This is a genomic window from Bradyrhizobium sp. 27S5 (assembly GCF_037217225.1).
Taxonomy (GTDB): domain Bacteria; phylum Pseudomonadota; class Alphaproteobacteria; order Rhizobiales; family Xanthobacteraceae; genus Bradyrhizobium; species Bradyrhizobium septentrionale.
Window position 1 is genome coordinate 3,259,431 of the sequence record NZ_CP147714.1, and the last position, 230,686, is coordinate 3,490,116.

Sequence of the window (230,686 nt, forward strand, 5' to 3'; positions counted from 1 at the left end):
TGGTGGCATTGCACGTTCGCTCCTCATCGCGATGATCGCCTCGCTGCCATCCCTGATGGCGCACGCACAGACGCCGTCGCCTCAACCGGCGAACAGCCGGGCAGCGGCGGTGCAGCCCGGCGAGGGCGATCAATCCTTTTCCGGCCCGAGCTTCCGCAAGGGCCTGTGGCGCTTCGTGCGAACGCTCGATGTCGCCAGGACCGCCAACAAGAACTTCAAGTATCGGGTGGTCAACGCGGAAACGACGCGCTGTGTCGACCCGACCCACGCCATGAAGGCGACCTTTGCGTCGGGACCGGTCGGAAGCTGCGTTTCGGACAAGCCGGAGAAGGTCGGCAATCAATACACCTTCGGGCACCGCTGCGATTACATGGGCACGGTCAGCACGGTCATCACCGTGCGTAGCGACGAGGCCTATATCGAGCTGAACGAGGTCAGCACCGGCGAGCACCCCAGGACCGACACGGTGGTCGCGACGAGGATTGGCGATTGCGATGACGGGAGCGCAGCCAAGCCTGAAAAATCCGCTGCGGCGGCTTTGCAGCACTAGCTGGCAATCAGACGGCAGGTGGTGGCGGACGAGGCGTCCGTTCGTCCACTACGGCGCAGACGCGGCGATTCTTTTCGAGCCGAAGCTGCCTCGGCCTGAAAGCAACCCGGCATTCACCGTATTTGGTGCAAGAGCTCGGGAGAGCTTTGAGCAAAGGCTAAGCATTTACGGGGTCTTAACACGAGATGCTCCTGAATGATGTGAGGTTGGGCGTGCCGCTTCAAGTGAAGTCACGCGATCCGCATCGTGCGGCCGATAGGGACTCAACAAATGACATCGCGTGAGGGCTTCGGGCCGTCGAAGGTCTTCGCATCCACGCTTGGCGTCGTGACCGCGCTTTCCGTGTCCTTGCTCGCGCCCTCGGGCGCCGTGGCGGAGGAGGGATTCAGCGGACCGACCTTCCGAAAAGGGATGTGGCGCTTCGTGCGGACGCTGGAGATCGCCACGTCCTCGAACGTCCGGCAAAAGCTGCTCGAGCGCGAAATGACGCGCTGTGTCGATCCAACCCAGGCGATGAAGGCGACCTTCTCATCTCCATCAGTTGGAAATTGCCACTCTTCGCGGCCGGAGAAGATCAACAACAAATACGTCTTCTCCAACAGATGCGACTATCTGGGGCCGGTCAGCACCGTCATCACGGTTCTCAGCGACGAGGCCTATACCGAGGTCAACCAGACCAACGTTGGTCAGGCGCCGCGGACCGACCGGGTGGTTGCCCGCCGGATCAGCGATTGCCACGAGGACCGGGCTTCGCTCGGCCAGCCGGCCGCCGAACCGGGCGAGGTGCTGCAGCAGGACTCAGGCGAAGGCGAGCCGCTCTAACGCAATTGGTCTGCGCGAGCAGGATCCGATCGCCCGCTGCACCATCAGATCTTCTGCTGCCCGCCTGGTGCACTGACCTTGACGGTGATCTTCTGAATTTCGGTTCGGCCGCCCTGATACTTGACCTCGATGGTCAGGGCGTCATCGCCGAGGAATTCCGGCGGCGCCTTGTAGAAGGCGACATAGGCGGGCACCTCGAGCGCCAGGCAGGCCTTGTAGTTCGTGGCTTTCGCCTTCGCCGACTTCACCACAACCTTTCCGGCAGCCGGCGGAGTGACCAGGCGGATGGTCGGCAGCGGCCCCGACGTGCAATCAGGTAACACGTTAAGATAGAGGCCAATCTGGGTGTCCCGGTTGGCCAGGGCCCGAACCTGGCGTTCGACCGTGCTCTCCTGCGGGACCGGTTGTGCCGGGGCTTGCGCGGCCGCCGCGCCGAAACAGCCCCAAATCAAGACAGCGACACAAGCCTGAAGAAGAATCACCCGCATCGACCGCTCCACATCGCCGGCAAGGACGAACAGGGCCGGGCAAATACTGCCTTTCGGCCAAGTCAAAACGGCTAAGCCGTTGTTCTTCCAGCTTCGACCTGTTCGATCTTTACCACACCTGAACGGAAAGCATTGATTAACCAAATACATTTCTTGACCGGGGGGAGGGTTAACAATAGCCTAAAACTCAATTTTTCTACAATTTTTCCACTAATCGCATTTTTGCGGGGTTGATAATGCAGGGTTCGTTTCAGGTCGCTCAGGCTACCGGCACCGGCAATTCCACCAATTCGGCTCCCATCCGTATTTACAAGCTGACGAAGCCACTGACGGATCAGGCCGTCGTCATCAACCTTGGATACGACCAGAAGGCGAAGGTCGATTTCACATCGATCGCCAACGAAAAGATCACACTGATCCATGTCGGCGAAAAGCTGATCATTCTGTTCGACAACCAGTCGACGGTCACGGTCGAGCCGTTCTTCGACTCCCGTGCCGATGGCCAGGGCAACATCACGATCGAGACGGCGCCCGGCCGCGACATCTCGGTCCAGGAATTCGCCAATCTGTTTCCGATCAGCACGGACACCTCCGTGTTGCCGGCGGCCGACAATGGCGGCAACTCGAATGGCAACGCGCAGGCGAGCGGTGCGGACTTCAGGCCGTTCGCGGTTGATCCGCTGGCTCCCCCGCCTCTCAATGTATTGGCGCCGCAGGAAGAACTGCCGCCGTCGGCGCCCGGCGGGCAGCCGACGGGCACGCAGCAGGCCAGCTTCCAGCCTAATGAACCCACTACGCCTTCCACCATTTCGCCTCCGACCATTTCCGGCGGCTCCGTACCGTCGCTGACCGTCGATGAGAGCTTCCTGGCCGCGGCGACCAATCATGGCGTTGCCGGTTCGGGATTGGGCCCCGCAGGGGCAACGGTCGCGACTGTGCAGGTGTCGTTTGACGTCACGACGCCCGGCGGCCAGCAGTCGCTGACCTACGCGCTGTCGGTCACGTCGCCGAACGAAGATTCCGGTCTGATCGATACCGCGACCGGTCAGCACGTCCTGCTGACGGTGAACGCGGCCGGCGTCGTGGAAGGGCGCACGGCGGTTGGTGGCGATCTTGTCCTCACGGTCTCGGTCGACGCAACAGGCCACGTGACGCTGACCGATCTGCGCGCTGTTCATGAGGGAACACCGGGCGACTTCAATGAAGGGATTACGCTGGCGTCGGGCCTGATCACGCTGACCGCCACCGTGACTGACAACAACAACCAGACGGCAAGCGCGAGCGTCGACATCGGTTCGCATCTGACGATCCTTGACGATGGTCCGGTCAACCCGACGGTGGTTGTGTCTGGCGTCGAGCCGGTGCTGCTGACGTTCGATGGCGGCCTGGCCGGCGGCAACTTCGTCGGCCCCCAGGATTCGCACGACACCAACGCTTCTCCGACCGTTGCTTCCGTGAGCTTTGCCGGCGCATTCACATTCGGCAATCTGAACGAGGCCGGTGCCGACGGCGGCGCAACGACGATCACATATGCGCTGCAGTTCCATGCCGGGTTCAGCGAAGGCGGCGCTTCCGGCCTGACGTCCGGCGGCCTGGCGATCCATCTGTACGAGAACGGCGGTGTCATCACCGGCTCGACGGCGCTCACGGAAGGCGGAATCACGGCGGCCAACACGGTGTTCACGTTGAGCGTAGACGCTGCGGGCGATGTGACGCTGACGCAGACGCATGCGATCGATCATACGCAGACGGACACCTACAGCGGCTCCTACATCAACGACATCAAGCAGCTCGCCGCGAACCTGATCGATCTGAAGGCAAGTGCGGTCACCACCGACGGCGACGGCGATTCGTCCCCCACAGTCACGGCGCTGCTTGATCTGGGTGGCAATATCCAATTCGGCGACGACGGTCCGCGAGCCCCGACGGTGACGGTGACGCCGACGGACTCGGAGTCGATGTCATCGGGAGAACTGCTGACGTTCGACGGCGGCCTGGCCGGCGGCAACTTCACCGGCTTCCAGGACTGGCACGACACCAACCTGTCGGCGACGATCGCGACGGAGGACTTCTCCGGTGTGTTCACCGTCAGCAATACCAATCTGTACGGTGCCGACGGCGCCGGCGCGACCATCGTCAACTACACGCTGGGCTTCCACACTGGCGTTGCCGACGGCAGCGCCAGCGGTCTGACCCATGCCGGCAGCACGATCTTCCTGTACGACGTCGGCGGTGTGATCACCGGCTCGACCTCGGCGACGGCAGGCGGCATCAACGCCGGCAACACGGTGTTCACGCTGAGCGTCGGTCTGACCACCGGCATCGTGACGCTGACGCAGCTCGAGTCGATCGACCATTCGCAGACCGATACCTACAACGGCTCGTATCTTTACGATGTCAAGCAGCTGGCTGCGAACCTGATCGACCTGAAGGCGAGTGCGTTCACGACCGACAGCGAAGGCGACAAGACGGTCCCGGTCTCGGCTTCGATCGACGTCGGCCACCAGATCCAGTTCGGCGACGATGGCCCGCAGACCCCGACGGTGACGCTTGCCGCGTTCACCGCACCGGTGCTGCTGACGTTCGACGGCGGCCTGGCCGGCGGCAACTTCACCGGCACCCAGGACTCGCACGACACCAATGCGTCGGCGACGGTCGCGACGGAGGACTTCTCCGGCGCGTTCACCATCAGCAATACCAATTTGTACGGCGCCGACGGTGCCGGTGCGACCACGATCAATTACGCGCTCGGCCTGCACAGCGGCGTTGCCGACGGCGTCGACAGCGGGCTGACCCATGCCGGCAGCGCGATCTTCCTGTACGACGTCGGCGGTGTGATCACCGGCTCGACCTCGGCGACGGCAGGCGGCATCAACGCCGGCAACACGGTGTTCACGCTGAGCGTCGGTCTGACCACCGGCATCGTAACGCTGACACAGCTCGAGTCGATCGATCACTCGCAGATCGACACCTACAACGGCTCCTATATCAATGATGTGAAGCAGCTGGCGGCAAACCTCGTCGATCTAACGGCGAGCGCGTTTACCACCGACAGCGAGGGCGACAAGACGGTGACGGCTTCGGCCTCGGTCGATGTCGGCCACCAGATCCAGTTCGGCGATGACGGCCCGCAGACCCCGACGGTGACGCTGGCCGCGTTCACGGCACCGGTGCTGCTGACGTTCGACGGCGGCCTGGCCGGCGGCAACTTCACCGGCACCCAGGACTCGCACGACACCAATGCGTCGGCGACGGTCGCGACGGAGGACTTCTCCGGCGCGTTCACCATCAGCAATACCAATTTGTACGGCGCCGACGGTGCCGGTGCGACCACGATCAATTACGCGCTCGGCCTGCACAGCGGCGTTGCCGACGGCGTCGACAGCGGGCTGACCCATGCCGGCAGCGCGATCTTCCTGTACGACGTCGGCGGTGTGATCACCGGCTCGACCTCGGCGACGGCAGGCGGCATCAACGCCGGCAACACGGTGTTCACGCTGAGCGTCGGTCTGACCACCGGCATCGTAACGCTGACACAGCTCGAGTCGATCGATCACTCGCAGATCGACACCTACAACGGCTCCTATATCAATGATGTGAAGCAGCTGGCGGCAAACCTCGTCGATCTAACGGCGAGCGCGTTTACCACCGACAGCGAGGGCGACAAGACGGTGACGGCTTCGGCCTCGGTCGATGTCGGCCACCAGATCCAGTTCGGCGATGACGGCCCGCAGACCCCGACGGTGACGCTGGCCGCGTTCACGGCACCGGTGCTGCTGACGTTCGACGGCGGCCTGGCCGGCGGCAACTTCACCGGTACCCAGGACTCGCACGACACCAATGCGTCGGCAACGATAGCGACGGAGGACTTCTCCGGCGCCTTCACCATCAGCAACACGAATCTCTACGGTGCCGACGGTGCCGGCGCGACCACGATCAACTACACGCTGGGCTTCCACTCTGGCGTTGCCGACGGCGTCGACAGCGGTCTGATCCATGCCGGCAGCACGATCTTCCTGTACGACGTCGGCGGTGTGATCACCGGTTCGACGTCGGCGACGGCGGGCGGCATCAACGCGGGCAACACGGTGTTCACGCTGAGCGTCGGTCTGACGACCGGCATCGTGACGCTGACCCAGTTCGAGACGATCGACCACTCGCAGATCGATACCTACAGCGGCTCCTACATCAATGATGTCAAGCAGCTGGCGGCGAACCTCGTCGACCTGACGGCGAGCGCGTTCACGACCGACAGCGAGGGCGACACGACGGTGACGGCCTCGGCCGCGGTCGATGTCGGCCACCAGATCCAGTTCGGCGACGACGGCCCGCAGACCCCGACGGTGACGCTTGTCGCGTTCACCGCGCCGGTGCTGCTGACGTTCGACGGCGGCCTGGCCGGCGGCAACTTCACAGGCACCCAGGACTCGCACGACACCAACCCGTCGGCGACCGTCGCGACCGAGGACTTCTCCGCCGCATTCACGATCGGCAACGGCAGTCTGTACGGTGCTGACGGTGCCGGGTCCACGACCATCAGTTACACGCTCGGCCTGCACGCCGGCGTTGCCGACGGCAGCGCCAGCGGGCTGACCCATGCCGGCAGCACGATCTTCCTGTACGACGTCGGCGGTGTGATCACCGGCTCGACTTCGGCGACGGTAGGCGGCATCAACGCCGGCAACACGGTGTTCACGCTGAGTGTCGGTCTGACCACCGGCATCGTGACCCTGACGCAGCTCGAGTCGATCGATCATTCGCAGACCGATACCTACAACGGCTCCTACATCAATGATGTGAAGCAGCTGGCGGCGAACCTCGTCGACCTCACGGCGAGCGGATTCACCACAGACAGCGAGGGCGACAAGTCTGTCACGGCTTCGGCCACGATCGATGTCGGCCACCAGATCCAGTTCGGCGATGACGGCCCGCAGACCCCGACGGTGACGCTGGCGGCGTTCACGGCGCCGGTGCTGCTGACGTTCGACGGCGGCCTGGCCGGCGGCAACTTCACCGGCTCCCAGGACTCGCACGACACCAACCCGTCGGCGAAGATTGCGACGGAGAATTTCTCCGGCGCCTTCACCATCAGCAATGCCAATCTGTACGGCGCCGACAGCGCCGGTGCGACCACCATCAACTACACGCTCGGCCTGCATGCCGGCGTGGCCAATGGCAGCGCCAGCGGTCTGACCCATGCCGGCGGCACGATCTTCCTCTATCTCGACAGCGTGACCGGTGTGGTGACCGGCTCGACCTCGGCGACGGTCGGCGGCATCAACGCGGGCAACACGGTGTTCACGCTGAGCGTCGGTCTGACCACCGGCATCGTGACGCTGACGCAGTTCGAGACGATCGACCATGCGCAGACCGATACCTACAGCGGCTCGTACATCAATGATGTCAAGCAGCTGGCGGCGAACCTGATCGACTTGAAGGCGAGCGCCTTCACCACCGACAGCGAGGGCGACAAGACGGTGACGGCCTCGGCCTTGGTCGACGTCGGCCACCAGATCCAGTTCGGCGACGACGGCCCGCAGACCCCGACGGTGACGCTGGCCGCGTTCACCGCGCCGGCGCTGCTGACGTTCGACGGCGGCCTAGCCGGCGGCAACTTCACCGGCACCCAGGACTCGCACGACACCAATGCGTCGGCGACGATCGCAACGGAGAACTTCTCCGGCGCGTTCACCATCGGCAATACCAATTTGTACGGTGCCGATGGCGCCGGCGCGACCACGATCAACTATGCGCTCGGCCTGCACGCCGGCGTGGCCAATGGCAGCGCCAGCGGGCTGACCCATGCGGGCAGCACGATCTTCCTGTATTTCGACAGCGTGTCCGGCGTGGTGACCGGCTCGACCTCGGGGACGGTCGGCGGCATCAACGCGGGCAACACGGTGTTCACGCTGAGCGTCGGTCTGACCACCGGCATCGTGACGCTGACGCAGTTCGAGACGATCGATCACTCGCAGACCGACACCTACAGCGGCTCGTATATCAACGACGTCAAGCAGCTGGCGGCGAACCTGATCGATCTGACGGCGAGTGCGTTCACGACGGATCATGAAGGCGACAAGACGGTCACTGCCTCGGCCTCGATCGACATCGGCCACCAGATCGAGTTTGGCGACGACGGCCCGAAGGCGCCGACGGTGACGCTCTCGGGGTGTCCGGAGCCAGTGCTGCTGACGTTCGACGGCGGCCTGGCCGGCGGTAACTTCACCGGCGTCCAGGACTCGCAGGACACAAACCCGTCAAAGACGATCGCAACGGAGGATTTCTCCGGTGCGTTCACGATCGGCAATACCAATCTGTACGGCGCCGACGGCGCCGGTGCGACAACGGTCAACTACACGCTCGGCCTGCACAGCGGTGTGGCCAATGGCAGCGCCAGCGGGCTGACCCATGCCGGCAGCGCGATCTTCCTGTATCTCGACAGCGTGACCGGCGTGGTGACCGGCTCGACCTCGGCGACGCAGGTCGGCATCAACGCGGGCAACACAGTGTTCACGCTGAGCGTCGGTCTGACCACCGGCATCGTGACGCTGACACAGCTCGAGTCGATCGATCATACGCAGACCAACACCTACAGCGGCTCGTACATCAACGACATCAAGCAGCTGGCGGCGAACCTGATCGATCTGAAGGCAAGTGCGTTCACGACCGATCATGAAGGCGACAAGACGGTCACGGCTTCGGCCTCGATCGACGTCGGCCACCAGATCCAGTTCGGCGATGACGGCCCGAAGACGCCGACGGTGACGCTGGCCGCGTTCACCGCACCGGTGCTGCTGACGTTCGACGGCGGCCTGGCCGGCGGCAACTTCACCGGTATCCAGGACTCGCACGACACCAATGCGTCGGCGACGGTCGCGACGGAGGACTTCTCCGGCGCGTTCACGATCAGCAATGCCAACCTGTACGGCGCCGACGGCGCCGGCGCGACGACGATCAACTACACGCTTGGTCTGCACAGCGGTGTGGCCAATGGCAGCGCAAGCGGTCTGACCCATGCCGGCAGCACGATCTTCCTCTATCTCGACAGCGTGACCGGTGTGGTGACCGGCTCGACCTCGGCGACGCAGGTCGGCATCAACGCGGGCAACACGGTGTTCACGCTGAGCGTCGGTCTGACCACCGGCATCGTGACGCTGACGCAGCTCGAGTCGATCGACCACTCGCAGACCAACACTTACAGCGGCTCGTACATCAATGATGTCAAGCAGCTGGCCGCGAACCTGATCGACTTGAAGGCGAGCGCCTTCACCACCGACAGCGAGGGCGACAAGACGGTGACGGCCTTGGCCTTGGTCGACGTCGGCCACCAGATCCAGTTCGGCGACGACGGCCCGCAGACCCCGACGGTGACGCTGGCCGCGTTCACCGCGCCGGCGCTGCTGACGTTCGACGGCGGCCTAGCCGGCGGCAACTTCACCGGCACCCAGGACTCGCACGACACCAATGCGTCGGCGACGATCGCAACGGAGAACTTCTCCGGCGCGTTCACCATCGGCAATACCAATTTGTACGGTGCCGATGGCGCCGGCGCGACCACGATCAACTATGCGCTCGGCCTGCACGCCGGCGTGGCCAATGGCAGCGCCAGCGGGCTGACCCATGCGGGCAGCACGATCTTCCTGTATTTCGACAGCGTGTCCGGCGTGGTGACCGGCTCGACTTCGGCAACGGTCGGCGGCATCAACGCGGGCAACACGGTGTTCACGCTGAGCGTCGGTCTGACCACCGGCATCGTGACGCTGACGCAGTTCGAGACGATCGATCACTCGCAGATCGATACCTACAGCGGCTCGTACATCAACGATGTGAAGCAGCTTGCGGCGAACCTGATCGATCTGACGGCGAGTGCGTTCACGACGGATCATGAAGGCGACAAGACGGTCACGGCCTCGGCCAAGATCGACATCGGCCACCAGATCGAGTTTGGCGACGACGGCCCGAAGGCGCCGACGGTAGCGGTGAGCGCAGCGACAGTCGGTGTCGACGAAACGCCCGGCGTTCAGACCACCGGCGGTGCAAGCGACGTCCTTGGCTCGACCGCGATCACGTTCAACGGTGCGGCGAACACGGTTGCCGGACTGTTTACGACCGTCGCGAGCAAGGGCAATGACACCGATGTGCCGGCGGCTTCGCTGGACAACGGTGCGCTCAGCTTTGCCTCCACGGGGGTCAGCAGCATCCTGACGGTGACCGGAGGCAGCTACGGCGCCGACGGCGCCGGAACGACAACCTACGGGCTGTCCGTGCTCAATGCTGCGTCTGGTCTGACGTTGACGGACGGCACCGCCATCACGCTGTCACTCGATGGCAGCGGCCGGATCATCGGCACAGTCGGCACCGACGTCGCCAACCCGAGCCTGACCGGCATGGTGGCGTTTGCCATCGCCATCGACCCGGCAACCGGTCGGCTCTATGTGGCGGAGTACCTCTCGCTCCACCAGAACGACACCACCAACCCCAACGACATCGTCGCGCTGGCGGCTGGAAAGGTGGGTGCGACGGTCACGGTGACCGACTCGGATGGTGATCATGCGGTAGCCACCGCCGACATCAGCACGCACATCAGCTTCCTCGACGATGGCCCGGCCTGGGTGTCGGCAGAACACGGTGTGATTGCCAATCAGGCAGGCTTTAGCCTCGTTGGAGATCTGCAATACACGCTTGGCGCGGATGGCTTGGGGTCGCTCTATTTCGCGGGCGTATCCACCGATCCGCTACATCCCACAGCCACGACGCTCCAGGCGGGCGGATTTGCGGTCTCGGAATATGTGGATGCAAGTGGCGTCCTCCACGGTGTTGCCAATGGGGCGGACGCCTTCACCGTATCGCTCGATCCGACCACATCGACTTACGTGTTCAACCTGTTCCATACCCTCGATTCATATACACAGCAGTCCATCAACACCTCTGGTGCCGTGCACGGTTCTGGTCCGGCTTCGTACGCCGTATTGTCAGACACCAGCGCCAATCCTGTAACCATATTGACGGGCTACCACACAACCGGGGCATTCAATGTAGGGAGCTGGTTTGGTGAAACGCACGATACGTTGACGAGTGCGGCGCTGACCCAGGACACCATCAACGCAAGTTCGTCAGGCGAGGGCGTCCACAGCAACAACTTCAATCAGGGCGATTTCATGCGCTTTGATCTTGGGAGTGTCGGCGATAACAGCAATGGCGATACCTGGACGTACGGCCAGGCGCCGGGTGCATCGGCCGTGGGGACGGGAAATCAGATTTCATTCACCGTCAACGCCATCGGTGGTTCGACAATTATCGACTATGTCGTGCACAGCGTCGATGGCACGGTGACCTCCCATGTCTATAATTCGGCTACCGATGGGACCACCATTACGGCCACCGGGCATGGGAATATCGACTATGTTGAGTTGTATGACGTTTCCGGCAAGTCGAAGATCCTGCTGGCTGGAATATCCGAACTCGTCAACGATGGCGCCACCGACGTACCCTTTACCGTAGGCGTCAAGGACGGTGACGGAGACGCCGCTACGGGGTCGTTCGCTGTGAACGTGAACGGCGGAACGACGCTTTTAGGGACCGCTGGTAATGATGTCATTGTCGCCGGATCAACCAGTGAAACGCTCACTGGTGCCGGCGGGAGCGACAAGTTCGTTCTCAATCTCAGCGCCCACGACATCATCAGTGATTTTAGCAGCAATGATTTGGTCCTTCTCGACGTGGCCGGCCTGAGTCTCCCGACGGGCGCTTCAAACGCCGTCACAGCCAGTCAGTTCACGTCATCGGCAGCCACCGGCGGGACCGAGAACAACGCGAGCGCCTGGAACGAGAGCGGAAGCACGAACAAGTTCTTCTTCAACAATACGACGCATGAGCTCTGGTACTCGGCAAATGGCACGGGCACCGACAAGGTGGATCTTGCTCACGTGAGCACCGGCGTTCCGGCGGCCGCGAACGTTCATCTTTTCTAGGCCTGGCTTGCAGCAAAAGCGAAAATCCGCGGAGACCGCTCCGCGGATTTTTTCTTTGGATTTCGTCTGGGATTCTTTCTCGATTGAACGCGCCCTTACTCGGGCGCGATCACATCAGCACGGGCAGGAAGCCTGCGAGGGGGCTCGCTGCATCTAGCGGCTCCACCCCGGTCCACTCGGCGTCCGCCGCATTGGCGGCCGCCGGCGCCGCGTCGGCCTCGCCATCGAGCGGGAGACGCTTGGCGTAGGGCGCCGCAAACAGCTGCACGCCGCGGTCGTTGATCGCAAACATCGGCGTGAAGTTGCCGAGCTCGCCGTCGTCGATCAGCTCGGAGCGGCGGCTGTCGAGGATCAGCCAATGGCCATCCAGGCGCGCCGCCAGCACGGCATGATCCTGGCGGATGGCGCGATCGCGGCCCAGCACCAGGCGCAGATCCTCGCGCGGGAAGCCGGCTTCGCTGAGCGCGATCAATTTTGCGATCGCGTAGTCCTCGCAATCGCCCTTGCCGGTTGCAAAGGTGGCAAGCGGGGCGGTCCAGCGGTCGGCCTCGCCGTGCTGGGCGAAGTCGCTGACATAGCGGATCGTCTGGTTGACGGCGCGGTTGGCCTCATCCAGCCCGTCGCGTCCGGACTTGGATTTGACCGCGCCGATCAGGCGGAGGAATTGCGCGGCATGCGACGGGCAGCCGGCGGCGTTCTCGCGGCACTGCTCGAGGATGGTCCGCTCCCTGGCGAGATCGGATTCGAGGCCGCGCCATTTGTGCCAGAGACTGTTCTCCGGTGCGCGGAAGGTGAACAGGCCGAACGGCTCGGTGCCAACAGGCGGAAGCGGCTTCGCCGCAGGCATGGCGTCGGTCGCGGTATCCAGCGGGGTGAGCGAAGCGGTGCGGATCGCGTTCGGACCACGGCCGCGCTGCCGGTCGAGCTTGGCCAGAACGTCGCTGATGGTGAAGAAGGTGGCCGGTGGGCGGTTTGATGCTGCGTCCGAAGCCGGCGGGGGCTCGCCGGCGCCGTTGCCGAGCGTGAGCTCGTCCGCAGCAAACGCTGATGGCGCCGCGCAAAGACCTATCGACAGTGCAGCCACGGCGATGACCGCCGACGCGGCAGACTTCAGCGACTTCATATGACGTCCCCACTATCGGGGACCGTCAACGTCTATGCGTCGATCTGCGTCCCCGCTGTTATCGGGACGTAGACTGGCGCGCGCGCCGCTTAAGCGGGGTTAAGTGGAGGGGGCCGGTGCCGGGAATGTCGGAAAAGCGGTCAATCCAGGGTTTGCCCGTTCGTTCGAAATTGAACGATCGAAAGTCACGATCGGTTAACCACGCAATCCGCAAGGCCGATCAGCGTTCGCGCAGGGCCTCGTCACGCAGCAGGCGCGCGGGCTTCACGATGTAGTCCAGCACCGACTTCTCGCCGGTCAGCACCTCGACCGTGGCCACCATTCCCGGAATGATCGGATGCGGATTCTGCTCGGTGCCGAGATGGTTTTTGTCGGTGCGCACCATGACCCGATAGAAGGTCTCCGGACGTTCGGTCTTTTCCGCCTTGTCGTCGACGATGGTGTCGGCGCTGATGCGTTCAACCTTGCCCTTCAGCGATCCGTAGACCGAGGAATCATAGGCGCTGATCTTCACCACCGCGTCCTGGTTGGGGCGAATGAACGCGATGTCCTGGGGACGAATCCGCCCCTCGACCAGGAGCGTGTCGTCCAGCGGCACGATATCCATCAGATTGGCGCCCGGCTGCACGACGGCACCGACCGTGCTGACGTTCAGTTTGTTGACGATGCCGTGGACCGGTGCCTTCAGGTCGGTGCGGCGCACCCGGTCCTGGGCGGACTTGATGTTCTCGTCGAGCACGGCGAGATCGCCGCGCGATTTGGCCAGATCCTCGTCGGCCTGCGAGCGGAAGGAGGCGGTGATGTTCGCGATCTTCGATTGCGCTTCGGCGAGCTGTCCCTTCATCTCGGTGGCCTGCCGGTCCAGCCGCAGCATCTCGATCTCGGGCACGACCTTCTGCTCATAGAGCTTGCGCGTCAGGCTCTGCTCGCGTTCCAGAAGCTTGAGGGAGCCGGAGAGGCGGGTGACCTGCTGATTGAGGACATCGATGTCCTGCGCGACCTTCTGGGCCCGCATCTTGAACACGCTGGCCTCGGTCGCAACGGCGGCCGGAGCCACCGTGTCGACTTGATCCGGAAAGGTGATCTCGCTTCGCCCGCGCGCCTCGGTTTCGAGCCGGGCCACCCGCGCCGCCATCGCCGCGCGGCGCTCGCGGATTTCGCCGAACTCGGAAGCGAACTTCGTGTCGTCGATGCGCATCAGGGACTGGCCCTGCTGAACGATGTCGCCTTCCCGCACCAGGATATCGCCGACGATGCCACCTTCGAGCGACTGCACCACCTGCATCTGCCGCGACGGCACGACGCGCCCGCTGCCGCGCTTGACCTCGTCGAGCACGGCAAAGTGCGCCCAGGTCAGGAACGTCACAAGCAGCGCGCAGGACGTCCACAGCAGCATGCGGGAGGTGCGGGGCGTGCGCAGCAACGCCGCGGACCGGATATCATTTGCAAACGCAAAATCGGAAGACGCCATAATATTTGCTCGTTATGCAGATTTCGGCTGGATCGTATTCTCCGGCGACGGAGCCGCGGACGCAGGCCTTCCCTGCAGCAGGGCGAGCACCTTGTCGCGCGGGCCGTCGGCAACCAAATGGCCATTGTCAAACAGCAGCAGCCGATCGACCATGTTCAGCAATGACAAACGATGGGTCGAGATGATGATGGTCATGCGATCGTCCTGGAGCCCTTTGAGCCGCTCAAGGAATTCCTGTTCGCTGCGAATGTCGAAATGCGCGGTCGGCTCGTCGAGGAAGAGCACGCGAGGCTTGCGGATCAAGACGCGCGCGAGCCCGATGGCCTGCTTCTGGCCGCCCGACAGGCTGCGGCCACCTTCCGAGATCGGCATGTCATAGCCCATCGGATGGCCGGCGATGAAGCTCTCGACGCCGGAGAGCCGCGCGGCAATCAGGACTTCCTCGTCGGTCGCTTCCGGTTTGCCGAGGGCGATGTTGTCGCGCAGCTTGCCGAAGAACAGGTCGGTATCCTGCATCGCAAAGCCGATGCCGGCGCGCAGGTCCGAAGGATCGTATTGCCGGGAGTCGACGCCGTCGACCAGGATACGGCCTTCCTTCGGCTCGTAGAATCCGAGCAGCAATCTGCCGACCGTGGTCTTGCCCGATCCCACCCGGCCGATGATGCCGACCCTTTCGCCGCCCTCGATCTTGAAGCTGACCTTTTCGAGCGCGTTGCCCGGCGCGTTGGGGTAGGCGAACGACACGTTCTCGAAGGCGACCTTGCCGTCTTCGATCCGTCTCGCGACATAGGATCGGGTCGGCGAACGTTCCCGCTCGATCGACATGATGCGGTCGATCGCCTTGAGGGCCGATATCGTCTGCGTTCCCTTGGTGATCACGGAGGCGATCCCGGCGATCGGCGCCAGGACGCGGGCGGCGAGCATGTTCGCTGCGACCAGCGCGCCGACGCTGAGCTTGCCGTCGAGGATCAGGAAGATGCCGACGATGACGAGCAGCAGGCTGGTGATCTGCTGGGCGGTGCTCGCACTCGTCAGCGACAGCGACGACCAGAAGTGAACGTCCTCACCGGATCGGGCGGTCGCTGCAACCGAACGCTCCCACAGGGTCTGCATGCGCGCCTCGGCGCCGGTCGCGCGGACGGTTTCGAGACCCGACAGGGACTCGACGAGCACGCCGTGACGCGCGGCGGATTCGGCCTGCAGGCGCTTCATGGCGCGATCGAGCGGGCGTTGCAGCAGGAAGCCGATCAGCATGACGAGCGGGAGCATGAGCAGCGGGATCCACGCCAACGGCCCGGCAATGAGGAACAGCACCCCGACAAAGAGCACAGCAAACAGCAGGTCGGTCGCGGAAACCACGCTTCCGGACGTGAAGAATTCACGCACCGAGTCAAAGTCCCGGAGCTGGTTGGCGAGGATGCCGACGGAGGTCGGCCGTTGCGCCATCTTCACCGCCATCACATGCTCGAAGATGTTGGCGGCCAGCACGACGTCGATGGTCTTGCCGGTCACGTCGATCATGCGACTGCGGACCATGCGGAAGATGAAATCGAACAGGATACCGAGCCCCATGCCGATCGACAGCGCGATCAGGGAGGGGATCGCGCCGTTGGGGATGACGCGGTCATAGACGCTCATCGTGAACAGCGGCGTCGCCAGCGCGAGGATGTTGGTCAGAAACGCGGCGATCGCGATGTGGCCGTAACTGGGCCAATGCGTCTTGACCACCGACCAGAACCAGTGGCTCCTCGGGATGTCGCCGGCGGCGACGGTGCGCGCATCGGCGTGCGCAGCACTTCTCACCAGGAACGCGTAGCCGGTGTAGTCGGCGGCGAGCGAGGCGAGTTCGACGATGCGCGGGCTGTTCGGCGTCTCAGGATCGACGATCTTGATGGTCTTGTTCGCCGTGTCCACGCCCAGAAGGATGAGCGCCGTTCCGTTCTTCATGATGAGGACAGCCGGCAAGACAAGCGCGGGAATTTCCGAAATGTCGCGCTTGACGGCCTCGGTCTCCAGGCCCGCGCGTCTGGCCGCACGGTCGTAGAGCGAGACGGACAGGCGTCCGTCCGTGATCGGCAGTCCGCCGAGCAGAGCTTCGCGGCTCACCGCGCGGCCGTGATAGGCCGCAAGATAGGTCAACGACGCGCTGAGGGGATCGTCGCCCAATGCGCTCGGCCGACCTATCGCGGCAGGCTTTGAAGTTGATTCATCCGGCGAGAGGCGGCCGGCGTCAGCCGCCGGGCTGGGAGTTCGCAATAACAATTCGAAACCTCGACAACCAAAATGGAAATGCAGAAATCGCGCATTCAAAGATTTCGCGCAGGCTACAACAAACGGCGAACAAAATCAGCGAAACTTGCTTTAAGTATTAATACGGAATCGAAAGGGCCCCGTTTGGGGCCCTTCCGGCAGTCCTGATTTTGGTTGGCGGGCCTTCTACCGAGCGGAGCTCGGGAAGGCCGACAGCAGCCAGTGGGGCTTGGTCGAGGCATAGGAACTCGCATTCGCCGAGACCGATGGATCCGCGTAGATGACGTTCGGGCCGTCGCTCGCACTCTTCTGCTGCTGCATCCATTCCGAGGAACCGGGCACGGCCGCGGTCGTCGTCGAGCCGGTCCAACGGTCGGCAAAACCGACATCTTTGCCGACCTCCTTGGGCTGGGCCGCCGCATAGGTCTTGCCGGGACGGGCTACGGGGGCCGGAACGCCGACGTGCAGCGGTTCGGACCCCGTTTGCGGCGCGTTCACGCGCAGTGTGGGAAACGAGTAGCGGGGCAGGCCAATCGAAAGCATGTCCGTGGGGGCAGCATCGACCGGCGGGGGAGCCTTCAGATACTCGATCAGGGTCCCCATCGCGGCCAGCAGCTGATAGTCGGCGAACACGACGACGCTGCGGGCAGAGGTGAGCGAGACCGACGCGTTGAAAAACTGGTTCTGCGCGTTCAGGAGGTCGATCAGCGAACGCTGGCCGAGCTCGTACTCCTTCTGGAAGGCCGCGATGGTCTTGCGGTCCGCTTCCAGCTGGCGCGCCAAGGCCGCGATGCGCGTGGCCGTAATCGTACGGGCATTCCACGCCTTGTCGATCGACTCATACGCGTCGCGCTGCAGGCGCGCGTGGCGCATGGTGGCTTCGGTAAAGCGCTCGGCCTTCTCCGACCTGTTCCAGGCATCCTGGCCGCCGCGGAAGATGTCCCAGGACATCACCACCTTGCCACTATAGTCCTCATGCGTAATGGCGGGAGTTCCGGTGGCCGCCACGTAGGGGTACGAGTTGTCGTAGTGGGTTGCCCGTCCCTCGAGATAAAACTTCGGGCCGAACGTTCCGTCCGTGGCCTTGAACGCATGCTTGGCGGCGTCGGCGTCGGACTGTGCTGCCGCAATCGTCGAATTGAACCGCAGGGTGGTCGCGAGCGCCTCGTCGCGGCTGTTCGGCAATCCCGCGAGAGGAGCGGGGAAGCGAACATTGATTGGCTCGAGGCCGACCGTCTTGCGGTACTTCGCCCTGGCATCCTCGAGGCTGCGCTGGAATTCGGCGAGTGCCGCACGGGCGGCTTCGACGCGCTCCCGGGCTTGCTCGAGGTCGCCTTCGCCGGCGCGGCCACCCGAGAAGCGGGAATTCACGTTTGCAAAGATCTTCTCGTGATTGGCGACGTTCTGCTGGGCAAGGCTGACCAGCCGGATGTAGCGCACGACGTCCATGTAACCTTCGGCGGCGTCGAGGGCCAGCAGCTCGGTTCTTTCCTTGACGCGGGAGGCCGCGGCATTCACGCGCGCCGTCTGGCGCCAGACGTCATAGATCGACGAAAAGCCATCCCACAGCAGCTGGCGCACCACCACCGATTCCTGGCTGCCATTGCGCCACGGTCCTGCACCCACAACCGGTGCCGCCTGAATGTTCGGGCTGATGAAGCCCGGCGGCTGATCGAACTTTTCCGGTCCGTAGCTGGCGTCAATCCGCACCTGCGGCAGCAGCGTGCTCTGGGTTTGCCTCAGTTCGCTTTCCGTCGCTCGACGATTTGCCGAAGCCTCGCCAACGCCCGGGTTGGTCTGCATCGCCTGGCGCAATGCATCGTTAATGGAGAAAACCTCGGCACATGCTGGCGTTGCCGCCAGGCAAAGGCACGCGACGACCGTGTATGCCGACCTCATCAATTCCGCCCCCAACTCACAAAAATATTACGTAGAATCTGCGAAGCGTAACGTACGGCGGTTCCGTAACCTATGACATTTCGGCCACACAACGGCCCTATGTGGAGCGGAGCCATCGGGCGCGGGCAAACAAAAATCTAAGATTTTGATTAAAATCCAATGTTTTGCTGCCATTGCGCTGGGATCCGGACTGGTACTAACCAGCAACACCAGGGTCCCTGAACAGGAAGGTCAGTTAAGTTTCTCTTACTGGGCGCCAGACCCTGCTTCTGTTCGCGACAGGCCGCCAGATCGGCTGCAACGAGGGCGGAGCGCTGGAATCTGACAAAGGCCGCCAAGCGGCTCGTTTACTCGGGTCGCAAGGATCGACGGAGCTGCCCCTTCCGGGCCGCAAAGACATCTGTCGTCAGCTCGGTTCCCTTGCCCTTCATCGCAACCGACGTTCCTCCCGTGACCGAGAAGGTTTGGTCATCGATCCGGTCTCGGTAGACAATGTCGGGAGGGGGCCGCGACTTCACTCTGGCGCAATCGGATGCGGCGGACGTTCGATCGATGCCCTGAGGCCCTCGAGTTCGACGAAGACATCAGCTTGCCTGCGAAGCTCGTCGGCGATCATGGGAGGTTTCGTTCGAATGCTGGAAACGACCGTGACACGCACGCCCTTCCGCCTGACGGCTTCGACAACGGCCCGCAAATCACCATCACCGGAGAACAGGAATGCGTGGTCGATGCGGTGCGCAATTTCCATTGCGTCGACCGCGAGGTCGATGCCGATGCTGCGCTTCATCCGTCGCCGTCCCTCGCCGTCGTCGTGCTGCTTGGCTGCCTTTCTTCGGACCGAATAGCCGTTGTAGTCGAGCCAATCCACCAGCGGCCGAAGGCTGCTGAACTCGTCATCGTCTCGCACGACGGTGTAGAAATATGCACGGACGAGCTGCCCATGCTTGCTGAATTCCGCAAGCAGTCGCCGGAAATCAATCTCAAAACCGAGGTGCTTGACGGTGGTGTGGAGATTCGCGCCGTCGATAAAAAGTGCAATGCGATCGGTCATCTCAAATCCCCATGACGCCCGGATCTGTCGCTGTATGCTTTTGGTTCTGGAAATGCCTCGGGTGCGTGGCGGGCGTCCTGATTGAAATGACCGATCCTAGAGCAATGACTCGGTCGGGAAAAAGCTGAAATTTTCGACACGGCGGGTGTCATGTTGATCGTGCGCTTATTGATAAGATTGCAATCGACGCGACACGGCCGGCCGTAGCGACAAATGAAACGGTCGTCGTTGAAAGGACGCCAACGTTCGCACCCGCGCTTGGACGAAGGCGCTCGGGCAGCGACGAAGAATTGTCAGCTATGGCGCTTCGTTTGTGGCGCTTCGTTGGCATCGGCCGCAATAACCGCGCGCGCAATTCCAATTCCAATCCTGATATCCGTGGACTATCAAAACAAATGAGTGCTTACGTCGTCGGGCGAGCGCCGCCGTCGACGCCAGCCAATGGTGCAGCGCACCGGTGCCGACGAGCCCGTGTGCACAAGGTGACGATTGCGTCAGATGCAAGATTACATTTAAAATTGATCACGTGTAGCGGCGCCGTTTCGCGCCGGTGCGATATTTCGAGATACCACCTTTTTGCAGACACAAGTTTTCTCGCCTCTCGGGGAGAGGACGGTTTTATTGCACTGACAGTTTGTTTTGCTGGCGGTGTGGCGGCGGCGTGTCTGCTGCGCCGCGTCGATAAGTCTTGTCGCGCTGACAGCAGCAGCGAGGACCGACGGAGCGGCATGGCTCGACGGGCAGGCAGAGGAAGTGGGCTCGCAAGGGCGAGCCCGCCGTGACCTCGCCAACCGGACGACCGATCGAGGACCGGGGTCGCGGGACTTGGCCGAAGCGTGTGAGATGCCTCGTCGTCTTTTCGCTCTGCATCCTGCTAGCCTGTTGCGGGGCGGCGCGCCCGGCCATTGAGGAGGAGGCTGAGCCGGCAGCGATCAACCCGACGCCGGTCAGCCTGAATGGCGCGCTCGCGGATTGCCGCAGCGCCTTCCCGGATCAGATCGCACAGGCGGAGGCGAGGGCGTCCTGCGTGATCAAGGCGACGGACCTCGCACGGGCGCTGCTTCCGTTTCCCGAATTGCTCGATCGGGAGAATGCCCTGCGCAAGGCGTTGGCAGGGCAGGTTCAGGCAAAGACAATGTCCCTGCTCGAGCGAAACGTGCAGATCCAGAAGCTTCATTCGCAGCTCCTCGAGGAAGAGCGCAGCAGGCAATCGGCAGCGCCGGCCGACGCCGGCAAGCCGCCGCTGGCGGTCGCGCAGTGGCGACAATCGAACCCGGAGAGTTGCGGGCGGCTCGGAGGGGAGTTTGGGGGCTGCTTTCAAGACGGACGCAAAGTCCGTCAAGGGCCTGGCTTCTTCAAAACGAGCGGTCAGATCTGGATCGCCATCGTCGTTGTCATGCAGCGGCGCCGATCGCGCCTGGAAGTCCGGCGCTGCCTTCTGGCCGTTCTTTACAGATGGATGGTTCGACAGAATGACCGTAGTTTCACGGGCGCGCGTACGACCACCGCTTGTCGTGGCTTCCCCGTAAAGCCACGGATACCACGTGTGGTGCGAGGGAACCCCTTATCGGTTCGACATTAATCTTAAAGGCGGGGATTTTGTGCGGCGCTAGACGGCCGCGCAGATTTGCGGCAAATTGCATTTAAATTAGGTTTTGGGATGCTTGCTCGCATTTTTTGCGGACACAGAGTGCAAGCCTTCCCACGACGAACGAATTTAAAGACAAGAAATTTTCATGCGTGCGGAGTTCCGAGCCGCACCGAAGCGGGCAGGGTAGTGCGTTCGAGGTCTTTCACAGCGCGGCGGACGAGCAAATAACATAAAAAAGCCTGGCAATTGCTTGTCGGTCGAAACGCTCGCAGTTTTTTTTAGACGAGCGTTTGGGTAGTTTGATGAATTGATTTTCGGCTGCAATCACACCTGCTCTGCGTCGGCAGAGTTATTAGGAGTGTGTGTATTGCGTCGCGTAAATTGCATCCCGAATGCTAAGCCATCGATCAAGTGGGCCGAGGTTGAAGCGCATTTCCACGAGCGTTCGAGCTCAAACTCTTCGACGTCAATCGATCTTCCGATCGAGCCCTTGCTTTCCACAGCGAACGATCCGCCAGTGCTGATTGATCAGCCGGCGTCGAGGGGGTCCATCGCCCTGACAGAGCGCCGCCAATCGCCGCGCGCGACCCGTTTAAAGCGCTGTCGTTCCGGCAGCAATCTCATCCGTATAGACGTTTTTTTTAGCACCAGCCGATTGCAGGACAGCATCATGCTCGCTCAATCCAAAGTTGCGTCGACCTCTTCGAACATTTCGGCCATCGCGGGGTTCCGGCTCAATCATTGCCAATGGGGAGTGTTCACGGGTGTAAGCTTTAAACGCGAGGTCGCCTTCATCGATCGCGGCATCGATGACCTCGAAACTCTACTTGCGGGCATCCGGCCAGATGTTGAAGCAATCCTGCTCTCTGATGATGAACCGGCTGTCCGCCAGATGGCGCGAGCGGTCAAAGGCAGGAGCGGACTGGAAGCAATCCACATTGTCGCCCACGGACAACCGGGAGAGATAGCTTTTTCAGCAGGGCTGCTATCGCTTGACACCATGGATCGTGTCGCGCGTGATCTGGCGCATCTGGGCAGCGCGATCACACAGGGCGGCGAACTACGGTTGTGGAGCTGCGCAGTCGCGCAGGGTGAGTACGGCGCGGCCTTCATCGACGCGATCGCGGCCGCAACCGCCGCCAAGGTGGTGGCGTCGGCCCAGCGCGTCGGTGCCGCCGTACGTGGCGGCAGCTGGGCCCTTTCGTCGCTCGACGGCTCAACTCTTGCTCCGCCGCCGATTACGACCACCGGGTTGAGGGCCTATGCGGGCGTGCTGGACACCAACAACACCACGATCTCCGGCAACAACAGCACCAACACGCTGACTGTGACCGGAAGCAACGATAGGGTCAGCGATGGCAACGGAACCAACTCGGTCACGGTCACCGGAAACAACAACACCGTCTCTGACGGAAACGGCACTAACACCGTTACGGTAAGCGGAAACAATAATACCGTTAGCGATGGCAACGGCACCAATACCATCACGGTCTCGGGCAACAACAACACCGTCAGCGACGGCAACGGCTCCAACACCATCATCGTCAGTGGCAGCAACGCGACCATCAGCGATGGCAATGGCGGCAACCTGATCTATGCGGCCAACACCACCGGCACCAACAGCATCAGCGACGGCAACGGCAGCAACGTCATCGTTGGTGGCAACGGGACCGATACCATCAATGCGGGCAACGGCAGCAATATCATCTATGGCGGCGCCGGGAACGACACCATCAATGTCGGCAACGGCAGCGACGTCATCATGGCGGGAGCCGGCAGCGACACCGTCACCTCTGGCAACGGCAACGACCTCTTTATTTATGCGCTCTCGGACCATTACACGGTCACCGGCAGCGGCGCGACCGCGACGCTGCATAGCATCGCCAACGACGTTGACACCTATGTCGCCGGCGGCGGAACCGATACGCTTCGCATCGTCGTAACCGCCGATGAATACGCGGTAATACAGTCCCAGCTTACCGCCTATGCCACCTGGCTCTCCACGCATAAGGGGAGCAGTGCGAGCTATTCGTTCAACTTCGCTGCCGCAGGCGGCCTATCCGTCAACGGCTTTGAGGCGCTTCAGGTTCAGGTCGTCAACACCGGCACGGTCAACCTGGCGCTGAATGCGACTTCGAGCAGCGGGTCGCTCAACAGCCTCAATCTCTTCAGCAACACGGTCGGCACGAGCTCGACCAACTTCACCGACACGTTCAAAATCGTCGGCCTCGCTGCCGGCAACAGCGGCTCGGGCGCCACGACGCTAGACCCGTCGCTCACCGTCGCGCAGTACCTCGACGGCACCGCGACCCTGCCGACCTCCTATACGGTGACCGGTGCGGACGGAACGCTAACTGTCAATGCCAATGGCACTTACAGCTACACGGTGACGTCCCACGTCTCTCTCACTGACACGTTCACGCTGACGACGCTCGACCAGAACGGCTTCGTTACCACGACGACGCTGACTTTCGGGGTGCCCAACCACGCGCCTGTCCTTTCGGGCGTTACCGCAACCGATCCGACCACGGTTGCCGAACTCACCGACGCATCCGCCCAGAACCTTGCGCCCATTCACGGCACGTTGACGGTGACCGATCTGGATGCCGGCAACACGCTGACTGCATCCGTAGTTGGCTCGCCGTCCGTCACGGTTAGTGGCGGTGGCACGGCACCCGCAGCGGTCGTGACCGCCTTGACCTCGGGCGCGCTGTCGCTCGGATCGGTGGTTGCCGACGGCGGCACCAAGACCATCGCCTGGACCTATGACGCCGCGACGGCCAACCTCGACTTCCTGAAAGCGGGCCAGACGCTCACGGTGGATTATACCGTAAAGGTCAATGACGGCTTCGCCGACAGCGGCACGCAGCACATCATCATCACGATCACCGGCACCAACGATCAGACGGTGCTGACCTCCGTGAACACCGGCTTGGTGTCAACTGCAGTTGGAGAGTCGACCGGTGATTCCTCAACGCAGGATATCGCCCCGATCGCCGGCAGCCTGGCCTTCAGCGACAAGGATGTCGGCGACAGCCTGACGGCATCGGCGGGCGCGCCGACGATCGCGCTCAATGGCGGCGCGTTGCCGGCAGGGGTCGATGCGACAGCGCTTAAGTCAGCGCTCGATCACCTGAGTTTCGGCGCCGGCGTAACCTCGAACGGCGGGGGCACCCAGAACATATCCTGGACCTGGGATCCGACTGCAGCCAACCTCGACTTCCTCAAGGCCGGCGACCAGCTCACCGTGACGTATGCGATCAAGGTCGGGGACTCCACGACCCAGAACCTGACCTTCACCATTACCGGCACCAACGACCAGACGACGCTGACGTCAGTGAACAGCACGGCGGTGTCGACGACGATTGCGGAATCGACCGGTGATTCCTCGGCGCAGGACGTCGCCCCGATCGCCGGCAGCCTGGCCTTCAGCGACAAGGACATCGGCGACAGCCTGACGGCGTCGGCCGTCAGCCCGACCGTGCTGATCAATGGCAATGCACTGAGCAGCGAGCTCAGTGCCTCTGCGGCAAGCGCGTTAAAGGCGGCGCTCGACCACCTGAGCTTCGGCGCGGGCGTCACGTCGAACGGCGGTGGCACCCAGAACATCTCCTGGACCTGGGATCCGACTGCAGCCAACCTCGACTTCCTAAAGGCCGGCGACCAGCTCACGGTGACGTATGCGGTCAAGGTCGGCGATTCCGCGACGCAGGACCTGACCTTTACTATCACCGGCTCGAACGACAACGCCACCATCACCGCCTCGGCGGCCGAGGACACCTCGGTCACCGAAGCCGGCGGCCTGGCCAATGCCAGCGCCGGCGATCCGAGCGCATCGGGTCAGCTGACCGTGCACGACGTCGACACCGGCGAGGATCATTTCGCAACCCCGGCCTCGCTCGCCGGCACCTACGGCACCTTCACCTTCAACCCCACCACGGGGGCCTGGACCTACACGCTCGACCAGGGTCTCGCCGACCACCTGACCGACGGCCAGCACGTCACCGACACGCTCACCGTGAGCTCGTTCGACGGCACCGCCTCGCAGGACATCGTCGTCAACATCACCGGCTCGAACGACAACGCCACCATCACCGCCTCGGCGGCCGAGGACACCTCGGTCACCGAAGCCGGCGGCCTGGCCAATGCCAGCGCCGGCGATCCGAGCGCATCGGGTCAGCTGACCGTGCACGACGTCGACACCGGCGAGGATCATTTCGCAACCCCGGCCTCGCTCGCCGGCACCTACGGCACCTTCACCTTCAACCCCACCACGGGGGCCTGGACCTACACGCTCGACCAGGGTCTCGCCGACCACCTGACCGACGGCCAGCACGTCACCGACACGCTCACCGTGAGCTCGTTCGACGGCACCGCCTCGCAGGACATCGTCGTCAACATCACCGGCTCGAACGACAACGCCACCATCACCGCCTCGGCGGCCGAGGACACCTCGGTCACCGAAGCCGGCGGCCTGGCCAATGCCAGCGCCGGCGATCCGAGCGCATCGGGTCAGCTGACCGTGCACGACGTCGACACCGGCGAGGATCATTTCGCAACCCCGGCCTCGCTCGCCGGCACCTACGGCACCTTCACCTTCAACCCCACCACGGGGGCCTGGACCTACACGCTCGACCAGGGTCTCGCCGACCACCTGACCGACGGCCAGCACGTCACCGACACGCTCACCGTGAGCTCGTTCGACGGCACCGCCTCGCAGGACATCGTCGTCAACATCACCGGCTCGAACGACAACGCCACCATCACCGCCTCGGCGGCCGAGGACACCTCGGTCACCGAAGCCGGCGGCCTGGCCAATGCCAGCGCCGGCGATCCGAGCGCATCGGGTCAGCTGACCGTGCACGACGTCGACACCGGCGAGGATCATTTCGCAACCCCGGCCTCGCTCGCCGGCACCTACGGCACCTTCACCTTCAACCCCACCACGGGGGCCTGGACCTACACGCTCGACCAGGGTCTCGCCGACCACCTGACCGACGGCCAGCACGTCACCGACACGCTCACCGTGAGCTCGTTCGACGGCACCGCCTCGCAGGACATCGTCGTCAACATCACCGGCTCGAACGACAACGCCACCATCACCGCCTCGGCGGCCGAGGACACCTCGGTCACCGAAGCCGGCGGCCTGGCCAATGCCAGCGCCGGCGATCCGAGCGCATCGGGTCAGCTGACCGTGCACGACGTCGACACCGGCGAGGATCATTTCGCAACCCCGGCCTCGCTCGCCGGCACCTACGGCACCTTCACCTTCAACCCCACCACGGGGGCCTGGACCTACACGCTCGACCAGGGTCTCGCCGACCACCTGACCGACGGCCAGCACGTCACCGACACGCTCACCGTGAGCTCGTTCGACGGCACCGCCTCGCAGGACATCGTCGTCAACATCACCGGCTCGAACGACAACGCCACCATCACCGCCTCGGCGGCCGAGGACACCTCGGTCACCGAAGCCGGCGGCCTGGCCAATGCCAGCGCCGGCGATCCGAGCGCATCGGGTCAGCTGACCGTGCACGACGTCGACACCGGCGAGGATCATTTCGCAACCCCGGCCTCGCTCGCCGGCACCTACGGCACCTTCACCTTCAACCCCACCACGGGGGCCTGGACCTACACGCTCGACCAGGGTCTCGCCGACCACCTGACCGACGGCCAGCACGTCACCGACACGCTCACCGTGAGCTCGTTCGACGGCACCGCCTCGCAGGACATCGTCGTCAACATCACCGGCTCGAACGACAACGCCACCATCACCGCCTCGGCGGCCGAGGACACCTCGGTCACCGAAGCCGGCGGCCTGGCCAATGCCAGCGCCGGCGATCCGAGCGCATCGGGTCAGCTGACCGTGCACGACGTCGACACCGGCGAGGATCATTTCGCAACCCCGGCCTCGCTCGCCGGCACCTACGGCACCTTCACCTTCAACCCCACCACGGGGGCCTGGACCTACACGCTCGACCAGGGTCTCGCCGACCACCTGACCGACGGCCAGCACGTCACCGACACGCTCACCGTGAGCTCGTTCGACGGCACCGCCTCGCAGGACATCGTCGTCAACATCACCGGCTCGAACGACGCGCCGGTCGTCAACGCCAATGGCGGCTCGCTGTCCTACACCGAGAACCAGGCGGCGACCGCGATCGACACGGCCCTGCTGGTATCCGACGTCGACAGCACGAATCTGACCGGCGCGACGATATCGATTACGACCAATTTCACCGCTGGCCAAGATGTCCTTGGCTTCACCAGCCAGAACGGCATCACCGGCAGCTACAACGCCTCGACCGGCGTCTTGACGCTGAGCGGCGCGGCGACGGTTGCCCAGTATCAGGCCGCGCTGGAGTCGGTGACCTATTTCAACTCGAGCGACAATCCGTCGGGCGCGACCCGCACCATCAGCTACCAGGTCGATGACGGTTCGGCGTCGAACCATGCCAGCAACGTCGCAAATACGACCATCACAGTAACACCAGTTGATGACGCGCCCGTGGTCAGCAACGTCACGATTAGTGCAAACTCGATCAGTTTTGTTGCCAGCGACGTAGACAATCCGACACTTTCGTTGGCCACTCCCTTCGCGGCGGCATTCGGAAACCCGACGATCACGGGTGGCAGTACAACTACCCTGACGCCAACGGCTCAAACTACGGCGGTTTCGGGAATACTGCAGGTCACCGACGGTGTGCTTTCGGCCTCTGTCACCGGTCTCTTCCTAGGCACGAGCGGAGACGATGGTTTCACCGCGGGCGGTTCGGACACCGCGATCTATGGTCTCGACGGAAATGACGTCTTGAGAGGTGGAGTAGGTGCCGACTGGATCTTCGGTGGTAATGGTAACGACACCATTATCGGCGGGTCAAACGATCATCTGCTCGATGGTGGCGCCGGTACCGACACGCTGCAGGAAGATCAAAATTTCACCAGCGCGAGCGATGCTCAGATCGTGAACATAGAGAAGGTCCTGCTCACGAATCCGGTGACAATAAATCTTTCAAACCAAACCGAGGGCTTCACGATAACTGGGTCGACCGGCGCGGATAGCATTACCGCTGGTTCCGGTAATGACACGATCGTGGGGGCACAGAACGATACGCTGCTCGATGGCGGCGCCGGCACTGACACCTTGCAGGTAGGAGCGAACTTCACCAGCACCAGCGATTCGCAAATCGTGAACATTGAGAACGTAACGCTGACATCGGCTGCGACGCTCAATCTAGCCAACCAATCAGAAGGTTTCACGATAACCGGATCAACGGGAGCGGATACCATCATCGGTGGCTCTGGTGCCGACACGCTGACTGGCGGAGCCGGCAACGACACGCTGACCGGCGGCGCGGGTGCTGACACGTTCAATGTCGATGCGGGCACCGACACCATTACTGACCTCGGCGCCGGTGGCACCGACATCCTGGTGGTGTCGTCGGGCGCGACGGCGAATGCGACGGCAGCGGCGGCCTGGACGGCGAGCGCAGCGACCAGCAATGCGGGTACAGCTTCGATCACGGCATCGGGCTTCAACATCAATGTGTCAGCGGCCACCGGGGCCAACGGGTGGACTGTGACCAATGCCGGCAATGCGACTGCGGTGACGCTCACCGGCTCGGCTCAGGCCGACACCATCATTGGCGGCTCTGGTGCCGACACGCTGACTGGCGGTGGCGGCAACGACACGCTGACCGGCGGGTCTGGTGCAGACACGTTCAATGTGGATGCGGGCACCGACACCATTACCGACCTCGGCGCCGGCGGCACCGACATCCTGGTGGTGTCGTCGGGTGCGACGGCGAATGCGACGGCAGCGGCAGCCTGGACAGCGAGTGCAGCGACCAGCAATGCAGGTACGGCGTCGATCACGGCATCGGGCTTCAACATCAATGTGTCAGCGGCCACCGGAGCCAACGGGTGGACTCTGACCAACGCCGGCAATGCGACCGGGGTAACGCTCATCGGATCGGGCCAGGCCGACACCATCATCGGTGGCTCTGGCGCCGACACGCTGACCGGTGGAGCCGGCAACGACACGCTGACCGGTGGCGCGGGTGCCGACACTCTTGATGGCGGATCGGGGCAGGATACGTTCCGTTATGCCTCCGCAAACGATTCAAGTGCTGGTTCGCTCGATATCATCAATAACTTCACTACCGGCACCGGCGCTACACATGATTTTCTAAGTTTCGCTTCGGCATTGGGGCTAACAACCTTCCAAACGTCAGACGCTGGTAATGGGAATTTCACGATCGCAGCAAAGAACGTTGTGTTCCATGTGTCTGGCGGAAATACGTTTGTCTACGCAAACACGGACACCTCCAGTCATAAGGTGAACGACAATGATTCTCACGTAATCGTCGTGGAACTTGCAGGTACGACAGGGCTGGTTACCCAGGACGTTGTCCTTTCCGGTTTCCCTGCGGGGGTTGTCGGCAGTCCGATGAACTTGGGGCTGACCACGACAATTAATCCGAATGGCCTTGCCTCCGTAACAATAACTGATGTCCCGACTACGATATCCCTTAATGGCGGGACCCAGTTGGACGCATCAACGTGGACCTTGCAAGACGTCGATCTAGCTTCTGTAGCAGTGACTTCGCAGGCGGTTGGAGCCGAGCTGTTGCATGTGACTGTTAATTGGACCGATCCCACTGGTGCGGCAGTCACGCAATTCATCGCCAGTAATCTTGAGACATTTAATCCCGGTTCACCCATCTTCGCATGGTCCGGCGACGACACGCTAACCGGTTCGAGCGGCCACGACACGTTCGTGTTCTCGCAACCGATCGGCAATGACGTCGTGCACAACTTCGAAGTGTCATCGGACGTCATCGACCTGATCAGCTACGGCTGGCAGAGCTTCAGCGACGTTCAGGCCCATACCGCCGACGACGCCAACGGAAACGCCGTGGTCACGCTTGCTGATGGCCAGACAATCACGCTCGACGGCGTCCACACGGCAGATCTGACCGCAGCAAACTTCGAGTTCGACGTGACGCCCACAGTCGAAAATCCGGGCGCGATGACGATCGGCGACGGCGCGATGCTGCCGCTGTCGGGCGTCATCCACAACACCGGCGAGATCGACCTGCAGGCCTCCGGCGACGACACGCTGCTGCAGCTGATCCAGACCGGGATCACGCTCAACGGCGGTGGCCATGTGGTCCTTTCCGACGATGACCACAACATCATCGCTGGCACCATGTCGAACGTCACGCTCGACAACGTCGACAACGTGATCTCGGGTGCGGGCCAGATCGGGCAGGGCAGCCGGACCCTGAGCAATGAGGGCACTATCGATGCCACCGGAACCCATGCCTTGGTGATTGACACCGGCGCCAACGTGATCGCCAACGCTGGCACGCTGGAGGCAACCGGCACGGGTGGGCTTGTCCTCGACAGTGCTGTGGCCAACAGCGGCCTGATCTGGGCCAATGGCGGCACCGTCACGGCAGAGGGTGAGGTTACCGGCAGCGGCAATGCGCTGATCAGCGGGGCCGGCACGATCGAGTTCGGGGCAGCCTCGGCGGCAGGCGTCACCTTCGACACGACCGCCGCTGGCCACCTGATCCTGGACGATGCCTTCCACTTCTCCGGCACGGTGAGCGGCCTCGATGGCAATGACGACATCGACATCAAGGGCATCAGCTTCGGCGCGGGCACCACGTTGAGCTACACGGAGAACCAGGCGGGGACCGGCGGCACTTTGACGGTGTCGGACGGCGCTCACACCGCGAACATCGTCCTGCTCGGTCAATACGATCCGACCGGATTTGCCGAGAAGGCCGACGCCACGAACGGCACGGTGATCACCTATGATCCGCACCACATCGCTTGAGGGGCGTGAACGCATTTACCATGGGAGAGACGCCGCGGGGAGAAGGCGAGCCCGTATGTTTACCCTCCTGCCTGTTTTGCGCCGGCGGCGGCTATCAACGTGGCCGTCGGCCATGCTAAATGGGGGGATTGGATGATTGATTTATTGAATCTTTCGACTGCTGCCCAGGGGCGGCCAGCGATCATGTCTAGAAGGTGGCTCCGGCCAATTTCCGCGTGAGTATCCTCCGTAAAAAAGCGGACGAATTCCGGCAGTCGCTGCAAGCCTGCCAGAGCTATTTTGTCACTGCGGCCATATTCAGCCTGGCCATTAACTTGCTCTACTTGGCGGGCCCGCTGTACATGCTGCAGGTCTATGACCGCGTGATCTCGAGCGCCAGCGAGATCACGCTGCTGATGCTGACGCTTGCGCTGTTGCTGGCGTTCATGGCGCTCGCGGGTCTCGATGCGGTACGCGCTCGCGTGCTAACACGCACCAGTATCCGCCTCGATCGGAAGATCGCGCCGCGGGTGATGACCGCAATCATCGACAATTCGGCAAAAATCGGCGGCGCACGCAGCCAGCTCTTGCGCGATTTCGATACGTTCCGCCAGTTCATCACCGGGTCCGGAATTCACGCTGTCTTCGATCTGCCGTGGTCGCCGATCTACATCGCGGTGATCTTTTGCCTTCACCCGTTCCTGGGCGCTTTTGCACTGGGATCTTCGATCATTCTGGTGCTGATGGCCTTTCTCAACGAATGGATCGTCAAACCTCCGCTCTCCGAATCCAGCGAGGCGGCAAATCGAAATTACAGCTTTACGGAGATGAGCCTGCGCAACACCGAAGTGGTGCGCGCAATGGGGATGACCGCTGGCCTCCTGAATCGCTGGAGTAAGGACCGCGACCGAATGCTGGAGCGCCAGGTCGCCGCGAGTGATCGCGCGGCGACGATGCAGAGCATGATTCGTTTCCTGCGACTTTCGATGCAATCCTTGATTCTCGGTCTCGGTGCCTATCTCGTGATCGAGCGGATGACCACCGCCGGGGCCATGTTCGCCGCCAGCATCCTGCTTGGCCGCGCCTTGCAGCCGATTGAACAGATCGTTGGGTCCTGGCGCAGCCTCATCTCCGCCCGCGGCGCATTCCTGCGGGTGCGCGAGCTGTTGGGAGCCAATCCGCCGCGCCAATCAGGACTGACGCTGCCACGGCCCGAAGGCCGTCTTTCCGTCGAAGCGCTGTCTTTTGCCGCGCCTGGAATATCAAAGCCCATTCTGCGCGGCGTCACCTTCCAGATCGAACCGGGTGAAGTATTGGGGATTATCGGCCCCTCTGGCGCCGGCAAATCCACGCTGGCGCGTCATATTGTCGGCGTTCAGGCGCCATCTGCAGGGGCCGTTCGCCTCGACGGGTCTGACGTTTCGAGCTGGATCAGGTCGTCGCTCGGCGAGCATCTTGGCTATCTACCCCAGGATATCGAGCTGTTTGCCGATACGGTGGCCGCCAATATTTGTCGGTTCAAGGACGGAGACGACAAGGACATCATTCTGGCGGCGCGAATGGCTGACGTACACGAGATGATCCTGCGGCTCGTCGATGGCTACGATACCCAGGTCGGGGAGGGTGGCGCGATCCTGTCCGGAGGTTACCGCCAACGCATCGGCCTCGCACGCGCGGTCTACGGCAATCCGAGCCTGGTTGTGCTGGATGAGCCGAGCTCGAACCTTGATGCCGAGGGCGACGCAGCGCTGGCCGACTGCATCACGCAGCTGAAGAAGCGCGGGACCACGGTGGTGATCATTTCCCATCGGCCGGCCACAATTGGCGTGGTCGACAAGATATTGGTGTTGCGCGAAGGCGTGGCCGAGATGTTCGGACCGCGGAGCGAAATCCTGGCGCGCCTCACGCGGCCTGTGCCGGTTCCTGCAGTTCGGGGAGCGACCGGTTAGGAGAAATCATGACGTTGCTTGATGTCACAGACCTGTCGATGCGCCCCGGAGCCGCGCCGCGCGGGACAAAGGGCACGAACAATGCTGGCATGCCAAACGACTCCATTCGCAATGTCTCTGTAGCGGGGTGGCTGATCATTGCCATCTTCTTCGGCGGCATCGGCACCTGGGCGGTGACCGCGCCGCTCAACGGGGCGGTGGTCGCCAATGCGGTCGTAAAGGTCGACGGCAACCGCAAGAGCCTCCAGCACCTCGATGGCGGCATCGTCAAGGAATTGCACGTCAGGGAAGGCGACAAGGTGCTCGCCGGCGACCTGCTGATCGTACTGGACGAGACCCAGGCTCGCGCGGAGCATGAAGTGCTAACGCAGCAATATGCCGTGCTTCGTGCATCGGAAGTCCGGCTGCTGACCGAGCTTGACCATGGCTCCCAACTTGTCATGCCGCCGGATCTGAAGGCGCGCTCCGACGATCCCTACTTCAAGAGCGTCTGGAACGGGCAACTCAGTCAGTTCGACACCCGCAGAGCCTCGCTCGAAGGGCAAAGAAGCGTCGTCCGCGAGAAGATCAACCAACTGGGATCGCAGATCGTTGGTGCGGAAGCGCAGGTGAAATCGTTCACCAACCAGATCGACTCAGTTCGCAAGGAGGCCAAGGACGTCGCTCCGCTCGTGGAGCGAGGGCTGATCGCCCGTCCGCGTATCCTGCAGCTGGAGCGGACGGCGTATGGTCTCGAAGGCCAGATCGCCGATGCAAACGCCAACATCGCCAAGGCGCGCCAGGCGATCGCGGAGCAGGAGCAGCAAATCGCCCAATTCGACAACGACCGGATGACCGACGTCACCAAGGACTTGCGCGACACCCAAGCCAGACTCCTGGAGGTCATCCCGAAGGCAATGAACGCCAAGGCGGTGCTGGGCCGGATGGAAATTCGCGCTCCCTATACCGGACGGGTGGTTGGCCTTAGCGTGTTCTCGATGGGAGGCGTGATTCAGCGCGGCGACAAAATCCTGGACATCGTGCCTGACGAGGACTCGCTGACAATCGAGGCGCAGGTGGCGGTCGAGGATATCAGCGACGTGCACCCGAACACACGTGCCGAAGTTCACCTGACGGCTTACAAGCAGCGTATCGTTCCGATCATTCACGGCGACGTCATTCAGGTCTCGGCGGACCGCTTGACGGACCCCAAGACCAACAATCCCTATTACACGGCCTACGTTCGGATCGACCAGGACGAGCTGTCAACCATGCCCAACATTCACCTTTATCCGGGGATGCCGGCAACCGTGATGATCCCGACGATCCAGCGAACCGCGTTTGACTACATCGTCGGGCCGCTTGTCATGTCGTTCAATCACGCGTTCCGGCAGAAGTGAGTCTTGGACCGATCCCTTGAGGCCAGTCTGGTTCCCTGGCGCCTAATTGTTTTGAAGTCGCTGTTGCCCCCCTGCCACCAATAATGCTGCTGTGCAGGTCTATGCTGCTCCCTGCAACAGGGCGCTCTCATGTATGACGTATACTTGGGTGGGAAAAACGATCTGCTGGTTATCCGGCGTGGACTTCCCATCCCTTCGAAATTTGGCGGAAACTGGCGGAAAAAGAAGCGCACCGTGCGATCGGTGAGCGAAAGAATTCAGGAGGACGTCGAAAAGCGTGGCTATCACTGGCGCAAGCTGGCCAGTCGGGTTCGATGAGACAGGTACGTTGAAGAGCACGTTCTGCTCTACGCTCGCCTTAAGGCTCTCGTTACCGTTTTCGGCCAGCATTCGCTGTTGCAGGTAGGTCGCGATCAGCGACAAGGTTCGATACAACGAGAAACTCTGACAGCCCGGTTGGCGGTCTCTTTCGTAGGGGAGGCCCATTATGATCAAGGGCTTCGCGGTAGCCGCATTGGTGGTGCTGGGAGCATCGCAAGTAGACCAGTATCTCACGCATGGTCGGTACACCGACGCGACGCTGGCTATGCTGAGGCAGATCAGGCACTCATTTCGCATTTGAAACGCGGCGCGCCAACACACGCACCAGCTCCAGCCTGTCTGCGCCAGTGTTGGGGGATTCGGAGCAGTCTAGATTAGGCCGGGGAGGGCAATCATCCGGCGCCGCTCAGGCGAGTAGGCCCGGCCTCGCACGGACGCAACGCGTCCAGGCGGGAGCATGCATTTCTTAGATGCTAACCGGCGACGTCGGAACGATTCAATCTCAGGGAAAGCAGGCCGTCGCCGAGATCGGAATCACCAATGTCCTGGAGCCCACATTCATTGAATAGTTGACCGACGCGCTGACCGAATTGCCGCAAGCAGCAGCGGTATAGGTGAAGGTGGGTGATACATCTGGGCCGAAATACCGGCTCTTGGTGTAGGCAACCGTTGTCGCGGCATCCGAGCAGACGGTGGTTTTGACTGATGCACACCTGGCGCCGTCTTCTACGGCAAAGTGGAGGCTGCCAATCAGAAAGAGACCGACGCATAGCGTGATGGTGCCGACAAGGAGCGCGATCAGAATGGGCGCAATAAGAGCGAATTCGACCGCTGTCGTTCCTCCTTGATCGAGCTGCAAAGTTTTCAGGAGCTTTCGCACGGTCAGCCTAATCTGATCATTGCCGTTCCGGTGAGGGGAGTCGGGAGACCGCTGGCGATACTGAGGCCCGGGAATAATGGCGTGTAGGTAAACGTTGTTTGCACAACGATGTAATCACCAGGCTGCAAGGTTGGCATGCCGGCGGCAGAGCAATCGGCAGGCTTTGACGTGACGTCGCTCACGTATTGCAGCGCGTTCAACGAATTGATGCAGTAATACCCCTCCGACGGCGACCCCGATATCATCGAGACCCGCGTCCCCAGGGACGTGCTCTGAAGGGCATTCTGCATGGCCGTTGATAGCCCGGGGCAATTCGTCGTTGCCGGCAGATGGGATAGATCGCAGCTCTTCCAGGCGGCTTGGCCGGCCGCCTGCGTGGCGTTCTCCACCTGCATCCGCTGGTAGATGTAGAACGATACGTCGGCAACGTTCGCGAGCGCGACCGCGAGGATGATCACGAAAAGACCGAATTCGACCGCCGCGACGCCGCGCGTGTCGGCGGCGATTGCCTTAATCTGATCAGCGAAGCCGAACGCTGGTTTGTGTGACGCCCTCAGCCACGTCGGGAGTCCCGGTTTCATAGGACCAACATCGCTCTGCCCGGGATCGTCGTAGATGGCATCGACAATCCCGCGGGGATACATTCGCCATTCGGCAGGATCATCCCTGTTCCGTTCACGGTGATGTCCTTGACGACCAGGGCAAAGCAGGACTTTCCGAACCCGGCCTTGTTGACGGCGCCGCTCAATGTGACGCTCGAATTCGGCAGATAGACAAGACCAGTGATATTCCACGCCGGGCTATTGCCGGCCGCCGAAATATCCACGCCGTTGGTTAGCTTCGGATCTTGGTAGATGGCGACGCCCGACCAGGTTCCAGATGTCGGTGCGGCGATGTCGAGCGTGCCTCCGCCGGTAGGACCATGAGTGTATGAACCCGAATTATCGCCGGAGAAGATCACCGTGAGTCCGGTACCCTTGGTCGTCGCCAACGTGTAGCCGTTGGTGTCCAATTGACCGTTCTCGATGACCAGCACCGCCCCCGCCGGGGCGTCGATGGTGACATTTCCGGCGAGTTGGAGGTCACCACAGACCACGAAGGTACCGCCGAGCGACTGGGATCCGGACCATTGGTTACTGGCCGGTAACGCCGGATCTTTCTTTTTGGTCGGCTCCTGCGGATAGGAGCTGCAGGGGTCGGGTGGAATTTTGCTGGCGAGCACGGCATAGGCATCGGAGACCGCGGGCACATTCGAATACTGCGTTACGCCGCAGCCGTTATTGGTGTTGTGCGCTGCGCCGATCGGTGCCCCGAGATTGCCACCGTTACACGTCGACCCCGTGTTCGACATCGCGTTGCAGGCCATGCTGGCCTTCGGTGCGCCGTTGGACCGGATCCCTTGAGGCCCAAGCGCCAGCAAACAAAAGTCCGTCGGCGTGCTCGGCCGTTTTGCAACCGATGCGGCGCCGATCTGCTTTGCTGGGCCACCATTTAATGTTGCGTCACCTCTGTATCCGACAACCTGCGACAGATATAGAGGCACAGAACCCGAAATGGTCGCACTATAGCAGTTGTTGCCGCCGCCCGGACATGTCGCCGCGTTGGAGACGGTGACGCTGATGTTGCCGGCACCGTCCACAAACCCATATCGCGCCGCGACCGCCTTGGCTTCGACATCGTAGTTTGAGCCGTTGTTGGTCGCAGCCGCGAGAGCCGCCGCATCGGCCGCGTTTTGCATGCCGCGCGTCCGCATGGACCAGTTCGAAACCTCAAAGCCGATACCTAGAGCGTTTTCCGATCACGTTGCGTCGTAACCAGCCGCGACGAGATAATTTTGACATTCCTCGGGTGAGAAGCGTTTGAGAGCGTTGGCGATTGCTTGCCAGAGATCGGGCATGGTGCGCGCTGCGGCGGCCCGCAACAGCGCTTTCAGTTTGGAGAAGGCCATTTCAATCGGGTTGAAGTCTGGACTGTAGGGCGGAAGATAGAGCAGGCTAGCTCCGACCGCCTGGATGGCCTCTCGAACGCCATGGACCTTGTGAGCGGGCAAGTTGTCCATGATAACGGTATCGCCCGGCCGCAGCGATGGGGCGAGCAATTGCTCGACGTAGGCCAGGAAAGCGTCGCCATCCATTGGACCGTCCAGAACAAGCGGCGCGATCAGACCGTCGGAGCGCAATCCAGCGGTGAACGTCGTCGTCTTCCAATGTCCGTGTGGGATAGCTGCACGACATCGCTCGCCGCGTGGCGAGCGCCCGTAACGCCGCGCCATTTTGGTGTTGGCGCTGGTTTCGTCGATGAAGACGAGACGCTCAGGGTCAAGGTCGATTTGCCCTTCGAACCACTCCTCACGTGCGGCATTTATATCGCCGCGCCGTTGCTCGGCGGCGTGCGCTGTCTTTTTTTAAGTGTGATCTTTCTGCGCTGGAAAAAACGCCAGAGCGACGCGATGCCAGTCGATATTCCACGACGTTTCAACAGTTCTCGCAACTCGGCAAGCGTGATATCCGGCCTCGCTGTCACCGCCTCCAGAATCAATTGCGAATGCGCTTCGATGCGCTGCGATTTGCGGTCACCGCCCTGGCGTTTAGGAACGATGTCGCCAACTTTCTTGAGGCGACCGCGCCAGCGGATCGCACTGGCCGCGCTGACACCAAAGCGCTCAGCAGCCTGTCGACAGGACATGCCACCGTCAATCGCGGCTACCACCCTTTGGCGAAGATCAACCGAAAGCGCCCTGGCCATACATGCTGGCCTCCCTCGCCAGCATGCAGCTTGAATCTGACTCGCGCCGTTTTGGGAATCCCCACCCGATTCTTTCCGGTCGGAAAATGCTCTAGGGCTCCGATCAGAGGAACGAGCAGGACACCCATGATCACGCTGACGGCGCCGCACTGATCCGAGCGCAGGCGGCGGATATGAAAAAACATCGAAAAAACGGCCACGACAATCCTCATTGATCATTCACGAGGACCGGAAAGCACAAATCAATGCTTCATGCGTGACGCAAAACCATTAAGAGAATGCCTATTTTTCCCGGAATAAGAGATGCAACGGCTCTTCAATTGCAGCCAAAATCCGAGGTGAATTCAGGTTTGTTTGCTAGATCTTCCTCAATTCCCGTGGAAATTACGCCCCGCGGACGTGGTGAAAAGCGAAGGGTTGACGGAGGTGTCGTAGGCCGCGGAAAGGCGGCCGCTCTCAGGCGACTCAATATAGCTCTGGTCGGACCCCGTATTCTTACGGATCAAGGTTAACTCTCGTGCCGTATCCGGCTGGCCTGTTGCGGGGCCGCTCCCCAGGCCATCGAGCAGGAGGCGGCGCACCTGAACGGGCGCTCGCGCAATGCCCCCAGCGGTTTCCGGATCAGATCGCACAGGCCGAGGCGAGGGCGTCCTGCGTCATCGGGCGACGGAGCTCGTACGGCCGCTGCTTCCGTTTCCCGAACTCCTCGATCGGGAGAACGCCCTGCGCAAGGCATTGGCAGGGCAGGTTCAGGCGAGAATAATGTCCCTGCTGGAGCGAAACGTGCTGATCCAGAAGCTTCATTCGCAGCTCCTCGACGAAGAGCGCGGCAGGTTATCGGCCGCGCCGGCGGACGCGACCCGCCGCTGGCGGTCACGCAGTGGCGACAATCGAACCCGGAGAGCTGCGGGCGGCTGGGAGGGGATTCCGGGAGCTGCTTTTGAGGGCGATCCTTGGACGGCCATCGACGGTAGCCCGTGGCACCGGATTGTGAGGTCGTCGCCTTTGACCGTCGTTCGGGTAGAATCTCCCTCGATTTGCCCTTGGGGCGCGATCACCGTATTCGCACGGAGCAGCCAGATTGCAATGTCTTGAAATGCCGAAACCCCTATAATTTAAGGGGATTTCGCGAATTCTGTTCGGAGCATCGTGGCCAAAGAGGCTGTCAGCGGTTGCACCGGTAGGGTTAATAAACGATTACCAATCGACAGTTTTCTCGCGACAGATTATAAGAAATTCTTAGTTGGCACCGGAATTGCCCGCCAACATATCGCGTAAATTCATCGTAAAAGGGATTTTTTCCTATGATCAAGTTTTACATCCAGACCACCGAAGCCTTCAAGCGTCTCGCCTCGGACAAGGGCGGCGTCGTGTCGTTCGAGTACGTGATCGTCGCGGCTTGCATCGTCGCGGCAGTTGCCGCTGCGTTCGGCACCACGACTGCCAGCGGCATCGGCGCAGCTCTGACCACCGCGATTGGCAAGGTCACGACCGCGGTCACCACGGCAGCCTAATCGACGGCTGGTAGCCGAGAGGCCAGCCTCTAGGCGGGTCTGCAACCAGATGCCGTTGGCAGTTTTCTGCCAACGGTGCCGCCCGCGGTTTTTTGCAGCATTCATTGTCAGAGCAAGGATTCACTCCTATGCAGAAATATTACATTCAAGCGAAAGAAGCCTTGACACTTTTCCGTTCCGACAAGGATGGCGTTGTGTCGTTCGAGTACGTGATCGTCGCCGCTTGCATCGTCGCTGCAGTGGCCGCTGCTTTCGGTACCACGACTGCCAGTGGCATCGGCGCGGCGCTGACCACCGCGATCGGCACGGTCACCACCGCGGTCACTACTGCCGCTTGAGGCAGAGAGACTGTCTGACGCCGGGGGCGTTGCAACGCGCCCCCGTCTCGTTTGAGGCAATTTTTCATGAGCTGGATTGCGTCCACGACCTCGTGTCTGGAAATCGCATTGTTGTTGTATGTCGCAACGATCGATATCGCGACACGGTTGATCCGAAACGAAATTTGTCTGGCGCTGGCGTTCCTCGGAATCGCCGGTCAATTGGCCAGCCCGGTGCAGATCGGCCAATCGCTGACGGTCGCCGCAATCCTGTTTTTGGCACTGTTAGTGATATACCAGCGCGGAATGATCGGCGGCGGCGATGTCAAGTTGCTGGTTGCCCTGGCAATCGGTCTCCCTCTGACCGGCGTGATCGAGCTGCTGACGGTAACCGCGCTCGCTGGTGGCGCTCTGGCCGCGGTGCATCTGATGATGCGCCGTCTGCCGCAGCCGAAGCTGGCGCCCGCCGGATCGTCGCTGGTGCGAAGGGTCTACGCGGTCGAGCGCTGGCGTCATTTGCGACATGCGCCGCTGCCCTACGGTGTCGCCATCGCATGCGGCGGTATCTGGACTATTTTGAGCAAAGGATTTTGACATGTCGTCGGCTCTGCGCGTCTCGATCATTATGGTGCTGCTGCTTGCGGCTACGGCGCTCGGGCTCATTGCCTATAGCGTGAACCAGCCGAAGGACCGCATTGTTGCGGAGGTGGTCGCGGAAAAGCCGCCGGCTGGGCTTGTAACCGTCGGTTACTTTGTTACGACACGTGCGCTTTCGAAAGGAACGTTGGCGCGGGACGAAGATTTCACCGTGCGCCAGGCGGCGCCGGATCGTGTCCCTGCAGGGGCGATCCTCGAAACGCCTGACACCAAGGCCGGACTTCCCGGTTCTCTGGTTCGCAAGTTCGTCGACGCCGGGAGCGCCATTACGTTGCAGGACATCCTGCGTCCTAGGGATCGCGGGTTCCTTGCCAGCGTTCTGGCGCCGGACAGCCGCGCAATCAGCCTCAAGGTGGACGAGGAGACTGGCGTCTCGGGGCTGATCAGGCCGGGCGACAATGTCGACGTGGTGTTGACGCAGGTGTTCGAGAAGGCGGATCCGGTGCGGCGGGCCGTCAGCGAAACCGTTCTATCCAATGTGCGCGTGATCGCGATCGACCAAGAGATTGCGCAAGGCGGGCGCTCCATCAGCAATGCTGTCGCAGGCAAGACGGCGCAAACCGTGTCGTTGGAGCTTAAGCCGGAGCAGGTCAAGAAGGTCTCCGTCGCGAAACAGCTTGGAACGCTCTCGCTCGTCGTCCGATCTGCGGCTGAGCAGTGGGAAAAGGCCGCCGACTCGGGCGCGACATCCAGCTGCGATGTGTCGCCAGAGCTGGCGCGCCAGAGTGCGGTTGCCGGCCAGAGCACGACGGTGGCGATCTATAACGGCCGCGAGCTCAAGCAATACTCGGTCAGGAAGCGGGATCAGGACGACGACGCTCTCGCCGCCTGCGACGGGACGACGGAGGCTGCCCGCGAGGCGGCCACGGCGGTGAGCGATGCGGGCAAGGTTCCGGAGAAACGTTGATGAGTGTGAACATGGCAGTGGTGGAATCACCTGAAGAGACGTCGTCCGTTCTCACGCGTAACCGTATCGTCTGCTTCGTGAACGACGAGTTGAGCGCGGCGGCCCTTCGCAAGGGCCTCGACGGCTGCAACCTGGTTATCCGACGTGGCAACATCCGTCATGCGACGCGCATGCTCGAGACCGACACCGATCTGTCCGCGGTGGTGACTGACATCAGCGGGATCGATGATCCCTTCACCGATTTGGAGCGTCTGGCCAGCGTCTGCCCGCCCGATGTCCGGGTCTGCCTGATCGGCGAGAACCGGGAGATCACCTTCTACCGGGAGCTGATGGAGACCGGCCTTACCGAGTATCTTCCAACGCCGATCACCCGGGATATGGTGCTGGACCAGCTCCGGCCGAAGCTGCTTGGCGACGTCGCGCCCGCTCACAATGATCGTGGGGGGCATGTGGTCTCTATCTGTGGTGCGCAGGGCGGCGCCGGAGCGACGAGCATCGCCATCAATCTCGCGCTGCAACTGGCCGAAACCACCAAGGCCAAGGTCGCACTGCTCGACCTGCATCTGCAGGGCGGCGAGACTGCGGTGATGCTGGGTGTTCGCCCAGGACCTGGGCTGCGCATTGCCCTCGAAAATCCTATGCGGGCCGACACGCTGTTCCTCGAACGGGCGGCGATCGAGGTGAACGATCGGGTTGTCCTGATTTCCGGCGACGAAGACCTCGATGCCAAGCTCGATATCACCGAAGCGGGCGTGCGGCACGTGCTGGGTCTGCTCCGTCAGCGCTTCAACTACGTCGTTGTCGATGTACCGGTGCCGTTCCCGGCATCGATCTATCCGGTCATCACGCTGTCCCGTCACGTGCTGGTTCTGCTGGAAGCGGAGGTGACCGGCCTGCGCAATGCTCATGCGCTGCGCAACGCGGTCACCAACATCGCCGGCAAGGACCGGGTCTTTACCCTGCTCAATCGCGCAGATCGTGCTGGCGGCCTTCCCAGGGCGACGATCGTCAAGGCTCTCGGCGCAGAACCGGACATGGTGATCCCGGATCTCGGCAAGGGAATGACCCAGGCTGTCAACCTCGGAATTCCGGCTCTCAAGCATGTATCGGCACTGCGGCGTCACCTCGCTCCGATCGTTCGGGAGATCACCGGCGTCGGCCCCAAGCGGAAGGGGCGGTGGAAGAGGTGGCTCGGGCTATGAAAAAGTTCGGCAGGCGCGCAGACGAAACGCCAATACGTTTGCCTACACTGATGGCGAGCTCGCCGACGGCGGCGCCGAGCGTGCCGCCGGTGTTGCTCGACACGGCGCCAGCTGCGCCTAGTGTGGAGTCACCGGCGCCGGGTGTGGAGTCGCCGGCGCCAAGTTTGCGCCCGTCGACATCTAAGCGCGAGGAACGTTCGACACATCATACGGCGATGTCGGCGTCGTTGCGCGAACGGGTCATCGAGCAGATCGAGCCGGCAGTGGCCGCTTCGGTCTCGCGCGAGGTCCTGCGACGGCAGATCGAGGAGATCATCCACGGCATCGCCAACCAGGAACGGCTGGAACTGTCCGGTCGCGAGCAGCTTCTGCTGGCGGAAGAAATAGCTGACGACATGACCGGTTACGGTCCGCTCCGTCAGCTTCTGCTGGATGAATCGATTAATGATATCATGGTCAACGGACCAAGTAACGTTTATGTCGAGCGAAACGGCAAGCTGGAACGGATCGCCATACGGTTCCGCGACAACGACCATATTGCCGCGGTCGGGCAAAAGATTGCCGCGCAGGTCGGCCGGCGCGTGGATGAATCCAGCCCGATGGTGGATTGCCGCCTGCCGGACGGCAGCCGCGTCAACATCATCCTGCCGCCGCTGGCCATCCACAGTCCCTGCATTTCGATCCGAAAATTTCCGAGCCGGCGTTTGAACATCAACGGGATGATCGAGAACGGATCGATGACCCCCGCTCTCGGACAGCTGTTGGAAATTGCCTCTCGCTGCCGGCTCAATGTTCTGGTCTCCGGCGGTACGGGGTCGGGCAAGACGACACTGTTGAACGCCCTTAGCCAGTTCATCGACCACAGCGAACGCATCGTCACCATCGAGGATGCGGCGGAGCTGCAGCTGCAGCAACCGCACGTGATCAGCCTGGAGACGCGGCCGCCCAGCCTCGAGGGTACGGGGCAGGTCACGCAACGCGATCTCTTGTGGAACGCCCTGCGCATGCGCCCGGATCGCATCATCGTAGGCGAGGTCCGCGGCGCCGAAGCATTCGACATGCTGCAGGCAATGAACACCGGCCATGATGGATCGATCTCGACGGTGCACGCCAATAGTGCGCGCGATGCGCTGACGCGCGTCGAAAACATGGTGCAGATGGGTCAGGTCAATCTGCCGTCTCGAGCGATCCGGTCTCAGATCGTCGCCGCCCTGGATATCATCGTGCAGGTCGAACGCATGCGGGACGGCCAGCGCCGGATCGTCCAGGTCACCGAGGTGATCGGCCTGGAAGGCGAGGTGATCACCACCAACGACATCGCGCTGTTCGAGTACAAGGAGGAGGATGTGCACGGGCGGATATCGGGCACCTACCGATCCACCAACGCAGTCCCGAAATTCAAGAGCCGCCTTGTCTATTACGGGCTCGATCGAGCCTGGGCCGAAGCGATGAGGCAGATCTGATGTCGACGCCCCTGATCATCGTTCTGGTGCTTCTGTTGTGTGCGACGATCAATACGCTGTGGCTCGACTCGCGACACAGGCGGATGGAGCGCCAGATCGAGATTGCTCTGCCGACGTCCGAGGCGGCAACCTTGGTGTCTATCCGTCGCGCGGCCAAGGCTTCGCGTTGGGGTATGCTCCAGCGCCTCGTCAATTATCAGGCTGACATCGTTTACGTTTGGCATCCGGCCTATGTGTTTCTGGCTGGTGTGATGGCCGCGGGTCTGGTCATTTACGCGAATCATCGCTTGCTGGAATTTTCCACGCCGGTGGTGTCGATCGCTGCTGCTGCCGTCGCCATCCTGGTGGTGCGGGGCGCGCTCGGATGGCAGCGAAGTCGCTTCATCAATCAGCTTTTCCGCCAGCTTCCCGACGCAATCCAGTTGGTGACCAGCACCGTTCGATCAGGATTGCCCGTCAACGAAGCCTTTCGCGCCATCGCGCGGGAGATGCCAGAGCCAACATCCGGTCAGTTCAAAATCGTTTGCAGCGAGCTGGCGATGGGGAGGGCCCCGGAAGAGGCAGTCGAAGGCGTCTATCAGCGAACGTTGCTTGCTGAATACGCCATGTTTGCGGTAACGCTCGCGGTCCAGTTGAAGGCGGGCGGCAGTCTGGCGGAAACCCTGCAGATACTGGCCGACACTATAAGCCAACGGGTTGCGTTGGCTGCGCGCGCGAAGGCTCTGGCCGGAGAGGTCATCTTCTCTTCGCGTGCTCTTTCGCTATCGCCGTTCATCATTGGCGGATTGCTCTATGCGATCAATCCACAGTCGATCGATCTGCTGTTCTATGACCCGACTGGCAACGCGCTGTTGGCCTACGCGATGGGTTCGGTGTTTGTCGGGCACTTCGTGATACGCTGGATGATCAGAAGGGAGACGGCACTATGACTGCTGGTCTCGGTTTCGCGGCCCTTGCCACGGCGGCAGCAGCCGCAATGTGCATTCTGATCATTCGCGAAGTGCACCTTCGTACGCTAAATACACGCGTGTCGAACGCTGTGCTTGGCATTCCAGACCGGTCAAGCTCCTCGCAGGACCTGATCGGTTGGCTTTCCTCGATAGGCGCTCGCTACAAGCGCTTCTATGCGGAGGAAAATCTGGAGCAGCTCCGAACGGTTATTCAGTCGGCGGGTTTCAACCATTATCAGACTTTGCCGATCTGGATCGGCGTCAAAGCCGTCAGCATGTTCCTGTTTCCGTTTGCGGCTTTCTTTGCAGCGCAGCTTCTCGGAAAGCCGCTCTCCGATGCGATGATTTTCACGCTGATCGGGGTGGTGATCGGAATCATGGGACCTCGCTTGATCCTTTTCTTCATGAAAAGGCGCTTTGATACGGCCGTTCGGCTGGGGACGCCGGATACCATCGATTTGCTCGTTGTGTGCAGCGAGGCGGGGATGGGCCTCGAGGGCGGGCTTGAGCGCGTGGCGGATGAGATGAAGGAAACCAATCCGGCGATGGCTCAGGTATTGCACGGACTGCTCGATGATCTCCGCATATTGCCGAGCCGTAGCGAAGCATTCGAGAAGCTCGGCGCCAAGTCGGATGGGCTTCGCCGCTTTGGAACGGTGATCGGTCAAAGCCTGCAGTACGGAACGCCGCTGGGGACGGCGCTGCGCGGTATTGCTGTCGACCTTCGGCGGGAGCGGATCACCAAGCTGGAGGAGCGAGCTCACAAGCTGGGCGCCAAGCTGACAATTCCGATGGTGCTGTTCATGCTTCCGGCCATGTTCGTCATTCTGGGCGCGAGCCCGTTTTTGCATCTCGTTCACGCTTTTAAGTAGGTAGTCCATGAGCGCCGTGACTCTATCGAACAAGTCGACTTACGAACGGACGATGCAGTTGCTCGGCGGCATGTGGTTCATGCTGCTGGCGCTTGGCCTCGCCATCAAGATCGGATCGCTTTCCGAGCCCTGGCCGTCACTCTTGTCGAGCCTTTGCCTCGCCAGCTTCTACGTCCTTCTCGGGCTGCTGGTCATGACCCGGCCACCGGCAAAGGCGCATGCGGATGGTTTGCTGCCGAGAGTAGCGGCCTTTGCCGGGACCTACATGCCATGGACGATCGGCTTCTTCGGCGAGACCGACAAGGCGTTGCCGAACCTTGCATCCACGGTTTGCGTGTTGGCCGGCATGATGATGATGCTCGTCACGATCAGGCATCTTGGCAAATCGTTCAGCCTGGTGCCGCAAGCGCGTTCCGTGGTGCAAACGGGTCCGTACCGATGGATCAAGCACCCGCTCTATCTGGCGGAGGAGATCGCAGTATTCGGTGTGGTGCTCAAAAGCTTTTCGTCGGTGACGCTGGCCCTGTTCGTACTGCACATCGGCGTTCAGGTATGTCGGATCCACTATGAAGAAGACCTGCTGCGGCGCAGTTTTCCGGAGTACGCGAGTTACGAAGCGTCGCGCTGGAGATTGATACCCTATGTTTGGTGATCTGCCGGGAATGGCAGAATTATCGCGGCCATTCGTTAGCGAGGTACCGGTCTAACCTTATCGTGAAGGTGCCAACGTGCTGTATTTGTCGCATCGCCGAAAGAGGCTTGTGAGCCGCAAACGTTCTCTGGTCGCCGATCAGCGCGGCGCCGTCGCGTTCGAGATGCCGTTCGTCTACCTTTTCCTAATAATGATAATCCTTCTGCCGCTTGCTGATCTTGCCGTGGCCGGCTACAGGTACATATCGGCGCTCGCGGCATTGCGCGCGTTCGGCCAATCCATCCTGTATTCCCCGCCACCCGACGTCACGAACGCGTCCAGTTGGGCGTCTGCCGCACTCGCCAAGGCCGATAGCCGCTTTCCGATCCCCAGCATTCAGCTCATTTGCGGCGATAGCAATGCTGTCTGCGCGGCTGGAAACTCTGATCCTTCGCTCGCGAAGTATTACGTGTACTCAACAACGATCACGTTGGCGCCGATCGTGCTGACGTCTGTGTTGTGCACGAGCACCACCGGCAATGCCTGTTCGTTCACACTGACTTACTCAGAGCGGTTTCAATAGGTGTCCCATGCGTAACATGCTTCGTTGCCGTCGAGGGTCCGCCGCATTCGGAACCGTGGTTGCCTTGGTGCCGTTGATCGGGGTGATGGCACTCGGCGGTGAGGCCGGGTCGTGGTACGTGACGCGGCAACGCGCCCAGGGCGCGGCTGATGCGGCCGCCTATTCGGGCGCCTTGCGGTTGGCGTGCGACAACGCGCCACAGGCCGGCGTAACCTGCAGCAATACACAGTCAGTCGATTATCGCGGCAAGCAGGTTGCAGCCCAGAACTCGTTCTGCAATTCAGGCGACACCTCCTATCCCGGCGCCACGTGCGCTACCAGCCTTCCGCAAGGGGTGTCCAAGTCGGTCCAGATCGCCACGCTGGGGTCGTGGAACGGGATCGCGGGAAATTACGTCCAGGCCACTGTCAGTCAGCAGCAACCGGCATACCTGGCCCAGTTGCTTGGTTTGTCGACGATCAACGTGGTCGCGACAGCGGTCGCCGGCGTTGATAGTTTGGCGAAACCTCCATGCGTGTTGGCTTTGCACGACCCCGTTACCTTTCAGGGCAGCGCTACCGTATCGTCGGCAAACTGCGGCATTTCGTCGGACAGTGCGGCGGCGAATGCGATCGGCTTCGTCGGCAATTCCGGCATCTCGGTGAATGCGCCGAGCTACACAGTCGGCGGTTGCTCCCAGACGGGGGGAAGCCAATGCACGGGCGTGAAAACCTATCAGCAGCCGATTCCCGATCCATTAAGTGCCGTGAACACGGCGCTGTCCGCGTTGAAGACGTCGGATTTTCCGAACAAGAACAACAGCACAACACCCATGCCATATGAGACATGCAGCTGTTACAATAGCAACAACAACCCGGCGTTCAGTTCCGCATTAAACGGCACGTACTATTTTTCGGGGAACGTCAAAATCAATATGAATCCAACCATAACAGGTACGGCCACCCTGATATTTTTCGCAGGAGCATCGCTCACCATTACTGGGACCCCGACGATCCAGCTTACGGCAATGACGTCGCCTACCGGGCCGTCCGTATTGTCAGCAACGGTCAAGGCCCTGATGAAAGATCTCCTGATCTATGATGGAGAGGCCTATTCGAAGCAAGGCGTCAACATCAGTGGCACCTCCACCAGCTATTTCAATGGCACCGTCTATGTGCCGAATGCTCCCGTCACCTACGGAGGCAACAGCTCGTCGAGTGCCCCCGGTACCGGCTGCTATCAGGTCATAGCCTACGCTGTGTCATTCCAAGGCAATACGACGCTGGACAATTCCAAATGTATTTCAGATGGGGCAGTAAAGCCTAACGTTCAAACTGTGCGTTTGGTGCAGTGATGAGAAAGCTCGACCAGCGTGGGGTGGCAGCTTTCGAGTTTTGTCTCGTCGGCGGGGCCTTGTTCACCTTGATCTTCGCGATCTTTGATTTCGGACGATATGCGATCACGGTGCAATCGTTGCGCATGCTTGCGAGCGCCGGCGCTCGGGCAAACATCATCAACTGCTACACGCCTGCCGTGATAGCGGGCACATCACCATCCGCTTGTACCACTGACTACCTGTCGGCCGCAGAGAAGCAGGCCATTGCTCCTTTCCTGTATGCTGGCGGTCTCACGCCTACAGTGAGCACGACCGCTGGGGCCTCTTCGCTTACCGTGACGGCATCTTCCAACTTCACCATGCTGGTGCCGGTCTGGGGCGCGTCCTTCAACGCGCCGAGCGTGTCCACCCAGATTCCGTTTTGAGAGGACCGAATCGGGGCTGATCGGGAGGCGGCTCGACGCCGGCTGAGACCAGGACGGCCTCGGCCCGTTGGGTAGGCCGACGATTAGCCCAAGCGGATTACGGAAGTGGTGCGCGCTGGCAACATCGGAGAGTTTTCTCGGGGGGTGCCACGGCCGGGCGGGCCTCTTTCCTTGCAATCAAGGCGCGTGGCAGGGGATGATCCTTGAGCCGCCATTTGCGGGCTGGTGCCGGGGCGTGTCCGGGACCGAACTGGGGTGTGCCTCAGCTCGGCGCGCCGGGAATGGGAATTCGCAGGTAACGATTTGTAGTCGGACAGACTGTAAGCTCTACGGCGTGGTGCGCGAAGGAGAGTGATCAGGAAGTCGGAGGCCGTAAATCTACGGAATTGGCCGTAGGAAATACGGCGAAGGGGATTCGCATGGTTGGTGGTCGCGTATGGGGTAGCGCGGGACACGCGATTGTCGCCTTGAGCATGACAGCTCTTGGCGCTTCGGTCGCCTTGTTTGATTGCACCGACCGCGCAGGGGCGGCAGAGCGGCGGGTCTCGTCCGGCAGCGTCTTCGTCAGCGAGGTGACGGAGGTCCAGCGGGTCAAGGTGACCCTCAACAAGTCACGTACCTTCAGGGTCGATTCGGCATTTTCGACCATCGTAGCCGGCTCGCCCGACATCGTTGACGTGAAGTCGCTAAGCGATCACCTGATCTACGTTCAGGGCAAGAAGACCGGCACCACCAACGTCATCCTGTTCGACAGCTCGATGAAGCAGATCGGCATTCTCGATGTCGAAGTCACGCTCGACATCGGCAATCTGCAGCAGAACATCTCGTCCGGCACGGGCACCCGCGGCATTCGCGTTTCTGCATCCGAGGGCCAGGTGGTGCTGAGCGGAATGGCTGCCGATGCGGTCGCCGCGGAGAAGGCGCTGGCGATCGCCAAAGGCAGCGTTCCTGAGGGCGGCATCGTCGTCAATGCGATGAGCGTTGCGGCGCCGCAGCAAGTGATGCTCGAGGTGCGGTTCCTCGAGGTCAGCCGGCAGGCGGGGCGCGATCTCGGCGTGAACCTTATGGCGGCCAACGCCAATGGGACCAATGTTGGCATTTCGGGGCTGGGCGGAGTCGTGGCCGCGGGCCGGACTCCCATTGGTGGTATCAATACCAACACTGGCCCCTTGGGCGCCGGTGGAAGTGCTGTTGGTTCTCCGCCCACAGGCAGCCTTCCCGTGCTTGCTACGGCAGGCACGCTCATAGGTTCCGCCGGCGGCGTAGCTCCGCCCCCGTTCGGAAGCCTGCTGACGAGCATCTTGCGGACCAGCAACGGCAGTTCGGTCGACCTCCTGATTACGGCACTGGAAACAAAGGGACTGGCGCGCCGGCTGGCGGAGCCGAACCTGACCACGCTTTCCGGCGACGCCGCGCGCTTCCTGGCCGGCGGCGAATTTCCGGTGCCGATCCCGACGCAGTCGGCAGCCGGCTTTCCGACCGTGTCGATCGACTACAAGAAGTTCGGTGTCGAACTGGCCTTCGTGCCCACCGTGCTGTCGCGTGGTGTGATCAACCTTCGCGTCGAGCCTTCGGTCAGCGAGCTCGACTTTGCGAATGCAGTGACGATCCAGGGCACCACCGTTCCGTCCCTGACCCGCCGCGACGCGCGTACCACGGTCGAATTGCGCGACGGGCAGAGCTTTGCCATCGCGGGCCTGCTGCAGACCCGCAACCGGCAGGACGTCTCGCAATTGCCCTGGATCGGCTCGGTGCCCGTGATTGGAAGCTTGTTCAGCAGCAAATCCTATCAGCAGGAAGAAACCGATCTGGTCATTATCGTGACGCCGCGCCTGGTCGCGCCGGCGGCGCCTGGCCAGCAACTGGCGTCGCCGCTCGACTCACGTCTGCCGGCCAACGATGTCGACTTCTTCCTCAATGGCCAGATGGAAGTCCGCAAGCGCTACGACGACTACGTCAACTCCGGCGGCGAGGTGAAGGGACCCTATGGCCACATCATCGCGCCCGATGCGGTCGTCCGCGCTCCGTCACCGGCCGCCGCTGCGAACCAGCCGGTCGTGAAAACCCTGAACTAGAGGAGGCGAGGGATGACCATCAGGTACCTGGCACTGCTCGCACCATTCCTGCTCGGAGGCTGCTACGGCGTTTACGGGCATGACGAGATGGACCGCTACGTCGAGCGCTCTGACACCATCACGATGAGCGCCGGCAATGCAAAAGAGGTCAACGCCGTTACCCACACGATCCACCCGTGGCCGGCATATGTCGGCGATCGCAGGATCGCGTACGATGCGCGGCGCACGGGCGGTGCGGTGACACGCTATGGCAATCAGCAACGCCCGCTTGATCAGCTTCCCGACATGGGCGATCCGACCAAAGCGATGGGCCAGGCGCCGCCGGTCACCACAATTCAGAACGTCAACACAACCGGATTGGGAGCGGGGACCGGAGGATCGGTGGCCGTCGGTGTGGGGGGAGGCGGCAGGTAGTGGTGAGCTGAGGGTCTCAGCCTCCTGAGCATTTGCCGTTGGGAGAGCTTCTGGCGCTGATCTCGGTGTTTCGGTCGTGTCGTCTGTTTTTGTAGGTAGTTTCGCGATGATCTTTCGAAAGGTGCAAGAGATGCGCTGGAAGTGGGGAACGGGGCGAGGATTGCATCGTCTTGCTCCAGCGCTGATCTGTTGCTGCATGGCGACCGGCCTTGGGGCCTGCGACTACACGACGCGGGAGGCCGCGATCGTTGCGCCGGTGGATCCGCCGGGCGGCGACCCCGTGCAGGAGCCGACCGACGTCAAATACTATCCCTCCGACGAGCCGGTGCGGCTGGGGCTGGAGCAATACAACCGCGGCAATTACGGAATCGCCCAGCGCTATTTCAAGGACGCCGTCGAGAAATCGCCGAAGGACGTGACCGCCTGGGTCGGGCTCGCGGCGAGCTATGACCGGATACGCAGGTTCGATCTTGCCGATCAGGCCTATGCGCAGGCGATCCGGCTGGGCGGCGAGACCATTCAGATCCTGAATGACCAGGGATATTCCCTCATGCTGCGCGGCAATCTGAGCGGCGCGCGGCGAAAGTTCGAGAAGGCGTATTCGCTCGATCCCGGCAACCCGGTCATCGCCAACAATCTCGAGCTTCTCAATGGCAGCCGGAAGTTCATCGAGAGGCCGCCGAACAATCAGCCATAAGGTTGATCGCCGTCGCGGAAGAGCAGTTTGATCGAGGCTTCTGGGACGTAGCGGCGTGCTTGATCAGCGCCCGAGCTTGGCGTCGAGAACGGCGCCGAGAATGTTCGCATAGTCGTCGGTCCATGCAACCCGCGAGCCGGGATCGAGGCGCGTCCATCCCTGCGACGGCAGCTCGCCAAGATCCTTTACATCGCGGGCAAACACGACCACCTCAGATGCAGCCCTGGCGTCCTCTTGCGCCGTCACCGGAGGAATCTGAAGTTTGCCAAAGGCCACGAGGCCTTCTGCAAGGCCGACCGCGGCCGCCGGCCCCCGCAGCGCCATATGCCGGTTCGAGATGTGCAGAACGATGACACCGTGCGCAGTGAGGTGCGCCAGATATCCGGCAAACGCTTCGCGGGTCAGCAGATGCACGGGGATCGCATCGGAGGAGAAGGCGTCGAGCACGATCAGATCGTAGCGATCCGGTGACGCCGTCAGGGTGAGCCGCGCATCTCCGAGCACAATGCGGATATCTGGTCCACATTCCGGCAGGAAATGGAACAGAGTCGGGTCGCGGGCGATGCGGGCCACTTGCCGATCGAGCTCGAAGAACGTCCAGTCCTCGCCGTCCTGCCGATGGCAGGCGAGGCTGCCGGTGCCGAGCCCAACTGCCGCTACCCGCGCCAGCCGTCCCTGCGCACGGCGAGCCGCGACGATCGCATCGCCGATCGGTCCTCCGAAATAAAAATAGGTGGTCGGTTCGGGGCGGCCTTTGACCGGCGTCCCATCCGCATTGCGCACGCGCTCGGCGCCGTGCGCGGTCGTTCCATGCATCAGGAGGCGAAATTGTCCGGAGCGGTCCTCGACCACGCGATGCACGCCGAAGAAGCTGCGGACCTGTTCAATGGGAGCGAACAGGGGGTCGAGCTTGGCGATCACGAAGGCGAACGCAGCAAGGCCGAAGAATATGGCCGGTTGCCGACGTACCAGCACCATGACCCCGGCCAGCACAATGAGCGCGATATCGACGGGCAGCGCGGTGTTGGCTGGAATGCGAACGTGCAGCCAAACAATGCCGAGGGTCAACGCAGCCAATGCCAAACCGGGGCCACTCTGCCGCAAAAGCCTGCGCAGCCCGCCGTCAAACGCGCCGGGCATTGCCAGCAGTGCGGCCAGCACCAGTATGGGATACTCGGCGACACCGTTGAATATGTGCGGTGCGATCAACCCGGCGAAGATGCCGCCAATCATACCGCCGAATGAGGTCCACAGGTAGAATTCCGTCAGGCGTGCTGGGTTCGGCCGGCGGCGATAGAGTTCGCCATGGCAAGCAAGCGCTATCACCAGGAAGCTCGCGAGATGCATCCCGAGCAGGACGCCAAAATACGGCCGCACCACAGTAGACGCGGATGCGACGAGGGCCACGGCAGCAAACGGCATCAGCTTCAGCACACGATTGTGCGCTACCCAGGCACGCTCGCGGAAGATCGCCACGAAGGTCAAAAGGTAGAGCGACAGTGGCAAGACCCAGAGGAATGGCGCTGCCGCCAGGTCGACAGAGATTGCAGCCGTGACGGCGATCATAAGGCCCGCCGGGATCGCGGCCAGCACGGTCCACATCGTCCGTTCGGCGGTCGTGGGGGCGGTGTCGGTTCCGGGGCTTGCCTGGTTGATCGAACGCTTGCCCGCGCCGGCGACGATGAGTGCCGCGGCCGCGATCAGCAAGGTCAAAAGAAAGTAACCGAGCGACCACATCTCGATCTGTGTCCGTAACGTCAACAGCGGCTCGACAACGAAAGGATAAGTCATGAGCGCCACGAACGAGCCCAAATTGGACGCCGCATATAAAAGGTAGGGATTGGCGGCCCGCGGATGACCACTCGCCGCGAACCAGTTTTGCAGCAGGGGAGCGGTCGCGGCGAGTGCGACGAACGGCAAGCCCATCGAGGCGGCAAACAATGCCAGCAGCCAAAGTTCGAGCCCTTGCTGTGGCGCCGTTTCGAAGCCTTGAGCGATGCCGACCGGCAATGTTGCGGCGGCAATTGCCAGGAGCCCTAGATGAACGAGAGCCGATGGCCCCGGCGACAATGTGCGGCTGAGCACGTGGGCGTAGGCATAGCCCAGCAGCAGCGCCGACTGGAAGAAGACCATTGCAACTGACCAGATGGCTGCGGCACCGCCAAGCCGAGGCAGCACCATCTTTGCAAACATCGGTTCGATCGCAAACAGCAACAGCGCAGAGAGGAAAAGCGCCGCAGGATACATCACGGGCGCAAAACGCAACGCAGGTGCGGATATCGTTCGTAGGTTTACCTGACCATCAAAATGCATGGTGTTTCTGAACTGTTATACGGCACGCGGTGCCAAATTAACGAGTAAGAATCGCTGTTGTCGAAAACTGAAAAGACGACCAAATCGCCGGGATGGTTAATTCATCCCCGAAGGAAAACACGTTCAAGCATAGCATCATCGCGTGGATTCAGGAAACTCTACCTGTGGGGCGTGCCCGAGGCAGCCAAAGTCCTGTGGCGTGAATCTAGTTCGGCGTCAGCACTGCGTCGACGCGTCGGCTGTTTCTTGCGCTTATGATGCTCGCGCCGTTGCGGGTCGCAAATTTCGCACCGATCAGTCGCGGCACTTTCTCCGTCAGCGACGACGGCAGCGGAATCATTCCACCGGTGATGGGATCGCCGACGTTAATCGGAGGCCCGCCAGCGTCCGCCGAAGGGGCGGCCTTGATGTACTTTCTGATCAACTGCATCTCTTCCCGCGAGGGACTGAGCACGGCCTGTTCGCTACCGGCATCAGGCTTCTTGTTCGCCTCGGGCGTGTCTTGCGCCTCTTCCTGTTGGGCGGCGTCGCGCTTCGCAATTTCGATCTGTTCGAGTCTCGCTAGACGTTCCATCAGCGGAACCAGCTCGCGGCGCAGCAAGCGACCGAAATGACAACTGCCCACTTCAAGCCGAGTGGTCGAGTCAGTTTGCGCCTGCGATGATGATGAGGTTGTTCAGGTGTAGAGCAAAAGGCTACCACGAGGGAGATATATTGTTGCTGCGCCAAAGCAAGCCACGTCACGATAAACGTCAAACTGAGTGCCACCAAAGGCCTAACGATGTCTGAGCCAGCTGCATCGAGGGGTTTAACGCACCGAATCCTCAGTGCAGGATATCATTCGTGGACACGAGGTCGGCGTACCTCAGGAATACGTTGAAGAGCACCAAGAGGCCTTTAACCCAATTCATTCTTGGACTTTTGATGCCGCAGATGTCGGACTGGCCAGATCACACTATTGATGATGTCCACTCGTTCAGCAGGCACAAGTCCTGTTGCGGGATACTCGTCTGGTTTCGGCACCCACGCCGTGCCAAATAGAAAGTCCCAGAGTGGAAAAAAGGCGGCAAAGTTCTTGTCTCGATGCTCCATCAGGACCGAGTGATGGATCCGGTGCCATTGCGGGTTGTTTATCCACGTCACGAACCGACCGAGCGGGATGCGGAGGTTTAGATGAGCACAAGTGTCGGGGACGAAGAAGATAAATCCCGCGGCCAATGCCATATCCGCTGGGATCCGAAACAAGATCGCCAAAATTGGAAGAAAGGCGTCGGAAAGGACCCTCTCCAGCCAAAAATGCCGGCCAGCAGTGATGAACGTAAGGGCATTCGCGCTGTGATGAAACGAGTGCATAGCCCAAAGGAAGGGAATTGCATGTTGAAGACGATGGAATGTGTACTTGTAGAGATCAAGAGCAATCACGACGAGTGCGAGAGAGGCGTACCACCAGTAACCGTCAGTCGGTAATTGAATCCAGCCAACCCCCGTGTAGCTCACAATCGTACCTGCGCATATTGCCGCGATCGGACCGAGCAGGTTTTCCAATCCGATGCTCACGATAACGACTAGCCAATCATCGCGAAACTCGGGACCCGGAACGGGCGCAATGGGCCACCATGTCTCCAAGAGACGAGTGCCGTAGATGACACTTAAATAAATTGCCGCAAGACGAGCGGCGTCTGCGATCTCACCCGACATGAAAAATGACTCGCCGATTCAATATGGTCTTGGGTCGGTAGGGCAGCCCTTCGGCTCTGCCAGCGGAAATCCAAATGCCAATAAAAGAACGAACAAATGATCGAAAGACATCCGTCGTCCGGATGCTGAAAACCTCATATTTCCTTAAACCTTGAGCGAGCGCAAGCCGCGATTTTTGCGGGATTTTCCTTCGCGCTTTTGACCCCATCGCGCATGGGGGGTGGAGGGAATCGCGCACGATGCGCAGCCCCCTTTCCCAATCGGCAGGAAGCTTGAATCACCCACATTAACCATTTGTGTCGACTGCTGTCCGAAGAGACTGGCCGGCAAGAATGCACTTGAGGTCGGCGATAGTGTTCGCTTATTGTTCTCGTGGGCGTGCCCCGCTTGAACCACGGCCTTTCTTCGGCGGCGCGTCGCCCGCGCCTCGGCTCCGCAGCCGCGGCGCAAACCGCGGGGCGGGACGTCGGTTGGTCAAGCCGGCTGTTGGGTGGGAATCCGGAGGGGCGCCACTCAAGCACTGGGCCCTTGAGCCCATCGATCGAAGCTTGAGAAAATATAAAGTTTTTTGGCTTAGACACCCTCCAAATTGCATCCTCGCCGGTCCTTTCAACTCCGCCATTGCCTCAGGATTCTTTTCATATGACCAAGCCGGGCATCTTCAGCATCGAGGGCCTAAAATCGAATTGGGTCAAAGCACTCTTGTTGCTGTCCTGCTTGTTAGTGGGTTGCGCCGACCTCGTGACGACGAATCTGATCCTGGATCTCGGCATGGGCGAACTGAACCCGTTCATGAGGCTGGCTCAGACCTGGCTCGGCGTGTGGTGGCTCATTCCCAAGCTCGGTTTAACGCTTCTCGTGACGTGGCTGCTTTGGCGCAGCAAGAACGTTTACAACGTGGCCCTTGTAGTGGCTTTCTGCTCTACGCCCGTACTAAACAACCTTGTCCTCATCATCGCGGGCACGAGCTGAATCAATCACTTCGCCTGTTGCAGCGGTTGGCGAATGAGGAGGCAAGTGCTAGGCTTCCGCCATTTTCAAGGCGGCTATTTGAATGGACGAGCTATTTGGACTTAGTAGATTTTTGCTGACGCTTTTGATCTTCGTTCCGATCGAGCGACTATTTGCTGCGAGGCGTCAGAAGATTTTCAGACGTGGCCTGCTAACCGATATGGCTTTCCAGTTTCTCAATGGATGGCTGATTATCGTCGGCGTCATCGCTATCGTCACGATGGCCATTGTGGTCAATCAATCGGTACTGCCGTCGGTAGTGAAGCAGACGATCGACGGTCTTCCTTATTTGGTCCAAGTCGTCTTGGTGATCCTGATCGGGGACTTCGGGGTCTACTGGACCCACCGCATCCTGCACGCCGTGCCCGCCATGTGGCACATCCATGCCGTTCACCACGCTGTCGAAGAACTGGACTGGCTCGCTGCGGTCCATCAGCACCCGCTGGACGTGGTATTCATGAAGGCTGGCTCGCTGTTTCCGCTCTTCGCGCTCGGCTTCTCCTCAGAAGCAATCGGGACTTACTTCCTCGTCTACTACTGGCAGGCCTATCTCGTTCATGCCAACGTGCGCTTGAACTACGGCCCTCTACGCTACGTCCTGGTGTCGCCGGAATTTCATCATTGGCACCACAGCAGCGAGATGGAAGCCAGAGACAAGAACTTTGCCGGGATGTTCTCGTTCTACGATTTGCTGTTCGGAAGTGTCTACCTTCCGAAGGGGCAGAAGCCGAAGACGTTTGGCGTCGATCATCCGATGCCGTCAGGATATTTGGCACTTTTGGCGCACCCGTTTCTCGAATGGAAATCGAGGCAAAGACGCGGCGATCCGTCGGGTAGGACCGGAAATACAGGAAGACCTTCAATCTGAAACCAAGCCTGCGCGCCTTCGTTTGGCAAAGACTTCGACATGCTGCGGGTGACCAACGTTATTGTTCGTGTCAGCATAAATCCAGACCTTCATTTCATCCGCTCAAATAGTTCTTAGACCTCGCTCAGTCGTCGTTTAGTGTCGGCTAGCTAAACCTGCGATACCCAAGGGACTCGATTCGGCTCTGGCAAATCTTCTTTTTGCGTAGTTGATTAACGGAGCCTCGATTACGCGCCAGCTTATCTCCGCGAGGAGGCATACGATTGGAAGCGCGACGAAGCCAGAAAGCGGCCGGCCGAGGTCAAAAAATACGTCGTAGACGACCATGTGGAACAGATATAGCGAATAGCAGCGCCGTCCCGGCCAGACGAGCGGACGGAGCAACTGGGGCCGCTCGATATTGGCGCCCAGCCAAACGATGACACAGCATGCGAACGCTGTTACCGAAATAAAGGCGAACGCTTCAACTGTTGCGGCATATGCCACATCGCAAAGCGGTGGCACACAAGCCAGCATTGCCCACACGATAACGGAACGGCAATAGCCACGCGCGAAACAGGCGAGCAGGACGCCGCCGAATAATTCATCCAAGCGTCCCGGAAGCAAAAATTGCCACGATTGATCCGGCAAATAAGCGTGGAACAGCCAGCGCCAGACCGGCGCAAGCAGAATGCCACCCCACAGAATGCGGACTAACCATTGCCGCGGTAGCCAGTAAATCAGGATTGGCAGGACGAGATAGAATTGCTCCTCGATGGCCAGCGTCCAGGTGACGAATGTTAGATCGGATTGAGGAAAGCCGAACTGTAACCAAGGGACGGCTTGCATGAAGAGCAGATAGTAGCCCCAATGATCAGGCGGCAGGAGCGCCAGCAGCAGCCAGTACAATGGCAGGATCCGGAACGCTCGTCGGCCGTAGAACGACGAGAAGTAGCCGGGCTGTTCACGGCTATCGAGCAAAATGCCGCCAATCAGAAAGCCGCTGAGAACAAAGAACAGGTCGACGCCCAGCATGCCATACTTGAAGCCGAAGTAGTGGCGGGCGATGACAAGTGAAATGGCCAAGCCGCGGAGCGCGTCAAGCGGCTCGGAGCGATTCTGCTGAAGAGTGAATTCCAATGCCAAATTACTCATGAAAATAGGCCAGAAGTCACGAAATAGAGCAGGCTACCATCGCATTCAGCAACCGCCAAGCCGCTCGCACGTCGTTGCTCCTGGCGGTTCTTCAGCGCGGACGCGACGATACAACTAAGGCGCTTCGTCCAGTCCTGGCCGCCGTTAAAAGGCGGCGACATTGGACTGACAGCGGCATCGACTAGATCCGCGATGGCTTCGGATGGGGCGCGATCGGATACAGTTCGGCGGAGCTGGAGGCTGTTCGTTCGGTCGCTTGCGGATAGCGATTCAGATTGTACTCATGGCTAATAGAAGCAAGGCGAGTATTACCGCAGTAACGATCGAGGCTTCGAGGTCGGATACTTTTGGTCCGGTCAGTCCGTTCAACCGTTTCTTCATCTGGTTGCTTCCGTCAGTCGCTTCAATGATCGCCAGATTAATGCAGCAACCGGAACAACAGCTAGACCAGCGAAGATGTCGATCAAATAGTGGCCACCTGATGTGAGCGCCGAAGCGATCATCGCAACATTAAGAGGTAAGAAGATCGGAAAAAGGAAGGTCCGTCTGGTGGCAATAATGAGAATCAAACCAAGCGCAGCGTGGAAGGAGGGGAATGTGATCAGCCCGTTGGCCTTGGCGAGCGCGATCTCTTTCAGCTGTCCCGCTCGCAGCGCGACAAAATCTGCCAGATGATAGGCGTCAACCCGGTCCGCGACGCCGAAATGCGCCCAGGCACTTTCGGCTGGAAACAACCATGCAAAGAACATGATGATCAGGAGCGTCAACACGAACAGCCAAACGAAGTGTCGCGCCTGTTCAAACCGACTGGTGGCATTTAGAATCACGAGCAGAACGAATATTTCGAATATGGAGCTGTCGTAGGCGATATCGAGCGCGCGATCTATCGCTGGGCGATCTTTCACCCAATCGAAGAACGTGAGCCAGTTGAAGCCCATCGCAGCGTCGGCGGTCTCTAGCTGGCGGTCGATCAATGGAAAGTTAGAGGTCACGGTCAAATAGACGAGAATCGTGCCGGCGGCTGTAAACGCCACCAACTGCATAGACGTCAGGGCGAACTGCGCAATGCGCCTGTTGGGCCGAAGTCTAGTGTAGATCAGATGGAGGACGGCCAGAGTTGTAAGCCCCACGACAAACGCTGGTCCGAATGAAATTCCTATCCCAGACAGTCTGAGCCACACTGAGTCGATGGCGATCATGATGCCTACGATCAGCCAAAGCGCATTCGCCTCTGTGATCGCGGATTGCTTCGGGGCGGCTGAAACCGACGGCAATACCGTTTCGGAAATGCTCATTAAAATAGGCCCAAGTCATGAAATGGCGACTAGTCTATCATTGCATTTCCGGGTTGGGCAACGGAGCAGGGACCCGTTAGTTAACGGGAGCAGCCGCGGTGCGACCGCGGGTAATCCGTCGATGTTGATCTTCGTCGGGGCGGCACTATGCTCCGGCATCGAAGTCAACAATCGTCGAGCTAATTGCAATGAAGGTCTGGATTTATACTGACAGAAGCAAGGTAGTTGGCGACCCGGGGCACCTGAAGGTCTTTGAGACCATCGAGGCCGCGCGGGCTTGGTTTGAACAAAACGACCCGCAGGGCGTCGCGTTCGAGTATGAGACCGTTGTGGCGCAACGCTATAACCGACCGCTCGAACCATCTTCGGCACCGAAGCTTGACGCGAAGCGGGTTAAGGCACTCCTCGTACTTTCCATCTTGTTCCTTGGGTGCGCCGACTTGGTCACCACGAACATGATCCTGAATCTCGGGCTCGGCGAGTTAAACCCGTTCATGCACATCGCTCAGACATGGCTCGGTGCTTGGTGGCTTATCCCGAAGCTGGGTTTGACGTATATCATGATGTGGCTGCTTTGGCGCAGCACCAATCCTTACAACATCGCTATCGTAGTGGCGTTCTGCTGTACGCCCGTACTGAACAACCTCCTTATCATTGCCGGCACGAACTGAATCACAAAGAATGCCAATTGAGGTGCCATTCGATCGCAGACCGCGCCGCCACGTCAGCGAAGATCGCCTGGCGTAGCGCGTGGTAGTGGCCAAGGCGTTCACCGACGCAGCAGGGGAGGCGGCGCCCACACTTCAAACTCGACCGGCAACGTTGTTGCCGTCAGATCTTGCCCAGTTGGAATGGCCCGTTCATCGTGGGCAAGCCTCCGACTCCAGGCGTAATGGAGCGGCCGCGCTGACGACAGCGGTGAGCGGACTGTGGATCGAACTTGTCGCCCACAAGTCATGCGCCACCGGCAATGGCGCGATCTTCAGGTTCGCCCACCAGGCCCTTTCGTTGCCCTGTCGATGCAACTCTTGGTGATGGGCGCGACACAACGGAACGGTGAATTCGTCGCTGACCTTGCGGCCGAGAGCCCTGGATTGAGCGAACTTTAAATGGTGGGCATCGCACGGACTTTGCCGGCAAACGAGGCAAGGCTGTTCCCGGACAAACAGCAGGTGGGCCTTGCTGCGCTTGCGCACGGGTTCTTTGGGAAATGCGAGATTAGCCGTCGCATCGCTTGGGGTGTCCTCGACGGACGCATCCGGTTTCAAGCTATCGCTTGTGTCAGGAAGCACCTGCTGCACGGCCGCCAGCTTCTCGAGATAGGCAGACTCAAGGGCGCGGGCATCTGGCACCAAGAGGGTGTTCTTCCTCGGCAGTCCGACTTGGGCCCAGGCGAGAAGGTCGTTCTCACTCGTTAAGCAGTCGAGCTCCGCCAACATCTGCTCCCTCAGTTGGGCTGATTGATCCAGGCTGAGCAGCGGAGGCCGCTGCGCAGCACCTTTGTTTCCTTTGACGTCGGGCCGACTGCCGGCCCGAAATTCGGGGGGCGGCGGGGCCGATGTGGCGTCCGGCGCATCCAAGTCGTCCTCGCCCGCGATACCCACAAGGGCAAAGAGAGCGTATCGCCGGGCATAAGTGAGGGCAGTTCCCATCCGGTGTGGAGCATTGATTTCACTGACGGCACACACCGGCCATTCCGAAGACATCCATTCTCCGGACGAATGCGCGAGGACCGTTGTCAAACGAACAAGGCTCGTCGCTTGGTCGATACTTGTCGTTTGAACGGTTGCAATCTCATGGTTCCCTAAGCACTTGCGAACCAGATCCAGTCCGCTCGCTAGAGAGGCGTATCTGAAGCTGCGAGCCTCTTCGCGCGGAAAGACTGCAGGGATGGTCGCAGTCAGCGCCTTTTCCGGATTGGAAAGTTCGAGTTGGGCCTTGGCCAGTGCGCTGGCGATCGCGCCGATCGTTTCGCTAGACTGCTGCATGACCGGCCTCCTGAATAACATGAAAGCTGATTGAACCGGATTTCGAGCGGGTGGCCCTAAGCCCGTGGCCAGCCGCTTCTTTCGCGTCTTCTGGCATCAGCTTCTTCAGCTCGGATTTTGCCGTATCGTGCTCGAGATGGGCGGAGCGCGTCCGATGAAAGACCCCGGCAAACTCCGCCCAGGCATTGGAGGCGCTCATATCTACGGTTCGAACCGCTTCAATTCGGGGGCGTGGGGGTTCAATGCCGAACAGCTGAGGGGCCTCGCCGGTCTCGACGCAGCGCCAGAATTTCTTTTCCGCCGTCAGCAGCAAGTGCTGGTACAGCGGATCGGCCGGAATGGTGATCTCTACCCATTTGCCGCCGCCGGTGATGATCGAGAGCACCGCGGTCCTCGAAGCCGTGACCCACATGTTGTGCTGCAGTTGGGCCATGTGTTTTTCAGCGGCCGTTTCTTCCGAGAACGACCATGGCAGCATGAACTTCGCCTCAAACACCGCACCCCTGGCCTCGACCATGCCGTCAAGCGTGGCCGCCATCCAACGCTTCACCGGGTGAAACACCCGCCGTTGGACCGCGGTTACGGCTTGGCTCGTATTCATTTCATACCATTGCCGGTTCAAATCCTCAGTCACCGTGCCGAGCTGGACGATCAAGTTCTTGGATAGATCCTCCGGCCCAACCTCGCCGCGCTTTTCTCGCCAGAGGCGGAGTAGAGCGGCCTGGTCTTCGCCCATGATGATGCGGGCATCTGAGCCCCCAATGAAGCCGCGCCGATTGAACCGAACCGGGCTGTGAACGCTCATAGAAATCTCCCATGTATATGAAAACATCGTAAGCATATAAATTATACGCCTTCGTGTCCATGGATTTTTTATGGAATTGTAAAAACCCAACGAATCCGGCATCAGAAGGCATGATAAATCCAGCGCAGTGTCGGGCAGCTCGAGGACTTCTAGCTTGGAGTCAGCAGGACCTTGCGCGTGCGGCGGGGGTCGGAGTCGTCACTGTTCATCAACTGGAGGCTGGATCGGCCGCACCGCGACGCGCGACCCTCGAGGTAATCCAGCGCGCGTTTCAAGCTGCGGGGGTCGAGTTCATCGACGAGAACGGCGGCGGACCAGGAGTGCGCCTTCAAAAGCGAAAGCCCGAAGAACGGAACCGCTAGATTCCTGGTGGCGCGGCTGTCAGAGCGGGGCAGAGGCGCCGAGAGGGTTACAGCTCAGGACTGATATTCCGTTTCTCGCAGTTGATCGAGAAGCTGGACTCGAATTTCCGCGAGGGTTGGGTACCTGTACGCAAATCGCGGAGCCCAAATATCCGCAGTCTTCGAATTGCAAATTGCAGTGGATAGGCCTCTGCTCGCCGCTAGGAGCTTGTCTGGATAGTCGCTGTTCAAATCTGGTCGGGTCTGATTCAACATTGGGCGATGAGCGAGTATTTTCGGCCTTGGAACATCGATCAGACGCTGCTTCTGCCGCCGAATGTGCAGGACTTCGTGCCGAAAGGCCATGTCTCGCGGTTTATGGTTGATCTGGTGCGGGAGAGCCTCGATCTCAGGGAGATCATGGGCAGCTATGTGAGCGGGCTTGGGCAGCCGCCGTTTGATCCGCGGATGATGGTGGCGCTGCTGCTGCATAGCTATGCGAGTGGGCTGTATTCGTCGCGTCGGATTGCCAAGGCCTGCCGGGAGCGGAACGATTTTGTGATGATCGTGGCGCTGGATGCGCCGGATTTTCGGACGATCAGCGACTTTCGCAAGCGACATTTGAAGGCGCTCGGCGCGCTATTCGTGCAGGTTCTGAAGTTGTGCGAGACGGCCGGGCTGGTCAAGCTCGGTCATGTCGCGCTGGATGGTACGAAGATCAAGGCGAACGCGTCGAAACACAAGGCGATGAGTTATGAGCGCATGAAGAAGCGCGAGGCGGAATTGAAGGCCGAGGTCGCTCGCATGCTGGCGGCCGCCGAGGCGGCGGATGCCTCGGAGGATGAGACTTTCGGCAACAGCGACGAACTGCCGGACTGGACCGTCGACAAGCAGAAACGGCTGGCGAAGATCCAGCAAGCGATGGCGGCGCTGGAAGCGGACGCCAAACTGGCGGCGGAGGAAGAGCGCCGCATCGAGGCCGAAAAGGAACAGCAGCGCCAGGCCGAAGGCCGCAAGAAGCCGGGCAAACCGGCGGCGCTGCCATCGGAGGAACCCAATCCCAAGGCGCAACGCAACTTCACCGATCCGGAAAGCCGCATCATGAAGTCGAAGGATGGCTTCGTTCAGGCCTATAATGCCCAGGCGGCCGTCGATGCACATGCCCAGATCATTGTCGCGCAAGAACTGACCCTGCACGGCAGCGATCAGGGCCAGTTGGTGCCCCTGATCGAGGCCATCGAGAGCAATCTTGGCCGCAAGCCGCGGCAGGCCTCAGCGGATTCCGGCTACTGCAGCGAAGCCAATCTCGAAGCGCTCGACACACGCAGCATCGATGGCTATGTCGCGCCCGGACGCGCCAAGCACCCGACAGTAGCGAACGGAAAAGTCGGCGGCCCGCTGACACAGGCCATGCGAAAGAAGATCGACGATGGCGGCTTCGAAACACCCTACCGATTGCGAAAGCAAGTGGTGGACCCGGTGTTCGGGCAGATCAAACAGGCAAGAGGCTTCCGCCAGTTCCTGTTGCGGGGCATCGAGAAAGTGCGCGCCGAGTGGACAATGATCTGCACCGTCCATAACCTCCTCAAGCTGTTCAACCTCGCAAACGCAGCCTGAGCCTGCTACTCTACAACAAATGCCCGTCACGAAAACATATCTGGACGGGCTCCTAGGCGATCTGATCTCGAGTATCCTACGAATTCGATTGGGTTTGTCTTCTCGCGTTCTATTGTCGCCCTGCGTCACATCGCTCCGGGAAATTGAATCGCAACGGACACCCGATGTTCTCAAGTCGACCGAGGATACCGAGCGATGCTGCCCGAAAAGAAGAACAATCAGAGCGTGCCGGCGCGGCGCCTGCGCAAGCCGAACGCACTCAAGCATGGGGCTTACTCTTCCGTTCAGCTTTTGCCGTGGGAGGATCCGGACGCATTCCAGGAACTCCGCCGCGCGATCTGGCAAGAATGGCGCCCCGAGGGACCAATCGAAGTTGATTGTGTGGAAACCATCTTAATCTGCCAATGGCGCAAGCAGCGCCTACGCGCAAAGCGGAAGCTGGATACGGCAGTCGCTCTCGACAAGGTGCAGAATCGGGTATTCAACGAAAGGCCGCCGCAAGTCCTCGAGGTTATAAAGGATGCTCTCACAGAGAAGCGCAGCTATCCGCGCGACGACTACGAGCGCCTGCTGCACTTCAGCGCTAACCTCCATCGCGAGTCGGACGTAAGATTCTTGAGATTGGGAATTTCGTTCTTGTCAACCGAATGCCGAGACCATCTCAACTCAAACGTGCGCGAAGACAGCTTTGAGACTACGGAACTCTGGATCATTGCTTTGAAAAAGGAAGTCGACAACGTTCTGATGCCTCGTATCCGCGAGCGCCGCCCCGATCCCAATGGATATCTTCCGGCCGCCGCGGAGTTTCTTGCCGCCGATAAGACCATAGACGACCTCGCGGTCGAGGAGCGCTTGGATGCTGCCATAGATCGTGCATTGCGTCGGTTGCTTTGGGTGAGGGCGCAGAAACAGCTCGATCGTGCGGCGAAGGCGAGGGTCGTTAACGGCAAGGCCAACTAGCGAGATCGCGAGCCGCTACACTACCTTAGATAGAATATATCAATCTGAAAGAACTGCATGTGCGGTTTGCAATGGCCCTTTCATCATTGGAAATTCCTCACTGCTCGAAACCGTGGTCGCCGTTCGAACATAACCGCCTCGATCAGCCGCCGATCCGCCGTCCGGACTGAGGTAACCGCTGGTCAAGTGCCTGCTCGTGCCGCGGCGGCAGCCGCATTCAGTTCGAGGGCGGACGATCCATCCGCAGTACAGTGACGGCATCGCTGCCGACAATTTCTTTGGCGCTTCGGGGCCTCTCTCCAGCCGACCGTACACGGGCCGGCGGCTGGTTCCCTGCAGGGGTCGGCAGGTCGAGCCTGCAGCAGGCTGCGGGACCTCGAGACCGCGCGAAGGAGGCTCCACGGATTGCTGCTCCTCGCAGATCGCCTTAGTTCCGACAGGATGGCACCCTTGCCGCTTGAGATAATGGCCGCGGCAAGGTAACTAGGCGCCTGTTTTGGGGTAGGACAAGGTATCTGGATGACGTATGAAGCAACGATGGATCGACTGTTGCCGATTTTTCGGGACGTGTTCGATAATGACGAGATCGTGCTGGGACCGGAATTGACCGCAAGTCAGGTCGAGGGTTGGGATAGTCTGGGCCATGTCCGATTGATCGTGGCAATCGAGCAGGCGCTGGACATCACGCTTTCCACGGTCGAAATCACGGGGCTGGAAAATGTTGGCCAGTTGGCCGGGTTGATCGATCGCAAGCTCGGTAAGGGGAAGAAGTAGAGCCCAGCGAGACCCGACGGAAGAGCGGAAGAAACGCCATTGCTTGACTGACCTGGAAACACGACCGTCACCTGATGCTCACCCTGTTATCCCATCTACCTGAAGCGCCTGAGGATTTTCGTAAGCGTTGCCGCGAAGCAACGGACGCAAGGAGCCTGGTCCGCCTCGCCGGGTACAGGCTCGACGGTACCCGGCTGGAACAACTTGCGCGCGCGAAATCGCGACTTGAAGACGGGATGTCGCTGGATCGGTTTCGTCTCGGTGTCCTGTCCAATTCGACGACCGATTTTTTGCCGGCAGCGTTTGCCGCTACCGGCTTGCGATACGGACTCGACGTGGATATCGCCGTTGGGGAGTATGGTCGGCTACTGAGCGAAGCGGTCGATCCATCGTCACGCATCTATCATCCGCCCTGCGACGCCGTCCTGCTTGCGCTGGACCATCGGGGTTTTCCGGCAACTCTCCAGGCCGGCGTGAGTCATCGGGAGCAAGTCGAAACCGCGGTGGATTTTCTCGTCCAGACCCGGGACGCAATCAAGGCCGCGAGACCGACCGTCGTTATTTTCCAGACCGTCTCGTCTCCGCCAGAGCCTGTCTTTGGCAATGCCGATCTCGTGCTCAATGGCAACGTGCGGGCTTTCGTCCAGGATCTGAATTCCGCTCTTCGCCAACTCGTTGCGCAATCCCCGGGCGATCTCCTGCTTGACGTCGAGAGTCTTGCCAATGCTGTTGGAGGGCTCAACTGGCATGCGCAAACCCAGTGGAATTTGGCGAAGCTGGCATTCGCCCAGCAGGCCCTTCCGGTTTACGCCGATCATGTGGTCCGACTGCTTGCAGCCATGCGGGGCAAGAGCAAGAAGTGTCTTGTGCTGGACCTCGACAACACCCTGTGGGGTGGGGCAATCGGAGACCTAGGGGTCGACGATATCGTTCTCGGTCAAGGCAGCGCGGCCGGAGAGGCCTTTCTCGACGTCCAGCGAATGGCGCTGCGGCTCCGCGAACGCGGTATCATTCTCGCGGTGTCCTCCAAGAACAACGAGGCCACGGCGCTGGAGGCCTTCCGAAAGCACCCCGAAATGCTTTTGAAGGAAGAGCACATCAGCGTTTTTCAGATCAACTGGATTGACAAAGCGACCAATCTCGAGGAGATCGCCCGCGCGCTGGATATTGGCGTCGATAGCCTTGTGTTGCTGGACGACAATCCGGCGGAACGCATTCAGGTTCGCGAAACCCTCGACGCCGTAGCGGTCCCCGAACTTCCCGACGATCCCAGCCTGTATCCGCGGGCAATGTTGAATGCGGGCTATTTCGAAGCGTTGAGTTTCACCAGCGAGGATTCCAAGCGCGCCGATCAATATCGCGCCAATGCGAGCCGCTCGAAACTGCAACTGGTATCGCGCGACCCTCACGAATTCCTGAAGGCGCTCGAGATGAATATCTCGTTTGCGCATTTCGACCGCATCAGCCGCAGCCGCATCGTTCAGCTGATCAACAAGACGAACCAGTTCAACTTGACCACCCGTCGCTATACGGAAGCTGAAGTAGAGGCGATGGAAGGTGATCCGGACATCTGGACACTGCAGGTGCGCCTGGCGGACAAGTTTGGCGACAACGGCATGATCAGTGTAGTGATCTGCAGGGACGCTGGCCCCAAGACCTGGGAGATCGACACCTGGCTGATGAGTTGCCGTGTGCTCAGCCGGCAGGTGGAAGAGGCGACCATGAAGCAGGTCCTGGAGCACGCGCGAAAGGCCGGAATAGATACCGTCATGGGCCGCTATCGGCCGACCAAGAAGAACGAGATGGTGAAGGATTTTTACAGACGCCTTGGGTTCGATTTGGTCGAAGAGAGTGACAGCGGAACGGTGTGGCGATCCGGTACGGCGCGGGAGTATCCGCTCGACCTGCCCATGGTGGTGCTTAGCAGCCTCGGGTGAGATGTCGGGATTCCGCCAGCACGCCATGCTTGATTGCCGTTGCTCCATCGTGAAGCGACCGCGACACTTTAACTTACCGAAGGAACGGCGATGAAATCTGCTGCTCTTACCAAGACGATCGAGGGGCGATTGCTGTGGATCGCGGGGCTCGTGGCCTTGCTCGTGTCGATCGCAGCGAGCGGGGTGGCGCATGCCGCCGGCCCAGAACGTCTGGAATTGAAGCCGACTGATCGCGTATTCTGGAAGGGTAAGGGCGGCGAGAACTATCTCATCCTGAATGTCTTCGACAAGGATGCTCAGCTCAAGGCTCTGCCAAAAACCGACCAGAACGTTCTGCTGCTGAATACCGCGCTCGTCGAAGGCGCGCGCTTGTTCGCCCGCCCCGAACACAAACAGCTCGGCTCGGTCAGCGTTCTGCTGGTGAGCATGAAGGATATGAGCGAGTATGGGGGTGCCAAGGGGGGCTGGACACAGGTTGGCTTGGCCACCTTGCTCAAGAGAGACACCACGCTCCAGTTGAAGGATGTCAAACTCGATGGAGCGCTTCCTTCGCCGCTACCGACACTTCCTTTCCCGTTCCAGGAAACGAGCACCTCGGCGGCACCCAATGCCGTCGGGTTTATGATGCCGGAAAAAATCTATCTGGTGGCGGGGACCAGCCAGCAGGTGTTCTATGACGATCTCGTCCTGGTGAAAGTGTTCGACGATGTGCTGTTCGTGCCCGAAGGGGATGCCCTCGGATTCGCGGCGCAAAATCGCCGAAGCCTCGACTTTGCTCCAACAGAGGCGAATGTCGGCGACCACGTCTTGAAGATCAAGGTCACAGATTGGGACGGCAAGATCATCGCCGAAGGTTCGACCAAAGTCGTTGTCGTCCCCGCAAATGCCGGGCAGGAAAGCGAGAAGGCTGACCCGCTGCGGATCCTGATCGTGGGACACAGTCTGCCGTCGATGTATTGGCCGGCCTATTTCGCCGACTACCTGTCCGGCCCGGGCAATCCCAAGGTCGAATTCATCGGCGGCATCAAGTACTGGTATGGAAACTATCCCGATTTCCAGAACCATCCGCCGCTGGACTCGATGTATCACCAGGCAAGCCCTGGCTACAGCGTGCAGACCATGCTCACCTTGTACTCTGACGAGCCGCCGGCGAACCCGAACATGCCGAGCAAGAGCCCGTTTATCTTCAAGGATGGCAACGGGCCCCCGCATCTCGACATGCGCCGCTATCTCAAGGAGGCGCTGCACGACAAGGTGCCAGATATTGTGCTGCTGAATATCGGCGATAATGACACGTTTAACCTGGATCCCGATGCGGACAACTCGGCGGTCGAACGACAGTTCATCGCCAACATGAATGAGTTCCTCAACCATTTGCGTGAAATCGCGCCCAAGGCGATCTTTGGGGCGGTGATGCCAAACAGCTACAACTATTCGGAACGGTCCTTCATCGTCAATTATGGTCCCACGTACACGCGCTGGCGTCAGCTTCGCAATCGCCATCGATATATCGAGCTGATGGCTGAAGTCGCCAAATCGCGCAGCGACCTGCAGATCATTCCAAGCAACCTTGTCGTCGATGGAATCGATGGCATGCCCTACAACAGCGGAACGCATTTCAACAATCGCGGTGCGCGTCAGTTTGCAGGCGCCAGCTACGCCTGGCTCAAGGCCCAGTTCCCACAGCGCGGTGCTGCGACAACTGCGGCCGCTCCAGCTCCGGCTGCAGCTCCATCGCCCGTGCTGCGCGTCGGCTGGCTTGATCGCATCAAGGGCTTCTTCGGGAAATAGGGCCCGGTGCGGCGTTTGCAACCGCTCAAGAAGAGGACGAAGCAGTGACGTTGAATTCGGCGCCGTTTCTGCTTTTGGCGGCGGCTGCAATCGTTCTTGCGCGGCTGCTGCAGAGCCCGTTCCAGCGCCGGCTGCTGATCCTGGCCTTGAACGTTGTCTTTCTGTCAACCTACCTCACGTCGATCGGCGCCTGTGGTTTGCTCGCAGGCCTGCTGGTGGTCGTCTACCTGGCGGGATTGCGCAAAGTACGTACCGCGCTTCGCTGGTCGGGATGGAGTCAGGCAGGCGTCATCGTGGCGCTTTGGGCGTTCCTTTTTCTGCTGAAGGATCCGACATTACTCGCTCCGGTCAACCCGTTTTTTCGTTTTCCGATTACCGTCATCGGCATCTCGTATCTAGTGTTTCGTTCAATCAGCTATCTGATGGAGGTTGAACTCGTCGAACGATCGGGCTTTCTCGACTACCTGAACTACATGCTGTTCTTTCCGACGGTGCTGGCCGGTCCCATCGAGCGGTACAAGCCGTTTGTCGAACAGTATGGCGTTCCGCTCGGCGGCCCGGGAATCGTGCTACCCGCGCTGCACCGCATAGCGAACGGATATATCAAGAAATTCGTGATTGCCGACAATCTCACTGCGTTCAGCGTCGCTGGCGTCACCGATCCCGCGAATACGGCGACCAGCGTCCTGTGGATTGCCGCGCTGTTGCAACTGTTCCTGATCTGGCTCGATTTCAGCGGTTACTGCGACATCGCAATCGGCATTGCTTCCCTGATGGGAATCCGTATTCGGGAGAACTTCAACCGGCCGTTCAGCAGCGTCAACATAAAGGAGTTCTGGGAACGATGGCACATATCGATGAGCTCGCTCATGCGGGACTACATTTTCACTCCGATTTGCAAGGTCATTCTTTCAAGGACGCGACGGACGATGCATTGGCCGCTGATCACCGCAGCCTATTGCATGATCATGATTCTGATCGCCCTTTGGCATGGCACTGCCCTGGGATTTTTCGTGTTCGGCCTGCTTCATGGCCTGGTGTTGGTGGCAATACAGGTCCGCCAGCATTGGCGTCCGCGCGGAGCAGTTCAGGCGCTGAGCGTGGTTCAGCACGCCGCATGGGCGGTTTTGACCTATGTGTTTGTTAGCATCAGCCTGGTGCTCTGGATGGCGACTAACGGCAGGTGGTTGGAATATTTCCGTGCAATGCTAGGTGGTGCATGATATGCGTCTTTCTGTGAGGAGTCTTGTCTCGTTGGGCTGGCTGTCGATCAAAATATTGATCGTGCTTTATCTCATGAACGGAGGCGGGAAGCCGTTCATCTATCAAAACTTCTGACTGGAAATGCATCAGGTGTCGAGCGAAGAAGCGAGGAAGCGTACCAAATTCGGCGTCCTAGTCGGCCTGCTTGTCGCAGCGGTCGTTGTGTCCGGATTTCTTGTGTTGTTCGATACCCTGGCCCGACGCATCGAACGTTCGTCGAAGGTGTTGGACGTCGTCGACATCCAGTCGCCATCGACGCTCGCGCTTAAGGTTCGCCGGCTGGCCGCATTTCCGGGCCGGAAGGTCGTTCTGCTGGGCGATTCCCTGGTCGCGGGGCAGGTCCTGGCTGAGCACGGCGACAAGGATTGGCGGCAGCACACCATTTCGAAGCTGCTGCAAGAGCGCTATGACGGCGTTCAGCCCGGCAGCACGATGGTCATGAATTTGGGGATGAACGGCATTCTGCCGGCCGACCTCGAGACCTTGTCCGACTCCCTGATCGAGCTACGGCCCGACGCCGTGATCATGGACATCAGCTTGCGATCGTTCTCGATGGACTTTGCTGCCGCGGACGCGATGTGTAGTCGTCCATGGCTCAGACCTGGTTTGAAATTCGATCAGGCAGGGGGGCTGGTTTCTCTGTCGGATGCATCGGGCATAAGCAGTTTCGATCGGGCGCTGATCGAGTTATGGCCGAGCTATCGAATTCGCGACTTCGTGCAGGCGCGGTGGCTGAAAGGGGAACCGAAGGATCTGGCGTGGGCGTTGCGCAACCGGATCGAGAAGAGCGGCGCGGAGCAAGAGACCGCCGGTCCGGCCGCAGAGATGCGACTATTGCTCCAGGTCCGTGGTCGATATGCCTCCGCGAATCTTGAGGCGGCGAACCCGCAATTCGAAGCCTGGCTTCGTACACTGCGCAAGCTGAAGGCGGCCAAACTCAAGACGATTGTGTTCTATGCCACCGAAACACCCCGCCTGCTGCCCAGTCTCATGGAGCCGGAGCAGTATAATCTTCTGGCCGGAAAGTTGGAACGATCGGCCGGCGAGGGAGCTCCTATAGTTTCTTACCTGCCTGCGAACCCGGTACTAACCGACGACCAATTTTTGGATCACGTGCATGTCGATGCTGATGGCAATCGGATCTACGCGGCGAGTCTTTGGCGAGCGCTTACGGGCGCTCCGGCAGCGTCTCGTAGCCTCGAATTGGATATCAAGCCGTTTATCGAAACGATCGTTCCTGATCGCGTCGAGCTTGGTCGGCTAACCGACTTTCGGCTTGCGGCTTCCCCCGACTTCAAGGAGACCAATCCGCGATTCGATCTTCAGGATTATCCCGTGCTCTCGGTCGAGTCGCGCGGGCCGAGGCCGCCTCGCGAGATCATTTTCTTCTATCATTGGTGGGACAAAAGTGGTGCTACGATGGGAGGGGCGCACGACAGCTATCACATGCTGCGGTCGCCTCCGGACGAAGATGACCTACGGCCGCCGGCAGTTGGCGACCCGAGCGGGCAACAGGCCTCCGAGAAGACCTATATTGATCTTTACTCTGGGATTCCCTCGCGTCGTAACGCACAGAAGGTTGCATTCTTTGTTCAGGATGTCTTGCAACGCGGTGGCAGTCACAACACCGAAGCCCAAATAACACTGTTTGGGCAAAAGATTGCCCGCTCGGACCTGGCAGAGGGTGCCGAGGTCGTGAAGTCAACGCAGCAAGGTTTGCAAACCGGCGATGTTGCTCAGGACGTCGTCTTTGGAAAGATCGCCGCCAAGGACATCGTCGGGCAGGGCGCCCATTTTCAGATAAGCGGTGTTTCGACGGTCTATTGCCTTAAAGGAAATCACGACATCGAGCGGGTGGCTTCCGAATATTTGATTGGATCGATGCTGCCTCAGGTGGTCGGCTATCAAACGAGCGATGGCGAGTTCAGAACGCTCTATTTTTCCAATGCTGATCTAGTGGAATTGCATTTCGATCAAGTTCGCGGATTGTTGGACGTGAACGCGTACTCCTATGATTTTAGGGAGAGGACGACCCGCGTCTCCACCGAAGATCGCGATGCAGATCTTCGGCGCGTTCATCGCAATCTGGGTGTTGTAAACAAACTTCCAGACGCAAAACTTGGCATCGTACATACCCGCAGCAGGATCATGGCGTTTCCGCTCTGGCAGCCGAATGGCAATATGGCGGCCTTGGCCATAACCGAGCATGCCGATTATACGGGCGTTTCGCAGGATATGCTGACGATGTATGGTATGGATGCGCCGAAGCTCGTCGAAGGCCGCGGCATTCTCGGCAATCACATTCCAGTAACCAAATCAATGTTTCCGGTTGGACCGGACATAAAGTTTACAGGCCGCACGCAGAGTAGTCCGACGCAAGGAATGTTTGTTCAATCTTCGCTCGAAGGGTCTGCCGAACTCCTTGCCCAGGTGCGAGAGTACGAAGGGGCCGGACATGAGGTGGAGGTTGGCATTCACTGCATTTCTTCTTCGTGGCCAAACAACCAGCGAACGCCCGAGGCTCTGGACCGGGTGTTGACCGAGTTCGCTGAATTCAAGCCCGTTACCTGGGTTGATCATGGTGGGCCTGAATGTCTTTGGGAGTCGGGCTGGGATTCCAACTCGAAATATTACATCGTCCCTGTGTTGAAAAAGCACGGCGTCAAGTATCTGAATTCTCTTGGCGATAAGTACAGCATCCGAACGAACATGATCGCAGACGATGGGCCGTCCAACATTCTGTTCTACAGTCCTGGTTTGGACGATGACTTCGACGATGACTGGAAGCCTCTGTTCTTCGCGACGGCGCAGTTTACCTTTGGCAAGGGTGATTTCACTAAGGATCATATTCGCGATATCGTTCGGGCTCGCGGCGTGATCAACGTCCACACCTACCTGCCCTACGCGGCGCTGATGTTCGAACCCGGTGCAGAGGGGACCGTCAATCTGAAGGACAACCCTTGGTACAACGACCAGCTCAGCAACCTTGCCGCAGCAGGCAAGGAAGGGGATCTATATCTTGCGACCAACCGAAAGCTCAACGGTTACATCTGGCAGGTGCGCGGCATCAGCTATTTCACCAGCGGCGGGACTATCCATCTGCACAATCCGAGCAAAGCGCCTGTCGACGGCCTGACGGTTGGATTTCGCGACCTCGCTCCGCCTAAGCGAGCCAACAAGCCCACCATTGCAGGCATATCGCCGATCGGCCAGCGCGAGCGCGACGGGGTATCTTATGCTTGGTTCAATCTGCCCGCGGGCTTCAGCGAATGAGTTGGCGTTTGGCCAAGGCGACGTAGATATCGGAGTTTTTCAGCGTCGGTTCGGTAAACAGCGATGTTTGGTAACCGCGGCGATTGAGCATGTCGATCATCAACTCGTGTTCGCGGTTGCCCTGATCATGCACCTCAACGACCAACTGATCGATTTTCGGCCAGTCGGCATCGTCAATGCCGGCTAAGATGGCGTTCTCCGCCCGCTCCACGTCGATCTTGGCGAGGCTGACGTGACCGATGCCCTCGGCTGCCATGATGCGGGATAGCGTTGTGATCGGGCAGCGGAAAGTCTGCTTTCCCTTGAGCTTGGAGCCAACCAGCAGATCGAGTTCGCGTTCGCTGGGCCTGGTTCCGTAACGCTCCCGGTACTGGGTCGCCGCGCCAGCGCGCAACACCATGAGATCCTGCTGCTCGTTCGCAAACATGCCGCTGATGATGGAATAGTGAGGATAGTAGGAAAATTCCACCTCGCCCTCGGTGTCGCCAAGCGCGGTCGGAAAGATACGGACGGCTTCGCCAAACGGCGCGGTGTTGATCCGCAACCGTTCCAGGCAATGCGGCGCCGGCTCGAAGCAGTAAATCCGGATGCCGGGGAATTTTTGCAGAGCATACAGGCTGAACATGCCAATGTTGGCACCTACGTCCAGCACGATCCCGTCCGCCGGCACGCGCAGATCGTAGGCCGCATAAACCTCCTGCACGAAGATTTCGTCGTAGAGAAACTTGGTCTCGTCGCCGTTGATCTCGGCGATCTCAAGTCCATTGGCCAGCCGGGTAAATCTCATGGATTGCTCACTGGCAGCGGCTGCTCGCGCTGAGGTCGATCGAGAGGGCCCGCAGAGCCTTCGATGATTTCGAGTAGCATGCCGTTAGGCTGGTAGAAGAACTGCACCAGGTGTCCGGCGAAGGCGACGCCAGGTTTCGGCTCGGTGACCGGAAAAAAGCCCTGCTCGCGTAATTCCCTGGCCTTTTCGCTAAGATCGGCACAACGATAGCAGACGTGATTGATGATGTTTTTTCGCGCCTTCAGGCTTGCGGCTATGGGCGAACTGGCAGAGTTGGGCTGGATAAGCTCGTAGACGAGACCATCGACGGTGCGCCCAAAACGGGCGGTCACATCCTGCAGCGGATCGACGATCCGCACACTCCACTCGATCCGGCCGAACAGTCGCTCGAAAGCGACCATCTCCCGCTCGACGTCTTCAGTCAGAAAACCGATATGATCGAGTTTCATCGGCGGTATCGAACTCCTTGCGGCGCGCCCATCTCAATCCGCCGGGGTTGCGACGACCACGGTAGTGATCGTCGATTTGGTCTTTCGAGCCCGTTCGATCGTCATGTTAGTCTGGGGTGCGAAGTGCGTGTCAACAACGCGATAACCGCAACCGGCGATGAATTCCACCACGTCCTCCGGCGTCGGCAGCAAGAACAGATGGTCGGGTGCCGGGCTGTTAATCGGCATATTGACGTATAGGCGCCCGCCGGGCGCCAGCAGCTTCCTGAGCTGGACCAGTGCATCGCGCGGATGCTCGAGATGTTCGAGTACTTCGCTCAAGGCAATGCTGTCGAACCGGGAGCTCTCGGGCGGTGTAGCGAAGATGTCCTGGACCCGTAGAGCGACATCGCGTACCGCGCCTAGTCGGGCCATCGCGTGCCGCGTCTTGTCGATACTCTCGGCGGAGACGTCCCAGGCCTCAATCCTACGGCACAGCGGTTCGCTGGCTGCAAGATAGAGCAGAAGCCCGTGGCCAGGTCCGATCTCGAGATGGTCGAACGACTGGTCGAATTGTCCAAGGAACCTGTCGATGTAGAACGTCATCGCTTCGGTATGGTTGGACCACCAGACCTGCGTCATCAGCAGGCCATTCATGTAGTGTTCCATCAATTTGTCGTTCGAATAGACCTGTGCCACGGCGTCGGCGAACGTCTTCAGGCGATAGCTCCCGTTGCGGCGGAAATGCAGTTCCTCCTCCAGTACGAGATTGCAAATCCAGTCGTAGTCGCGCACGACCTCGTCGAGATTGTCGCCCGCGAGCGTCGCCACCCAGCCGGCGATCTTGTCGACCATCGCAAGCTCCAGCGGGCCGCTGGTTGAAAGGCGTTTGTCGAGCGATGCCCGATGTCGGGGCGTAAGCGAAATCTGGCGCGAATAAAGCGCTGCCAGGGTCGGGTAGGGTCCAATAATGTCGTCGACAGATTTAGAAGCCGCCAATTGCACAATCTTATCCAATCAGACGAAGAGCCGCTGTAGGAGCTCGGTGGGAAGTCCCGGCGGGTCAAGGCTCGCCTCTAGTTGATGATCGAATTAAGTGCTATGGTTGGCAAGTCGAATTTCGACCGGGCCAGCCGGCCGCAGACGGCGCCAGCGCCGGAATCCCGACCGATATCTTCCAGCGGCTGCTGGAATTCTCGCTCCCGAGAAGACCATAGAAGACCTTGCAGTCGAGGAACGCTTGGATGGTCTCATGGATCGTGCATTGCGTCACTTGTTTTGGCTGAAGGCGTAGAAACAGCTTGAGCGCGAAGCGAAGGCGAAGGTCGTTAACGGCTAGGTCAGGTGAAAATTATCAAGAGGTAGAGCTGACATTCGATGGCAGATCGCGGCGCCAAGTCAGCGAAGATCGCCTGGCGTATTCTTCTCGTACCCGTGCCGGTTAAGCTGCTCAGTTACGGTGCCGAGTTGTACGATCAAGTTGGCTGAAAAATCCGCCGGCTCGGCTTCGCCCCGCTTCTCATGCCAGAGACGAAGCAGGGCGGCTTGATCATCGCCCATAATGGTGCGTGCGTCAGACCCACCTATAAAACTGCGTCTATCTGCTGAATCAGGTACCATTCGCGGTTGCATGTCCATTCCTCCAAATCGAACAATCATGTTTTTGATACGAAAACAGTACATAGATACGATAGATGGAAAAGCAGACATTGCAACCGAAATCGATACATTGTTATGATTTTTTTGCCTGTTCAATGCCGTATGGCCCGGGCTGCTTTGGGACTAGGCGTTCGAGAACTGGCCGCCGCGGCCAAGGTGTCGATCGATACCGTTGCTAGGTTTGAGCGTGGAGACGAATTAAAGGAACGCACGATCGAGGCATTGCGCCACGCATTAGAAGCTGGCGGGGTCGAGTTCATCGACGAGAACGGCGGCGGACCAGGCGTGCGCCTTCAAAAGCGAAAGCCCGAGGAACGGAAAGGCTAGATTGTCCGGAGGCGCGGCTGTCAGAGCGGGCAGGGTGCCGTGAGGGTTACAACTCTGGACTGATATTCCGACGTCGCGCAGTTGATCGAGAAGCGGGACTCGAGTTTCCGCCACGGTCGCGTGGTTGCACGCTAGCTGGCGCTTGAATATCCGGCGACGACACTCCTCAAATCAAATTGCTGTGGATAGATTTGTGCTTGCTGCCGGCGCGTCGGTCTCGAGTAACCTACGGATACGGTTGGGTTGGTCTCCTCGCGTTCCATTCTCGCGCTCCGTTTTGTCGCTCCGGAAAGCTGAATAGAGCGGACACCCCATGTGCTCAAATCAACTGACGACGTCCGGCGATGCTGCCCGAGAAAAACAATGAGAGGGTGCAAAGCGAAGCGCCTACGCAAGCGGAACGCGCTCAGCTATGGGACTTACACCTCCATTGAAATCGGTTGCCGTGGCAAGACGCTGAGGCTTTTCCATGCGGGCGCCAGATAGATTGCCAAGTTTCGAAAATGCCGCACATCTGCCTTATGTGGTGATTGATAGTCTCCGATGATCCGAAACTGTTCGGCTTAGGGCGCTGACCTGGGCTCGAGCGGTTTGTCGCCAACTAGGGTTTGAGCACTCAAACATGAGAGTTATGAACTTGCCGGGCCTGCAACGCGTCGACCGTTTGGAATTTGCGCGCGGTCTCCATGCGTCACGTCTTGCCAATATTCAGAAGGGTGAAGGCCAGTCTCACGCCGGCTTGGGGACTCCGCACGAAATCTCTCGTTTTTTGATCGCGTACATGGGGTGGCCGGACGATGAAAAAATCCGAAATCAGTGGATCGCCGCGATCATGTCTCGCTCTATCGCGAGCGACGAGGAGCCCAGCGACAAAATCGGATCCGTCTTCCGTAGCTTTGGGGGACTAAATTCGATCGCGGAGCCAGCATTCGACGTGGCAGCAAACGCAATCGTGTCGATTGAACCCGGATGGCGGGTCGTGGCTGACATTTTCACAACGCTGGTTGCGCTGAGTGACGATAAGATAGTTCTTCGACGGGGTCCGAGCTTAGCGAAGGCGATCGATCTTTGCGTAGCCCACGGGAATTACAGGCGGACGCAACTGCAAAAGCTCTGGATGCGATATCGCGACGTCGCTCACATCCTCGCCGCCGCTCTCGAATTGGCCAGGGAGCACGGAGACCATTCCATGTTCCTGGCGAGTTGGTTATCGCCAGATGCCGTAATGGGTATCGCCGACGGGTTTGAGGAATTTGGGCTCACCTTAAAGCCTCATGGGCAGATTGAGCCAGTGCTCCGACCCGAGATGGTGTGGCGCATTCCACCGTACCTCAGGAACGAGAAGAGCTACTTAATCAGGCGGCCCCTGTCAGAACGCCAGATCAAGTTCCTGTCGTCCCGCAAGGCACGCAAAGAATATATCTCCAAGTCTTAGCCGAGTGCCTCACTTTCAAAGTGAGACGGTTATTCGGGGTGAGTTTCCGAGGCAGACTCGAATTGTTGGCGCCAATCAATGAGCGTCGAATTCTTCGCGAGTCCCCATGATTTGCGGACTTGTCTATTTCAGCTGTGCCGCACATTCGGTGCCGGCCCAGCTTAGGGGAAAGCATATGTCAGTCGATCAGCCGAACAAGCCAGACGTCAAAGACAACCAGCAAAACGCCGAAAGCCAAAAAGACACCGTCGAACGCCTTCCGCTCTTTGTGCGGACTTGGCTCAAAAACCCACCTCTGTTGCCGGGTGAAAGCCGGTCCGACTTAGTCGAGATCTTTGGCTCTTATGAGCTGACTCACGCCGGCAAGGCAAAAACAAATGCGGAATATTGGATGGTCTGCCGGGCGACGACGTTGACGTTAGAGATTATGCGTTACGAGCGCATGAAGGTTGCAATCATGCGTCTGAAGGAACGTCCGGCCGTCGAATCGATGCTGCGGAAGACCCATCCGGGTGCCGCCATGGCCGACGCGGCCGCGGGTGTGCAAGCGATGTGTCACCTCGACGCAGACAAGTACTATGCGGACCCGAAGCAGAAGGAGAAGTCATCCAAAGCGTTTGAATCGGCGGGCTTTGGGTCGGGCGCAGTCGAGGGAGAGGCGTTCCTTCTTTCTTTGCCGCCGTTGGCAACGCTCGAGAAGATGATCGCTTCAAAGGAAAAGCGTCTACATAATATCTCCAAGGAACTAGAGGCTCGGTATTCGATACGCGCCAAACAGCGCCCCTCAAGCTGATCGGGTAAGACTTATGGCCACCCAAAAACAGATCGAAGCTAACCGGCGCAACGCGCTTAGGAGTACGGGGCCCCGCACAAGAGAAGGCAAAGCGCGTTCACGAATGAACGCGCTTCGCCACGGATTGGCATCCACAGGGGAGAAATTTACCGCCGCAACCGAGGAGGCAAATTCAAGCTCAGAATACGCAGGCGCTGCTGCCACCTCGCACGCTAGGTTGGGTCAAATTGAGTCCGTGCGAAGCAAAATTCTTGCTGAAATTGAAGATTTGCTGCGCCAAGCCGAACCTCATGCTGTCCATGCTGCCATAACGAGGCTTGGCGCCCTCGAATGGTACGAGCGTCGTGCGTACGCCTGGCTAAAAAAGGAGGCCAGCTAAACAGAGCCTGTCACCGGACTACAAAATTTGGCAGAACGAACCCAATTGGCGAGAGTACCTCACCATCCCGGCCACGCGTCAGATCTACGCTGGGCGCAGCTGTCGAGTAACTCGAAGGACACAAGGGTTGATCCATCAGCACTGCATCGACGCGACGGCTGTTTCGTGTGCCGATGATGCTCTCGTCGTTGCGGGTCACAATTTCGCACCGACGAGTTCTGCCTCGCGTTTGCTTGCGATCCTTCACACGCTCCAATTGAGCCAGAATAGGAATTCATAGCTCATTAGCATATGTTACTGCTTTGGGTGCGTGGGCCGCTGTTAGCCCTAAGACATCAGCTTCAAATCTCTGCGTAGAGGTGCTTAAATCCTCAGGAACATAATTGGTCGTCATGTGGTCGCGGCGGGGGCTTTGGAGATCTAGCGGAATGAGCATCTTCAACAGGCAGGGAAACCTTGTTCCGATCCATGCTGATAACGCAAAGACACGGGATTGGCTTATCTTGTTGGAAGCGGCGACTATCGTCGGTCATCAACGCGAAAAGCTCCGAGTTGCGCTTACAACGCAGGAGCGTAAGCTCGTAAAGAAGCGGAGGTTTTTTGGTAAGACCGAGTACTATTTGATTGTCGATGGCTATGATCCGCGAATACACGCGCTATATTTCTGTCCCCAACTCTTTAGGAACGAGGGTGGCACGCTTGTTCCTTTGACTGGGGCCGAGATTGGGCAGTTGATGGCGCAAGCCCTTGAGGGAGGAGCTATCGAAAAAATGCCTTGGTATGCGCCAGCCGAAAGCCTGCCAAAAGAGCCGATCATAAAAGCGGCGCCCGAAATGGAATTTGACAGCCTGGTTGTAGACACCCCGACGCCCAAAGCGAAATCTGCGCTACGGGCCGTGTCTCTCTCCGACAAAGAAAACACGAATAAGTAGTTATTTTAACTGTGATCGATCGCGCACCTTCAGTGATTCTTGGTCTCCTTCTCAAAGCGGTACGGGCATGGCTCTGCGTTTGCCGGCGCCGGTCGCGAGGCATGGCAGGTCGTCGACGAGACGCAGTCGAACTGATCGTCTAATTCGCGGTGCAGGGCATTCGCGGCAGCTCGACTAAAAGCGCAGAGCCTGATTCAGGTGACCGCGCGACAGCGCGCTTCGAACTTCACAAAGCCCGGCCTTGCGCCGGGCTTTGTCGTTACTAAATAGGTCGCGTGGTAGCGCTTCGCGCTGTCGCTCGCCCTCTTTGGGCGTTTCCTCCCTAGACTTGGGCCGCTTGTGCATCCGCGCGGGCGGCCTTTCCTTTGCGCCGCTCGACCAAAACGCAACTATGACAGAAGGCTAAAATTCGCTGCAGTGACCGAGCCAGCGGTCGCGCCGTTCAGCCAGACCGCGGTGCCGCCGTCGACCTGAATGACGAAGTACGCGCCGTTCTGGTAGGAGTGTGACAGCACATCGCTGAGCGAGCCGAAGCCGCTACCGTTGAACTGAACGACATCCGTAGCAGCGTTCCAGTCTTGAACCACCTCGACGCCCGGCACTCTGCGCGAGACGAACGTGTTGCTGCCGCCGCCGCCGAAATAGTAGTTCACGCCGGTGCCACCGTCGAAATAGTCATTGCCGGCGCCGCCGAGCAGAACGTCGACGCCGTCGCCGCCATACATGACGTCGTCGCCATTGCCGCCATAGAAATAATCGTTGCCATTGGCGCCGTACATGATGTCGTTGCCGTCGTCACCGATCTCGACTGCCCGGCCATTGGCGACGATGACATCATTACCTGCTCCGCCGTACGCCGAGCCGCCGTCTGCGGCGCCCATGTAGATCCAGTCGTCGCCGGCATCGCCTTCGAGCAGATCGACGCCGTCGTCCGCCACCAGCGTATCGTTGCCGTTGCCGCCGTACGACGTGTCGTTGCCGCCGCCTCCGAACAGCACGTCATTGCCGTCGCCACCGAAGAGCAGGTCATCGCCGTTGCCACCTGACAGGACGTCGTTGCCGCCGTTGCCATAGAGGCCCGGCGCAATGGCGGTGCCGGAGGCCACCAAGATGTTCGCCCCGCTGTCGTTGCCATCGCCGCCATAAATCGTATCGCCGCCGGCCGAGCCATACAGCGCGTCGCGTCCGACACCACCGTCGATGTAGTGGGACTGCGTTGCCAGCGCGCCGCCATCCTGAATATAGTCGTCGCCATTGCCGCCATACTCGAACGACGTGTTGACCGAATTGCCACCCTGAATCCAATCATTGCCGCCGCCGCCATACATTTCGCCAAAGGCCAGGCTGGTCCATTCCGCCCTCAGGAAATCGTTGCCCTGGCCGCCGTCCCAATAGTCGTTGCCGGCAATGCTGCTTGCCAGCGTGTCATTGCCCTGACCGCCATAGAGCGCGTCGAAACCAGCGGAAGAGAGCACGCTGTTATCCGTGCTATCGCCGTAAAATGCAGGCATAGAATACGTTTCCTTTCTGCTGAAACCATTTCGGGCTAGGCGGCGAGCGCCATAGCCGTCCCAAAACCCGATATCCAACTCGGCAACCCTATCGGGAAAAAGTGGCAACGCATATTCTCTGTTTGGGTTCCTTACGTCGCAGCAACGGTGGAAGGTCTCGTACAAACTGACGCGGATGGCGGGCGTCGCGCCTACGCATCTTCCTGCGTGATCTCTACACCTGCCAGCACAGGGCATGCGGCAGCATTGAGCCGAATGCGGCGCTGCTGGTCTGCGACCACGTCATTCCACATCGAGGCGATGAACGTCTGTTTGGGACGAGGGCAATCTGCAGACGCTATGCAAATCGTGCCACGACAGCGTCAAGCAGGCCGAGAGCAAGCGTGAACCTCCTCCGAATTGATGGACACCTGTAGTAGGCTCGAAGAGCCAGGAGAGGTGTTGGATGGAAGGACGTCAGCGTAGGTCGTTTACGGACGACTATAAGCGGCAAGCGGTCGATCTGGTCGCTTCGAGTGGCCGCTCGATCGGATCGGTGGCCAAGGAGCTTGGCCTGCGCGATTCAGTTTTGCGGCGCTGGGTGGAACTACGTGGAACTGGGCGAGAGCCGACGGCTGCGGCGCGGCGCCCCACAACGCAAGCGACGCTGCCGTCGGCGGACCACGCGGCGGAGATCGCTCGTCTGCAGCGAGAGAACGGGCGGCTGCGCATGGAGCGCGACATTTTAAAAAAGTCGATCGCGATCTTTGCTGGGGGGCCGAAATGAGATTCCGCTTCATCGAAGATCGCCGCGCCGACTATCCTGTGACGATCCTGTGCGACGTGCTCGGTGTCTCGCCGGCCGGCTATTATGCTTGGCGCTCCCGGCCGGAGAGCCAGCGATCGGTCGCCAACCGTGAGCTTGTCGACGACATCAAGCGCGTCCATCGCGAGACAAACGGACGCTACGGCAGCCCGCGTATCCATGTCGAATTGAAGGCCCAGGGCCGCGGGGCGAGCCGTGGCCGCATCGAGCGGCTGATGCGCCATCACGGTATCAGGGCCATCATGGCACGGCCTCGCCGGGTGCGGACGACCGATAGCCGTCACGACCTCCCGATCGCGGCGAACCTGCTCGAGCGCAACTTCACCGCCACTGCGCCGAACCGGATCTGGCTCGCCGATATCACCTACATCGAGACCGATCAGGGTTGGCTCTATCTGGCCACCGTCATGGATTTGTACAGCCGCAGGATCGTCGGCTGGGCGATGGCGGATCATTTGCGTGCCGAGCTGCCGCTGGCAGCCTTGCGGATGGCCGTCTCAGCGCAGCGGCCTGGCGCCGGTCTGATCCATCATTCCGATCGCGGCGTCCAATACGCATCGGCGGAATACCGCAAGGTCGTGCAATCTGCCGGCTTGAGGGCATCGATGAGCCGCAAGGCCGACTGCTATGACAATGCTCCAATGGAGAGCTTCTTTCACACGCTCAAAATCGAGCTCGTCTACCACACTCACTATGCAACACGCGCAGAGGCCACACGTGATATCTTTGCTTACATTGAAGGCTTCTACAATCGAACTCGTCGTCACTCCGCCATCGGCTATGTCAGTCCGATCGAGATGGAGCTAAAAGCAGCTTAACCTTGTCCATTTTTTCGGGGGAAGATCAAGCGAGCCTACACACGCGCGGCGTTTGGGATTGAGGACAGGGGCATTTCCGTCGCAGGTTCCTCTCCGCGGACCGGCCCGTCTTACATTGACAGGTTTTTCTATGGCTGAAGTTTTGGGCCTGTTCGGCGATCCGGTGCCGTCCGACTGGGATAGCGTGGCCGGCCGGAGCATGTCGCGACGAAGCAAAGCCGGAACCGCGTCAATCTGTTAGTCGCGCTCGGGTGGAGCAACGCGCGGATCGCGTCGGCACTTTTCATCACGCAGCCAACGCTGCGGAAACATTACTTTTCAGAGCTCAACTGGGCGACCGCGACACGCAGATATCACCCACGAGCAAAATTCAGTCCTCTACCACCAGACCTGACGGAAAGTAAGCGAGCAACTTTCCGTCCGGTGGACCGTACTTCCAGAAGCGGGCAGCGCGGTGAAAGCCGTCGATCAATATCGGAAAGCTGAACGAGCGACCAAACGTGATCGGATCTGTGGGAAATTCATAGCTCGGTCCTTTGGGAAGGACGCTTCGAGGATCGTCGAGTTTGACGCCTGTCGTTGTCATGTATTCCTCAAACGAAACGAAACGCCCCTCGCTTTCGGGATACCAGACATTTGGTGGCACGAGCATCGAGCCCAATCTCGCTCGCCCGACCCTAACGATGTCAAACGAAATCACTCCGGTCAGGAACGCGAGTAGGACGGGTCGAGCGCACGCGGTACCAAAGGCGAGTTCATACTGCTCGGCCTCAGAGAGCAGCTCGAATAAAGTCCCGCTTGATCGCTTCGCGACGAGATGGCCTAGATCCGAATAGTGCCGGGCGGCCGGAGAATCGGTCAACTCGCTGTAACCCCATCGGGCTTGAACTTCCAACAGCGGCACATTTTGCAGCCTCAAGTCGCTCCCCTTGTTTCTAGAGACACCACTCGCAACTGTTTTCAGCTATGCTCAATGGCCGAGCCGCATCGACAGGATCTGCGCCTATCTGCTCAAGCGGTCGCTGATACCTTCGTCGCGCTGGACGACGAGGGGCGGCACACAAACAAAACTGCGCATAGCTTGGTAAGCGGTGTTCATCGCACCATCAATCCCCTGATCCTCGATTACGATCGGTGTTCCAGGAAACGGTATGAACTGCTTCTTGAGAGGCAACACGGCACTAAGCAGGCGGCTCGCTCCGCGTGGGCTAATCGAGTATGCCTGCGTTCCGAAGGCGTGTCTGAGCCGGTGGGGACGATAAATGGGTCGGCCGTCCGAGGTATCGCTCCAGGCAAAAGGTTCGGTTCGATCGTAAAATCGGAGTTCCGCAGCTGAAAATCCGAGATCGATCCAAAGAAAAAGCGGATCGTAAACATAGCCCCATAAGATCACGTCCCAGTCGGCGGGAAGTTGTGCCAACACAGCTGATCGATGCTCATCGAACGCGGGATGGCTAACCGCATCGTCCTCGAAAACCGTCATAGGTTGATCCTGGGACGCAGCCTTTTGCCAAAGTTGGACGTGAGAGAGTGCGCAACCCAAGGCTCCGGCACTGTAATCAAGTCCGGGGGCTATTAGCCCCTGTCTTTCGAGCTGCGAGCGATCCAGCTTGCTCCCGTCAATCGCGGAGATTCGTTCAAATCTGCCTAAGTGGGCATTGCGGGTTCTGAACTTGTCCCAGCGACCGGTGCTTTGGTCCAAGTTGAGTACACAAATCTCATCCTTTGACTGCCTGTCCTTCTCCGTGGGGCGGCCAGGAACGCTTGCTTCCTTCGCGAGCAAGAACGAACCCAAGCCATCTGCCACGATCGAGCGAGCCACGACCTCGGCGCCGACCGAATTTAGGTGAAAGGCATCCTGATAAATATCGGCGCGGCTAGCCAGCTTCGCTTCCAAATCGCACAAGGTGTGCCCTCCCGCCCGAGCGGCCACGCGCGTCGTCTCGTTGATGGATATGCGAGTGCGGGTCACGGTTGGATCGACCCCTTCGCCTTGCAAATGGGGAATGGTCGCGAACCATAGCTCGATGCCAAACGATCGAGCGGCAAGCGAGAAGAGATCTAGCAGCCGACGACGATCATCGAACTTCGGAGTAGGAAGCAGGTTACGGTCCCGCCACGAGTTGCTCGTGTTGAGGTCAACGATCGGCTCGAGCCAACAGTCACGGCTCCAGAAGCTGGCCTCCAGGCTCGCCACGTCAACATCGACAATTCCCGTCATCAGAATGACGAGGTCGGGCTTGAGCGGCATGATCTTGTTAAGAAACAGATTCAGCATGTGGAGGGTTGTCGCTCCGCTGTAGCCACCGTTTCTTACAATGACATCTAGAGCACTCTCATTGCGCAGAATCGTCTCCAGCTTGGCGCAAAACCGGTCATCGGGGTCGAGATACATGCCCTCGACCACGCTGTCGCCGAGAACGATCACAGTTCGAGCCGCCGTAGCCGGAGACTGTGACCCGCGAATGAAGCCGAGGGCGTCAGTCTCCAGGATATATGGCTTCTGGACAAGGGCACCCTTGCGACTCTCGACGTATTCATCTGAAGGCGTATGAGACAAGGATACGTTCGCAGGATACTCCTTCAGCCGTATCGTTCTTTTTCCACTAACAGTCGAAGCGGTGTCCTTCCTCGATGCTTCCTGTGCCGATTTTCCGGCAAGATCTCCAGCAATGAGCGGTCGAATTGCCTCTCCGTTAGGTGCGAACGTCAGCCAGCCATAAATTTCGCGAGTGTCCAACGTTTGCGAAATGCCAGCGCGACGCGCGCTATGCGAAAATACGACATATTCATAGCGGCCCGAACCATCATCGTAGGTCAGTTGCGGTATGGCGTCTGCGCGAACCAGATATGTGCAATGGACCACCGGCACCTCGTGGAGCCCTGGCGACGAGCGGCTGAGGATATTGTTGTATTCCTCGCTGGGCAGAAAATACCCGTTCGCGTCGATCTTCTGGTGGTAGTTCGAATAAAGCGGTCGGTCGGCGTCGGCGCATTTGAGCAGCGGCGCCACAATCGGACGATTCACATCTACGAGGCATCGCAGGGTGAGGGGGCGCAGATAGTTGTCGACGTCGACCACGAAATAGTAGTCGCATCCGAGAGCCAAAGTCCGGTTCATGCTGTGCTGGCGAATTCGACCCAGCACGGAGAAGCGAGTGGCATTCCACTCATGGTCGGCAAAGTCCTGGACGCGTTCCGATACGTCGCTGTCGTCGAACTCTACGTGCGAGTACCGCGGTCCGACACGTTTGAGCCAGTCTCGGAGGATTTGGCCGGAGTCGTCTTGATTGTTGTTGGTCCGGATGTGAATCGCAATTCGATCCGGCGGATAGTCGAGCGCCTCAATGCATTCCAGGAACAATGGCAGATGGCCAGCCTTGTTTTTTGCGAGAATTGCAATCAGCACCCTGGGAAGAAAACGCGCTGCGCCGGGCTGCCTGGGCACATCCGCAGGCTTGACCTTTTCGGAAATCCGGTCCTTCGCAAAACGCAGATTGTCCTCTACGCGTTTCCTCAGACCTTCATCGATTGATGGAATTTGAAGGATGCGACAGCAGGCGTCGATGCAGCCTTGATAATCGCCAGACCAATAGGCATTGACCGCGAATTCGTCGAGGAGCCCGAACTCATAAATCCATTCTTCGACGAATAGCGCTCCAATAGGCATCGGCAAATCGATGCCACGGCGAGCGAAGTCAGCTCCCTGCTTGTTGCGGCCCTTTAGACGACAATAACGGCTAGCTCCGTGTAACGCTTCAGCTCTCGCGGGCTGGGAGTCGCTGGCTCGCTGATAAGCCGCAATGACGTCCTCTTCAGGATGGGCAAGAGCTTCCTTAAGCCGCGCCGCACCATAAAGGGAAATGAAGACCTCTTCTTGCCAAAAGCCCATTTCAGCTCGGGCCAGGTAGTAGTTGAGTGCTTTCTCGGGCTCATTGCTGTCACGATAGCTCTGAGCAAGGTAGAAGGTATAACGAGAGCGGAGGAACGCGTCCGTCTCGGTCTGCAGCGCGCCCTCTAACAGCGCAGCATCTTTACGGTACTTCTTGGGATCTTGGCTGCGCGCGCCGCCGCCACCGATCTGGATCGCAAAGCCGGAGGCGGTCTCCCGACCGTGCGCGTCGGCCGGCGCCTCCACGAACTCGTGCAGGACGCCCCGAAAATAGAATTCCTTTCTGTTGCTGCATATGTGCGGTCGATAGTGACGGATGCCGCTGTGGTTAATGGTCACGTCATAGAGGTCTGCGGTCATGCCGGACTTGAAGGCGGCGACGTCAAATCCCGGCTCGATGGTGAGCACGTCGTCGGCGTCGATGATGAGGGCGTAGTCGACGTCCGGGTTGCGGCGCAGGCAAGCGAGCGCATGCGATCGGTTGTGCGCGAAATCCCGCCAGGGTTCGTCGATGACTTCGCCTGCCAGTCCATTTTTGTCGAGCCACTGTCGTATGACGGCCTGCGTGCCGTCGGTTGATCCAGTGTCTTCGATCAGCACATAGTCGATCATCGGTCGAACGCTGTCGAGGCAACGGAGGATGACCGCCGCCTCATTCTTGACGATCATGCATAAGCCGATCGACTTTCCGTTTCGTTGCGACAATCCAAACTCCTTAGTTACCTGCTCTTTGCTTTTGCGCGCGTTCTCGAATGGTAGGGGAGGCGGCGCAGCAGAAACCTCGGCCGGCGACACCGGATCACTCTCAAGCGCGGCGCGGATCTCGGCCGCATCTATCGAGGCGATCCAGGACTCGCTGTCGGCGACCCCGTAGGATACGAGCAAGCGACGGCTGTCCGGATGCCAAGCCAGACCAGCCGCGAACTCGACCCCTTTGTCCTTAAAATAGAACGGGCGACTAAGCCGGCGCAGACCATTATCGCGATCGAACCAGACAAAGCGATGCTGATAGAACCTTCGACCGGTTTGCCACTGAACTTCATGAACGAGCGCGAGCCAGCCATCGTCAAATTCAATGAGTTGCGTTCCGCCTCGGAAATGCTCGACGGCGAAGTTGGCAACACTGTCTGAGATTACGTCGCCTCGGTCGTTTACGATCCTGGTCGGGTCGCACGAGTAGACGCAACGCAGATTTGCGCCGTTGGCCTGTGGCATCCAGTTCTTTTCGTGCAGTCGTGGACCTTCAGGGCGAAGCACGCGCCACTCAGTGAGCCGGATTTCGGAGCTGCTTTGCTGTTCAATCCGGGCGATTAACTGCTCGCACCAACCTTCAGCATTCAGCTCGCGCACGCATGCGCTGCCCCACAATGAGCCATTCCAACTGAACAGACGGATATCCTCAAGCCCTTGCACTTCTGCGAATTGGGCTTTTGGGAAATCGGCGGGCGGCAGGATCTCGGCCGCCGTTTGAACTCCAAGATCGGTATTGAGCCGTAGCAGGAAGTTGCGCGTCCGAATGGGCGCATCGTTGTCCGTCTCATATGTGCCGTCCTCGCGCAGAAGAAAATTCACCGCGCGCTGCACGAGATAGAGGTCATCCCCATGACGCGAAACGGAGGGATTGGTCGGCCAATAGCCTTGAGGCACATCGTAATCCACCGGCCGGGCGGAAAACGATGCAAAGAGCTTTTGGGCTGGCTGCAGGTAATAAAACAGGTTTGTCCGAGCCAGCTCACGCGGGCCGTCCGGAATTGCCCGGTTGACGGCTAGCCCGTTGCAGATCGAGAACCCGCGGTCCCAGCGAGCCGTGTCCCGGCTGTAGTTTGCAGCAATCGAAAATTCCTCGCGTAGACCGGTCTGATAGACATCGGTTTCGATGAAAAGGATGTCGTTCTCAGGCGCCGATATCGAAAGTCCACGCTCGGAAAAAAGCAGGCTCGTCTCATGCATCCCGCGTTCCCGATAGTACCGTGCGAGATCGTACAGAGGCTCAGCGCGTGCCGGCCGTTGCTTGAACGCTTCGAGCGCCTTGCCGACGAACCCGTCTTCGTCGCCTAGGTCTCGCAGGCAGCGCGCGTGCTGCAGCCGCGCCATCCACGCCTCTTCGTCCCAGCCTCCCATATCTTCTCGCCTGGCAAAGGCTGCCGCGGCTTCGGCATACTGGCCGGCATCTCGATACGACCACGCAAGATAAAACCAGTATCGGGCGTTATCGGGCTCGCGCTCGAGCGCAGCTTTGAGCAGTCGGATATCCCGCTCCGATTTATCTCCGCGGTTCGCCCCGCTGGCGTGATCGATATACCAGGCGCCGCGCAGTTCAACGACGTCTCCGGGGACGTCGATATATTCGTGTGTGACACCAACGTATCTCGAGCCGCTGTCACACCGCACCAATCGCGTATTCCAATAGCTCAACCCGCCCGACGCGCGTTGCAGGAGGCGGTAGCCGGGACCGGCAAGGGATTGCCGGAACTTGGGGTCGTCGACAATGAACTCCATATCGGCGTCGTTGAACAGGACATAGTCGAAATCGAGCTTTGAAGCGCAGGCACGATCGAGCGCGTCGTTCCGGGCCTGCCCGAAATCGTGGAAGGGAATCGTATGGAGTTCACCCGGAAGATTGCGCCGGGCAAAGAATGTTCTGATGAAGTCCTGCGTGCCGTCGGACGAGCCAGTATCGCAAATGACCCAGCAAGAGATGTGATCAGCGACCGCCGACAGGCAGCGCTCGAGATTTGCCATCTCGTTCTTGACGATCATGTTCAGGCAAATGCGTTTGTTTTCTACCACCGCCGAACTTTTTTGGTTGCTGCAAGCAATTGAGAGAAGCTCAAATTAGATGAAATTGATTTGCTGGACGCGCGATGTGGCGCGGATCTTTGGTTCCATCAGCGGACCTCACTGAAAGCGCTAACAACTTAGCTGAAAATGTTCGGGCAGCAAATTCAGCAGGTTGTCGCCTTGATGCGACATCAACTCGCTGCTTAATGGAACTCGTTACGGAAATAATTTGACTTAAGTCGTGTTCGATTCTGAATTTTCTTGCGCTGTTTTTCCCAATCTGCTTATGCTTAAAGAATAATTAATTTTTCGCGATCCGTCTGCGCTTCAGGCGGGGTATTTGGAATGACGTTCAATCTTGGAATGTGGTCGTCGGCTCGTTGCTGATGGCTTAAGTGAGTGTAGCGAGCAACTACCCAAGGTTGAATCACTGTTTTGTAGTTGGTTCGAGGGCGATCTCCGGACGTACGTGCTCCGGGCGTCGACCTCGTCCGTACGTTGGGTGGTATCGTATGGTTAAGTCAGGTCGAGCCGACAAGTCGGCGATTTCCCAGAGCATTCCGTCCATTGCACCTCCGATAACGGCGCTAGGCGTTGCCAAGTATGCAGGGCTTCTCTCTGCGGGCATCCCTAACGAGATCCTGGTGACCGGATCGTTGCCGCGAGGCGAGACCACCCAAAACGTCACCTACTTCGTCGTCGACCAAGCTACGAAGACGATCGTTTCCCAGGTCATTCTGCCGGACGCGGCCGATCGCTTTAACGCGGTTGAGATGCGAGTGAAGGTCGGGCGCTATGCGAGCGCCTACGACATCGGCACCTTTGATGCGAACGGAGAGTTTGCGGTTTGCCCGTTCCTGTCCGTACGCAGTTCTCTGAATCTATCACCACCTGGCGGACCGAGCAGCCGATGATCTGACCGCGCTACGGGAGCGTCTGCAGTTTGATTTTTGGGTCGAGGCGGCACTCCGCGCTCGGCGCGAATTGTTGCAAGCTAAAAAAGGACCAATTTCATGGCCCACTCAGAGCTTCTGTTCGTCGATCCATTCGTCCCCGATCTAGATACACTGCTGAAAAATCTGCGCCCCGAGGTTCGGGCGATCGTGCTCGATTGCGAACGGACCGCCGCATCGCAGATGGCAGAAGCGCTGAGTGGCGCTGAGCAACTGGACGCGATCCATGTTGTTGCACATGGCGCACCGGGCCGAGTGGTCTTCAGTTCAGGAGAATGGTCGGCGGCGACGCTGGCGGGCGAGGAGAATGAGCTTGCTACGATCGGCCGAGCGCTCAAGCGAGGCGGTGACTTGCGCCTGTGGAGCTGTCGTACAGCGCTTTCTGACGAGGGCGACCGTTTTATAGATGCGCTCGAAGATGCAACCGGCGCTGTTGTTCATGGCGCAAGCAGCTCTATCGGAGCCGAGACGCTAGGTGGTCGCTGGACGCTCGACTCCAGGAGCAGCGATCTCACAGCGGAAGCCCCGATGACCGCGGTTGGCGCAGAAAGCTATCGAGGGTTACTGGCCGCAGTTTTGACGCTCAACGGCACGCTCGGATCTGCGGGACCGACTGACATCAACACCTTTTACGTGGTTGATCTCAGCACCTTTACAATTGTGTCCTCGTTCCAATTGCCATCGAAAGGCTTCGGCGCGGGCACTGGTAACGTCCAAGCGTTCAGCATTGAGGCCGTTCTACCAAGTGCGGCGGGCACCTACGGAGTTTACTACAACACCACCGGGAACGCCTACATTTCAGTTGCAACCATCACAAACGGGGTGTTCTCGGGAGGTGGTACGGCGAACGGTGATACGTTCACATCGGGTAGCGTTTCGACCTCACTAGGTGCAACGGGCGCGACTGGTCCGACGGGCGCGACCGGCGCAACGGGTGGTACCGGTGCAACCGGCACGACGGGCGGTTCGGGTGCCACGGGTGCAACCGGCACGACGGGCGGCACGGGCGCCACGGGTGCAACCGGCACGACGGGCGGCACGGGCGCCACGGGTGCAACCGGCACGACGGGCGGCACGGGTGCCACGGGTGCAACTGGCACGACGGGCGGTACGGGTGCCACAGGTGCGATCGGCGACACGGGTTCGACGGGGGCCACCGGAGCCACAGGTGCGACTGGCGACACAGGTTCGACGGGAGCCACGGGTGCGACCGGCGATCCAGGCGCGACTGGCGCCACAGGTGCGACCGGCGCCACGGGTACGACGGGTGACACCGGTGCAACAGGTTCGACTGGTGCTACGGGTGTTACCGGAGCCACGGGTGCGACGGGCACGACGGGTGACACCGGCGCCACAGGATCAACTGGCGCCACAGGTGCGACTGGCGACACAGGTTCGACGGGAGCCACGGGTGCGACCGGCGATCCGGGCGCGACTGGCGCCACAGGCGCGACCGGCGCCACGGGTACGACGGGTGACACAGGCGCAACAGGTTCGACTGGCGCTACGGGTGCGACGGGCGACACCGGCGCAACCGGAGCCACGGGTTCGACTGGCGCGACGGGCGACACCGGAGCCACAGGTGCGACCGGTGCCACGGGTGCGACGGGCGACACCGGCGCAACCGGAGCCACGGGTTCGACTGGCGCAACGGGTGACACCGGTGCGACCGGAGCCACAGGTGCGACTGGTGATACCGGCGCCACGGGTGCGACGGGCGACACCGGCGCAACCGGAGCCACGGGTTCGACTGGCGCAACGGGGGCGACGGGCGATACCGGCGCAACCGGAGCCACAGGTGCGACGGGGGCGACGGGCGACACCGGCGCAACCGGAGCCACAGGTTCGACTGGCGCCACGGGAGCGACGGGCGACACCGGAGCGACAGGTGCGACCGGCGCAACCGGAGCCACGGGTTCGACTGGCTCGACGGGAGCTACGGGCGCGACCGGAGCCACGGGTGCGACCGGCTCGACGGGTGCAACGGGAGCTACGGGTGCCACCGGTTCGACGGGTGCAACGGGAGCAACGGGCTCGACCGGAGCCACGGGTGCCACCGGCTCGACGGGTGCAACGGGAGCTACCGGCTCGACGGGAGCAACGGGAGCTACCGGCGCAACCGGAGCCACGGGTGCCACCGGCTCGACGGGTGCAACGGGAGCTACCGGCTCGACCGGAGCCACAGGTGCGACCGGCTCGACGGGAGCTACCGGCGCAACCGGAGCCACGGGTGCAACCGGTTCGACGGGTGCAACGGGAGCAACGGGCTCGACCGGAGCCACGGGTGCGACCGGCTCGACGGGAGCGACAGGTTCGACGGGAGCCACTGGCGCGACCGGAGCCACAGGTGCGACCGGCTCGACGGGAGCTACTGGCGCAACCGGAGCAACCGGCTCGACGGGAGCAACCGGCTCGACGGGAGCAACCGGAGCTACTGGCGCAACCGGAGCCACGGGTGCGACCGGCTCGACGGGTGCGACCGGAGCAACGGGCGCGACCGGAGCAACCGGCTCGACGGGTGCGACCGGAGCTACTGGTGCAACCGGAGCCACGGGTGCCACCGGCTCGACGGGTGCAACGGGAGCTACTGGCTCAACCGGAGCCACGGGTGCGACCGGCTCGACGGGTGCAACGGGTGCTACTGGCTCAACCGGAGCCACGGGTGCGACCGGCTCGACGGGTGCAACGGGTGCTACTGGCGCAACCGGAGCCACGGGTGCCACCGGCTCGACGGGAGCAACCGGAGCTACTGGTGCAACCGGAGCCACGGGTGCCACCGGCTCGACGGGTGCAACGGGAGCCACTGGCGCGACCGGAGCCACGGGTGCCACCGGCTCGACGGGTGCAACGGGAGCCACTGGCGCGACCGGAGCTACTGGTGCGACCGGCTCGACGGGTGCAACCGGAGCTACTGGCGCGACCGGAGCCACGGGTGCGACCGGCTCGACGGGTGCGACCGGAGCCACGGGTGCCACCGGTTCGACGGGAGCAACCGGAGCCACGGGCTCGACGGGTGCGACCGGAGCGACAGGTGCAACCGGCTCGACGGGTGCAACCGGCTCGACGGGTGCAACGGGAGCCACTGGCGCGACCGGAGCCACAGGTGCGACCGGCTCGACGGGTGCAACGGGAGCCACTGGCGCGACCGGAGCCACAGGTGCGACCGGCTCGACGGGAGCAACGGGAGCTACTGGCGCAACCGGAGCGACGGGTGCAACCGGCTCGACGGGTGCAACGGGAGCTACTGGCGCAACCGGAGCGACGGGTGCAACCGGCTCGACGGGAGCAACGGGAGCCACTGGCGCGACCGGAGCCACGGGTGCCACCGGCTCGACGGGAGCAACCGGAGCTACGGGTGCCACCGGTTCGACGGGAGCAACCGGAGCCACGGGCTCGACGGGAGCCACGGGTGCCACCGGAGCGACAGGTGCAACCGGCTCGACGGGAGCAACCGGAGCTACTGGCTCGACCGGAGCCACGGGTGCCACCGGTTCGACGGGTGCAACGGGAGCTACGGGCTCGACCGGAGCCACGGGTGCCACCGGTTCGACGGGTGCAACCGGAGCAACGGGCTCGACCGGAGCCACGGGTGCGACCGGCTCGACGGGTGCAACGGGAGCCACGGGCTCGACGGGAGCAACGGGAGCCACTGGCGCGACCGGAGCCACGGGTGCCACCGGCTCGACCGGAGCAACGGGCTCGACCGGAGCCACAGGTGCGACCGGCTCGACGGGAGCAACCGGAGCTACTGGCTCGACCGGAGCCACGGGTGCCACCGGCTCGACGGGTGCAACCGGAGCTACGGGCTCGACCGGAGCCACGGGTGCCACCGGTTCGACGGGTGCAACGGGAGCTACTGGCGCGACCGGAGCCACTGGTGCGACCGGCTCGACGGGAGCAACCGGAGCTACTGGCGCAACCGGAGCCACGGGTGCGACCGGCTCGACGGGAGCAACCGGAGCTACTGGCTCGACCGGAGCCACGGGTGCGACCGGCTCGACGGGTGCAACGGGAGCCACGGGCTCGACGGGAGCAACGGGAGCCACTGGCGCGACCGGAGCCACGGGTGCCACCGGCTCGACCGGTGCGACCGGAGCAACGGGCTCGACCGGAGCCACAGGTGCGACCGGCTCGACGGGAGCAACCGGAGCTACTGGCTCGACGGGAGCAACGGGAGCTACTGGCGCGACCGGTGATCCTGGTGCAACCGGCGCAACGGGCTCGACCGGAGCAACTGGTGCGACCGGTTCGACGGGTGCAACGGGAGCTACTGGCGCAACGGGAGCCACGGGTGCCACCGGTTCGACAGGTGCGACCGGCTCAACCGGATCGACGGGAGCGACCGGACGTACAGGCGCCACCGGCGCGACTGGGCCAAGGGGACCGACCGGGCCGACAGGCCCACGAGGTCACACCGGTCGTACCGGCGCCACCGGTGCAACAGGTGCTACCGGATCGACGGGAGCAACGGGTGCCACCGGAGCAACTGGTGCTGGCGGTACCGGCTCGACTGGAGCCACCGGTTCGACCGGAGCAACAGGCTCGACGGGTGCAACCGGCACGAGCGGGTCGACCGGAGCAACGGGCTCGACTGGTCCACGTGGTCCGACGGGTCCGACAGGTAGTCACCGTCACCATGGTCACACCGGCCCGACGGGGGCAACGGGCGGCACGGCTGGAGCAACTGGTGCGACTGGAGCAGCAGCTGCGAGCGGTTCGACCGGAGCCACTGGGGCGACGAGTGCTGGCGGTGCGACGGGCTCGACCGGCTCGGCAGGTGCAACCGGAACGACTGGTGGTCATCAAGATCAGTCGTCGCTGACCACGAAGATCGACACCGACACGACCGTTGGATCGTTGAATCCGGTGCTGCTGCGTTTGGAGGCTGCAGTTGCGGACCTGGCGCTTGCAATGGCCGGAGGGTCGATGAACGGCCAGCAGTTGCAAGCTGATCTCACGACGATCAAGGGCTTGGCCCAGATGCTGTTGTCCCGTATCGGCAACACAGATGGCGGCTCAGCTTTCGATCAGACACGTCCAGGAGGTGCTGGATCGATGGGTCAATTCGATCAATCAAACCGGCCCAACCTCAATCTGCCGAAAAACGACCATTAAGGTCGGCGGCTGAAGAAGTGACGAACAAGGAAGCCAGGGATCGCGCATCCCTGGCTTCCTCTCTGACCAGGCCTGGAATAGCTGATGGCTGGCACTCCCGTGATCGACCGCCGACGCTTCCTCGTTCTCGCGGGCAGCGCGGCGGCTCTTTTCGTCGAGAGCGGAAGGTCTCTCGGACGCGAGATCGCGCCGACAGAAGGCCTCCTGAGCTCTCCGATCGAATTATCGGGAGATTGGCATGCGGCACCGACCGATGCCGTGATGCGTGTGCTCACCCGGATCCGGGAGGTCGAACTGTCAGGTTTGCGATTGCTGTCGGATCGGCAACCCAAGAAGATCCGTATCGAAAATCGCGACGAAGTCACGCCGGCAATCTGGTTGCACAGCGACCAACCTGACATGGCGGCGATCATCGTGAACGTCGGCTATGCCGATTGGTGCAGGCTTGCCTATCAATTCGGTCACGAGCTTGGGCATGTCCTGAGCAACAGCTGGCAGTTTTCCGCCAAGCCGCAACCTCCGACACAATGGCTCGAGGAGGTGCTGGTGGAGACATTTTCGGTTCGCGGTCTGCGGTTGCTTGCCGGCAGTTGGGAGAGATCGCCGCCATTTGCGGGAGACGCAGGTTTTGCCCGCGTCATTCGTCAATATGGCTCAGCGCTGCTGGACAAGTTCAAAGCGGACGATCTTTCACCGTCCGAGTGGTTCCGTACAAATCGGGCGAAGCTGGAAGTCAGATCTGGAAAGGGCGTTCCGTGGGGACCAGCGGTGGTCGGCATCCTCCAGATCTACGAGGACGTCAAAGCAGGGAAACCGACCTGTCTCGATGATTTGGGAGCCTTGAATCGCTGGCCGGAGCGGACGTCCGTTCCGATCGAGCGCTATCTCGATTTGTGGGCGGAAAGCTGTGTTGCGATTGGTTCCACCGGTGAATTGCCGTCCCGTCTACGGCAACTGTTCGCGATCGCGTGAGATGTGGGACTAGGGCCGTAATCGCATCAACCAAGTGCAGGGATTTCGGTGTCGCGCCCTGCCGAATTCGTCTAGATTGCCGCGACATAGTGAAGAATTTTATTCCGTAATCGATTTTGGAGGGTGACCGTGGACCCGCATAGGGGAGCCTTTGGGGAGCCTGGGCCCGACAAGTATGTCCGCTTGCTGCAGAAGGCCATTGACGACCTTCATGCGAGCGATGAGGCGTCGCGCAATGCGCTTTACAGCCGGGCACGCACCTTATTGGACAGCCGACTAGCCGCCAGAAAAGATCTGTCGCAGGCCGAAATCGACAATGAGAAGTTTGATTTCGACGAGGCGATGTGGCGCGTCGAAGGGCAGGTCCGCCTCTGCGCAACGGAACAGGCCAGGACTCAGTCGCATGGTGTGCACGGCGACCTGCACATTATCCCTGCGCAGGAAAGCGACACACCGCAGCTGGTCACATCGCCCGATGTTGTGCATCCGCGTGTTGCTAAAAGGTCGACCAAATCGCGAGGTGCTTCCTGGCCGGCGGCGAAAGCGCTGCGCGCGTCCATGGACGTCGTCCGTGGAGGCTCCGAGTTATTGACTGATCTCGGTGTCCGCGCACGTCTCTCCGTGCAACAAATCCGCACTGAGTTTGCCGCAAAGGCTCAATCAAAACGGCACGTCATCTCACCCGAGCGGAAGTCAAGCGATCTAGCTTCGCAGCAGGGGCATTCGATCGACCGCCTGGAGGCGCAACGCAGCCCGCAATACCAGGCGCGATTGCAAGCGGTTGTCCAGGTCGCGCGTCATCACGGCGTCGAGCTCGACGTCGCCGAGTTGAGAACCGGTGAATCCGAAATCTATCCATCGGCTGCAGCGCTCTCGGCCTGGGCGCAGAATGCGGGCCTATGGTCTCGCGCGGTCCGAACGAGTTGGCGCCACTTGCTCGGGATGAGCGAAGCCGGGCCCGTCATCTTGCTGTTTGCCGACGGTAGCGCCGCGCTCATGGTTGGTGCGAACGCCGATCAGAATATCGTCGTGCTCAGGGATCCAGGCGCCTCCGCAGACGGAGCCGTGCCCGTCGACGAGCTGCGGCTTTCTCAGGTGTGGAACGGTGAGGCCATCCTGGTGCGCGCGAGCCGAAGCCGCGTTGCAGCCGACGCGCCGTTTGACCTGCGCTGGCTCTTTGATCTCGTTCTGCACGAAAGGCGCTTGTTACGGGACATCGGAATCGCCTCGCTCACCATCAGCTTCCTGACCATCTTCCCACCGCTCCTGGTGATGACGATGGTGAACAAGGTGCTGCAATTCCACAGTACGTCCACCTTGGTCATGCTTGCCGCCGTCATGGCGGTCGTAGTCGTCTACGAAGCCCTGTTGGGCCATGCGCGACGTCTTATCATCGCGGTCGTTGGCGCCAGACTCGACGCAAAACTCAATCTGCACGTCTTCAATCGGCTGCTTCGCCTGCCGCTCGATTACTTCGAGCGTCATCCTGCGGGTGAAACGATGTACCGTATCGCGCAGGTCTATCGTGTTCGCGAATTTCTGACCGGCCGCCTCCTGACGACATTTCTCGACTTGATGACGCTTTGCGTCCTGCTCCCGTTCCTGTTCTATCTCAGCCCGATCCTGGCGAGCATTGTGCTCGGCTGCGCCGGCGCAATCCTGTTGATCATCATCGCATTCCTGAAGCCGATGCGAGAGATGTACGGACGGGTCACTACGGCCGAGACGTGGAAGTCGGCAACGCTCGGCGAGACGATCGTGGGCATCAAGACGGTCAAGGCGTTGGCTCTCGAGCCACAACGTCGCGCTCTTTGGGACGAGCGGATTGCAGAGGCCGGGAAATGGCGGCTGGAATTCGGCCGTCTGTCCAACTGGCCGCAGACTCTGGTTACTCCGATCGAGCGCTTTATGGTGCTCGGCACGACCATGCTCGGTGCGTATCTCGCGATGAACGACTCGTCAGGCTACATGGTGGGCGGATTGTTCGCGTTCCTGATGCTGAGCGCCCGGGTCGCCCAGCCACTCGTTGGGCTGGCGCGATTGATCGAGGACTATGAGGAGGTCGCGGCGGCGATCGGTGAGGCAAGTTCCGTACTTAATCGGCCAGCTGAGAGCAGCGCGCGAGCGGCGGGCTTGAGACCGAAGTTCGCAGGCGAAATAGCTTTCCAGGACGTCAGCTTCACGTACCTCAATACGACTGTCCCAGCGCTCGACCGGATCAGCTTCTCGGTTCCGGCCGGTTCGACGTTGGGGATCGTCGGTCGCAGCGGGTCGGGCAAGTCGACGGTTACGCGCCTACTGCAGGGAATCAATCGTGACTATAAGGGATTTGTGAAGATCGATGGCGCCGACCTACGCGATGTTGATCTGCGTCACCTTCGGCAAAGCCTCGGCGTCGTCTTGCAGGAGAACTTCCTGTTTCGTGGCTCCATTAGAGATAACATCATCTCCGGTCGACCGGGCCTGACGTTGTCGGATGCTGTCTATGCGGCAAGGCTAGCTGGCGCTGAGGAATTCATCGAGCGGATGCCCAATGGCTTCGAGACTTACATCGAAGAAGGATCTCCCAACCTGTCTGGCGGACAACGGCAACGGCTGGCGATCGCACGAGCGCTCATCACGGATCCGCGCATCCTGGTACTGGACGAAGCGACCAGTGCGCTCGATCCCGAAAGCGAAGCTGTCGTGACAGGAAACCTCGAACGGATCGCGAGCGGACGGACGATGATCATCGTTTCGCACCGGCTATCGTCGTTGGTTGGCTGCGATCAGATTCTGGTACTCGATCAGGGCAAGATCGTCGATTGCGGTGCGCACAATGTTTTGGTCGAGCGTTGCGCGATCTATCGACAGCTTTGGAACCAGCAAAACCGCCATAGCGAACCGACGCGCCAGTCCGTTACTCCGAAGCTGGTCTCGGGCGGAGCGAACGAACCATGAGCGAAGTCCAGGCCAATTTGCTGCCACTACCGTTCAAGTCGAGGAAGAGCGATCCGACGTTGCCGGTCATCCTTGAGTTCCAGCAACCGTCAACGGCCATCATCAATGCTCCTGTACCGCGCGCGGCCCGTGGCACGATTTGGATCGTCTCCAGCATGGTCGCCGCCTTGGTTCTGGTTGCGGGGGTATTGCCCGTCGATCAGGTCATCACTGCGCGCGGCCTGGTGGTCTCGCAATCTTCCACCATCCTCGTACAGCCGCTGGAAACCGCAATCGTGCGTTCGATCGACGTGAGCGAGGGCCAGCATGTGCGGGCGGGCGATGTGCTGGCGCGTCTCGATCCGACCTTCGCCGAAGCAGATCGAGTGGCCCTCGATGGGCAATTGAACAGCCTTGAGCCCGAACTCGCGCGTCTGCATGCCGAGGCGGATGGCCAGCCCTTCACATACTCCGGCAGTGATCCAAACTGGGTCTTGCAGGCTTCCATTTTCAGTCATCGCAAAGCGCAGTTCGACTCCAAGATCGAAAACTATGAGCACCGACTGCAGGAACTGAATTCCGTGATAGCGAGATCGGAATCCGATGCTGTGGGCTATCGCGAGCGCCTCGGTGTGGCACAGAGCATCGAGGATATGCGCAGGCAGCTGGAGGCGACCCAAACCGGAAGCCGGCTGAACTCGCTGATCGCCAAGGATACACGCGTTGAAATGCAGCGGTCGCTCTCCAACGCGGTCGCGACCGGCGAGGGCGCGAAGCGCGATCAATCGGCGCTTGCTTCGGACCGCGACGCCTACGTCCGCGGCTGGAAGGCGGAAGCTTCGCAAAAGTTGCAGGAGATCAGTGTCAAGGCAGCCGACACACGGGAGCTGCTGACCAAGGCTAACCTGCGACGCAAGTTGGTCGAGATCCGCGCCGGGCTTGATGCGATCGTGCAATCCGTCGCAAAGGTTTCGGTGGGTTCCGTCATGCAGTCGGGGCAGCAATTCATTACGCTCGTGCCGGCAGACGCGCCACTTGAGGTCGAGGCCAACATTGCGGGCAAAGATAACGGCTTCGTGCATGTGAAGGATCCCGTGTCCGTCAAGTTCGACACGTTTCCGTTCTCGCAGTACGGGATGGCCGAAGGAGTCGTACGCATCGTAAGTCCGGATAGCTTCAATGCTCAGGTTGAGGCGCGCAATCCTACCAGTGCCGTTCCGACGACGAACCTGGAGCCGTTTTACCGCACTCGGATCAGTATTGATCGCGTGGCCCTGCACGGCGTGCCGGCTGGTTTCCAACTCACGCCAGGTATGCCCGTAACCGCCGATATTAAGGTTGGTCAGCGGACCGTGCTAACGTACCTACTCGGCCTGATGCTTCCGGTGACGCAGGAGGCGTTGCGCGAGCCGTGAGCGATTTGGCTCTGCTGTCGGATGGATTCGGGAAATGCTCTTTGATCGCTTGATCGGAAAGGCGTCGCCCGAAACGGGGCTGCGCCGGGCGATCGCTCTTATCGAGAAAGAGCGGTTTGCTGAAGCGCTGCCGCAGCTGGCCCGAATGGCCGAAGCGGGCAGCGCGGAAGCTGCGTATCACATCGGAAGGCTTTACCTTCAGGGCGCCGGCGTACCGTTTAGTCGGACGGAGGGCGCGCGCTGGTTGGAACGCGCGGCGTTGAACGGCAACGCCGAGGCGCAGTCTATGCTGGCATCGCTCTTGCTCCAGGGGCTCGGCTCGCAGGCGCGAGAGGACCGCAGCGGCGCCGCAGCGCGACTATTTTCGCAGGACAGCACGGCAAAGCCAGATTTCGACGCTGCCCTGAGATGGGCTCGTATGGCGGCTGACGCCGGGTCTCCCGACGGACAGGCTCTGCTCGCTTACATTCTAACCTATGGTCCGTCACCGCTCAGAGACCAGATACAGGCGAGAGAATGGTATCGCCGCTCCGCCGCCGCAGGCTGCGCCCAAGGACACTTGGGATATGCGCTGTCGCTCGCTGGAGACCCGAACCGGGCCGCTCACAGGGACGAGGTCGTCGAACACATGCAAGCAGCGGCGGCCGCTGAAATTCCGACGGCCGTCTTTATGCTGGGTGTGCTTACGGAAGGAGGGATCAGCGGCAAACACGATCCGACTGCAACCGCTGAACTCTACCGCAAAGCTGCTGAGCTGGGACACCGCGGTGCGCAGATTAAATGGGGGACGCTGCTGATTGAAGGTACCGTCGTTGCCAGGGATCTGGTGTTGGGCGAGACTTGGCTTCGTCGTGCTGCCTTGGCAGGTGACGCTCGTGCCGCGGAACTGGTCGGCAACCTTTATGCCAAGGGCGGAGCATTGCCGCCGAACTATGTGGAAGCGGCAAACTGGTATCGTCGTGCGGCAGAGGGTGGAAACGCGGCGGCTGCTCGGTCGTTGAGTTCGTTCTACATGACCGGAGCCGGAGTACCTCGGGACAGCCATGAAGCGGCCCGCTGGTTGCGCATCGCTGCCGAGGCCGGAAATTTGGATGCTCAGGTCGACGTCGGAAACGACTTGCTGGAACGAGCGGCCAGTGGAGAGGAATCTCCGCCGGTCGCGGATTGGTTCATGCAGACGGCGCAACGCGGCAATCTTGTCGCCGCGTTCAATCTTGGCGTTTGCCTTCTCCAGGGCATAGGCGTTGAGCGCAACGAACAACAAGCAGCGGTCTGGCTGAGGCGTGCGGCTGAAGGGGTCCCGGAGGCGCAATTTATGATCGGTCGTCTTGTTGCCGATGGGCGTGGTGTGCCGGCCGATCCGAGAGCAGCGCGCGATTGGTTCGCGCGTGCGGCGCAGGGAGGGATCACCGATGCGCAGGTTGCCCTGGCCGAGATGCTCGTGAACGGTCGCGGGGGCCCGCAGGATGCTCCCGCCGCGCTTAAATTGTGCGAGCAGGCCGCCGCCCACGGCCACGCTGGAGCAATGTTTGCACTCGGCGCTATATATAGCGGCGGCCATGCCATTCCCGTTGATCGAGCCAAAGCCGAGCATTGGTTTCGAGCAGCCGCAGAACGCGGTCATGGTCAAGCTCAACTCATGCTTGGGCGTTATCTGCGAAGCGGTGCGGCGGGGCACAGCGACCTCAAGCAAGCGAGTCACTGGTTGGAGATGGCTGCCGCCCAAGGCATTGTCGAAGCAGACTCAGAACTGGCGGAACTGGCAAGAGCTTCACCACGATAAATCTTACGAACGGGCGGGCCGTCCTGGCTCCGAGATTTCGAGCCATGCCGACTAACGGTGGGCACCGAAAATAGATGAGATCTTGGGACTTCGAGTGAACGCCGCGCACTTCAAACGAAAGCTCACGCATCTTCAGTGCTTCCGCACAATTCCATATTCGAGGCGGGCGCCGTGATGTTATCAAAGCCGGCCAGAATTGACGAACTCAACCCGCTTTGCTGCATGTAAGCAGCTCCGTCCTTTTCAGCGAGATTCCTGATGCGACGTGTGTCAGCTTCAAGATACTCGCACCCTTTCCGGTGCAGATGGTCAATCCAGTATTCTGACGTCTGCAAGTTGACGTGGTGATACCCGATTTGCCCAGGAACGGCATGGGTCATCAGGATGTATTTGCCACACGTGAGACTGAGGAGGACATTCTCCAGGTATCTTTCGTCAATGTGCTCGACGACCTCTTGGCAATGAACCAAGTCTGTTCGAGTGACGATCGGGGCTTGGGTAATATCCTGCTGAAACGCCGGGTAAGTTGATTTTTCAACGCTCTCTGGAAATCCATCGGTCGCCAACACCCTGAGACCGGCTTTGTGAAAGTAATGAGCAGCGTTTCCACATCCACTGCCAAGGTCCAATACCGATTGAATACAAAATCTGGAAATTACGTAGTCCCATACCAAGGGACAGTAGGTGAAGGGATCGCCAGCCTTGATACTTCCGCCAAGATGCGGCGTGTTTTGGTCTGCAGCGTTTTGCAGTCCGCGATATGTAATGGGTTCCATTTTCAGCATCCAACTCAAAATGAAAGTTTGATACTCGCAATAAGCGGTTGCCGCGTCTAGAGCTTCCTTGGCCTCCACCGGCATTTCGGCGGAACACAGCCAGTAGCGGAGGAAGTGAGCAGATTTGCAGCGCCGGAGCACGCACGATTGATTCCGCGCTCGTTGGGCGCATTGCGACTATCATCGCGGGCGATCGGATCTGCATCGGGCTACTGTTTGTCGTGGGCGCGCAGTCGCTTGCTCACCGGTATGTCTACGGAGCATCAAGCGAGAACGTTGTGCAGATCCCGCAAACAAGCATGGGCGAAAAAGACAACTTCGCTCCACGCGTTGGCCCAGGTCACCTTAGAAGCTCTTGAAGCCGACGGGGCAAAGCCGGCGAAGCCTGCAGTTTTTTGCAGCTATCCGTCCAAGCCTCCAGATATTGCTCGAGCGGGATGGCGCTGCGGCCACCCCATCGATTCAGCGCGCCAAGCGCTTCAATGCTGGCAGGGTTGCGTTCATATTCTTCGAGGATGAAGAGAGATGCCGCCTGTGCAAACGCGTTCAGGCAGGGATCTGCCTCCAACGCGGCACGATGCTGCCTGAACCAAGCGCTGGGGTTCTTTGAATTACCTTGTTCAGTCGCCAGTTTTCCGTACCGCTCGACAGCATTTTGTCGATAGACCGCGACGGCGGCGCCAAAACCGCTGTCATCCCTGAACGGAGGATCGCGCGACCAGTTATCCGCCAACAGGGCGAGTCCTCGGAGCGTAAAGGCTTCTACCAGCGACTCCTCCAGCCATTGGCTGGGTGCTGCAGGTTTGGCATCCGGTCGCCATGAGTTGGATGTAACGTGTCCCAACTCGTGACCAAACTGATAGGCGAGCCTCGACCAATCCCGTTCCCCAATGTCGACGACAATCCAGGCAAAGTCGGTTGTGTCCTTGTGAAGCCAGATCGCGGGAGGGCCGCTGGTGCGCTCCTCAACGCGCAAGCGGTCGGGTTGGTCGTTTGAAACAAGCCGAAAACCATCAAGGCAAGCAGCACGCATCCGCTCAACAACTTGCAGAGCCGCATGCGGGATCATGCGACCCCAATCGCCCGCGAGTTCGATTGGAGCGGCGCGGAGGCCTGCACCTGCACCATGATCGGCTGTCGAAAACATGGAGCACTATCCTTCGGGCTATCACAACTTCAGCACCTGGCGCTGATTACACAATGATATTGTGATCAGAGCAATGCGCAATATCGTCCCGCTCGCGCGGCGGCGTGGAATCAGCGCCCAAGCCCGCGAGGCTGGCGCGGGTGCGTAATTTGAGGTCCGTCGACGCCTGCTTTTAGTGTTCGGCCTGTTCTCACGTTCAACCCATGTCCGCTATCCGGCGTATTGCAGACCCAAACCGGACTGGCCATGTGTGAAAGTCGGTTGTCGGCCTCGGCTTACTTCGTCTCTGGAGGGCAGGCCATATTGCTCGGCGCGTGCCTCTGCCAATTTCCTGTATGCCGCGGCCTGTTTTAGCAGCTCTGCTTTGAACGCTTCGTTGTGCTCCGAGGCCGCGAGTTTCTCAAACTCAACGGCGCGCTCCCGTCGGACCGGCAGCAATCGGGTCAGGTCAACCCTGGCAATCGGCCGATGATCCGCCTTCGGAGCCCGGTGTGTCAATTACATCGGCTGCACGTCGTGACGCGAATGATGGACAACGCGACATTCCGTTCTGAATCTGCCCAGGTGATTGCCAGGCGCGCCTTGGGATCGCAAATCGGTCCGGTCAGACCAGCCCGTTTGCGCGAATTAGCAGTGAGCCGATCATGTCGTCGGAGGGCCTTCGAAGTGCGCCAATCCGCTTAGCGAGATCAGCAGTTAGGACAACACCGTTGCCACTTAGTGCACAAAATGTCGCACGGACTGCGCATCGGATGTAAACAGTGGCCCAGTACAAATGAGGTTGTGCTTAATGAACTAGACTAGAGGATCGCTCCGTGATTTGGGAGCGTTCTGATTGCGTTCGTACACCGTCACATAGGTGAGGTTGCCATGCACGCCAAACTCTTGAAAGCGCGTTTCGGCCTTCTTTATTCCCTTATTGCCACCGTTGTTCTGCCCTCAACTCAAGTCTCCGCGGGTGACGAGGCATTCATCGTCCTGCCCGGCGAGCCGACTCGCTATAGCGGACAGCAAGGTCGAGAGGGGGATTTCACCGAACTATTGGCCACGGCTGATAAAACTGGGGGGCAGCTCGGCTATTTTCGTCAGACCATCGCACCCAAGAGCGGTCCCCCTACACACCTGCACGAAATGGAAGCTGAGTTTTGTTACGTTGTGAGCGGTCAGTTCAACTTTAAACTGGGCGAACGCATTGTGAGCGCGCCCGCCGGCGCCTTTGTGTTCATTCCTCATCACACTCCGCACACGTTCCAAAACGTCGGGACGGAGCCCGGTGTATTGCTGTTTGGTGTGACGCCCGGTGGATTCGAGAAGATGTTCGCGGAGCGGCAAGGTGTCGATGCCGAAACGAACCAAAAGCTGATGGCGATGCACCACATGAAAGTCGTGGGTCCGCCTCTTAGGTAAGCGCCCACCATTGAGTGTTCCCCCCGTGAGGCCGCAAGCCGCGTGGTTAGACCAGGGCGTTTGCGCATATCAGCAGTTGGTTGACCTGCTCGCGAAGAGATCGACGACCGCGATCATGTGCTCGACCAGCGGATCAGCTCGCCGGATCTCGGTCGTGAGATCCCATCCTCCTGGACGGCAGCGTCCGCGGCGATCTCGGCCTTGACCGCGGCCCAATTGCCGCGTCTCGTCAGAGGCGCGTTTAAGGCCGAGCGTGGTGGCGGCGAAATAGCCTCGGTGAGCGGGCGCTCACGCCCGCTCTGGCGTCGGCTAAGGGTGGTCAAAAGACGACATCGGCGTGCGCCGCGTTTGTCCTCTCTGGGCCACGAGCGGACCTGGGCGCCATCGGCTGAGTGGATGAATCCGTCACCTTGCGAGAACTCAGGGAACAAGCACCGCTGGCAGTGGTCCTGTTGGCTGCGGTACAAACTGATTCTGCTGCGCCCGAGCCACCGCCAGGATCGCCAATGCAATTGCGAGGACCGCCAAGAGTCTGGCCATCAATCAAATCCGCTGAAAATCTTGTTGGTACGTGCGAGATGATCGTAGCTTTGCGCTCCTTTGGAACGGCCATCGTTCGATGGCGACTAGGATCGACCGGTCCCAATCAATGCATACAGGCTGAAGAAATCAGCACTGTGAACATGTCGACGTCGAACTCGTTCTCCAAACTCTTTCCGAACCGCCTTAGCCATTTATCCTGGGCCAGGTAGGCCAACTTCTCGCGGGCCTGTGGGCAATCAAATTTGAGGTTTCCAAGATTCTGAAGGTGATGGACCATTTCGTGTACCAGGACCGATTGGTCCGCCGGCGAAGTGCCGCCCCAATCATCAGGAAGCAGGATCGTTCTCGTTTGGTTGTCGTACAGTGCGACAACCTCGCGCTGAGTTAGTTGCCCATCGTTCATGAAGCGTTGCGAAGAAGCACGGTCCGTTGCACGCAACCTCGCAAGTTCCATCTTCGACGCAAATTCAACAACGGGACGTTCTTTGATGGCAGGCAGATCGAAATTCGATGAGAGCCAACTCACAATGTCATCCAACAAGTCTTCCGTAGGTTGAGCTGCATCAGAATGCAACGAAGCCGAACGCGATTCGGTGGGCGCGCTGCGCTCCAAAGCATATTCGCAATGGGCTCTAGAGGATGTGGCTAACAGGGAGGCTATCGCCGCGACCAAGAGGAATTGTTTGAACATGACCCTCTCCTCGGAGGCTGTTCGAAAAACAAACTCTTCAAAAAATCAGTCGGCAGTTGAACGGCTGGAAACATAGCATTTCGCTTGGCGACGCCGTTGTGAACTCATTCACACCCAAAGGAGGCACAACGCCGGTCACCGAATATGCTGGCGAGCGGCGTGCCTTGTACCTTACCGGGACACCGTCCGGCCGTTCAGCAGACGACGTAGCCGCCCACGCATTCCGGGAGCTTCGCCGCGCTACTTGGGAGGAATGGCGCCCAGAGGGTCCGATCGAAATTGATTGCGTGGAAACCATCATTCTTTGCCAATGGACGGCCTCATAGATCGTAATTTGCGTCGCTTGTTTTCGCTGCAGGCGCAGAAAAAGCTTGATCGCGAAGCGAAGGCGAAGGCGAAGGTCGCTAACACCAAGGTCACCTGAAGCAGTCTACTTTCGAACATGAGGGCGCGAGGCGAAATACAATCTAAGATAGAACACGAAAGGGACCTAACAAATTGCATTTTGTCCAGTTGCAACGAATGAGGGTGTTTTGACGAAATGAGTATATCAAGCGACTGAAATTGTTGTGATATCGACCGTCCCAGCGCGGCGCATTTGGACGCTGCCCGACTCTGATCAGATTATTTAACCGCTCGTTTCGGCAGGAATAGACGCGGCCCGCGCGTGCCTAAGCTATTCTTCTAGTTCGCCGTCAGCACTGCATCGACGCGGCGGCTGTTTCGTGCGCTGATGATGATCGCGCCGTTGCGGGTCGCAAATTTCGCACCGACGAGCCGCGGCACTTTCTCCGTCAGCGATGACGGCAGCGGAATCATTCCGCCGGTGATGGGATCGCCGACGTTGACCGGCGGCCCGCCAGCGCTGGCCGAAGGCGCCGCCTTGATGTACTCCCTGACCAACTGAATCTCTTCCCGCGAGAGGTTGAGCGCGGCCTGTTGGGCGGCGGCGTCAAGCGCCTTCCTTTCTGCCTCCGCCTTGTCTTGCGCGGCTTCCTGCTGGGCGGCGTCGCGCTTCGCGGTTTCGATCTGTTCGAGTCTTGCGAGCCGTTCCCGCAGCGGAACCAATTCCCGGCGCAGCGTGGCAACGTCCGACTTCAGGGTGGAGCTCTGACCGAGCGCAATCGCTGCGGCAACGCAGGCAACGACCGCGATTACGCTGAGACAGGCGACGGCGAACCCTGTCACGCCAACCCGATCGCCGGCCTTGCGATCTGCCATGCCGTCCGAGGAACGCCGACGCCGCCGGCGAGCGAACTTCGGCATGCTGCTGGCGAGCAATCCGACGAGTCGCGATAGCCGGGAATCGCTTCGGGTCGTCTCGTGAATCGAGCCAAAGGCCGGCTCGAATACGATTGGAACATCGGCGCGTGGTTCGGGTGCGGGATCAATGTCGTCGGTCCGGTCGACGACAGCACTGCTTAGCGCATCGTGCGTGTCGGCAACAACGGTGTCCGGGCGCTCTTGCCGTTCATTGGATTCTTGCTCGATGCGCTGCCGTTCGCCACGTGAAGCTTCGAGCGAGTGCCATAGCGAGAGGCCGGAGTCGGTGATCTGCAGACCGGCGTCATTGATCGAAGCCAATCCGGCTTCGAAGACGTCAGCGTCGCCCAGCTCGGACGATCGCCTCACCTGCGCAGCTCCATCGCCGCCTGCGATCATGCGCTTGACCTCGCGGCTGACCTCCTCAAGTGGGATCCGTTGCTCGGGCCTTGCGGCCAGCACGCTCAGGATCGCCAGATTGAACTTCATGCGGCGCCTCTCGATGCCTCATCAACCGGTCGCGCAGCCGTTGCTCTCCCGTGCGGGCGATTTGCGAGCGCCAGCGAACGTCGAAGCGGATAGTCAATGCCGGCATCGACGTCCATCAGTCAGAGAGTCGGGCGAGTGTAACGGCTCGCGCATAGGCAAACAATCCGCCGTCAAGCATGCAACAGACGGATAAGTCCGCCTAGGGAGGGGCGGGGCAGGTTCGCGTGGCCGAAGCACGCCTCAGAGAAATTCGCGCAGCCTGGAGAGCTCGAGCACATGCTCCGGCGACAGCACCTCGGGGACGAGGGGAGGCTGCGACTTGGTCCGGATCTCATAGAGGTGTCGCGTCTTCTCAGGCTTGTCCATGAAATCGCGAATGCATTGGTCGAGCGTCCCGTTGACGACCATATAGGGTACCCGATCCTCTCGCTTGGCATTGTTGAGAGACGGCCACTTGTAAAGCGAGGCCGTGGCCTGAAAGTCCACCTGATGAGCGTGATCGTTCATTTGAGGATATCAACCCCAAAGAGCTTGTCCGTCAATGAACGGAGGCCGACAGACGCGCCGATACGCGAACGATCGACAAGGCGCATTGACGGACTGACATCCGTCATGCCGCACGCCAGCACAATCATAAATTCCGGATACATATTGTTCTTGTTTTGTTCTGGTGCCAATCTTCGCATCTGGGGTCGACCAATTTCGGTCGGGGGCCGGGGTGAACGGCTTGAGATGGCAACGGCAGCGACGATCCTTCACGCCGACCTCGATGCATTTTACGCGTCGGTCGAGCAGCTGCTTGAGCCTATGCTGAGAGGCAGGCCGGTCGCCGTCGGGGGCGGGGTTGTGCTTGCCGCGTCCTACGAGGCCAAGGCCTTCGGCGTGCGTGGCGGCATGTCGGGACGGGAAGCGCGCGAACTGTGCCCGCAGCTCATTTTTGTCGGCGGGCATTTCAGCGACTACCAGCGGCTGGGTGATGCGGCCATCAAGGTGATAGGCGATTTCACACCGCTCGTCGAGCGCATTTCGATCGATGAGGCGTTCGCCGACGTTGCCGGCTGCACGCACCTGTTCGGAACGCCCGCCGAGATCGCCGCGGCGATCCGGCGGCGCGTACGCACTGAGCTCGGTTTGCCGATCTCGGTGGGCGTCGCACGCACCAAGCATCTGGCAAAGGTCGCCTCGCAAGTCGCAAAACCCGACGGGCTTGTCGTGGTTGATCCCGACGCCGAGCTGAAATTCCTTCACGAATTGCCGGTTGAACTGATGTGGGGTGTGGGGCCGGTCACCCGGACGCGGCTGGCGGCGATCGGTGTTTCGACAATCGGACAGCTTGCCAAATTGTCCGAACGGTCGTTGGCAAGGTTGCTCGGTCCCGCGGCGGGCGAGAAGCTCGCAGCCCTGGCCTGGAATCGCGATCCACGACAACTCAAGCCGCACCGCCGTGCGCGCTCGGCAGGAGCACAATCGGCGCTTGGCCGAAAGCCGGCGATCGAGCAAGTCATTCGGCCAACGCTGCTTCATCTCGCCGACCGCGTCGCCACGCGGCTTCGGGCAAAATCCCGGCCTGGACGTACCGTGACGGTGCGCGTTCGTTTCGCCGACCTGAAGTCGGTGACACGGTCGATGACGCTCGATGCGCCGGTGTGCACGACAATGATCCTCGCCCGCCTCGCCGGAAGTCTGGTACGCGCTGCGCTTGCTGACCACCCGGGCGAGAAGATCATCTCGCTTCTGGCTATCTCGGTGTCGCACCTCGAGGAACACTGGGATCTTGCTCTCGACCTCCCGCTCGGACTGGCCGATGAAGCACTTCGCCCTGGAAGTCCGCCGGGGATGGCCCGCTGGGCGGCAGACTGTGCCATCGACAGGATCCGCGATCGCTTTGGCTGGGACGCGATCGGATACGGTTCGGCGGCGCTGGAGGCTGTTCGTTCGGTCCCCGATGAATTTCGCAAGCTTGCCGAGAAAGACCTCTAGAATTCGTGATTCACTTTCTCGTCAGTCCATTAACAAAAGGCAATTTGGAATCGCGCCCTTGTGAGTGGTGACCTCGCGCACTCGGCCTATTCTGGGGATGCGGAGGACAGCCATGAAGCACAGCGCCGAACTGATCCAGACCATGCGCGATGCGTTGGACACGGTCATGGCCAGCGTTCCTGCGGATCAATCCGTTTTCGGTCTCAAGGCGGCCGTTGCTGAATGCATCCTGAGAGCCGCCGCTCACGGCCAGACGTCGTTCGACGGACTTGTCACCTCAGCGTCCAATCAGCTGCAATCGATCATCTCGATGCTGACCTAGGAGATCAGGTCGCGGCCAGGCCGTCCGGAGAAATAGCTCGAAGGGCAGGGGATCGCACCGCCGAGAAACTGATCTAGCTAGCCGCAAGCAGTCTACAACCTTGATGTCGACGCGGTGACTGAACCTGATCGGCTTTCGTCGCGGCCCGCGGTTGTGCTGCCTTGTAGCGATCGATATCGCGCTCAGCGTCGGGCACGCCTGGCCTGCGCCGTCGTTGTGCTGGCCGGGCGTGGCGGCCGAGCAGTCGTTCATCCGGCCCATCTGGATTCGTCGGCTCCCGGATGATCGCGTGACCTGCACCAGCATGTCGAGCGCGCGCCGGCCATGGCCCTGCCTTGGGGGGCGCTCGCCGTGAGGCCAAGCGGCCCGGCTCGTACGATCCACGACACGCGGCAGCAAGGCGTCGCGCGTGGCACTGCCCGGGATTCCGCTCCATTGCGCGGCCTCAGCCCCAAGCCCCATCGGGTCTCCGAGGAGCGGGGCACGTCCTGCGGAGCTGAAAACCCCCGTCCAACCGCGAAGCCATCCGTTGACAATCGACCCGGATGGTAGAATTATAACATAAATAGTTCGGAAAATAACACGATGTCACCATCGTAGCAGCGATGGGCGGAGTGGGAGGAGAAGGTGGAGCCGTCTGGTTCGGTTGCAGCACAACCGACGCCGCCGCTTGTGCTGGTCAACGGCATCAACAAGCGCTTTGGCGGCGTGCGCGCGCTGCGCGACGTCAGCCTCGAGGTGCGGGCCGGCGAGGTGCATGCGCTGCTGGGCGAGAACGGCGCCGGAAAATCCACGCTGATCAAGATTCTCAGCGGTGTTCATACCTTCGACAGCGGCTCAATCGAGATTGCGGGCCGGCGGGTGGCATTCGACAGTCCAGCAAAGTCGCGCGAGGCGGGGATCGCCGTCGTCTATCAGGACCTCAGCCTTGTTGAGTCCTTGAGCGTAGCCGACAATCTGCTGCTCGGTCGTGAACCACGCACCCGTTTCGGCTTCGTCAGGAAGCGCGAATTGATGGCACAGGCCGAGGCGTTCCTGACGCAGCTTGGCATCCCCCTCGATATCAAGGCCACCGTCGGCTCGCTGCCGTTTGCCTATCGCCAGATGACGGAGATCGCGAAGGCGCTGATGGGCGAGGTGCGGCTGCTCATTCTCGATGAGCCGACGTCCTCGCTGACATCGGACGAGGTCCGCATCCTGTTCGAAGCGATCGGCAAGGTGACGCGCCGCGGCGTCGGCGTGATCTATGTGACGCACCGGCTGAATGAAGTCTTCGAGATTTCGCAGCGCGTGACCGTGCTGCGCGACGGCGCCAATGCCGGCACCTTCGTCGCCGCCGATACTGACATGAAGCGGCTGGTCAATGCCATCGTCGGCATCGATCGGGCGTTGCCGGTGACGACGAGGACCGAGCCGCAAGCTGCCCGCGCCTTCGAAGCGGCTCCGGTTCTGTCGCTGTCGAATGTCTCCAATGACCGGATGCGTGCTGTCGACCTGTCGGTCCTGAAAGGCGAAATTCACGGGCTGGCCGGATTGATCGGCAGCGGGCGTACCGAGATTCTCGAGACGATCTTTGGGCTCCGTGCCGTCGAGCATGGCACGTTGCAGATCGACGGCCGCGATTGGCTGCCAAAGAACCCGGCGGATGCGATCGATCGCGGAGTAGCCCTGGTGCCGGAGGATCGCCACGTCCAGGGCCTGGTGCTCGACCATTCGATCGAGCGCAACGTCACCCTGTCGCGGCTGCCTTACTTCTCGCGTTGGGGCTGGATGCAGCAGGCCGCAGCTTCCAGGCGCGTGGAGACCGCGATTAGCAGGCTTGCAGTGAAGGCGCCGGGCGCGTCGAGCCTGGTCAGGACGCTCTCCGGCGGCAATCAGCAGAAGGTGGTGTTCGGCAAGTGGAATGATCCGAGGCCGCGCATCCTGCTGCTGGACGAACCCACGGTCGGCGTCGACGTCGGCGCGCGCGAGGAGATCTATGCCGTGATCCGGCACGCCGCTCGCGACGGCACCGCTGTGCTGGTCGTGTCGTCCGATCTGGTCGAATTGATCGAGCTCTGCGACCGCACCTCGGTGATCGTTGACGGCTGCGTCGCCCGCACGCTTGTACGCGGCGAGATCGACGACGCCGAAGAGCTCCACCATCTGCTTCAACTGTACCAGGCGTCCGGCCAAGGCGTTTTTGACAAAGCCGCATTGCACGAGTTGCCCGCATGACCGAACTGACTGCCCCCAACGTCGTCGCATCGCCGACGAGATCCGACCGCCGCCGCAAGCTGCTGCAGAACCTGTTGCGCGGCGAGCGGCCCTACATGCTCTACATCGCCTTCGTGATCCTGCTGGTCGTGTTCAGCCTGTCATCGCCCTGGTTCCTGTCGGTCCAGAATTTCCTGAATATCGGACGGCAGACGACGCTGGTGTCGATTATCGCGGTCGGCATGACCTTCATCATCATCGCGCGCCAGATCGATCTGTCGGTGGCATCGACGCTGGCCCTGTCGGGGATGGCGGCTGCGCTCGCGATGAGCCAGATCAGCAACAGCTGGATCGTCGGCGCCGCCGCCGGGCTCGGCACCGGTGCGCTGGTCGGGTTGCTCAACGGCATCCTGACCACGCAGCTTCAGATCCCGTCCTTCCTGGTGACGCTTGGCACCCTGAGCATGGCGCGCGGACTGGCGATGATGGTCACCAACACCAAGCCGGTCATCATCACCAACGAGACCTATTTTGCGATCTTCGGCGAGGGGTCTTTTCTCGGCATCCCCGTGCCGATTGCCTGGACGCTGGCGGCGATGATCGTCGGCATCCTGCTGCTGCACTACAACGTGTTCGGGCGGAGGATCTACGCCGTCGGCGGCAACCCGACCGCGGCATTGTATTCCGGCATCAACACCAAATGGGTGACGACGGCGGCCTTTGTTCTCACCGGCACGCTGGCCGGCCTCGCAGCGCTGGTGCTCTCCGCGCGTTCGCATGCCGCGCGGCCCGATGTCGTGCAAGGCATGGAGCTCGACGTCATCGCAGCCGTCATCCTCGGCGGCTGCAGCCTGTTCGGCGGACGCGGCTACATCCTGGGGACGCTGTTCGGCAGCCTGATCATCGGCACGCTCAACAACGGTCTCGTGCTGCTCGGTGTCAGTTCGCCGATGCAGCTCGTGATCAAGGGCGCAATCATCGTGGCCGCGGTGGCCTTCACCAAACGCTAGTCGAGGTCGAACGCAGCGCATGAGGCTCGGAATCATCGCGATGCACGGGTAGGGGCAAGGTCGCCGGCCCTCGGTCAATCGGCGACCAAAATGGGAGGAAACAATGAAGCCAATCTTGCGACAAAGTGTGCCGCTGACCATGCTGATTGCTGCGACGGCCATCTCGATCGCTTCCTCGGCCCGCGCCGAAGTCCCCGCAACCTGCGTCAAGGGTGTTGACCTCGCGACGCTCGGGCCGAAATCGATCGTCGGCCAGGGACCGCATGGCGAGAAGGCCGCCTCACCCGAAGTGCTCGCGCTGTCGGACGCCGATGCTGCCAAGATCAAGGAGAAGCATTTCAAGGTCGGCATCTCCATGCAGACTGTCAACCTGGACTGGTCGCAGCTCCAGATTCAGGGCATCACCGACACGCTGAAGAAATACGGCGTGACGGTGACGGGCGTCGCCTCCGCCGAATATCAGGTCGACAAGCAGATCGCCGATATCGAGAATACGATCCAGCAGCATCCGGACGGCATCATCTCGATCCCGGTCGACTTCACCGCGACCGCGCCGACCTACAAGAAGATCGCCAAGGCCGGCATCAAGCTGGTGTTGATGGACAGCATCCCGACCGGCCTGAAACATCCCGAGGAATATGCCGCGATGGTCTCGGCAGACAGCCAGGGCAACGGGCTGATCGCAGCCCAGATCCTTGCGTCCTGCGTTGCGCAGGGCGGCACCATCGGCCTGGTCAATTTCGGTGTCGACTATTTCAGCACCAACGAGCGCACCAAGGGCGTGCGCGAGTGGATGAAGGCGAACCGGCCGGACATCAAGCTGAAGCAGGTCGATTTCACCGACCCGCCGAAGGTCTCGCAGATCGCCGGCGACTTCCTTACCGGCAACCCTGATATCAAGGGCCTGTTCGCGGTCTGGGATCAGCCGGCGCTGGATACGCTGAGTTCGATGCGCGCTCAGAGCATCAACATCCCGGTCACGACCGTTGACCTCGGCCTGCAATCGGCGATCGAGATCGCCAAGGGCGGTCCGTTGAAGGCGACCGGCTCGCAGCGTCCCTATGATCAGGGCGTCGCCGAGGCACTGGCGATGATGAATGCGCTGCTCGGCAAGGAAACGCCCGGCTGGATCGGCGTGCAGTCGCTGCCGGTGACGCAGTCGAACGTGCTGGAGTCCTACAAGACGGTGTTCAAGAAGGAGCCGCCGCCCGAACTGATGGATGCCTGCAACAAGGCCAAGCCTGCCTGCAACTGAGCCTTGACCCGCGATGCGCGGTTTTGCGAGGCCACGCATCGCCGACCAGCCTGATCCGGGCGAGCCAGCCCCCGTTCGGATCAGGTTGCGCTCGTCACATACTCGACAGGAAGGCTGCGGAAGTGCTTGCGCATGTCTGACGGCACCGAGCCGCCGACGATGATCCGCGAAAACGCGCTGACGTCCGAGAAGAAGGCGGGCTTGAGACTGCCGAGCTTGCTGGCATCGACGACCAGAATGCTTTCCATCGCGGTGGCGATCGCAGCCTGCTTGATCGCGACCTCGTGAAAATTGGAGCAGCTCGAGCCGCGGGTCCAGTGCAGGCCTCCGGCGGAGATGAAGGCCTTGTTGATCCCGAGCCGCCGCAGATAGGACAGCCCGTCGTCGGACGAGAACGACTGCGATGACGGATGATAGAGCCCGCCCATCAGCATCACCTGCGTGGCCGGTCGCCGCGTGACGATCGTCGCCACATTCATCGAATAGCAGATCACCGAGAGCGGCAGATCCTCGGGCAGGCAGTCCGCCAGCGACTGCATCGTGGTGCCGCAGTCGATGAAGATCGTGTCGCCTTCCTTGATCGATGCCGCCGCCGACCGGCAGGCGAGCAGCTTGTCCTGGGTGTGCTGATCGATCTCCTGCTCGAACGTGTACTTGATGCCGGTCGGAGACGCCGCGTTCACGACGTAGCCGCCGAGCAGGGCGAGCGCAGCCTCCGGTCCGGCGAGGTCGCGCCGCACCGTCATCTCGGACACCTTGAGCAGCTCCGCGGCATCCTTCAGGTGCAGCGCGCCGCTGCTTTCGACAGCGCGGCGCAGCCGCTGCAGGCGCTGAACGCGTGTCTCGCTGGGTCGTGCGTTCGGTGTTTCAGCCATTTTGCTCACCGAGCTTGCTTATCCGGTTGACAATGATCTTACAATGATGTGAGTTTAGCAACGACAATATGTTACAATAATAACATCGAGGGCTGGCGGCCAATCCGCGGTCTGACGATGTCATGCATCGGCGGGCTGCGGCTCCGGCGGGCAAGGTCTGGGAGGATCCCATGTTGCAATGGACACATTCAGTCTATCTGCCGATCTGCTCGATTCGCTAGAACCGCGGGCGTTGCGATGGTGCAGAGCGTGCTCATGCCAAACCCTTCCGCGGTGCCGGTGCAGCCCCGTGCGCAGGGCGATGGCGATCTCTATCCGGTCGCGCGCAACAGCGGCCGACCGCTCGAGATGGATTGGGTCGACGACATCAGGATCAATCTGTCCGCCGCCGAGCGGCGCGTGGCGAGCTTGCCGGGCCGGCGTACTGTCAAGAAGGACGCGCAGGCCGCCTGGCTGCTCAAGGCGATCACCTGCATCGATCTGACGACGCTCAATGGCGACGACACCGCGGAGCGGGTGAAGCGACTCTGTGCCAAGGCGAAGGCGCCGGTCCGCAGCGACCTGCTCGAGGCGCTCGGCTTTGCCGGGCGCGATCTGCACACTGGCGCGATCTGCGTCTATCACCGTTTCGTCGCCACGGCGGTCGAGGCGCTCGACGGATCCCGTATCCCTGTCGCCGCGGTGTCGACCGGATTTCCGGCTGGCCTTGTGCCGCACGACATTAAGCTCAAGGAAATCGAGGCGTCGGTCCGCGACGGCGCGCAGGAGATCGACATCGTCATCACCCGCGAGCATGTGCTGACCGGCGATTGGCGTGCGCTTTATACGGAGGTCAGGGATTTTCGCGCGGCTTGCGGCGAGGCGCATCTGAAGACGATCCTGGCCACCGGCGACCTCAAGACATTGCGCAACGTCGCCAAGGCTTCGATGGTTTGCATGATGGCCGGCGCGGACTTCATCAAGACCTCCACCGGCAAGGAAGGCGTCAATGCAACGCTGCCCGTGACGCTCGCAATGCTGCGGATGATCCGCCTTTACCAGGAGCGCACCGGCTACAGGATCGGCTTCAAGCCGGCCGGGGGAATTTCGACCGCCAAGGACGTGCTCAACTATCAATTCCTGATGAAGGAGGAATTGGGCCGCGACTGGCTCGAGCCGGATCTTTTCCGCATCGGCGCCTCCAGCCTGCTCGCCGACATCGAGCGCCAGCTCGAGCATCACGTCACCGGCCGCTACTCGGCCTTCAACCGTCATCCCGTGGGCTGAGCATGAGCGTCGCACAATACTACGAGACCATGGACTATGGTCCCGCGCCCGAGGCCGACGGCGAGGCGCGCGCCTGGCTGAAGCGGCACGACGCGACTTTCGGACATTGCATCGGCGGCAAGTTTGTCGCGCCGCAATCCGGCAAGCACCTCACGACGATCGAGCCGGCCACCGGCAAGACATTGGCGAAGATCGCGCAGGGCGTTTCCGCCGATGTCGAGGCTGCGGTCGGCGCCGCGCGGTCAGCGCAACCACTTTGGGCCAAGCTCGGCGGCCACGGCCGCGCCCGCCATCTCTATGCACTGGCGCGCATGCTGCAGCGTCACGCGCGGTTGTTCGCGGTGCTGGAGGCGATCGACAATGGCAAGCCGATCCGGGAAACCCGCGATCTCGACCTGCCGCTCGCCGCGCGCCATTTCTTGTATCACGCCGGCTGGGCCCAGCTGCAGGAGCGCGAGTTCGCCGATCAGGTGCCGATCGGCGTGATCGGACAAATCATTCCCTGGAATTTCCCGCTGCTGATGCTGGCGTGGAAGATCGCGCCTGCGCTGGCCGCAGGCAATACGGTGGTGCTCAAGCCCGCGGAATTTACTTCGCTCACGGCACTTTTGTTCGCCGAGCTTGCGGCGGAGGCCGGTCTGCCGCCGGGCGTGCTGAACGTCGTGACCGGTGATGGCGCGACGGGTGCGTTGCTTGTCGAGAATCCGGGCGTCGACAAGATCGCATTCACAGGATCGACCGAGGTCGGCCGGCTGATCCGCCAGTCGACCGCGGGCACCGGGAAGTCGCTGACGCTCGAGCTCGGCGGCAAATCGCCCTTCATCGTCTTCGATGACGCCGACATCGACGGCGCCGTCGAGGGCGTGGTCGATGCGATCTGGTTCAACCAGGGGCAGGTCTGCTGCGCCGGTTCGCGGCTCTTGCTGCAGGAAGGTATCGCGGAGACGTTTCGCCGGCGGCTGATCCGGCGCATGGAGACGCTTCGCGTCGGGCCGCCGCTCGACAAGGCGATCGACATGGGGGCGGTGGTCGCGCCTGTGCAGCTTGAGCGGATCAAGTCGCTGGTCGAGACCGGGGTGAAGGAGGGCGCCGAGAAATATCAGGCGCCGGGCGCGCTGCCGGCGGAGGGCTGCTTCTATCCGCCGACCCTGCTCTGGAATGTGCATCCGGCTTCGACGGTGGCGATCGAGGAGATTTTTGGGCCGGTGCTGGTGGCGATGACATTCCGCACGCCCGACGAGGCGGTGATGCTCGCCAACAACACGCGCTATGGGCTTGCCGCAAGCATATGGAGCGAGACGATCGGGCTGGCGCTGGATATCGCGCCGAAGCTTTTGGCCGGCGTCGTCTGGATCAACGCGACCAATTTGTTCGATGCCAGCGTCGGCTTTGGCGGTTACCGCGAGTCCGGCTTCGGCCGCGAGGGCGGCCGCGAGGGCATGTACGAGTATCTGAAGCCGAAGGCGTGGAGCGGGCGCAAGGCGCGCGTGGAGGCGTTGCCGCCACCGGCGCCTGTCGCTGATGATGGCGGGTATGGCGTGCCGGCGATCGATCGCACGGCAAAACTGTTTGTCGGCGGCAAGCAGGTTCGTCCCGACGGCAATTATTCGCGCGCGGTGCTTTCGCCGAAGGGGCGGCATCTCGGCGAGGCCGGCGAGGGCAACCGCAAGGACATCCGCAATGCCGTGGCCGCGGCGCGCTCCGCCGAAGCCTGGGCGCGGGCGACGGCGCATAATCGCGCCCAAATCCTTTATTACCTTGCCGAGAATCTGTCCGCGCGCAGTGACGAATTCGCCAGGCGTATCACCGACATGACGGGCATAACGGCCGCCAAGGCGCGTGCCGAGGTCAACACGAGCATCGAGCGGCTGTTCAGCTATGGGGCCTGGGCCGACAAATTCGAAGGAACTGTCCACGCGCCGCCATTGCGCGGCGTGGCGCTCGCGATGCATGAGCCGATCGGAGTCGTCGGTGCGGCCTGCCCGGACGAGGCGCCGCTGCTCGGTTTCGTCAGTCTGGTGGCGCCGTTGATAGCAATGGGCAATCGCGTCGTCGTCGTGCCGAGCGAGCGGCATCCGCTCGCCGCGACCGATTTCTACCAGGTCCTGGAGACATCGGATGTGCCGGCGGGCGTCGTCAATATCGTCACGGGCGATCGCGACGGTTTGGTGAAGGTCCTCGCCGAGCACGATGATGTCGACGCGCTCTGGGCGTTCGGATCGCAGGAGGCGTCGGCGGCGGCGGAACGGCTGTCGATCGGCAATCTCAAGCGCACGCTCGTCGATCACGGTCTGTTGCTCGATTGGTACGACAGGGCTGCATGTGAAGGCACGATCCTGCTGCGCCACGCCGTGCAGGTGAAGAACATCTGGATCCCCTATGGTGACTAGGGGCGACGCGTCACCGTAGCGAACAGGGGATCCGAACCGCCAGAGTTCGGACGATTTCGAGGATCAAGGAGGGAAGGCAACATGCTGAAGGGCATCGATCCATTGCTCAATGCCGATGTGCTCTATGCGCTGCGCGCCATGGGGCATGGTGACCGTCTGGTCGTTTGCGATACCAACTTTCCAGCCGATTCCATCGCGCGCCAGACGGTGTTCGGCCGGCTGCTGCGTATCGACAATGTCAGCACCGCGAGGGCGATCGAGGCCATTCTCTCCGTCATGCCGCTCGATACCTTCGTCGACGATGCGGCCATCCGGATGGAGATCGTCGGCCAGCCGCAGGAGGTGCCGCCTGTGCAGCGCGAGGTGCAGGCCGCGATCGATCGCGCGGAAGGGCGATCCTGGCCGCTGGTCGGCGTCGAGCGCCACGCCTTCTATGAGAAAGCCAAGTCCGCCTATTGCGTGATCGCAACCGGCGAGCGCCGCTTCTACGGCTGCTTCCTGTTCAGCAAGGGCGTGGTCGCCCCGGACGGAGAATGATTCCCATGAGCAGGAATGGCGTCGCCGTCCTCGGCGTGTTCGTCGTTGATCTCGCGTTCCGTGCGGGCAATATGCCCGCGATCGGCGAGACGATCGCCGGGTCAGGATTTGCGATGGGACCCGGCGGCAAGGGCTCCAATCAGGCGGTCGCGGCCGCGCGTGCGGGCGCTGCCGTGACCTTTATCTCCAGGATCGGCAGCGACGCCTTCGGCGAACTTGCGATCAAGACCTGGGAGGCCGAGGGAATCCGGCCGCGTGTGGCCAGGACGGCGGAAGCGCCGACCGGCGCGGCGTTCATTTATGTCCACGAGACGCGCGGCGATAACGCGATCATCGTGGTGCCGGGTGCTGCGGGCGGTATCAGTCCAGCCGATATCGACGCGGTGGCGGGTGCCATTCGCGACAGCCGCGTGTTCGTGACGCAACTCGAGCAGCCGGTCGACGCGGCGTTCAGGGGGCTTGAAATTGCGCGCGCGGCCGGCAGCATCACGGTGTTCAATCCGGCACCGGCGATCAAGTTCGACAGCAGCCTGTTTGCGCTGTGCGACTATGTCGTCCCCAACGAGACTGAGGCCGAAGCGTTGACCGGGATCGCGGTGGGCGATCTCGACGGCGCTCGCCGCGCCGGCGACGCGCTGCTGGCCAAGGGGGCGGGGACCGCGCTGATCACGCTCGGCGAGCGCGGCGCCCTGTTCCATGCGCGGGACCGCTCGTTGCACGTGCCGCCCTTCGCGGCCGGCAAGGTGGTTGAGACCACCGGCGCGGGCGACGCCTTCGTCGGCGGCTTCGCGGCGGCGCTCGCGGATGGCGTCGATCCGCTGGAGGCTGCGCGCTTCGGTTCGGCCACGGCGGGAATCTCGGTGACGCGACCGGGGACGGCGCCGGCGATGCCGCGGCGTGCGGAGATCGAAGCGCTGCTGAAGGGCTGATCCTCCGATGATGCGGAATGATCCGATCAAGCACGTCTTCATCTGGCCAGCGGTGCTCGTCGTGCTGGCGATCTCGATCTTTCCGCTGATCTATTCGCTGACCACCAGCTTCCTCAGCTACCGCCTGATTCCGCCGATCCCGCCGCGGGTGGTCTGGCTGGGCAATTATGCCGCGCTGCTGCAGGAGCCGCGGTTCTGGAATGCGATCTTCACCACGACGCTGATCGCCTTCATCGCCGTGGGCCTGCAATATGCGATCGGATTTGGGGTGGCGCTCGCGCTCAATGCGCGCGTGCCGGGCGAACGGCTGTTTCGCGTCGCGTTGCTGCTGCCGATGCTGCTCGCGCCGGTCGCGGTTGCGCTGGTCGCGCGCATGATCTTCAACCCGACCATGGGACCGCTCAATCAGCTCTTGGGCAAGTTCGGCCTGGTCAATTTGCCGTTCCTCACCAATGGACACTGGGCGCTCGCCTGCATCATCGCGGTCGAGGTCTGGCAGTGGACGCCCTTTATCATCCTGATGATGCTGGCCGGCCTGCAGACGCTGCCCGAGGACGTTTACGAGGCCGCCGAGCTCGAGAACGCCAGCGCCTGGCAGCAGTTTTGGGGCATCACCTTTCCGATGCTGCTGCCGATCTCGGCCGCGGTGGTCTTCATTCGCCTGATCGAGAGCTACAAGATCATGGACACCGTGTTCGTGATGACGGGCGGCGGGCCTGGAGTCGATACCGAGACCCTGACCCTGTTCGCCTATCAGGAGGGCTTCAAGAAGTTCAATCTCGGCTACACGTCGGCGCTCAGCTTCCTGTTCTTGATCGCCATCACGATCATCGGCGTCACCTATCTGGCGCTGCTCCGGCCGCATCTGGAGAAGCGCCGATGAGCGGGCAGGGCTTGACCGGATTGTCGCCTTGGAGCCGCCGGCTGGTCGCCGCGGGTGTTCTCGTCTGGTGCCTGATCACGGTGTTTCCGCTCTATTGGGTGGTCGTGACCGCGTTCAAGACGCCGCCCGGCGTGGTCGGCGGCCCGACCTATCTGCCGTTCATCGACTTCACGCCGACCCTGCAGCCCTTCATCGACCTCTATCAGGGCATCCGCGGCGAGTTCTTCCGGACCTTCCTGAACTCGACCATCGTGGGCCTGTCGGCAGCCGCGATCGCCACCGCGATCGGCGCGATGGCCGCCTATGCGCTGGTGCGGTTCGAATTCAGGGTCCGGCTCGGTGCGGGCCTTGCCTTCTTCCTGCTCGCACTCGGCGGTTACCTCGTCTTCAATAATAATTTTGGATTCACCCGACCGCAGGCGCTGCTGCTCGCGTTCCCGATCGCGCTGGCCGTTGCGATCATTGCCAACCGCCTGCCGCTGCCCGGGCCGATCCTCGGTAACGAGGACATTCTGTTCTGGTTCGTCAGCCAGCGCATGTTCCCGCCGATCGTCACGGCCTTTGCACTCTATCTGCTCTACAGCGAGATCGGCCGGCTCGGCTTCCAGCTGATCGACAGCTATATCGGCCTGACGCTGTGTTACGTCGCCTTCTCGCTTCCGATCGTGGTCTGGCTGATGCGCGACTTCTTCGAGGCGATCCCGATCGAGGTCGAGGAAGCCGCGATGGTCGACAACGTGCCGAGCTGGCGCATCTTCGTCGGCATCGTGGTGCCGATGTCGATGAACGGGTTGCTCGCCACGTTCATGATCACGCTGGCCTTTGTCTGGAACGAGTTCCTGTTTGCGCTGTTCCTGACCAATTCGCGATGGCAGACGCTTCCGATCCTGGTGGCGGGGCAGAACAGCCAGCGCGGCGACGAATGGTGGGCGATCTCGGCGGCGGCGCTCGTCGCCATCGTTCCGATGATGATCATGGCAGGTTTGCTCAGCCGGATGATGCGGTCGGGCCTGCTGCTCGGAGCTATCAAGTAAGAAAACCTAGGGAGGACAAAATAATGTTGCGACGAACGTTCCTGATGCTTGCCACTTCGCTGGCGACAGTTTGCGGCGTGGGCGAGGCGAGCGCTGCCTGCAGCCCGGACTATACCGGCGTCACCCTGACGGTGGCGTCGCAGACCGGCCCCTATATCGCGTCCGCGCTCAAGCTCGGCGCCGACGAATGGGCGAAGAAGACTTGCGGCAAGGTCAACGTCGTCGAGTTTCCATGGTCGGAGCTCTATCCGAAGATCGCGACCTCGCTCACGGCATCGGACGCGACATTCGATCTCGTCAGCTTCGCGCCGGCCTGGCTGCCGGATTTCGTGCCCTATCTCAGCGAGATGCCGAAAGAGATGCAGTCCGGCAAGGACTGGGATGACATCGAGCCGGCCTACCGCGAGCGCCTGATGGTGTGGGAAGGCAAGATCTATTCGCAGTCGATGGACGGCGACGTCCACACCTACACCTACCGCACCGATCTGTTCAGCGATCCCAAGGAGAAGGAGGCGTTCAAGGCCAAATACGGCTATGACCTCGCGCCGCCAAAGACCTGGAAACAGTATCTCGACATCGCCGAGTTCTTCCAGCGCCCGGACAAGGGATTGTGGGGAACGGCGGAGGCATTCCGCCGCGGTGGCCAGCAGTTCTGGTTCTTCTTCAGCCATGCTGCGGCCTACACCAACAATCCGAACTATCCGGGCGCGATGTTCTTCGATCCCGAGACGATGGATGCGCAGATCAACAATCCGGGCTGGGTGAAGGGACTGGAGGAGTATATCCGGGCCTCCAAACTCGGTCCGCCCAACGCGCTGAACTTCTCGTTCGGCGAGGTGAACGCGGCGGTGGCCGGCGGTCAGGTGGCCGAGTCGATCGGCTGGGGCGACACCGGCGTCATCGCCGCCGATCCCAAGCAATCGAAGATCTCCGGCAAGGTCGGCTCGGCGATGCTGCCCGGTTCGGACGAGATCTGGAACGCCAAGACCAAGACCTGGGACAAGTTCCCGAGTGTTGTGCCGGGCCCGTTCATGGCATTCGGCGGCTGGCAGGTCGCGGTGCCGAAGGCCGGCAAGAACCAGCAGGCGGCCTGGGACTTCGTCAAGACGCTGACCAGTCCGGATGTGTCCGGCCAGGCGGCGATCACCGGCGGCAGCGGCGTCAATCCGTATCGCAAGTCGCACACCGCCAATCTGCAGCTCTGGAGCAAGATCTTCTCGCCTGAGGAGGCCAAGGAATATCTCGGCGCGCAGTCTGACTCCATCAACGCCAAGAATGTCGCGCTCGACATGCGTCTGCCCGGCTACTTCTCCTACACCGAGGTCGTGGAGATCGAGCTCGGCAAGGCGCTGGCGGGCCAGACCACGCCGAAGGCCGCGCTCGACGCGATCGCGAAGGAGTGGAATCGGCTGACCGACGAGTTCGGCCGTGCCAAGCAGCTCGCCGCCTATCGCGCGGCGATGGGCCTGCCGCCCAAGAACTAGCATGCCATTGAGATGGCCCCGGATGACGCGCGATCGTCATCTGGGGCTTCAATGATCTTCGGAGACGGAAACAGGACTTTATGGCGCACGTCGAGATCGAGAACGTCAGCAAGGCATACGGGCCCTACAAGATCATCGAAGGGCTTGATCTCAACGTGGCCGACAAGGAGTTTGTCGTGCTTGTCGGCCCATCCGGCTGCGGCAAGACGACAACTTTGCGCATGATCGCGGGACTTGAGACCGTCACCAGCGGCACCATCCGCATCGGAAACCGCGACGTCACCCAGTTGCGCCCGGGGTTGCGCAATTGCGCCATGGTGTTTCAGAACTACGCGCTCTATCCGCATATGACCGTCGGCGAGAACATTGCCTATGGCATGAAGGTGCGGGGCGAACCACGCGCCGGCATCGAGAAGGCGGTCAAGGATGTGGCGCGGGTACTCGACCTCGAACAGTATCTCGACCGGCGTCCCAAGCAGCTCTCGGGCGGCCAACGCCAGCGCGTGGCGATCGGCCGCGCCATCGTGCGCAGCCCCGATGTCTTTCTGTTCGACGAGCCGCTGTCGAATCTCGATGCCAAACTTCGGATCGAGATGCGGACCGAGATCAAGGCGCTGCATCGCCGGCTCGCCAAGACCATCGTCTATGTGACCCATGACCAGGTCGAAGCCATGACCATGGCCGATCGTGTCGTCGTGATGAACCGCGGCCGGATCGAGCAGGCGGCCGACCCGATCACGCTGTACGAGAAGCCGAGCAATCTCTTTGTGGCGGGCTTTATCGGCGCACCCAGCATGAATTTCATTCATGGCGAGATCGTCGCGCGCGACGGTGCGCTGCTCTTCACCGAGCCGTCGGGAACAGCGCTGAGATTGCCGAAATCACGCGAGGCTGCCTATGCGGGGAGCATCGAGAAGCCGGTCGTGCTTGGCGTGCGGCCGGACCACGTCCTTCCGCAGGGCGCTCCGGCCGGCAGCACAATCCGTATGATCGTGAAGGATGTGGAGCCGTTGGGGCCGCACACGCTGGTGATTGGCGCCGTCAGCGACTTTCCATTCACTGCGCAGGTGCAGGTCGGTACCACCGCGGAGCCGGATCGGCCCTTCGACGTAGGAATCGATCTCGATCGCGTGCATCTGTTCGACAAATCGTCGGGAAAGATCATTCCGACGTAAGGCGGACATGGCGCTTCGAAGATTGAGCGCCTTAAATCGTTCGGTCCTGGTCGGATCAGCGATCGGCAGTCAGTTGTTGGCGATATCGCTCGGCATCCCAATTCAGCAACGCATGCTCACTCTCTGCCGCTAGATAGTTGAGGCGTGCAGTCAGGGGGAGGCGACAGGTGACCAGTGCAAGACAGGTCAGCATGGCTTCCGCGCCGTCGCTGGCGTCCTCGCGGATGAGGCTGCCGACGTCCGGGACGAGAAGGGCAACCGGTGGCGCCAGCCCGTCCGCAATGGTCCGTGCGATCATGGCGCTCAGGTTCTCGCGATGTTCCAGGACCGGTAGTCCCGGGCCAAGGAAGACGACGTGATCAGGATAGAGCGAGCCGCTGGTTGCGATCGCGCGGCTGTAGCGGTCGGTGGCAATGTCGTGGCAGCGCGGATCCCGCGGCAGGCGATAGCCGGCGCCTGCGCAGATCGTTCGGAGCGCGTCGTGATCCGCGGTTGGCGCGCTGCGCGGCTCCAGCATGAGGCGCTCCTCGACGTCGGCCACCATGGCCGCCGCCGCGTCGCAGGTGGCTGCGCCAACCACCAGGCCGTGATTGCCGAGGACCAGGACGTCGACCGCATCCCGTGCAATCGCCTCGCTGACCGCGCGTGCGAGCGGCAGTCCCGGGTGGTGATAGTCGAGGTAACGCCAAGCCAATCCGTCCAATCGCCAGGCAAATTCGTCGCGGGCATCGGTTCGCACCGCCCATGCGATGGTGTTGACCGAATGGACATGCAGCACGACCTGGTGCGGCATCAGGGCATGGAGCGAGGTCTCGATCGAAGCGCGCAGCGTCGTCCCGGCGTTCGGAGCGAGCGGCACCCGTTCGTCGCCTTGCGCAAGCGCGGCGCGCGCAGCCGACAATGCGACCGGTACGAAAATGTCCTTGTCCTCGGCATCGGCGAGCCAAGTGCCCGACGCCTTCACCCACAGCACGTCGCCATCCTTGACCGACGAATTGCCGCCGGCACCCTGAACCAGCAGGATATTGGCGCCGACGCTAGCCGACATCTGGCGCAATTCGTTCAGTATTTGAGGCTGTCGCATCGGGGGTGTTCTCACCAGATCAGATGGTCCATCGTCCAGTGCGGCATCCGTGCCGCCGTGCCGGCTGCGATCCTGATCGCTTGCGGCAGATTGCTTGCCTGCGCCAGCGTCGCCCGGTGGGCGCCGGAGCCGATCAACAGGGTCAGCATGCCGGCGGCACGTCCACCGGCGATGTCGTGATCGAGCGAGTCGCCGATAACGAGGATCCGGTCCGGCGGCGGATGTCCCAATTGGTCGCGCGCGGCAGCAAACATCGGTGGATACGGTTTGCCCACGAACAGCACGGTACCGCCGAGTGATTGATAGAATGCGGCAAGCGCGCCAGGTGCCGGGATCAGCCCGGCGGCGCCGAACATCACGAGGTCAGGATTGGCGCACAGCATCGACAGTCGCCGCGCGGCGGCCGCCGTCAGCAGCGCACGCCAGCGCTCGGGCTCGGCCGTATCATCGTCGAGCCCGCCGAGCAGGATGAAATCAGCCTCGTACACGGTCGAAGCCATCGCGAGAGCGGTGCCGTCGACGATCGAGCGGTCTCCGTCGCGCGAGATCAGGAAGCATGCGCGTCCGAGCCCTGCAAAGGGAGGCTGCTCGCGTGCATGCAGGCCGCGCCAGGTGACCTCGCCCGAGGACAACACGCCGTCATAGGCTTCCGGCGGCAGGCCGAGCGCCGCGAGCCGTCGCTGATTGCTGCTGGCGCGTTTGCCGGAATTGGAGAGGATCAGGATGCGCTTGCCGGCCTCACGCAGCCTTGCCACGCAATCCAGCGCAGCAGGGAACACCGCCAGCCCCTCGTGCAGCGTGCCCCATTGGTCGAGCAGCACGTGATCGAAGCGGTCGACGATGGCGTGAAGGCCGGCGATCGCGGTCGCATCGGCCTTCATGGCGGACCGCCATTCAGCGCCAGCAGCGCGGCGCCGAAGCTTGCTTCGGTCTGCTCGGCGACCGAGACAGGAACGCCGAGAATGCGGTGTCTGATCCTGGTCCATGCGTCGTTCTTCGCGCCGCCGCCGATCCCGATGACGCGGCGCAGGCGCGGTGCGCCGAGCCGCGCCAGCTGCCGATAGGCGAGGGCTTCCACCGAGGCAATGCCCTCGAGCAGGCCCTGAAAGAAGCGATGATCTTCCGCCGGGCGCGGCGTGATCCGTGCGGCCAGCGCGGGATCGGCGATCGGAAAGCGTTCGCCGGGCTTGGGAAGCGGATAGTAGTCGAGCCCGGTCGGCTCGTTGGGCGTCACCTGCGGTGTCAGCCGCTCCATCTCGTCGGCGGTGAAATGCGCCAGAAGCGCGGCGCCGCCGGAGTTCGAGGCGCCGCCGGCGAGCCAGCGCTCCCCGAGCCGGTGCGAATAGACGCCCTGGTCGGCCGCGAAGATCGGCTGGGTCGCAAGTTGCTTCACCACCAGCGTGGTGCCGAGCGAGGTGACGGCATCGCCCGGCTGGTCGGCCCGCGTCGCGATGAAGGCCGCAACGCCATCGGTGGTGCCCGCCGCGACCTGTGCTGTGGGGGGCAGCCCCAGCGACCGCGCGATCTGCGGATCCATCTCGGCGAATGGCGTGCCCGGCACCAGCACCTCGGGAAGCAGATCGTCGCGCGCACCGAGCTGGTCAAGCCAGGGTGGCCAGGCGCGCGCGACCGGGTCGTAACCGAGCTTCAGCGCGTTGTTCTCGTCGCTGATGCCATGACAGCTGGTGAGCCGGCCCGCGATCCAGTCCGCCTGGTGCACGGCGTGGCGCGCATCGCCGATATAGCCGTGGGTCAGCAGATAGAGCAGCTTGGCGAGTGCGCTGCTCGCGCCATGCGCGCCGCTTTCGAGCGGTGCGATTGCCGCAACGCGCATCGCCTCGCGTGTGGCGCGCGCGTCATTGTACATCAGCCCCGGCGAGCAGGGGCGGCCGGCCGCATCGACCAGCAATAGCGTGCCCGATGTGCCGTCCACGACGATGCGCGTGATGTCGCCGAGACTGACGGTCTCGCCAAGCTTGCGGATTGCGGCCACCGCGGCCTGCCACCAGAGCTCCGGTGTCTGGTCGATCGCGTTGCCGTCGACGCGCGGTGCGGGCAGTGCGACCGAAGCAAAGCCGCGGATGCCGGCCTCGGTGTCGATTGCACAGGCGCGGACGCCTCCGGTTCCGACATCAATGCCGAGATACAAACCTCCCATCCGACTTCACCGCTGTTTGGTGCGCGCGCTTCAACATTGGTTGCGCTGCAGCACGTTTGGGGGATTGACGCCCCGTCCGGCCTCTGCAATTTTTTGCAGGACGTGAAGAAATTTGCAAGCGGACTTTTCAGGACATGGCTGCATCGCCCGACAGGCTGCCGGTGACCGACGGCGAGGCGTCACTCGCGACGCGTGCAGCGTGGCTGTATTTCGCGGCCGGGCTCACGCAGTCGGAGGTCGCTGACCGCCTCAACATCCAGAGCACCAAGGCGCACCGCCTGATCGCGCGCGCCAGCCGCGAGGGCATGATTCGCGTTTTCGTCGAGGGGCCGGTCGCCGAATGCGTCGCGCTGGAGAACGATCTCACGCAGCGCTTTGGTCTTTCCTTCTGCCGCGTCGCGCCCGATCTTGGTGAGGGCGATCTGCCCCTGAAGGCGCTGGCGCTGGAAGGTGCGAGCTTCCTGCGCCAGATCCTCGAGCGCGGCGACGACAAGGTGATCGGCGTCGGCCATGGCCGCACGCTCGCCGCCGTGGTCGAGCAGATGCCGCAAACGCAGGCGCGCGACGCGCAATTCGTGTCGCTGCTCGGCGGGCTGACGCGAAAATTTGCCGCCAATCCGTTCGACGTGATTCACAAGCTCGCCGAGCGCACCGGCGCGGAAGCCTATTTGTTGCCGGTGCCGGTGTTCGCCAATTCGGTCGCCGACCGCGCCGTGCTGATGCAGCAATTCGGCATCGCCGACGTGTTCGCACTGGCGCGCAAGGCCTCGCTGCTGTTCGTCGGCATCGGCCAGATCAGCCGCGACGGCTTTCTGGTGTCGAGCGGCATGATCAAGCCCGACGAGTTGGTCGAGCTGAAGCGTGTCGGCGCCTGCGCCGATCTGCTCGGACATTTCTTCAGCGCCGACGGAACCGTGCTGGACACCGATCTCTCGGCCCGCGCCACCTCCATGAGCATGCCCGATCTCAGGAAGCACCGGATCGTCGCCATCGGCGGCGGGCCGGCCAAGGTGACCGCGCTGCGCGGGGTGCTGCGCAGCGGCGTTCTGCACGGCCTTATCATCGACGAAGCGACTGCAAAGGCACTCGCAACAGACAAGCCGGAGACCACATCCGGCAAGACAAGAAGCAAGACCCGGAAGGACACATAACAAGCGTCAACAAGGAGAGGAAATACATGTTCGATCGCGAGAAGAATCTGTTCGACTCCTACGCTGCCAAACGCATCAGCCGCCGCGATCTCCTCGACGGCGCCGCCAAGCTCGGCATCGCGGGCATCGCTGCAAACGCCACCTTCGCCTCCTCGATGTCGAAGGCAATGGCCGCGGACTTCAACTGGAAGGCCCAGAGCGGCAAGAGCGTCAAGCTGCTGCTGAACAAGCACCCTTACGTCGACGCAATGATCGGCGACATTGAGGCGTTCAAGTCGCTGACCGGCATGAATGTCACCTACGACATCTTCCCGGAGGACGTCTATTTCGACAAGGTGACGGCGGCACTGTCGTCGAAGTCGGACCAGTACGATGCCTTCATGACCGGCGCCTACATGACCTGGACCTACGGTCCGGCGGGCTGGATCGAGGACCTCAACACCTACATCAAGGATCCCGCCAAGACCAACCCGGCCTTCGCTTGGGACGACGTCCTGCCCGGCCTGCGTGCCTCAACCGCATGGGACGGCGTCGCCGGCTCCGAACTCGGCTCGGGCAAGGCCAAGCAGTGGTGCATCCCCTGGGGCTATGAGCTCAACAACATCACCTACAACCGCAACATCTTCGACAAGGTCGGGGTCAAGCCGCCGAAGAACCTCGACGAGATGCTGGAGGTCGCGGCCAAGATCACCAAGGACGCCGGCGGGCCCTACGGCATCGGTGTGCGCGGCTCGCGTTCCTGGGCGAGCATCCATCCCGGCTTCCTGTCGGCCTATTCGAACTTCGGCCAGAAGGATTTTGTGATGGAGGGCGGCAAGCTGAAGGCCGCGATGAACACCAAGGCCTCGAAGGATTTCCACGAGAAATGGGTCAAGATGATCCAGACCTCGGGACCGAAGAACTGGTCGACCTACACCTGGTACCAGGTCGGCACTGACGTCGGCGCCGGCGCCTCCGGCATGATCTTCGATGCCGATATCCTCGGCTACTTCATGAATGGCGGCGACAACAAGGAGAAGGGGCATCTCGGCTACGCGCCGTTTGCCGCCAATCCGGCCGCCAAGGCGCCAACCCCGAACGTTTGGATCTGGTCGCTCGCGATGTCGACCTTCTCCAAGCAGAAGGACGCGGCGTGGCTGTTCATGCAGTGGGCCGCCTCCGTCGAGCACGACCTGTTCGGTGCGCGCAAGATGGATTTCGTCAATCCGGTCCGCGCATCGGTGTGGAAGGACAGTGAGTTCCGCGATCGCATCGCGAAATCCTATCCCGGCTACCTCGAGCAGCACGACGTCTCCGCGCCCGGCGCCAAGATCTACTTCACTGCGCAGCCGCTGTTCTTCGACCTGACGACCGAGTGGGCCGCCTCGCTGCAGAAGATGGTGGCGAAGGAGGTCAGCGTCGACGAGGGGCTGGACAAGCTCGCCGACAGCATCAACCGCCAGCTTAAGCAGGCCGGTCTCGGCTGACACATCAACTGCGTGGTGCCTGATCCTCCTCCGCACCACGCCCTTCCGCCGGCTCGGAGACTAGCCCCATTCCGAGCCGGCGGCGTTGCCAGCCGAACGCGATCTCGTATCATCATGAGCATGGTCCAACTTCTTCAAACGAACGCGCCGACGGCGCCGGCCAAGCCACGGCCGCGCGGCCGCCTGCTGCCATACCTGCTGAGCCTGCCGGCGCTGCTGATCTGCGTGGCGATCCTGGTTCCGTTCGTGACCGCGGCGATCTATTCGCTGCAGCGCTACCGGCTGAACCTGCCTTATCTGCGCGGTTTCATCGGCCTGGACAACTATATCGACTTTCTCTCCGACCCCGCGTTCTGGAACACGTTTCGCGTCTCGATCACCTACACCGCGTTGACGGTCGTGCTCGAGCTGCTGCTGGGCCTTGGCATTGCGCTGCTGCTGCGCCGGCCGACCCGCTTCCACAATGCGGTTTCGATCATGCTGCTGCTGCCGCTGATGACGGCGCCAGCGATCGCCGCGCTGATGTGGAAGCTGATGACCAATCCGAGCTTCGGCATCCTGTCCTATCTGGTCAGCCTGTTCGGCGTCACCGATTTCAAGTGGGCCTCCGATCCGTCGACGGCGCTGTTCACGGTCGTGCTGGTCGACATCTGGGTCTACACTCCCTTCATCATGATCCTGCTGCTGGCGGGGCTGCGCTCGCTGCCGCGGCAGCCGTTCGAGGCCGCCGCGCTCGACGGCGTGCCGGCGAGTTTTGTCTTCTTCCGCATCACGCTGCCGATGCTTGCGCCCTACATCATCACGGCGTCGCTGTTCCGCCTGCTCGACTCGATCCAGCAGTTCGACATCATCTATGCGATGACGCAGGGCGGCCCCGGCGACCGGCTGATGGTGTTCCAGGTGCAGGCCTATCTGGAATTTTTCCAGTACACCAATGTCGGCAGGTCAGCGGCGTTGTTGATGATCCTGTGGCTCATCACCAATATCCTTTCGAACATCTTCATCAAGAACTGGCTGCGGTTGCGCGCGCGTGCGCACGGCCACGCGTGACGGGGAGGGGCACGATGGAACATTCCAGCCTTGCCGGTCGCGTCTTCCGCGGCGTGGCGCTCACGCTGATCCTGATCTTCTTCATGTTTCCGATCGTCTGGATCTTCCTGATGTCGTTCCAGAGCAACGATCAGATCTTGCGGATTCCGCCGCGGATCCTGTTCGAGCCGACGCTTGCGAACTACGAGGCGCTGATCTCCGGCCAGCTGCGCACCGTGGCCGGCAATCTGCAAATCTCGTTCATGCGCAATCTTTTCAACAGCGTCGTGCTGTCGAGCGCGGCGGTGCTGCTGGCGCTGCTGCTCGGCGTGCCGGCAGCCTATGCCTTTGCGCGCTTCAAGTTCCGCCTCGGCGAGACCATCGCCTTCACGCTGCTGTCGTTCCGCTTCGCGCCGCCGCTGCTCGTGCTGCTGCCGCTGTCGCTGTACTACCAGGAGCTCGGCCTCAACGACACCTATATCGGTATCGTCTGGGTCTATCAGTTGATCGCGCTGCCTTTGATCCTGTGGATCGTGCGCGGCTATTTCGAGGATATCAGTCCTGATATCGAGCATGCCTACCGGCTGGCCGGGCATTCCTGGAGCGAGGCCTTCATCAAGATCGCGGTGCCGCTGGCGGGACCCGGAATTGCCGCGGCGGGGCTATTGTCGTTCATCTTCTGCTGGAACAATTTCGTCTTCGCCCTGATCCTGGCTTCCGCCGACAAGCAGCCGGTGACGGTCGGCGCGCTCGCCTTCGTCACCGCTTCCGGAATCCAGTATGGCCAGATCGCGTCGGCGATCGTGCTATCGGTGACGCCGACCCTGTTGCTGGCGCTCTATGCGCAGCGCTATCTGGTCGAAGGTCTCTCGCTCGGCGCGGTGAAAGGCTGACCTGATGGCGCGTCTCGAGATCAATTCGGTGAGCAAGGCTTTCGGTGCGGCACGGCCCGCCGACGGACTGTCGTTGGCGGTCGAGCCCGGCGAGATCGTTGCGGTGTTCGGACCGTCCGGCAGCGGCAAGACGGTGCTGTTGCGCATGATCGCGGGCATGTTCGAGCCTGACGACGGCGACATTCTGGTCGGCGGCCGCTCGATCGTCGGTGCTCCGCCCGAGCGGCGCGGTATCGGCATGGCGTTCCAGAACTTTGCCCTGTTCCCGCACATGACCGCCCGCGACAATATCGCAAGCGGGCTGCGCGCCAGGGCCGGCGGCAGCGATGTCGCGGGCCGTGTTGCCGCGATCAGCAAGCTGCTCAAGATCGAGCACGTGCTCGGCCACACGCCACGCGAATTGTCGAACGGACAGAAGCAGAGGACGGCGCTGGCGCGGGCGCTGATCGGCAATCCGGATGTGCTGCTGCTGGATGATCCCCTGCGCAACGTCGACGCCAAACTGCGCTACGAGATGCGGCTCGAGCTGCCGAACCTGCTGCGGCGCGGAACCGCCGCGGTGCTCTACGTGACCCAGGACTACCGCGAGGCGATGGCGATCGCCGACCGCATCGCGGTGCTGGTCGACGGCCGGCTCGCGCAGGTCGCGACGCCTGCCGATATCTATGCCCAGCCCGCGTCAGTTGCGGTGGCGCGGCTGTTCGGCGACCCGACCATCAACCTCGCCGAGGTTTCACCGATCGCGGAGCACGGCATGCTATCGGCCGCGGTCGCTGGCGCCAGGATGCGGCTCGGTGCTGCCGATGGCGTGGCACCCACCGGTCCGTGCTGGCTTGGCGTGCGGCCGGAGGATCTCGCGGTCTCGTCCGTGTCCACGGACGACGCCATTCCGGCGCGCATTCTCGCGATCACGCCGATGCACGAGAAGGCGGTGCTGCTGCTGCGTCTCGCTGACGGAACCGAATGGCTGGCGGCGCTGCCGCCGGATGCGTCGAAAGGTGCGGCCGACGATACCGTCTTCGTCCGCTTCGCGCCCGATGCCGCGATGCTGTTCGATCGCGCGACCGGGCTCCGGATCGGGCCGTCGCCGCGGCTCAAGGCGGCATAGGAGCAGATGGCCATGGACATGCTCGAGCTTCAAGGCATCGACAAGGTCTACCGTAGCCGCGGCAAGCCTCCGGTGCACGCGGTGCGGGCACTCGACATGGCGGTCGAGAAGGGCGAGATCGTCGCGCTGCTGGGATCGTCGGGCTGCGGCAAGACCTCGACACTGCGCATGATCGCGGGGTTCGAGGACGTCTCGGCCGGATCGATCGCGCTCGGCGGGCGGCGGATCCACGAGCTGCCGCCGGCGCGGCGCAAGGTGGCGATGGCCTTCGAGGGCTATTCGCTCTATCCGCCGCTCACAGTCCGCGAGAACATCGCGTTCGCGCTGAAATCCGCTCAACTGCCGCGCGGCGAGATGGCGCGTCGCGTCGACGAGATTGCCCGCCTAGTCGAAATCGAGGACATCCTCGACAGCTATCCGCGCGCGATCTCCGGCGGCCAGCAGCAGCGCGTGTCGCTGGCGCGTGCGTTGGTGCGCGACGCCGATCTCTATCTGCTCGATGAGCCGATGGGGCAGCTCGAACCGCAGCTGCGCGCGGTGCTGCGCGGCCGGATCAAGAGCCTGCTTGCCGAGCGTGGCATGACCGCGATCTTCGTCACCCACGACCAGACCGAAGCGAGTGCGCTGGCCGACCGTATCGCGGTGATGGAGGGCGGCGTGCTGCAGCAGTTCGCCAGCGAGAGGGAGCTGAAGGGCCGGCCCGCCAATTTGTTCGTTGCGAGCTTCATCGGCGAGCCGCCGATGAATCTGCTCGACGCCGAGGTAACGCGCTCGGATGGCGGCTTTCGCCTGTCGGTCGGAACAGACATGGGTTTCGAAATCAGCGGTGCCGGGCTCGACAGTGAGGCGGCGAAGGCGCTCACCAGCACGCGAGAGGTCCGGATCGGCATTCGTCCGCAGAAGATCGTGGTCGGGACCGGCGACGTCAGGGTCAAGGTCGTCTCCAACCAGTGGCTCGGCGATCAGTCGCATGTCGCAGGCGATTGCGGTGGTCGCATGCTGATCGCGGTCACCCCCGGCCGCGTCGCCGCGCGGCCGGGCGACATTGTCTCCTTCGCGCTGGAGCCGCGTCACCTGCACATCTTTGGAAGCGACGGAACCTGCATTCGCCATGCGGAGGGGTCCTGACGATGACAGTTTCGGCAAGCCGCGATGTCATCATTGGCATTGATGCCGGCACCTCGCTGATCAAGGCGGTGGCGTTCACACTGGCCGGCGAGCAGCTTGCTGATGTTTCGCGGCCGAATGTGTACAGCAGTCCGGCCGGCGGCCATGTCGTGCAGGACATGGCGCGGACCTGGAGCGACACGGTTGTGGTCATTCGCGCTCTCGCGAACGCCTTGCCGGACTTGTCGGCGCGGATCGCGGCAGTCGCGGTGACCGGGCAGGGCGACGGCACCTGGCTGATCGATGACGATGGCCGGCCGGTTGCGCCGGCGCTGCTGTGGCTGGACTCTCGCGCCGGGCGGCTGGTCGAGGAGATCCGCGGCAGCGAGCGCAACGCGCCGCTGTACCGGCGTACGGGCTCTGGGCTCATTGCCTGCCAGCAGGGGCCGCAACTGGCGTGGCTTCAGGCGCACGTGCCCGACACGATTGCGAGGGCGACCACTGCCTTCCATTGCAAGGACTGGCTCTATTTCCTGCTCACCGGCGAGCGCGCAACCGATCCATCGGAAGCCACCTTCTCCTGCGGCGATTACCGCAAGCGCGGCTTTGATGCGGAGACGGCGCGGTTGATCGGTATCGCCGACCTGACCCGCCTGTTCCCGCAAGTCGTTGACGGTGCGGTCGCAACGCATCCGCTCACCGCGGCGGCCGCGATCGAGACCGGCCTGCCGGAAGGCGTGCCGGTCTGCCTTGGCTATGTCGACGTGATCTGCAACGCGCTCGGTGCCGGGCTCTACGATCCGTCACCGGATGTCGGCTGCACCATCATCGGTTCGACCGGCATGCATATGCGGCTGGTCCGGAGCGCAGACGCGGTGACGCTGAACCGGGAGGCAACTGGCTACACCATGCCGTTCCCGGTGCCCGGTCACTATGCCCAGATGCAGTCGAACATGGCGGCGACGCTGAACATCGACTGGATGCTCGATCTCGCATGCGACATGCTGGCGGCGGAAGGCGTGACGCGCACGCGCGCCGACCTGATCGGACGGCTCGACGATCAGGTGCTGCAGGCCAAGCCCGGCGAGGTGCTGTTCCATCCGTTCATCTCCGATGCCGGCGAGCGTGGTCCGTTCGTCTCGCATGAGGCCAGCGCGCAATTCTTCGGCCTGCGCTCGCGCCACCGCTATGGAGATTTAATGCGTGGCGTGATGGAAGGTTTGGCCTTCGCCGCACGGGATTGCTACGCCGCGATGGGCGCGTTGCCGCGCGATGTCAGGATCACCGGTGGCGCGGCGAAGAGCCGCGCGCTTGGCGTGATCCTCGGCGCCGCACTGGACTGCGACGTCCGCGTCTGCAGCCGCGGCGAGGCCGGCGCCGCAGGTGCGGCGATGACCGCCGCCGTCGCGATCGATGCCTATCCCGACATGCGCGCCTGCGCCCAGCAGTGGGTTGCGCCGCATCTCAGTCCCCCGCAATCGCCCGACGCTGCGCTGGCGAAGCGCTACGCCAGCATCTTCCCGACTTATCTCGATGCGAGGCTGGCGTCGCGACCGGTCTGGAAGCAACTCGCCGCGCTGCGCGCCGGAGGCGATCATGTCTAAGCCCATCGCCATTGTCGGCGACCGATTCATGCTGCCCTCGGTGTTCGCCGATCACATCCGGACGGCCTGCGGCAATGGCGTCGATATCCGTACCCTGGAGCAGCCCTGGCCGGATGAGCCGATGGAGCACGGTTATGCCGGTTCGAAGCTCGATGGCCTGAAGGAGTTCATGGGACAGCCGGACGAGATCATGGCCTTTGTCGGCGATGCCGAGCTGCTCGTCACCCACCTCGCGCCGATCTCACGCGCGATGCTGGAACGGCTGCCGAAGCTGAAGTTTATCGCGGTGTCGCGGGGTGGGCCGGTGAACATCGACATGCAGGCGGCGCGAGACCACAATGTGCTGGTGGTCAATACGCCCGGCCGCAATGCGAGCGCAGTGGCGGAGTTCACCATCGGCGCCATTCTCGCCGAGACGCGCCTGATCCGCAGCGGCCACGAGGCGCTGCGGGGCGGAGAATGGCGCGGCGATCTCTATCGCGCCGACCGCACCGGGCGCGAGCTCGGCGAGATGACGGTCGGCATTGTCGGTTATGGCGCGATCGGTAGCCGCGTCGTGAAGCTGCTGAAAGCCTTCGGCTGCAAGATTCTGGTCGCCGATCCCTATGTCCAGCTCAGCGCCCAGGACCGCAACGACGGCGTCGAGCATGTCGCGCTCGGCGAATTGCTCGGCCGCGCCGATATCATCACGTTGCACGCGCGGGTTACGCCGGAGACCACCCGCTTTATCGGGCGCGACGCGCTGGCGCGGATCAAACAGGGCGCGTTCCTGATCAACACCGCGCGCGGTCCGCTGGTCGATTACGAGGCGCTGCACGATGCGCTGGCATCGGGACATCTCGGCGGCGCCATGCTCGACACCTTTGCGGTCGAGCCGGTCCCGGCGGACTGGCCGTTGCTGCAGCTTCCCAACGTCACGCTGACGCCGCATATCGCCGGAGCCTCCGTGCGTACCGTCACCGTGGCCGCCGAGCAGGCGGCCGAAGAGGTTCGCCGCTTCCTGGCCGGCGAACCGCCACTCCATCCGTGCTGAAGAGGAAAGGCAGTCCGTATGACCCGTGAGGAACGACAATTGCGCGAGGCGATCATTGCCAAGTGTCGATGGATGAATGCGTCGGGTCTCAACCAGGGGACATCTGGCAACATCTCCGCCCGCTACAAGGACCGGATGCTGATCACGCCGTCGGCGACCCCCTATGATTCGATGAAGCCGGAGATGATCGCGTCGATGCCGCTCGAAGGCGACTACGGCGCGTGGGAGGGGCCGCTGCAGCCGTCTACCGAATGGCGCTTCCATCTCGACATCACGCGCGCCCGGCCCGATGTCGGCGCCATCGTCCATACCCACTCGACCTACGCGACCGTGCTCGCGATCGCGCGCAAGCCGATCCCGGCCTGCCACTACATGATGGCGGCGTTCGGCGGCACCGACATCCGCTGCGCCGGCTATGCGCGCTACGGCACCAAGGAACTGTCCGACCATGCGATCGCCGCGCTGGAGGGCCGCAATGGCTGCCTACTTGCCAACCACGGCATGATTGCGCTCGGCGCCAATCTTGACAAGGCGATGTGGCTCGCAGTCGAGCTCGAGACCATCGCGCGGCAGTATTACCTCTCGCTTGCGCTCGAGTCGCGCGTGATCCTGAGCGACGAGGAGATTGCCGACACCGCGAAGGGCTTCTCCACCTATGGCTTGCAGGCGCCAAAGCCAAATAAGGCCCGCGCGACGGCAAAGGCCGCGCCGCGCCGTGCCGAGAAGCGGCGTAGCGGCAGGCGATGACAGGGACTGCGCCGGTCGCCGGCGGGGACTATGGACTGGTCGATCTCGCAATCGTTGGTGGCGGCATCAACGGCGCCGGCATCGCCCGCGACGCCGCCGGCCGCGGGCTGAAGGTCCTGCTCTGCGAGAAGGACGATTTCGCCGAGGGCACCTCGTCGCGCTCGGGCAAGCTGATCCATGGCGGGCTGCGCTATCTCGAATATTACGAGTTCCGCCTGGTGCGCGAGGCATTGATCGAGCGCGAGGTGCTGCTCGCCTCCGCGCCCCACATCATCTGGCCGATGCGCTTCGTGCTGCCGCATTCGCCGGAGCAGCGGCCGGCGTGGCTGATCCGCACCGGGCTGTTGCTCTACGACCATCTCGGCGGCCGCAAGCAACTTCCGGCGAGCCGCAGCCTGGATCTGTCGCGGGCCCCGGAAGGTGCGCCGCTGCAAGAGGAATTCCGCCAAGGCTTTGAATATTCCGACTGCTGGGTCGACGACGCCCGGCTGGTGATCCTCAATCTGATCGATGCGGCAGAGAACGGCGCCTGCATTCTGCCGCGCACGCGGGCAGTGCGCGCGCGCCGCGACGGCGAAGTCTGGCTGCTCGAGATGCAGAGCGAGGGCGGCGCGACGCAGGTTGTACGATCCCGCGCGCTGGTCAACGCCGCCGGACCATGGGTTCAGGACGTCATCCAGGGCGTGGCGGGACTGAACTCCGCCCAGAGCGTGCGGCTGGTCAAGGGCAGCCACATCGTGGTGCCGAAATTCTGGAATGGGCCGCAGGCCTATCTGCTGCAAAACAGCGACCGCCGGGTGATCTTCGTCAACCCCTATGAGGGCGATCTGGCGCTGATCGGCACCACCGACATTCCCTATCAAGGCCGCGCCGAGGACGTCGCGATCGACCAGGACGAGACCGATTATCTGTTGCAGGTGCTACGCCGCTATTTCCGGACACCGCCGCAACCGGGCGAGATCGTGCATGCCTTCTCCGGAGTCCGACCGCTCTATGACGACAATGCCGACAATCCGTCGGCCGTGACGCGCGACTATGTGTTCGAGATTCACGGCGCCGAGGGTGCGCCGCCGCTGCTCTCGATCTTCGGCGGCAAGATCACGACCTACCGCCGGCTGGCGGAGCAGGCGCTGCAGCGGCTCGCGCCGTGGTTTCCCAAGATGTCGTCGGCCTGGACCGCGGATCGGCCGCTGCCGGGCGGCGATATCGGCGGCAGCTTCGATGATTTCTCAAATGGGCTGGCGCGCGACTATCCCGATCTGCCGCAGAAGCTCGTTCAGCACTATGCGCGCCTTTACGGCACGCGCGCGCGTGAGCTCTTGAGTTCGGCTCGCATCTCCAGCGATCTGGGCCGCCATTTCGGCGGTGACTTCTATGAACGCGAAGCGGTGTATCTTCGCGAGAAGGAGTGGGCCAGACGGTCCGCCGACTTCCTGGATCGGCGTACCAAGCACGGCCTGCATTTGACGCCCGCGCAGCGGATAGCGTTTGAGAGCGTTATCTAGGACGGGATGCGCAGCCGGCTCGGGCTTCGAAGGTCGGCAGGGATGTTCGCGCTTAAAGTATCTCGGCTAGCGAATGGCCGTGCAGTTCGATGTTCAGGCCCTGCATGCCGAGATCATTGATCTCGCCGCCCATGGCCTTCAGGCTCTCCTCGCGGATCAGTGACATGAGTCCACGGCGCAGGGCCAGGAATTCCGAGGACATCATCATCGACTGCTGGCGCGGCCGCTCCAGCGGAATCGGGATTTCGGCCTTGATCGAACCAGGGCGGGCGGTCATGCAGTAGACGCGATCGGAAAGGAAGATTGCCTCATCAATGTCGTGCGTCACGAACAGCACCGAGATCTTCAGCCGCTGCCACATGTTGGTGAGGATCTGCTGCATGATGACGCGAGTCTGCGCGTCGAGCGCGCCGAAGGGTTCATCCAGCAGCAGCACCTTCGGGCCCGTGGCGAGCGCGCGCACGATGCCGACGCGCTGCTTCATGCCGCCGGAGAGCTTTTCCGGATAGTGCTTTTCGAAGGCCTCGAGCCCGGAGAGGCCGAGCAGGGTGCGCGCGGCGCGCTCGCGCTGTGAGCGCGGCATGCCGCGCATCTTCAGGCCGAACTCGACGTTTTCCCGCACCGTCTTCCAGGGGAACAGCGAGTATTGCTGGAACACCATGCCGCGCTCGGCGCTGGGGCCGCTCACGCGCTCGCCGTCGACCGTGATAGTGCCCGTGGTGGGCTTGAGAAAGCCCGCCACCGCATTGAGGAACGTGGACTTGCCGCAGCCCGAAGGTCCGACGATCGAGACGAACTCGCCCGGCTTCACATGGATGTAGGTGTCGGTGACGGCCTGGACAGCCCCATCGATGGTCTCATAGCTCAGCGAGAAGTTCTTGACCTCGATATGCCCCTTCGGCGAGCTGATCGTGTTCTCGCTCATTTTGATCTCCATGGCATCACAAGGTATCCCGTGCCGCGGATCAACAGGCTCGACCCGAGGCCGAGGACGCCGATCGCGATCATGCCGAGCGCGATGTCGGCATACTGGACCAGCGAATAGGCTTCCCAGGTGAAGTAGCCGATGCCGTACTGACCCGAGATCATCTCGGCTGCGATCAACGATACCCAGGCCACGCCCATACCGATCGTAAGGCCGGTAAAGATGTGCGGCAGCGATGCCGGGAAATACACCTCGCGGAAGATCGAGCGCTCGCGCGCCCCGAGACATTGCGCGGCGCGCACGAGTACGGGATCGACCAGCGACATGCCGTGCAGTGTGTTGACCAGGATCGGAAAGAACGAGCCGAGGAAGGTGATGAAGACGATGCTCTGTTCGTTGGTCGGCCACAGCATGATCGCCATCGGGACCCACGCGATCGCCGGAATTGGCCGTAGCACCTCCGCCACGGGAAAGATCACCTCATGGATCAGCTTGAAGCGGCCCATGATGAGGCCAAGCGGCACACCGACGATGGCGGCGAGCGAGAAGCCGATGAAGATGCGCCGGCAGCTCAGCAGGATGTGCACGAGGAACTTGGGGTCGTGGATCGCCTTGGTGAAGCTCGCATAGACCGCAAGCGGCGAGGGCACGTTGGTGAAGCGCACGAAGAACACCACACGGTAGGTCGTGAGCAGGTGCCAGACCAGGAGGAATGCGACCAGCGAGACGACACCGATCGCGGTTGCGCGCAACCGGTCCTGGTTGAGCCGGTACCAGCGCGCGGCCAGCGCGCCGGAGGAGGCGGGCGGCGCCGCGGTGGGTGGGGAGACCGTCTCCGTGACCGCAGGCACCGCTGGCACGTTGTCCTCGGGATGTCTGAGGAGGGCGGGAGTGCTCACGTCTTGCCTCCGCCGACCGCCGTCTTCAATGCATCATCGAAGCCGAGCACCTTGCCGCCGATCGTTGCGGCATAGGTCTCGGCGTCCTTCTTGAGCAGGAAGGGCGCCACGTCCCCGTTACCCACTGCGAAGAAGGCCTGGTCGGCGAACAGCTTGATGCCGCGCGTGGTATCGAAGACATAGGCGACGTTGATTTTCTTGCCCTTCGCCTTGTAATCGGCATAGGCGCCGAGCGTGCACGCCGCGGATGCAAACGGCAGGATGCCAATCCCGTCGACCCAAACCTCGCCGGCCTTGCGCGGATCGGAGATCGGCTTCTTGCAGAACGTATCCTCGCCTGAAATCTCGTAGTTCTTCGTGCTCGAAAGCTGGGCGTCATAGTCGAGCTTCATCTCGGCATAGGCCTTGCGGATGTAGCTGTCGTCGACCCATTTCTTCGGGTCGAACTCCTTCATGCGGCCGAGATTTTGCAGCACCTTGACGTCGGCCGTGGCCGCGTCGATCAGCGCCGGTTTGATCGTGGGATCGGTGGTCATGTTGCCACTCGGGCCCAGGAAGATATAGACGACCTCCTTGCTGATCCCGGTCCATTCCTGGATTTTCTCGGCGGCGAGCTTGGGATCGTCGCGCAGCCACTGATTGGCGGCGATCACGGCCTTCATGTAGGCGACGACGACTTCCGGATATTTTTCCGCGAGATCGGTGCGAACCACGATACCGTGGAAGGTCGGCAGGTTGGTCTCGACGCCGTCGAAAATCTTTCGCGCGAAGCCGCGGAAGGGAAGCAGCTCCGCGAAGGGCACGAAGTCGGCATGGGCGTCGATCTTCTTCTCCTGGAGGTTGGTCGAACCAACCTCGGGGCTCTGGCTGACGAGCTGGAAGAAACCCGGTGCATAGCCGCGGTCCTGCATTGCCTTCAGCACCATGCCATGCGCGGCGGAGCCAAAGGGAACGCTGACGAGCTTGCCCTTGAGATCGGCGAGATCGTAGTAGGGTGAGTCCTTGTGAACGACGATGCCATTGCCGGAGCCGGACAGGCTGTAGGCGGCAACGCCGATCAGGCGGCTCTTGCTCTCGGGGTTGCTCTCGAAGGTGAAGCCGTTCACGATCAGCGGATAGTCGCCCATTATGCCGATCTGAAGCTTGTTTGCCATCATCGCATTGGTGACGGGCGGACCGGACGTGAAATTCTGCCACTCCAGCTCGAACTTGATGTTGGCGTATTTGCCGTCTTTCGGCAGGTACTTTTCGAGGAGATGCAGCTGCCGGATGACGACGCCGGCCGTGACGGTGTTGGTCGTCGTGTCCTGCGTTCCGATGCCGAGCGTGACGGTTTCCGCCGAAGCTGGGTGCGCCAGAAACAGCGCCAGCGACGTCACCGACACCACTAGCGAGAACGTGGGAAGATGGCGGACCATTCTCATCCTCTTTCGGTTGGATGTGCTGTGGTTGCCATGATTGGATGGGGAGGCGGGCACGGCAAATCCGGATTTATCGCCGCTGTCGATTAGTTGCCGGGAAATGCCGGTTGCTCACTCCTTGTGCAGTTTTGCCGGTGAAAGCCAATTGCATGTGCATCGGTGTTAATCGGACGCCTGGCCCCGCATCTCCTCCAGGACCTCGGACCGGCAGACCACGATCTGTGAACGCTTGGTCACGACGATTCCCTTCTCCTGCATGCGCTTCAGGCTGATCGTCACCCATTGTCGGGTGGCGCCGACCATGTGGGCGATGTCCGCATGGGTGAATGCCGCCGCAATCACGGTGCCGTCGGCGTCCTGCACGCCGTAGAGCTCGACGAGGTGCAGCAACAGATGCGCCAGGCGCTGGGTAATCGACCGCGTTCCCAGCATCTGGGCGAGTGCGGAGTAGCATTTGCCCTTGAAGGTGAGGCCTTCGATCAGTCCGATCGCGAGGTTCGGGATCTCCGCCGCCAGTGCGCGCAGCTCCTTTCCAGGCAGGTGCACGACGCTGCAATTGCTGGAGGCGACGCCCGACCATTGATGAACGGTGCCTTCGAACACCTCGGGCCCGCCGACGAAATTGCCGACGTGCCAGTAGGCGAGCGTGATCTCGCGCCCCAGGGGCGAGATGTAGAAGACGCGGATCCGGCCGCTCTCGATCAGCCAGATGCCGTCGTGTCGGCCACCCTGGCTGAACAGCGTCTGGCCGCGATTGAGCACCTTCCGACGGCCCTGCTTCAATACCAGTTCCCGTTCGCGCGACGTGAGCTTGTCCATCAGCGGCGGCGGCCCGCCGATCCATTGCTGGTTCTCGGTCAACAGCAGCGAGGACCCGCCCGCAGGCCGGACTGTGACGGGAATGGTCCCGCGAGCCGCACTGGCCGCCAGTAGCAACATCGAGCCGCCTCCGAACCGTTCAAACCGTTCTAAAGAGGAGCAATGTCCGTGCCAGAGCAGGTTGGCAAGTGGGGGACGGCCGGCCGTTGACGCCGGCGTCATGTTGAGACAGCACCGAGAGTGCCGGCCCGGAAAGTTCATCACTGAAAACGAGGGATATATGGAATAGGGGTTCGCCCGTCGGGGCCCCGGATAGAAGGGAAGGTCGGTTAGTGCCCTGCCAGGCTCAACAGATAAATTTTTGGGTAGATTCCGCGATTGTGCCCATCGGAGAATGAGATGTTAAGCCCGTAGCCCAAATCGCCGATCCCGGTGATCGCGATGCCGGGAAATTGTTCGGGGAAGCGGCCGTCGAAACGGGCGCGGGTGCAGTGGGCGCATTTGCAGGCGAGGCGAAGCTGCTCCGCGCTGAGCGTCACCTCTTCATCGCGCGCAGTGCGCACAACAAGTGTCGCGAGATCGGCGCTGGCCTCGTAGCCGCTCACCGTCGGCGCCACCAGTGCGGTCATGGTCATGACGATCCTCCACCGTCTTGTCTGACACCGAAGCTACGGACGCAATAGCAACTAATTGCCGGATCCGGCCTGACGTCGCGGTTCTCGCGGATGCGGGTGCCTGCCTGGCGGTCATCGCTCGCGAAATGTGAAACTAATCGACCGGGAACGGCAGTTCACCGTTGCCGGATCTGCCTCTCTCCGAAACCTTGCTCGACATCGGGCAGCATGGAGAAACGAGCGTGAGCGCTTTTCAGAAGGAAACGGTCCTCTCGGTCAGGCACTGGACCGAATCCCTGTTCAGCTTCACGGCGACACGCGATCCCGGCTTTCGCTTCCAGAACGGCCAGTTCGCCATGATCGGGCTCGAGGTCGATGGCCGCCCCTTGATGCGCGCCTACAGTTTGGCGAGCGCCAATCACGAGGAGGCGCTCGAGTTCTTCAGCATCAAGGTGCCGGATGGTCCTTTGACCTCGCGGCTGCAGAGGATCAGGGAGGGCGACATCATCCTGGTCGGCCGCAAGGCGACGGGAACGTTGATCGCCGGCAATCTCATCCCGGGCAAGCGGCTCTTGCTGCTGTCGACCGGCACGGGGCTCGCACCGTTCGCGAGCCTGATCAAGGACCCGGATGTCTATGAGAGCTACGAGACCATCGTACTCGCCCATGGCTGCCGCCAGGTTTCGGAGCTGGCTTATGGAGAGCACCTCGTCGAGAGCCTGTGCAACCACGAATTCCTTGGTCCGCTGATCAAGGATAAGCTGATCTATTACCCGACTGTCACCCGTGAGCCCTTCAGGAACCGCGGCCGCATCACCGACCTGATCACTTCCAACCAGCTCTTCGACGACATCGGGCAGCCCGCTCTCGACCGCGAGTCCGACCGCATCATGCTCTGCGGCAGCCCTGCGATGCTCGAAGAGCTCCGCGAGCTGTTCACGGCGCGTGGCTTTGTCGAGGGCAACCACAGTGAGCCGGGTCATTTCGTGATCGAGAAGGCCTTCGTATAGCGGTGAAGGGCAAATCGCTCTCCGGCGACAACTAATTGCTATCGCCGTGGGACCACCCGGGCAAATCTCATGTAAAGGCGCCGGTCGCGCCGGCGAAACAGGGACAGACAATGGCACTAGATCAGATCGTCGACGGACTTTCGGAGGTTTCCTGTGATGTGCTGGTGATCGGTGGCGGCACGGCCGGACCGATGGCGGCGCTCAAGGCCAAGCTCAAAAATCCGAAGGCCGATGTCGTGCTGCTTGAAAAGGCCAACGTGAAGCGTTCCGGCGCGATCTCGATGGGCATGGACGGGCTCAACAACGCCGTCATTCCGGGTTATGCAACGCCAGAGCAGTACACCAAGGAGATCACGATCGCCAACGACGGTATCGTCGATCAGAAGGCGGTCTATAAATACGCCCAGAACTGCTACAAGATCATCGAGGAGCTCGACAGTTTCGGAATCCGCTTTCTGAAGAACGAGAACGGCGACTTCGCCGTCAAGAAGGTGCACCATATCGGGACCTACGTGCTCCCGATGCCGAATGGCGAGACCGTGAAGAAGGCGCTGTATCGCCAGCTGCGCCGCGCCCGCATCCTGATCTCAAACCGCTATATGGCGACGCGGTTGCTGAAGTCCGCCGATGGGCGCGTGGCCGGCGTCATCAGCGTCAATACGCGCACCGCCGAATTGCTGGTGATCAAGGCGAAAGCCGTGATCCTGTGCATGGGCGCCGCCGGCCGGCTCGGACTTCCGACCTCGGGCTACATGTTCGGGACCTACGAGAACGCCGCCAATTCCGGCGACGGCTATGCCATGGCCTATCATGCCGGCGCTGCGCTCGCGAACCTCGAGTGCTACCAGATCAATCCGCTGATCAAGGACTACAACGGTCCGGCCTGCGCCTATGTGGCCGGGCCTTTCGGGGCCTATACCGCGAACAACGAAGGCTCACGCTTCATTGAATGCGACTACTGGTCGGGCCAGATGATGCTCGAATTCTACAATGAACTGCTCTCGGGCAAGGGCCCGGTCTTCCTCCAGCTCAAGCACCTCCACGAGAAGACGATCGAGGAGATCGAGTCGACGCTGCACAAGGTGGAGCGGCCGACGCGCGGCCTGTTCCAGCAGGGGCGAGGGGTCGATTATCGCACGGACTCGATCGAGATGCACATCTCCGAGATCGGCCTCTGCTCTGGCCACAGCGCTTCCGGCGTATTCGTCGACGACAACGCGCGCACCACCGTGCCGGGCCTTTACGCCGCGGGCGACATGGCGAGCGTGCCGCATAATTACATGCTGGGCGCCTTCACTAACGGTTCCGTTGCCGGCACCGACGCGATGGAGTTCGCCGAGAGCCACGATCTCGCGGAATTTGACCCCGCTTCAGTCGCGCTTGAACGGGAGCGCATCCTGGCGCCGACCAGGCGTGAGGACGGCATTCCGCCGAACCAGATCGAGTACAAGACCCGCCGCCTGGTGAACGACTATCTCCAGCCCCCGAAGGTCACGCGCAAGTACGAGCTCGGCATGCGCCGTCTCGCCGAGGTCCGTGAAGACATGGAGACGCGCATGATCGCGCGGAACGCGCACGAACTGCTCCGTGCGCTCGAAGTGCAGTCGATCATGGATTGCGCCGACATGGCGGCCCACGCCTCGCTGTTCCGCGAAGAGAGCCGCTGGGGCCTCTATCATTGGCGCACGGATTTTCCGGAGAAGGACAACGAGAACTGGTTCTGCCACACGCTGTTGTCCAAGCAGAACGGCAGGATGACGAGCACGAAGCGCGCCGTGGAACCTTATGTCGTGCCGATCGCCGACGACGAGAAGGATCTCTACGACAAGCAGCGCATCCGCGCCAGCGCGTGATTCTTGTTTGACGCGTTTTCTTCGCGCGAACCGGTATCCACTTCGCTCGAAAACGCTTTCGCCGCACAACAACAGGAGATTGGACGATGCCTCTCGCTTCCTATCAGACGTCGGTCCCGGTGGTGGTCGACGAAGCCAAATGCATCGCGGACAAGGGCTGCACGGTGTGCGTCGACGTCTGCCCGCTCGATGTCTTGCGGATCAGCGACATGACCGGCAAGGCCTACATGGCCTATGACGAGTGCTGGTACTGCATGCCGTGCGAGGCGGATTGCCCGACCGGTGCGGTCACCGTCAATATTCCCTATCTGCTGAGGTGAACATGTCGAGCCCGTTCGAATCCTACGACGATCTCGAGGACGCCGACGAGCGGCTGCAAGCCGCAGACCCCGCCGAACGCCGCGTCGCCATCATCGCGCTCGGTCATTCCGGTGATTCCGCCGCGGTCGGTCATCTCGCCAGGATGGTGTCCGATCCTGATGCCGGCGTGCGCCAGCAGGTCGCGATGGCGCTTGGAGAGTTCGATGGGCCGGACGCGGCTGATGCCCTGGCGAAATTGCTCGTCGACCCCGAGAGCGTCGTGGCGTCGGCGGCAGCCGACAGCATGGCGGAGTTCAAGGATCCCGCCTGCGCGGACGTCATCCTGCCGCTGGTCAAACATGCCCATGCCTTCGTCCGTATGGGCGCATTGCGCGCGCTGAAGGAACTACGCCGCAAGGACACGCTGAAGCCGGCGCTGGAGGCGTTGCAAGACCAAGACGCCGCCGTGCGCGTGCAGGCGATCGGCGTCATCGGCTTCCTGAAGCTCGAGGAGTCCATTCCGGCGCTGACTGCGCTGATCCATGACCCTGACGCGCATGTGCGGCGCGCGGCGGTGAGCGCGCTCGCGTTTTCGCAGATGAAGCCGGCGGCAGAGACGATCACGCGTGCGCTCAAGGACGAGGACTGGATGGTGCGCGAGATGGCGGCCGAAACGCTCGGGCTCAACGCCAACGGTGCGCTGGCGGCGGATCAGCTGATCGCGTCGCTTGCGGACGGGTTTTGGCAAGTGCGCCTCAAGGCGGTCCGCAGCCTCGGCAAGATGAAGATGGAGGGCGCCGTGCGCCCCATAGGCAATTGTGTCAACCACGATCAGGCCAACCTGCGCAAGGAAGCCGCCGCGGCGTTGGGCGAGATCGCTCATCCCGATGGCGAGGCGTTCCTGGCGATCGTTGCCGACGATCCCGATCCCGATGTCAGAAAGAACGCGCGCTGGGCCCTTCAGCAGATCGTGGCGAAGAAGGCGAAAGCGAAATCGTAGGGCAGCACGTTTGTAGTGTCAGGCAGGCGAGATCTGCAGGAGCGCTTGATTCAGCGTGTCGACCAGCAGGTCCGCATGCTCGGTTCCGAACACCAGCGGCGGACGGATCTTCAACACATTGGCGCCGGGACCGGCGGCGCTGATCAGCACGTGCCGCGCGCGGAGCGCGTTGACGAGCTCCGCCGCTTCTTTGCCCGCGGGTGCACCATTACGGCGAAGCTCAACACCGAGGAACAGCCCGGCACCGCGAACCTCCGCGACCAAATCATGCCGGGAGCGCAACGCATCAAGCTTTTCGCGCAGATAAGCGCCGGTGCGCCTCGCGTTCTCGACCAGGCCTTCCTGTTGGATGATGTCGAGCACGGTGGTCGCCGCCGCTGCGGAGACGGGATTGCCGCCAAAGGTGTTGAAATAGCGCGAACGTGCGCCGAATTCCCTGAGCAGCGCCGGGCGCGCGGCCATTGCGGCAACCGGGTGGCCGTTGCCCATCGGCTTGCCCATCGTGACCATGTCGGGAATGACGCCATGACGGGCAAAGCCCCACAGGCCGTGGCCGCAGCGGCCGAAACCAGGCTGCACCTCGTCGGCGATGAACAGCGCGCCTGCGGCGTGTGTTGCTTCTACGGCCGGCGCCAGAAAGCTGGGCGGATCGGCGAACACGCCGTCGCTGGAGAAGATGGTGTCGACCAGGAGCGCGGCCGGGCGAATTCCGCTGCGTTTCATGTCGTCGAACGCGGCGCGTACATGGCCGGAAAAAATCTCGCCGGTGGCATCTCCGGCAGACTGCGGCGCCGGCACGAGCCGGACATGGGCCGCGGTCGGCTCCGGCAGGCCGAGCGACGGCGACAATTCGGCCAGTGCGCCGGTGACGCCATGATAGGCGGTCCTGGTCACGATGACGCCGGTGCCGCCGGTGCAGGTCCGCGCCACGCGTAGCGCGAGGTCGTTGGCCTCGCTGCCGGTGCAGGTGAACATCACATGGCCGATCTCGGCCGGGAAGCTGGCGAGCAACCGTTCCGCATAGTCGAGGATGGACTCGTGCAGATAGCGGGTGTGGGTGTTGAGCTCTGCCGCCTGCCGCGCGATCGCCTCGACCACGCGCGGATGGCAGTGCCCGACGCAGGCGACGTTGTTGTAGGCATCGAGATAGCGGTCGCCGGCCTGATCGTACAGCCAGACGCCGTCGCCACGCACGATCTGCACCGGCTGTTCGTAGAACAACCGGTAGGCCGGGCCGAGCAGGCGATTGCGCCGCGCGATCAGGTCTTGCGTCGAGGCATTCTCCACCGGCATCGCTTTACTCTCCCTGGCAGGCGCGTTCGATCTGTTGTCTGGCCTGGTCGCGCGAAAGACGAGCGATCCGCCCAAGCCGTGCCGAAGCCGCCTTGTTGTTGCGCAGAATATACTCCCGGTTCTCCGGATAGCGAGCCGCCCTTAGGTTGCTGATCACGACCGTCATCACCATGCGCGTCGCGATCAGGTCGAACAGCACCGTGCGCTCATCCGGCGCGAGGGGCATCACGGCGTGGTAGCCCGCGATCAGCTCGCAGGCTGGGGCCAGCGCATCGTCGCTGTCGGCGACCTGGTAGGCGCATGCGATTGCAAGGTCATTGATGCGGGCCGTGGAGGTGAGGTCGCCGAAATCGATGATGCCCGCGATGCGTTCGTGATCGGTTGGGACGACGACGATGTTGTGCGGGTTGAGGTCGTTGTGCACGGGCTGCGCCGGAAGCTGCGACAGGCGCGGCCGGGCGTGGGTCTCGAAGCCGTCGAGGAAGCGTTCCACGACGTCGCGCTGGGCAATCGGAACGCTGTCGAGCAGCGGGCGCAATTCGGCTGCGTGCTGGATGTCCCACAGCAGCTTGTGGCCGGCCCCGGGGTGGCGGAAGTCGTGCAACGCCCGGGCGAGGCGCGCCGCCCAATGGCCGATCTCGCGGCGCAAGGCGGTCGACGGCGGCGTCACCTGGTGCATCGGCGTGCCGGCAAGGAAGGACAACAGGCGCACCACGCGGGTCGAACCGTCGTCGAACGTGACCTCGAGCTCAACCGCGCCATTCAGCGCAGGGAAAACCCGTGGGATCGGCAGTGCCGAATCGTTGGCGGCAGCATGACGCAGCGCTTCGGTCTGCAGATTGGTGACGGCGCGGTCTTCCGCGGGATTGGCGATCTTCAACACATAGTCGCGCCCGTCGGGCGTGCGCAGCCTGAAATTCTGGTCGCGTTCGCTGTCGAGCCGGCGCACTGCCGCCGGCAGGCCATAATATTCCTCGGCCAGCGCCTGCGCGCGCGTCTCTGGGATCGGCGAGGCGGCCCGCAGCCCATCGAGCGGGTGCGCGGCAGCGATGGTCGGCGGGGAATTTGGCACTTGGCGTTCCTGTCCCGCAATCAATAACCGCGCGCACGGTCGATGGCGTGCGGCGGGCGCCGCCCGGCGCTGACGGCATCGGCCGTTGCCGCCAGCGTGGACGCGACGGCATGGACGCTGACGTCGCTGGCATCATGCGGCGTGATGGCGATCTGTGGATGGTGCCAGAACGGGTGTGCCTGGGCCAGCGGTTCGGCGGTGAACACATCGAGCGCTGCACCGGACAAATGGCCGCGGTCGATCGCCGCGAGTAAATCGTCTTCCACCAGATGCTCGCCGCGACCGACCTGGATCAAATAGCCACCGCGGCGCATTTGAGCGAAAAGCTCGCCGTTGAGGATGCCGCGCGTCTCCGACGTCAGGGGCAGCAGGTTCACCAGGACCTCGGTCTCGGCGAGCATGGCGACGAGGCCCGCCGGCCCGTGAAAGCTGCGGCTCGATGACGAGATCGCCTTGGCGGTGCGGCTCCACGACATCACGGGGAAGCCGAGATGCACGAGGTCGGCGGCGACGCGCTGGCCGATCTCGCCATTGCCGAGGATACCCACCGGGACGTCCTGCGCTCGCCGCTGGTCGCGGCGTTGCCAGATCCGGTCGCGCTGCTGGGCGCGAAAGGCGGCAAAGCCGCGCTGATGTCCGATCACGTGCCAGGCGATGAAGCCCGACATCAACTGCGCCTGTCCGGGATCGACCACGCGCACGACCTCGACGCCGGAGCGCAGGCTGGGGCAGGCGATGATGTTGTCGACGCCGGCCGCGATCGAGCACACGGCTTCCAGGTTCGGGTAACGCTCGAACGCATCGGGGGGCGGATGCCAGGCCAGCGCGAGCCGGACGTCTTCGGCCGGTGCATCGGCCGTATGGTCCACGACTTCGATGCGAGGCGCCGTGCGCGCCAACGCCGCGCCAATGTAGCTGCGCAGATCGAGGGTCTTGCTGACGAGAACGCAACGCATCGATCAGGCCGCCCGCGATGACGCGATCTGGCCGGGCACCGCGGCGAGCAGTTCACGGGTGTAGGCGTGCTCCGGCGCCGAGAACAGGGTTGCCGTCGGCTTCAGCTCGACGATGGCGCCGCGCTGCATCACCGCGATCCGGTCGCAGATTTGCGCCGCCACCCGCAGATCATGGGTGATGAACAGCATCGAAAGGCCGAGCCGCGCCTTGAGGTCCTCGAGCAGGTTCAGCACCTGGGCCTGCACCGAGACGTCGAGCGCCGAGACGGCTTCGTCGGCGACGATGATTTCCGGCTCGAGCGCAAGCGCGCGGGCAATGCCGATGCGCTGGCGCTGGCCGCCGGAGAATTCGTGCGGATAGCGTTCCATCGCGCTGGCGTTGAGCCCGACAAGGCCGAGCAGTTCGGCGGTGCGCTGGCGCGCGACCGCGGGATCGGTGCCGTGGGCGATCGGCCCATCGGCAATGATGTGGCCGACCTTGCGGCGCGGATTGAGCGAAGCGAACGGATCCTGGAAGATCATCTGGATGCGGCTGCGCTCCTTGCGCAGTGCGCGGCCGGCGATGCGGGTGAAATCGGTTTCGCCGAGGCGGACCGTGCCCTGGTCAGGTTCGATCAGGCGCATCACGAGCCGGGCGACGGAAGATTTGCCGGAGCCGGATTCACCGACCAGGCCGACGGTCTCGCCCTGCAGGATGTCGAAATTGACCTGCCTCGCGGCCGCGACGCGGCGTTCCGGCTGGAACCAGCCGCCGCCGCTGACATAGGTTTTGTCGAGACCGACAATTTCGACCGCTCTGGCGCGGCCGGTGAGCGGCGCGCGCTGTGGCGGCTGCATCGAGGGAACAGCCGCCAGCAGCGCGCGGGTGTAGGAATGCTGCGGACGCTGCAGGACGTCGTCGGCTGCGCCCTGTTCGACCACCTTGCCATGCTGAAGCACGACCACGCGATCGGCGATGTCGGCGACGACGCCAAAATCGTGGGTGATGAACATGACGGCCATGTTGCGGCGGCGCTGCAGGTCGCGGATCAGCTCGAGGATTTGTGCCTGCGTGGTAACGTCGAGCGCCGTGGTCGGCTCGTCGGCGACCAGCACGGCCGGCTCCAGCGCGAGCGCCATCGCGATCATGGCGCGCTGGCGCTGGCCGCCGGAGAGTTGATGTGGATAGGCCCGCATCGAGCGCTCGGGATCGGGCAGGCCGACCTCGCGCAGCAGCTGCAGCGCCTTCTGCTTCCGCGCCTTCGGCGTCAGCAGATTGTGGGCCTCGAACATTTCGGCAATCTGCTCGCCGATCCGCATCAGGGGATTGAGCGCCGTCATCGGTTCCTGAAACACCATGGCGATGTGGCGTCCGCGCAGCGCGAGCCATCCGGTATCGTCGAGGGTGAGCAGGTTCTGGCCGTCATAGGCGATCTCGCCGGCCTCGCGGGCGATGCTGTCGGGCAGCAGGCCCAGCAGCGCGTGCGCACACATCGATTTGCCGGAGCCGGACTCGCCCACCACGCAGAGGATCTTGCCGGGCGTCAGCTCGAACGAGACGCCGTCGACGGCGTAGGGGCGGTCGGAGCCGGGCGGCAGCGCAAGCTTGAGGTTTTTGATCGAGACGACAGGTGCGGCAGGCATGGGTTAGCGCCCTTCCTTGCTGAGGCGCGGATTGAGCGCGTCGTTGAGGCCTTCGCCGATCAGGTTCAGCGCCAGGACCGAGAGCAGGATCGCGATGCCGGGAAACAGCGTGATCCACCAGGCCTGGCGGATCACGGTGCGGCCGGCGCCGACCATGTACCCCCAGGACATCAGATTGGGATCGCCGAGGCCGAGGAAGGAGAGCGAGGATTCCAGCAGGATCGCGGTCGCGACCATCAGCGAGGCCAGCACGATCACCGGCGACAGCGCGTTCGGCAGGATCTCGCGCCAGATGATCCAGCTGTGCGACTGCCCGGTGACGACGGCGGCCTGGACATATTCGCGGGTGCGCAGCGAAAGCACCTCGCCGCGGACGAGCCGCGCCACCGGCGGCCAGCTCACGATCGCGATCGCCAGCACGATCGAGACGATCGAGGGCTGCAGGATCGCGACCAGCACGATCGCGAGCGCAAAGCTTGGCACGGTCTGGAAGAACTCGGTGAAACGCATCAGAGCGTCGCCGATCTTGCCGCCGAAATAGCCGGCGAGCGCGCCGACGGGTATGCCGACCGCGAGCGCCGCCATGGTCGAGACCAGGCCGACCAGCAGCGAGACGCGGGCGCCGTAGATGATGCCGGCGAGCACGTCGCGGCCGAGCGCGTCGGTGCCGAGCGGCAGGCCGGATATCGTGAACGGCGGCACGAAAGGCCGCTGCACCATGCGCCAGGGCGATGTCGGGAACAGCAGCGGGCCGAACACTGCAATTGCGATCGCAAGCAGCAGGATCACGAGGCCGATCACGCCGCCGGGGTTGCGCAGCATCGTTCGCGAGAATTTGCTCATGAGGCGAACTCGATGCGCGGGTCGACCGCGCGGTAGATCAGGTCGGTGATCAGGTTGAAGGCGAGCACCATCGCCGAGCAGACCACGAACACGCCGAGCAGCAGATTGTAGTCGCGCTGCAGCAGCGCCTCGTACATCAGGCGGCCGATGCCGGGCCAGGCGAACACGGTCTCGGTCAGCACGGCGCCGCCGACCAGCGTGCCCGCCTGCAGGCCGGCCAGCGTCACCACCGGCAGCAGCGCGTTGCGCAGCACGTGGCGCCGCTGGATCACGGCATCACGCAGGCCCTTGGCGCGCGCCGTTTTGACGAAATCATGCCGCTTCACCTCCAGCATCGAGGCGCGGGTCATGCGGGCGTAGGTCGCCATGAAAAACAGGCCCATCGTCGTCGCCGGCAAAATCAGATGCGCGCCGACGTCGAGCACATGGGCGAGGCCGGTGTAATTCGCGCCGACGGTCTCGTAGCCGAAGCTCGGCAGCCAATCCATCGCGACCGAGAAAAAGAGGATCGCCATCAGCGCGACCCAGAACAGCGGCGTGGCATAGAAGATCAGCGCCAGTATCGTGATCGCAGTATCGGCCCAGGTGCCGGCAAAGCGCGCGGCCAGCGTGCCGAACAGAACGCCGAGCAGCAGCGAAATCACGAAGGCCGTGACGGTCAGCAGCAGCGTCGCTGGCAGCCGCTCGGCGATCAGCTTGGCGACCGGCATCTGCTGGCGGAACGAGAAGCCGAGGTCGAGCGTCGCGATGCCCTTGACGTAGCGATAGAGCTGGACCGGCAGCGGCTGGTCGAGTCCGAATTTCTCGCGCAATTGCGTGACGAAGATCTTGTCGCTGGCGCCGGCCTCGCCTGCCATCACCATCGCCGGATCGCCCGGCGCCATGCGGATCAGCATGAAGTTGAGGACGACGATCGCGAGCAGGACGACAACGGCCTTGGCAAGTCTCTGGGCTATGAATGCGAGCATCGATGACTTCGGTTGCGTTCGGGGAGGAAGCGAAAAGTAGCCGCGGCGTCTTGTGCACGCCGCGGCCCGGTGATGAATCTTATTTGTCGAGCCAGGCGTCGCGGAAGCCGTCGTTGACGCCGATCGCGGTGGTGACCAGATTCTTGACGTTGCAGCGGGTGATGGTCGGGAACTGAAGCTCGAGCTGCCAGGCCACCGGCACGTCGTCAGTGAGGATCTTCTGCGCCTTGAGATAGATCTCTTCGCGCTTGGAATCCGGGAAGGCGGTGGCGCCGTCGGCGAACAGCTGGTCGATCTCGGGGTTCGAGTAACCTTCGACGTTGTTGAACGGCGAGCCCTTGGCAATCTGGCTCGAGACGTAGTTGCGGCCGACGCCGAGCGCCGGATCGCCATACTGATAGAGATAGGTGAAGGCGATGTCGTAGTCCCAGTCGGAGACCTTCTGATTCCAGCCGGGCACGTCGGTTGCGATCATCTCGGCATTGATGCCGACATCCTGCAGGTTCTGCTTCACGGCCTCGGCCCAGCGCTGCCAGGTTTCGCCATACGGCAGCGGCAGCAGGCGGACCTTCTCGCCATTGTAGCCGGCCTCCTTCAGCAGTGCTTTCGCCTTGGCCGGATCGTAGTCATAGGTGGTCACCTTGTCGGTGTAGTACTTGATGGTTGACGCCGACGGGCCGGTCGCAACCTTGGCGAGACCGTTCCAGATCACGTCCTTGGCGAAGTTGCGGTCGATCGCATACATCAGCGCCTGGCGGAATTTCTTGTTCGCGGTCGGGCCCTGGCGGTTGTTGAGCCACAGCCAGGAATGCGGGCTGAAGAATTCCCAGCCGGCGCCGGTGACGCAGACATTCTTCAGCTTGGACAGGCGCGGCACGTCGAAATTCTCCACCGAGCCGCCAGGCAGGATGTCGATCTTGCCGGTCTCGAACGCCACCGCGCGCGCGGCAGCGTCGGGAATAACGTGCCAGTAGATCTCATCGAGATAGGGCTTGCCCTTGATGTAGTAGCTCGGGTTCTTGACCAGGCGAATGAACGAGCCCTTCTGCCATTCCTTGAACATGAAGGGGCCGGTACCAATCGGCGTGTTGTTGGCCGGATTGGTCTTGTAGTCGGTGCCTTCGTAGATGTGCTTGGGGATCATCGGCAGCGAGCCGACCTCGAAGATGCCGAGAAACGGACCGAACGGCTGCTTCAGCGTGAACACAACGGTCGAGTCATCGGGCGTCTCGACCTTGTCGAGTTGGGCGAGGTTGCCGCGGGCGCGTGGATGGGTCTGCTTGAGGAAGTCGATCGAGAACGCGACGTCGGCCGAGGTGAACGGCTTGCCGTCATGCCAGGTGACGCCCTTGCGCAGCTTGAACGTATAGATCTTGCCATCCTCGCTGACGCTCCAGCTTTCGGCGAGACCGGGCAGGGGCTCGAGCTTCGGCGAGTAGCGCAGCAGGCCTTCGTAGATGTTGCCGGCGACCATCTGGGTCGGGCCGTTCTGCACCAGGCCGACCATCAGGCCGGGCGGCTCCGGCTGGATCACCGCGTTGAGCACGCCGCCGGATTTCGGCTCCTGGGCGAATGCCGCGGTGCTCAGGGCACTCGCGACCAGAAGGCTCAGCAATACTCGCTTCAACATGTGCAATCTCTCTTGTTGTTCGTTTCGCCCGGCCACGGCTCCGGGAAGCGGGCTGACGACTAGTTCATGAAATCGGGATCGGTGCGCTCCAGCATGCGCTTGAAGGCTGCCCACTCGGTGTCGGGCACGCCCTTCGTCTCGATGCTGTCGTAGAAGGTTGCGTATTGGCCGGCGGTCTTGTGCGCGACCGCATCCGACAGCGGCGCGATGGCGGCGCCGGCGGCCTGGATCGCGAGCTGCGCGCGGCACGAGCGCTCGAGGTTGTGCATCAGCTTGAACGCCTCGGCGACCGAGCGGCCGCAGGTCAGCATGCCGTGATTGCGCAGCACCATCACGAACTTGTCGCCGAGATCGGCGATCAGGCGCTGACGCTCGTCGAGATCGAGCGCGATGCCCTCGTAGTCGTGATAGGCGAGGCAGCCGGTGAACTGCATCGACCATTGATTGAGCGGCAACAGGCCCTGCTTTTGGCAGGACACCGCGACACCGGCCACGGTGTGGGTGTGCAGTACGCAGGCGACGTCCGGCCGCGCCGCATGCACGGCGCTATGGATGGTGAAGCCGGCAGGATTGATGCCGAGCCCGAGCGGATCGTCGATGACGACGCCGTCGAGATCGACAGTGACGAGTTTGGAAGCCGTGACCTCCTCGAAGCGCAGGCCGTAGGGATTGATCAAAAAGCGGTCATGCCGGCCGGGCAGCCGCACCGAGATGTGCGTGTAGATGCTGTCATCGAGCCCAAGCCGATGGATCAGCCGGTAGGCCGCGGCGAGGTCGATACGGAATTGCTGGTTCTGGTCCTTCACGGCCTCGGGCCGCACATGCGTCGTCATCGTTGTGGCTAGTCCCTGTCCGCGGGCCGTTTCTGTTGCGTTGCAATACCCGCGCCACTAAACTGTCGACAATCTAAGAATTGATCAAGTCTAAACTGTCGACAATCGGCGATTAAATAATGTACAAGGGTCAAAACGGACCCTTTTGATGCGCACAATGTCCCCTCCGGTTGGCTTGCCGGCCCTCAATGAGACCGATCTGGTCGGCCAGGTCGCACGTCGGCTGACCGAAGCCATTGTCCAGGGGCGGCTGCCGCCGGGGTCAAAGGTCGTCGAAGCGGGAGTGGCACGCGAGCTGGGTGTGAGCCGGGCGCCGGTGCGCGAGGCCGCGCGATTGCTGGAGCAGCAGGGGCTGCTCGTCGCCCATCCGCGCCGCGGCTTCTTCGTTCGTCAGTTTGCCGCCGACGATATCGACGAGATCTACGATCTGCGTCTCTGCGTCGAACGGCACGCCGCAGTGCTTGCCGCGCGCAATTTGACGCCGGAGACCCGCGACATGCTCCGCCGGCAGATCGAGGTGCTGCACGAGATGGCCGATCTCGACGATCCGGCGCGGCAGGTCGAGGAAGACTACCGGTTTCACCGCCTGATCTGCGAGATCGCCGGCAACAAGCGCATGCTGCGGCTGTTCGATGATCTCGCCTCCGAGCTGCGCATGGTGATCGGCCTGATCGGTCGGCTCTACGACGATCCGCACGAGATCGCGCGCACCCACGAGCCGGTGCTCGCCGCGATCGAGGCCGGTCATCCCGAGCGCATTGTCGCCCATATCGATCACCACCTCGGCCATGCCTGGCGCGAAGTCGGCCGGCTGGTGCGCGAGATTCCGCCGTGGCCCGCCGCGGCGAAGTGACTGCGCACCTCGCGCAATCGGATTCAGCGAACAGGAGTAGCTTGTGAAGGCCGTCTATACCGAACTGCACCGCAGCCACGATCCGCAATTCTTCCTCGTGCGCGGTGTGGTCACGCGCACCACGGAGCAGCCCGAACGCGCCGATCGTTTGCTGGCAGGATTGAGGGCAGGCGAGCACACGCTGGTCGCGCCGACCGCATTCGGACAGGGGCCGCGCGCCCGCGTGCACAGTCCCGAATATCTGAGCTTCCTTGCCGAAGCTTGGGACGCCTGGTCCGCGCTCGGTGATTCCGGGCCGGAGATGATCGCGAACATGCATCCGGTTCGTAACGCCGGTACCTATCCGACGCACATCGTCGGCAAGCTCGGCTGGCACACCATCGACACCTCATGCCCGATCGGGCCGGGCACGTGGGCCGCCGCATGCTCGGCAACCGACGTTGCGACGACCGCCGCGCAGATGGTGATGGAGGGCGAGGATGCGGTTTACGCGCTGTGCCGTCCGCCCGGCCATCATGCCTATCGCGATCTCGCCAGCGGCTTCTGCTTTCTCAACAACAGCGCGATCGCGGCCGCGCATCTCCGCCTCAAGCACGAGCGCGTCGCGATCCTCGATGTCGACGTGCATCACGGCAACGGCACGCAGGGCATCTTCTACGAACGGTCCGACGTGCTGACCGTTTCGATCCATGCCGATCCGACCTTCTTCAACCCGTTCGTCTGGGGCTACGCGCATGAGCGCGGCGCGGGATCGGGGCTTGGCACCAATCTGAACATTCCCCTCGCGATCGGCACCGGGGATGACGGCTATATCCAGGCGCTTGCCACTGCGGAAAAGATGATCCGCGCCTTCGAGCCGGGTGCGCTGGTTGTCGCGCTCGGCCTTGATGCGTCCGAGCACGACCCTCTCGCGGGTCTTGCCGTCACCACCGGCGGATTTGGACGCATCGGCAGCGCCATTGCACGGCTTGGACTTCCGACCGTGTTGGTGCAGGAGGGCGGATATCTGTCCGACATACTTGGGAAGAACCTGACGTCGGTTCTCGGCGGATTCGAAGCCGTTCGCTAGCTGAATCCGTCGCGCGCTGTCCGGGGTAGACTACTGCGGGCTTAGTTCCGGTCGTTCGCGGCAAGCTTCACAAATTGACGTCTCATCCGGTTGACCTTGGCAAGGTACGCCGCGACGAGGTGATCGCCGCAGTGTTCGCCGGCGGCCGGTTGGAAGCCGCGGCGCACGAAGGCCGGTCCGGGACCGGTGCCGCAGAGATGGATGAGAGCAGCGAGGTCTTGCTTCTGTTGCGGATTTGCCGTGCTCTTCGGCGCGGCCGCGAGAACTCTGGCAACGCCGCGATCCAGGGATACCGCAGTGAGTTCCGTGGCATGGCTCGGTAGCGTGCGAACATACAGGCTGTTGAACCAGCAGTCCGTCGCAACGACCGCGTGCTGGCGGATGCAATAGCTGTTCGCCTCCGCGAACGTAGCGTCAATCATCTGATAAAGGCCGACGGCACTCGAGGCGGGCTTGTAGATCGCGAGAGGATTCCAGCTCGGCCGCCAGCGCCAATAGGTGCGCGCCACCGGATTGCCCGAGCTCTCGGTCTGCGCCAGCGCCGCGAGCAGCTCAGGCGTGATGGTGTCGGTGGAGTAGGTGCGGAAATGTGCTCCGTACTGCCGCCAGGTCTCTGGCGGCTCCTTGTCGAGCGCGGTGCCAACAAGGAAGAACAGCTCGGTCGGTTTGCGGACAACCTGAAAAACAAGGTTAGCCAGCGGAAGGAGTGCGACGATCGTTGCGCCGACGATCGCAACCCGTATCGCGATCGGCATCGCACCCAGCTTCGCCCAAATCCAGCGCGCGCCGTGCCAGCCGCGAGCGAGCCGAATGGTCTTGGTCCAGTGTTGCCCAACGCGCCTCTTGCGAGCGGCGGGCCTGGTGGCGGGCAACGTGGACACGGAGATCGTTAGCCTGTGAGAAATCTGATGCGGCAGGAGCCGCGACGGTTGAGTGCGATGAACCCTGTCTCGAATTCGCGCCGGTGCGGCTCCTCTGCCGCGAGCCGAATGTGAAACGCGGAGCACATTAGAGCCGAAAGATTTCCAGTGTCCTGACGAACCGGCCAGGCGAGCGAGTTCCAACACGTGCCGGCGTTGTGCATCGGTCTTTGCCGGCGCCTTCGCTCCATTGAACGTTCAGTAAAGCGTTTTGCTAAACATCGGAAATAGTCCGGCTTCCGGTGCTCCCTCGATCCAGCCGGTGCGAAAACGTCCACGCGTACCAGACCGATGATCGCGGTCGACCAGCATACAAGCTGTTTTTGCTGCATCGCGGTACTGCGTCGACGGGCGCGCAATTCCCTTTGGGCTCGCGCGAAACCCGCTTGACGGCCGTCGAAATTTAGTAATACGTTTAGTTACTAAGAAAAACTAAACATCGCGCATCGAGCTGATGTGTGGGAGGAGCCTGCCCGTCCGAACAAAGGTTTCGGATGGATCTGTCTCGTTCTTCACCCATCGCTCCTCAACTCGGCTTCAGGTTCTTTGCGTCGCTCCGGCAGGGGGCGCGCAGCGTGGGTTAGATGCATCAACGAGAGAGGAAACGGACATGCGAAGCTTCAAATGGCTAGGTAGCTCTGCGGCGACGGCGGTCCTCGGGGCAGCGCTGCTCGGGGTATTCGGTGGAGGCGAGGCTGCAGCGCAGGGCAAGCAGCTTACGCTGTGCTGGGCGGCATGGGATCCCGCCAACGCGCTGGTCGAACTGGGCAAGGACTTCACCAAGCAATCCGGCATCGAGATGAAATACGAGTTCGTCCCCTGGACGAGCTATGCGGATCGCTTCCTCAACGAGCTGAACTCCCATGGCAAGCTCTGCGACCTGATCATCGGCGACAGCCAGTGGATCGGCGGCGCCGCCGAGAACAAGTGGTACGTCAAGCTCAACGATTTCTTCGCCAAAGAGAAGATCTCGATGGACGACTTCGTCCCGGCGACCGTTGTCGGCTACTCGCAATGGCCGAAGAATTCGCCGAACTACTGGGCGCTGCCGGCAATGGCCGACGCGGTGGGCTGGACCTATCGCAAGGACTGGTTCTCGCGTCCCGAGATTCAATCGGCGTTCAAGGCCAAGTACGGCCGCGATCTGGCGCCGCCGAAGACCTATGACGAGCTGAAGCAGATTGCCGAGTTCTTCCAGGGCCGCGAGATCGACGGCAAGAAGGTCTATGGCGCCTACATCTTCACCGAGCGCGGCTCGGAAGGCATCACGATGGGCGTGACCAACGTGCTCTACAATTACGGCTTCGGCTACGACAATCCGAAGAAGCCGTACCAGATGCAGGGCATCGTCAATTCAGCTGACGCCGCCAAGGGGCTCGAATTCTACAAGGAGCTCTACAAGTGCTGCACCGCGCCGGGCATGACCAACGCCTACATGCAGGAAGGGCTTGATGCCTTCAAGTCCGGCCAGGTGGCGATGCAGATGAACTGGTTCGCCTTCTTCCCCGGCCTCTACAAGGATCCGAATGTCGGCGGCGACAAGATCGGCTTCTTCGTCAATCCGGCCGGTCCGAAGGGACACTTCACCCAGCTCGGCGGGCAGGGCATCTCGGTGGTAGCGACCTCCGACCGCAAGGACGACGCGCTCGCCTACATCAAGTGGTTTGCGCAGCGCGCCGTGCAGCAGAAATGGTGGCAGATCGGCGGCTACTCGGCGCTGAAGGCGGTGGTCGACGCGCCGGACTTCCCGAAGAGCGCGGCGTTCGCGCCGCAATTCCTGGAGTCGATGGGCATCGTCAAGGACTTCTGGGCCGAGCCGTCCTACGCGCAACTGCTGCTCGACATGCAGAAGCGGGTGCATGACTACGTCGTCGCCGACAAGGGCACGTCGCAGCAGGCGCTCGATCTCCTGGTCAAGGACTGGACCAAGGTGTTCAAGGAGCAGGGCAAGGAAGTCGCCTCGCAATAGGTCCGCGACCACGCGACTTCACCGAACTGGCTTCCCCGGGGCGCCGCCTCGGGGACGCCGATCCAGCCAGCCGATGGGACAGATGACCACGATCCTGCAACCCGATCATGCTATGATCCCGGGCGTGAACGAGCCCGCCAAATCCCGCGCCGCGCGGCGTGTCCGTGGCCTGTCGGACCGCACCATTGCGTGGCTGTTCGTTGCGCCGACGATCGCGCTGCTGCTTGCGATCAACATTTTCCCGCTGATCTGGATGATCCGGCTATCCTTCACCAGCCTCAACCTCAGCATGTCCTATCTGCCGCTGCGGTTCGTCGGCCTCGACAATTTCAGCGATATCCTCACCGACGAGGACGTCTGGACCCGGCTGCAGACCACGGCGCAGTTCGTGATCTCGTCGGTGGCGCTGCAGGTGGTGGTCGGATTTGGCCTTGCGCTCCTGATCAACCGCCAATTCCGCGGCCACAGCTTCTGGACCACGATCATCCTGCTGCCGATGATGCTGTCGCCGGCGGTGGTCGGCAACTTCTGGACGCTGCTGCTGCAGCCGCAGATCGGCCCGTTCAACTATCTGATCAGCCTGTTCACCGGCGTGCCGCCGAGCTCGTTCAGCATGACCGGGCAGGTATCGCTCGCACCGTGGACCATCGTGCTGGTCGATACCTGGATGTGGGCGCCTTACGTGATGCTGATTTGCCTCGCCGGGCTGCGCTCGATTCCCGATTACATCTATGAGGCCGCCGAAGTCGATCGTGCCTCGCCCTGGCGGCAGTTCTGGTCGATCACGCTGCCGATGACGGTGCCGTTCCTGATGCTTGCGGTGCTGTTCCGCGCGATCGAGAACTTCAAGATGTTCGACATGGTCAATCTGCTGACCTCGGGAGGACCAGGATCGACCACCGAACTGGTGTCGATCACGCTGAAGCGCGCGGCGTTCGAGAAGTGGCGCACCGGCTATTCCTCCGCGCTCGCCATCATCCTGTTCGTGACCGTGTTCGGTGCCGCCAACATCTACGTCAAAGCGCTCAACAAGGTGAAGCAACGATGACCGCTGCTGTTGCCAAATCTGGCCTGGCCAAATCCACCGCGCACTCGATCGTCGAGGCCTCGCCGCGCACCAAGGCGTTCGCCGGCACCCTCGTCATCCTCTATGCGCTGATCACGATCCTGCCGCTGCTCTGGATCGTCGCCACCGCCTTCAAGTCGCAAAGCGATGCCATCGCCTATCCGCCCAAGGTGATCTTTGAGCCGACACTCGAAGGCTATGTCAACCTGTTCACCGTGCGCACCCGCCAGACACCTGATTTCATCGCCAAGTTGCCGGCGCCGGAGACCTGGTATGACAAGCTCGTGCGCAAGCATGATATGGTGATTGCCGGACCGTCCAAGGTCGTGCCGCGCTTCGTCAACTCGCTGATCATCGGCTTCGGTTCGACCTTCCTCGCCGTCTTCCTCGGCACGCTCGCGGCCTACGCGTTCTCCCGCTTCCGCATTCCGCTGGCCGACGATCTCTTGTTCTTCATCCTGTCGACGCGGATGATGCCGCCGGTCGCAGTCGCGATCCCGATCTATTTGATGTACCGGCAGCTCAATCTGACCGACACCAGGCTCGGCATGATCCTGCTCTACACCGCCGTGAACGTCTCGCTCGCGGTCTGGCTGCTCAAGGGCTTCATTGACGAGATCCCGCGGGAGTACGAGGAGGCGGCTTTGGTCGACGGCTATACGCGGCTGCAGGCACTGCGCAAGGTCGTGCTGCCGCAGGCCGTCACCGGAATTGCGGCGACCGCGATCTTCTGCCTGATCTTCTCCTGGAACGAGTACGCGTTCGCGGTTCTGCTGACCAGCGGCGAGGCGCAGACCATGCCGCCCTTCATCCCCTTCATCATCGGTGAGGGCGGTCAGGATTGGCCGGCGGTTGCCGCCGCGACCACGCTGTTCGTCGTCCCGATTGTCATGTTCACCGTGTTGTTGCGCAAGCATCTGCTGCGCGGCATCACCTTCGGAGCGGTGCGCAAATGAGCGGTTCTGCGGTTGCCCGGGGAGGCAAAGGGGCACTCCATCGCTTTTTCCAGCGGAGCCGCTGGGAGGCCGTTGCGATGACCCTGATCGGGGGCGGCATCTTCATGCTGGTGCAGCCCTGGTCGATCGATCTGTACAGCTATTCTTTCGTGACGATTCTTGCCGGCACGGTCGGCTACGTCATCGTCAGCCATTTTCCGGAATAGGGCCATGGCACAGATCCGCATCGAGAACCTGCGCAAATCGTTCGATCAGTTCACCGCGGTGGAAGGCTCGACCTTCACCATCGACGACGGCAGCTTCTTCGCGCTGCTCGGCCCCTCCGGCTGCGGCAAGACCACCACGTTGCGCATGATCGCCGGCCTCGAGCTGCCGACCGAGGGCAAGATCCTGCTCGACGGCGAGGACGTCACCTTCCACCGCGCCGCCGCCCGCGACATCGCCTTCGTGTTCCAGCTGTTTGCGCTCTATCCGCACATGAATGTCGGGCAGAACATCGGCTTCCCGCTGAAGTGCCAGGGCATGGCGAGGCACGAGATTCGCGAACGGGTGCAGGAGACCGCGCGGATGCTGCGGATCGAGCATCTGCTGTCGAGCAAGACATCGAAGCTCTCGGGCGGCGACCGCCAGCGCGTCGCGCTCGGGCGTGCCATGGTGCGGCGCCCGAAGGCGTTCCTGATGGACGAGCCGCTGGGTGCGCTCGACGCCGAGTTCCGTCATCTGATGTGCGGTGAGCTGCGCGACCTGCACGATCGCATCAAGGCGACCACGGTTTATGTCACCCACGACCAGCTCGAGGCGATGTCGATGGCCGACCAGATCGCGATCATGAACAAGGGGCGCGTCGAGCAGATCGGCACGCCGCAGGAGGTCTATGACCGGCCCGCCAGCATGTTTGTCGCGGACTTCATCGGCTCGCCGCCGATGAATTTCCTGCGCTTCGAGGGCGGCCTGCGATCCGGTGACCGGGCGATCGATTTCCACGACACCAGGCTCGCGGTGCCCGAGATCCGAGAAGACCGCGCGAGCGCACCGCTGGCGCTCGGGGTTCGTCCGGAGCATATCCGTTTCGCCGACGCTGGATCGGTTCGCGGCGAGGTCTTCGGCGCGGAATATCTCGGCACCACGCAGATCGTCACCGTCGACACGGCGTATGGGCGTGTCGCCGCGCGGCTGCCGTCCAGCGCCTCGGTGCGGATCGGCGAGACCATCGGCCTCGAATTCAACTCCGAGCGGCTGGCGCTGTTCGATATCGGCAGCGGCCTTGCGATCAGGACCGCCAGCGAGGAGGGCGTGCGCCATGGCTGACGTCAGCTTGCGCAATATCAGCAAGCGCTTCGGCGCGGTGGAGGCGGTGCGCGACCTCTCGCTGACGGTGGGCGACGGCGAATTCCTCGTCCTGCTCGGGCCGAGCGGCGCCGGCAAGACCACGACGCTGCGGCTGATCACGGGGCTGGAGAGTCCCGACGCCGGCTCGGTCATGATCGACGGGCGCGACGTGACGCATGATCCGCCGGGTGCGCGGGACATCGCGTTCGTGTTCCAGCAATATTCGTTGTATCCGCATTTGTCGGTCTACGACAATTTGGCGTTCCCGTTGCGCTCTCCTGCGCGGCGCGTGCCGGAGCCGTTGATCCGCAAGCGCGTCGAGCAGACCGCGGAGCTCTTGCATATCGCCAGCAAGCTGAACAACCGTGCCACCCGCCTGTCCGGCGGCGAGATGCAGCGGGTCGCGATCGGCCGCGCGCTGGTGCGCGATCCCTCGATCTATCTGATGGACGAGCCGCTGTCGTCGCTGGATGCAAAGCTTCGCGCCGAGCTGCGGCTCGAGCTGAAGCGGATCCAGCTCGAACTCGGCGCCACCATCCTGTACGTGACCCACGACCAGGTCGAAGCCATGACGATGGCATCAAGGATCGGCGTGATCAGGGACGGCCAATTGCTTCAGCTCGGCACGCCGAGGGAGATCTACGAAAATCCCTCCTCGAGCTACGTCGCTTCGCGGCTCGGGACGCCGCAGATCAATTTCCTGCCGGCGCGGCTGCTGTCCGATGTGGCGATGCCGCCGGAAACCGAGACGGTGGGCATCCGCACCGAGCACCTGCAGATCGCCACGCGCAATGGCGGGCAGATGATCGGGCGGGTGCATCGGGTCGAACACCTCGGCGAGCAGAATCACGTTCACCTGGACTATAAGGGCGAAACGCTGGTGACGCTGGCGGATCCGCATCAGCCGCTGCGGGCCGGCCAGGAGGTCGAATTGCAACTGGTGCGTCCGCTGTGTTTCGACCGTGCCGGGCAGCGCGTCGGCGCGATGGTTCAATAGAGGCGTAAGAGGTTCAGATCAATGTCGGTGCAACCCGAGACGTTCAAGTCGCTGCTTAAGGCCGCCGCCGAGCAAGTCATCGCCAGCGCGCCGGAGCTCACGAGCCTGGACCAGGCGATCGGCGACGGCGACCACGGGACCAACATGAAGCGCGGCTTCGAAGCCGTGCTCGGCAAGCTCGATGCCATCTCGGCGCAGCCGCTCGACGAGGCGTTCAAGACGATCGGCAAGACCCTGGTCATGACGGTTGGCGGCGCCTCCGGCCCGCTCTATGGCAGCTTCTTTCTCGCCGCGGGCGAGGCGTTGTCGCACGACAAGCACCTGCCTGATGATCTCGCCGACGTGTTCGGCAGCGGCGTGAACGCTGTAAGCGCGCGCGGCCGCTCGCAGGCCGGCGAGAAGACGATGCTGGATGTGCTGGTTCCGGTGCTGGAGACGCTGAAAACGGGCGTCGGCCAGCCCGATCTGATCGCGCGGGTACGCAGCACCGCGGCTGAAGCGGTCGAGCGCACCGCGCCGATGCTGGCCACCAAGGGGCGGGCGTCGTTCCTCGGCGCGCGCAGCGTCGGCCATGTCGATCCAGGGGCGCGGTCGAGCTGTGTTCTTGTGCACGCGGTGTGCTCCGGCCTGGAGGCACGGCAATGACCGACACCGTGGGGATCGTGATCGTCTCGCACTCGCGGGACATCGCCAAGGGAACTGCCGACATGGTGCGGCAGATGGTCGGCAGCGAGGTCAAGGTCGCCTTCTGCGGCGGCAATCCCGATGGCGGTCTCGGCACCAGCGTGCCGCTGATCATCGACGCCATCAACGACGCCTGGTCGTCGAAAGGCGTTGCCGTGCTTGTCGACCTCGGCGGCGCCGAGACCAACAGCGAAATGGCGGTCGAGATGTTGGAGCCGGCGCGGCGCGATCTCGTTGTCGTCTGCAACGCGCCGATCGTCGAGGGCGCCGTGATGGCGGCGACGGAAGCCGCGGGCGGAAGCTCGCTGGCCCAGGTCAAGGCCGTGGCCGAGGAACTCTCTGCCGACTGAGGCGTCGGCGAAGTGATGATGGATGATGAGCATGCTTGATAAAGCGGACGAACAGATCTTCACCGGCAATGTGCGGCTGGTGCATGCGGTCGGCATGCACGCGCGCCCCGCGGTCAAGCTGACCAAGCTCGCCAAGAAGTTCCAGGCCCAGATCTCCGTGCGGGTCGCGGACGCGCCGGAATGGATCAATGCCAAGAGCGTGGCCAAGATCATGGCGATGCGCGCGGCACACGGCAGCACGATCGAGATCAAGGCCTCCGGCAGCGATGCCGAGGCTGCGGTCGCCGCGCTGGTCGATCTGATCGCAAGCGATTTCCCGGATGGAGCACCGTAGCATGCAGGGCGGCGCTGCAGGGCTGGCCTACCGCGGCAGGACCGCCTCGATCGGCTTTGCCCACGGCCCGTTGATCCGTGTCGACGCGGGCGCGGCCGGCGAGCGAGTGGCCGGCACGCTGGTCGAGGAGGCGCTGGCGCTGCGCAATGCGATCGACGTCGCGAGCGGGCAGATCGCCGATCTTGCCGCCAGCGCCGGCGGCGAAGCCGCGCAGATCCTCGAATTCCAGGTCGCGCTGCTGGAGGATGAGGATTTGATCGAGGCGATCTTCGGCTCGATCGGCGAGGGACGTCCCGCCGATATCGCATGGCGCTCGACGCTCGACGCCCACATCGCCGACTACAATTCCGCACCGGACGACTATCTGAAGGCGCGTTCCTCTGATCTCGCGGATTTGCGCGACCGGGTGATCCACATTCTGCGTGGCGACCAGGACCAGCCGCTGAAGATCCCGAGCGGGGGCGTGGTCTGTGCCGACGATCTGCCGCCATCGCGATTCCTTGAGATTGACTGGTCCGGCGGCGGCGGCCTGGCGCTGTTGCGCGGCAGCCCGACCAGCCATGTCGCGATGCTGGCGCGGGCGCGCGGCATCCCGATGGTGGTGCAGCTCGGCGCCATTCCGGATACCGGCACCACGGCGCTGCTCGACGGCGAAGGCGCGACGCTGGAGCTCGATCCCAGCGTCGAGCAGGTCCGTACCTTCGAGAAGCGGCGCGACAGCCATCGCAAGAGCAGGGCATCCGCGCGCGCGATCCTGCGGCGGCCGACGGCCTCGTGGCGCGGCGAGCACATCAAGCTCCTCATCAACATCCAGCGCGTCGAGGATCTCGAGCATGCCGACGCGCAATATGCCGACGGCATCGGCCTGATGCGCACCGAGTTCCTGCTCGCCGGGCGGAGCGATCTGCCGGACGAGGAGACCCAATTCCAGGCCTATGACGAGGTGGTGCGTTGGGCCGGCCAGCGGCCCGTCACCATCCGTACCTTCGATGCAGGCGGCGACAAGCCGGTGCCGGGCTTCACGCTGGACGGCGAAGCCAATCCGTTCCTCGGGGTGCGCGGCCTGCGGCTGTGCCTTGCCCGGCCCGAGATCTTTGCGGTTCAGCTTCGCGCGCTGGCGCGGGCCGCGGTGCGCGCCAATCTCAAGGTCATGTTCCCGATGGTCACGTCGGCGGACGAGCTCGAGGCGGGGCGGAAGCTGTTCGCCGATGTCGTGCAGCGCTTGCAGGCGGCCGGCATTGCCGCAACGCTTCCCGAGCTCGGAATCATGGTCGAGGTTCCGGCGGCGGCCCTCGCGATTGCGAGCTTCAAGGCGTCCTTCTTCTCGATCGGCTCGAACGATCTCGCGCAATATGTCCTGGCCTGCGATCGTTCCAACGGAGCTCTCGCCCCCCTGATGGACCCGCTGCATCCCGCAGTGCTCGAACTGATCGCGCGGACCGCGGAGCATGGGCGGCGCGCCGCGATCAGCGTCAGCCTGTGCGGCGACATGGCGGGCGATCCGCGCTGTCTGCCCGCCCTTTTGAATTGCGGTCTGCGCGAACTCTCCGTCAACGCATCGGCGCTGGCGCAGATCAAGCAGACCATCGACCGGCTGAGCGGTGGAGGTACCCTTGGCTGATACGGCGGCCGATGATGCGCCCGAAGCCGGTGCGGTTGCGGTCTACAAGCGCATCTTCAAGGAGGTGCTGGAGAGCCGTCCCTCCGGCATGCGGCTCCGGCTGGCCCATGCCATGGGGAAGAACCGCAGCTTCGTCAGCCAGATCAGCAATCCAGCCTATCCGGTGCCGATACCGGTGCAGCATCTCAACACGATCTTCGATGTCTGCCATTTTCCGCCGCAGGCGAAGACGGCCTTCCTTCGCGCCTATGCGCGCGCACATCCGCGTCGCGTCGGCCGGTTGAGCGAAGGTTCGCACGAGCGGGCGCTGACGCTGCATATGCCGGATCTCGGCAGCGCCAAGCGCAACGCCGAGCTCGACGCACTGCTGCAGGAGTTCACGCGGCGGCTGATTGCCATCATGCGGGAAAAATAGGCGAGAAACGCCGAACGGACGAAGCGGGGAGGAAACAATGAAGAAGTTCATCAATGCGGTCGACAACGTTCTCGCCGAAAGCCTCGACGGCTTTGCGAGCGCGCATGCCGACCTCGTCATGCTCGGCGCCGAGCGGAAATTCGTGCGGCGCCGCGAGCTGAACCCGAAGAAAGTCGCGCTGGTGTCGGGGGGCGGCAGCGGACATGAGCCGCTGCATGCGGGCTTTGTCGGCTACGGCATGCTCGACGCCGCCTGTCCCGGGCAGGTGTTCACCTCGCCGACACCGGACCAGATCGTCGAGGCGGCCCAGGCGGTCGCGGGCGACGCCGGTGTCCTCTTCATCGTCAAGAACTATGCCGGCGACCGCATGAACTTCGAAATGGCGGCCGAAATCGCCGAGGGCCGCATCGCGACCATCGTGACCGACGACGACGTCGCGGTCGAGAAGTCGACCTACAGCATCGGGCGCCGCGGTGTTGCCGGCACACTGATCGTCGAGAAGATCGTTGGTGCTGCCGCCGAGAGGGGTGCCGATCTGGCAGCCTGTGTCGCGCTCGGCGAGCGCGTCAACGCGCAGACGCGCTCGATGGGCGTTGCGCTGACGAGCTGCACCGTCCCGGCTGCGGGCACGCCGACCTTTGCACTGGGCGAAGACGAGATGGAGATGGGGGTCGGCATTCACGGCGAGCCCGGACGTCGCCGCGTCAAGCTGGCAGCGGCTGATACGATTGCCGCCGAGATGACGACGGCCATTGCGGAGGATCTCGGCGCGCGTGCCGGGGCCGAGGCGCTGCTGCTCGTCAACGGTTTCGGCGGCACGCCCACGATCGAGCTCTATTTGATGTACAACGCGGCCCGCCGGATGCTCGAAAGTCGTGGCCTGCGCATCGCCCGTTCGCTGGTTGGCAGTTACGTCACCTCGCTGGACATGGCGGGTTGCTCGCTCACCGTGAGCCTGCTCGATGCCGAAACGGCCGTGCTCTGGGACGCCCCCGTGCGCACGGCTGCGTTGAGATGGTAACCGCCGTCACCTTGGCGCGGCACGCGATCATTCGTGGGTAGCGCATCATCCGGATTGGAGTGATTTTCCGCCGTGCCGATTACGGTGTTGCGTTCGCCTTGACCGGCGGATCCTGCACGCCATAGCTGCCAAATGCAGCGGCGGTTTCGCTGATGTCGGCCTCGCTCAGCAATACCGGTCCACCGATCGCCAGGGAGAGATAATACTGCCGGGCGATGGTCTCGAGTTCGACCGCCAGCCACATCGCCTTGTCCAGTGATGTCCCCGTGGCGATCATTCCGTGATTGGCCAGCAGGCAGGCGGTGCGATTCTCAAGCGCGTTCAGCGCATGCTCGGACAGTTCCTTGGTGCCGAACCTGGCATAGTCGGCAACACGCACGTTCATGCCGCCAAAGGCCGCCATCATGTAGTGGCATGCCGGGATCTCCTTGCGCGCGATCGCCAGCACGGTGGAATAGGTCGCATGGGTATGGACGATGCCTCCGACGTCGGGTCGTGCTTTCATGATGTCGAGATGGAAGCGCCATTCGGTGGAGGGCTTGAGCGGGCCCCGCCATGATCCGTATTCGCCTTCGATCGGCATTGCCGCGATCGTATCGGGCGTGAGCAGGTCGTAAGGCGTTGCCGACGGTGAAATCAACATGGTGTTACCGTGGCGGGCGGAGATATTTCCGGACGTGCCCTGGTTCAGCCCCGTGGCATTCATCCAGCGGCATTTCGCGATGATCGCCTCACGCAACTGAAGTTCGCTGTCGGTCATGGTCGGCTCCTGAAGGTCGGCGCGGAGAGCGCTCAGTATTTTTGTCGAGTCGGCGTGATGCAGATTTCCTGCACCAACGCCTTTTGCGGAAGGTTGTAGGCGTCGAGGATCAGATCGCCGACGTGCTCGGCCCCGATGCCGCCGCCGATCGCCGCCTTGTTTGCGTCATAGCTGGCACGTGTCACCGGATCCTTCACGCCATCCAGGACCTCGGTCTCGATGATTCCCGGTGAAATGACGATCACGCGAACATCGTAGGCGGACAGATATTCGCGAAGGCTCTCGGAGACGCCGTGGACGAAATATTTGGTCCCGCAATAGACCGTGTGATCGGGATAGACCTTGCGTCCGGCGATCGAACTCATCATGACGAGCGTACCGTGGCGACGCTCCATCATGCCCGTCATGACGGCATGTACGCTGTTCATGACACCGTTGACGTTGATGGCGATCATTTCGTCCCAATCGGCGGGGTCCTGCCTGCCGATGTCACCTAGCCTTGCGATGCCGGCGTTGGCGAACATCATATCCACGGGGCCGAATCTTGCTTCGGCGTCTCGCACCGCCGCGGCCAGCATCGCGCGATCGCGCACGTCCACCTTGCGGCAGACCGAATTGGGCAGACCCATGGCTTCCAGCCGTTCGATCCGGCGGGCCATCAGCAGCACGGGGTGGCCGGCCGCGGAGAAGGCGCGGGCGGTCGCTTCTCCGATGCCGGAGCTCGCCCCGGTCACGGCGACAAGCGGCTTTGCGGTCATGTCACAGGCCTCCCTCTCAAAGTTCGCCCTGCGCAAACGCCTCCAGCGTCCCGGCGTCTGCGGCAATGTCGAGGAACGAAAAGCGGTTGCGCATCTCGCGGCAATGCACGATGGCCTCGCGGTAGAGGTCGACGGGCACAGCCAGTTCGGTCGCCGTCGTGGCGCCGCCCGCAGCCGACAGCAGTCGCTTCATCTCGCCGACCGGGATTGCGAACCCGGCGAGCTCGCGCCGCAAGTCAGGCCACGTGTCGTCGAGCTTGCGGTTGAACGCGATGGCGCCGTCGCGATCGAAAGCCTTTTTCTTCAGCTCCGCCAGGCATTGCGATGCGACTTCATCGCCAAAGCGGCGGGCCATGCCGGCGGCGTCGATGGGGGTGGCGTGAACGGAAGGCGGCTGATTGCTGGCAAGCATGTGCTGCTGCAGGCGCGCCATGCTCAGCGACGCGATGCCGACTTGCTGGCCGTGCAGGCTGCCTGGATGCCGCGCTCCCGCGAAGCAATCGATGTAATGCGAGATCTGGTGTTCACCCATCGAACCATGGTGCGAGATGCCGGTGAACGAGATGCCCAGTCCGCACAGGGTTAGCACCCGATAGAGATAACCCATCGCCTCGATATCGCCCTTGGGCAGGTTCGAGGCGCGCTTGTTGAGCTCGATCTCGTCGACGGCCTGGATCGTGTAAGGCTCATGAAAATACGCCGTGCCCAACAGCCGGTGCGACATCCACCAGTCGCTTTGAGCGACCGAGCGGGCGAGGCAGTCGGCGAAACCGGAGGCGGCGAGATAGGCCGGCGCCGCGGCGGACACCTTGAGATCGACGAAAAAGCCGGCAGGTGTGTGCGAAGGCAGCGACACCTTCAAGCCGCTGTCGAGGGTGAGCGAGGCGGTGGAGGAGGTATATCCGTTCATCGAAGCGGCGGTTGCGAACACGCAATAGCGCCGCCCGTCGAGACCGGTGACGTACTTGCAGAGGTCGTTGACGGTACCTGAGCCGACGGCAACGACGGAATCGAATCCGCGCAGTCTCTCGGTCAGATTGCGAACCTCGGCCATGTCGGCGTGCGGACGGTCGAGAACAACAGCCTCGACGGGACCGATCTCGCGCAGTGCCCTTGCAATCCGCGCGCCCAACGCGTCGTAGGTCGCCTGATCGGCGACCAGAGCAAGGCTGTGCCCCAGCTTCAGGGACGCAACCAGCTCGGCCTCGCGGCCCTCGAGGCTGTCTTCAATCACGATGGAATCGTAGGGCACTTTCACGCGGGCGCCGGTCAGCGGATTGGTCCAGCGACCAGCCACTAAATCGTCGATCAGCGCGGTCCAGTTCGGCTTCGACATCGACAAAATCCCGCACAACGCTTCGGCGCCGCAGCACCGATCGTGACATTCGACAAAACTAATTGGCAATTAATCGAGCCAATTGACAATTGTCAACTCGATGTGCATTTTGTGTGACTGACGCCGAGGCCGGGATCGCCGATGACCAGGACGCTGCAACGCAAAGTGACGCCGCCGCGCATCAAGCGCCGGGCGTTGTCGATTCCTGCAGAGTTCGACAGTGATCCCGTCGTGTGGGCTGCCTGGCTTTACTACGAGGAGGGCATGACGCAGGAGGAGGTCGCTGATCAACTCGGCGTCTCGCGCGCGTCGGTGGTGAACTTCCTGCAGGAGGCCCGCGACCGAAACATCGTCACCATCGCGGTCTCGTCACGGCACTTGCAGACCATCGGTCTCGCACGCGAAGTGGCCGACGCTTACGGCTTGTCCAACTGCCTCGTCGTGCCTGATGATGGAGGCCGGCTGCCGGTGCACGAGCGGATCGGCATGGCCGCCGCGCGATTGCTGATCGAGCGGTTGCAGCCCGACGATGTGCTCGGCGTTTCCTGGGGCCGCACGGTGCAGGCCTTGTCGGCCGCGCTGCCCGAGATGAAGCTGCCGGGTGTGACCGTCACCCAGATCACCGGCTGCTCGATCGGGACGACGGAATTTTCGCCGGAACTGTGCACCTCCAACATCGCCAACAAGCTTGGCGCGCGATGCGTCAATCTGCACGCCCCCGGCATCGTCTCGACCGCGCAGATCAAGCGCCTGTTCATGCAGGAGCCGGCGTTGGTCGAGACCTTCAAGATCATCCACTCGAGCAACAAGGTGCTGTTCGGCGTCGGCAGTGTGGATGACGCGGGTACCGCGATGCGCAGCGGATACATGACGCCCGAGAAGATCGAGCCATACCTCGCGCGCGGTGCGGTCGGTGTGGTGAGCGGACGTTTCATCGACCGGGACGGCAAGCCGATCCTCGGAGCGCTCGACAATCAGATGATCGGCCTCACGCTCGACGAGATTGCCAAGGTGCCGGAACGAATCTGCATTGCCGGCGGCACCGACAAGATCGACGCGGTCTACGCGGCGCTCAACAACAACTACGCGACGATTTTGGTGACCGACGTGGCAACGGCGAGAACGCTGGTGCCGCGTGCGGCTCGATCTCACCGAGCCGGAGTATCACGCCGGCCCTGATCCAACACAGCGAACCGGGCCGCAGAGCCCGGCGCCGAGAAAAAAGCGATGCGCGAGGAAACGTCAATGGTTTCGCAGCAGGTGCCAAGTCTGGCCGTCGACGTGCCGGTGTCCGGCACGGAGCGTCGCCGGGTTTGGCCGCGATTTCTGACCTCGGAACATCCGTTCCCCTGGCTGGCGCCGATCACCGCGTTGATCCTGGCGTTCGGGGTCTATCCGCTGCTCTATGCGCTGTGGCTGACGTTCTTCAAGCGCAACCCGGTCACCCGCCTGAACGTCTTCAACCCGACCTGGAACTGGGGAAAGCTGTTCGCCGATGAACGGGTATGGGGCGCGATCGGTCACACCTATCTGTACACGATCAGCGCCCTGCTGATCGAACTGGGCCTTGGCCTTGCCATCGCATTGCTGCTCGACAGCGACCGCAGGGGGTATGGGCTGCTGCGCGCGCTGATGACGCTGCCGCTGGTGGTGCCGCCTGCCGTCACCGGCATGATGTTCCTCCTGATGCTGGACGGATCGTTCGGCGTATTGAGCACGGGCCTCGTTTCGCTGGGGCTGTGGTCGCCGCAACATCCGATTCTCGCCTCCAGTGGTTCTGCACTGGCCGGCGTCCTGCTGGCCGATATCTGGCAGTGGACGCCGTTCATGGTGTTGATCATGCTCGCCGGGCTGCGCGCCTTGCCGAAGGAACCGTTCGAGGCTGCCGCCATCGACGGAGCGACGGCGAGTCAGGCCTTCTTCCGCCTGACCTTGCCGATGCTCTCCAGGATCATCGCGTTGGCCGTCCTGATCCGCGGCGTCGACCTGTTCCGGATCTACGACTACGTGAAGGTGATGACGGACAGCGGGCCCGGCACCTCGACCGAGACGCTGACGTCGTACGCCGGCACCATCTATTTCAAGAACGCCGACTTTCCCTACGCCTCGACGATCTCGCTGTTCACGCTGCTGCTGGTGATCGTCACCTCAAGCATCTTCATCAAGCTGTTCAAGGTGCGGTTCTGATGCAGGAAACATTCCTCCAGAAGCGTTTGCGCGATGTGGCCGCCGTGCTCGTGGTCGGCATGTTCATGTTTCCGCTGTTCTGGTGGGCGCTGACGTCGTTCAAGCCCACCTCGGCGATCTTCAACAAGGACGAGATCGTCTGGTTCAATTTCAAGCCGACGCTGGTCAACTACGCCGTCACGATGCTCGGCAAATCACGGGCCGAACTGGCCATCGATTCCGGCAACACGTTCGGGGTCGGGGGTGCGAGTTCGTATGACAGTCGCCAAACCATCATCGACTCGCTGATCATCGCGGTGGGAGCCACCGCGCTGACGCTGCTGCTGGCGGTCATTGCGGCGTACGCATTGTCGCGGATGCGGTTTCGCTGGCGGCACGCCTATCTGAACTGGATCCTGTCGCAGCGCTTCATGCCGCCGATCGCAATCATCGTGCCGGTCGTCTTCATGTTCCACTATCTGTCGCTGCTCGACACCCGGCTTGGCCTGATCATCGTGGATACGCTGATCAACTTGCCGATCGCCGTGCTGCTGATGAAGTCATTCTACGATGACGTTCCCGTCGACGTCGATGAGGCCGCCATGATCGATGGCGCCACGCGATTGCAGATCTTCTGGCGCGTCGTCCTGCCGATGGTCAAAGGCGGCGTCGCAGCCACCGCCGTCCTCTGTTTCATCTTCTCGTGGACGGAATTCCTGATGTCGCTGTTCCTGACCAATTCGATACGAACATTGCCGGTCAGGATCACGACCTTCGTCACCTCGACAGGCTCGGAATGGGGATTCATCGCGGCTCTCGGCACGACAGCCGTGATCCCGAGCTTCATCTTCATCTTGCTCGTCCAGAAGCAGCTTGTCCGCGGCCTGACCCTCGGGTCTCTCAAGGAGTAGGCGCGCGGACCGAGACCAGAAAGTCAACAAAACATCGGGAGGAGTGCAATGAGTTTCAAGAAATTCGACCAGCAGACGTTCATTGTCGACACCGCGAACGCCTATACCAACGGGCAAATCTCGAAACGCGAATTTCTGCGCAAGCTGGGACTGGCCGGTGTCGGATTCTCGGCCTTCAGCCTCGGCATGCTCGGTAACCCGCGCGGCCTGCGCAAGGGCAGTCTGCTCGGCACCCCGGCCTATGCCGACGGCCTGCCGGACAACCAGGCCAAATGGCTGAAGGAGGTCGGCAGCAAGTTCAAGGGCGCCAAGATCCGTTATTCGACGGAATCGACGCCGCCCTCGGTGATCCTCAACCAGATCAAGAAGGAGTTCACCGATCCGACCGGTATCGAGGTCGAGGTCGAGATCGTGCCGCTGGAGCAGGTGCTCGCCAAGGCGACGCAGGACGTGCAGGGCCAGCTCGGTTCCTACGACCTCTACTACCTCGATCAATCCTGGATCTCGATGTTCCAGCCCGATTGCATCGATCCGGTGGCCTACTACAAGGACAAGCCGGAACTGGCGATGCCCGATTTCGATTGGGACGATTTCTCCAAGCCGCTCGTCAAGAATGTCGCCCAGGTCGACGGACAATGGATGGGCATTCCCTTCGACATCCCGATCTTCACCCTGATGTACCGCAAGGACATCCTGGAGAAGCACAAGATCGCGGTGCCGACCACCTACGAAGACTACCTCGCCGCCGCCAGGCAAATCACCGAGGCCGAGAAGGGCAACGGCATCTTCGGAACCGGCCTGCAGGCCAAATCCGGGCACTATTCGCTGGAGTGCGACTGGAGCCAGGCGGTGTGGGGCCATGGCGGCTCGATCTTCAACAAGAACAAGAAATTCTCCGGTAACGACGAGCAGGGCATTGCCGGCCTGAAATGGTACCAGGACCTGTTGAAGGTCTCGCCACCGAATTCGACAGCATCGACCTGGGACGGCCAGTTCGAGATGATGCATTCGGGCCAGATCGCGCTGGCGCAGAGCTGGGATGAGTTTTTCCCGGGCCTGGATGCCGACGATTCCAAGGTCAAGGGTCTGTGGGAGCCTGCCAAGCCGCTGACCGCCAACAAGCTGCGCCCGGCCTCCGAGGCCGGCTTCAACGAGCAGCCGAACCTCGGCCATCAGGGCGGCTCGTGCATCTCGCTGTCGAAATACTCCAAGAACAAGGAGGCCGCGTGGATCTTCATGCAGTGGGGTTGCTGCAAGGAGATCATGACACGCTGCACGCTGCTTGGCGGCTTCGCACCGATGCGCAACTCCTCATTTGCCGATCCGCGCGTCAAGGCCAAGGCCAAGGTCGGCGCGGGCACCACGCGGCATCTGGAGACTGTGAAGTGGGTGATCGACAATGCGATGGCGACCGAGCCGCACATGGCGTTGTGGGCGGGTCTGTCGACCAACGAGATTCCAACCGAACTCGGCAAGCTGCTGACGGGCCAGGCCTATGGTGGCGATCCCAAGAAGTGCATGGACGCGCTCGCGAAGCAGATCGACGCCCAGGTTAAGGATGCCGGTCTGCTCTAGAGCGCTTTCGAGCGATGCGGACACCCGGTTGGTGTGAAGAAGACGCGTCAAAACAACGATCCAGAGCTCCGGTTCTGATTCAATCAGAACCGGAATGCTCTGGGTCCCGCGGAGCTAGACTTTGCGGAGGCGGCCGTGGTCGCCTCCGCGTCAATTGAATTGAGATGGCATGTCCAGAGATCTGGTGATCGGCATCGACAGTTCGACCTCGGCGACAAAGGCAATCGCCTGGGATCGCAGCGGACGTGCCGTGGCCGAAGGGCGCAAGGCGATCGGCCTTGCCAATCCGCAGCCGGGATATTTCGAACAGAACCCGGACGAGTGGTGGGATTCGACCGCGGCTGCCTTGCGCAGCATCACCGACCAGGTCGGTGCCGAACGGATTGCTGCAGTTGCGATTTCCAATCAACGCGAAACCTTCAGTGCGTTCACCGAGGAGGGGACCGCAATCAGGCCCGGCATGACCTGGCTCGACGAACGGGCGCGGCCGCAGGTTGTGCGCTTCGGCAAATCGTTCGGAGCCGAGCGCGTTCATGCCATTTCCGGCAAGCCCCTTGATGTACTGCCCTGCCTCTACCGCATCATCTGGATGGCGGAGCACGAGCCGGAGATCTTCGCGCGCGCCGCGCGCTTTGCCGAAGTCCACGGCTATCTGACGCATTGCCTGACTGGTCGATGGCGGACATCGACGGCCTCGGCCGATCCGACCGGGCTGCTCGATATGACGCGCAACGTCTGGTCCGCGGAGATCCTCGATGCCGCCGGCATTGCTATCGAGAAGCTGCCGGCGCTGATGCCGCCGGGCGCGCGGATGGGGGAGGTCACGCATGCGGCCGCGGCATTCACCGGCCTGTCGGCTGGAACGCCGGTCGTTGCCGGCGGTGGCGACGGCCAGTGCGCCAGCACCGGCGCCGGCGTCACGTCTCCGGGCAGCGCCTACATCAATCTCGGGACGGCGGTGGTCTCGGGAAGCTACGGTCGCAACTATGCCTATGATCGCGCCTTCCGCACCGAGAAGGCGGTGTGCGACGACGGCTACATCTACGAGCAGTGCATCCGCACCGGCACGTTCCTGGTCGACTGGATGGCGCGCGAGATGTTCGGGATCGATGCGACGGCGCAACTGAGTGTCTTCAAGGCGCTCGAAGCCGAAGCAGCGAGCTGTCCAATCGGCGCGGGCGGCGTCGTGGTGCTGCCTTACTGGCTCGGTTGCATGACCCCCTATTGGGATCCCTATGCGCGCGGCGTGATCGCCGGATTGTCGGGCTCGACCCGGCGCGGTGCGATCTATCGTGCCTTGCTCGAAGGCATCGCGCTGGAGGTTGCCGCTCAGGCCGAGAAGATCGCGTCGGCGACCGGCGGCGAGATCGGACAGTTCTCGGCGATTGGCGGCGGTTCGGACAGCGATCTCTGGCTGCAGATTTTGGCCGATGCCGCGGGCCGCCCCGTTGCGCGCTCGACCGCGCGCGAAGCCTCATCGCTCGGCTCGGCGATCGCCGCGGCCAAGGGCGCCGGCTGGTACGGCACCATCGCCGAGGCCGCCGCGGCGATGACGAGGCCGCCGGCACGGACATTCCGGCCTGAACCGGAGAATGTGGCACGCTACGCCGAATTGCGCACCATCCATGCCGACCTCTGGCCGCGGCTGCTTGACTGGAACGCCCGGCTTGCGTCGTTTGCGGAGGGCACACCGTCGTGAAGCCCATCGCAAGCTTTCCTGCGGAGACCGCTCGCCGCATCGTCTGCATCCTGACCGACATTGACGATACGCTGACCACCGACGGCCAGCTCCCTGCGGCTTCCTATGCCGCGCTGGAAAAGCTCCAGGGCGCCGGCCTCGCCGTCGTTCCCGTCACCGGCCGGCCGGCCGGCTGGTGCGACATGATTGCGCGGTTCTGGCCGGTCGACGGCGTGATCGGCGAAAACGGCGCGTTCTATTTCCGACACGATCCGGTGGCGCGGAAGATGGTTCGCAAATTTATCGCAAGCGAGCCCGAGCGCGCCGCCAATCGGCGCAGGTTGCTGGCGCTCGGCGAGCGAATTCTTTCCGAAGTGCCCGGCGCTGCGATCTCGGCCGATCAGCTCTACCGTGAGGCGGACCTTGCGATCGATGTCTGCGAGGACGTGCCGCCACTGCCGCGCGCCGCGGTCGACAGGATCGTCGGGCTGTTCGAAAGCGCGGGCGGGATCGCCAAGGTCTCCTCGATCCACGTCAACGGATGGTTCGGCAGCTACGACAAGCTGGCCATGACCCGGATCTTTCTGCGCGAAAGGCTGGGGCTCGATCTCGACGCGGCGAGGGACCGCATCGTGTTCTGCGGCGACAGTCCGAACGATGCGCCAATGTTCGGCTTCTTCCCCTACGCCTGCGGCGTTGCGAACGTACGGGATTTCGAAGGAGAGATGCCCGCAACGCCGGCCTTCATCGCCAGCAAGCGCGGCGGCGAGGGGTTTGTCGAAATCGTGGAACAGATCTTGTCGGCGAGGATGGGCGCGTAGGGAGAAGAACCAGCCATGGCATCGGTCACCATCAGCAATGTGCGCAAGTCCTACGGCAAGTTCGAGGTGCTGCACGGCATCGATCTCTCGATAGCCAACGGCGAATTCGTCGTGCTTCTGGGACCTTCCGGTTGCGGGAAGTCGACATTGCTGCGGATGGTCGCCGGGCTCGAGCCGATTACATCGGGCCAGATCAGCATCGGCAACGTCCTGGTCAACGATCTGCATCCCAAGGATCGCGACATCGCGATGGTGTTCCAGAACTACGCGCTCTATGCCCATCTGAGCGTGTTCGACAACATGGCGTTTTCGATGCAGCTCAAGAAGGTTCCGAAGGCCGAAATCAGGCGCAAGGTGGAGTGGGCCGCTTCGATCCTCAACTTGACGCCCTATCTCGACCGCCAGCCGAAGCAGCTGTCCGGCGGCCAACGTCAGCGCGTCGCGATGGGTCGCGCCATCGTGCGCGATCCAGCTGTATTCCTGTTCGATGAGCCGCTGTCGAATCTCGACGCGAAGCTGCGCGTGCAGATGCGAACCGAGATCAAGGAACTGCATCACAAGCTTGCCACCACCACCATCTATGTGACCCATGACCAGATCGAGGCCATGACGATGGCCGATACGATCGTGGTGTTGCGCGACGGCGATATCGAGCAGATCGGCAAGCCGTTGGAGATCTATGACCATCCCGCAAATCTGTTCGTCGCCGAGTTCATCGGATCGCCGGCGATGAATGTCCTGACCGGCGAGGTCGCCGCCGAGGCGGGACGCCCGGTGCTGCGCGCCAACGGCGTGACGCTACCCTTGCCCTCGGATGCAAATGTCAGTGCCGGTCAGATCGTCAAATACGGCATCCGGCCCGAGCATCTGCGGCCAGGCGCTGGCAGTGCAGGCTTTCCTGCCAAGGTCTCCGTCGTCGAGCCGACGGGCCCTGAAATTCACATCTATGCCGAGGTCGGCGCGCAGGAAGTCTGCTCCATCACGCAGGAGCGCATTGAATTGTCGCCGGGCGACGAGATCAGTTTGGTGCCCGCCCTCGACAGGGTTCGCCTTTTCGAACCCGAGACGGGCAAGGTCATCAACGGCCCGGCCGAGGTCAGGCCGCGCCCGCTGATGCGCGCCTAGATCGGGCGATCGGACTCCAATCTGTCCAGACAAGAAGACGGAGGAAAAGATGGTGGACTACGTCATCGTCGGCGCGGGATCGGCCGGATGCGTGTTGGCAAACCGTTTGTCGGCAGATCCGAAGACTGACGTCGTGCTGCTCGAGGCCGGCGGCAAGGACACCAATCCCTTCATCCACATGCCGGCGGGCTATCTCGCCCTGATGAAGTCCGGGAGTGTCGACTGGCATTACCATACGGATCCGCAGCCGCACCTGGACAACCGCGTGTTTTGGCCGCGCGGGAAGGTGCTAGGGGGATCGAGCTCCATCAACGGGATGGTCTATATCCGGGGCCATGCCTCCGACTACGACTTGTGGGCTCAGCTCGGCAATCGCGGCTGGTCCTACAGCGATTGCCTGCCATACTTCATTCGGTCGGAAGGGCGGCAGGCCGGCGCCGACGATTATCACGGCGGCGACGGTCCGTTGCGGACGAGCCGGCTGCCGGAAATAACCCATCCGCTGACCAAGGCGTGGTTTGAAGCGGGCAAGCAAGCGGGTTTCCGCGCGACGGATGATTTCAACGGCGCCGAACTCGAGGGCTTCGGCCCGGTCGACAGCACGATCGCCGACAATCAACGCGCCAGTGCGGCCCGCTGCTACCTGCATCCGGTTCTCAACCGCCCCAATCTCAAGGTGATCACAAAAGCGCTCGGCTCACGCGTGCTCGTAGAGGGCGGGCGCGCCGTTGGCGTCGAGTACATCAGGAATGGTCAGGTACACACCTTAAGGGCCGAACGTGAGGTAATCCTGGCGGGGGGCGCGATCAACTCGCCGCAACTGCTCCAATTGTCGGGAATCGGCGATGGCGACCATCTGCGGTCGCTCGGCATAAAGGTCGTCCACGAGCTCAAGGGGGTCGGGCAGAACCTGCAGGATCATATTGCCTGCGGCGTGAAGCAGCGGTGCACCCAGCCGATCTCGTTTCTCAAGCACACCAAGCCATTGGGAGCCACCAAGGCCTTCATCCAGTACGTGCTGACCAAAACGGGCCCCGCGACGTCGCACGGCCTGGAAGCGATGGCGTTCCTCAAATCGAAACCCGATCTCATCGCGCCCGACCTGCAGTTTTTCTTCGTTCTGCTGATGTACAGCGATCATGGCCGCAAGATCACGAATGAGCACGGCTTCATGGCTTACTTCAACATCGCGCGCCCAGAGAGCCGCGGCAGCATCATGATCAAATCGGCCGATCCGTTGCAGCATCCCTCGATTCAGCCGAATTATCTGGAAGCGCCGGAGGATGTACGCAACATGCGCGACGGCATCCGGATCGGCCGGGAGATCATCGCCCAGAAGGCGTTCGATCCCTATCGCGGACAAGAATATGCGCCGGGTTCTGGCGCGGCGTCGGACGCGGACATCGACCGCTACGTCCGGCAAACCTCCGAAACCATCTATCACCCGGTCGGCACATGCAAAATGGGGTCGGATCCGCTGGCCGTTGTCGACGATCGTCTTCGTGTTCGCGGCGTTGAAGGACTGCGGGTCATCGATGCGTCCGTCATGCCGCGATTGGTCTCGGGAAACACCAACGCGCCAACGATCATGATTGCGGAGAAGGGGGCTGACTTCATCCTTGACCGCCAGGCTCTCGCAGCAAGTCCCGTGGAAACGGACAGTCGGCACGTCAGCGTGTAACCGACAACCGTGTGACGGAAGTTGCCGTCAGGCCCGGTTAGATTGGCGATCGCTTGTGGCGTCCGCGTCAGGTGTGCTTGTCCAGGCGGCGCTTGAGCAGGGTCAGGTGTTGCAGCAGGTCCGATTGCGCGACGGGCGAGAGCTCCCCGATCAAGGCGATCACCCATTCCTCATGCCGCCGCGCCATCCGGCCGAATTCCCTTGCGCCCTCCTGCGACAGACGCAAGCGGAAGGTACGGCGATCTTCGGAATCGACCTCGCGATGGATCAAGCCGTCGGCTTCCAGCTTCTGCACCAGCGCGGTGATGGCGCCGTTCGAAACCATCAAGAGCTGCGAAACCTCAGACATGGTCGCACCTCCAGGTTTGCGCTCGAGCTGCGCCAAAAGGTCGAAGCGGGCCAGCGTGGTGTTGAACTCCTTGCGCAGCCGGGCATTCAGGGTTTTTTCGATCCGGGTCGCGCAGGAGAGCAGCCGTAGCCAGATGCGCAGCTCGAGATGCGCGCCGTCGGACTCGTGTGCCGGCCCGACCGGCTGCAGCGGTGGCGGGCGCGCACTCTTCGGGGATCTGACCTTCCGTTTGGTCGTGGCATCCATTGCTGCGTCTCACCGAACCTAGATGGAAAGGGACCCGATGCTGGCTCCGCCACAGACGTAAAGCGTCTGCCCGGTGATGAAGTCTGCATCCGGCGAACTAAAGAAACTGACCGCGCGCGCAACATCGGTGGACTTGCCGAGGCGGCCGAGAGGAATCGACCGCGCCAGCGCTTTCGCGCGTTCGGATTCCGGCGACATCACGCTCTCGAACATTTCAGTGTCCGCGATTGGGCCCGGTGCCACGACATTGACCGTAATCCCGAACGGCGCGAGCTCCAGCGCCCATGTCCGCGCCATGCCGATGATACCGGCCTTGGTGGCCGAATAGACCGTGCGGGTGGCAGCCCCAAGCGCGGCGCGGGACGACAGCAGCACGATGCGGCCGAAGCGCGCCTGCTTCATGCTCGGCAGTGCTGCCTGCGCCAGCGCAATTCCGGCGCCGAAATGCAGCTGCGCCAAGGCGCCGACGTCCTCGTCCTCGACCTCTTCCAGCAGCTTGGCGCGGATCGCGCCCGCATTGTGAACGACATGGGTGATCGCAACCTTCGCGGCGATGTCAGCGGCCACCTGGCGTGTCGCCACCCCATCGAGCAGATCGACCTCGTATGAGGCGAGCCTCGGATGGCTCCAGTCGGGCTTTCGCCGCGACAGCGAGATCACGTCGTAGCCGTCGGCGAGGAGGCCTCGCGCGATCGCGGCGCCGATGCCGGTATTGCCACCGCTTACGATTGCCGTGTAGTTGGCCACGCTCATCGTTCCCTACATGAAGAGCTGGATGTTGCCGAAGGCAGCATCGCAATTGATCAGGTCGACCCGCTTGAGCTTGATCTTCAGCCGGCCGTTCTCGACGCTCAGACGATGCGTGGCCCAGGCCGCATAGAGCGTCTGCTCGTCATGGCGGGTCTCGACATAGTGCATCGGGGTCCAGGTGACGTAGCTGTTGGCAGCGACATCACGTGAATCGACCTGCGGGGTCTGCAGCACGTGATGGCAGCGGCTCTTGGGCTTCTGGCTGAAGGTCCGCGCGCCCTTGAGCCGCTCGACCCGGATCGACAGCAGCAGCTTGTCCTCGTACATCAGCGAGCAGGTCAGCCGCGGATCGGTCTGATTCCATTCCAGCGGCATCCAGTAGAAGGCGTCATCGGCGTACAGATCGAGCCACTCGTCAAAGCGCTGCTGATCGATCAACCGGGCCTCGCGGACCACGAAGTCGATCAACTCCTGATCGGTGGGAGCGGCACTCATGAGAGGGACCTCGGCTACCATGCTCATGTCACATCCCCATCGTCATGAACTTGGTCCAGGCCCGGAACTGGTGGCGCATCGGCCATTCGCTGGTCCCGTTGATCGCCACATTGGTCTGTCCGGCTTCGTCGGGGCTGTAGAGACGCTGCAGATTGACCCACTCATTGCCGTTCGAATGCAGGCCTTCCTGCGCGCGTTCATACATTTCGAGGTCGTCGTGGCCGACGATGGAGGTCGGTGCATTGATGAGACGGTTGTACATCAGCGTGCGCTCGAGCAGCATGTCGGGCGCGTCGACCAGCTGGAACGTCCAGGACTCGACCAGCGTCTTGTTGGCCGCGATCGGCTTGAATTGCCGTAACAGCTGGATCGGCCCCTTGATCATGATGTTGGGGAAATAAACCGTGTTGTGCCGGTTCTCGCCCAGGATCGCCTTGGCGCGGTCCTCGCCATAGGTCGCCGTCATCTTCTCGAAATACCCAGGTACTGCCGAATAGTCCGAATGGATCGAATGGTGCACGCCGGTGTGACCGTGGCCATTGTCCCAGATTCGGATGCCCATGTTCTCGAAGAACTCATATGGGCTCATGAACGGGGCGATGATCTCGACCGCCATCGGCTTTTTCGTGCCGGGAGGGGCTTTTTTCCAGACTTCGACCACGGTTCCGGCGGAGGACTCGTGCGCCACCATGGGATGGCAGGTGTCGGTCTGGTTCTCGACCAGCATCTTCCAATTGCAATTGTGCATGTAGCGCAGCACACCGCCGGCGACCTTGAGCTGACCGGCCGGCGAGCGGTCGATCATGTTGTCGAAGCTCGACAGGCTGTCGCCGAAGAACGCCTCGAAGTCGAGCCCGCCGTCATTGATCTTGGCAAACACGAAGCCACGGTAGTTGCGGACGTGGCGCACCGGCGTCATGCCGCGCGCGGCCTCGCTCTGTTCGAAGCCGGTGTCCTCGTAACCCTTCTTCAGGGGGATCGCGAGCAGCGAGCCGTCGGTCTTGAAGCTCCAGGCATGGTAGGGGCAGCGGAAGAACTTTCCGGTATTGCCGCAGGTCTCGGACGTGATGCGCGTGCCCTTGTGGGGACAACGATTGTGCAGCACCCGGACCGTGCCGTCGGTGTGACGGACCAGCAGGACCGGCTGGGTGCCGATCGTGGTTCCGTAATAGTCGCCCGGATTGGGCACCTGGCTGTCGTGGCCGACATAGACCCAGCTGTTCGGGAACATGTGCTCCATCTCGAGCTGGAACACCTCCTCGCTGACATAGACATCGCGGTGAACCTCCTGGTCACGGACCAGGGCACGGATCGCCGCGGAGTTGCCGGCGTATCGGGGCATGCGTTCCTCCATCACAGATCGAGCACGAGTCGCTTGGTCTTGGCGCGCGAAATACAGATCTGCATCACCTTGTTCGACGCCTTCTCGGCGTCGCTCAGGATGTAATCGCGATGGTCGGGGACGCCCTCGACCACCGCGGTCTGGCAGATTCCGCAATCGCCGCGCTTGCAGTCATGCAATGGGTCTTCACCGGCCTCGAGCAGCACATCCAGGATGGTCTTGCCTGCGGGAATCTCGTAGACGCGACCGCTGCTTTTCAGCTCGACCTCAAAACTGCTGTCGCCGGACTTTTCCTCGGGCGCGGCAAATATTTCGAAATGCAGCCGGCCCGGCGGCCAATCCAGCTGTTTCGCCAGCGCGATCGCTGCTTCGATCATCGGCAGAGGGCCGCAGAGGTAGAGCGGTACATCGGGTGCGAGCCGGGTCATCAGGCCTTCGAGATCGAAGAACCGGCCGGCTTCGTCGTCGGCGTGGATGATTGCGTTGGCGGAGGCGAGGCGCTGAATTTCGTCGGAGAACGCAAGCTCGCTGCGGCTGCGGCCGGCGTAATAGAACGAGAATGGCCGTTGCGTCGCGCTCAGCTCGCAGGCCATGGTGAGCAGTGGCGTGACGCCGATGCCGCCTGCGACAAGGACCACTTCGCCGGCGCCGGAGGCGAGAGCAAAATTGTTTGCCGGAGGCGAGATCGTCAGCCGATCACCGGCCTTGAGACCATGCATCTGCAGCGAGCCGCCGTGGCTCTTGCTTTCCTGCAGGACGGCAATGCGGTAGCTGGTCGGATGCTCGGCCGCGCGCGGCGAATTGGTCTCGATCAGTGAATAGGAGCGCCGGCCGACATCGGGCAGATGGACGTCGATATGGGCGCCGGCGGCCCAGCCCGGCATCGGCGCGCCATTGGCGCGCGCAAGCACGAACTCGCGGATGCGCGGCGTGAGCGCTTCGGTCTTCGACACCACCACTTCGAATTGGTCCATCCTCAGGCGTCCTCGAACAGCGTCTCGACGGTGCGCAACGCGCCGTCGAGTTCGGCGCCTTCGGCATCCCTGAGCGCGACCTTGGTCAGCCGCTGCACCCATTCGGCAGCGTCGGGCCGGCCAGCTAGGCGATCGGCGGCACGCATGACCTTGTCGAATTTCGATTCACCGCGGGTATGGGTGTCCGAATAGCCGCCGACGAGACGGCGCGCTTCGCACACGGCGGTCGCGAGCCCGACATCGTGTGCTGCGAATTTCTGGACGCGCTGCGCCCAGCCGTCGAGATGGCGCGTCTCGCGGGAATGCCGCAGATTGCCGCGGCGGAAGCGACGCAGGCCGGCAAGGCAGTACAGCAGTAGAAAGGACGCCGGCGCGGTTGTGCGCAGCTTGCGTCCACGGTCGATCAATCCAGCAAGTCGTTCGCTCCGCTCAACCTTCGCGCCGAGCCGCGGCGGCAACAGCCCTGCCATCTCCTCGATCCGCGGATGGAAGAACTCGGTGATGGTGAGAACCTGGTCGTCAGCGGCGCGCACCTCGCGGCGCAACCGCTTGAATCGTCCTGCGCGGGTCTTGAGATCGGCCACGCGGATGACGTCGTCATAGGCCATCGCAACCGCGAGATACTTTGCGAAAGCCTGCAGCAGGCCGGTGGCACCGCGCGGCATGGCTTCCAGCAGATCGAGATACTCGCCGCCATAAGCCACATCCTGATAGTCGACCACGCGTTGCAGGCCGGCGGCGACAATGCCGTGCACTTCGGCGGGCAATAGCTGGGCACGTGCGACCAGCGCGTCGTAGCCGGCGTGGCCGATCGGCTCGAGCTTCGGAAATCGTTTGGCGAGCGGCGGCTTTGCCGCTGGCTTGGTCTTTGGATCCTGTTTGAGCTCGGCGGCTGCGCGCTCCTGGCCGGCGGCAAACGCGCGCAGGCTGGCATCGACGCCGACACCCGCGGCCCGGATCGTTTCTTCAAAATCCTCGGTCGTGAAGGGCAGGGCGGCGGAGCCCGCCAGTGCGCCGAACAGCACCGCGGAGACCGCGCTGGCGGTGGCATCTGCAATCTCGGCCATGTCGAATGCGATGAAGCGGTTGGCGGCGACATTGGCGGCGTCGTAGACCTGCGAGGCGTCGGCGGTGCCGTCGCCGGGCGCGGTCTTCTCGATCACCGCGAGCGAGCGGTGCGAGGAGCCGATCAGAAGCGTGCGGTCGGGCGAGACCAGTCCGCGCAGGATCGCGCGGCCGGCTTCCATCAATTCGGCGCCGATCACGATGTCGACTTTGCCGGGCGCCGGCATCAGCGACAGCACGGGATGGCGGTCTGGCCTGCTCGCGTCGGGCGCGATCATCTCGATATAATAGATCGTGGCACCGGTGCGCTGGGCGACGCCGGGTACCGAGGTCGATTGCGCATACCAGCCGCGCCGCTCGGCGAGCGCAACGATCCAGTCGACCAGGACACCGCCGCCCTGGCCGCCCATCGCGAGCACCGCGACGCTGATCGGGCGTGCCTGGCTGAGGCCGACTGCGAGGGGGGCGACCGAGACGTTCATACCGCCTCCTGCTCGAACATCACCCGCCGTCCCGCCCGCCAGCGCTGTAAGGTGCCGATCAGCCGCCGCCAGAGCCGATCGAACCGCACTTCGGACGCGGTCGGATTGGAGACGATGTCGGCGCGATAGAACGAGGGACACAACACGGCAGCGTCCGCGACTTCGCCGCAATGGCCGCAGCCGATGCAGGAGTTGTCGACGGCGGCGACCGGATTATCCTTCAGCGGGTCGTCGGTCGGCTTCACCGACAGCGACGGACAGCCGGACAGACGGATACAGGCGTGGTCACCGGAACAAACGTCCTCATCGACGCCGAAGCGCTCGCGCACGATGCGCTCGCCGCGTTTGGCGGCTGCGGCCGCCAGCGGCCTTACGCGCCGCTGCTTGTTCAGCATGCATTCGGACGAGGCGACGATGATCTTCGGCCCTTTCTCCTCCGTGGTCAGGGCCTCGCGCAGCGTATCGCGCATCCGCGTCACGTCGTAGGTGCGGTCGATCTGGCGTACCCATTTGGCGCCGACACCCTTCACCGCCTCGACGATCGGATGCTTGGTCGAGCGCGAACGGTTGTCGGCGCGCGAGGACGGGATGTCCTGGCCGCCGGTTGCGGCGGAGTAGTAGTTGTCGACCACGACGATCACGCCATCATGCTGGTTGAAGACGGCGTTGCCGATCCCGCTGCTCAGCCCGTTATGCCAGAAGCCGCCGTCGCCCATCATCGAGATCGAGCGCTTCCCCGCGGGAACATTGAAGGCCGAGGCCGACGCCGGTCCGAGCCCGTAGCCCATCGTGGTGGCCCCGATGTTGAACGGCGGCAAAATCGAAAACAGGTGGCAGCCGATATCGGCGGCGACATGATGTGGGCCGAGCTCCTTTTCCACCAGCTTCATCGCGGAAAAAATCGGCCGCTCCGGGCAGCCGGTGCAGAAGCCCGGCGGCCGCGGCGGGACCACATCTGCCAGCGCGCGGATCTTGTCGTCGACCTCGACCCGATCGATGTTCGGTGCGCGTGCGGCATCCGGCAGCACGTCCGGGCGCCAGCGGCGGATGAAGGCGCCGATCGCCTGGCCCATCACCTGCGCGGTGTATTCGCCAGCCATCGGCAGCAAGTCCTTGCCATGCAGTTTGGCTGGAATATCCGCATTGCGGAGGATCTTGTGCAGCGCCTGCTCGATGAATTCGGGCTGGCCTTCCTCGACCATCAGCACGGCCTTCTTGCCGCGACAGAAGTCGATCACCTCGCGGTCGACGATCGGGTAGGTCACGTTCATCACATAGAGCGGCACCCGCGTTTCGCCCCAGACATCCGCCAGCCCGGCCTCGCGCAGCGCCGTGATCACGCCGTTATACATACCGCCTTGCATGATGATGCCGATGTCATCGATATCGCCATTGAACGTCTCGTTCATGCCGCGGGCCTGGATGAATTCGACCGCCGCGGGCCAGCGCTTCTCGATCTTCTCCTTCTCGTGCAGGTAGGAGGCCGGCGGCAGCACGATGCGGTTGGTATCGCGGGACGGCTGCTCGAGCGCGCGGGACAGCGGGAAGGTCGGGCGGACATTGTCGCGGGTGGCGAAGCGGCCATGGACGTGGCAGGCGCGAATCCGCACCTCCAGCATCACGGGTGTGTTCGACGCCTCGGACAGATCGAAGGAATCCCGCACCGCCTTGACGATCGAAGCCACGTCGGGCCGCGGATCGACCAGCCAGAGCTGCGATTTCATCGCAAAGGCGTGTGAACGCTCCTGCATGATGGAGGAGCCTTCGCCGTAATCCTCGCCGATGATGATGAGCGCGCCGCCGGTCACGCCGCCCGAAGAGAGATTGGCGAGAGCGTCGGACGCGACATTGATCCCGACCGGCGCCTTGAAGGTGACTGCACCGCGCAGGGGATACACCACCGAGGCGGCAAGCGTCGCTGCTGCAGTGGCTTCACTGGCGCTGGATTCGAAATGCACGCCGAGGTCGGACAGGATATCCTGTGCGTCCGACAGCACGTCCATCAGATGCGAGATCGGCGCACCCTGGTAGCCCGCGACATAGCTGACGCCGCATTCGAGCAGGGCCTTGGTGATGGCGAGGATGCCTTCGCCGCGGAACTCCTGGCCGGCACCGAGCTTGAGGTCCTCGACCTCGCGCGCGAAAGAGCGTTCTGCCATGCTCGTCTCCTCGGGCCTTCCGCGGTATCCCGCACGACCGAATATAGTTTAGGCATCAAACAAAAATCATGTCAATCGGACTGGGGGATTTCGTTGCGCGAGCTCGCGTCGCGTCTAGTTTATACGCATTTGTAAGCCTGTTCCGGCGGCTCAGTGCCCGGATCCGCGGCTCCACAGTTCAGTCGGCTTGCTTGACAGGATATTTTAGTAGTGAAACATTATTGGGACGCGTTGCGGTCTGGCGGCGCGCGGCCTTTGCGGGAGATTCACATGACCCCGGGTTCGATCTTGCGCGGGCCGTCGCGCGAACATCTCGCGTGGCCGTTCTTCGATGCTGGCCACAGCGAATACGCCGCCGCGCTCGACGCGTTTGCCGCCGACCTCGGCGATACCCATGGCGGCAATGTCGATGAAACCTGCCGCTCGCTGGTTCGCAGGCTCGGCGCTGCGGGACTGCTTGAGGCATCGGTCGCCGGTGACCGGATCGACGCGGTGATCGATTCCCGGCTGATCTGCATCGCCCGCGAGACACTCGCCTGGCACTGCGGGCTCGCCGATTTTGCCTTTGCGATGCAGGGACTTGGAACCGGCGCTGTTGCGATCGCGGGTGCACCCGAATTGCGCGCGCTGGTGCTGCCGAAGGCGCGGCATGGCGAATGGGTCGCCGCCTTCGCCCTGTCGGAGAAGGAAGCCGGTTCCGATGTCGCCGCCATGACCTGCAGCGCCCGGCGCGAGGGCGACCACTACATCCTGGATGGCGAGAAAACCTGGATCTCCAACGGCGGCATCGCTGATGTCTATACCCTGTTCGCGCGGACCGGAGAGGCGCCGGGCGCGCGGGGCATTTCCGCCTTCGTGGTGCTTCCCGACGATCCCGGCTTTTCGATCGCCGATCGCATCGATGTGATGGCGCCGCACCCGCTGGCGACGCTGCGCTTCGAAGGATGCCGGATTCCGGCGGCGCGGCTGCTCGGCTCCCCAGGCGAAGGCTTCAAGATCGCAATGCGCACGCTGGATATTTTTCGTGCGTCGGTCGCGGCCGCTGCGTTGGGCTTTGCCCGCCGCGCGCTCGACGAAGCGACGGTGCATGCCAGGAGCCGCCGGATGTTCGGCGGCGTGCTGGGCGACCAGCAATTGACCCAGGCCGCGCTTGGCGACATGGCGGCTGGCGTCGATGCCAGCGCGCTCCTAACCTATCGCGCGGCATGGCGGCGCGACGTGCAGAAGGCGTCGACGACGCGCGAGGCGGCGATGGCGAAGATGGTCGCGACCGAAACCGCGCAAACGGTGATCGACCGGGCCGTGCAGATGTTCGGCGGCCGCGGCGTGCGTTCCGGCGAGATCGTCGAGCAGTTCTATCGTGAAATCCGCGCGCTGCGAATCTATGAGGGCGCAACCGAGGTCCAGAAACTGATCATCGGACGCGACGTCCTGAAGGGGGGCTGACCGGGATCGTGCCGACGGGCAATTGACAACGCGGCGCCGGACAAGGCGCCGGTGCAGGAGGGCGAGATGGCAACGACAGCGCGTGAGAACCATCGGGAAAACGTGGCCGGACGGGCCAATGTCGAGGATACGCCCGAGTTGCTCGCCTATTACGACGAGCTGGAAAGGCTGGAAGCCGGCCCGCTGTGGACGGTCGCCAACAAGATCGAGCCCTGGCAGCCCAAATCGTCGTCGGTTCCAGTGTTGTGGCGCTACGAGGATCTGCGTGCCCATGTGTTGCGCTCGGTCGAATTGGTGTCGCCCGAGAAGGCCGGTCGCCGCGTCATCTATCTGAACAATCCCGGCCGCCGCGAGCATGCTGCCGCGGTCGGCTGGCTGTATTCGGGTCTGCAGGTCATGCACCCGGGCGAGGTCGCTTCCGCCCACGCCCATTCGGCGTCAGCGCTTCGCTTCATCATGGAGGGCGAGGGCGCCTACACCATCGTCGACGGCCACAAGATGACGCTCGGCGCCAATGATTTCGTGCTGACACCGAATGGCACCTGGCACGAGCACGGCGTCGCGAGCGACGGCTCGCCCTGCATCTGGCAGGACGGTCTCGACATTCCCCTGGTCAACGCACTCGAGGCGAATTTCTACGTGGTTCACCCCGACCTGCAGCAGAGCGTCGGCTATCCCGTCGACGACATGACGCACACTTGGGGCAATCCCGGCCTGCGTCCGGCGGGCGCCGAATGGTCGAAAGGTTATTCGCCGCTCCTGAAATATGAGTGGGGGGCGACCTACGAGGCGCTGCAACGCTATGCGGGGGCCACCGGAGGCTCGCCCTATGACGGCGTTCTCATGAACTACGTGAATCCGGTCACCGGCGGTCCGGTGATGCAGACGATCGGCGCCTCGATGCAGATGCTGCGGTCCGGCGAGAGCACGCGCGCGCATCGCCACACCGGCAGCTTCATCTATCAGGTCGCCAAGGGAAGCGGTCACTCGATCATCGACGGCAAGCGCTTTGACTGGAAGGAGCGGGACATCTTCTGCGTGCCGTCCTGGGCCTGGCATGAGCACGTCAACGCGTCCGCCGGCGAGGATGCCTGCCTGTCACCTTCAACGACCTGCCGGTCATGAACGCGCTCGGGCTCTATCGCGAGGAAGCCTTCGGCGACAATGGCGGTCACCAGCCCCTCGTTTCCTAGGAGAGCGAACGTGCGTCTCGTGACTTACCGCAGCACGGTCGAGGCTGCAGCGCGTCTTGGCGCGGTTATTGACGATCTGGTCGTTGACGTTGAGGAGGCCGGCCGGCATGCCGGGGCGCGTCTTCCGTCCTCGATGCTGGATTTCATCGCGTACTCATAATCGTCGGCGATGTCCGCTTCGCTCCGATACCGACTGCCTTTGTGCAACTGCAGCAAATGTCGCCGATTGACATCAAGGTAGGCGTTGGATCATCGTTCATAAGAGCTATTGGCTGTAGAGGACGTGTCCCTATGCCCGCCGCGCAGCACGAACTGGTGCTCTACAGCCGGGACGAGCACGTAGTCACGATCACGCTCAATCGGCCCGAGAAGCGCAACGCATTCAACGCGGAGCTTGTCAAAGAACTAAGGGCTGCACTGCTTCGGTTTGAGGCCGATGATGATGCATTCGTCGCCGTTCTGACCGGCTCAGGGCCCTGTTTTTCGAGCGGGGCCGACGTCGGCGAACGACAGATCCGATCCGTTGCGGAGTTCGATCGACTTGGCGGTCCACAAGAGCCGGATGCTCACACCGCCGATCTTCTCGCGCGACTGCCGAAGTCGAAGCCGATCGTTGCAGCCGTGCACGGGGTCGTGATGGGGCTGGGCATGGGTGTCGCTTTCGAGTGCGACTTGGTCGTTGCTGATAGCCAGACACGTTTTCAAATCACCGAAACACCGCGCGGGCTCGGCGGTGCTCGCTTCTGGGCTTTGCTCCATTTCTGCGGCGGAGGTAGCTTCGCGACGGAAGTGGCGCTCACCGGGCGGTTTTTTTCGGCTGCGGAAGCGGCCGCGGCGGGGATCGTCGGTTCTATTGCTCCGCCCGGTTCGGTCGTCGAGACAGCTACCGCTCTCGCCCGCCAGATCGCAGCCAATCCGCCTCTAAGCGTTCAAGCAACCGTACGAGCACGCCGCTGGTTCATGGATCAAGCCGAGCGAGCGGCGATGGCGATTACCGATCCGATGAAGCTCTATCTGACAGAAGACTTTCGCGAAGCGCTCGCAGCGCACCTCGAGAAACGTAAGCCGCGGCCTTTTCGGGGACGATGAGTTGCTCCAATCGCGTTCACGCAAGTTCGAGGTGGGCGTATCGAGATGAATCGGTTCAAATCACTTTGGGGTGGCGCTGCCAACCTCGATCGATCGGATAACGAGACGATCCAGCAGCGAATACGGCGCCATGTCGAGCGTCGTGGCGGTACTCCCGCAGTCTGGTTCGCCCCCGATCAATTCTGCAGCTATAGCCAGATGAACGAGAACGCTACTGTCATTTCCGAAGCGTTGAAATCTGCGTCAGGCGCATCAAGTCCTCGGGTGTGCTTTCCAATGCCTCGCGGCTCGTCTGCGCTCTATGGGTTTCTGGGCGCAATCGAGTGCGGTACCTGCTGTCCACTGGACGGAAAGCTCAGGCAAAACGAGTTTGACGAGGCTTACTCGGTCCTGTTGCCGGATGTCGTGCTGAGCAGCGAACCTCAATCGATAGGCGTGAAAGTGGCCGCTGCCGCAGGCATAGCCATCGTCATCTACGAGGTTTCCCCGGATCACGGGAACTGCCGCATCATCGACGTGAAGCCCGCCAAAAACGTGCGGCGTGCTGATCGTCTCATGACCTTGACGTCGGGAGAAGCGCCGGCCGTTCTGATGCGCACGTCCGGGACGACAGCGCAGCCCAAGCTCGTCGGGCTTACGCATGCCAATGTTCTGGCTGCGACAGACACGATGCGGGTGGCGTTCGAACTCACCGAAAGCGATGTTTGCATTACGCCGATGCCATTGCATCACGTGCATGGGTTGATAGCGGCAGCCCTTTCAGCGCTCTCTGCCGGCTCATCGATTCATTGCTGCGAAACGTTCTCGCCTCGATCGTTCGATCAGGCATTACGGGACTACGCGCCGACCTGGCTTACGGCAGCGCCCGCGCTGCACATCGCTATGAGCGACTACTATGCGGGACAGAATTTTACGCCGAGTATTCACACGCTGCGATGCTTTCGCTCATCGTCCGCGCCGCTTCCGCCTGCATCGATAGCGCGTTTGGAAGAGCTGTACGCCGCGCCGCTGCTGGAAACGTATGGGCTCACCGAGACCGCCTCAACCTTGTGTTCGAATCGACTGCCTCCAGGGAAGCGCAAGCCCGGCTCGGTTGGACAAGCAATTAGCGCGGACTTGAAAATCGTCGATCCGGAGGGGCGTGAGTTACCGGCAGGCCAGGACGGCGAGGTGATCTTGAAAGGTCCCGGTGTGATCAGCGAGTACGTCGGAACTCAGCCAGCGGACGCGTTTATCGACGGCTACTTGCGCACCGGCGACATCGGACGCGTCGACGGAGACGGCTATTTGTACATCGTTGGTCGATTGAAAGAGGTCATCAAGAGAGGCGGGCACTCAGTCTTTCCGCTGGAGATAGACAACGCATTGCTGGATCATCCGGCTGTCGCCGAGGCGGTGACGTTTTCGATCCCTCACCCGACCCTCGGCGAGGACGTTCTCGCCGCCATAGTGCCGAAGGCAGGCTCCGTTGTACTTCCGTCAAGCATCCGTGAAAGTGCTGCCGAGGTCTTGAGCGGCTATAAAGTTCCGACGCGAATTCTCGTAGTTGAAGCAATACCCCGCAATGCCATCGGGAAGGTGATGCGGCGCGATGTGCCGTCCCTATTGGCGAAACAGCTGGCGCCCGCTCGGATAGCGGCGACCCAACCCACCGAGCAGATACTACTGGCGGTTTGGCTGGAGATCATCCAACGCGATGACATCGGCATCACAGACAACGTTTTCGAGTTCGGCGCAGATCCGCTCCGAGCCGAGCTGGCTGTGGCCAGGATTGATCAACGCTTCGGCGTCCGCTTTTCGTTGAAACAAATTTTCGCACAACCGACGGTGAAGGAGCAGGCGGTGCTCCTCGATAACAAGGGTACGCATCATGCCGCGCCCTAGTGTGTTCGGATGATGCGAGGCCCCACTTCTACTTTGCATGGGGTTGTTTTCGCGTTTTTAGTCCCGCTCCTGGTCTCTAATGCCCGCCGAGATAGGCCGCGATCAGCTTCGGGTCGTGGATCAGGGTATCCGCCGGCCCCGACTGGATGATCTCGCCGGTTTCCAGCACATAGCCGTAGTCCGCGGTCTCGAGCGCGGCCCGTGCGTTCTGCTCGACCAGCAGCACCGAGACGCCGAGGCTCCGCAGCGAGGCGATGGTGCGGAAGATTTCGCGGACGATGAGCGGCGCGAGCCCAAGGCTCGGTTCATCGAGCACGAGCAGCTTCGGCTTCGCCATCAGCGCGCGGCCCAGCGCCAGCATCTGCCGCTCGCCGCCGGATAAGGTACCGGCGGCCTGCTTGCGTCGCTCCTTCAACCGTGGAAAGCGGTCGAACACGTCGTCGAGGCACGTCCGTGTCGCCGAGCGATCGCGCAGGCTGTAGGTGCCGAGCAACAGATTGTCGGCGACCGACATGTCGGCGAACAGCTCGCGCTTCTCGGGCACGAGGCAAAGGCCGCGTTCGACCCGGCCCTCGACGTCGATTTTTGCGAGATCGGTCCCCTGGAAGATCATCCGGCCGGTGCATCGCAACAGGCCGATCGCGGCCATCAGCAGGGTCGTCTTGCCGGCGCCGTTCGGACCGATCACGGTCACGATCTGTCCCTGTTCGACGGACAGCGAGACGTTCCGCACCGCCTCGACCTTGCCGTAGGCGACCGACACATCCTCGATCGAGAGCAGCTGTGTCACGCGACGCCTCCGAGATAAGCCTCCTGGACCCGGGCGTCGCTGCGGATCGCCGCCGGGCCGCCCTCGCAGAGCTTCGAGCCGAAATCGAGCACGACGATACGGTCGACCAGCGACATCACGAACTCCATGTCGTGCTCGACCAGCAGGATCGTCAAACGGTCCGCGCGCAGTGACCGCAACAGCTCGGCGAGTTTCAGCTTCTCCTGGCGGCGCAGGCCTGCCGCGGGCTCGTCGAGCACGAGCAGCGTCGGATCGGCGGCGAGCGCGCGGGCGATTTCGAGCACGCGCTGATTGCCGAGCGGCAGGTTGCCGGCGAGCTCGAACGGCTTGTCGCCGAGCCCAACCCGCTCGAGCTGCCGCAAGGCCTCGTAGCGCGCGCTCGCTTCCTCCGCCCGGTTCAAGCGCAGGGCGCCGGCCAAGAGACCGGTCGTGGTGCGCGCATAGGTGCCGAGCAGCACGTTATCGAGCAGCGTCATGCGCGGACGCAATTTGACGTGCTGGAAGGTGCGGGAGATTCCGGAACGGGCGATCCGGAATTGCTGGTCATGGGTGATCGACCGGCCGGCGAATTTTATCTCGCCGCTGTTGGTGCGAAGCGCGCCGGTGAGCAGGTTGAACATCGTGGTCTTGCCGGCGCCGTTCGGCCCGATCAGGCCGAGGATCTCGCCGGACCGCACCTCGAAGCTGACGTTGTTGACGGCGACCAGGCCGCCAAAGCGCCGTTGCGCGCCGCTGACCTTGAGCAGGAGCGTGCCCGGCGCCGGCTGCTCGCGACGCGGCAGCGGCGCGGCCGGCTGTGGACGGGACAATTTCAGATCCGGCAGAAAGCCGGCGAGGAGCGGCACGATGCCTTGTCGCGCCCGCTGCAGAAACACGATGAACAGCGCCGAGAACGCGACGATCTCGAGCTGGCCCGAGGCGCCCTTGGCGATCAGCGGAAGGTAGTCCTGCACGGAATTCTTCAGCAGCGTCACGATCGCAGCACCGACCACGCCGCCCAGCACGCTGCCGGCGCCGCCGACCATGGCCATCATCAGATATTCGATGCCCATGCTGGCATCGAACGGCCCGGGGCTGACGAAACGGCCAAGATGGGCGTAGAGCCATCCTGACAGTGCGCCGAACAACGCGGCGATGACGAACGTCACAAGCTTGATCTGAAATGCGCTGATGCCGAGGCTTTCGACCAGCGTATTGCCGCCGCGCAACGCCCGCATCGCGCGGCCGATACGCGAGTCCAGCAGGTTGTAGCAGACGAGCAGCACCGCCCCGACGATGGCCCAGATCAGGAAATAGATCTGCAGGCTCTCGACCAGAGCGAACGGGCCGATCGAGATCGGCGGAAGGCCCGAAATGCCGTTATGCTCGCCGAGCCCTTCGATGTTGCCGAACAGGAACGCGATCGCCAGTCCCCAGGCGACCGTGCTCAGCGACAGGAAATGTCCTTGCAGGCGCAGCGTCACGAGACCGAGAATCGCCGCGATGCTGCAGGTCAGGACCACGGCCAGCACCAGCCCGAGCCAGGGCGAGTAGCCGTTCACCGCGGTGACCCACGCGGTCGAATAGGCCGCGATGCCGACGAAGGCGGCCTGGCCGAACGACACGATGCCGCCGACCCCGGTCAGCAACGCAAGCCCGATCGCCGCAAGCGCGTAGACGCCGATATAATTCAGCAATGTGATGCTGAACGGATTGAGCACGAACGGCGCCGCGACGAGGCAGGCAATCACCGCGGCAACGATCAGGCGGATCTGCGTCGCGGTCATTCCTCGACTTCCTCTTCGGAATGCTGCGAGGCGAGCGAACGCCAGAGCAGGACGGGGATCAGCAGCGAGAACACGATGACGTCCTTCAGGGTGCTGCTCTGGAACGAGGCGAAGCTCTCGAGAATTCCGACGCCGAAGGCGCCGAGCGCGGCGCCCGGGTAACTGGTCATGCCGCCGATGATGGCGCCGACGAAGGCCTTGAGGCCGAGCAGGAAGCCGGAATCGTAGAAGATCGTGTTGACCGGCGCGATCAGGATGCCGGATACCCCCGCCATCAGCGATCCCAAGAGATAGGCGATGGTCCCGGCGCGTGCCGGTCTGATCCCCATCAGCCGTGCCCCGGTCCGGTTGAAGGCCGTCGCGCGCAACGCCTTGCCGAGCAGGGTGAAATCGAAGAACAGCAGCAGAAGGCCGCTGAACAGCAGCGCCGCCACCAGGATCAGCACCGTCTGTCCGGACACCTGGACGCCGGCGATCTCCATCCCGAGCGAGGTCAGCGGCTCGGTCCTGACGCCTTCGGGGCCGAAGAACAACAAGCCGAGGCCAACCAGCGCGAAGTGGAGCGCGACCGAGACCGTGAGCAGCAGCAGCACCGAAGCGTCCGCGATCGGGCGGAACACGATCCGGTCGAGCAGCGGCGCGACCGGCATGATCAGGAGCAGCGCCAGCACGATCCTGACCGGCGCCGGCGGATTGAACCGCATCGTCAACCAGACGATCCCGACCACGATCAGGGGAAGCACGAGATAGCCAAGGACGGCTTTCGGCACCGAGCGGAACTCGCCGGCGCGCGCAAGGGACGCCACTTCCATGACGCAGGCCATGCATGCCAGCACGACGACCAGCCCGACCGTCCCGGGAAGCTGGTGGGCATCGAGCGCCGCCAGCGTCAGCGCGGTGAAGGCTGCGATGTCGCCGAATGGAATGAAGATCACTCGCGTGACGGTGAAGATCAGCACGGTCCCGATCGCCACCAGGGCGTAGACCGCCCCGGTCGCTATGCCATCGATCGCGAGGATCGCTGCGATATCTGCCGTCATGCTGTTGGCCGTTCTTCTCTGCTATTCCGCCCTCACGGCGCGTAGGTCCAGACGCCGTTGATCAGGCGCACGATCACCAGCGAGCGCTCGTCGACGCCGTGATAGGCCCCAGGCTTGAAGTTGTAGACCGCGTGGACGCCGGCGAGTTCCTTGGTGTCGAGGATCTCGTCGCGAAGCGCCTTGCGGAATTCGACGGTGCCGGGCTTCGCCGTTTTCAGCGCGCGCGCCGCGGCCGATGTGAAGATCATCCAGCCGTCGAAGGAATAGGCCGCGAACACGTCCGTGGTCGGGGCGTTGTTGGCCTTCTGGTAGGCCGCGCGGAATTCAAGCGCCAACTTCTTGGCGAAATGGCTGTCCGGAAGCTGATCGGCGACGATGACCGGACCGGTGGACACCTGGATCCCTTCGGCAGATTTGCCGCCGACGCGTACGAAGTCGGGATTGATCAGCGCAACCGTGCCGTAGGTCTTGCCTTTGAAGCCGCGTTCGCCAAGCGCCAGCAGCGGGAGCGAGCCTTGCGTGCCGGATCCGCCGATCAGCACGGCATCGGGCCGCGCCGCCAGAACCTTGAGGATCTGACCGGTGACCGAGGTGTCGACGCGTGCATAGCGCTCGTTGGTCAGGATCTTGATGCCGTCTTCGGTTTCGGCCGCCTTGGCGCCGTTGTAGACGAGATCACCCCAGGCGTCGGAGAAGCCGATATAGCCGATGTTCTTGACGGCATCGCGCTTCATGCGATCGGCGACGACCTTGACCAGCAGTGAGGCGGGCTGCGGAACGGAAACACCCCATTGATCGGCCGGATTGGGCTGTCCGGAGACCGGAGAGACTGCGATCATCGGCACCTTCAATTCGGTCGCGACGGCCATCATCGCGATGGTCGAGGGCGCGGTGGCGGTGCCGATCAGCAGATCGACCTTCTCTTCCTCGATCAGCTTGCGTGCGGCGCGCGTCGCCGCGGAGGGATCGGAGCCGTCGTCGAGCTGGATCAGCCTGATCTTCTCACCGTTGATCTCACCCTTGTACTCCAGCGCGGCCTGGATGCCGCGCCCATAGGGGATGCCGATCGAGGAACCGGGTCCACTGAGCGATGTCACGAACCCGACCGTGATGTCGGCCTGCGCGGTCGAAGCCGTGACAAGGCCTGCCAAGACTGCAGTCAGACTAAAAATCTTGCGCATTGCATTCCCCCTTGGCTGAAAACAGTCGCTAGCTGAGCGAGATGTCAGTATGGATCGAGAGAGGATCGACAGGAGCCGTGACATGACCGCAAGCACGACCGGCCCGGGCATCGAGCGCCGCTTCATCGCGACGCGCCTTGGCCGCATCCATGTTGCGATGGCGGGAGCCGGGTTCCCCGTTCTGTTGCTGCACCAGACGCCGCGCTCGTGGGATGAGTATCGTGACGTGCTGCCGCTGCTCGGTCGCGATTTCCGCGCGATTGCCATGGACACGCTTGGCTTCGGGGATTCCGACCGGCCATTGGGCAAACCTTCGATCGAGTTGTGGGCGCAGGGTGCGCTGGCGCTGCTCGACGCGCTGGAAGAGCCGCGCAGCGCGATCGTCGGTCACCACACCGGTGCGGCGATTGCGGTCGAGATCGCCGCTGCGTCGCCTGCGCGCGTGAGCGCGCTGGTGCTCTCGGCCTGTCCCTTTGTCGATGCGGCGCGGCGCGCCAAGCATCAGGGCACGCGGGTCATCGACGATGTCGAGACGCGAAGTGACGGCGCCCATCTCACCGAGCTGTGGGCACGCCGGCAGCCGTTCTATCCGGCCGATGATACCGATCTGTTGCGGCGCTTCATGGTCGATGCGCTGCGGGCCGGCGAGATGGCGGCCGAAGGCCACCGGGTGGTGAATCGCTATCGGATGGAGGATCGTCTGGGACACATCCGGTGCCCCACGCTGGTCATCGCACCGACCGACGATCCGCACGCTCATCCGGCGGCTCCAAGGGTCGCTGGAGCTATCGGCGGCAGCGTGCTGCGCGAGCTCTCAGGAGGCATGGTGCCGCTTCCCGATCAGATGCCGGAGGCTTTCGCCGGCCTGGTGCGCGATTTCGTCGCTGCCGAGGTCGCCAGGCTCTGAAACGACGTGCCGGTTCGCCGCGAATGCGAACCCGCCCGTCGCACCTGCTGTTCCGAGCCTGATGATCTCAGCCACGATTGAGGAACCCTTGGCAACGCAACGATCGGCGGAAGCTGTCCGTCAATTATTTAAAGCCTAAAGTATTTTCTGACGGAACGTCAATACATCAACTCCCGGGTTCGTAGAAAAGTTTGCGGTGGTGTGTACGGCCAGGAAAGCGGAATTTGCTTATGCAAATAGGACGGGCGCCCGCTGCCTGTCGTTTCGGCAAACAGCTCGCAGTTGCGCGCCGCGCGTGCGGATGCGCCGTTGAATTGACGCCAAAATTATTATGTGCTTGAAATATTTCGGTCGATGGAACGGCGCATCGCTGCGACGCGCTCTCATAATGACAGGCTTGTGCGGGTCGTTAGTCCTTCTGGACTGCAGAGGTTCAAGGCCCGGTGCGGTCCGCCCGTGAACAGGATATTCGCTGTGCGCGTCTTCTGGCAGAGCTTCGTCGACCAGACCACAAGCGCGCCATACATGGCGCGGCTTGCAGCCTACCTGAACGAGATCGCCGCGCCCGGCACCAGCGTCCACGTCGAGGGCATCACGCCCGCCGATCGTGATTTCGGGCGCCTGAGCGAATTCCGCTGTGCGATCCAGGCGGTCGACAACGGGCTCGCTGCGCAGGAGCGCGGCTTCGATGCCTATGTCATGGGTCACTTCCAGGATCCGGGATTGTACGAGTTGCGCTCGGCACTGACGATTCCGGTGGTCGGTGTCGGTGAGGCGACGCTGCTTGCGGCCTCGCAGCTTGGACGCCGCCTCGGCCTCGTCACGCTCGATGCTGCCTTTGAGGTCTGGCACTACGAGCAGGCCGATCGCTATGGGCTCGGCGGTCGCGTGGTGCATGTCACGAACATGGGATGCCGGCCCGAGGATTTCAGCGCAGCGTTCGCCGGCGATGCCCAAGCGAAAGCGCGCATGCTGCGCGATTTTGCGGCCTGCGCGCAGCCTCTGGTCGATCGCGGCGCCGATGTCGTGATCCCGGCCGGCGTGTTGCCCGGTCTTCTCATTGCAAGCGAGCACGGCTTCAAGATCGGCCATGCGCCGGTGGTCAACTGCGCGGCGGTCGCGCTGAAGAGCGCCGAAATGTGGGTGCAGCTGCAGCGCCTCAACGGCACCGAGCCGAGCCGCGGGCCGAGCTTCGCGCTGGCCAATGAGCGCGCCCGCCAGGATTTTCGCGCGCTCGTTGCGCGCATGCAGAGCACCGAACCCAAGCTACGTTGAGGACACGCATGCTGCAGCCCGACAAGATCTTGTATGAAGCCGAAGTCATCGCAACCGGCGGGCACGAACGTTGTCCTCATTCGAATGCGACGCGTGGCAATATCGACGTCAAACTGACCGTACTCTGAGCGGCTTCACCACAGGAACCCGGCAATCAGATGCAAAGCCCGATCCGCACACCTTATGACCGGGTCGTGATGGCGGTTCCCGTGACGATCCCCTACGTGCGCTACTCGATCGAGAGCGCGCAATGGTGGATCGGGCGGGCGCTGAAATCGCTGGTCGATGGTGCCGGCATCACGCCGCGCGACATCGACGGCTTCTGCGTTTCGAGCTTCACGGCCGGGCTCGACAGTGGAATCGGTCTCACCCAGCATTTCGGCCTGTGCGTGCGCTGGCTCGACACCATACCGCTGGGCGGCGCGAGCGCGATTGCCGCCGTGCGACGCGCCGCGCGGGCGGTGCAGGCGGGTGACGCACGCATCGTGGCCTGCGTGGCCGGCGACACCAACCACGTCGATTCGTTCCGTACCACGCTGGAGAACTTCTCGCGCTTCAACCAGGACGCAGTCTATCCCTATGGCGCCGGCGGCGCCAATGCGAGCTTCGCGCTGATCGCGCGCAACTATATGCGCACGTTCGGCGCGCGGCGTGAGGATTTCGGCAAGATCGCGGTTGCCCAGCGCACCAATGCGCTGCGCAATCCCAACGCACTGATGAAGACGCCGCTGACCGTCGAGCAATACATGGCGGCGCGGCCGATCGCCGATCCGATCCATCTGTTCGATTGCGTGATGCCGTGCGCCGGCGCGGAGGCCTTCCTGGTGATGACCGAGGACGTCGCTGCGTCGCTGAATCTGCGGTGCGCCAAAATCCTCGCCACGATCGAGCGCCACAACGCGTTCGGCGATGATCCTGTCCAGGTACGGGGCGGCTGGGCGATGGACATTGATGAGCTCTACGCGATGGCCGGCGTCAAGCCGGACGATCTCGACTTCGTCGAGACCTACGACGATTATCCCGTGATCTCGATGATGCAGTTCGAGGACCTCGGCTTCTGCCGCAAGGGCGAGGGACCGGATTTCGTGCGCCAGCATGACCTGACGATCGACGGTTCCTTCCCGCACAACACCTCGGGCGGCCAATTGTCGGTCGGGCAGGCGGGTGCCGGCGGCGCCTATCTCGGGGTGGTCGAGGCCCTGCGGCAGGTGCTGGGGCTCGCTGGTCCGACCCAGGTCAAGGATGCGCGCATCGGCTTGGCGTCGGGCTTCGGAATGATCAATTATGATCGCGGCCTCGCCTCGGGCGCGGCGATTCTCGCAGGACCAGGCGCATGATCGAGCCGATCGCAAAGCCGCGCCGGAAGAATCCGTTAGCTCGGACGCGGCTGCCGACGTCGCCGCCGCAGCCGCGCAGCCGCACCTCGCACGGGTTGACGCGCGCCGCCGCGGAAGGACGTTTCATGCTGCAGCGTTGTGGTGCCTGCGCGGCCTTCTGCTATCCGGCGCGCGATGCGTGCCCCGCTTGCCTTTCCGCCGATCTCGCTTTCACAGACGCGCCGCGGCGCGGCACGCTGCTGTGCGAGACCACGCTGCACATCCCGGCCGACGTGCATTTCCGCGAGCGGGCGCCATGGCGGGTCGGTCTGGTCGCGATGGACTGCGGGCCGCGGCTGGTGACCCATTTGCATGCCGATTGCGCGGAGGGCCAGCTGGTCGTGATGTCGTTTCAGCTGGACAAGAGCGGGCAGGCCGTGGCTTTCGCGCACCCCGAACGTGAGACCCCCAACATGACGGACGACAGGCAGTGGCGTGAGATGACCGCCGATCCGAAGTTCCGGCGCGTTCTGGTTACCAATGGACGGAGTATCGTCGGCCAGGAAGTGGTGGCCGCACTGAAGGCGGCCGGCGCGTCGATCGTGTTCGTCGGTGTCGCAGAACCGTGGAAGCCGTTCCGTGGCGAAGAGGCGTTGCGCGCGCTTGAGGGCGTCGAAATCGTGCCGCTCGACATTGGCGATGAGAAGTCGGTCGCGGACCTCGCGGCCGATATTGGCGGCAAGGTCGACATCCTCGTCAACACTGCCGAGCATGTGCGCGCCGGCGGGCTGCTCGATCGCCAGGGCACCAGCATCGTGCGCGACGAGATCGACCAGGCGTATCTCGGCTTCGTGCATCTGGCGCAGGCGTTCGGACCGGCAATGCGGATGCGTGGCGCCGATGGCGTCAACAGCGCCGCCGCCTGGGTCAATATCCTGTCGGTCTATGCGCTGGCGAACTGGCCCGTGTTCGGTGCCTACTCGGCCTCACAGGCCGCCGCGCTTTCGCTGTCGCATTGCCTGCGCGCCGAGTTCCGGCCCGGCGGTGTCAAGGTCGTGAACGTCTTCACTGGCCCGCTCGATATCGAGTGGTTCCAGACCGTGCCGCCGCCGAAGGTCGCGCCCCGCGCGGTCGCCAGCGCCATCGTGTCGGCGCTCAAGCGCGGATTGGAAGATGTGTTCGTTGGCGATATCGCCGAGGAGATCCGCCAACGCCTTGCGGCCAATCCCAAGGCGGTCGAGCGTGAGCTAGGGACGTGAGCGGGCTGATCGAAAAAAGAACGGGAGAGGCGCAATGGATAGCAACAATCTGACGCAGTTCGCTGGCGCAATCGCGTCCGGCGCGGTGCGTGTCGTCGACCTGACTTTCACGCTCAGCCCCGATTTTCCCGTCATCGTGCTGCCGCCCGAGTTCGGGCAGGCCGCGCCGGTGCGGATCCAGCGGATTTCGCAGTACGATGCCGCGGGTCCCGCCTGGTACTGGAACAATCTGACCTTCGGCGAGCACACCGGTACGCATTTCGACGCGCCGATCCACTGGTTCACCGGCAAGGACCTGCCGAACAATTCGGTCGACACGCTGCCGGTGCGCGACATGATCGCGCCGGCATGCGTGATCGACTGCTCGGCCGAGGCGGCGCAGAATCCGGACTTCCTGCTGACGATTGCTGCGGTCGAGGCCTGGGAAGGCCGTTATGGACGGATTCCGGAGCGCCACTGGGTTCTGCTGCGCACCGACTGGTCGAAGAAGGGCTGGCGCGACTACGCAAATCTGAAGGACGACGGTGCACATACGCCGGGGCCTGATGCCGCCGTGATGCGATGGCTGGTCGAAGAGCGCGGCATCATCGGCCTTGGCACCGAGACGATCGGGACCGACGCCGGACAGGCCGGTCATCTCGGTCCACCCTATCCGGCGCACCATTTCCTGCACGGCGGCGGGCGCTACGGCCTGCAGTGCCTGTGCAATCTCGATCAGCTTCCAGCGACCGGCGCGGTGATCATCGCCGCGCCGTTGAAGATCCAGAACGGTTCGGGTAGTCCGCTGCGCGTGCTTGCGCTGGTGCCTGCCGCGTAGCGCTGGAGCCTTTTCGTCTACATCGAGTGAGATCATGAACAAGACAACTTTGTTGGTCGGCGCCGCGCTGCTGCTCGGCGCCGCGATGCCGGCCCATGCTGAAATCCTGGTTGGATTCGTGACCGGGCTGAGCGGCCCGGTGTCCTCGATCGGCGTGCCGAACGCCAAGGGGTTGGCCGCGGGCCAGGCGTATATCGGCGAGGTCGATGGCGAAAAAGTCCGCGTCATCCAGCTCGATGACGGCTCGGACCCGGCGGCGTCGACGCGCAACGCGCGCAAGCTGGTGGAGCAGGAGCACGTCGACTTCCTGATCGGAACGTCGGGCGCGCCGCAGACGCTGGCCATGGCCACGGTTGCGGTCGAGATGAAGGTGCCGATGGTGGCGATCTCGCCGATCGCGCCGGCGCCGGCAGGCGAGGGCGGTCCATGGGTGGTGCAGACGCCGCAGCCGACGCCGCTTCTGGTCCAGGGCATCGTCGATCACATGAAGGGCCGCGGCGTGAAGACCGTGGCGTTCATCGGCTTCTCCGACGCGTTCGGCGACCTGATGTACAATTCGCTGATGCAAAGCGCCGAGAAGGCCGGGATCAAGGTGACCGCGAACGAGCGTTATGCGCGCTCTGACAATTCGGTCACGGCGCAGGTGTTGCGGGCGCTGTCCGCCCGCCCCGATGCGATCATGCTGGGCGGCACGGGCACCCCCGGTGCACTTCCTGTGATCGCGCTGTCCGAGCGCGGTTACAAGGGGCCGCTCTACGGCAATCACGGCATGATCAGTGCCGATTTCCTTCGGCTCGCCGGCAAGTCGGCGGAGGGCATCATCTGTCCGACCGGACCGGTGACGGCAGCCGAGCAGCTTCCCGAGAGCAATCCGATCCGCAAGGTCGCGCTTGCGTTCCGCGCGGCCTATGAAAAGGCCAATGGCGAGCCGCCGGCCGATGCGTTCTCACCTTATGCCTTTGACGGCTGGCTGGTGTTCATCGATGCCGCCAGGCGCGCCAAGGCAACAGGTGCGGCGCCGGGCACGCCGGCCTTCCGCAATGCGCTGCGCGAGGCGCTGTTCACGACCAAGGATGTGGTCGGCGCGCACGGCATCTACAGCTACACGCCAGCGGATCGCCACGGCGTCGACGACCGCGCGCGGATCATGGTCCAGATCGAAGGCGGGAAATACAAGCTGCTGCCGTGACAGCGGCAGCCCGGGTTCAGGCGTGGCGCAGCTTCGCCTTGAGCTGACGCATGTCGATCGCGCGATTGGCGGCAACGGCTGTGGCCGCGAGTGTCTTGATCTCGCCGCGGGCGAGCTTGCGCGTCGATGACAGCGGCAGCTCGTCGACGATCGCCACATAGCCGGGGACCTTGTGATAGGCGAGGCGTTCGGCGCAGGCCTTGACGATCGAGGTCACGAGCACGTCGGCGTCGTCGACCGTCACATTGGGCACGATAAAGGCGAAGACCTCCTCACCGCGGATGTCATCGGGAACCGGCGTGACTGCGCAGCCACCGATGCGCGTGTCCATGTAAAGCGCGCTTTCGACCTCGAGGACGCCGATGTTTTCGCCGCTGCGCCGCACGATGGTTTTCTTGCGATCGAAGAAATACATCAGCCCGTCGTGGTCGGCGAACACCAGGTCTCCGGTGTGGAACCAGCCGTCCTGCCAGGCCGCTTCGGTAGCCTCCTTATCCTTCAGGTAGCCGCTGAAGAATCCGGCGCGCGGTGCGTCGCCCTTGGCGCGGACCAGCAACTCGCCGGGCTTGCCGAGTGCGACGTCGGCGCCCTGGTCGTCGACGAGGCGATACTCCATGCTATCAGACGGCCGGCCGACGCAGCGTGCGCCAAAGCCCGCCGGCTCGCGCGCGGTGGTTGTGGCTGCGGCGCCGCCGGTCTCGGTCATCGCCCAGGCCTCGACGATCGGGATGCGGTAACGCTCCTCGAATGTGGCGCGGTGGCGGACATCGACGCCGGGGGCGAAGGCAAAACGCACGCGATGCTGCCGTTCGACCTCGGTCGCCGGCAGCTGCAGCAGGATGGCTGGGATGACGCCGAGGCAATGCACGACGGTCGCGCCGCTGTCAGCCACGCACTGCCACCATCGGTTGGCATGAAAGCGGTCGAGCGGCACCACGGCGCCGCCGAGCACCATCATCCCGACCGCGCTGCAGCCCAGTGCGTTCATGTGGAACATCGGCAAGGGTGTCAGATTGATCTCGCGATCCGGCTGCAGCGTGGCGACGCCGCCCTGCGCGAGATACCAATCGGCAACCTGCAGGAAATAGCGGTTCGAGAGCATGCAGCCCTTCGGCTTGCCGGTGCTGCCGGAGGTGAACAATAGCGCGCATTCGCCGTTGAAGTCCGGTTGTTGGGCTGCAACCTCGCTCTGGCAGGACGGAATACGGCCGTCGGTGTCGATCAGGCGGGCGCGCCCGAGCACCGCATCCTTCGTCACGTGGATACGATCCGGCGTTGCCACCAGCAGGTCCGCTTCCGACAGCTCGAGCTGGAACGACAGCTCATCCGGGCGGATGTCCGGGTTGATCGGGACGATCGAGGCCCCGAGCCCATTGAGCGCGAGCCAATGCAGGAAGAACACGGGGCGATTTTCCAGCAGCAGGGCAACCCGCGCGCCTCGTCCATAGCCCGCAGCCGCATATTCCACGCGCAGGCGATCGATCTCCGCCTTGAACGCCCCGTACGCGATGTCAAATCCGTCGGGCGCGTAGGGCAATTGCGCGCTGGCAGGCGCAAGCAGGAACGGCGCGTCCGGACGTCTTGCGGCCGATGCTATGAAGGCATCGGAGGGCGATCGATTGGGAAACTCAGGGCTCATCGCGGGGAGTGCTCCTGTTGATGCCTCCAGTCCTGCACGAGATCACGACCGGAACCCGCGCGCAGCCCTTGCTGTGGCGGCAGCTTTCGTGAATACTTTAAGCCTAAACTATCTCGCTGGCCAGTGGCGATATCGGCCCATCGGCGCGGCAGACGGTGGAGATGCGTGTGCGGGCAGGTGACAGCAACGTGTCCGGGCAGCGATCAGGCCGGCCAATCTGGTCGGAGGCGGCCGAGCGTTTCCCGCCGGCGGACCGAATCCTTTCGACTGTTCTGATACGACAGGCCGCACAGTACGGAGATGGCACGCTCCTTGTCTTTGGCAAGACGCGATGGAGCTATGCCGAGACCGCCAGCATTGCGGCTGCGTCGGCCGCGCGGTTGATGCGAGCCGGAATTCGCGCCGGTGACCGTGTCGCCCTGATCTGCTCGAACCGGCCGGAATTTCTTGAGGTCTATCTCGGCTGCGCATGGATGGGGGCCGTCTGCGTGCCGATCAACACGGCGCTGCGCGGGATCCAGCTCAGCCATATCTTGCGCAATTCCGGACCGAAGCTGCTCGTCGTCGAGGCGCCCTTCATGCCGGCCGTCGCAACGCTGGAGAGCGATGTCGCGCCGCCCGGTGTGATCTGGACGATCGGAGAGGGCGGCGAGCCCTTCTCCATGCCGGGGCCGATCGCGCCACTACCTCCGCTCGGGGAGGGAGTGCCGCCTGCGCAGGCCCGGCCCGGCGACACGGTCGCGATCCTCTATACGTCAGGCACGACAGGACCATCCAAGGGCGTTTGCTGCCCGCAGGCGCAGATGTTCTGGTGGGGGGTCTATTCGGCGCGCGCGCTCGGCATCGTCGAGGGCGATGTCCTTTTCACCACGCTCCCGCTGTTTCACACCAATGCGCTGAACGCATTCTATCAGGCGCTCCTGAACGGCTGCACCTACGTGCTCGAGCCGAAATTCTCCGCCTCCGGCTTCTGGGCCGCGGCGCGACGGCATCGGGCGACGGTTGGCTATCTGCTTGGCGCGATGGCCGTGATGCTGCTGGCGCAGCCGCCCTCCGAAAATGACACCGCGCACCAGCTTCGCGTCGTGCTCGGCGGCGGCGTGCCCGGCCGGTTTCACGGTCCGTTTCTGGCGCGTTTCGATGTGCCGCTGCTCGATGGCTATGGCTCGACCGAAACCAATTTCGTGTTCGCAAGCCCGATCCCGTCCGATCGCCCGGGCACCATGGGTTATCTCGCCGACGGCGTGGAAGCCCGTATCGTCGATCCCGACGATACGGTGCTGCCGGACGGCATCGCCGGCGAATTGCTGCTGCGTGCGCGCGAGCCGTTCGCATTCGCGACGGGCTATTTCGGAATGCCCGAGAAGACGGTCGAGGCCTGGCGGAATCTCTGGTTTCACACCGGTGACCTCGTCATGCGCGACACCGACGGTCACTATCATTTCGCCGACCGGATGAAAGATTCGATCCGCCGGCGCGGCGAGAATGTTTCGTCATGGGAGGTCGAGCAGGTCCTGCTGAGACATCCGGCGATTGCGGCTTGCGCCATCTATCCGCTGCCATCCGAACTTGGCGAGGATGAAGTTGCTGCGGCGGTCCAGCTCCGGCCCGGCCATGCGCTCGAGGCCATCGATGTGGTCACGCATTGCGAGGGACAGATAGCCTACTTCGCCATTCCGCGTTTTGTCCGGATTGTCACCGAGATGCCGCTCACCGAGAACGGCAGGATCAGAAAGGTTGTGCTGCGAGAGGCCGGAATGACAGCCGACACCTGGGACCGCAACGCCGCAGGCTACATACCCCGCCGCTAAGATCTGCGCTGGGCCGCAGGCGCAGCTTTCCCCAGTGACTTGTGCAGATCGCGAGGGCAACCAGAATGCCGTGACGATCCGGGTCTTCCAGGGCGAGCGCGAGATGGCTGCCGACAGCAAGTTCCTCGGCCAGTTCGATCTCGTCGGCATCGCGCAGGGCGCCATCGCCGTCGACTTCGGGCGGAACCCGAAAGGCGCTAACGTGGAAAATTTCCAGGGCATGTGAGGCGGTTCACATCGCGATGCTGCGGTCAGCACTAATCAGATCATTGCAAAACTTCTTCGGGGGCAGCTCCAACCGAACGGAGATTTCGCATGAAAGGTCTGATGGTAGCGGCCTTCACCGTTTTAGCGTTTGTTACCGTAGTGCTCGGCATCCCGCGATCACACTCGGTCTCGTCGGTCGGGCGGGCCGATATGGCAAGCAGTTCGACATTGCAGGAACTACAACGCGGCGCTGCCAAGTTGCCGGCCGAGGACTTTGACGACCGGTCCTTGGTCTTCCCGAGAGAGACGACGCGCTAGACAGCCACCTGTCAGGCGAAGCGACCCGCAGCCGGGATCAACGCTGAGGGCACGCTTCAGATTGAAGCCTGGTCGGGCGACGAACGCTACGGGCCTAAGAAGGAGGCTGGAGGTGAGTCGTGGCTTCGGAGTAGGCCAAGCGATTCCAATTCACCTCGATGAAGGTCGACCTCCAGGATAGCCAGGAGAGACGTCAGCACGACCGCGACAAAAATGAGCGATGGTGACGTTTCACGGGGCACGTCGCCACCGTGTGGCGAAATCGAATTGCGAAGTGACCGCCACAGCGAAATGAGATGCAGATACGTCTTGGGTCGTATTTGCATGCCGTCATCCTTGACGCTTCAGGTTCAGCTTAGGAGCCGGTGCCCGTAGGTTCAAGCCGACAAGACGCCATTGCGGCATTGAGTAGCGGGGCTGATCCAATCCCGCGGCGCAGCATGGAAACCGAACGACGGCTCTCGTCGTTGACCCCGGTCAAGCGCGCGCAAACTATCTCTGCAGGGCAACGGCAACGTGCCGGAGCCGACCCGCGAGCCGCCGATGAACTGGCTCTCAAATCTGTGCGTCGTTGCCGCCCTGTGGGCATTTGATGCAACGGCGGCGCAAGGTCAACTCGCGGGTCATGGCGGACCCGTTCGGGCGATTGCGATCTCGAGTGATGGCAACAGTGCTCTGTCAGGCAGCTTCGACACATCGGCAATTCGATGGTCACTGAAGACCGAATCCGCCGAACAAGTCCTGCGTTTTCACTCCGATGCGGTGAATGCGGTCGTCTTCCTCAGGGATGGACGAATGGCGACCGCCGGAGCCGACGCGCGGATCGCGATCTGGACCTCCGGCCGGGAGCAGCCGAATCAGGTTTTCGAGGGCCATCAGGCGCCAATCGTTTCACTCGTCGTCTCGCCGGATGGAACGAAGCTCGCCACGGCGTCATGGGACCATACGGTTGGCGTCTGGTCACTCGCCGACGGCGCGTCGCAGGTGCTGAAAGGGCATACACAGAACGTGAACGGAGTTGCCTTCTCTGCCGATGGACAATCGCTGGTCAGCGTCGGTTACGACTGCGAGTTGAGGATCTGGCCGATGGCGGCAGGAACGCCGGATGTCGTCCTGCTCCCGTCACCTCTCAACGCCGTGGCAGTCGCGCCCGACGGCGAAATCATCGCGGGCGGAGGCGACGGGAAGATCCGATTTCTAACATCGAACGGGCATGAGACCGGCGAGCTTGCGGCCGGGTCGACCCCGATCGTCGCGTTGGCGCTCTCCACGGACGGCACGTTGATCGCGGCAACCGGAATTGGCGGAGGCGTCTCCGTCATCGACCGAAAGGCGCGGAGCATCGTGCAAACGCTGGTCGCTCAGGGAGCGCCGAGTTGGTCGGTGGCATTCCTGCCCGACAATGCAACATTGCTGACGGGGGGCGCGGACGGCAGGATCCGGCGCTGGAACGCGCGGACGGGCGATCCAATCGGCTCGTCGCTGCGGGCTGCGCAAAGCGATCCCCTGGCGCCCTATGCGGGAGATCGCGGCGCCCTGGTGTTTAGGGCGTGTATTGCGTGCCACACGCTGTCCGCGGAGGAGCCGCAGCGCGCCGGCCCCACGCTCGATGGCCTGTATGGTCGCAGGATTGCGTCGTTGCCGGGATATCGCTTCTCCAACGCGCTGACGAAAATGGATATCGTCTGGACTCCCGAAACGGTGGCAAGGCTCTTCGAGCTCGGCCCGAATACCTATACGCCGGGTACAAAAATGCCGGAGCAGCGGATCGGGTCGGTCGAGGACCGCAAGGCGCTCACGGATTTCCTGGGGCGTGCGACGTTGGGGCGACGGTAGCGGCCCGTTACAAAAGCTTCATGCAGCTAGAGCGTTTTCGAGCGAAGTGGACACCGGTTCGCGTGAAGAAAACGCGTCAAAACAAGAATCTAGAGCTTCGGTTCTGATTCAATCAGAACCGAAGCTCTAGAAGCCGGGCCATTTCTCTACCGGGAGGCTCGTTATGTTCGGATACTCCTTGATCAATCTGATGACGTCGACGTTTGGATGTTCCTTCAGGGCCTCGGAGACGCAATTGTTCACGTATTTCCGGCGCGCGAGCCACTTGACCTTCCTGCCCTTCGCCTCCGCCTTGCAGGCAACGATCGCCTGTTTCAGGGCGATCTTGTCGGCTTTCGACAGGCGCGCGGCTTCGACGGGCGCCGGCATCATCCCTGCGCCAAGGGCAACTACGACGGCAACGAATGCAAAATGAGCTTTGGTGAGATGAGACATGGTGCCCCTCCTAAGTGTGCCGCTTCCCACAGTTGAATTGGTCCTAATTCTTGGTTTCCCGTTCGCGCAGATAATCGTCGGTCGTTCGACGCGCCGCGCGTTGTGGTACGCCGGCAAACGGGTCGAACTGTTGCTCGCTCATGGTGATCACGCGGCAATCCGCGCACATTCTGACCGTATCGAGCCGCTTGTCTCCGGCGGGATACATCCAGTGCCGGCCCTCGAGCTTCGCCGCGATCTTCTCAATCGTGCTCTTCACGCCAAACGGCTTGTTGCAGCGGATGCAAAGCGCCGGCTCTTCCTCCTTGATGATCGTCGCCGGGGCCCTGGCGGCACGGAAGTCGATCTGCGGCTTGAGCGTGATCACCTTTTCCGGGCACGTGCTTTGGCACAGACCGCACTGCACGCAGGCATCTTCGACGAATTTGAGCACAGGACGCTCGGGATCGTCGCGCAGCGCACCGGTCGGGCAGGCCGACACGCATGACAGACATAGGGTGCATCCCTCCACATTGACGCTGATCGCGCCAAGTGGTGCGCCGTCAGGCAGCGCGATGACGTCGACAGGCGACGGCGCCAGGCGGTGCAACTCGTGGAGCGCGAGGCGAAGCAGTTCGCGCCGTTTGCCGACGGACCGGAAGGTCGCGGGATGCTCGACGGTCGGCGCTGGCTCGATCGACCAGAGCGTCTTGCCGAGTGCGTCGGGATCGTCGGTTTCGATTGCGTCGACCCTGCGTCCTGCGAACCCAAGTCCTTTCAACCCAAGTCCTGCAAACCCAAGTCCGGAGATAATCGCATCGGCCATCGCGATCGTCTTGAAGAGGCCAGCGACGTCATGCCGCGGCTTTGCGCGAAGGAGAAAGCGTATCCCCGCGGCACCATAGGCGAAGGAAGCGACGACGGCCTCGAGGCCAACCTGCGTCACCTCGTTCACCGCGAGCGGCAGCACGCTGGCCGGCAGCCCGTCGCCATGGCGGGCGAGCGCATCGATCAGCGCAGTGCCGTGCTGGCTATCGTGGAACAGGACGACGGCATTGGTGCCGCCGGCTGCGTGATAGGACAAAAGCATCGCGCGCAATTTGTGCAACAGCGCGTCGGCTGGCGGCAGGGCATAGGTTGCCGCGCCGGTCGGACAGGCCGCGGCGCATTGGCCGCATCCGGCGCAGACCTCCGCATTGATTTTGACGTGATCGCCATCCGGTGTGATCGCCCCGGTCGGGCAGAGATCGAGGCAGCGATGGCACCCCGTTAGCTTCGACCGCGAATGCACGCAGAGCTCTGCGGTGAAGTTGACGTATTTCGGCTTGTCGAAACTGCCGACGAGATCGCGCGCCTTGAGGACCGCGCGCAGCATTGCGGGCGGGTCTGCGGGGTCGACGCGGAGATAACCTTCGCGCAAATCATGCGCGGGAAAAAGCGGCATCCCGCCGGAAAGATCCAGGATGAGGTCGCAGCGCGACGTCAGGCCGTTGCGCGGAGCCTCGAACAGCAGCGCCTCGCGCGAGGAGGGGCGAGCCGCGGCATAGTCGTCGATCACAAGCTCGAAGGCGCCCAGATGTCCCTTGGCGTTGCGAATCGTTCCCTTGACGATCGGGAACGATGTCGTCGCCGGTGGTGCAATCTGCGCTGGCCGCGTGATCATGACCGTCACGTCGAGGTGATCTGCCAGCAGCTGGCCCGCTTCAACCGCGACGTCATCGCGGCCGTAGATCAGGATCACGCCCTCGCTCGACAAGGTGACAAACGGGTAGGCTGGTACGGGCTCGGACGCTGCAGCGAGCAGCCCCGCCATTTTCGGCCCAGCCTGTCGCCCTTCCAGGGACCACCCTGCGGTCTCCCGGATGTTGACGAACTCTGTTCTTTCCGAGCGGCCTTCCATCGCGTCGGCGAACAGCGGCGCCTCCTGGGTGCAGCCGACGATCATCGGGCCCGCGACCTTCGCTGCATCGCGAAACCGATCCAGCTCGGCTCGGCACAGGTGTCGGAATTCGGCGATCTCGCTGTTGCGACATCCTCGCTTGATCGCAGCAGTGTCGAGACGCATCGTGTCTTCGCACGAGCAGATCAGGATCGTCTTCGGCGAATCCGGCATACGCGGCTATTCACCTCCCAAAGCGGTCGGGGGACGAGGGGGCGGACTCGCGCCGTCCCCGTTGCTCGGATAAGCTATTATCACATGGGAAGAAATGGAAGCTGGAGGTCCGTCTGTCGCCGACCGTCCGCACGCGCTCATCGATCCTGGAGCCCGTTGACCTGCCTCCGCCGTTCACGCTGGTGAGGCTGCGCGAGACGCGCGATGCCTTTGCCCATGCCATCGATATCGCGGAGGAAAGCGGGGCAGGTACGCTGACCTATGTGGGGCGCTTCGATCTTGCTGAGTTCGCCGTCGTGCTCGAACCCGCCGAGCCCTTATGCACCGCGCGCCGCGCCTTCTATGCCGCCATGGTGGCATTGACTGACGCCTTGCGCGCCTATGCACCCCCGAACAAGGAGGTCGCCATCGATTGGCCGGATGCGGTCCGTGTCGACGGCGGGCTCGTCGGTGGCGGCCGGCTTGGCTGGCCGTCGTCCGCGAAAGAGGATGAGCCGCCGCGCTGGTTGGTGTTCGGTGCCATGATCCGGACGGTTGCGATGACCGAGGCGGAAGCGGGCGTGCATCCACTCGTTTCGGCGCTCGATCAGGAGGGCTTTGGCGAAGCCGGCGCGGTTCAAATCACGGAAAGCTTTGCGCGGCACCTGATGCTCGCGACCGAAACCTGGCAAGTCGACGGTTTTGACGCCCTCGCGCGCGAATTCCTGAGCCGGCTGACGGACGAACGGCAGACCTCGCGCACGGTCGCTGACAACGGCGATCTTCTGGTGCGCCGGGTTGGAGCAGATGGGACCGAGCGGCGCGATTTGAGGAAACACCTGCTATTGCCTTCGTGGCTCGATCCGAAGCTCGGAGGGCTGCGCCTGTGAAGCTCTTGCGCACCATCGCGCTCGATCCGTCCGAAACGTTCGTATTCGACGTGCCCGCGGAGCCCGGCGAATGGGCGGTGCCGGGCGCGTTCCGCTTCCTTGATCGGGATTTGGCGCAACTGGACGGTAAGGACCGGTCCGCGTTCCGCGGCGGCTTTCTCGGAGTGCAATCCTGGGGCTGGTCGACGCTGGCGCAGATCGTTCCCGCGACCGCGGACGATCGCCGCGCGCTGGTGGAGCTGCTGGCGAAGCGGCTCGTCGAACGGTTCGGTGCGCCGGATCTTGCAACCGCGCACGTGGCGGCGGAGGAGGAGGTTGCCTTTGCGCAATCGCTCTGTGCCCATCCGATCAGCACGCTGATTGCCGTCCATCGCTCGGTGCGGGATGGCGAGGTCCGCGAGTCCTTCCGGAGCTTGCGGCTGCGCGAGGGGCAAGGGCACGGCAAGGCGTTCTCGTTCATGGAGGTGGAGGATGATGCCGAACCCGGCGGCGATCTCGATCTTGCCGACATGACCAAGGAGCCGGGGCGATGAAAGATTTGGCGATGAAGGATTTCTGGATCGCCTGCGGCCACCATCTGCTCGATCGCAACGCGAGCGGCGGGCTCGTTGTCACGGATGAATACCTGAAGGCCTATTTCGCGCGCCCCGAACTGATGCCGCCGGATGATGCGTGCGCAGTCGAGCGTCGCCTGCACCGGCAATTGCTGTCCGATCCGCGCCTCCCGGTCGGAGACACGGAGGTGGCCGCGATCGGTGATGCCGACGCGCGGGAAAACTGGCAATTCGTGCTGGCATTTCGTGACCTCCTGCTGCGCCATCCGACACTGGAGGCGGCCTATCTCGCGACGGTTCGTTCAGGTTCGGTCAATCTGCCACCGCTGTTCATGAACCAGCTGGTGCATGTGATCCTGCGCAATGTGCTCGATCGCTGCGAGGATCCGTTTCAGCTGCGTGCAGCCGAGTTGTTCTTTCGGCCGCAACGGATCCTGCCGCACGAGCATTTGCTGCTCCTGGGCGACGATGAAATCCTTAGCGGGCGTAGCCCGACGCCGGTGCAGTCGCTGATGTCGATGCTGGACGCGACGAGCGATATCCAACTCGACGTTCTCAGCGAGGAGAACGCCGACGGCTATTGGCAACGCAGTGACCAGTTCGATATGGCGCTTGATCTGACCGGCGGAGGGCGGGGGCAGGCCGCGCTGGCCGACGCGATGCGGCGTTGGGTCTCGCATCTGCTCGGGATCGATGTGACGATCGAGCCGCTGACCGAACTGCGCAACGCAGAACTCACCTGGTATGTGGGCCTGGATTCCGAAGCGACCCGCATCGGCGACCGGCTTTGGCAGGGCGAATCCCTCGACGACCGCACCGCGGGGCGCGTGCTGGCGTTGTTTCGGCTGAGCTTTGCGGATCCCGGCCTGATCGTTGACACCGCGGGGCGTACGCCGGCCTATCTGATCCTTGCAATGACGTCCGATCAGGTCGTCCGGATGAAACCCCAGAACTTGCTGGCGGGACTGCCAATCAAGCATCTGGAGGCTGTGACATGAGCCCCGTCGCCGAGCCGCTGGTCCGTATCCCCGTCGGCGTCGTGGTCGAGCGCCGCAGAGCGGATTCTCCGTGGATCGACGTCGTCTGGCGCAGCGTCGGGGTGCTGCCGGATGAGCCGGAGATGACGCCGTGGACGGTGATCCGCGAGCAGGATGGAGTGACGCTGTTTTACGCCGGCAGTGCGACAGTCGATCTCTACCGCTCGGAAACCGATCGCTACCGCGACAATCTCACCTCCGGTGCGCCCAGCATCTGGATCGTGTTGAGCCCTGCCGAGGGAGCCTCGTCCTACCTCCTTTCCGCGGTCACGGCCGATCCCGCCGAAGGGGAGGCGTTCACGGGGGCCGGTGCCAATCTCGTCGAAGCGGTGCCGATGCCCGAGGTGCTGCGCCGGGCGATTGAAGATTTCATCGCCGAGCACCACGTCGAGAAGGAGTTCTTCAAGCGCGAGCGGAGCCGCGCCGATCCGGAGGCGCTGGCGCAGCGGCGCCATGACGGTGGGCACGAATGAGCGAAGACGACTTTCTGGCGCGCTGGTCGCGACGCAAGCAGGCGGCGAGGGACGGCCACGCTGAACCGAGACCTCCTGAACCACCCGCCGAAGCGAATGCGCCGGCGGTGGCCGGCCCTGACGTGGCGGAGCCCTGTCCCGCCCAGTTGGACTTGTCGAGCCTGCCGCCCATCGAGTCGATTGATGCCGCGACCGACGTCTCGGCCTTCCTTCGCAAGGGCATTCCTCAGGAATTGAGCCGTGCTGCGCTTCGCCGGGCCTGGAGCGCCGATCCTGCCATTCGCGACTTCATTGGGCTCGCGGAAAATGCCTGGGACTTCAACGACCCGACCGCCATGCCTGGCTTCGGTCCGCTGGACTATTCGGCCGAGCAGGTTGACGCACTCGTCCGCCGCGTTGTCGGGGACCTCGTGCAGGCCGCCGAGAATGCGACCGACGCGATCGAAGGGACTGTCGAAGACGCCATGCGACCGACCGTTGCTGCGGTCGACGATTTGGTGCAAGCATCAAATCCGGTGAAGGCGCGCCCGGATCTCTCGCTGTCCGATGAGTCCGCAACCCCGGAATTGCCTTCAAACTCTGCTGCACCGCAACTGCAAGGCGCGAGCGAAGAGACCGCCGTTCGGCGCCGCACACATGGTGGCGCGCTGCCCCGGTAGGGTGCGACCAAATGCTATAGCCGCAGGCTATGCCATCGATTGACCGCCCTCCGGCACCCGAATAGTCTTTGTTAAGCAAACGCAATCAAGCGCTTGGCCCCTAGGATGGGAGGGCGGCGTGCGCGATGCGGGCCTTGAACGTGCCATCGATGCCGCGGGCGGCGTAGCCCAGCTAGCCCGGAAAATCGGTATTGCCCAGCCCTCGGTGTCGAACTGGAACCGGGTGCCGGCGCAACGCGTGATTGCAGTCGAAGTCGCGACGGGCGTCTCGCGAAAAATTCTTCGTCCCGATCTCTATAGCGAGCTTGCGATATCGGACATGCTTGATCCGATCGAAGCCGGACGCGCGCAGGAATACGCACTGCTTGCGACCCTGCTCTCGTCGGCGCCGTCGCGAGACCTCCTCGAAAAGATCGCGCAACTGAACGGCGATGTGACGCCGCTTGGGCGTGCCCACTCCGCTCTAGCGGAGGCCGCTTCGATCGCGGTCGCAACCGAGGTCGAGCGCGAATATTTTGACCTGTTCGTCGGCGTTGGGCGCGGCGAGCTGCTGCCCTACGCGTCCTACTATCTGACCGGCTTCCTCAACGAGCGCCCGCTGTCGCGACTTCGTGACGATCTGGCCGCGCTTGGCATCGAGCGGGTGGAGAGCAATCCAGAACCCGAGGACCATGCGGCGACGCTATGCGAGATCATGGCGGGCCTTGTGGCCGGTCGTTTCCCGGCGTCGCTCACAGCACAGCGCGTCTTCTTCGAGAAGCATGTGTCCCGCTGGATCGGACGTCTGTTCGCCGACATGGCGAAGGCCGAATGCGCCAGGTTCTATCGAGCGGTCGGAGCGCTGGGATGCGTGTTCCTGGAGATTGAAACTGAGGCCTTCAAGTTCGCCAATTGACCGGATGCCCCGGTCCAAGGAGAGGTGCAATGAGCGATGAGAAGAAAATGACGGCAGGCCGCCGCGACTTCCTTCGCAAGGTCGGAATCGGCACGGTTGGTGCAGGCGCCGCGCTGGCAACCCCCTTGATCGCGCCGGCGCAGGCCGACAGCGAGAGCGAAGCTGAGAAGCGCAAGGCGCGCTACAGGGAAACCGAAGACGTGAAAGCGTACTATCGCGTCAATCGCTATCCACGGTGAGGGAGGCGGCCATGCTGATCAGGAGAACACAGCGTTCCGATTCCGACCGACGTGGATCCGTCGCGGCCCTCCTGTCCGGGCAGACTGGCGGCCTCGACCGCCGCACATTTCTGCGTCGGTCCGGTCTTGCCGGCGGGGCGCTCGCTGCGCTCAGCACGCTGCCCCTCGGTGGCGTTCGCGAGGCGGAGGCTGCCGCCGCCGGGCCGCTGACCGCGGGAGCGACGGCGCGCAAGAGCATCTGCACGCATTGCTCGGTTGGATGCACCGTGACTGCGGAAGTGCTGAACGGCGTATGGATCGGCCAGGAGCCGACCTGGGATTCCCCGATCAATCGCGGATCGCATTGTGCCAAGGGCGCCTCGGTGCGCGAGCTCGTGCACAGCGAGCGGCGGCTGCGCTATCCGATGAAGCTGGTGGGCGGGCAGTGGACCCGGGTCTCCTGGGAGGCCGCGATCAACGAGATCGGCGACAAGCTGCTGGAGGTCCGCGAGAAGTCGGGACCCGATTCCGTCTATTGGCTCGGATCGGCCAAGATGACCAACGAGGGATCCTATCTGTTCCGCAAGCTCGGCGCGTTCTGGGGCACCAACAACACCGACCATCAGGCGCGTATCTGCCATTCGACGACCGTCACCGGCGTGGCCAACACCTGGGGTTACGGCGCGATGACCAACAGCTTCAACGACATCCGCAACGCCAAGACCCAGATGATCATGGGCGGCAATCCGGCCGAGGCGCATCCGGTGTCGCTGCAGCATCTGCTCGAGGGCAAGGAGCTGCAAAAGGCCAACTTTATCGTCATCGACCCGCGCCTGACGCGAACCGCGGCGCACGCGACCGAGTATGTCCGCATGCGGCCAGGCACCGACATTCCGGTGCTCTACGGCATGATGTGGCACATCCTGCAGAACGGCTGGGAGGACAAGGAATTCATCCGGCAGCGCGTCTACGGTTTCGACGATCTTCGCAAGGAGGTCGAAAAATGGAACCCTGAGGAGGTCGAGCGCGTTGCCGGCATTCCCGGTGAACAGCTCAAGCGTGTCGCGAAGATGTTCGCAACGGAAAAGCCGTCGACGCTGATCTGGGCCATGGGTCAGACTCAGAAGACGGTCGGCACCGCCAATGTGCGGGCGAGTTGCATCCTGCTCCTGATGACTGGAAATGTCGGCGGACCGGGCATGGGCGCCAACATCTTCCGCGGCCATGACAACGTGCAGGGCGCGACCGATGTCGGGCTCGATATCGTCACGCTGCCGTTCTACTACGGGCTCGCCGAGGGCGCGTGGAAGCACTGGTCGCGGGTTTGGGAGGTCGACTATGACTTCCTGAAGTCGCGCTTCGACTCCAAGCAGATCATGGAAGCGCCCGGCATCCCGCTCACGCGCTGGTTCGAAGCGGTGACGTTGCCGAAGGACCAGGTCGCTCAGAAAGACAATGTGCGGGCGGTGTTCGTGCAGGGACACGCCTCCAACAGCATCACCCGCATTCCGGAATCCTTGAAGGGTCTGAAGGCGCTCGACCTGCTCGTCATCGCCGACCCGCATCCGACCACCTGGACCTCGCTCGCCGTGGAAGCCGGGCGCAAGGACGGTCTCTACATTCTCCCGGTCGCCACCCAATTCGAGTGCAAGGGGTCCCGGGTTGCCTCGAACCGCTCGCTGCAATGGGGCGAGCAGATCGTGAAGCCGATCTTCGAATCCAAGGACGACCTCGAGATCACCTATCTGCTGGCGAAGAAGTTCGGCTTCGCCGACAAGATGTTCAAGAACATCAAGGTCGAGAACGATCTGCCCGAGGCCGAGGACATCCTGCGCGAAATGAATCGCGGCAGCTGGTCGACCGGCTATTGCGGGCAATCGCCCGAGCGTCTCAAGGCCCATATGAAGAACCAGGCGAAGTTCGACATGCTGACGATGCGGGCTCCGAAGGACGATCCGGAAGTCGGCGGCGACTATTACGGCCTGCCCTGGCCGTGCTGGGGCTCGCCGGAGGTCAGGCATCCGGGCACGCCGCTGCTCTACAATACGAACCTCGGCGTGATGGACGGCGGCGGTACGTTCCGGCCGCGCTTCGGCATCGAACGTGAGGAGAAGCTGGCCGACGGCTCGACGCGGAAGGTCAGCCTGCTCGCCGACGGGTCCTATTCGAAGGATTCGGAAATCAAGGACGGCTATCCGGAATTCACGCTGGCGAGCCTGAAGAAGCTCGGCTGGGACAAGGATCTGACGGAAGCGGAGATGGCCACGATCAACAGGATCAATCCGGCCACTCCCGACGCGGTGTCGTGGTCGCTCGACCTTTCGGGCGGCATTCAGCGCGTCGCGCTGATGCATGGCTGCGTACCTTACGGCAACGGCAAGGCGCGGATGAATGCGTTCGGGCTACCGGATCCCATTCCGGTTCACCGCGAGCCGATCTACACGCCGCGCGTCGATCTGGTCGCCAAATATCCGACGCTGCCAGACGCCAAGCAGTTCCGCATGCCCAACATCGGGTTCTCCGTGCAGAAGGCCGCGGTGGAGAAGGGGATCGCCAAGCAATTCCCGCTCATCCTCTCCTCGGGCCGCCTGGTCGAATACGAGGGCGGTGGCGAAGAGACGCGCACCAATCCGTGGCTCGCCGAACTGCAGCAGGACATGTTCATCGAGATCAGTCCCGTTGATGCCGCCGATCGCGGCATCAAGGATGGCGGCTGGGTCTGGGTGAGCGGCGCTGAAAACAACGCGCGTGCCAGAATGAAGGCGCTGGTGACCGAACGGGTCGGGAGGGGCGTTGCGTGGATGCCCTTCCACTTCGGTGGTTGGCTCGCGGGCAAGGACCTTCGCGGCAATTACCCGAAGGGGACCGATCCGATCGTGCTTGGCGAAAGCGCCAATACGATCACGACCTATGGCTATGATCCTGCAACCAATATGCAGGAGACCAAGGTCACTCTCTGCCAGATCGTCGCAGCCTAGAGGAGCAACGCACATGGCTCGAATGAAATTCCTCTGCGACGCCGACCGCTGTATCGAGTGCAATGCCTGCGTCACCGCCTGCAAGAATGAGCATGAGGTGCCCTGGGGCATCAACCGGCGCCGCGTCGTCACGATCAACGACGGCAAGCCCGGAGAGCGATCGATCTCCATGGCTTGCATGCATTGCACCGATGCGCCCTGCGCGGCGGTCTGCCCGGTGAACTGCTTCTACACCACCGCCGATGGCGTCGTTCTTCATTCCAAGGATCTGTGCATCGGCTGCGGCTATTGCTTCTACGCGTGTCCGTTCGGCGCGCCGCAATACCCGAAGATCGGCAATTTCGGCTCCCGCGGCAAAATGGATAAGTGCACGTTCTGCGCCGGCGGCCCCGAGGCCGACGGCAGCAAGGAGGAGTACGAGAAGTATGGGGCCAATCGCCTCGCCGAGGGGAAATTGCCGCTCTGCGCCGAGATGTGCTCCACCAAATCATTGCTCGCCGGCGATGGCGAGATCATCGCCCAGATCTACAAGGAACGTGTGATGAAGCGCGGCTACGGCTCGGGCGCCTGGGGCTGGAAAACCGCCTATCGCGAGACGATCGAATCCTGAAGGGCGGGTTCGCGCAAATACCGGGAGGAGCTCATGGCGTCTCTGGCAAAATACATCCGTCTCGCCCTGGGCGCATGGGCGCTTGCGTTGATGATCGCGGCGTCGGTGCCGTCCATCGCCCAGCAGGTCAATCCGACCGCAAGCGCGGTGAAGGAGCAACAGCTTCTTCAGGAGCTCAACCGGATCCAGGGGCGCGTCAGCATTCCCGATCAGCGGTCAGGCGTGCTGGAGCAGCCGGCGGGACGCGAGTGGCGCGAATTCCGCAACGTCACCCTGCGCTGGGTCGGCGGAGTTGCCATCCTCGGCATGCTCGTGGCGCTCGTCGGCTTCTATCTCATCCGTGGCATGGTCCGCCTCCAGAGCGGGAGGTCGGGGCGCACGATCGTGCGCTTCGGCGCCTTTGAGCGCTTCGTGCACTGGATGACGGCGACCTGCTTCATCATTCTGGCAATCTCCGGACTGAACATCACCTTCGGCCGTCCGCTGCTGTTGCCGCTGATCGGCCACGAAGCATTCTCCGAATGGTCGCAATGGGCGAAATACGCGCACAACTATTTGAGCTTCCCGTTCACCATCGGAGTGGTGTTGATCTTCCTGATGTGGCTCGGCGGCAATATCCCGAACAAGGTCGATGTCGAGTGGATCAAGCGCGGCGGCGGTATCGTGGGGCACGATCATCCGCCGGCCTATCGTTTCAACGCCGGACAGAAGGCGGTCTACTGGATCGTCGTGATCGGCGGCGCTGCCGTTGCGATCACCGGATATGAGCTGATGTTCCCGTTCTACCTGTCCGGCATCGAAGGAATGCAAATGGCCGCGGTGATCCACGCGATTGTGGCGGTGCTGTTCGTCGCGGTGATGCTGGCCCACATCTATATCGGCACCATCGGCATGCAGGGCGCCTTCGAGGCGATGGGCAGTGGCGTCGTGGATGTCAATT

181 protein-coding genes and 4 pseudogenes (2 of these 185 only partly in view) are annotated in these 230,686 nt (G+C 62.3%); 120 read left to right on the forward strand and 65 right to left on the reverse strand.

Going from position 1 to position 230,686, the window contains the following annotated elements; genetic code table 11:
- Nucleotides 1-550, forward strand: partial view of a DUF3617 family protein gene (locus WDM24_RS15110; protein ID WP_338699100.1) — the 3' portion only. Its footprint begins 11 nt before the window's first position; the window shows 550 of its 561 coding nt (coding positions 12-561); its start codon lies beyond the left edge, outside the window; its stop codon occupies nt 548-550.
- 270 nt (nt 551-820) lie between these two features.
- On the forward strand, nt 821-1,372 hold the full coding sequence (locus WDM24_RS15115; RefSeq protein WP_338699102.1) for a DUF3617 domain-containing protein: 552 nt from the start codon (nt 821-823) through the stop codon (nt 1,370-1,372).
- Between the two features lie 44 nt (nt 1,373-1,416).
- On the opposite strand, the gene WDM24_RS15120 is transcribed toward WDM24_RS15115, so the two are convergent.
- Nucleotides 1,417-1,860 carry a hypothetical protein gene (locus WDM24_RS15120; protein WP_338699104.1) on the reverse strand — a complete coding sequence of 148 codons (444 nt, stop codon included), beginning with the start codon at nt 1,858-1,860 and terminating at the stop codon, nt 1,417-1,419.
- A gap of 236 nt (nt 1,861-2,096) precedes the next feature.
- Here WDM24_RS15120 and WDM24_RS15125 point away from each other — a divergent pair, with 236 nt between their 5' ends.
- Nucleotides 2,097-11,831: a DUF5801 repeats-in-toxin domain-containing protein gene (locus WDM24_RS15125; RefSeq protein ID WP_338831727.1), complete on the forward strand. Its 9,735-nt coding sequence runs from the start codon at nt 2,097-2,099 to the stop codon at nt 11,829-11,831.
- 109 nt (nt 11,832-11,940) lie between these two features.
- Here WDM24_RS15125 and WDM24_RS15130 read toward each other — a convergent pair whose 3' ends face one another.
- The 5 genes from WDM24_RS15130 to WDM24_RS15150 all read right to left on the reverse strand — a co-directional run bounded on the left by WDM24_RS15130 (nt 11,941) and on the right by WDM24_RS15150 (nt 19,625).
- Complete coding sequence (locus tag WDM24_RS15130; RefSeq protein ID WP_338699108.1) at nt 11,941-12,954, reverse strand: transglutaminase-like cysteine peptidase; 1,014 nt, start codon at nt 12,952-12,954, stop codon at nt 11,941-11,943.
- Between the two features lie 220 nt (nt 12,955-13,174).
- The gene (locus tag WDM24_RS15135; RefSeq protein ID WP_166294181.1) at nt 13,175-14,425 is read right to left on the reverse strand and encodes an HlyD family type I secretion periplasmic adaptor subunit; all 1,251 of its coding nucleotides are present in this window, start codon (nt 14,423-14,425) and stop codon (nt 13,175-13,177) included.
- Nucleotides 14,426-14,437: 12 nt separating this feature from the next.
- A complete protein-coding gene (locus WDM24_RS15140) occupies nt 14,438-16,591 on the reverse strand; it encodes a type I secretion system permease/ATPase (RefSeq protein ID WP_338699112.1) in 2,154 nt (717 codons plus the stop codon).
- Nucleotides 16,592-16,861: 270 nt separating this feature from the next.
- Complete coding sequence (locus WDM24_RS15145) at nt 16,862-18,574, reverse strand: TolC family outer membrane protein (protein ID WP_338831728.1); 1,713 nt, start codon at nt 18,572-18,574, stop codon at nt 16,862-16,864.
- Nucleotides 18,575-19,088: 514 nt separating this feature from the next.
- Nucleotides 19,089-19,625 carry an NYN domain-containing protein gene (locus WDM24_RS15150; protein WP_338699114.1) on the reverse strand — a complete coding sequence of 179 codons (537 nt, stop codon included), beginning with the start codon at nt 19,623-19,625 and terminating at the stop codon, nt 19,089-19,091.
- Between the two features lie 778 nt (nt 19,626-20,403).
- Between WDM24_RS15150 and WDM24_RS15155 the strand changes: the two genes are divergently transcribed.
- The 4 genes from WDM24_RS15155 (at nt 20,404) to WDM24_RS15170 (ending at nt 34,370) form a co-directional block, all read left to right on the forward strand.
- On the forward strand, nt 20,404-21,207 hold the full coding sequence (locus tag WDM24_RS15155; RefSeq protein ID WP_338699116.1) for a hypothetical protein: 804 nt from the start codon (nt 20,404-20,406) through the stop codon (nt 21,205-21,207).
- Nucleotides 21,208-21,886: 679 nt separating this feature from the next.
- Entirely contained in the window at nt 21,887-31,063 is a 9,177-nt protein-coding gene (locus WDM24_RS15160; protein ID WP_338831730.1) for a VCBS domain-containing protein, read from the forward strand.
- Between the two features lie 194 nt (nt 31,064-31,257).
- Nucleotides 31,258-32,991, forward strand: coding sequence for a type I secretion system permease/ATPase (locus tag WDM24_RS15165; RefSeq protein ID WP_414645720.1), 1,734 nt, complete (start codon nt 31,258-31,260; stop codon nt 32,989-32,991).
- Nucleotides 32,992-32,999: 8 nt separating this feature from the next.
- Nucleotides 33,000-34,370, forward strand: coding sequence for an HlyD family type I secretion periplasmic adaptor subunit (locus WDM24_RS15170; RefSeq protein WP_338831731.1), 1,371 nt, complete (start codon nt 33,000-33,002; stop codon nt 34,368-34,370).
- A gap of 823 nt (nt 34,371-35,193) precedes the next feature.
- On the opposite strand, the gene WDM24_RS15175 is transcribed toward WDM24_RS15170, so the two are convergent.
- The 5 genes from WDM24_RS15175 to WDM24_RS15195 form a co-directional block, all read right to left on the reverse strand.
- Nucleotides 35,194-35,571, reverse strand: a complete 378-nt coding sequence (locus WDM24_RS15175; RefSeq protein WP_166294190.1) for a TadE/TadG family type IV pilus assembly protein — start codon at nt 35,569-35,571, stop codon at nt 35,194-35,196.
- A gap of 2 nt (nt 35,572-35,573) precedes the next feature.
- Nucleotides 35,574-36,152, reverse strand: coding sequence for a TadE/TadG family type IV pilus assembly protein (locus WDM24_RS15180; RefSeq protein ID WP_338831733.1), 579 nt, complete (start codon nt 36,150-36,152; stop codon nt 35,574-35,576).
- On the reverse strand, nt 36,149-37,309 hold the full coding sequence (locus tag WDM24_RS15185) for a DUF7305 domain-containing protein (RefSeq protein WP_414645721.1): 1,161 nt from the start codon (nt 37,307-37,309) through the stop codon (nt 36,149-36,151). The genes WDM24_RS15180 and WDM24_RS15185 overlap by 4 nt, the downstream gene beginning before the upstream one ends.
- A gap of 60 nt (nt 37,310-37,369) precedes the next feature.
- A protein-coding gene (locus WDM24_RS15190; protein ID WP_414645651.1) for an IS630 family transposase occupies nt 37,370-38,316 on the reverse strand; the annotation gives its coding sequence in 2 pieces (ribosomal slippage) (nt 37,370-37,968 and nt 37,968-38,316; 948 coding nt in all).
- Nucleotides 38,317-38,937: 621 nt separating this feature from the next.
- Nucleotides 38,938-39,120: a hypothetical protein gene (locus tag WDM24_RS15195; RefSeq protein WP_338831734.1), complete on the reverse strand. Its 183-nt coding sequence runs from the start codon at nt 39,118-39,120 to the stop codon at nt 38,938-38,940.
- A gap of 500 nt (nt 39,121-39,620) precedes the next feature.
- Here WDM24_RS15195 and WDM24_RS15200 point away from each other — a divergent pair, with 500 nt between their 5' ends.
- The 15 genes from WDM24_RS15200 (at nt 39,621) to WDM24_RS15270 (ending at nt 52,338) form a co-directional block, all read left to right on the forward strand.
- Nucleotides 39,621-39,830: a hypothetical protein gene (locus WDM24_RS15200; protein WP_338831735.1), complete on the forward strand. Its 210-nt coding sequence runs from the start codon at nt 39,621-39,623 to the stop codon at nt 39,828-39,830.
- Between the two features lie 128 nt (nt 39,831-39,958).
- Nucleotides 39,959-40,168, forward strand: coding sequence for a hypothetical protein (locus WDM24_RS15205; protein ID WP_338831736.1), 210 nt, complete (start codon nt 39,959-39,961; stop codon nt 40,166-40,168).
- Between the two features lie 66 nt (nt 40,169-40,234).
- A complete protein-coding gene (locus WDM24_RS15210; RefSeq protein ID WP_338831737.1) occupies nt 40,235-40,741 on the forward strand; it encodes an A24 family peptidase in 507 nt (168 codons plus the stop codon).
- Between the two features lies 1 nt (nt 40,742).
- Nucleotides 40,743-41,711, forward strand: coding sequence for a Flp pilus assembly protein CpaB (gene cpaB, locus WDM24_RS15215; protein WP_338831738.1), 969 nt, complete (start codon nt 40,743-40,745; stop codon nt 41,709-41,711).
- Entirely contained in the window at nt 41,711-42,913 is a 1,203-nt protein-coding gene (locus tag WDM24_RS15220) for an AAA family ATPase (RefSeq protein ID WP_338831739.1), read from the forward strand. The genes cpaB and WDM24_RS15220 overlap by 1 nt, the downstream gene beginning before the upstream one ends.
- The gene (locus tag WDM24_RS15225) at nt 42,910-44,376 is read left to right on the forward strand and encodes a CpaF family protein (protein ID WP_338831741.1); all 1,467 of its coding nucleotides are present in this window, start codon (nt 42,910-42,912) and stop codon (nt 44,374-44,376) included. The genes WDM24_RS15220 and WDM24_RS15225 overlap by 4 nt, the downstream gene beginning before the upstream one ends.
- Nucleotides 44,376-45,305: a type II secretion system F family protein gene (locus WDM24_RS15230; RefSeq protein WP_338831742.1), complete on the forward strand. Its 930-nt coding sequence runs from the start codon at nt 44,376-44,378 to the stop codon at nt 45,303-45,305. The genes WDM24_RS15225 and WDM24_RS15230 overlap by 1 nt, the downstream gene beginning before the upstream one ends.
- Entirely contained in the window at nt 45,302-46,198 is an 897-nt protein-coding gene (locus WDM24_RS15235) for a type II secretion system F family protein (protein ID WP_338831744.1), read from the forward strand. Before WDM24_RS15230 ends, WDM24_RS15235 begins: the two co-directional genes overlap by 4 nt.
- A gap of 7 nt (nt 46,199-46,205) precedes the next feature.
- Nucleotides 46,206-46,850 (forward strand): methyltransferase family protein, encoded by a 645-nt coding sequence (locus tag WDM24_RS15240; protein WP_338831746.1) that lies wholly within the window; start codon nt 46,206-46,208, stop codon nt 46,848-46,850.
- 76 nt (nt 46,851-46,926) lie between these two features.
- Nucleotides 46,927-47,412, forward strand: coding sequence for a hypothetical protein (locus tag WDM24_RS15245; RefSeq protein ID WP_338831748.1), 486 nt, complete (start codon nt 46,927-46,929; stop codon nt 47,410-47,412).
- A gap of 67 nt (nt 47,413-47,479) precedes the next feature.
- On the forward strand, nt 47,480-48,745 hold the full coding sequence (locus tag WDM24_RS15250; protein ID WP_338832390.1) for a pilus assembly protein TadG-related protein: 1,266 nt from the start codon (nt 47,480-47,482) through the stop codon (nt 48,743-48,745).
- Nucleotides 48,745-49,152: a TadE family protein gene (locus WDM24_RS15255; RefSeq protein WP_338831749.1), complete on the forward strand. Its 408-nt coding sequence runs from the start codon at nt 48,745-48,747 to the stop codon at nt 49,150-49,152. Before WDM24_RS15250 ends, WDM24_RS15255 begins: the two co-directional genes overlap by 1 nt.
- A 419-nt stretch (nt 49,153-49,571) precedes the next feature.
- Nucleotides 49,572-51,227, forward strand: coding sequence for a type II and III secretion system protein family protein (locus WDM24_RS15260; RefSeq protein WP_338831751.1), 1,656 nt, complete (start codon nt 49,572-49,574; stop codon nt 51,225-51,227).
- Nucleotides 51,228-51,239: 12 nt separating this feature from the next.
- Nucleotides 51,240-51,641, forward strand: coding sequence for a hypothetical protein (locus tag WDM24_RS15265; RefSeq protein WP_338831752.1), 402 nt, complete (start codon nt 51,240-51,242; stop codon nt 51,639-51,641).
- A gap of 160 nt (nt 51,642-51,801) precedes the next feature.
- Entirely contained in the window at nt 51,802-52,338 is a 537-nt protein-coding gene (locus WDM24_RS15270) for a tetratricopeptide repeat protein (RefSeq protein ID WP_414645722.1), read from the forward strand.
- 63 nt (nt 52,339-52,401) lie between these two features.
- Here WDM24_RS15270 and WDM24_RS15275 read toward each other — a convergent pair whose 3' ends face one another.
- From WDM24_RS15275 to WDM24_RS15285, 3 genes are all read right to left on the reverse strand, one after another.
- The gene (locus WDM24_RS15275; RefSeq protein WP_338831754.1) at nt 52,402-54,651 is read right to left on the reverse strand and encodes a fused MFS/spermidine synthase; all 2,250 of its coding nucleotides are present in this window, start codon (nt 54,649-54,651) and stop codon (nt 52,402-52,404) included.
- Nucleotides 54,652-54,856: 205 nt separating this feature from the next.
- On the reverse strand, nt 54,857-55,225 hold the full coding sequence (locus WDM24_RS15280) for a hypothetical protein (RefSeq protein ID WP_338831755.1): 369 nt from the start codon (nt 55,223-55,225) through the stop codon (nt 54,857-54,859).
- Between the two features lie 323 nt (nt 55,226-55,548).
- Entirely contained in the window at nt 55,549-56,349 is an 801-nt protein-coding gene (locus WDM24_RS15285; RefSeq protein ID WP_338831756.1) for a sterol desaturase family protein, read from the reverse strand.
- Nucleotides 56,350-56,991: 642 nt separating this feature from the next.
- Between WDM24_RS15285 and WDM24_RS15290 the strand changes: the two genes are divergently transcribed.
- Nucleotides 56,992-57,321 carry a DUF5658 family protein gene (locus WDM24_RS15290; protein WP_338831757.1) on the forward strand — a complete coding sequence of 110 codons (330 nt, stop codon included), beginning with the start codon at nt 56,992-56,994 and terminating at the stop codon, nt 57,319-57,321.
- An 82-nt stretch (nt 57,322-57,403) separates the two neighbouring features.
- Nucleotides 57,404-58,228: a sterol desaturase family protein gene (locus WDM24_RS15295; RefSeq protein WP_338831758.1), complete on the forward strand. Its 825-nt coding sequence runs from the start codon at nt 57,404-57,406 to the stop codon at nt 58,226-58,228.
- Nucleotides 58,229-58,363: 135 nt separating this feature from the next.
- Here WDM24_RS15295 and WDM24_RS15300 read toward each other — a convergent pair whose 3' ends face one another.
- Both WDM24_RS15300 and WDM24_RS15305 read right to left on the reverse strand, forming a co-directional pair.
- Nucleotides 58,364-59,362, reverse strand: a complete 999-nt coding sequence (locus tag WDM24_RS15300) for an acyltransferase (RefSeq protein ID WP_338831759.1) — start codon at nt 59,360-59,362, stop codon at nt 58,364-58,366.
- A 377-nt stretch (nt 59,363-59,739) separates the two neighbouring features.
- Complete coding sequence (locus WDM24_RS15305) at nt 59,740-60,657, reverse strand: phosphatase PAP2 family protein (RefSeq protein ID WP_338831760.1); 918 nt, start codon at nt 60,655-60,657, stop codon at nt 59,740-59,742.
- A gap of 188 nt (nt 60,658-60,845) precedes the next feature.
- On the opposite strand from WDM24_RS15305, the gene WDM24_RS15310 reads away from it, so the two are divergent.
- Complete coding sequence (locus WDM24_RS15310) at nt 60,846-61,328, forward strand: DUF5658 family protein (RefSeq protein WP_338831761.1); 483 nt, start codon at nt 60,846-60,848, stop codon at nt 61,326-61,328.
- Nucleotides 61,329-61,517: 189 nt separating this feature from the next.
- Here the strand turns inward: WDM24_RS15310 and WDM24_RS15315 are convergent, their stop codons facing one another.
- The gene (locus WDM24_RS15315; RefSeq protein ID WP_338831762.1) at nt 61,518-62,645 is read right to left on the reverse strand and encodes an ERF family protein; all 1,128 of its coding nucleotides are present in this window, start codon (nt 62,643-62,645) and stop codon (nt 61,518-61,520) included.
- Complete coding sequence (locus WDM24_RS15320; RefSeq protein WP_338831763.1) at nt 62,632-63,450, reverse strand: YqaJ viral recombinase family protein; 819 nt, start codon at nt 63,448-63,450, stop codon at nt 62,632-62,634. The genes WDM24_RS15315 and WDM24_RS15320 overlap by 14 nt, the downstream gene beginning before the upstream one ends.
- Before the next feature lie 110 nt (nt 63,451-63,560).
- Between WDM24_RS15320 and WDM24_RS15325 the strand changes: the two genes are divergently transcribed.
- The 8 genes from WDM24_RS15325 (at nt 63,561) to WDM24_RS15360 (ending at nt 75,406) form a co-directional block, all read left to right on the forward strand.
- Nucleotides 63,561-63,812 carry a helix-turn-helix transcriptional regulator gene (locus WDM24_RS15325; protein ID WP_338832391.1) on the forward strand — a complete coding sequence of 84 codons (252 nt, stop codon included), beginning with the start codon at nt 63,561-63,563 and terminating at the stop codon, nt 63,810-63,812.
- A 261-nt stretch (nt 63,813-64,073) separates the two neighbouring features.
- On the forward strand, nt 64,074-65,408 hold the full coding sequence (locus tag WDM24_RS15330; RefSeq protein WP_338831764.1) for an IS1182 family transposase: 1,335 nt from the start codon (nt 64,074-64,076) through the stop codon (nt 65,406-65,408).
- 195 nt (nt 65,409-65,603) lie between these two features.
- The gene (locus WDM24_RS15335) at nt 65,604-66,368 is read left to right on the forward strand and encodes a hypothetical protein (RefSeq protein ID WP_338699179.1); all 765 of its coding nucleotides are present in this window, start codon (nt 65,604-65,606) and stop codon (nt 66,366-66,368) included.
- 519 nt (nt 66,369-66,887) lie between these two features.
- Complete coding sequence (locus tag WDM24_RS15340; protein ID WP_176540020.1) at nt 66,888-67,142, forward strand: acyl carrier protein; 255 nt, start codon at nt 66,888-66,890, stop codon at nt 67,140-67,142.
- A 74-nt stretch (nt 67,143-67,216) separates the two neighbouring features.
- A complete protein-coding gene (locus tag WDM24_RS15345; protein WP_338699183.1) occupies nt 67,217-69,079 on the forward strand; it encodes an HAD-IIIC family phosphatase in 1,863 nt (620 codons plus the stop codon).
- Nucleotides 69,080-69,169: 90 nt separating this feature from the next.
- Nucleotides 69,170-70,870, forward strand: a complete 1,701-nt coding sequence (locus WDM24_RS15350) for an SGNH/GDSL hydrolase family protein (protein ID WP_338699185.1) — start codon at nt 69,170-69,172, stop codon at nt 70,868-70,870.
- A gap of 44 nt (nt 70,871-70,914) precedes the next feature.
- Nucleotides 70,915-72,093, forward strand: a complete 1,179-nt coding sequence (locus WDM24_RS15355) for an MBOAT family O-acyltransferase (protein WP_338699187.1) — start codon at nt 70,915-70,917, stop codon at nt 72,091-72,093.
- Between the two features lie 130 nt (nt 72,094-72,223).
- Entirely contained in the window at nt 72,224-75,406 is a 3,183-nt protein-coding gene (locus WDM24_RS15360; protein WP_338831765.1) for a hypothetical protein, read from the forward strand.
- Here WDM24_RS15360 and WDM24_RS15365 read toward each other — a convergent pair.
- The 4 genes and pseudogenes from WDM24_RS15365 to WDM24_RS15380 all read right to left on the reverse strand — a co-directional run.
- Nucleotides 75,396-76,193, reverse strand: a complete 798-nt coding sequence (locus WDM24_RS15365; RefSeq protein ID WP_338699191.1) for an FkbM family methyltransferase — start codon at nt 76,191-76,193, stop codon at nt 75,396-75,398. The genes WDM24_RS15360 and WDM24_RS15365 overlap by 11 nt on opposite strands.
- Entirely contained in the window at nt 76,190-76,642 is a 453-nt protein-coding gene (locus tag WDM24_RS15370; RefSeq protein WP_176540026.1) for a VOC family protein, read from the reverse strand. Before WDM24_RS15370 ends, WDM24_RS15365 begins: the two co-directional genes overlap by 4 nt.
- Before the next feature lie 33 nt (nt 76,643-76,675).
- Nucleotides 76,676-77,476, reverse strand: coding sequence for a class I SAM-dependent methyltransferase (locus WDM24_RS15375; protein WP_176540027.1), 801 nt, complete (start codon nt 77,474-77,476; stop codon nt 76,676-76,678).
- Between the two features lie 561 nt (nt 77,477-78,037).
- Nucleotides 78,038-78,253 (reverse strand): annotated as a pseudogene (locus WDM24_RS15380) (YqaJ viral recombinase family protein); the annotation flags it as partial.
- Between the two features lie 102 nt (nt 78,254-78,355).
- Between WDM24_RS15380 and WDM24_RS15385 the strand changes: the two are divergent.
- From WDM24_RS15385 to WDM24_RS15400, 4 genes are all read left to right on the forward strand, one after another.
- The gene (locus tag WDM24_RS15385; RefSeq protein ID WP_224741691.1) at nt 78,356-78,607 is read left to right on the forward strand and encodes a helix-turn-helix domain-containing protein; all 252 of its coding nucleotides are present in this window, start codon (nt 78,356-78,358) and stop codon (nt 78,605-78,607) included.
- A 622-nt stretch (nt 78,608-79,229) separates the two neighbouring features.
- Nucleotides 79,230-80,042, forward strand: coding sequence for a hypothetical protein (locus WDM24_RS15390; protein WP_176540028.1), 813 nt, complete (start codon nt 79,230-79,232; stop codon nt 80,040-80,042).
- 175 nt (nt 80,043-80,217) lie between these two features.
- Complete coding sequence (locus WDM24_RS15395) at nt 80,218-80,835, forward strand: hypothetical protein (protein WP_338699198.1); 618 nt, start codon at nt 80,218-80,220, stop codon at nt 80,833-80,835.
- An 807-nt stretch (nt 80,836-81,642) separates the two neighbouring features.
- Entirely contained in the window at nt 81,643-82,146 is a 504-nt protein-coding gene (locus WDM24_RS15400; RefSeq protein ID WP_338699200.1) for a hypothetical protein, read from the forward strand.
- A 389-nt stretch (nt 82,147-82,535) separates the two neighbouring features.
- Here WDM24_RS15400 and WDM24_RS15405 read toward each other — a convergent pair whose 3' ends face one another.
- The gene (locus WDM24_RS15405) at nt 82,536-83,657 is read right to left on the reverse strand and encodes a calcium-binding protein (protein ID WP_338831766.1); all 1,122 of its coding nucleotides are present in this window, start codon (nt 83,655-83,657) and stop codon (nt 82,536-82,538) included.
- Nucleotides 83,658-84,102: 445 nt separating this feature from the next.
- Between WDM24_RS15405 and WDM24_RS15410 the strand changes: the two genes are divergently transcribed.
- Nucleotides 84,103-85,280, forward strand: a protein-coding gene (locus WDM24_RS15410) for an IS3 family transposase (RefSeq protein WP_414645723.1) whose coding sequence is annotated in 2 segments (ribosomal slippage) — nt 84,103-84,394 and nt 84,394-85,280 — 1,179 coding nt in all. Because the reading frame shifts where the segments join, the coding sequence is not laid out codon by codon here.
- A gap of 370 nt (nt 85,281-85,650) precedes the next feature.
- Here WDM24_RS15410 and WDM24_RS15415 read toward each other — a convergent pair.
- Both WDM24_RS15415 and WDM24_RS15420 read right to left on the reverse strand, forming a co-directional pair.
- Nucleotides 85,651-86,199: a hypothetical protein gene (locus WDM24_RS15415; protein WP_338831767.1), complete on the reverse strand. Its 549-nt coding sequence runs from the start codon at nt 86,197-86,199 to the stop codon at nt 85,651-85,653.
- An 84-nt stretch (nt 86,200-86,283) separates the two neighbouring features.
- The gene (locus WDM24_RS15420; RefSeq protein WP_338831768.1) at nt 86,284-91,932 is read right to left on the reverse strand and encodes a glycosyltransferase; all 5,649 of its coding nucleotides are present in this window, start codon (nt 91,930-91,932) and stop codon (nt 86,284-86,286) included.
- Between the two features lie 533 nt (nt 91,933-92,465).
- Between WDM24_RS15420 and WDM24_RS15425 the strand changes: the two genes are divergently transcribed.
- From WDM24_RS15425 to WDM24_RS15455, 7 genes and pseudogenes are all read left to right on the forward strand, one after another.
- Nucleotides 92,466-92,867 carry a hypothetical protein gene (locus WDM24_RS15425; protein WP_338831769.1) on the forward strand — a complete coding sequence of 134 codons (402 nt, stop codon included), beginning with the start codon at nt 92,466-92,468 and terminating at the stop codon, nt 92,865-92,867.
- A gap of 99 nt (nt 92,868-92,966) precedes the next feature.
- Nucleotides 92,967-93,413 (forward strand): annotated as a pseudogene (locus WDM24_RS15430) (DUF4347 domain-containing protein); the annotation flags it as partial.
- Nucleotides 93,414-97,772: 4,359 nt separating this feature from the next.
- The gene (locus tag WDM24_RS15435) at nt 97,773-98,021 is read left to right on the forward strand and encodes a hypothetical protein (protein WP_245284994.1); all 249 of its coding nucleotides are present in this window, start codon (nt 97,773-97,775) and stop codon (nt 98,019-98,021) included.
- An 84-nt stretch (nt 98,022-98,105) separates the two neighbouring features.
- Nucleotides 98,106-98,993 carry a hypothetical protein gene (locus tag WDM24_RS15440; protein ID WP_338699210.1) on the forward strand — a complete coding sequence of 296 codons (888 nt, stop codon included), beginning with the start codon at nt 98,106-98,108 and terminating at the stop codon, nt 98,991-98,993.
- A 183-nt stretch (nt 98,994-99,176) separates the two neighbouring features.
- Complete coding sequence (locus tag WDM24_RS15445; RefSeq protein WP_224741688.1) at nt 99,177-101,933, forward strand: peptidase domain-containing ABC transporter; 2,757 nt, start codon at nt 99,177-99,179, stop codon at nt 101,931-101,933.
- Nucleotides 101,930-103,327 (forward strand): HlyD family type I secretion periplasmic adaptor subunit, encoded by a 1,398-nt coding sequence (locus tag WDM24_RS15450; RefSeq protein ID WP_338699213.1) that lies wholly within the window; start codon nt 101,930-101,932, stop codon nt 103,325-103,327. Before WDM24_RS15445 ends, WDM24_RS15450 begins: the two co-directional genes overlap by 4 nt.
- A gap of 34 nt (nt 103,328-103,361) precedes the next feature.
- Nucleotides 103,362-105,110: a tetratricopeptide repeat protein gene (locus WDM24_RS15455; RefSeq protein ID WP_338831770.1), complete on the forward strand. Its 1,749-nt coding sequence runs from the start codon at nt 103,362-103,364 to the stop codon at nt 105,108-105,110.
- Between the two features lie 122 nt (nt 105,111-105,232).
- On the opposite strand, the gene WDM24_RS15460 is transcribed toward WDM24_RS15455, so the two are convergent.
- Together WDM24_RS15460 and WDM24_RS15465 are read right to left on the reverse strand one after the other, a co-directional pair.
- Entirely contained in the window at nt 105,233-105,964 is a 732-nt protein-coding gene (locus WDM24_RS15460; protein ID WP_338831771.1) for a class I SAM-dependent methyltransferase, read from the reverse strand.
- Between the two features lie 262 nt (nt 105,965-106,226).
- Complete coding sequence (locus tag WDM24_RS15465) at nt 106,227-107,033, reverse strand: hypothetical protein (protein WP_338699219.1); 807 nt, start codon at nt 107,031-107,033, stop codon at nt 106,227-106,229.
- 870 nt (nt 107,034-107,903) lie between these two features.
- Between WDM24_RS15465 and WDM24_RS15470 the strand changes: the two genes are divergently transcribed.
- Complete coding sequence (locus tag WDM24_RS15470; protein WP_338831772.1) at nt 107,904-108,440, forward strand: cupin domain-containing protein; 537 nt, start codon at nt 107,904-107,906, stop codon at nt 108,438-108,440.
- A gap of 646 nt (nt 108,441-109,086) precedes the next feature.
- On the opposite strand, the gene WDM24_RS15475 is transcribed toward WDM24_RS15470, so the two are convergent.
- The 3 genes from WDM24_RS15475 to WDM24_RS15485 form a co-directional block, all read right to left on the reverse strand.
- Nucleotides 109,087-109,674: a DUF6647 family protein gene (locus WDM24_RS15475; RefSeq protein ID WP_338699223.1), complete on the reverse strand. Its 588-nt coding sequence runs from the start codon at nt 109,672-109,674 to the stop codon at nt 109,087-109,089.
- 684 nt (nt 109,675-110,358) lie between these two features.
- The gene (locus WDM24_RS15480) at nt 110,359-111,426 is read right to left on the reverse strand and encodes a hypothetical protein (RefSeq protein ID WP_338699225.1); all 1,068 of its coding nucleotides are present in this window, start codon (nt 111,424-111,426) and stop codon (nt 110,359-110,361) included.
- A 240-nt stretch (nt 111,427-111,666) separates the two neighbouring features.
- A complete protein-coding gene (locus WDM24_RS15485) occupies nt 111,667-111,933 on the reverse strand; it encodes a hypothetical protein (RefSeq protein WP_338831773.1) in 267 nt (88 codons plus the stop codon).
- Between the two features lie 225 nt (nt 111,934-112,158).
- On the opposite strand from WDM24_RS15485, the gene dinB reads away from it, so the two are divergent.
- From dinB to WDM24_RS15510, 5 genes are all read left to right on the forward strand, one after another.
- Complete coding sequence (dinB, locus tag WDM24_RS15490; RefSeq protein WP_338832392.1) at nt 112,159-113,406, forward strand: DNA polymerase IV; 1,248 nt, start codon at nt 112,159-112,161, stop codon at nt 113,404-113,406.
- Between the two features lie 112 nt (nt 113,407-113,518).
- On the forward strand, nt 113,519-113,728 hold the full coding sequence (locus WDM24_RS15495) for a hypothetical protein (RefSeq protein ID WP_165123139.1): 210 nt from the start codon (nt 113,519-113,521) through the stop codon (nt 113,726-113,728).
- Nucleotides 113,729-114,355: 627 nt separating this feature from the next.
- The gene (locus WDM24_RS15500) at nt 114,356-115,945 is read left to right on the forward strand and encodes a sugar ABC transporter ATP-binding protein (protein WP_338831775.1); all 1,590 of its coding nucleotides are present in this window, start codon (nt 114,356-114,358) and stop codon (nt 115,943-115,945) included.
- Nucleotides 115,942-116,934, forward strand: coding sequence for an ABC transporter permease (locus tag WDM24_RS15505; protein WP_338699237.1), 993 nt, complete (start codon nt 115,942-115,944; stop codon nt 116,932-116,934). Before WDM24_RS15500 ends, WDM24_RS15505 begins: the two co-directional genes overlap by 4 nt.
- A 103-nt stretch (nt 116,935-117,037) precedes the next feature.
- Entirely contained in the window at nt 117,038-118,189 is a 1,152-nt protein-coding gene (locus tag WDM24_RS15510) for a substrate-binding domain-containing protein (protein ID WP_338699239.1), read from the forward strand.
- Nucleotides 118,190-118,269: 80 nt separating this feature from the next.
- Here the strand turns inward: WDM24_RS15510 and WDM24_RS15515 are convergent, their stop codons facing one another.
- Nucleotides 118,270-119,064 carry a DeoR/GlpR family DNA-binding transcription regulator gene (locus WDM24_RS15515; RefSeq protein ID WP_338699241.1) on the reverse strand — a complete coding sequence of 265 codons (795 nt, stop codon included), beginning with the start codon at nt 119,062-119,064 and terminating at the stop codon, nt 118,270-118,272.
- A gap of 348 nt (nt 119,065-119,412) precedes the next feature.
- Here WDM24_RS15515 and deoC point away from each other — a divergent pair, with 348 nt between their 5' ends.
- The 8 genes from deoC (at nt 119,413) to WDM24_RS15555 (ending at nt 128,762) form a co-directional block, all read left to right on the forward strand.
- Nucleotides 119,413-120,330 (forward strand): deoxyribose-phosphate aldolase, encoded by a 918-nt coding sequence (gene deoC, locus WDM24_RS15520; RefSeq protein WP_338701234.1) that lies wholly within the window; start codon nt 119,413-119,415, stop codon nt 120,328-120,330.
- A gap of 2 nt (nt 120,331-120,332) precedes the next feature.
- Complete coding sequence (locus WDM24_RS15525) at nt 120,333-122,720, forward strand: aldehyde dehydrogenase family protein (protein ID WP_338699243.1); 2,388 nt, start codon at nt 120,333-120,335, stop codon at nt 122,718-122,720.
- An 81-nt stretch (nt 122,721-122,801) separates the two neighbouring features.
- Complete coding sequence (locus WDM24_RS15530; protein WP_338831776.1) at nt 122,802-123,257, forward strand: RbsD/FucU family protein; 456 nt, start codon at nt 122,802-122,804, stop codon at nt 123,255-123,257.
- A gap of 5 nt (nt 123,258-123,262) precedes the next feature.
- Nucleotides 123,263-124,186: a ribokinase gene (gene rbsK / locus WDM24_RS15535; RefSeq protein WP_338699247.1), complete on the forward strand. Its 924-nt coding sequence runs from the start codon at nt 123,263-123,265 to the stop codon at nt 124,184-124,186.
- Between the two features lie 7 nt (nt 124,187-124,193).
- Nucleotides 124,194-125,069 carry a sugar ABC transporter permease gene (locus WDM24_RS15540; RefSeq protein ID WP_338699249.1) on the forward strand — a complete coding sequence of 292 codons (876 nt, stop codon included), beginning with the start codon at nt 124,194-124,196 and terminating at the stop codon, nt 125,067-125,069.
- Nucleotides 125,066-126,103 carry a carbohydrate ABC transporter permease gene (locus WDM24_RS15545; protein ID WP_338699251.1) on the forward strand — a complete coding sequence of 346 codons (1,038 nt, stop codon included), beginning with the start codon at nt 125,066-125,068 and terminating at the stop codon, nt 126,101-126,103. The genes WDM24_RS15540 and WDM24_RS15545 overlap by 4 nt, the downstream gene beginning before the upstream one ends.
- Nucleotides 126,104-126,126: 23 nt before the next feature.
- Nucleotides 126,127-127,587 carry an extracellular solute-binding protein gene (locus WDM24_RS15550; RefSeq protein WP_166294530.1) on the forward strand — a complete coding sequence of 487 codons (1,461 nt, stop codon included), beginning with the start codon at nt 126,127-126,129 and terminating at the stop codon, nt 127,585-127,587.
- Between the two features lie 80 nt (nt 127,588-127,667).
- Complete coding sequence (locus WDM24_RS15555; RefSeq protein WP_338699253.1) at nt 127,668-128,762, forward strand: sn-glycerol-3-phosphate ABC transporter ATP-binding protein UgpC; 1,095 nt, start codon at nt 127,668-127,670, stop codon at nt 128,760-128,762.
- Between the two features lie 55 nt (nt 128,763-128,817).
- Here WDM24_RS15555 and WDM24_RS15560 read toward each other — a convergent pair whose 3' ends face one another.
- Genes WDM24_RS15560 through WDM24_RS15570 form a run of 3 tightly spaced genes read right to left on the reverse strand, consistent with a single transcriptional unit; the run spans nt 128,818 to nt 132,004 of the window.
- Entirely contained in the window at nt 128,818-129,846 is a 1,029-nt protein-coding gene (locus WDM24_RS15560) for a class II aldolase/adducin family protein (protein ID WP_338699255.1), read from the reverse strand.
- A gap of 11 nt (nt 129,847-129,857) precedes the next feature.
- The gene (locus WDM24_RS15565; protein WP_338699257.1) at nt 129,858-130,727 is read right to left on the reverse strand and encodes a TIGR01459 family HAD-type hydrolase; all 870 of its coding nucleotides are present in this window, start codon (nt 130,725-130,727) and stop codon (nt 129,858-129,860) included.
- Nucleotides 130,724-132,004, reverse strand: coding sequence for an FGGY-family carbohydrate kinase (locus WDM24_RS15570; RefSeq protein ID WP_338699259.1), 1,281 nt, complete (start codon nt 132,002-132,004; stop codon nt 130,724-130,726). The genes WDM24_RS15565 and WDM24_RS15570 overlap by 4 nt, the downstream gene beginning before the upstream one ends.
- Before the next feature lie 134 nt (nt 132,005-132,138).
- On the opposite strand from WDM24_RS15570, the gene WDM24_RS15575 reads away from it, so the two are divergent.
- The 10 genes from WDM24_RS15575 (at nt 132,139) to WDM24_RS15620 (ending at nt 143,647) form a co-directional block, all read left to right on the forward strand.
- Nucleotides 132,139-133,155, forward strand: a complete 1,017-nt coding sequence (locus tag WDM24_RS15575; RefSeq protein ID WP_338699261.1) for a sugar-binding transcriptional regulator — start codon at nt 132,139-132,141, stop codon at nt 133,153-133,155.
- A gap of 26 nt (nt 133,156-133,181) precedes the next feature.
- Entirely contained in the window at nt 133,182-134,621 is a 1,440-nt protein-coding gene (locus WDM24_RS15580) for an extracellular solute-binding protein (RefSeq protein WP_338831778.1), read from the forward strand.
- Nucleotides 134,622-134,741: 120 nt separating this feature from the next.
- On the forward strand, nt 134,742-135,671 hold the full coding sequence (locus WDM24_RS15585; RefSeq protein ID WP_338701237.1) for a sugar ABC transporter permease: 930 nt from the start codon (nt 134,742-134,744) through the stop codon (nt 135,669-135,671).
- Between the two features lie 14 nt (nt 135,672-135,685).
- The gene (locus WDM24_RS15590) at nt 135,686-136,543 is read left to right on the forward strand and encodes a carbohydrate ABC transporter permease (RefSeq protein WP_166294546.1); all 858 of its coding nucleotides are present in this window, start codon (nt 135,686-135,688) and stop codon (nt 136,541-136,543) included.
- Between the two features lie 4 nt (nt 136,544-136,547).
- A complete protein-coding gene (locus WDM24_RS15595; RefSeq protein ID WP_338699266.1) occupies nt 136,548-137,651 on the forward strand; it encodes an ABC transporter ATP-binding protein in 1,104 nt (367 codons plus the stop codon).
- Nucleotides 137,652-137,663: 12 nt separating this feature from the next.
- Nucleotides 137,664-138,779, forward strand: coding sequence for an ABC transporter ATP-binding protein (locus WDM24_RS15600; protein ID WP_414645724.1), 1,116 nt, complete (start codon nt 137,664-137,666; stop codon nt 138,777-138,779).
- A gap of 2 nt (nt 138,780-138,781) precedes the next feature.
- Nucleotides 138,782-140,362: an FGGY-family carbohydrate kinase gene (locus tag WDM24_RS15605; protein WP_338699268.1), complete on the forward strand. Its 1,581-nt coding sequence runs from the start codon at nt 138,782-138,784 to the stop codon at nt 140,360-140,362.
- Entirely contained in the window at nt 140,355-141,395 is a 1,041-nt protein-coding gene (locus WDM24_RS15610) for a 2-hydroxyacid dehydrogenase (protein ID WP_338699270.1), read from the forward strand. The genes WDM24_RS15605 and WDM24_RS15610 overlap by 8 nt, the downstream gene beginning before the upstream one ends.
- Nucleotides 141,396-141,413: 18 nt before the next feature.
- Nucleotides 141,414-142,142 carry a class II aldolase/adducin family protein gene (locus WDM24_RS15615; protein WP_338831779.1) on the forward strand — a complete coding sequence of 243 codons (729 nt, stop codon included), beginning with the start codon at nt 141,414-141,416 and terminating at the stop codon, nt 142,140-142,142.
- Nucleotides 142,139-143,647, forward strand: a complete 1,509-nt coding sequence (locus WDM24_RS15620; RefSeq protein WP_338699274.1) for a glycerol-3-phosphate dehydrogenase — start codon at nt 142,139-142,141, stop codon at nt 143,645-143,647. The genes WDM24_RS15615 and WDM24_RS15620 overlap by 4 nt, the downstream gene beginning before the upstream one ends.
- A 52-nt stretch (nt 143,648-143,699) precedes the next feature.
- On the opposite strand, the gene WDM24_RS15625 is transcribed toward WDM24_RS15620, so the two are convergent.
- The 5 genes from WDM24_RS15625 to WDM24_RS15645 all read right to left on the reverse strand — a co-directional run bounded on the left by WDM24_RS15625 (nt 143,700) and on the right by WDM24_RS15645 (nt 148,346).
- Nucleotides 143,700-144,584, reverse strand: a complete 885-nt coding sequence (locus tag WDM24_RS15625) for an ABC transporter ATP-binding protein (RefSeq protein WP_414645725.1) — start codon at nt 144,582-144,584, stop codon at nt 143,700-143,702.
- Nucleotides 144,569-145,471 (reverse strand): ABC transporter permease, encoded by a 903-nt coding sequence (locus tag WDM24_RS15630; protein ID WP_338699277.1) that lies wholly within the window; start codon nt 145,469-145,471, stop codon nt 144,569-144,571. Before WDM24_RS15630 ends, WDM24_RS15625 begins: the two co-directional genes overlap by 16 nt.
- Complete coding sequence (locus WDM24_RS15635) at nt 145,468-146,889, reverse strand: ABC transporter substrate-binding protein (RefSeq protein WP_338831781.1); 1,422 nt, start codon at nt 146,887-146,889, stop codon at nt 145,468-145,470. Before WDM24_RS15635 ends, WDM24_RS15630 begins: the two co-directional genes overlap by 4 nt.
- Nucleotides 146,890-147,054: 165 nt before the next feature.
- Nucleotides 147,055-147,831 carry a Crp/Fnr family transcriptional regulator gene (locus WDM24_RS15640; protein WP_338699281.1) on the reverse strand — a complete coding sequence of 259 codons (777 nt, stop codon included), beginning with the start codon at nt 147,829-147,831 and terminating at the stop codon, nt 147,055-147,057.
- A gap of 209 nt (nt 147,832-148,040) precedes the next feature.
- A complete protein-coding gene (locus WDM24_RS15645; protein ID WP_338699283.1) occupies nt 148,041-148,346 on the reverse strand; it encodes a gamma-butyrobetaine hydroxylase-like domain-containing protein in 306 nt (101 codons plus the stop codon).
- Between the two features lie 221 nt (nt 148,347-148,567).
- Between WDM24_RS15645 and WDM24_RS15650 the strand changes: the two genes are divergently transcribed.
- The 4 genes from WDM24_RS15650 (at nt 148,568) to WDM24_RS15665 (ending at nt 152,488) form a co-directional block, all read left to right on the forward strand.
- On the forward strand, nt 148,568-149,335 hold the full coding sequence (locus tag WDM24_RS15650; protein ID WP_338831782.1) for a ferredoxin--NADP reductase: 768 nt from the start codon (nt 148,568-148,570) through the stop codon (nt 149,333-149,335).
- A 110-nt stretch (nt 149,336-149,445) separates the two neighbouring features.
- Nucleotides 149,446-151,188, forward strand: a complete 1,743-nt coding sequence (locus WDM24_RS15655) for a fumarate reductase/succinate dehydrogenase flavoprotein subunit (protein ID WP_338699287.1) — start codon at nt 149,446-149,448, stop codon at nt 151,186-151,188.
- A gap of 86 nt (nt 151,189-151,274) precedes the next feature.
- Nucleotides 151,275-151,508 (forward strand): 4Fe-4S dicluster domain-containing protein, encoded by a 234-nt coding sequence (locus WDM24_RS15660; protein ID WP_029078433.1) that lies wholly within the window; start codon nt 151,275-151,277, stop codon nt 151,506-151,508.
- Between the two features lie 2 nt (nt 151,509-151,510).
- Nucleotides 151,511-152,488 carry a HEAT repeat domain-containing protein gene (locus WDM24_RS15665; protein ID WP_338699290.1) on the forward strand — a complete coding sequence of 326 codons (978 nt, stop codon included), beginning with the start codon at nt 151,511-151,513 and terminating at the stop codon, nt 152,486-152,488.
- Between the two features lie 18 nt (nt 152,489-152,506).
- Here the strand turns inward: WDM24_RS15665 and WDM24_RS15670 are convergent, their stop codons facing one another.
- The 8 genes from WDM24_RS15670 to WDM24_RS15705 form a co-directional block, all read right to left on the reverse strand.
- A complete protein-coding gene (locus WDM24_RS15670; RefSeq protein WP_338831784.1) occupies nt 152,507-153,781 on the reverse strand; it encodes an aspartate aminotransferase family protein in 1,275 nt (424 codons plus the stop codon).
- A gap of 4 nt (nt 153,782-153,785) precedes the next feature.
- The gene (locus WDM24_RS15675) at nt 153,786-154,853 is read right to left on the reverse strand and encodes a phosphotransferase (RefSeq protein ID WP_338699294.1); all 1,068 of its coding nucleotides are present in this window, start codon (nt 154,851-154,853) and stop codon (nt 153,786-153,788) included.
- A gap of 20 nt (nt 154,854-154,873) precedes the next feature.
- A complete protein-coding gene (locus WDM24_RS15680; RefSeq protein WP_338699296.1) occupies nt 154,874-155,752 on the reverse strand; it encodes a glyoxylate/hydroxypyruvate reductase A in 879 nt (292 codons plus the stop codon).
- Nucleotides 155,753-155,812: 60 nt separating this feature from the next.
- Nucleotides 155,813-157,432, reverse strand: coding sequence for an ABC transporter ATP-binding protein (locus tag WDM24_RS15685; RefSeq protein WP_338699298.1), 1,620 nt, complete (start codon nt 157,430-157,432; stop codon nt 155,813-155,815).
- Nucleotides 157,433-157,435: 3 nt separating this feature from the next.
- Nucleotides 157,436-158,275, reverse strand: coding sequence for an ABC transporter permease (locus WDM24_RS15690; protein ID WP_338699300.1), 840 nt, complete (start codon nt 158,273-158,275; stop codon nt 157,436-157,438).
- A complete protein-coding gene (locus WDM24_RS15695) occupies nt 158,272-159,243 on the reverse strand; it encodes an ABC transporter permease (protein WP_338699302.1) in 972 nt (323 codons plus the stop codon). The genes WDM24_RS15690 and WDM24_RS15695 overlap by 4 nt, the downstream gene beginning before the upstream one ends.
- 79 nt (nt 159,244-159,322) lie before the next feature.
- The gene (locus WDM24_RS15700; RefSeq protein ID WP_338831785.1) at nt 159,323-160,873 is read right to left on the reverse strand and encodes an ABC transporter substrate-binding protein; all 1,551 of its coding nucleotides are present in this window, start codon (nt 160,871-160,873) and stop codon (nt 159,323-159,325) included.
- Between the two features lie 59 nt (nt 160,874-160,932).
- Complete coding sequence (locus WDM24_RS15705; RefSeq protein ID WP_338699307.1) at nt 160,933-161,706, reverse strand: class II aldolase/adducin family protein; 774 nt, start codon at nt 161,704-161,706, stop codon at nt 160,933-160,935.
- Nucleotides 161,707-161,863: 157 nt separating this feature from the next.
- Here WDM24_RS15705 and WDM24_RS15710 point away from each other — a divergent pair, with 157 nt between their 5' ends.
- Both WDM24_RS15710 and WDM24_RS15715 read left to right on the forward strand, forming a co-directional pair.
- Nucleotides 161,864-162,559, forward strand: coding sequence for a GntR family transcriptional regulator (locus tag WDM24_RS15710; protein ID WP_338699309.1), 696 nt, complete (start codon nt 161,864-161,866; stop codon nt 162,557-162,559).
- 43 nt (nt 162,560-162,602) lie between these two features.
- A complete protein-coding gene (locus WDM24_RS15715) occupies nt 162,603-163,628 on the forward strand; it encodes a histone deacetylase family protein (RefSeq protein ID WP_338699311.1) in 1,026 nt (341 codons plus the stop codon).
- Between the two features lie 41 nt (nt 163,629-163,669).
- Here the strand turns inward: WDM24_RS15715 and WDM24_RS15720 are convergent, their stop codons facing one another.
- The gene (locus WDM24_RS15720) at nt 163,670-164,695 is read right to left on the reverse strand and encodes a transglycosylase SLT domain-containing protein (RefSeq protein ID WP_338831786.1); all 1,026 of its coding nucleotides are present in this window, start codon (nt 164,693-164,695) and stop codon (nt 163,670-163,672) included.
- A 463-nt stretch (nt 164,696-165,158) separates the two neighbouring features.
- Between WDM24_RS15720 and WDM24_RS15725 the strand changes: the two genes are divergently transcribed.
- The 12 genes from WDM24_RS15725 to dhaK all read left to right on the forward strand — a co-directional run bounded on the left by WDM24_RS15725 (nt 165,159) and on the right by dhaK (nt 175,290).
- Nucleotides 165,159-166,517 carry an ABC transporter substrate-binding protein gene (locus WDM24_RS15725; RefSeq protein ID WP_338699315.1) on the forward strand — a complete coding sequence of 453 codons (1,359 nt, stop codon included), beginning with the start codon at nt 165,159-165,161 and terminating at the stop codon, nt 166,515-166,517.
- A 112-nt stretch (nt 166,518-166,629) separates the two neighbouring features.
- A complete protein-coding gene (locus WDM24_RS15730; protein WP_338701241.1) occupies nt 166,630-167,565 on the forward strand; it encodes a sugar ABC transporter permease in 936 nt (311 codons plus the stop codon).
- Nucleotides 167,562-168,539, forward strand: a complete 978-nt coding sequence (locus WDM24_RS15735; RefSeq protein WP_338699316.1) for a carbohydrate ABC transporter permease — start codon at nt 167,562-167,564, stop codon at nt 168,537-168,539. The genes WDM24_RS15730 and WDM24_RS15735 overlap by 4 nt, the downstream gene beginning before the upstream one ends.
- A gap of 77 nt (nt 168,540-168,616) precedes the next feature.
- On the forward strand, nt 168,617-168,745 hold the full coding sequence (locus tag WDM24_RS15740; RefSeq protein ID WP_338699318.1) for a hypothetical protein: 129 nt from the start codon (nt 168,617-168,619) through the stop codon (nt 168,743-168,745).
- A 4-nt stretch (nt 168,746-168,749) separates the two neighbouring features.
- Complete coding sequence (locus WDM24_RS15745; protein WP_338699320.1) at nt 168,750-169,847, forward strand: ABC transporter ATP-binding protein; 1,098 nt, start codon at nt 168,750-168,752, stop codon at nt 169,845-169,847.
- On the forward strand, nt 169,840-170,865 hold the full coding sequence (locus WDM24_RS15750; protein ID WP_338699322.1) for an ABC transporter ATP-binding protein: 1,026 nt from the start codon (nt 169,840-169,842) through the stop codon (nt 170,863-170,865). The genes WDM24_RS15745 and WDM24_RS15750 overlap by 8 nt, the downstream gene beginning before the upstream one ends.
- Nucleotides 170,866-170,886: 21 nt before the next feature.
- Nucleotides 170,887-171,510 (forward strand): dihydroxyacetone kinase subunit DhaL, encoded by a 624-nt coding sequence (gene dhaL / locus WDM24_RS15755; RefSeq protein WP_338699324.1) that lies wholly within the window; start codon nt 170,887-170,889, stop codon nt 171,508-171,510.
- On the forward strand, nt 171,507-171,899 hold the full coding sequence (dhaM, locus tag WDM24_RS15760; protein WP_338699326.1) for a dihydroxyacetone kinase phosphoryl donor subunit DhaM: 393 nt from the start codon (nt 171,507-171,509) through the stop codon (nt 171,897-171,899). The genes dhaL and dhaM overlap by 4 nt, the downstream gene beginning before the upstream one ends.
- Before the next feature lie 31 nt (nt 171,900-171,930).
- A complete protein-coding gene (locus WDM24_RS15765) occupies nt 171,931-172,233 on the forward strand; it encodes an HPr family phosphocarrier protein (protein WP_338699328.1) in 303 nt (100 codons plus the stop codon).
- Nucleotide 172,234: 1 nt separating this feature from the next.
- The gene (gene ptsP / locus WDM24_RS15770) at nt 172,235-173,854 is read left to right on the forward strand and encodes a phosphoenolpyruvate--protein phosphotransferase (protein ID WP_338701244.1); all 1,620 of its coding nucleotides are present in this window, start codon (nt 172,235-172,237) and stop codon (nt 173,852-173,854) included.
- Nucleotides 173,847-174,269: a hypothetical protein gene (locus WDM24_RS15775; RefSeq protein ID WP_338699330.1), complete on the forward strand. Its 423-nt coding sequence runs from the start codon at nt 173,847-173,849 to the stop codon at nt 174,267-174,269. The genes ptsP and WDM24_RS15775 overlap by 8 nt, the downstream gene beginning before the upstream one ends.
- Nucleotides 174,270-174,306: 37 nt before the next feature.
- Complete coding sequence (dhaK, locus tag WDM24_RS15780) at nt 174,307-175,290, forward strand: dihydroxyacetone kinase subunit DhaK (RefSeq protein ID WP_338699332.1); 984 nt, start codon at nt 174,307-174,309, stop codon at nt 175,288-175,290.
- A gap of 79 nt (nt 175,291-175,369) precedes the next feature.
- Here the strand turns inward: dhaK and WDM24_RS15785 are convergent, their stop codons facing one another.
- Genes WDM24_RS15785 through WDM24_RS15795 form a run of 3 tightly spaced genes read right to left on the reverse strand, consistent with a single transcriptional unit; the run spans nt 175,370 to nt 178,144 of the window.
- On the reverse strand, nt 175,370-176,050 hold the full coding sequence (locus WDM24_RS15785; protein ID WP_338699334.1) for a class II aldolase/adducin family protein: 681 nt from the start codon (nt 176,048-176,050) through the stop codon (nt 175,370-175,372).
- A 32-nt stretch (nt 176,051-176,082) separates the two neighbouring features.
- Nucleotides 176,083-176,808, reverse strand: a complete 726-nt coding sequence (locus WDM24_RS15790; RefSeq protein WP_338699336.1) for an SDR family oxidoreductase — start codon at nt 176,806-176,808, stop codon at nt 176,083-176,085.
- A 16-nt stretch (nt 176,809-176,824) separates the two neighbouring features.
- Entirely contained in the window at nt 176,825-178,144 is a 1,320-nt protein-coding gene (locus WDM24_RS15795) for an iron-containing alcohol dehydrogenase (RefSeq protein WP_338699338.1), read from the reverse strand.
- A 141-nt stretch (nt 178,145-178,285) separates the two neighbouring features.
- Here WDM24_RS15795 and WDM24_RS15800 point away from each other — a divergent pair, with 141 nt between their 5' ends.
- The 8 genes from WDM24_RS15800 to WDM24_RS15835 all read left to right on the forward strand — a co-directional run bounded on the left by WDM24_RS15800 (nt 178,286) and on the right by WDM24_RS15835 (nt 188,101).
- Nucleotides 178,286-179,323: a sugar-binding transcriptional regulator gene (locus WDM24_RS15800; protein ID WP_338699340.1), complete on the forward strand. Its 1,038-nt coding sequence runs from the start codon at nt 178,286-178,288 to the stop codon at nt 179,321-179,323.
- Nucleotides 179,324-179,389: 66 nt separating this feature from the next.
- Nucleotides 179,390-180,331, forward strand: a complete 942-nt coding sequence (locus WDM24_RS15805) for a carbohydrate ABC transporter permease (protein ID WP_084518305.1) — start codon at nt 179,390-179,392, stop codon at nt 180,329-180,331.
- Nucleotides 180,331-181,221 carry a carbohydrate ABC transporter permease gene (locus WDM24_RS15810; protein WP_338699345.1) on the forward strand — a complete coding sequence of 297 codons (891 nt, stop codon included), beginning with the start codon at nt 180,331-180,333 and terminating at the stop codon, nt 181,219-181,221. The genes WDM24_RS15805 and WDM24_RS15810 overlap by 1 nt, the downstream gene beginning before the upstream one ends.
- A 48-nt stretch (nt 181,222-181,269) precedes the next feature.
- Nucleotides 181,270-182,796, forward strand: a complete 1,527-nt coding sequence (locus tag WDM24_RS15815) for an ABC transporter substrate-binding protein (protein ID WP_338831787.1) — start codon at nt 181,270-181,272, stop codon at nt 182,794-182,796.
- Between the two features lie 169 nt (nt 182,797-182,965).
- On the forward strand, nt 182,966-184,495 hold the full coding sequence (locus WDM24_RS15820) for an FGGY-family carbohydrate kinase (protein ID WP_338699349.1): 1,530 nt from the start codon (nt 182,966-182,968) through the stop codon (nt 184,493-184,495).
- Nucleotides 184,492-185,295, forward strand: coding sequence for an HAD hydrolase family protein (locus WDM24_RS15825; protein ID WP_338699351.1), 804 nt, complete (start codon nt 184,492-184,494; stop codon nt 185,293-185,295). The genes WDM24_RS15820 and WDM24_RS15825 overlap by 4 nt, the downstream gene beginning before the upstream one ends.
- A gap of 15 nt (nt 185,296-185,310) precedes the next feature.
- Nucleotides 185,311-186,420, forward strand: coding sequence for a sn-glycerol-3-phosphate ABC transporter ATP-binding protein UgpC (locus tag WDM24_RS15830; protein WP_338699353.1), 1,110 nt, complete (start codon nt 185,311-185,313; stop codon nt 186,418-186,420).
- 49 nt (nt 186,421-186,469) lie between these two features.
- Entirely contained in the window at nt 186,470-188,101 is a 1,632-nt protein-coding gene (locus WDM24_RS15835) for a choline dehydrogenase (RefSeq protein ID WP_338831788.1), read from the forward strand.
- A 67-nt stretch (nt 188,102-188,168) separates the two neighbouring features.
- On the opposite strand, the gene WDM24_RS15840 is transcribed toward WDM24_RS15835, so the two are convergent.
- Genes WDM24_RS15840 through WDM24_RS15870 form a run of 7 tightly spaced genes read right to left on the reverse strand, consistent with a single transcriptional unit; the run spans nt 188,169 to nt 195,963 of the window.
- Nucleotides 188,169-188,696: a MarR family winged helix-turn-helix transcriptional regulator gene (locus WDM24_RS15840; protein WP_338699357.1), complete on the reverse strand. Its 528-nt coding sequence runs from the start codon at nt 188,694-188,696 to the stop codon at nt 188,169-188,171.
- Nucleotides 188,697-188,714: 18 nt separating this feature from the next.
- Complete coding sequence (locus WDM24_RS15845) at nt 188,715-189,443, reverse strand: SDR family NAD(P)-dependent oxidoreductase (RefSeq protein ID WP_414645726.1); 729 nt, start codon at nt 189,441-189,443, stop codon at nt 188,715-188,717.
- A 12-nt stretch (nt 189,444-189,455) separates the two neighbouring features.
- Nucleotides 189,456-189,941: an aromatic-ring-hydroxylating dioxygenase subunit beta gene (locus WDM24_RS15850; protein WP_338699361.1), complete on the reverse strand. Its 486-nt coding sequence runs from the start codon at nt 189,939-189,941 to the stop codon at nt 189,456-189,458.
- Between the two features lie 28 nt (nt 189,942-189,969).
- On the reverse strand, nt 189,970-191,283 hold the full coding sequence (locus WDM24_RS15855; RefSeq protein ID WP_338699363.1) for an aromatic ring-hydroxylating dioxygenase subunit alpha: 1,314 nt from the start codon (nt 191,281-191,283) through the stop codon (nt 189,970-189,972).
- An 11-nt stretch (nt 191,284-191,294) separates the two neighbouring features.
- The gene (locus WDM24_RS15860) at nt 191,295-192,257 is read right to left on the reverse strand and encodes a PDR/VanB family oxidoreductase (RefSeq protein ID WP_338831790.1); all 963 of its coding nucleotides are present in this window, start codon (nt 192,255-192,257) and stop codon (nt 191,295-191,297) included.
- 2 nt (nt 192,258-192,259) lie between these two features.
- Nucleotides 192,260-193,804, reverse strand: a complete 1,545-nt coding sequence (locus WDM24_RS15865) for an indolepyruvate oxidoreductase subunit beta family protein (RefSeq protein WP_338831791.1) — start codon at nt 193,802-193,804, stop codon at nt 192,260-192,262.
- The gene (locus WDM24_RS15870) at nt 193,801-195,963 is read right to left on the reverse strand and encodes an indolepyruvate ferredoxin oxidoreductase subunit alpha (protein WP_338831792.1); all 2,163 of its coding nucleotides are present in this window, start codon (nt 195,961-195,963) and stop codon (nt 193,801-193,803) included. The genes WDM24_RS15865 and WDM24_RS15870 overlap by 4 nt, the downstream gene beginning before the upstream one ends.
- A 270-nt stretch (nt 195,964-196,233) precedes the next feature.
- Here WDM24_RS15870 and WDM24_RS15875 point away from each other — a divergent pair, with 270 nt between their 5' ends.
- The 5 genes and pseudogenes from WDM24_RS15875 (at nt 196,234) to WDM24_RS15895 (ending at nt 201,575) form a co-directional block, all read left to right on the forward strand.
- Nucleotides 196,234-197,409 (forward strand): acyl-CoA dehydrogenase family protein, encoded by a 1,176-nt coding sequence (locus WDM24_RS15875; protein ID WP_338831793.1) that lies wholly within the window; start codon nt 196,234-196,236, stop codon nt 197,407-197,409.
- A 66-nt stretch (nt 197,410-197,475) separates the two neighbouring features.
- Nucleotides 197,476-198,602, forward strand: a pseudogene (locus WDM24_RS15880) (cupin domain-containing protein).
- Nucleotides 198,603-198,612: 10 nt separating this feature from the next.
- Nucleotides 198,613-198,762 carry a hypothetical protein gene (locus WDM24_RS15885; protein WP_338831794.1) on the forward strand — a complete coding sequence of 50 codons (150 nt, stop codon included), beginning with the start codon at nt 198,613-198,615 and terminating at the stop codon, nt 198,760-198,762.
- A gap of 131 nt (nt 198,763-198,893) precedes the next feature.
- Nucleotides 198,894-199,691, forward strand: coding sequence for an enoyl-CoA hydratase/isomerase family protein (locus tag WDM24_RS15890; protein WP_338831795.1), 798 nt, complete (start codon nt 198,894-198,896; stop codon nt 199,689-199,691).
- Nucleotides 199,692-199,736: 45 nt separating this feature from the next.
- Nucleotides 199,737-201,575, forward strand: coding sequence for a non-ribosomal peptide synthetase (locus WDM24_RS15895; RefSeq protein ID WP_338831796.1), 1,839 nt, complete (start codon nt 199,737-199,739; stop codon nt 201,573-201,575).
- 76 nt (nt 201,576-201,651) lie between these two features.
- Here WDM24_RS15895 and WDM24_RS15900 read toward each other — a convergent pair whose 3' ends face one another.
- Genes WDM24_RS15900 through WDM24_RS15915 form a run of 4 tightly spaced genes read right to left on the reverse strand, consistent with a single transcriptional unit; the run spans nt 201,652 to nt 206,352 of the window.
- Nucleotides 201,652-202,365 (reverse strand): ABC transporter ATP-binding protein, encoded by a 714-nt coding sequence (locus WDM24_RS15900; RefSeq protein WP_338824360.1) that lies wholly within the window; start codon nt 202,363-202,365, stop codon nt 201,652-201,654.
- Nucleotides 202,362-204,131: a branched-chain amino acid ABC transporter ATP-binding protein/permease gene (locus WDM24_RS15905; RefSeq protein ID WP_338831797.1), complete on the reverse strand. Its 1,770-nt coding sequence runs from the start codon at nt 204,129-204,131 to the stop codon at nt 202,362-202,364. The genes WDM24_RS15900 and WDM24_RS15905 overlap by 4 nt, the downstream gene beginning before the upstream one ends.
- Nucleotides 204,128-205,171 (reverse strand): branched-chain amino acid ABC transporter permease, encoded by a 1,044-nt coding sequence (locus WDM24_RS15910; protein ID WP_338699382.1) that lies wholly within the window; start codon nt 205,169-205,171, stop codon nt 204,128-204,130. Before WDM24_RS15910 ends, WDM24_RS15905 begins: the two co-directional genes overlap by 4 nt.
- A gap of 32 nt (nt 205,172-205,203) precedes the next feature.
- Nucleotides 205,204-206,352 (reverse strand): ABC transporter substrate-binding protein, encoded by a 1,149-nt coding sequence (locus WDM24_RS15915; protein WP_338699384.1) that lies wholly within the window; start codon nt 206,350-206,352, stop codon nt 205,204-205,206.
- 82 nt (nt 206,353-206,434) lie between these two features.
- Here WDM24_RS15915 and WDM24_RS15920 point away from each other — a divergent pair, with 82 nt between their 5' ends.
- The 6 genes from WDM24_RS15920 to WDM24_RS15945 all read left to right on the forward strand — a co-directional run bounded on the left by WDM24_RS15920 (nt 206,435) and on the right by WDM24_RS15945 (nt 213,115).
- Nucleotides 206,435-207,259: an alpha/beta fold hydrolase gene (locus WDM24_RS15920; protein WP_338699385.1), complete on the forward strand. Its 825-nt coding sequence runs from the start codon at nt 206,435-206,437 to the stop codon at nt 207,257-207,259.
- A 474-nt stretch (nt 207,260-207,733) separates the two neighbouring features.
- The gene (locus WDM24_RS15925; RefSeq protein ID WP_338699387.1) at nt 207,734-208,534 is read left to right on the forward strand and encodes an aspartate/glutamate racemase family protein; all 801 of its coding nucleotides are present in this window, start codon (nt 207,734-207,736) and stop codon (nt 208,532-208,534) included.
- 158 nt (nt 208,535-208,692) lie between these two features.
- Complete coding sequence (locus tag WDM24_RS15930) at nt 208,693-209,871, forward strand: thiolase family protein (protein WP_338699390.1); 1,179 nt, start codon at nt 208,693-208,695, stop codon at nt 209,869-209,871.
- Nucleotides 209,868-211,109, forward strand: coding sequence for an SDR family NAD(P)-dependent oxidoreductase (locus tag WDM24_RS15935; protein ID WP_338699392.1), 1,242 nt, complete (start codon nt 209,868-209,870; stop codon nt 211,107-211,109). Before WDM24_RS15930 ends, WDM24_RS15935 begins: the two co-directional genes overlap by 4 nt.
- Nucleotides 211,110-211,143: 34 nt before the next feature.
- Entirely contained in the window at nt 211,144-211,926 is a 783-nt protein-coding gene (locus WDM24_RS15940) for a cyclase family protein (RefSeq protein ID WP_338831798.1), read from the forward strand.
- 34 nt (nt 211,927-211,960) lie between these two features.
- Complete coding sequence (locus tag WDM24_RS15945) at nt 211,961-213,115, forward strand: ABC transporter substrate-binding protein (RefSeq protein ID WP_338699396.1); 1,155 nt, start codon at nt 211,961-211,963, stop codon at nt 213,113-213,115.
- A 16-nt stretch (nt 213,116-213,131) separates the two neighbouring features.
- On the opposite strand, the gene WDM24_RS15950 is transcribed toward WDM24_RS15945, so the two are convergent.
- Nucleotides 213,132-214,754 (reverse strand): AMP-binding protein, encoded by a 1,623-nt coding sequence (locus WDM24_RS15950; protein ID WP_338699398.1) that lies wholly within the window; start codon nt 214,752-214,754, stop codon nt 213,132-213,134.
- Nucleotides 214,755-214,915: 161 nt separating this feature from the next.
- Between WDM24_RS15950 and WDM24_RS15955 the strand changes: the two genes are divergently transcribed.
- The 4 genes and pseudogenes from WDM24_RS15955 to WDM24_RS15970 all read left to right on the forward strand — a co-directional run bounded on the left by WDM24_RS15955 (nt 214,916) and on the right by WDM24_RS15970 (nt 218,926).
- Nucleotides 214,916-216,565 carry an ATP-dependent acyl-CoA ligase gene (locus tag WDM24_RS15955; RefSeq protein ID WP_338831799.1) on the forward strand — a complete coding sequence of 550 codons (1,650 nt, stop codon included), beginning with the start codon at nt 214,916-214,918 and terminating at the stop codon, nt 216,563-216,565.
- A 52-nt stretch (nt 216,566-216,617) separates the two neighbouring features.
- Nucleotides 216,618-216,716: pseudogene (locus WDM24_RS15960) on the forward strand (Hsp70 family protein); the annotation flags it as partial.
- Nucleotides 216,717-216,880: 164 nt separating this feature from the next.
- A complete protein-coding gene (locus WDM24_RS15965) occupies nt 216,881-217,090 on the forward strand; it encodes a hypothetical protein (RefSeq protein ID WP_338699404.1) in 210 nt (69 codons plus the stop codon).
- 543 nt (nt 217,091-217,633) lie between these two features.
- Entirely contained in the window at nt 217,634-218,926 is a 1,293-nt protein-coding gene (locus WDM24_RS15970; protein WP_338699406.1) for a c-type cytochrome, read from the forward strand.
- Between the two features lie 126 nt (nt 218,927-219,052).
- On the opposite strand, the gene WDM24_RS15975 is transcribed toward WDM24_RS15970, so the two are convergent.
- A complete protein-coding gene (locus WDM24_RS15975) occupies nt 219,053-219,361 on the reverse strand; it encodes a hypothetical protein (protein ID WP_224741665.1) in 309 nt (102 codons plus the stop codon).
- A gap of 43 nt (nt 219,362-219,404) precedes the next feature.
- Entirely contained in the window at nt 219,405-221,405 is a 2,001-nt protein-coding gene (locus tag WDM24_RS15980) for a 4Fe-4S binding protein (RefSeq protein ID WP_338832393.1), read from the reverse strand.
- Between the two features lie 230 nt (nt 221,406-221,635).
- Here WDM24_RS15980 and WDM24_RS15985 point away from each other — a divergent pair, with 230 nt between their 5' ends.
- The 10 genes from WDM24_RS15985 to WDM24_RS16030 all read left to right on the forward strand — a co-directional run.
- Nucleotides 221,636-222,322, forward strand: a complete 687-nt coding sequence (locus WDM24_RS15985) for a biotin/lipoate--protein ligase family protein (protein WP_338699409.1) — start codon at nt 221,636-221,638, stop codon at nt 222,320-222,322.
- The gene (locus tag WDM24_RS15990) at nt 222,319-222,855 is read left to right on the forward strand and encodes a DUF6505 family protein (protein WP_338831801.1); all 537 of its coding nucleotides are present in this window, start codon (nt 222,319-222,321) and stop codon (nt 222,853-222,855) included. Before WDM24_RS15985 ends, WDM24_RS15990 begins: the two co-directional genes overlap by 4 nt.
- Before the next feature lie 11 nt (nt 222,856-222,866).
- Nucleotides 222,867-223,874, forward strand: coding sequence for a DUF6352 family protein (locus WDM24_RS15995; RefSeq protein ID WP_338701249.1), 1,008 nt, complete (start codon nt 222,867-222,869; stop codon nt 223,872-223,874).
- The gene (locus WDM24_RS16000) at nt 223,871-224,386 is read left to right on the forward strand and encodes a DUF3305 domain-containing protein (RefSeq protein ID WP_338699413.1); all 516 of its coding nucleotides are present in this window, start codon (nt 223,871-223,873) and stop codon (nt 224,384-224,386) included. The genes WDM24_RS15995 and WDM24_RS16000 overlap by 4 nt, the downstream gene beginning before the upstream one ends.
- The gene (locus tag WDM24_RS16005; RefSeq protein WP_338699415.1) at nt 224,383-225,045 is read left to right on the forward strand and encodes a DUF3306 domain-containing protein; all 663 of its coding nucleotides are present in this window, start codon (nt 224,383-224,385) and stop codon (nt 225,043-225,045) included. The genes WDM24_RS16000 and WDM24_RS16005 overlap by 4 nt, the downstream gene beginning before the upstream one ends.
- Nucleotides 225,046-225,163: 118 nt before the next feature.
- Nucleotides 225,164-225,940, forward strand: coding sequence for a Cro/CI family transcriptional regulator (locus tag WDM24_RS16010; RefSeq protein ID WP_338699417.1), 777 nt, complete (start codon nt 225,164-225,166; stop codon nt 225,938-225,940).
- Between the two features lie 29 nt (nt 225,941-225,969).
- The gene (locus tag WDM24_RS16015; protein WP_338699419.1) at nt 225,970-226,179 is read left to right on the forward strand and encodes a twin-arginine translocation signal domain-containing protein; all 210 of its coding nucleotides are present in this window, start codon (nt 225,970-225,972) and stop codon (nt 226,177-226,179) included.
- 11 nt (nt 226,180-226,190) lie between these two features.
- Entirely contained in the window at nt 226,191-229,136 is a 2,946-nt protein-coding gene (locus WDM24_RS16020; protein ID WP_338699421.1) for a formate dehydrogenase subunit alpha, read from the forward strand.
- 13 nt (nt 229,137-229,149) lie between these two features.
- Nucleotides 229,150-229,746: a formate dehydrogenase FDH3 subunit beta gene (fdh3B, locus tag WDM24_RS16025; RefSeq protein ID WP_166204147.1), complete on the forward strand. Its 597-nt coding sequence runs from the start codon at nt 229,150-229,152 to the stop codon at nt 229,744-229,746.
- 33 nt (nt 229,747-229,779) lie between these two features.
- On the forward strand, nt 229,780-230,686 hold the 5' portion of the coding sequence (locus WDM24_RS16030; protein ID WP_338699425.1) for a formate dehydrogenase subunit gamma. Its footprint extends 95 nt past the window's final position; the window shows 907 of its 1,002 coding nt (coding positions 1-907); its start codon is at nt 229,780-229,782; the stop codon falls past the right edge of the window.

What these genes read in the sequence shown, in the direction of transcription:
- WDM24_RS15115 (WP_338699102.1), top strand. Translation starts at nt 821, where the DNA reads ATGACATCGCGTGAGGGCTTCGGGCCGTCGAAGGTCTTCGCATCCACG.
- WDM24_RS15120 (WP_338699104.1), bottom strand. Translation starts at nt 1,860, where the DNA reads ATGCGGGTGATTCTTCTTCAGGCTTGTGTCGCTGTCTTGATTTGGGGC.
- WDM24_RS15125 (WP_338831727.1), top strand. Translation starts at nt 2,097, where the DNA reads ATGCAGGGTTCGTTTCAGGTCGCTCAGGCTACCGGCACCGGCAATTCC.
- WDM24_RS15130 (WP_338699108.1), bottom strand. Translation starts at nt 12,954, where the DNA reads ATGAAGTCGCTGAAGTCTGCCGCGTCGGCGGTCATCGCCGTGGCTGCA.
- WDM24_RS15135 (WP_166294181.1), bottom strand. Translation starts at nt 14,425, where the DNA reads ATGGCGTCTTCCGATTTTGCGTTTGCAAATGATATCCGGTCCGCGGCG.
- WDM24_RS15145 (WP_338831728.1), bottom strand. Translation starts at nt 18,574, where the DNA reads ATGAGGTCGGCATACACGGTCGTCGCGTGCCTTTGCCTGGCGGCAACG.
- WDM24_RS15150 (WP_338699114.1), bottom strand. Translation starts at nt 19,625, where the DNA reads ATGACCGATCGCATTGCACTTTTTATCGACGGCGCGAATCTCCACACC.
- WDM24_RS15160 (WP_338831730.1), top strand. Translation starts at nt 21,887, where the DNA reads ATGCTCGCTCAATCCAAAGTTGCGTCGACCTCTTCGAACATTTCGGCC.
- WDM24_RS15170 (WP_338831731.1), top strand. Translation starts at nt 33,000, where the DNA reads ATGACGTTGCTTGATGTCACAGACCTGTCGATGCGCCCCGGAGCCGCG.
- WDM24_RS15180 (WP_338831733.1), bottom strand. Translation starts at nt 36,152, where the DNA reads ATGAAACCGGGACTCCCGACGTGGCTGAGGGCGTCACACAAACCAGCG.
- WDM24_RS15185 (WP_414645721.1), bottom strand. Translation starts at nt 37,309, where the DNA reads ATGCAAAACGCGGCCGATGCGGCGGCTCTCGCGGCTGCGACCAACAAC.
- WDM24_RS15195 (WP_338831734.1), bottom strand. Translation starts at nt 39,120, where the DNA reads ATGAAGCTTCTGGATCAGCACGTTTCGCTCCAGCAGGGACATTATTCT.
- WDM24_RS15200 (WP_338831735.1), top strand. Translation starts at nt 39,621, where the DNA reads ATGATCAAGTTTTACATCCAGACCACCGAAGCCTTCAAGCGTCTCGCC.
- WDM24_RS15205 (WP_338831736.1), top strand. Translation starts at nt 39,959, where the DNA reads ATGCAGAAATATTACATTCAAGCGAAAGAAGCCTTGACACTTTTCCGT.
- WDM24_RS15210 (WP_338831737.1), top strand. Translation starts at nt 40,235, where the DNA reads ATGAGCTGGATTGCGTCCACGACCTCGTGTCTGGAAATCGCATTGTTG.
- cpaB (WP_338831738.1), top strand. Translation starts at nt 40,743, where the DNA reads ATGTCGTCGGCTCTGCGCGTCTCGATCATTATGGTGCTGCTGCTTGCG.
- WDM24_RS15220 (WP_338831739.1), top strand. Translation starts at nt 41,711, where the DNA reads ATGAGTGTGAACATGGCAGTGGTGGAATCACCTGAAGAGACGTCGTCC.
- WDM24_RS15225 (WP_338831741.1), top strand. Translation starts at nt 42,910, where the DNA reads ATGAAAAAGTTCGGCAGGCGCGCAGACGAAACGCCAATACGTTTGCCT.
- WDM24_RS15230 (WP_338831742.1), top strand. Translation starts at nt 44,376, where the DNA reads ATGTCGACGCCCCTGATCATCGTTCTGGTGCTTCTGTTGTGTGCGACG.
- WDM24_RS15235 (WP_338831744.1), top strand. Translation starts at nt 45,302, where the DNA reads ATGACTGCTGGTCTCGGTTTCGCGGCCCTTGCCACGGCGGCAGCAGCC.
- WDM24_RS15240 (WP_338831746.1), top strand. Translation starts at nt 46,206, where the DNA reads ATGAGCGCCGTGACTCTATCGAACAAGTCGACTTACGAACGGACGATG.
- WDM24_RS15255 (WP_338831749.1), top strand. Translation starts at nt 48,745, where the DNA reads ATGAGAAAGCTCGACCAGCGTGGGGTGGCAGCTTTCGAGTTTTGTCTC.
- WDM24_RS15260 (WP_338831751.1), top strand. Translation starts at nt 49,572, where the DNA reads ATGGTTGGTGGTCGCGTATGGGGTAGCGCGGGACACGCGATTGTCGCC.
- WDM24_RS15265 (WP_338831752.1), top strand. Translation starts at nt 51,240, where the DNA reads ATGACCATCAGGTACCTGGCACTGCTCGCACCATTCCTGCTCGGAGGC.
- WDM24_RS15275 (WP_338831754.1), bottom strand. Translation starts at nt 54,651, where the DNA reads ATGCATTTTGATGGTCAGGTAAACCTACGAACGATATCCGCACCTGCG.
- WDM24_RS15280 (WP_338831755.1), bottom strand. Translation starts at nt 55,225, where the DNA reads ATGGAACGTCTAGCGAGACTCGAACAGATCGAAATTGCGAAGCGCGAC.
- WDM24_RS15285 (WP_338831756.1), bottom strand. Translation starts at nt 56,349, where the DNA reads ATGTCGGGTGAGATCGCAGACGCCGCTCGTCTTGCGGCAATTTATTTA.
- WDM24_RS15290 (WP_338831757.1), top strand. Translation starts at nt 56,992, where the DNA reads ATGACCAAGCCGGGCATCTTCAGCATCGAGGGCCTAAAATCGAATTGG.
- WDM24_RS15295 (WP_338831758.1), top strand. Translation starts at nt 57,404, where the DNA reads ATGGACGAGCTATTTGGACTTAGTAGATTTTTGCTGACGCTTTTGATC.
- WDM24_RS15300 (WP_338831759.1), bottom strand. Translation starts at nt 59,362, where the DNA reads ATGAGTAATTTGGCATTGGAATTCACTCTTCAGCAGAATCGCTCCGAG.
- WDM24_RS15305 (WP_338831760.1), bottom strand. Translation starts at nt 60,657, where the DNA reads ATGAGCATTTCCGAAACGGTATTGCCGTCGGTTTCAGCCGCCCCGAAG.
- WDM24_RS15310 (WP_338831761.1), top strand. Translation starts at nt 60,846, where the DNA reads ATGAAGGTCTGGATTTATACTGACAGAAGCAAGGTAGTTGGCGACCCG.
- WDM24_RS15315 (WP_338831762.1), bottom strand. Translation starts at nt 62,645, where the DNA reads ATGCAGCAGTCTAGCGAAACGATCGGCGCGATCGCCAGCGCACTGGCC.
- WDM24_RS15320 (WP_338831763.1), bottom strand. Translation starts at nt 63,450, where the DNA reads ATGAGCGTTCACAGCCCGGTTCGGTTCAATCGGCGCGGCTTCATTGGG.
- WDM24_RS15325 (WP_338832391.1), top strand. Translation starts at nt 63,561, where the DNA reads ATGATAAATCCAGCGCAGTGTCGGGCAGCTCGAGGACTTCTAGCTTGG.
- WDM24_RS15330 (WP_338831764.1), top strand. Translation starts at nt 64,074, where the DNA reads ATGAGCGAGTATTTTCGGCCTTGGAACATCGATCAGACGCTGCTTCTG.
- WDM24_RS15335 (WP_338699179.1), top strand. Translation starts at nt 65,604, where the DNA reads ATGCTGCCCGAAAAGAAGAACAATCAGAGCGTGCCGGCGCGGCGCCTG.
- WDM24_RS15340 (WP_176540020.1), top strand. Translation starts at nt 66,888, where the DNA reads ATGACGTATGAAGCAACGATGGATCGACTGTTGCCGATTTTTCGGGAC.
- WDM24_RS15345 (WP_338699183.1), top strand. Translation starts at nt 67,217, where the DNA reads ATGCTCACCCTGTTATCCCATCTACCTGAAGCGCCTGAGGATTTTCGT.
- WDM24_RS15350 (WP_338699185.1), top strand. Translation starts at nt 69,170, where the DNA reads ATGAAATCTGCTGCTCTTACCAAGACGATCGAGGGGCGATTGCTGTGG.
- WDM24_RS15365 (WP_338699191.1), bottom strand. Translation starts at nt 76,193, where the DNA reads ATGAGATTTACCCGGCTGGCCAATGGACTTGAGATCGCCGAGATCAAC.
- WDM24_RS15370 (WP_176540026.1), bottom strand. Translation starts at nt 76,642, where the DNA reads ATGAAACTCGATCATATCGGTTTTCTGACTGAAGACGTCGAGCGGGAG.
- WDM24_RS15375 (WP_176540027.1), bottom strand. Translation starts at nt 77,476, where the DNA reads ATGGTCGACAAGATCGCCGGCTGGGTGGCGACGCTCGCGGGCGACAAT.
- WDM24_RS15385 (WP_224741691.1), top strand. Translation starts at nt 78,356, where the DNA reads ATGATTTTTTTGCCTGTTCAATGCCGTATGGCCCGGGCTGCTTTGGGA.
- WDM24_RS15390 (WP_176540028.1), top strand. Translation starts at nt 79,230, where the DNA reads ATGAGAGTTATGAACTTGCCGGGCCTGCAACGCGTCGACCGTTTGGAA.
- WDM24_RS15395 (WP_338699198.1), top strand. Translation starts at nt 80,218, where the DNA reads ATGTCAGTCGATCAGCCGAACAAGCCAGACGTCAAAGACAACCAGCAA.
- WDM24_RS15400 (WP_338699200.1), top strand. Translation starts at nt 81,643, where the DNA reads ATGAGCATCTTCAACAGGCAGGGAAACCTTGTTCCGATCCATGCTGAT.
- WDM24_RS15405 (WP_338831766.1), bottom strand. Translation starts at nt 83,657, where the DNA reads ATGCCTGCATTTTACGGCGATAGCACGGATAACAGCGTGCTCTCTTCC.
- WDM24_RS15420 (WP_338831768.1), bottom strand. Translation starts at nt 91,932, where the DNA reads ATGATCGTCAAGAACGAGATGGCAAATCTCGAGCGCTGCCTGTCGGCG.
- WDM24_RS15425 (WP_338831769.1), top strand. Translation starts at nt 92,466, where the DNA reads ATGGTTAAGTCAGGTCGAGCCGACAAGTCGGCGATTTCCCAGAGCATT.
- WDM24_RS15440 (WP_338699210.1), top strand. Translation starts at nt 98,106, where the DNA reads ATGGCTGGCACTCCCGTGATCGACCGCCGACGCTTCCTCGTTCTCGCG.
- WDM24_RS15450 (WP_338699213.1), top strand. Translation starts at nt 101,930, where the DNA reads ATGAGCGAAGTCCAGGCCAATTTGCTGCCACTACCGTTCAAGTCGAGG.
- WDM24_RS15455 (WP_338831770.1), top strand. Translation starts at nt 103,362, where the DNA reads ATGCTCTTTGATCGCTTGATCGGAAAGGCGTCGCCCGAAACGGGGCTG.
- WDM24_RS15465 (WP_338699219.1), bottom strand. Translation starts at nt 107,033, where the DNA reads ATGTTTTCGACAGCCGATCATGGTGCAGGTGCAGGCCTCCGCGCCGCT.
- WDM24_RS15470 (WP_338831772.1), top strand. Translation starts at nt 107,904, where the DNA reads ATGCACGCCAAACTCTTGAAAGCGCGTTTCGGCCTTCTTTATTCCCTT.
- WDM24_RS15475 (WP_338699223.1), bottom strand. Translation starts at nt 109,674, where the DNA reads ATGTTCAAACAATTCCTCTTGGTCGCGGCGATAGCCTCCCTGTTAGCC.
- WDM24_RS15480 (WP_338699225.1), bottom strand. Translation starts at nt 111,426, where the DNA reads ATGAAGTTCAATCTGGCGATCCTGAGCGTGCTGGCCGCAAGGCCCGAG.
- WDM24_RS15485 (WP_338831773.1), bottom strand. Translation starts at nt 111,933, where the DNA reads ATGAACGATCACGCTCATCAGGTGGACTTTCAGGCCACGGCCTCGCTT.
- dinB (WP_338832392.1), top strand. Translation starts at nt 112,159, where the DNA reads ATGGCAACGGCAGCGACGATCCTTCACGCCGACCTCGATGCATTTTAC.
- WDM24_RS15495 (WP_165123139.1), top strand. Translation starts at nt 113,519, where the DNA reads ATGAAGCACAGCGCCGAACTGATCCAGACCATGCGCGATGCGTTGGAC.
- WDM24_RS15505 (WP_338699237.1), top strand. Translation starts at nt 115,942, where the DNA reads ATGACCGAACTGACTGCCCCCAACGTCGTCGCATCGCCGACGAGATCC.
- WDM24_RS15510 (WP_338699239.1), top strand. Translation starts at nt 117,038, where the DNA reads ATGAAGCCAATCTTGCGACAAAGTGTGCCGCTGACCATGCTGATTGCT.
- WDM24_RS15515 (WP_338699241.1), bottom strand. Translation starts at nt 119,064, where the DNA reads ATGGCTGAAACACCGAACGCACGACCCAGCGAGACACGCGTTCAGCGC.
- deoC (WP_338701234.1), top strand. Translation starts at nt 119,413, where the DNA reads ATGGATTGGGTCGACGACATCAGGATCAATCTGTCCGCCGCCGAGCGG.
- WDM24_RS15525 (WP_338699243.1), top strand. Translation starts at nt 120,333, where the DNA reads ATGAGCGTCGCACAATACTACGAGACCATGGACTATGGTCCCGCGCCC.
- WDM24_RS15530 (WP_338831776.1), top strand. Translation starts at nt 122,802, where the DNA reads ATGCTGAAGGGCATCGATCCATTGCTCAATGCCGATGTGCTCTATGCG.
- rbsK (WP_338699247.1), top strand. Translation starts at nt 123,263, where the DNA reads ATGAGCAGGAATGGCGTCGCCGTCCTCGGCGTGTTCGTCGTTGATCTC.
- WDM24_RS15540 (WP_338699249.1), top strand. Translation starts at nt 124,194, where the DNA reads ATGATGCGGAATGATCCGATCAAGCACGTCTTCATCTGGCCAGCGGTG.
- WDM24_RS15545 (WP_338699251.1), top strand. Translation starts at nt 125,066, where the DNA reads ATGAGCGGGCAGGGCTTGACCGGATTGTCGCCTTGGAGCCGCCGGCTG.
- WDM24_RS15550 (WP_166294530.1), top strand. Translation starts at nt 126,127, where the DNA reads ATGTTGCGACGAACGTTCCTGATGCTTGCCACTTCGCTGGCGACAGTT.
- WDM24_RS15555 (WP_338699253.1), top strand. Translation starts at nt 127,668, where the DNA reads ATGGCGCACGTCGAGATCGAGAACGTCAGCAAGGCATACGGGCCCTAC.
- WDM24_RS15560 (WP_338699255.1), bottom strand. Translation starts at nt 129,846, where the DNA reads ATGCGACAGCCTCAAATACTGAACGAATTGCGCCAGATGTCGGCTAGC.
- WDM24_RS15565 (WP_338699257.1), bottom strand. Translation starts at nt 130,727, where the DNA reads ATGAAGGCCGATGCGACCGCGATCGCCGGCCTTCACGCCATCGTCGAC.
- WDM24_RS15570 (WP_338699259.1), bottom strand. Translation starts at nt 132,004, where the DNA reads ATGGGAGGTTTGTATCTCGGCATTGATGTCGGAACCGGAGGCGTCCGC.
- WDM24_RS15575 (WP_338699261.1), top strand. Translation starts at nt 132,139, where the DNA reads ATGGCTGCATCGCCCGACAGGCTGCCGGTGACCGACGGCGAGGCGTCA.
- WDM24_RS15580 (WP_338831778.1), top strand. Translation starts at nt 133,182, where the DNA reads ATGTTCGATCGCGAGAAGAATCTGTTCGACTCCTACGCTGCCAAACGC.
- WDM24_RS15585 (WP_338701237.1), top strand. Translation starts at nt 134,742, where the DNA reads ATGGTCCAACTTCTTCAAACGAACGCGCCGACGGCGCCGGCCAAGCCA.
- WDM24_RS15590 (WP_166294546.1), top strand. Translation starts at nt 135,686, where the DNA reads ATGGAACATTCCAGCCTTGCCGGTCGCGTCTTCCGCGGCGTGGCGCTC.
- WDM24_RS15595 (WP_338699266.1), top strand. Translation starts at nt 136,548, where the DNA reads ATGGCGCGTCTCGAGATCAATTCGGTGAGCAAGGCTTTCGGTGCGGCA.
- WDM24_RS15600 (WP_414645724.1), top strand. Translation starts at nt 137,664, where the DNA reads ATGGACATGCTCGAGCTTCAAGGCATCGACAAGGTCTACCGTAGCCGC.
- WDM24_RS15605 (WP_338699268.1), top strand. Translation starts at nt 138,782, where the DNA reads ATGACAGTTTCGGCAAGCCGCGATGTCATCATTGGCATTGATGCCGGC.
- WDM24_RS15610 (WP_338699270.1), top strand. Translation starts at nt 140,355, where the DNA reads ATGTCTAAGCCCATCGCCATTGTCGGCGACCGATTCATGCTGCCCTCG.
- WDM24_RS15615 (WP_338831779.1), top strand. Translation starts at nt 141,414, where the DNA reads ATGACCCGTGAGGAACGACAATTGCGCGAGGCGATCATTGCCAAGTGT.
- WDM24_RS15620 (WP_338699274.1), top strand. Translation starts at nt 142,139, where the DNA reads ATGACAGGGACTGCGCCGGTCGCCGGCGGGGACTATGGACTGGTCGAT.
- WDM24_RS15625 (WP_414645725.1), bottom strand. Translation starts at nt 144,584, where the DNA reads ATGGAGATCAAAATGAGCGAGAACACGATCAGCTCGCCGAAGGGGCAT.
- WDM24_RS15635 (WP_338831781.1), bottom strand. Translation starts at nt 146,889, where the DNA reads ATGGTCCGCCATCTTCCCACGTTCTCGCTAGTGGTGTCGGTGACGTCG.
- WDM24_RS15640 (WP_338699281.1), bottom strand. Translation starts at nt 147,831, where the DNA reads ATGTTGCTACTGGCGGCCAGTGCGGCTCGCGGGACCATTCCCGTCACA.
- WDM24_RS15645 (WP_338699283.1), bottom strand. Translation starts at nt 148,346, where the DNA reads ATGACCATGACCGCACTGGTGGCGCCGACGGTGAGCGGCTACGAGGCC.
- WDM24_RS15655 (WP_338699287.1), top strand. Translation starts at nt 149,446, where the DNA reads ATGGCACTAGATCAGATCGTCGACGGACTTTCGGAGGTTTCCTGTGAT.
- WDM24_RS15660 (WP_029078433.1), top strand. Translation starts at nt 151,275, where the DNA reads ATGCCTCTCGCTTCCTATCAGACGTCGGTCCCGGTGGTGGTCGACGAA.
- WDM24_RS15665 (WP_338699290.1), top strand. Translation starts at nt 151,511, where the DNA reads ATGTCGAGCCCGTTCGAATCCTACGACGATCTCGAGGACGCCGACGAG.
- WDM24_RS15670 (WP_338831784.1), bottom strand. Translation starts at nt 153,781, where the DNA reads ATGCCGGTGGAGAATGCCTCGACGCAAGACCTGATCGCGCGGCGCAAT.
- WDM24_RS15685 (WP_338699298.1), bottom strand. Translation starts at nt 157,432, where the DNA reads ATGCCTGCCGCACCTGTCGTCTCGATCAAAAACCTCAAGCTTGCGCTG.
- WDM24_RS15690 (WP_338699300.1), bottom strand. Translation starts at nt 158,275, where the DNA reads ATGAGCAAATTCTCGCGAACGATGCTGCGCAACCCCGGCGGCGTGATC.
- WDM24_RS15695 (WP_338699302.1), bottom strand. Translation starts at nt 159,243, where the DNA reads ATGCTCGCATTCATAGCCCAGAGACTTGCCAAGGCCGTTGTCGTCCTG.
- WDM24_RS15700 (WP_338831785.1), bottom strand. Translation starts at nt 160,873, where the DNA reads ATGTTGAAGCGAGTATTGCTGAGCCTTCTGGTCGCGAGTGCCCTGAGC.
- WDM24_RS15705 (WP_338699307.1), bottom strand. Translation starts at nt 161,706, where the DNA reads ATGACGACGCATGTGCGGCCCGAGGCCGTGAAGGACCAGAACCAGCAA.
- WDM24_RS15710 (WP_338699309.1), top strand. Translation starts at nt 161,864, where the DNA reads ATGTCCCCTCCGGTTGGCTTGCCGGCCCTCAATGAGACCGATCTGGTC.
- WDM24_RS15725 (WP_338699315.1), top strand. Translation starts at nt 165,159, where the DNA reads ATGCGAAGCTTCAAATGGCTAGGTAGCTCTGCGGCGACGGCGGTCCTC.
- WDM24_RS15730 (WP_338701241.1), top strand. Translation starts at nt 166,630, where the DNA reads ATGATCCCGGGCGTGAACGAGCCCGCCAAATCCCGCGCCGCGCGGCGT.
- WDM24_RS15735 (WP_338699316.1), top strand. Translation starts at nt 167,562, where the DNA reads ATGACCGCTGCTGTTGCCAAATCTGGCCTGGCCAAATCCACCGCGCAC.
- WDM24_RS15740 (WP_338699318.1), top strand. Translation starts at nt 168,617, where the DNA reads ATGACCCTGATCGGGGGCGGCATCTTCATGCTGGTGCAGCCCTGGTCG.
- WDM24_RS15745 (WP_338699320.1), top strand. Translation starts at nt 168,750, where the DNA reads ATGGCACAGATCCGCATCGAGAACCTGCGCAAATCGTTCGATCAGTTC.
- WDM24_RS15750 (WP_338699322.1), top strand. Translation starts at nt 169,840, where the DNA reads ATGGCTGACGTCAGCTTGCGCAATATCAGCAAGCGCTTCGGCGCGGTG.
- dhaL (WP_338699324.1), top strand. Translation starts at nt 170,887, where the DNA reads ATGTCGGTGCAACCCGAGACGTTCAAGTCGCTGCTTAAGGCCGCCGCC.
- dhaM (WP_338699326.1), top strand. Translation starts at nt 171,507, where the DNA reads ATGACCGACACCGTGGGGATCGTGATCGTCTCGCACTCGCGGGACATC.
- WDM24_RS15765 (WP_338699328.1), top strand. Translation starts at nt 171,931, where the DNA reads ATGCTTGATAAAGCGGACGAACAGATCTTCACCGGCAATGTGCGGCTG.
- ptsP (WP_338701244.1), top strand. Translation starts at nt 172,235, where the DNA reads ATGCAGGGCGGCGCTGCAGGGCTGGCCTACCGCGGCAGGACCGCCTCG.
- dhaK (WP_338699332.1), top strand. Translation starts at nt 174,307, where the DNA reads ATGAAGAAGTTCATCAATGCGGTCGACAACGTTCTCGCCGAAAGCCTC.
- WDM24_RS15785 (WP_338699334.1), bottom strand. Translation starts at nt 176,050, where the DNA reads ATGACCGACAGCGAACTTCAGTTGCGTGAGGCGATCATCGCGAAATGC.
- WDM24_RS15790 (WP_338699336.1), bottom strand. Translation starts at nt 176,808, where the DNA reads ATGACCGCAAAGCCGCTTGTCGCCGTGACCGGGGCGAGCTCCGGCATC.
- WDM24_RS15795 (WP_338699338.1), bottom strand. Translation starts at nt 178,144, where the DNA reads ATGTCGAAGCCGAACTGGACCGCGCTGATCGACGATTTAGTGGCTGGT.
- WDM24_RS15800 (WP_338699340.1), top strand. Translation starts at nt 178,286, where the DNA reads ATGACCAGGACGCTGCAACGCAAAGTGACGCCGCCGCGCATCAAGCGC.
- WDM24_RS15805 (WP_084518305.1), top strand. Translation starts at nt 179,390, where the DNA reads ATGGTTTCGCAGCAGGTGCCAAGTCTGGCCGTCGACGTGCCGGTGTCC.
- WDM24_RS15810 (WP_338699345.1), top strand. Translation starts at nt 180,331, where the DNA reads ATGCAGGAAACATTCCTCCAGAAGCGTTTGCGCGATGTGGCCGCCGTG.
- WDM24_RS15815 (WP_338831787.1), top strand. Translation starts at nt 181,270, where the DNA reads ATGAGTTTCAAGAAATTCGACCAGCAGACGTTCATTGTCGACACCGCG.
- WDM24_RS15820 (WP_338699349.1), top strand. Translation starts at nt 182,966, where the DNA reads ATGTCCAGAGATCTGGTGATCGGCATCGACAGTTCGACCTCGGCGACA.
- WDM24_RS15830 (WP_338699353.1), top strand. Translation starts at nt 185,311, where the DNA reads ATGGCATCGGTCACCATCAGCAATGTGCGCAAGTCCTACGGCAAGTTC.
- WDM24_RS15835 (WP_338831788.1), top strand. Translation starts at nt 186,470, where the DNA reads ATGGTGGACTACGTCATCGTCGGCGCGGGATCGGCCGGATGCGTGTTG.
- WDM24_RS15840 (WP_338699357.1), bottom strand. Translation starts at nt 188,696, where the DNA reads ATGGATGCCACGACCAAACGGAAGGTCAGATCCCCGAAGAGTGCGCGC.
- WDM24_RS15850 (WP_338699361.1), bottom strand. Translation starts at nt 189,941, where the DNA reads ATGAGTGCCGCTCCCACCGATCAGGAGTTGATCGACTTCGTGGTCCGC.
- WDM24_RS15855 (WP_338699363.1), bottom strand. Translation starts at nt 191,283, where the DNA reads ATGCCCCGATACGCCGGCAACTCCGCGGCGATCCGTGCCCTGGTCCGT.
- WDM24_RS15860 (WP_338831790.1), bottom strand. Translation starts at nt 192,257, where the DNA reads ATGGACCAATTCGAAGTGGTGGTGTCGAAGACCGAAGCGCTCACGCCG.
- WDM24_RS15865 (WP_338831791.1), bottom strand. Translation starts at nt 193,804, where the DNA reads ATGAACGTCTCGGTCGCCCCCCTCGCAGTCGGCCTCAGCCAGGCACGC.
- WDM24_RS15870 (WP_338831792.1), bottom strand. Translation starts at nt 195,963, where the DNA reads ATGGCAGAACGCTCTTTCGCGCGCGAGGTCGAGGACCTCAAGCTCGGT.
- WDM24_RS15875 (WP_338831793.1), top strand. Translation starts at nt 196,234, where the DNA reads ATGACCCCGGGTTCGATCTTGCGCGGGCCGTCGCGCGAACATCTCGCG.
- WDM24_RS15890 (WP_338831795.1), top strand. Translation starts at nt 198,894, where the DNA reads ATGCCCGCCGCGCAGCACGAACTGGTGCTCTACAGCCGGGACGAGCAC.
- WDM24_RS15895 (WP_338831796.1), top strand. Translation starts at nt 199,737, where the DNA reads ATGAATCGGTTCAAATCACTTTGGGGTGGCGCTGCCAACCTCGATCGA.
- WDM24_RS15905 (WP_338831797.1), bottom strand. Translation starts at nt 204,131, where the DNA reads ATGACCGCGACGCAGATCCGCCTGATCGTTGCCGCGGTGATTGCCTGC.
- WDM24_RS15910 (WP_338699382.1), bottom strand. Translation starts at nt 205,171, where the DNA reads ATGACGGCAGATATCGCAGCGATCCTCGCGATCGATGGCATAGCGACC.
- WDM24_RS15915 (WP_338699384.1), bottom strand. Translation starts at nt 206,352, where the DNA reads ATGCGCAAGATTTTTAGTCTGACTGCAGTCTTGGCAGGCCTTGTCACG.
- WDM24_RS15920 (WP_338699385.1), top strand. Translation starts at nt 206,435, where the DNA reads ATGACCGCAAGCACGACCGGCCCGGGCATCGAGCGCCGCTTCATCGCG.
- WDM24_RS15930 (WP_338699390.1), top strand. Translation starts at nt 208,693, where the DNA reads ATGCAAAGCCCGATCCGCACACCTTATGACCGGGTCGTGATGGCGGTT.
- WDM24_RS15935 (WP_338699392.1), top strand. Translation starts at nt 209,868, where the DNA reads ATGATCGAGCCGATCGCAAAGCCGCGCCGGAAGAATCCGTTAGCTCGG.
- WDM24_RS15940 (WP_338831798.1), top strand. Translation starts at nt 211,144, where the DNA reads ATGGATAGCAACAATCTGACGCAGTTCGCTGGCGCAATCGCGTCCGGC.
- WDM24_RS15945 (WP_338699396.1), top strand. Translation starts at nt 211,961, where the DNA reads ATGAACAAGACAACTTTGTTGGTCGGCGCCGCGCTGCTGCTCGGCGCC.
- WDM24_RS15950 (WP_338699398.1), bottom strand. Translation starts at nt 214,754, where the DNA reads ATGAGCCCTGAGTTTCCCAATCGATCGCCCTCCGATGCCTTCATAGCA.
- WDM24_RS15955 (WP_338831799.1), top strand. Translation starts at nt 214,916, where the DNA reads ATGCGTGTGCGGGCAGGTGACAGCAACGTGTCCGGGCAGCGATCAGGC.
- WDM24_RS15965 (WP_338699404.1), top strand. Translation starts at nt 216,881, where the DNA reads ATGAAAGGTCTGATGGTAGCGGCCTTCACCGTTTTAGCGTTTGTTACC.
- WDM24_RS15970 (WP_338699406.1), top strand. Translation starts at nt 217,634, where the DNA reads ATGAACTGGCTCTCAAATCTGTGCGTCGTTGCCGCCCTGTGGGCATTT.
- WDM24_RS15975 (WP_224741665.1), bottom strand. Translation starts at nt 219,361, where the DNA reads ATGTCTCATCTCACCAAAGCTCATTTTGCATTCGTTGCCGTCGTAGTT.
- WDM24_RS15980 (WP_338832393.1), bottom strand. Translation starts at nt 221,405, where the DNA reads ATGCGTCTCGACACTGCTGCGATCAAGCGAGGATGTCGCAACAGCGAG.
- WDM24_RS15995 (WP_338701249.1), top strand. Translation starts at nt 222,867, where the DNA reads ATGAAGGATTTCTGGATCGCCTGCGGCCACCATCTGCTCGATCGCAAC.
- WDM24_RS16000 (WP_338699413.1), top strand. Translation starts at nt 223,871, where the DNA reads ATGAGCCCCGTCGCCGAGCCGCTGGTCCGTATCCCCGTCGGCGTCGTG.
- WDM24_RS16005 (WP_338699415.1), top strand. Translation starts at nt 224,383, where the DNA reads ATGAGCGAAGACGACTTTCTGGCGCGCTGGTCGCGACGCAAGCAGGCG.
- WDM24_RS16015 (WP_338699419.1), top strand. Translation starts at nt 225,970, where the DNA reads ATGAGCGATGAGAAGAAAATGACGGCAGGCCGCCGCGACTTCCTTCGC.
- WDM24_RS16020 (WP_338699421.1), top strand. Translation starts at nt 226,191, where the DNA reads ATGCTGATCAGGAGAACACAGCGTTCCGATTCCGACCGACGTGGATCC.
- fdh3B (WP_166204147.1), top strand. Translation starts at nt 229,150, where the DNA reads ATGGCTCGAATGAAATTCCTCTGCGACGCCGACCGCTGTATCGAGTGC.